Raw genomic sequence first — 170,868 nt, 5'->3', positions numbered from 1 at the left:
CCCCCCCGTTGCGGGGCCTCGGCCGGCGCCCCCCGCGGTTTGTTGTTGCCGGGGCCCGGGCCGCCCCGCGCCCGCACCCCCGCGGCTTGCCCCGCCGGGGGGGGGCGGCCGGGGGCCCCCCCCCCCGCGCCCCCCCCGCCCGCCGGCGCGTCAGGCCGTCAGCGACGCCCCGTTCGAGGCGATCACCTGCTGGTACCAGTCGAACGACGCCTTGGGCGTACGGGCCAGCGTCCCGTTGCCCTCGTCGTCCTGGTCGACGTGGATCAGGCCGTACCGCTTGGACATCTGCGACGTCGACGCCGCGATGATGTCCAGCCCGCCCCACGCGGTGTACCCGAGCACCTGCACGCCGTCGTCGATCGCCTCGCCGATCTGCTCGATGTGCGTCCTGAGGTACTGGATCCGGTACGGGTCGTCGACGCGGCCGTCGGGCCCGACCTCGTCCTTCGCGCCGAGGCCGTTCTCCACGACGAACAGCGGCACCTGGTACCGGTCCCACATGTCGCGCAGCGCGATCCGCAGGCCGACCGGGTCGTGGTGCACGCCCCAGTCCGTGACCTCCAGGTGCGGGTTGCGGATGCTGGAGAAGATGTTGCCGCCGGTGATCCCGTACCGGGACGGGTCCGCCGCGGACACCAGCGACATGTAGTAGCTGAACGACAGGAAGTCGACCGTGCCCGCGGCCAGCTCCTCGGCGTCGCCGTCCTCCATCGCGACCGTGATCCCCTTGCGGGCCCACAGCCGCGGCACGGACGTCGGGTACGCGCCGCGCACCTGGACGTCGGTGTGCAGCAGGTTGAGGTCGTTCGCCTCGAGCGCCTCCAGCACGTCGGCCGGCGCGCTGGTCGCCGGGTAGTGCAGCATCCGGGCGAGCATGCAGCCGACCTGCGCCTGCGGGTCGATGCCCTTGATGATCCGCACGGCCCGGGCGCTGGCGACGAACTGGTGGTGCAGGGCCTGCCACGCCTTCGCCTCGGTGTGCTCGCCCTCGCGGGTCACCACGCCACCGCCGGTGTAGGGCTCCAGCAGCGTCGTGTTGATCTCGTTGAACGTCAGCCAGTAGGTCACCAGCGGGTGCAGCTCGCGCACGACCGTCTCGACGTACCGCGTGAACAGGTCGATGACGCCGCGCTCGGACCAGCCGCCGCGCCCGTCCGCCACGAGCGCCAGCGGCATCTCGTAGTGCGAGAGCGTGACGACCGGCTCGATGCCCCGCTCCCGCAGCCGCGTCAGCAGGTCGCGGTAGTAGTCGAGGCCGGCCTGGTTGGGCTCCGCGTCGTCGCCGTGCGGGAAGATCCGCGTCCACGCGATCGACAGCCGCAGCGCGGTGATGCCGAGCTCCGCGAACAGGTCGATGTCCTCGCGGTACCGGTGGTAGAAGTCGACGCCGTACCGCTTGGGGTAGCCCTGCCCGCCCTCGACGGTCCGCGCGGTCGCGATCTCCTCGTCCGAGGCGCGCATCAGCGCCTCGAGCGCGGTGTAGTTGCGCGCCTCCGGGGAGCGGAACGGGACGACGTCGGCGGTGGACAGGCCCTTGCCGTCGGCGTCGAAGCCGCCCTCCATCTGGTTCGCGGCGAACGCGACGCCCCACAGGAAGTCCTTCGGGAAGCTCATCGGGCGGTCTCCAGTGCGTGCTCGAGGGTCTCGATCGCCAGCAGGTCGGCGCCGGCGCGGACGGTGCCGCCCGCGACGGTCTCGACCCCGGCGAACGCGGGCGTGTTGGTGACGACGACGACCGTCGTCGTGTCGTGGGTGGCGGCGACGGCGGGCAGGTCGACGGTCAGCAGGCGGTCGCCCACGGACACGCGGTCGCCGTCCTGCACGTGCGCGGTGAAGTGCTGACCGCCGAGGTTCACGGTGTCGATGCCGACGTGGACGAGGACCTCGACGCCGTCGTCGCTGCGCAGGCCGACGACGTGCTTGGTCCGGAACACCGTGACGACCGTGCCGGTGACGGGCGAGACGATCTCGCCGTCCGTCGGCAGCACCGCGACGCCCTTGCCCATCGCCTGGCTGGCGAACGCGGCGTCGGCGACCTGGTCGAGCGGCACCACCGTGCCGGCGACGGGGGCGGCGACGACCGGGCCGCCGGTGACGGCAGCCGCGGGCGCCGGGGTGGTGGCGTCGGCGGTCGTGGCGGCGGTACCCCCGCTGAGCGGGCTCTCGTCGAAGCCGATCAGCACGACGGCGACCACCGAGACGACGAACGCGGCGGCGATGGCCGCGACGGACCAGCCGAACGACTCGCCGGCCAGGCCGGGCAGCCCCGGCAGGCCGCTGTTGCCGACCAGCGCGTACGCCTTCGAGCCGAAGCCGAGCGCGACCGCGCCACCCGCGGCGCCGCCGATCATGCTCGCGAGGAACACCCGGCGCATCGGCAGCAGCAGGCCGAACAGGCCCGGCTCGGTGACGCCCATCAGGGCCGTGAATCCGGTGGACAGCGACGTCGCCCGGACCTGCTTGGACCGCGCGCGGATGGCGACGCCGAACAGCGCGCCGGCCACGGAGAACACCTGCACGTAGGTCAGCGGGAGGAACGGGTCGTGGCCCAGCGTGGCCAGGTTGCCGAGGATGAACGGCACCAGGGCCGCGTGCATGCCGGTCATGATGATCAGCGACATCAGGCCGCCGAGCAGGATGCCCGAGAGCACGCCGCCGTGGGTGAGCAGCCAGTTCAGGCCGCCGGAGATCTGGTCGCCGATGATCGCGCCGACCGGGCCGAGCGCCACGAGCGTGACGGGGCCCACCACGAGCATGCTGACCAGCGGGACGACGCTGAGGTGCAGGGCGGCGGGCAGGGCCCGCTTGAGGCCGCGCTCGACCCAGGACAGCGCCCACACCGCGAGCAGCGACGGGATCACCGTGTACGAGTAGGTCGTCGCGGTGACCGGCAGGCCGAGGAACGTCACCGGCGCGCCCGCGGCCAGCAGCGCCGCCAGGTTCGGGTAGACCAGCGCGCCGGACAGCGCGGCCGCGACGAACACGTTCGTCTTGAACACGCGGGCCGCGGAGATCGCGATCATCACGGGCAGGAAGAAGAAGAACGCGTCGCCGAGCGCGAACAGCAGCTGGTAGGTCTGCGTCTCCGCGGACATCCAGCCGAGCCACACGGCCAGCGCGAGGAAGCCCTTGATCAGGCCCGCGCCCGCGATGGCGGGGAGCAGCGGCGGGAACGTCTTCGACAGGAAGCCGAAGAACCGGTCGCGGATGCTGCCGCCGGACGCGGCGGCCGTCTGCGCGCCGGGCGCGTCGTCGGCGTTCGGGTCGTTGACCTTGCTCACCAGGCCGGGGTGCGTGGCCGTGACGGCCGCGAACACCTTCGGCACGTCGTTGCCGACGATCACCTGGAACTGCTCGCCGCTCTGGTTGATCGCCTGCACGGCGGGCACGGCACGGACCGCCGCCTCGTCGACGCGCGACCGGTCGACCAGGCCGAACCGCAGGCGGGTGACGCAGTGGTAGAGCGAGGTCACGTTGTCCTCGCCGCCGACCGCCGCGATGATCGCGGCGGCGTCCTTCTCGTAGCTCACAGGTGCTCCTGAGATGTCCCGGTCCCCTCGTCGGGGCGCACGGGTGGGAGGGGTCAGAGCAGGTTCGACAGGTGCAGGCCGAGGTAGGTCCGCTCCTGCAGCGTCATGACGTGTCCGTGGCGCTCCTCGACGACCGCGGCCACCTGGTCGACGACGGCGAAGGCCCGGGGCTGCTGCTCCACGAGGAACGCGTGCAGCTTCGGGTCACCGCCGTCCTCGACCTCGCCGTCCACCACCCGCTGCGCCAGGAAGCGCAGGTGGGTGGCGAACCGGAGGTAGGCGTGCCGCTCGTCGCCGGGGTCGATGCCGAGCTCCCGGCGCACGACCTCGAGGACGTCACGCATGAAGTCCATGAGCCGCGCGGTCTTCTCCGACGAGCCGCCGACGGTCGCGTTCACGAAGTGCAGCGCGATGTTGACGGCCTCGTCGTCGGTGAAAGTCACCGAGAGCTGCTTGTTGAGGATCATCACGGCGGACCGCGCGAAGAGGTACTCGTCGCGGTGGATGGTCCGCACCTCGACGGCCAGCGGGTTCGCGAGGGAGATGCCCTCCCGGACGCGCTGCACGGCGTAGACGAGGTGGTCCGCCAGGGACGCGAAGATGCCGTCCCCGAACTCACGGCCCAACGAGCGGCGTGCGACCGTGACGATGTCCGCCGTGACCTGGAGGATCTCGGGCGGGACGGTGCCGACGATCGACGCGAGGTGGTTGCCGGCGGCATCGTCGCGGATCCGGAAGACCGACTCCACGCGCTTCTCGTCGATCGTGTCGCCAGGCTTGCCCTGGAAGCCGATGGCCTTGCCGACGACGATCACGTCGCGACCGGCGGCGTCCACCGCGGCCACGACGTTGTTGTTGAGGATGCGTCGCACCTTCACGCGTTCACTCCGTTGCAGACCTGCTCTACCGGGGCCCTCTTTGGCCTCGGCGGTGGTGTTGCCTGCATCAGCAGTGACAAGCCACGGGGACGTTAACATCCGCCCCAGCACGAGACAACCGCCCTGGTCCCGCCCTGCTGCGCGGCCACCCCCGGGACCGGTTTGACGCGATCCGGGGCGCCGCGTACAACTGGTGGCCACCAGGGTTGTCACTGAGCGAGATCAGGCAAGACCTGAGGAACCGGCACGCGCCGGCGCCTCAGGTCTTTTTTGTTGCCCTGGCACGGTCGCCGCCGAGGGCGGCCGTCGATGAAGGGATCCACCATGCTTCAGCGCCGAGCACGCATCGCGACCACCTCCGGTCTGCACGCCCGCCCCGCCTCCCTGCTGACCGGCCGCGTGGCCGCCGGCGGCCACCCCGTGCAGATCGCCCGCGTCGGCGAGGCCGGCGTGGACGCGTCCAGCATCCTCATGCTCATGGGGCTCAAGCTGGAGCACGGCGAGGAGGTCGAGCTGACCTCGTCGTCCGTGGACGCCGAGGCGCTGCTGGACGAGCTCGTCGGCCTGCTGGAGAGCGACCTCGACGCGGTGCAGGCGTGACCTCCGCCGGGACGGTCGGAAGCACGACCCTGCACGGCATCGGCGTCGGGAGGGGCCTCGCGGTCGCACCCGTCGCCGTGGTCACCCCGCCGCCGGTCGTCCCCGCCGACGAGCCCGCCGCCACCGACCCGGCCGCCGCCGAGGCCGAGATCCGCGCGGCGCTCGCCGCGGTCGGCGACGACCTGCGCGCCCGGTCCGCCACCAGCACCAACCCGGACCTGGCGCAGATGCTGACCGCCGCGGCCACCATGTCCGCCGACCCCGCGCTCGCCGCCGAGGCCGCCCGCCTCGTGCACGCCGGCACGGGCCCCGCCACCGCCGTCGACCAGGCCGTCGAGGGCTTCGCCGCGATGTTCACCGCCGCCGGCGGCGACCTCGCCGAGCGCGCCACCGACCTGCGCAGCGTCCGGCACCGCGTGGTCGCCCGGCTGCTGGGCGTGCCCGCGCCCGGCCTGGAGCTGACCGAGCGAGCCGTCGTCGTCGCGGACGACCTGTCCCCCGCCGACACGGCCGCCCTGGACCTCGACCTCGTCGCGGCCGTCGTCACCGAGCTCGGCGGCCCCACCAGCCACACCGCGATCGTCGCCGGCCAGCTCGGCCTGCCGTGCGTGGTCCGCGTCGCCGGCGCCTCCGCGCTGACCGCGGGCACCGTCGTGCTCGTCGACGCCGCCGCCGGCACCGTCGTGTCGGACCCGTCGCCGGACGTCGTCGCCGAGGTCGACCGTCGCGCCGAGGGCGAGCGCACCATCGCCGCCCTCACCGGGCCCGGGGCCACCGCCGACGGCCACCCCGTCCCGCTGCTCGCGAACGTCGGCACCCCCGCCGACGCGCGCGCCGCCGCCGCCGGCACCGAGGGCATCGGGCTGTTCCGCACCGAGGTGCTGTTCCTCGACGCGCGCACCGAGCCGTCCGTCGCCGAGCAGACCGCCGCCTACGCCGAGGTCGTCGCGGCCTACGCGGGCCGGAAGGTCGTCATCCGGACGCTGGACGCCGGGGCCGACAAGCCGCTGGCGTTCGCGAACCAGACCGACGAGGAGAACCCCGCGCTCGGCGTCCGCGGCTACCGGCTGGTCCGGTCCCTGCCCGGCATCGTCGAGCGCCAGCTCGAGGCGCTCGGCGCCGCCGTCACCGCCCTGCCCGCGGAGCGCCGCGACGACGTCCGGGTGATGGCCCCGATGATCGCCACGCCCGCCGAGGCCCGCGCGTTCGCCACCGCAGCCCGGGCCGCCGGCATCACGAAGGTCGGCGTCATGGTCGAGGTCCCCGCGGCCGCGCTGCGCGCCCGGGCGCTGCTGGACGAGGTCGACTTCGTCTCGCTCGGCACCAACGACCTGGCCCAGTACACGATGGCCGCCGACCGGCTCCGCGGGGAGCTCGCCGACCTGCTCGACCCGTGGCAGCCCGCCGTGCTCGAGCTCGTGCGCGCCACCGCGTCCGCCGGGACCGCCACCGGCAAGCCCGTGGGCGTGTGCGGCGAGTCCGCGAACGACCCGCTCATGGCGCTCGTGCTCACCGGGCTCGGCATCACCAGCCTGTCCATGGCCGCCGTGCGCGTGCCCGCCGTGCGGTACGCGCTGCACGCGCACACCCTCGACGAGTGCCGCGCCATGGCGGAGGCCGCACTGACCGCCCCCGACGCCACCGCCGCTCGGGACGCCGTCCGCGCCCGGCTCCGGCCCGAGACCGGCGCGGTGCTGCTCGGCGGCCGGTGAGCAGACCCCTTCGGCGCGTCACCCACCTCGTGAGCTGCGGCTCGCCCGCCAGCGCCAGCGCCAGCGCCAGCGCCAGCCGATTCTCGCGTCGCCGGCCGACACCTCGGCTTGCGACGCGAGAATCAGCTGGTGATGCGGCTGGCCCGGGGGCGTCCGGCCGGGCGTCCGCCGGAGCGACTGCGCGCGGCATGAAATCCTGGGCGCGTGACCCTCACCTCTCCCCAGACCCGCAAGCTCGTGTTCCTGGACGTGGACGGCACCTACGCGGACCGCGGGGTGGTCCCGCCGGGGCACGCGGCGGCGGTGCGGGCGGCGCGCGCGGCGGGGCACCGGGTGCTGCTGTGCACGGGCCGCCCGAAGGCGATGCTGCCGGAGCGGATCCTCGGCGTGGGGTTCGACGGCCTCGTGGCGTCGGCGGGCGGGTACGTGGAGCTCGACGGCCGGGTGCTGGTCGACCAGCGGTTCCCCGAGGACCTCGCGGCGGTCGTGGTCGAGGTCCTCGACCAGCACGACGCCGCCTACGTCCTGGAGGCCCCGCAGGCGCTGTACGGCCGGCCCGGTGTGGACGCCCGGCTCACGGCGCTGCTCCGCGGCGACCTGCGGGACCCCGAGGCCGGCGGCACGACGGAGCACCCGCTGGACATCCTCGCGGCGCTGGAGATGTCGGACGACCTGTCCGGCTGCTCGTTCGCGAAGGTGTCGTACTTCGCGTCGCGCGCGCCGCGCCAGGTGCTGCTCGAGGCGATCGGGGACCGGGTCGGCATCCTCCCGAGCTCGGTGTCCGCACGGGGCGACAGCGCGGGCGAGATCTACCTGCAGGGCGTGCACAAGGCCCGCGGCATCGAGGCGGTCACCGCCGACCTCGGGGCGGACCGCGCCGACGTGATCGCGTTCGGCGACGGGCTGAACGACCTCGAGATGCTCGCGCACGCCGGCACCGGCGTGGCGATCGAGGGCGCGGACCCGCGGGTGCTGGCGGTCGCCGACCGGGTCGCGGCCGGGCCGGAGCGGGAGGGCCTGGTGGACGCGTTCGCCGAGCTCGGGCTGACCGCGTGACGGATCGCCAGCGCGTCGGCTGACGGGAGCAGGCCCGCGAGCGCCGGCGGTCCGGTCAGACCTCGCTGCTGACGCCGGCCCCGGCGGCAGCCGGCTCGGCGCCCGCCGCGGCGGCCGCCCGGCGCTCGCGTCGGCGGCGGCGGACCCGCACGACGAGGAACCACACGACCAGGACCGCGATCGCCCCGAGCACGAGGTTCGACAGGACGCCGCTCCACTCGGCGAGCACCGGCTCGATCGCGGGGCCGAACGCGTACCCGAGGCCGATCCAGAGGCCGTTCCACACCGCCGACCCGATGGTCGTGTAGAGGGTGAACGCCCAGAACGGCATCCGCTCGATCCCGGCGGGGATGGAGACGAAGCTCCGCACGAGCGGCACGCACCGTCCGGCGAGCACGGCGATCGGCCCCCAGCGCACGAAGAACCGCTCGGCCCGGTCGAAGTCGTCGGCGTCGAGCAGCGGCAGACGCGCGACCAGGGCCCGGGTCCGGGTCCGGCCGAGCGCGGCGCCGACGAACCACCAGATCCACGCGCCGAGCACCGCGCCGGCGGTCGCGGCGACGACCGCCCACCACAGGCTCATCCGGCCGTCGTAGGCGAGGAAGCCCGCGCCGGGGAGGACGGCCTCGGAGGGGATCGGCGGCACGAACGTCTCGATGAAGACGGCGGCGCCGACGCCCACCTCCCCGAGGGTCTCCATCAGGCTGAGCACCCAGCCGATGAAGCCGGAGTACTCGGCGGCGGGTGCGGCCACCTCGGCGGACAGGGCGGTGGCGTCGATGACGGCGCTCATGCGTCGGGGCTCCACGGGGTCGTCGGGGCGAGCACCCACCCTGACATGCCGGGACGCGTGGAGCGCCCGGCGTCACAGAACGTCCACACGGCCGCACGCAGGCCGGCACGCGCCGCACGCCGGGCGGAGGTGGCTCAGCGGTCGACGTCGAGCCGCAGCCACCGCGCCATCGCGCGGATCTCGCCGTCGACGGCCTCGCGGAGGTCGTCGTCGAAGGGCAGCTCCTCGTGGACGGCGTTCACCCGGAGGACCCCGGCCTTCCGGTCGGCGCCCTGCAGGCCCGCCCCGGCGCGCGTAGGTTCGTTCGGGTCGCGCCGACGCGAGGGGGTGGTGCGCGTGCCCGCCGGACCCGCCGCCCCCGAGGCGCGACGCCGGCGCGTGCTCCTCGCCGGGGTGCTGGTGGCGCTCGCCGCGCTCGCCCTCGCGGTGTGGTTCACGCGCGGCGACGGGCTGCGTGGCGACGGCCGGGGAGAGGACGGGCGGCCCGACGACGGCGCGACGACGGCGGCGGCGCCGCGCGAGGCGGAGGTGTGGCGCACGACGGCCGACGGCGACGTCCGCCTGGAGCGCGTCGCGACGGTGGCGCCGTCACCCGGTGCGGCGGCGGAGGACGTCGTCGCGGTGGACGGCGCGGACGAGGCGCAGGAGGTCCGCGGCTTCGGCGCGGCGCTGACGCAGTCGTCGGCGGCGCTGCTGCTCGCGATGTCCGAGGAGGCGCGGCGCGCGCTGCTCACGGAGCTGTTCGACCCGGCCGGGCCGACGCGCCTGTCGGTGCTCCGGCTCCCGCTGGGCGGGTCGGACTTCGTGGTGGACGCCGCGCGGACGTACGACGACCTGCCGCCCGGGGAGACCGACTGGGACCTGGAGCGGTTCAGCACCGCGGGCGACGAGCCGGGCGTGCGGTCGCTGCTGCGGGAGATCCGGGCGCTGGCGCCCGAGCTGGTGGTGGTGGCGTCGCCGTGGAGCCCGCCGGCGTGGCTCAAGACCTCCGGGAGCCTCGTGGGCGGCCGGCTGCTGGACGACGACCGCGCCTACCGGACGTACGCCGCGTACCTGGTCCAGGCGCTGCAGGAGTACGCCGCCGCCGGGGTGCCGATCGACGCGCTGACGGTGCAGAACGAGCCGCAGGCCCGCCACCCGGACGGGTACCCGGGCACCGACATGCCGGTGGCCGACCAGGTCCGCCTGGTCGGGGAGCTCGGTCCCGCGCTCGAGGAGGCCGGCCTCGAGACGCAGCTGCTCGCGTTCGACCACAACTGGTCGCTGCACCCGGGCGACGCCGCCGCGACCCCCGAGGGCGCCGACCCGGAGGCGGACTACGCGGCGCAGGTGCTCCGCAGCGCGGCGGCGCCGTGGCTCGACGGCGTCGCGTTCCACTGCTACTCGGGCGACGCGAGCGCGCAGGACGCGATCCGCGACGAGTTCCCGGGCCTGCCGATCTGGGTCACCGAGTGCTCGGGCTCGCACGCGCCCGGGACGCCGCCCGACCAGGTGTTCGCGGACACCCTCGCCTGGCAGGCGCGGAACCTGCTGGTCGGGTCGCTGGCGCACGGGGCCACCGCGGTGCTCACCTGGAACCTCGCCCTCGACACCGACGGCGGCCCGCACGTCGGCGGGTGCGCGACCTGCACGGGCGTGGTGACCGTCGACGGCGACGCGGTGTCCCGGAACGCCGAGCGGGACGTCCTGGCGCACGCGGCGCGGTTCGTGCCGCCCGGGTCCGTGCGGGTCGCGTCGACGTGGACAGCCGACGACGCCGTCGTCCAGGTGGCGTTCCGGACACCCGCCGGAGCGGTCGTCGTGCTGGCGCAGAACGACGGCGACGAGCGCCCGGTGGCCGTGGAGGTCGACGACGACCGGTTCCCGGTGGTGCTGGCGGCCCGGTCGCTGACGACCGTGGTGGTCGGGGGCCCCGGGGCCGCGCCGGAGCCCGTCGCGAGGGGCGCGCTGCCGGTGCCGGTCGACCTGTCCCACGCGGCTGACGCGGCTGACGTGCCCCACGCGGCGGTGTCGGCGGACCCGCCCGCGCCGTCCGACCCGTGCTGCGCGGAGGACGTCGCGGCCCGGGCGGTCGACGGCGATCCGAGTACGCGCTGGTCCTCGGGGCGGCCGCAGCGCGCGGGCGACGCGCTGCAGGTCGACCTCGGCGAGCCGGTCGCGGTGCGGTCGGTGGTGCTCGACGCGGGCGGCGGCGACTGGCCGCGCGGGTACGAGGTGCTCGTCAGCGACGACGGGGAGAGGTGGCGCGGTCCGGTCGCCGCGGGCGCCGGCGCCGGCGCGGTCACCGCGGCGACGCTCGACGGCGACGAGGTCCGGCACCTGCGCGTCCGTCTGACGGCCGACGCCGACCCGTGGTGGAGCGTGGCGGAGCTGCGCGTCTTCTCCTGAACCGCGCGGGCACCCACCGGACCGCATGTGTACGAACGTACACATCAGGCTAGGCTCGCCCGCATGACGACCGACTACTTCGCCGGGGACCCGCGCTCGAACGACGAGCGGATGCTCGCCGGGGACCTCTACATCTCCGACGACCCGACGATCATCGAGGCCCAGAAGCAGGCCGTCCGGCTCGCCGCGCGGTTCGCCGCCGCCTACGCCGAGGACCCGGACGCGGGCCAGGCCGTGCTGGCCGAGCTGTTCGGCCACGTGGGCGAGGGCACGCACGTGCGCGCCCCCGTGCACGTCGACTACGGCAACCGCGTGTCGGTGGGCAGCCGCACGTTCATCAACATGGGCCTGACCGCGCTCGACGTCGCACCGATCACCATCGGCGACGACTGCCAGATCGGCCCGCACGTGCAGCTGCTCACCCCGACGCACCCCGTCGACCCGCAGCCGCGGCGCGACAAGCTCGAGGCCGCGCAGCCCATCACCATCGGCGACAACGTCTGGCTCGGCGGCGGCGTGATCGTCTGCCCGGGCGTGACGATCGGCGACAACTCCGTGATCGGCGCCGGCTCCGTGGTGACGAAGGACGTCCCGGCGAACGTGGTGGCCGTCGGCAACCCGGCCCGCGTGATCCGCGAGAACATCTGACCGTGCCACCGACCGACCGCGGCCGGCGCGACCGGATCATCGACGCCTGCGTCGACGTGATCGCGCAGGACGGCGTCGACGGGACGTCGCACCGGCGGGTGGCGGCGGCGGCCGGCGTGCCGCTCGGGTCGATGACGTACTACTTCTCCGGGCGGGACGAGCTGCTCCGGGAGGCGCTCGGCCGGTTCGCGGACACGGTGGCGGACCGGTTCGCCGCACGGCTCGCGCAGGTCGAGCCGGGCGACCGCGAGGGCGGCGCGCGGGCGGTGGTGGAGCTGGTCCGGCGGGACGTCTTCCCGACCCAGCGCGAGCTCGTGCTGACCCACGAGCTCTACACGCTGGCGGCCCGCGACCCTGCCTACCGCGGCCTCACCAACGCGTGGATGGCCCGCAGCCGGGCGGCGCTCGAGCGGTGCTTCGACCCCGCGACGGCGCGCGTGCTCGACGCGCTCGTCGAGGGCCTGACCATCCACCGGGCGCTGGACGACCGGCCGGCCGACGACGCGGACGTCGAGCTCGCGGTGCGGCGCATCACGGGGACGTGACGCGACCCGCCGTGACGTGACGTGACGCAGCCCACCCCCGCCGATCCCGACCGCCCGGAAGGTCTGCCCGCCCCGCCGCGTTCGACGAGGACGTGACCCTCTTCTCCCCCGTCGCCCTGGGCGACCTGCAGCTGTCCAACCGCGTCGTCATGGCGCCCCTGACCCGGATGCGCGCCGACGCCGACGGCGTCCCGAACGACCTGCTGGTCGAGCACTACGCCCAGCGCGCGAGCACCGGCCTCATGGTCACCGAGGGCACGTTCCTCGACGCGGAGTCCCGCGCGTACCCGGCTCAGCCGGGCATCGCCACCGACGCGCAGGCCGCCGGCTGGGCCCGGGTGGCCGACGCGGTGCACGCCCGCGGCGGCCGGCTGGTCATGCAGCTCATGCACGGCGGGCGGGTCTCCCACCCGGCGATCACCGGGACCGACCGGGTGGTCGCGCCGAGCGCGATCGCCATCGCCGGCCAGGTGCACCTGCCCGACGGCACGAAGGCCGACCTGCCCGTCCCGCACGCGCTGAGCACGCAGGAGGCGGCGGGCGTCGTGGACACGTTCGTCGCCGCCGCCCGGCGCGCCGTCGACGCCGGCCTGGACGGGGTGGAGGTGCACGGCGCCAACGGCTACCTGCTGCACGAGTTCCTGTCGCCGGCCTCGAACGTCCGGGACGACCGGTACGGCGGCTCCCCCGAGCGCCGCGCGCGCCTGGTCGTCGACGTGGTCACCGCCGTCGCCGCCGAGGTGGGTGCCGGCCGCGTGGGCCTGCGGATCTCCCCGATGCACGACATCCAGGACGCGCTGGAGACCGATCTCGCCGACGTCGAGGCCACGTACGGGCACCTGGTCGACGCCCTCCGGCCGCTCGGCCTCGCGTACCTGAGCGTCCTGCACGCCGAGCCCGCGGGCGACCTCGTCCAGGGGCTGCGTGCCCGGTTCGGCGGCCCGCTGATGGCCAACACGGGCTTCTCGGAGATGACGACCCGTGACGAGGCCCTCGACCTGGTCACCCGCGGCACCGCCGAGGTGGTCGCCGTCGGCCGTGCGGCGATCGCGAACCCGGACCTGGTCGAGCGCTGGGCCGGCGAGCACCCGGAGAACGAGCCGAACCCGGCGACGTTCTACGCGAAGGGCGCGCTCGGCTACACGGACTACCCGTTCCTGACCGGCGCCCGCTGAACCTCGGGGGCCTGCCGGTCGGGTCGGACCCGGCAGGACCCGGGCCGGCGGCCGTCAGCCGACGTCGATCCCCACCGCGCGCGAGCACCGCTCGACCTCGTCGGCCGACAGCGTCAGGTCGGCCGCCGCGGCGGAGTCGGTGATGGACGCCGGCCGGCGCGAGCCGGGGATCGCGATCAGCACGTCGCTCAGCGCGAGCTCCCAGGCGAGCACGACGCGCTGCGGGCTCACCCCGTGGTCCCTCCCGATCTCGCTGAACACGCCGAACCGGTCGCCGACCTGCCGGGCGCCGCCGCCGGTCCCGCCGAGCGGGCTCCACGGCAGGAACGCGATGCCGTGCCGCTCGCAGTACCGGAGCTCGTCGTAGCTGCCGGGGTGCCGCGGGGAGAACTCGTTCTGCACGCTCACCAGGCCGCCCTCGCCGAGCACCTGCTGGGCGATCTCGATCTCCTCGACGCTGGCGTTGGAGATGCCGATCTCCCGGATCTTGCCCTCGGCCTTGAGCGTGGCGAGGTGCTCCATGATCTCGCCGTACACGATCCAGCGGTCGGGGCGGTGGTACTGGTACAGGTCGATCGCCTCGACGCCGAGCGCGCGCAGCGACCGCTCCACGGCACCGCGCAGGTAGGCGAGCGAACCGTCGCGCCCCCACTGCTCGCCCTCGCTGCGGGTGATGCCGCCCTTGGTGGTGACCAGCAGCTGCGAGGTGTCGCCGCCCCAGCTGCGGACGGCCTCGCCGACCAGGCGCTCGTTGTGCCCCATCTGGTCCCAGGAGGGCGCGTAGATGTCGGCGGTGTCGATGAGGGTGATGCCGGCGTCGAGGGCGGCGTGGATCGTCGCGATCGCGTCGGCGGGCTCGGGGTACACCTCGTCGTTGTTCATCGACAGCGGCATGGCGCCGAGGCCGATGGCGGAGACGGTGTACGGGCCGAGCGTGCGCTGCTGCATGTCGAGGACCTCCGGGGCGTCGGGACGGGCCGTCGCCCCGTCGGCGACGACCCGGTCCCCAGCATCGCCCCTCCGACCCGGTGCGGGCACCCGGGACCGTCAGCGGTCCAGGTACCCCAGGTGCTGCGCGCCGTACCGGTCGCCGTGCACGCCGACGCGCCGCGCCAGGGCGTCGAGGTCGGCGACGTCGTCCGCGGACAGCGCGACCTGCGTGGCACCGGCGTTCTCCTCGACCCGCGCCACCCGGCGGGTGCCCGGGATCGGGACGATCCACGGCTGCTGCGCGAGCAGCCAGGCGAGCGCGACCTGCGCGGGCGTCGCCCCGCGCTCCGCCGCGAGCCGGGCCACGTGGTCGACCAGGGCCTGGTTCGCCGCGCGGTTGTCCTCGGCGAACCGCGGGATGGTCGCCCGCACGTCGCCCTCCGCGAACGACGTGCCGGTGCCCACCGTCCCGGTGAGGAACCCCTTGCCGAGCGGGCTGAACGGGACGAACCCGATGCCGAGCTCCGCGAGCGCCGGCAGCACCTCGGGCTCCGGGTCGCGGGTCCACAGCGAGTACTCGCTCTGCACGGCGGTCACCGGGTGCACGGCGTGCGCGCGGCGGATGGTCGCCGCCGACGCCTCGGACAGCCCGAGGTGCCGCACCTTCCCCTCGGCCACCAGCTCCCCGACGGTCCCGGCGACGTCCTCGACGGGGACGCCGGGGTCGACCCGGTGCTGGTAGAAGAGGTCGATCACGTCGGTGCGCAGCCGCCGCAGCGACGCCTCCGCGACGCGCCGGATCTGCTCGGGCCGGCTGTCCAGGCCGACCGACCGCCCGTCCCGGACGTCCCAGCCGAACTTGGTCGCGATCACCACCTGGTCGCGGACCGGCGCGAGCGCCTCGCCGACCAGCTCCTCGTTGACGTACGGCCCGTAGACCTCGGCCGTGTCGACGAACGTGACGCCGCGGTCGACCGCCGCGCGCAGCACGCCGATCATGTCGTCGCGGGTCCCGGGGTTGGGTCCGTAGCTCTGGGACATGCCCATCGCCCCGAGACCGACGGCCGAGACCTGGAGCCCTCCCCCGGACGTGCCGAGCGTGCGTGCGTGCATGGTGCGCCTCCTCGTGGTCGTGACCGACGCTAGGCGGCGGCGCGGCGCGGAGGGAGACCCTGCGGGGACCCCCTTCGACGCCGCGCGCACCACTCTCCCGCGTGATCTCCGCCGGACCCCGGCCCGCCGGACCGTGCGGCGACTACAATGGTGCGAGCACTCCGCCCCGGTTCCGATGGCCGGGAGCTGCGTCCGAGGCCCGGCCTCGACACCCTTCGGGTCATCCCGCGTCCCCCCTGCGCGTGGTGGCAGGCGCGTGCGACATCTCCGGCGACACCGCCGCTCGGCTCCCCGCCGGCGAGAGGACACACGCTCGATGACCCAGGCCACGCTCCCCCCGGTCCAGACCCCGACCGCCGCCCCGGACGACTCGTACGTGATCGCGACCGACGAGGACGACGCCCCCGCAGCCGTCATCACCTCCGCCGGCGCGACCGCCGACCCGGTCAAGGACTACCTGCGCGCGATCGGCCGCGTCGCGCTGCTGTCGGCCGAGGAGGAGGTGCAGATCGCCCGCCGCATCGAGGCCGGCCAGATGGCGACGCACCTGCTCGAGACGGGCGGCGAGCACAAGGCCGCGACCCGCCGCGAGCTCCAGCTGATCGCCGCCGACGGCGACCGGGCGAAGCACCACCTGATCGAGGCGAACCTGCGCCTGGTCGTCTCCATCGCCAAGAAGTACACGGGCCGCGGGATGCTGTTCCTCGACCTGATCCAGGAGGGCAACTCGGGCCTGATCCGCGCGGTCGAGAAGTTCGACTACGCCAAGGGCTTCAAGTTCTCGACGTACGCCACCTGGTGGATCCGGCAGGCGATCACCCGCGGCATGGCGGACCAGGCCCGCACCATCCGCATCCCGGTGCACATGGTCGAGGTCATCAACAAGGTCGCCCGGCTGCACCGCGAGCTGTACCAGAAGGAGGGCCGCGAGCCCACGCCGGAGGAGCTCGGCGCGGTCCTGGACATGACGCCCGAGAAGATCGTCGAGGTGCAGGGCTACAGCCGCGAGCCCGTCGCCCTGGAGACCCCGCTGGGCACCGAGGGCGACAGCCAGCTCGGCGACCTGCTCGAGGACGGCGACGCGGTCGAGCCCATCGAGGCCGTGACCTTCAGCCTGATGCAGCAGCAGATCAAGTCGGTCCTCGACGGGCTGTCCGAGCGCGAGGGCGGCGTCATCACGATGCGGTTCGGCCTCACCAACGGCCAGCCGGCGACGCTCGACGAGATCGGCCGCGTGTACGGCGTCACCCGCGAGCGCATCCGGCAGATCGAGGCCAAGACGATGTCGAAGCTCCGGCACCCGTCCCGGGCCCAGGTCCTGCGCGACTACCTGGGCTGAGCACGGCGGCCCGTCACGCCCAGGGCGAGTCGACCGCGAGCTCCCGTGCGACGCTGCGGATCTCGTCGCGGGTGAGTCCCTGCGCGCCGCCGCCGGCGACCAGGTCCATGTACTCGTACCGGGCGCCGGTCTCGGCGTACTCGACGCGGTCGACGGCCCGGGTGACGGACACGTCGGACCGGGACATCGTGCCGTGCTTGGACCACAGCACGATCTCGTGCTCCCGCAGCCCGGCGACGTTCGCCGCCTGCAGCTCGGCCGAGCCCGGGACCATGAAGTCCAGGACGCCGACGCCCTGGGACAGCGACACGACCGACTCCGGCTCCCAGCGGAGGACCGCCGCGTTCATCGCCGCGGTGTCCCGGTAGGCGGGCACGTGCGACAGGTAGGTCAGGTGCGGCGGCTGCGCGTGCACGACGGCCTGGAAGCCGATCCCGCGCCGGGCGACCTGGTCCTGGTGCACGGCGAGGTGCGAGTTGAGCTCCGAGGTCAGGCGCTCGAACAGCCGGCGCGGTGACGTGTGCAGCGTCGCCGTGGTGCCGCCCTCGTGCACGCGCAGGGCGCCGATCGCGGCTTCGGGGTCGTCCTGGATCTGCCGCAGGCGCCGGCCGGAGCCGGTCGCGAGGACGGTGCGGCCGGCGAGCGCCGGGACGGGCACCGGCAGCGTGACCTCCTCGGTGACCGGGAACCGCCGTCGGAGCTCGACGTCCCACCCGAGGTAGACCGAGATGTTGCCGGCGCCGGCTTCGGACGCGTCGATGGCGCAGATGCGCGCACCGGCGTCGCCCATGGCGGCGAGCAGCTCGTCGAGCGCGGGGAACGGCGGGGTCAGGGGCATGGCGTGTCCTTCGGTGGGTGGTGTCGTCACGGCCGCAGGCGCTCCTCGGCCCGCTGCCACGACTGGTCGGATCCCCCGGGGTGGTGCTGGACGAGCTCCGCGGACGCGCGCACGACCTCGCGCACCGCGGCCAGACCCCCGGCGAGCTCGCCGAGGGCGAGCGCCTGGGTCAGCAGGTTGCCGATCGCCGTGCCCTCGGCGGGGCCGGCGACGACGGGCAGGCCGGTGGCGTCGGCGGTGAGCCGGCACAGCAGGTCGTTGCGCGACCCGCCGCCGACGACGTGCACGACCTCGACGGGCCGGCCGGAGAGCCGCACGGCGTCGCGGACCGCGCGGCGGTAGGCCAGCGCGAGCGAGTCGAGCACGCAGCGGGTCACGGCGGCCGGGCCGTCGGGCACCGGCTGGCCCGTGCGGCGCGCGGCCTCGGCGATCCGCGCGGGCATGTCGCCCGGCGGCGCGAAGACGGGGTCGTCGACGTCGACCACCGTGCGCAGCGCGGGGGCGTCGGCGGCGGCCGCGAGCAGCGCGGGCAGGTCCACGTCGGTCCCGGCGGCGGACCAGGTGCGGACGCACTCCTGCAGCAGCCACAGCCCGGCCACGTTGCGCAGGTACCGGACCGTGCCCGCGACCCCGAGCTCGTTCGTGAAGTTGGCGGCGCGGGACTCCGCGGTCAGCACGGGCGCGTCGAGCTCGACCCCGACGAGCGACCAGGTGCCCGACGAGATGTACGCCGCAGGCGCGCCGCCCATCGGCACGGCCGCGACGGCCGACGCGGTGTCGTGCGAGCCGACCGTCACGACCTGGGCACCGGCGAGCCCCAGCTCGCCGCCGACGCCCGGCAGCACCTCGCCCAGCACCGAGGCCGGGGGCACGACCGGCGCCAGCAGCCGGCTCGCGTCCGTGCCCGTCGCCGCGCGCAGGGCGTCGAGCACCACGGGGCTCCAGCGGCCGGTCCGGACGTCGAGCAGCCCGGTGGTGGAGGCGTTGGTCAGCTCCGTGACCTCCGCACCCGACAGCCAGTGCCCGAGCAGGTCGGGGATCAGCAGCAGGCGCCGGGCCGCGCGCTGCTGCGCCTCCCCCGCGCCCGCGGCGAGCTGGTAGACGGTGTTGAAGGGCTGCACCTGCGTGCCCGTCGCGGCGTAGTGGTCGCGGGGGGCGAGGTGCTCCGCGAGCCGTGCGGGCCAGCCGTCCGTGCGGGCGTCCCGGTAGTGCACCGGGTTGCCGAGCAGGGCGCCGTCGCCGTCGAGCAGGCCGTGGTCGACCGCCCAGGAGTCGACGGCGACGCTCGCGACGCCGCCGGGCAGCTCCCCGGCGGCGCGCAGGCCGTCGGTGACGCCGGCCCACAGGGCGAGCACGTCCCAGTGCAGCCGCGGGCCGGCGGGGGTGGGCACGGAGACGGGGCGGTTCGCGAACCGGGCGAGCTCCTGGGTGACGAGCCGGCCGCCCTCGAGGCGTCCGGCGATCACCCGCCCGCTCGACGCCCCGAGGTCGACGGCGACCAGTGACCGGGTGCCCATCGGGTCAGGCGCCCCAGCCCGCCTGGTGGCCGCCGACGCGGTCGGCGGCGATCCGCTCGCCGTAGCCCGACGCGCGGTAGGCGGCCACGGGGTCGCGCGGCAGGCCGCGGGACTCGCGCCAGTCCGCCAGGTCGGGACGCACGTCGGTGTAGAACGCGTCCATGTAGAGGCCGTTGGCGGCGAGCACGTCCCCGGCGTCCTGGGCCTCGCGCAGCGCCGCCTGGTCGATCAGCAGGGCGCGGGCCGTCATCTCCTGGACGTTGAGCACCGAGCGGATCTGCCCGGGGATCTTGTCCTCGATGTTGTGGCACTGGTCCAGCATGAACGCGACGTCGCTGCCCGCCTCGAGGCCGCCGCCGCGGACGACCTCGGCGATGATCCGGAACAGCTGGAACGGGTCGGCGGCGCCGACGATCAGGTCGTCGTCGGCGTAGAACCGCGAGTTGAAGTCGAACGACCCGAGCCGGCCCAGCCGCAGCAGCTGGGCCACGATGAACTCGATGTTGGTGGACGGGGCGTGGTGGCCGGTGTCCAGGCAGACCATCGCCCGCTCCCCCAGCGCGGTGACGTGCGCGTACGCCGTGCCCCAGTCCGGGACGTCCATCGTGTAGAAGTACGGCTCGAAGATCTTGTACTCCAGCACCAGCCGCTGGTGGTCGGCGAGCCGCGCGTAGATCTGCTGCAGGGACTCCGCCAGGCGGTCCTGCCGGCCCCGGATGTCGCCCTGACCCGGGTAGTTCGTGCCGTCGGGCAGCCAGATCTTCAGGTCCTGCGAGCCGGTCTCGTGCATCACGTCGATGCAGGCGTAGTGGTGGTCGACGGCCTTCTGCCGGATCCGCGGGTCCGTGTGCGTGAGCGAGCCGAGCTTGTAGTCGTCGTCCTGGAACGTGTTCGAGTTGATCGTCCCCAGCCGCACCCCGAGGTCCTCGGCGTACCGGCCCAGCTCCGCGAAGTCGTCGACCTGGTCCCACGGGATGTGCAGGGCCACGCTCGGGGCCAGGCCGGTCAGCGCGTTGACCTGGGCGGCGTCGGCCAGCTTCTCCTGCACGGTCCGCGGGGTGCCCGGCGTGGTGAACACCTTGAACCGGGTGCCGGCGTTCCCGAACGCCCACGACGGGAGCTCGATCGCCTGCCGGTGCAGCAGGTCGAGAGCGGCCTGATCGATGGCCATGAGACATCCTCCCTTGGATGACGAGGGCTGAATCGTTTCAGACCCCCGCGCCGAGGTCAAGCGAGCCCGCGGCGGCCGGCCGCCCGCGGCGGCCGGCCGCCCGCGGCCGGGCACCGCCGAGGTCGAGAGGTTGCCGCGACGTCGAGGGGTCGACCGCTCGACCTCGCGCCGAAGGCTCGACCTCGGCGGATGCGCGCGGTCAGGCGGGGACGCTGGTGTCGCGGACGACGAGCTCGGGCTGGAACACGACGTGGTCGCGGACCCGGCCGCCGTCCGCGTCCCGGGTCAGCAGCATGTCGGCGGCGCGCCAGCCCACGTCGTGCGCGGGCTGGCGCACCGACGTGAGCGGGGTGGCGAGCTCGGCCGCGATCTCGATGTCGTCGTAGCCGACCAGGGCGATCCGGCCGAGCAGGTCGGGACGGCGCCGGCGGATCTCCCGCTGCACCCCGATGGCCGCGAGGTCGTTCACGCAGAACACCGCGTGCGGCACCGGGTCCTCGTCCAGCAGCGGGGCGAAGGCCGCCGCCGCACCGCCCGCGTCGAGGGTGGGGATGCGGACCTCGCGGACCACGGCGTCGGGGTCGAGCCCGCGGCGTTCGACGGCGCGCTGCAGCCCGGCGAGGCGGTCGCGGCACTGCCGGATGGTGTGCGGGCCGTTGAGCATGACGATCCGCCGGTGCCCGAGCTCCAGCAGGTGCTCGCCCGCCAGCCGGCCGCCGGCGACGTCGTCGACCGACACCGACGCCAGCGAGTCGGTCGGCGACGCCATGTCGAGCATGACGGTGTGGATGCCGCGCGCCGCCAGCGCGAGCAGCGGGTCGATGTCGTCGCCCGTGGGCACGACCAGCAGGCCCGAGACGCCGTGCTCCTCGAACAGCCGCAGGTAGCGGGCCTCGCGCTCGGGGTCGTCGTCGGAGCTGGCCAGCATGAGCGTGTGGTTCGCCGTGGTCAGCCGGTCCTCGATGCCGCGCGCCACCTCGGTGAAGAACGGGTTGCGGATGTCCAGCACGAGGGCGCCGACGGTGGTGATGGTCCCGGCGCGCAGCTGGCGGGCCGAGGCGTTCGGCACGAAGGACAGCCGCTCGATGGCCTCGAGCACCCGCTCGCGCGTGGCGGGGGCGACCCGCTCGGGGCGGTTCAGCACGTTGGACACCGTGCCGACCGACACGCCGGCCAGGCGGGCGACGTCGCCGATCGAGCTGCGACGCGCGGCGGAGGTGGTCACGGGTGCTCCTGCGCGGGGTCTGCGGGCCGTCCGGCCGGGCGGCGCGGGCTGCGACCGTCCCGCGGCAGCATAGCCGCGCACCCGCTGCACCCCGTGGGCCCGCGGCTCGCGCCTTGACGCGGGACGACGACGCTGACTACCGTGATGAATCGATTCATCAACCCGACTGCTTGGAGACGACGATGTCGCAGCCCGCCGCCGACCTGATCGCGCGCTCGAACCGGCTCGGTGCCGACCCGCGCACGACCAACTACGCGGGTGGCAACACGTCGGCGAAGGGCACGGCCACCGATCCGGTCACGGGCACCGACGTGGAGCTGCTCTGGGTGAAGGGCTCGGGCGGCGACCTCGGCACGCTCACGGAGTCGGGGCTCGCGGTGCTGCGGCTCGACCGGGTGCGCGCGCTGACCCAGGTCTACCCCGGGGTCGACCGCGAGGACGAGATGGTCGCGGCGTTCGACTACTGCCTGCACGGCCGCGGCGGCGCGGCGCCCTCCATCGACACCGCGATGCACGGCCTGGTCGACGCGGCGCACGTCGACCACCTGCACCCCGACGCCGGTATCGCCCTCGCGACCGCTGCGGACGGCGAGGCGCTGACGGCGGAGATCTTCGGCGACGCGGTCGTCTGGGTGCCGTGGCGCCGGCCGGGGTTCCAGCTCGGCCTGGACATCGCGGCGATCAAGGCCGCCCACCCGCAGGCCGTCGGCTGCATCCTCGGCGGGCACGGCATCACCGCCTGGGGCGACACCTCCGACGAGGTCGAGCAGCGCTCGCTGCACATCATCCGCACCGCCGAGGCGTTCATCGAGGAACGCACCGCCCGCCTCGGCCGGCACCCGTTCGGGCACACCCGGCCGGGGTTCGGGGCGCTGCCCGACGACGAGCGCCGGGCCCGGGCCGCCGCGCTGGCGCCCGTGATCCGCGGGCTCGCGTCGACCGACCGCCCCCAGGTGGGGCACTGGACCGACGCCGACGTGGTGCTCGACTTCACCTCGCGCGAGGAGCTGGCGCGGCTCGCGGCGCTCGGCACCTCCTGCCCCGACCACTTCCTGCGGACCAAGGTCGCGCCGCTGGTGCTGGACCTGCCCGCGGACGCGCCGCTCGACGACGCCGTGGCGCGGCTCCGGGAGCTGCACGCCGCCTACCGCGAGGACTACCGCGCCTACTACGAGCGGCACGCCGGCCCGGACTCCCCCGCGATGCGCGGCGCCGACCCCGCGATCGTGCTGGTGCCCGGCGTCGGGATGTTCTCGTTCGGCAAGGACCAGCAGACCGCCCGCGTCGCCGGCGAGTTCTACGTCAACGCCATCAACGTGATGCGCGGCGCCGAGGCGATCAGCACCTACGCGCCCATCGAGGAGTCCGAGAAGTTCCGCATCGAGTACTGGGCGCTGGAGGAGGCCAAGCTCGCGCGGATGCCGAAGCCGAGACCGCTCGCGACCCGGGTGGCGCTGGTGACCGGCGCGGGCTCGGGCATCGGGCGGGCCATCGCCGAGCGGCTCGCCGCCGAGGGCGCGTGCGTGGTGGTCGCGGACGTCGACCTGGAGTCCGCGCAGGAGGTCGCGGCGTCGCTGGGCGGACCGGACGTGGCGGTCGCGGTGCACGCCGACGTCACCGACGAGGACGCCGTCGCGCGCCTGGTGCGGGAGTCGGTGCTGGCGTTCGGAGGTGTCGACCTGGTCGTGAACAACGCGGGGCTGTCCATCTCCAAGCCGCTCCTCGAGACCACCGTCCGCGACTGGGACCTGCAGCACGACGTCATGGCCCGCGGGTCGTTCCTGGTCTCCCGGGAGGCGGCGCGCGCGATGATCGCGCAGGGCATGGGCGGCGACATCGTCTACATCGCGTCCAAGAACTCCCTGTTCGCCGGACCGAACAACGTCGCGTACTCCGCGACCAAGGCCGACCAGGCGCACCAGGTGCGGCTGCTCGCGGCCGAGCTCGGCGAGCACGGCATCCGGGTCAACGGCGTCAACCCCGACGGCGTGGTCCGTGGCTCGGGCATCTTCGCCGGCGGCTGGGGTGCGCAGCGCGCCGCGACCTACGGCGTGCCGGAGTCGGAGCTCGGCGCGTACTACGCGCAGCGGACGCTGCTGAAGCGCGAGGTGCTGCCGGAGCACGTCGCCGCCGCGGTCGTCGCCCTGACCGGCCCCGACCTGGTGCAGACCACGGGCCTGCACGTGCCCGTGGACTCCGGCGTCGCCGCCGCATTCCTGCGCTGACCCCCGAGCACCGGAGAATCGAGCCATGACCCAGCGCCAGATCCCGAAGTGGTCCGAGCTGCGCCCGCTGCTGCGCGCCAAGCCGATCCGCCTGGACCCGACCGAGCGCCGCCTCGCCGACGCCCTCACCATCGGCGACCTGCGGAAGGTCGCCCGCCGCCGCACCCCGCGGTCGGTGTTCGACTACACCGACGGCGCCGCCGAGGCCGAGATCAGCCTGCGCCGCGTCCGCTCGCTGTTCCGGCAGCTCGAGCTCCGGCCGTCGATCCTGCAGGACGTGTCCGCGATCGACACCAGCACCGAGATGCTCGGCAAGCCCGCGGCGGTGCCGTTCTCGTTCGCGCCCACCGGGTTCACCCGGATGATGCACCACGAGGGCGAGCGCGCGGTGGTCCGCGTCGCCGAACGCCGCGGCATCCCCTACGCCCTCTCCACGATGGGCACGACGTCCATCGAGGACGTCGCCGCCGCCGCGCCCGACGCCCGCAAGTGGTTCCAGCTCTACGTGTGGAAGGACCGGTCGGCGGGCGAGGACCTGATGGCCCGCGCGAAGGCCGCCGGGTTCGAGGCGCTGCAGCTCACCGTCGACGTCCCCGTCGCCGGCGCGCGGCTGCGCGACACCCGCAACGGCTTCTCCATCCCGCCCGCGCTGTCCGTCAAGACCGTCCTCGACGCCGGGACGCACCCGGCCTGGTGGATCAACCTGCTGACCACCGCTCCCCTGACGTTCGCGTCGCTGCAGACCTGGGACGGCACCGTCGCCGAGCTGCTGGACAAGCTGTTCGACCCGACGATGACCATCGCCGACCTCGAGTGGCTCCGGGCGTCCTGGGACGGCCCGCTGATCATCAAGGGCATCCAGACCGTCGAGGACGCCCGCCGGGTGGTCGACGCGGGCGCCGACGCGATCGTGCTGTCCAACCACGGCGGCCGGCAGCTGGACCGGGCGCCGGTGCCGCTGCGGCTGCTGCCCGACGTCCAGGAGGCCGTCGGCGACCGCGCCGAGGTGTGGGTCGACACCGGCATCATGTCGGGCGCGGACGTCGTCGCCGCGCTGGCGCTCGGCGCCGACGCGACCATGGTCGGCCGCGCCTACCTGTACGGGCTGATGGCCGGCGGCGAGCGCGGCGTCGACCGGGCGGCGGAGATCCTCACCCGCGAGGTCCGGCGGACGATGGCGTTGCTCGGGGTACGCAGCGTCGCGGAGCTCGGCCCCCAGCACGTCCGGCTGCCGTAGCGGGGTCCCACCTGCGGGGGATGCCGGCTCCGCCGGGTACCGCGCGCGGCGTAGGCGACGATGGGCTCGGCGGTGGATCCGCCCGCGGCCTGCGGGCGGCAGGCTGGTGGTGTCCCCGCCGCCCGGGCGGGACGGACCCGCAGGAGACGCCGTGCCCGCACCGCTGGAGCCGTGGTACGCCGCGCTCGACCTGACCGCCGATTCCGCCACGCCGGTGCACGCGCGCGACTGGGCCGACGCGTGCGCCGCCCGCGCGGGTGTCGCCCCGCAGCACCGCCCGGCGGTCCGCCGCGTGGCGACCGAGCTCGCGCGGGAGGCCGCGCTGCGCGCCGCGGACGGCGACGTGGTCCGGGTGGAGATCGACGTCGTCGGTCCCGTCGTGCGCCTGTCCGCCCGGGGGCCGGCCGGCACGCAGCGGCTCGGGTCCCGCGCGGTCGAGGCGCTGCGGGCCGCGGTCGAGTGGGGCGTGCAGCGCGCCGCCGGGAACACGCGCCTGGTGTGGTGCCACGTCGAGGTCGCCTGACGCACCCTGTCAGCCGAGCAGGACGACCTGCTCGTCCCGCAGCCCGAACAGCCGGCCGTCCCGCACGAACAGCGAGGCCGCCTCCTCGGGCAGCGGCGTCGACCAGCTGCGGCGCCCGTCCGCCAGGGCGTACGCCACCAGGACGCGCTCCCCGGTCCCGGTGTCCCGCTCGACCCGCAGCAGCGAGACCCCGTCGGACGTGACGCCCCCGTCCGTCCCGCCGGCGGTGGCCCAGCGCTCGGCACCGGTGGCCGCGTCCAGCGCCCGCACGGTGGGGCCGTCCGACACGTGGAGCACCCCGTCGAGCAGCACGGCGCCCCCGACCAGGGCCTGGTCCATCGGGACCGCCCACCGCTGCTCGCCGGTCGCGGCGTCGACGCCGAGCAGCGTGCCGCCCATCGACCCGTCGAACCGCCAGAGCAGCAGCACGTCGGGGACGCTGCCGTCGTCGATCCCGAGCAGCACCGGCGTCGCGTCGAGCTCGGCGCCCACCTCGCCGTCCGGCCCGAAGACGCGGGCGCTGCTGCTGCCCGCGACGTCGACCAGCCGCCCGCCGCTGCGCGGTGCCTGCAGGTCCGTGCCGGACGCCTCGACGCGCCCGTCGGCGGGGTCGAGCGCCCAGGTGGCCGTCGCCACCCCGATCAGGACGTGCCCGTCCAGCCGGCGGAGCGTCGCCGCGGCGGCGTGGTCCGTGCCCGCGGCGGGGATCTCGGTGCGCCAGAGCGGGTCGCCGGTGGCCAGGTCCGTCCCCGTGACCACCAGCGCGTCCGGCGTGGCCGCCCACCCGTCGACCTGCACCAGCACGTCGCCCGCGACGGTGACGGACGTCCCGTCCGGCAGGTCGCGGACCGGCTGCACCGTGCGCGCCGCGAGGTCGGCCTGCAGCAACTGCGACCGCACGGTCAGGGTGCCGACCATCGGGTCGATCTGCTGGGTGGTCGCGACGCACGCCAGCGTGCGGGCGGGGTCGCCGTCCGGTGCGCAGTCGACCGAGGCCGACGCCGAGATGCCCTCCGGCGGTCCCTGCAGCGTCACGCGCCACGCCTCGCTGCCGTCGGCGGCGTCGAGCGCGACGAGCTCCCACCCCGCCGCCGGGGTGAGCACCGCGCCGGCCAGCAGCCCGTCCTCGGTCCGCGCCGGGTCGCTCAGCACGGCCGTCGCGTCCGCCGCGCCCCAGGCCGTCGCCGTCAGCGGCGGGGTCACCGTGGTCCCGATGACGGACGCGGTCGCGCGCAGCGGGGCGACCGCGGCCCGCTCACGGGCGTCGTCGACCACCTGCCACGCGACGACGCCGACGGCCGCGGCGACCGGCAGCGGCCACCACCGGCGCAGCAGCCGCCCCACCCGGGCACGCCGCGCCGCGGTCCGGTCGGGCTGCGCGGGCGCGTCCCGCCCCGGCTCGTCCACCAGCTCCACGTCCACCTGCTGCGCCCCCACCCCGTCACCGTACGGGTGCGGGCCGGTCCCGCGGTGAGTTCCCGCCGCGACGTGCCCGGTACGACGTCCCGGCGTGACGTCTGCGGCCCGATCGACCGCGGCGGGTGATGCCGCGCCCGGGTCCGCGGGCCACGGTGGGACGACGACCGTACCCAGGAGGCACGATGTCCGGCCACGGCACGCACCCCTTCCGGTTCTCCCCCGACGACGACCAGGAGCGCGAGATCCGCTCGGTGATCGGGCACGCGGGCACCGGTGCCGCCGACGTGGGCGAGGTGCTGGCCGCCGTCGAGGGCGTCCGCGGGAAGGACCACGACGCGTGGTTCACCGCGTGGCACGACCTCGGCGAGCGCCTGGTGCGGCAGGCCGACGCGTCCGCCGCCGCCGGGCACACCGCGAGCGCCGCGGCGGCCTACCTGCGGGCGTCGACGTACCTCGCGACCGCGGTGAATGCCGTCGCGGCGCTGGAGTCCCAGGACGCGCTGCTGCCGGCGTTCCGCGCGCACCGGCAGGCGTGGGACCGGTGGCTGGACGCCTCGGGGCTGGACGTCGAGCGGGTGCGGTTGCCCTACGAGGACGGCGCGCTGCCGGGGTACCTGTTCCGCGCGCCGGGCAGCCGCCCGCGCCCCACCGTGGTCGCCGTGAACGGCAGCGACGGCTCGCTCACCTCGATGTGGCGCGCCTGCGTGGCCGGTGCGCTGCGCCGCGGGTACCACGCGCTGGTGTTCGACGGTCCCGGCCAGCAGTCGATGCTGTTCGAGCACGACGTCCCGTTCCGGCCCGACTGGGAGAAGGTGCTCACCCCGGTGCTCGACGCCCTGCTGACCCGCCCGGAGGTCGACGCGGACCGCGTCGCCGTCTACGGGATCAGCCAGGCCGGCTACTGGGTCGCGCGGGCCCTCGCGTTCGAGCACCGGCCGGTCGCGGCCGTCGTCGACCCGGGCGTCGTGGACGTGGCGGCGTCGTGGGAGCAGGAGGTGCCGGGGAGCCTGCTCAAGCTGCTCGACAAGGGCGAGGACCACGCGTTCGACCGCGACATGGCGATCGGCATGCGGATGTCGAAGGGCACCGCCGCGCGCTGGCGGTTCCGCGCCCGCCCGTACGGCGTCGACGGCTACGCGGCGACGATGCGCGAGGTGCGCCGGTACGACGTGAGCGACGTGGCCGCGCGGATCACCACGCCGCTGCTCATCACCGACCCGGAGGGCGAGCCGTTCTGGCCCGGGCAGTCCCTGCGGCTGGCCGCGCTCACCGGCGGTGCGTCGACGGTCCTGCCGTTCACGGCGGCCGAGGGTGCGGACGGGCACTGCCAGCCGCTGGCGCGGGCGCTGACCGAGGAGCGCGTGTTCGACTGGCTGGACGGGTACCTCGGCGGCTGACCTGTCGCGGCCGTGCCTGACACACCACCAAGTGGAGAGCTGTGCCCGACACGCTCCGGCGTGTCGGGCACAGCTCTCCACCTGGTGCGGCCGTCAGCGGCGCGGTGGCGGGGCCACGCTGCCGCGGCGGACCAGCCACGGGAGGTCCGAGGACAGCGTGGGGCGGCGGTCGCCGGCCAGCTGGGCGGCGAGCAGGCCGAACGCGCGCTCGCCGAGCGCCTCGAAGTCCTGGTGCACGGTCGTCAGGCCGGGCCGCCACACGGCCGCCAGCGGGTGGTCGTCGAACCCCGCGACGCTGACGTCGTCGGGGACCCGGCGCCCGGCCTCCTCGAGGCCGCGGATGACGCCCATCGCCACCTCGTCGTTGCCGCAGAACACCGCGGTGACCTCGGGGTCGGCGCCGAGCGCGCGCCCGAGGACGACGCCCGAGCGCGCGCCGAACGAGTCGGCGAGCAGCACCGGCGGCACGGGGGCGCCGGCGGCCTCGAGCGCCCGGCGCCACCCGGTGGTGCGGCCGTCCTCGTCCCGCGACGGCGGCACCGCGACGTGGTGCACGGTCCGGTGGCCGAGGTCCAGCAGGTGCCGGACCAGCTCGGCGGCGGCGGTCTCCTCGTCGAGGACGACCTGCGGGTGCGCGCCGTCGGCCTCGCCGGACACGGCCACGACGGGGACGTCGGCCGGCAGCGCGTCCAGCACGGCGACCCCGATCGCGTCGAACTTCAGCACCACCACGCCGGCCAGCGGCAGCTGCAGCACCACCTGGATCGCTCGGTCGACCTCGTCGGCGTCGGCGCTCTCGACCACGGAGATGACCACGGGGTGCCCCGCCGCGCGGGCGGCGGTCTCGACGCCCTTGATGGTCGTCGAGTAGCCGTGCACCGCGGTCTCGGAGGTCATCACCGCGACCTGGTCCCGGCGGCCGGTGACCAGCGCCCGGGCCGTGGCGCTGGGCCGGTAGCGCAGCACCTCGATCGCGTCGAGCACCCGCTGCCGGCGCTCGGGGCTGACCCGGGCGGCACCCGTGAGGACGCGGGACACGGTCGGCACCGAGACGCCGGCCTCGCGGGCGACGTCGCTGATGCTGGCCGGCTTGCTCATCACCCCATCGTGGCCGGTCACGGGCCCGCAGCTCCAGCACCGGCGCCGGGCGCGTCGGGCGCGACCGACCACGGGCGCAGCGTGAGCCCCGCGACCCGGGCACCCGGTCCCGACCCGCCTGGCGCCGGGGCGACGACCAGCGGGCCGCCGCCGTCGACGAGCGTGACGACCGCCGCGACCTGGTCGGCCGAGTCCTCGTGCACGGTGTGGTGCACCGGGACGAGCACCTCGTGGCCCGCCTGCCCCACGCGCACGTGCTGCACGACGGCGTCGGTGTTGTACTCGTGGCCGGACAGCCGGTGCGCGTTCGCCGCGTCGAGCGTCACCAGGTACGGCCCGGCGGGCAGCCCGGTGACGTCGACCGTGCCGGGCCCGAGGTCGCCCGCCCGCCGGACGACGACGTCGGCCACGACCTGCACCTCCAGCGCCTCGACGGCGGCCCGGCCGTCGACCGCGCGCACCTCGACCTGCACGACCCCCGCGGGCAGCGCGACCTGGTGGCCGCCGGGCAGCACCCGACCGTCGACCCGGAGCTCGACCGCCCCGTCGCCGGCGACCCGCACGGCGTGCGTCCCGGCCCGCTCCGCGACGACGAAGAACGTCAGCCGCTCGCCAGCCGGCACCGCGACCCGCCAGGCACCGTCGGCGCGGACCCCCGGCGTCCGGCGCGCCTGCACGGCGTCGTACCGGACGGCTCCGGGCGCGACCGCACGGACCCGCAGGTGGTCGACGGCCAGCGGCACGTCGGCGCCGGTCACCTCGACGGTGCGAGCGCCCGCCGTCAGCCGCACCGGCACGTCGACCCGGGCGGTGTACCGGGGCTCGAGCGTCGCCGGGAGGGCGAGCACCAGCGGCTCGCCGCCGTCGACGCGCAGCTCCGCCGTCGCGGGCACCCCCGCGGTGCCGTGGCCGACGCCGACCAGGTAGTCGCCGTCGGCCGGGACCGTGACGTCGAAGGCCACGGACCCCGTACCGGGTGCCAGGGCGAGCACCGACACCGGCCCGGTGCCGTGGTAGTGCTGCGGGTCGTCGCCGTGCCGGACCAGCTCGCCGTCCGTGACGCGGGCGGGGTCGACGGCCACCGTGCTCAGCCAGGGACCGAGGGCACCGCCGGTCGCGGTCGCGGTGCCGGCCGGCAGCAGGTCCACCCGGTGCACCGCCGTCGGGTCGTCCCCGGGCACGCGCACCACCAGGACCCCGTCCGGCCCCGCGGTCACGACGCCGTCGTGGCTGACCGACGGCGCCTCGAGGACGCCCTGGTACCCGCTCCACGTCACGACGGCGACGCGCTGCCGGTACCGCGCGCCGGGCACCAGCCCGGACACGGTCAGCTCGACGTCGTCGGTCGTGCCGCCCACCAGGGCGGTGGCCGCGCCGTCGTCGTCCACCGCCGCCAGCACGCGCAGCGAGTCCCGGACCCGCGGGTGCGGGACGGTGGCCGCGACGGTCTCGCCGCGCAGGGACGCGTACCAGTGCAGCAGCCACCATCCGGCGTTCGGCCGGGCGGCTCCGACGGCGTGGTCGTCGAGGTTGCCCGCGAGCGTCCAGTAGGCCAGGTCGGCATCCACCTTGGTCGTCTCGAACGCCTCGACCCACTGCAGCAGCTGCGCCGGCACGGACATGTCGCGGCGGTTCCCGTACTCGTCGATGTTCACCGGCGCGGGCGGCAGGCCGAGCTCGACCTCCAGCGCGCGCAGGTGCTCCAGGTGCGCCCGGTACGTCTCCATCGTGCGCGGCTGCAGCTCGTGCCAGGCGACGACGTCGGGCAGGGTGCCCTGCTGCTGCGCGTGGGTCAGCAGGTCGCGGACCCGCTGCGGGTGGTAGTCGGCCTCGTTCGGTCCGGCGACGCGGCCGCCCGGGTGCTCGGCCCGCACCACCGAGACCGCCGCGTCCCAGTCCGCGAGGAACCGGTCCCGTCCGGCGGGCGACCAGTCGGCGTACCAGATCCAGTCCGGCTCGTTGAACGGCACCCACACCAGCCGGTCCCGCTCGGGGTGGCCGGCGGTGGCGCGCACGGCGTCGCGCAGGACGTCCAGGTACGCCGCGATCCCGACCTCCTCGTACGGCCACTGCCGCAGCGCGTCCTGCACGTACACGTACACGTCCGCGCCGCCGGCCGCGACGAACCCGTCGAGCAGCTCCAGGGCGTCGCCGCCCGGGTGCTGCAGGCCGCCGGGCGACTTCTGCGCGACCGTCCGCGGGCGCACGCCGGCCAGCAGCGCCGGGCCCGGCACGCCGGGCTCGACCAGGCCGTAGAGCATGCCCGTCGCGCCGCCGTGCACGGGGCCCGTCCGCTCCGCGAGGTCGACGCGGGCGGGCTGCGTCGGCCGGCCCCGGGTCAGGCGCAGGGTCCGTGCGGCGGGCTCGTCGCCCGCCGCCTCGACGGTGAGCACGCCGCGGTCGGCGTCCCAGGCCGCCGACCACGCGGCCAGCCGGGTCGGGAACGTCGTGGTGACGACCAGGTCGTGCCCGCGGTGCTGCGGCAGCGGCACCTCGACCGTCTGCTCCGCGCCGGGACGCCGCCACAGCGTCAGGTGCGTGGCGTCCGGGGCGTCGACCGCCGCCGCGACCCACGGCCGCTCCCACTGCTCGATGCCCAGCGGCCAGCGCGGCAGCCCGGCGGCCACGTCGGCGCGCAGCCGCTTGTGCGCGGCGACGGCCTCGGCCACCAGCGAGCGCTGCGGGAGGGTCATGGCGTCGATCCGCCCGGACAGGTACAGCCGCCCGAGCATGCCCGTGCACAGCGTGAACGCGATCTGCTCGTCCGACATCTCCGGCTGCGGGTACGCCCAGCTGCCGGCCACCTCGGGGAGCATCGCCAGCGGGGCCGACGCCGCGATCGGCGGGTACGCCAGCGCGTCCTGCTGGTCCGACGTCGACTGGAGCGTCACCAGCCGCAGCAGCTCGGGGTCGGCCCGCATCGCGCCCGAGGAGCAGTTCTCGACGATCAGGTCCGGGTGCCGGTCCAGCACGCCGGCGAGCCAGTCGCGGTGCGCCGCCGCGTGCCCGACCAGCCCCTCGGCCGGGCTGTCGGCGCCGACGTCGGTGCCGGCGACCGGGTTGATGTTGTAGTCCAGCTTGAAGAAGCCGACGCCCATCGCGACCAGGCGGTCGACGGCCTCGTCGACGTGCGCGCGCGCCGCCGGGTGCCGCAGGTCCAGGTGGTACCGGCCGTGCTCGACGAGCCGCTGGCCGTTCCGCTGCAGGAACGCGTCGTCCGGCAGCCGGTCGGCCACGGGGCTCGTCACGCCGACCACCTCGGGCTCGAGCCACAGGCCGGCGACGAGACCGCGGTCGCGGACGTGGTCGAGCAGCGCCTGCAGACCGCCGGGGAACCGGGTCGTCGACGGCTGCCACTCCCCGACGCTCCACCACCAGCCGTCGGTGTCGTCGTACCAGCCGCAGTCGATGCAGAACACCTCGGCGCCGGCGTCGGCGGCCGCGTCCACCAGGGGCACGACCTTCTCCGTCGTCGGGTCGCCCATGAGCGTGTTCATGTAGTCGTTGAACACCACCCGCAGGCCGGTGACGTCCGGGTGCGGCCGGCGGACGGCGCGGCGCACCCCGGTCAGCCCGGCGACCGCGGCCTCCAGGTCCGGCCCGGCGGCCACGGCGACCGCGGGCGACACGTGCTCCTCCCCCGGCTCCAGGACCAGGCTCCAGCCGTGGTCCAGGTCCGTCGGGCCCGCGAGCGCCAGGTACGCGCCGGTGCCGTGCTCGCCGACCTCCCACCGCCAGCCGGCGGTGCTCTCGACCTGCCACGCCCACGCCGGGCGCTCCGCGGCACCGCTGCGGGTCAGCACGCCGACCGGCTGGCTGTCGCCCGTGGACCAGAGGCCGCGGGAGGTGCGGGACAGACCGCCGCGCGCCCCGGCGCCGCCGTGCGCGGCGAGCCGCAGGTCCGGCAGCCCGGCCGCACGCAGCGGCAGCGTCCGCCACCGGCTCTCGCCGATCCACTGGTTGTCGGCCACACTCACCTCGAGCGCGTCCGGGTCACCCGTGCCACCGACCCCGACCGCGAGCGCCAGCGGCGTCACGGCGAGCAGCTGGCGCGGGCCGGGCGCGTCCGCGGTGACGGACGTGGTGAGCCGCGCCCGCACGGCCGCGACCCCGTCCCAGAGCTCCAGCCGCAGGGCCGTGCGCAGCGACCCGCCCTGCTCCGCCTGCTCGACGACCAGGACCTGCCGCGCGCCGTCCCGCTCCAGCCGGTGACCCGTGTACCGGAGCCGGGTGGACACGGTGCCGCCGGCGAGGCGGTCCGAGGCCGGCGTGCGGCCGGCGTCGACGGTGACCAGCTCGACCACCGGCTGCGTACCGGGCAGGTCGTGCGCGGCGCCGGGCGCGCCGAGGCGCAGCACCCGGACGGGGCCGGCGGCGTCGTGGGCGAGGACGACCTCGAGGACGTCGTTGGCCAGGGCGATCGTGCCGGCCCGGGTCGTCACCTCGGCGCTCACTTGACGGCCCCCGAGGTGACGCCGGAGATGATCCGGCGCTGGGCGACGGCGAACACGACGATCATGGGCAGGCTCATGAGGACCACATAGGTGAAGATCAGGTTCCAGTTGTTGACGTACTGGGCCGCGCTGGCGACCTTGTACAGGTTGAGCGGCAGCGTGGTGGTGTCGCCCCCGCCGAGCACGAAGAACGTGTAGAAGACCTCGTTCCAGATGGAGAGCGTGGTCAGGATCGCCGCGGTCGCGATGACCGGGCGGAGCATCGGCAGCACGATCCGCGTGAACAGCTGGAACGGCGTCGTCCCGTCCAGGCGGGCCGCCTCCTCCAGCTCGATCGGCAGGTTCCGCACGAACCCGGTGACGAAGAAGATCACCGTGCCCATGAACATGCCGGTGTAGACCCCGACCATGCCGACCGCCGTGCCCTGCAGCCCGAGGCTGCGCACCGTCAGCACGGTGGTGATCACGGCGGGCGGCAGCACGATGCTGCTGATGCCGACGGTGTAGAGCACCGCGTTCCAGCGCCCGGTGCGGCGCGCCAGCACCCAGGAGGCGGCGGAGCCGAGCACGAGCAGCAGGACCACGGCGGGGACCGTGACGAGCAGGCTGCCGCCGAGGGCGACGAGCACCTCGCCCTGGTCCATCACCTGCCGGACGTTCGCGCCGAACGCCCACTCGGTCGGCAGGGACAGGTCGGGCCGCTGCGCCTCGCCGGTCGTCTTCGCGGACGTGACGAGGACGAGCCAGAGCGGGACGCCGACGACGACCAGCGCGAGCACGACGACGAGCACGTCGTGCACGACGCGCAGGGCCGTGCGGCGGTCGCCGGCCGGGGTGCGGCGCTGACGGCGCGGGCGGCGGGTCGCCGCGGCAGGGGCGGCGAGGGTGGCGGGTGTCGCGGTCACAGGACGTTCTCCCGACGGCGCAGGAACATGATCACGGGCAGGGCGATGATCACCACGGTCAGGAACAGCACCAGGCTCATCGTCGTGGCCTGGGCGTACAGCCCCTGGCCGAACGTGCGGAAGATGAAGATGTTGAGCACCTCGGTGCTGCGCGCGGGCCCGCCGAGGGTCAGCGCCTGCACGGTGTCGAACCCGTTCATCGACCCGAGCAGCGCGGTGGCGACGTTGAACGTGACCGCCGGGGCGAGCAGCGGGAACCGGACGCTCCACAGCGTCCGCCACCAGCTCGCGCCGTCGATCCGCGCGGCCTCCAGGACGTCGGTCGGCATCGTCTTGAGGCCGGCCATGAAGATGAGCATCGACAGGCCCATCCACTTCCAGGCCTGCACCAGCGACACCACGACGATCGTCCACGTGGTGCTGCCGAGCCACGGGATCGCGACGTCCGACCCCGTGAGCGCGCTCAGCACGCCGTTGAGCGCACCGTCCGGCCGCAGCAGCGCCTGGAACACGTAGCCGACGGCCAGCGGCGACAGCAGCACCGGGACGAAGAACGCGATGCGGGCGGCGCGGTTCACCCGCGAGTCACGCTCCAGCAGCAGCGCCAGCAGGAAGCCGAAGCCGTTCTGCAGCAGCGCGACCAGCACGGCCCAGATGAGGGTGACGCGCAGCGCCGACAGCAGCGAGCCGTCCGCGAACAGCCGCGTGAAGTTCTCCGTCCCGACGAACCCGAACCCCTGCCGGAACGCGGACCAGTCGGTGAACGCGTAGACGAAGTTCAGCAGGGTCGGCACCAGGAAGAACACGAGCATCGCGCCGAACGCGGGCCAGAGCATCCAGGACGGGTACCCGGTGGACCGGCGACGGGGCCGGGAGGCGGGGGTCGGGGGCGGCCGGCCGCCGCGGGTGCGGGGCGGGCCGGTGCGGTCGCGGAGGTGGTCATCGTCGGTCCCTCGCTGCGGGGTCGGTCGGGGCGGGTCGGGGTCGGGGCGGCTCGGGGCCCGGGCGGGACGGGGTGGTGCGCACCCCGTCCCGCCTCCGGGTCAGAAGCCCTCGGCGCCCTGCGCCTGGGCCAGGCCTGGGCGAACTGCTGCTGCGTCGCGTCGGCGACCTGCTGCGGGGTCATCTCGCCGTAGAGCAGCGACGCCAGGTTGATGTAGAGGTCGGGGTTCGCGATGGCGAGGGACTGCATCGACCCGACCGAGCTCTCGAGCGACGCGGCGATCTCCTGCGCCAGGCCTGGGGCACCGTCTCCGGGTTCTCGACGTCGGGCTCGATCGACACCAGGCCGCCGTCCTCGATGAACGTCGGGTAGTAGTCCGTCATCAGGAACGTGAGGAACTGCTTGGCCGCGGCCTCGCGCTCGGCGTCGCCCGTCCGGAACACCACGATGCCGTTCTTGTTGTCCGGGATGGTCGTGGCGACCGTGCCCTCGCCCGAGATCGGGAACCAGCCGAGGGTGTCGTCGATCTCCTGGGCGTCGTACTGGGTCAGCAGGTTGCTCGAGCAGGGCATTCACCTGGAGGGCCATCGCGCCCTGGCCGCCGAACAGGCTGGGCGGCCTGGTCCTCGAACGTCGCCGTCTTCAGGTCGTCGTTGTAGAGGCCGTCGGCGACGAGCGTCTGGTACTCGGTGATCGCGTCCAGGATCGGCGGGTCGGCGAACGTGGTGGCGTTCGTGTTGACCTCGTCCCACAGTCCGTCCTGCGCCGCCTCGGCGAGCCTGCATCTGCACGGCCCACTGGGTCGGCCACTGCGCGCCGCCGGCCTCGACGAACGCGGTGTCGCCGCCGGCCGCGATCGTGCGGGCGACCTCGACCATCTCGTCCCAGGCTCTGCGGCAGGCTCGGTGATGCCGTACTTCTCGAACAGCGCCTTGTTGTAGTAGACGCCCATCACCGACGGCGAGCCTGGTGATCGCCGCGTACCGGGTGTCGTCGACGAACCCGGCGATGTCCCGCACGGCCGGGTCCAGGCGGTCCAGCCACGGGGCGTCGTCCAGCGGCAGCAGGTTGGTCGGCGCCTGGAGCGAGGTGAGCATGCTGGTGGTCGGCTGCCAGGACGCGAGGTCCGGGACGTCGCCGGTGGCCACGCGGGTCTGCAGGTTCTGCTCGTACGGGTCGGGGTAGGTGGTGCGCTCGATCGTGGCGCCCGTCTCCTCCTGGAACGCCTCGATCGCGCCGTCCAGGGGGCCGCCCGCGGTCCCGCCGCCGAACGTGATGGTCACGCCCGTCAGGTCCGCGGTGGCGTCGTTCCAGCCGCCCGCGTCCTCGCTGCTGCTGCCGTCGCTGCCGCCGCTGAGGTTCCCGCCGGCGCAGGCGGTGAGCAGCAGCGCGGCGGTCGCGGCGGCCGCCACGGCCAGGGTGCGGTTCCGCACAGATCGGTTCGCGTGCACGTCGGTCTCCGTCCATCGTCATCGTTGTCGAGGAGGCTCGCGGCACGGTCCGTCGCTGGACCGCTGCCGGGCCACGCGACGGCGGGAGGGGATCCCTGCACGTCTTGAAATCGCTATCACGCGGCCTGATAACGCTATCAAGTGATCTGCGCCACGACAACCACCCAGGTCAGCCCGCACTGCGCGCACGCCCGCCCTCCCCCGCGCCGCACCCCACGCCACGGCCCGCGAGGTCGTCACGACGGCACGAGGTCGTCCCGCACACATGACGACCTCGTGCACGAGTGACGACCTCGGCGCTGCCTCGACCCGACGCGCACCCGCGGCGACGCCCTCGCGGCGGCGCCGGGCGGGTTGCGGGTGCGGGGCGGGGGTGGCGGTGTGAGGCTGCGGAGGGTGTCGTCCTCCGCCTCGCCCGGCTCCGCCCGTCACCTCGCCCGGCCCCGTGTGGTCGTGCTCGGGCAGGTGGGGCGGGACCTCGTGCTGACGGTCGACGGCGTCCCCGCGAGCGGCGGGTCGGCGGACGTGCGGGAGCGGGTCGAGGCCCTCGGCGGCAAGGGCGCGAACCAGGCGCGGGCGTGCCGGCAGCTGGGAGCGGACGCGGCGCTGGTCGGCGTGGTCGGGGACGACGACGCGGGTCGCCGCGTCCTGGCGGAGGCACGGGCCGCCGGGCTCGACGTCACCGGGGTCGCGGTCCGGGACGGCGTCCGCACCGCGCTGCTCGTCGACGTCGTCGGGCCGCCCGGCGAGCGCCGCCTCCTGGAGCACGTCGACCCGGGCGACCTGCTCACCCCCGGCGACGTCCGCGCCGCCGCTCCCCTGCTGCACGCGGCGGACGCGGTCCTGCTGCAGCTGCAGCAGCCGGCCGACGCGGTCCTCGGCGCGCTGCGGGAGGTCGCCGGGCGGGAGGTGCTCGTGGTCGCGGACGGGGCCCCGCCGGACGACGACGTGCGCGCGGGGCTGCTCGCCGCCGGCGCCGTGCTGCGGGCCGACGCCGAGGAGGCCGCGTCGCTGACCGGCCGGCCGGTCGACGGCGTCGCCGATGCCGTGGCCGCCGCGACCGACCTGGTGCGCGGCGGCGCCCGGCTGGTCGTCCTGGCCGCGGGCGCCGACGGGAACGTCGTCGCCTGGCCCGGCGGGCACGTGGTCACCCCGCTGCTCGGTCACGACCCCGTCGACCCCACCGGCGCCGGCGACAGCACCGTCGCGGCGCTCGCGGTGGCGCTGCTGACCGGCCGCACGCCCGCCGAGGCCGCGTGGTGGGCCGCCGTCGCCGCGCGCCGCGCCGTCGACCACCCGGGCGGGCGGCCCGACCTCGACCGGGTGGCGGTCGCGGCGGAGGCGGCACGGGCCGGGCGGCTACCGTACGAGCCGTGACCCGCACGTACTCGCACGTCGTCATCGGGGCCGGTGCCGTCGGCTCGGCCGCCGCGTACTGGCTCGCCCGCGCGGGCGCCGAGCGCGTCCTGGTGCTCGAGCAGTTCGACCTGGTGAACTCCCTCGGGTCCTCCGGCGACCACTCACGGATCATCCGGCGCAGCTACCACCGGCCCGAGTACGTGCGCCTCACCGACGCGATGTTCGCCGCGTGGGAGCAGGTGGAGCGGGACTCCGGACTGCAGGTGTTCACGCGCACGGGCGGGCTCGACCTCGCCCCGCCGGCGAACGGCGGCAGCGACCGGCTCGCGGTCTTCCGGGAGGCGATGGACGCGGGCGGCGCGACGTACCAGGACCTCGGCACCGGGGACCTGCGCGCCCGCTACCCGCAGTGGCAGGTGCCGGACGGGACGACGGCGCTCTTCCAGGCCGACGCCGGGATCATCGACATCCGCCGCTCGGTGTCCGCGCACACGGCGCTCGCGCTGGCCGCCGGCGTCGAGCTCCGCCCGCACACCCGCGTCACCGGCGTCGACGTCCGCGACGACGCCGTCACGGTCCGCACCACCGGCGGCGACGTGGAGGCCGGTGCGCTGGTCGTCGCCGCCGCGTCCTGGCTGGGCGACCTGATGCCGGACCTCGGGCTGGACTACCGGCTCACGCTGTCGGAGGAGCAGGTGGACTACGTCGCCTCGCCGCGGCTGCCCGACTTCACGCCGGACCGGTTCCCGATCTGGGTCTGGCACGGCGACGAGGTGATGTACGGCTTCCCCGTCTACGGCGAGGCGGCCGTGAAGATCGCCCGGGACATGCGCGGGCACTTCATCACCAGCGAGGGCCGGACGCACCGCGCCGACCCCGCCACGACCGAGGCGTCCCGGCGGTTCCTCGCCGCGCACCTGCCCGGGGCCGCGGGCCCGGCGCTGCGCAGCGCCGTGTGCGTCTACGACATGCCGGCCGACCGCGAGCTCGTCCTCGACACGGTGCCCGGCCACCCGCACGTGGCGGTGTTCAACGGCGCCGGCCACGGCGGCAAGTTCGCGAGCCTGGCCGGGTCGGTGCTGGCCGACCTGGTGACGAGCGGCAGCACGCCGCACGACATCGCGGCGTTCGCGCTCACCCGGCCCGCGATCACGGACCCGGCGTACCCGGCCGAGTTCGGCCTGCACGCCTGACTAGCGTGCGCGGTCCTGCGCGACGCGGTAGCGCAGCCAGACGGTCCCGCTGCTGAACCGGTGCTCGTCGAGCAGCTCCAGGTCCAGGCGCAGATCAGGCGGGTAGAACGGCTGCCCGCCGCCCAGCGCCACCGCGGCCACGTACGGCTGCACCTCGTCGACGATCCCGGCCCGCAGCGCCAGCGCCGCGAGCGTCGGGCCCTCGATCGTCACGTCGTGGTCGAGCGCGTCGACCCGGCGCCGGACCTCGGCGGGGTCGAAGTGCCGCTCGAGCGTCGTGCGCGCCGTGGTCACCGCGGGGTGCGTCCGCGAGTAGACGACCTTGTCCGCCGACTGCCACACCCGGGCGAACTCCTGGCCGGCGGCGGGCTGGTCCGGCTCGTCGAGCGCGGTCTCCCAGTACGACATCAGCTCGTAGATCCGGCGGCCGTACAGGTAGGTGCCGACCTCCTGCATCCGGCCCGCGATGAACGTGTGCAGGTCGGCGTCCGCGCCGCCCCAGTCGATGCTGCCGTCCGGTGCCGACGCGTAGCCGTCGACCGAGGTGATCATCGAGTAGATCAGCCGACCCATGGGTGTGCTCCCCCGCTCCGGACGCCCCCGTCGGCGCCGCGACCGACCCTAGCGGCGGCGCCCCGGCTGCCGGAAGGACGCGCGCGAGGTCGTCGCCCGTACCCGGGGTCGTCCGTCCTGCGGGACGACCTCGGGCCGGTGCGACGACCTCGTCGGGCGGGCTCGTCGCCGGGTCAGACGGGCGTCGCCCGGGTGGCCCGCGGGAACAGCCGCTCGAGCACGTCGGCCAGCGTGACGACGCCGACGGTGCGCCCGTCCTCGTGCACCAGGGCCAGGTGCTGGCGCCCCTCGCGCATCTGGGCCAGCGCACCGGAGACCGGCGTGGCCGCGGCGAGCCGGAGCACCGGCCGCACCAGCGGGGCCACCGGCGCGCCGTCGGCGTGCGCGAGGGTGTCCCGCACGTGCACGACCCCGTCCAGGTGGTCGCCCTCCCCGACCAGGACCCGCAGGTGCCCGGACGCCCGGGTGACCTCGCGGACCTCGGCCACGGTGGCGCCGGGCCGCACGGCGCTGGGCGGGCCGGCCGAGGCCACGTCCCGGACCGTCAGGTCCTGCAGCTCGAGCGCGCCGGTGAGCTGCGCCGAGTACCCGGCGTCGAGGGCACCCACGTTGGCGGAGTGCTCGACCAGGTGCCGCAGGTCGTCCGGGTTCTGCCCGGTCGCCACCTGCTCCGCCGGCTCCACGCCGACGCGGCGCAGGCACCAGTTGGCGGCCTCGTTGAGTGCGCGCAGGAGGGGCCGGGTCAGCCACATGAAGGCCCGCATCGGCGTCGCGAGCAGGATGGCGGAGGTCTCCGGGTGCGCGATCGCCCAGGACTTCGGCGCCATCTCGCCGACCACGAGGTGCAGGAACGTGACGACGACCAGCGCGAGCACGAACCCGGCCGCGTCGGCGAGCCAGAGCGCGACGCCCCAGCCCTCGAACAGCGGGGTGATCCAGTGGTGCACGGCCGGCTTGGTCACCGCGCCGAGCGCCAGGGTGCACGCGGTGATGCCGAGCTGGGACCCGGCGAGCAGGACGGTGAGCTCGGTGGAGCTGCGCAGCGCGGCGCGGGCGGACCGGCTGCGCGGCGCCGCCTCCTCCAGCCGGTAGCGCTTGGCCGCGAGCGCGGCGAACTCCACCGCGACGAAGAACGCGCTGAGCGCGATCAGCGCGACGGTCACGACGACCACGACGAGGGGGCTCATCGCGGGGTCCTCGCGGGTTCGGGAGCGCAGCGGGCGAGGTCGTGGGGTGTGATCATCGGTCGTCCTCCTGGTGGCGCTCGACGGCGTCGGCGCGCTCGGTCCCGGTGGGTGGCGGTTCCGCGGGCACGGTGACCCGGACCAGCGCGGGCACGTGCCGCTCGATCTCCAGCACGTCGACGCGCATCCACACGGGGTCGGGGTCGCCCGCCTGCGCGAGCTCGCCCGGGTCGTCGGGGAGCAGCACGACGACGCTGGTGCCCGCCTCGGGCAGCGAGCCGTGCGCGGCGATGACCAGGCCGCCGACGGTCTCCCAGTCGCCGGTGGGCAGGTCGCGCCCGACGGCGCGCTCCACCTCGTCGACGTGCACGTCCCCGGCCATGGTCCACGCGCCGTCGTCCAGCGCGAGGGTCGGGGCGTGCACCCCGGTGTCGTGCTCGTCGGTGATCTCGCCGACCAGCTCCTCCGCGAGGTCCTCGAACGTGAGCACGCCGGCGAACCCGCCGTACTCGTCGAGCACGCACGCGAGCTGGTCGCGGCCCGCGGCGAGCCGGCGCAGGGCGTCCGGCAGCGCCATCGACGTCGGGACCAGCACCGGGCGGCGCATCAGGCGCTCCACCGGCGCGGCGGGATCCGTGGCGGCCAGGACGTCCTGCAGGTGCACCACCCCGGTCACGTCGTCGGCCTCGGTCAGCACCGGGTACCGGGAGTGCCCCCGGCTCATGAGGTCGCGGACGTCGCCGACCGTGGTGCCGGGCCGCACCACGTCGACCCGCGACCGCGGGATCATCGCGTGCTCGACGTCCTGGCCGGGGAAGTCGAGGATCCGGTCCAGCAGCATGGACAGCTCGCGCGGGAGGTCACCGCTCTCGGCGGACTCCGCGACGATGTGCTCGAGGTCGCGGGCGGTCGCGGAGTGCTCCACGTCGTGCACGGGCTCGATGCGCAGGACCCGCAGCAGGGCGTTGGACGCGGAGTCGAACACCCGGATCAGCCAGCCGAAGACCTTGAGGTACGCCGTGGTGGACGTCGCCAGCCACACCGCCACCGGCTCGGGACGCGCGATGGCGAGGTTCTTGGGGAACAGCTCGCCGAACAGCATCTGCACGAGCGTGGACAGCAGCAGCGCGAGCACCGTTCCCACGGCGACGCCGACCGCCGTGGGCACGCCGACACCACCGAGGGCCTCGCCGAGCGCGTCGCCGATCAGCGGCTCCGCCACGTAGCCGACGAGCAGGCCGGTCACGGTGATGCCGAGCTGCGCGCCCGACAGCATGAAGGACGTGCGCCGGGTGACGGACAGGGCGCGGCGCGCACCCGGGTCGCCGTCGGCGGCGCGCGCGTTCAGCCGCGACCGGTCGACGGCCATGTACGCGAACTCCTGGGCCACGAAGTAGCCCGTCACGGCGGTGATCGCCAGCACGACCAGCACGCCGGCCAGCAACGACAGGACCCACATCACCTCTCACCCCCCGTCGCCTGCTCGTGCGGGCACAGGGGGTACGTACTGTCGCCGTCCATCTCTCTCCAGGTCGCCGGGCTCGGTCGCAGCCCCAACGCGCGAGCCAGCGCCCGAGTTCCCGGCGAGTGGGACGGAGGTCCCGAGCGGGGTACGGCTAGACCCAGTACCCCGACGACGCCGAGTACGCGCCCTTGTACGTCCCCCGGGTCAGGCGGATCGCGTTCCGCTTGACGTCGTAGGCCAGCAGCCGCCACTGCGGCAGGGTCCACCGGCGCAGCACCGCGGCGAGCGCCCGCGCCCGGTCGGCGGCGGGCACCGGGGCGACGACCGTATCGGCGAGCATCCGCCAGGCGAGGTACCACTGCGGGAAGGCGACCGGTCGCCGGAACCCCGGGTCGTAGCTGCGCACCTGCACGATCGGGTCGGCACCGACGGCCTTGCTGTTCTGGTTGTCGTGGCGCCGGCAGGAGAACAGGCGCTCCGGCACGACGACCCACTCGCTGCGCAGCGCCGACCGGATGCCCAGCACGATGTCGCCGCCGAAGAACCGCGGGTGGCCGCCCATCGCGCGCAGGTCGTCGGTCCGGAGCACGCCGCCCCACGCGATCGCCTGCCACGACTGCCGGCGCAGGAGCTGGTCGACGCGGGCGCCGGGCGCGAGGCCGAGGAAGTCCAGCTGCTCGTCGTCCATGTAGCCGACGACCTCGCCGGCCGCGTCGACGAGCGTCACGCGGGGGAACGCGATGGCCGCCTCCGGGTGCGCGAGCATCGCCTCGCGGCAGCGGACCAGGTGCCCGTGCCCGACCACGTCGTCGGCCGCGTTCCACATGAACAGCGGCGCGCGCGCCAGGTCGAGCACGTGGTTGAAGTTCCACGGGATGCCGCGGTTGGTCTCCGACCGCACGTACCGGAAGCGGGGGTCGGCCCTGGCGAACTCCCGCGCGATCTTGGGCGTCTCGTCCGTGGACCCGTTGTCCGAGATGATCACCTCGATGTCGGCCAGGTCCTGGTCGCGCAGCGCGGTGAGCGCCTCCTCCAGGTAGAGGTCGCCGTTGTAGACGGGCACGCCCACGCTGACGAGCGGGACCGGCCGGAGCCGGGCCGCGGGGTCGGCCGCGGCGGGGCCGGGCGCGGCGGGGCTCGCGCCCCGCGACCCGCCGACCGCCGCGGTCGGCGGCCACGACCCGGCGGCGGGGGGGGTCCCCGGCACGGCGGCGGGCCCCCGGGGCCCGGGGCCCGCGGGGCGCGGGCGACCCGGGAGGGGGGGTACCCCGCTCGAGCCGCTGTCTCCGCCCGATATGCGAAGTTCGTCCCGGATCGTACGCCGGGAGGCGGCAGTCGACCAGGGTCCTGCCCCAGGTCACCGCTGCGCCGAGGGTGCACAACGCCACGGACATCTCGCGCATCTCGGGCGAGTTCCTGCACCCTCGGCGGCCGGGCGCGCGCGGGGGCGCGTGCGGGGGCCGTCAGTGCTGCGGGGCGAGGTGCACGACGAGCAGCGCGATGTCGTCGTCGGGCTCCTCCCCCGCGCCGCCGCGCGCCAGGACCGCGTCGGCGAGGTGGGCGGCGTCGAGGGTCGCCGACCCGGTGGCGCGCTCCTGCGCCTCCGGGACGACGCGGGCGACCAGCTCCGCGAGCGCGTCGATGCCCTCCTGCAGGTGCTGCCCGCGCCGCTCGACCAGACCGTCGGTGTACAGCAGGAGCGTGGAACCGCGCGGGACCTCGACCTCGGAGTCGGTGCGTGCGCCGTCGGGCGTGATCCCGAGGATCAGCTCCGGCTGGGCCGCGAGCAGCTCGCGCACCACGCCGCCGGGCGAGATCAGCAGCGGCGGCAGGTGCCCCGCGTTGGTCCACCGCACGCGCGTCACGCCCGCGGCGCGCTCCTCCGGCGTCTGCTCCAGCCGCATCACGACAGCGCTCGCCATCGCCTCGACCTTGAGCGTCTCCAGGGCGGCGTCGAGCCCGCCGAGCACCGCCGCCGGCGTCCCGCCCGTGGTGACGGCGATGCCGCGCAGCAAGGTGCGCACCTGGCTCATCGCGGCCGCCGCGTGCCGGTCGTGGCCCATGACGTCGCCGATGACCAGCATCGTCGAGCCGTCGCGCTGCACGAACGCGTCGTACCAGTCGCCGCCGACCTGGGCCGCCTGCGCGGCCGGGACGTAGCGCACGACGACGTCGAGGTCGTCGGGCTGCGCCGGCGCGGACAGCAGCGCGCGCTGCAGCGTCTCCGCCATCTTGCGCTGCCCCTGGTAGAGCTGCGCGTTGTCCAGCGCGACCCCGGCCCGGTCGGCGACCTGCACCAGCAGGGCGACGTCCTCCTCGCCGAGGTCCGGATGCCGGTCGTCGAGGAACAGCGTGATCAGCCCGACGGTGCGCCCGCGCGCCCGCATCGGGACGGCGTAGCCCGTCCGCGGCGCGAGGGTGCGGAAGACGTCCCGCGCCTCCCCGGTGAGCAGCGCGGAGACGGACTCGGTGGCGTCCGGCACGACGACGAGCTCGCCCGAGCGCAGCGCCCGGTGCAGGAACGACTCCGACGACAGCGCGCCGAGCCGGAGCCGGGCGTACCGGGCGACGGTCGGCCGCAGCTGCGGCTCCGCGTGCCAGCCGGCGATGTCGCGCAGGTGGCGGTCCTCGTCCCAGAGGCTGACCAGGCACCACGCGCCGAATCCCCGCACCAGGTGCCGGGCCAGCCGGCCGACCGCGTACTCGGTGTCCAGCGTCGAGCTGAGGTCCTCGCTCACCGTCGCCAGCAGCGCCAGGCGGTTGCGGGCGGTCTCGGCCGCTGCCGTCGCCGCGCGCCGCTGCTCCTCGGCACGGTGCCGGTCGGTGATGTCGTGGAAGTACACCGACAGCCCGTCGGGGCCGGGGAACGCCCGCACCTCGTACCAGCCGTCGAGCGGCGGCGGGTAGTAGGCCTCGAACGACCGGGGCTCGCCGGACTCCACGGCCCCCCGGTAGTGCTCCTCGAACACGGACCCGACGGACAGCGGGAACAGCTCCCAGATCACCCCGCCGAGCATCTCGGCGCGGGTGCTGCCCAGGACGCGCTCGGCCTCGGTGTTGACGTACGTGAACCGCCACCGGTCGTCCAGCAGGAAGAACGCCGTGGACATCGTCTCGAGCACGCGGGCGATCCGGGCGTCGGCCTCGCGCTCTGCCGTGGTCTCGTACGCCGCACCGAGGACGCGCACCGCGTCGCCGTCCGGGCCCGCGAGCGCGATGCCGCGGGCCTTGACCCACCGGGTCCCACCCGCCGGGGGCAGCACGCGGTACTCCGCGGTGTACGAGCCGCAGGTGGCGATCGCGTCCGCCAGGGCGTCGGAGACCCGGGCGCGGTCGTCGGGGTGCAGGTAGGCCGAGAACGCCTCGATGGTGCGGCCGAACTCGCCGGGTGCGACGCCGAACAGGGCGTGCAGCTGCTCGTCCCACTCGAGCACGCCGGTGGTCAGGTCCCAGTCGAAGCTGCCGATCTCGCCCGCCGTGACGGCGAGCTTCCAGCGCACCCGGTCGGCCTCGTACTCCACGGCCAGCGCCGACAGCTCCAGCTCCGCGACCGCCGCGGCGGCCAGGTCGGTCAGCACCAGCACGTCGTCCGTCGACCAGGCGCGGACCTCGGCGTCGTACACGCAGAGGGCCCCGACCACCAGGCCGTCCTTGCCGACCAGCGGCACGCCCAGGTAGGCGCGGACCCGGCCGTCGCTCACGGCGGCCAGGTCGCTGAGCCGGACGTCCTCGGTGGCGTCGGGCACGACCAGCGGCTCGCCGAGCCGCGCGGTCACCGTGCAGACGGCGTCCTGCAGGGGCGTGCGGCTGCCGGTGGCGCCCGCGACGACGCCGGCCGCCGCGCCGATCGTCTGCACGTCGCTCAGCAGCGACACCTGCGACGCCGGCGCGGCCAGCAGGCGCGAGGCGAGCTGGGCCAGGCGCTCCAGCGCGGGGTTCCCGACCGAGCTCAGCAGCCGGTCGACGGCGGCGGCGCGCTCGTCGTCGCGCTGCGCCGGGCCGGTGGTGCGGCGGTCGGGCACAGGTCGTCCCCTTCCGTCACGGCCGTTGGAGGCAGCATAGGCGAGCGCGCCGGCCGGCGGGCCCCGCGGTCACACGCCGGCGGTCACCGGCGCGTGCTCGGGCTCGCCGGGTGCCACCCGCGTCCGGTCGTCCGCCATGAGCAGCCACGCGACCGCCGTGACGACGACGATCACCACCGCCATCACGACGTACGACGCCTGGAACCCGATGCCGCTGTAGGCGGCGCCGAACACCGACGCGAAGATCGCGATGCCGATCTGCTTCGCGAAGTTGAACCCCAGCATGTACGCGGTCGCCGAGATCCGGACGTCGAACATCCGGGTGAGGTACTTCATCACCGACACGAGCAGGAACGGCATCTCGATCGCCGCGAGCAGACGCCAGGCGATCAGCAGCCACTCGTGCGTGAAGAACGCCGACCCCAGGACGCGCACCAGCAGGACCGCCGCGAACACCATCAGGCCCTTGCGCGCACCGATCCGGTTGACGATGAACGGCGCGGCGACCATGAACGCCGCCTCGGCGAAGATCTGCACCGCGACGACGCGGGAGAACAGCACCTCGGCGTCGCCGCTCGTGACGAACGTGGCGAAGTAGTTCGGGAACTGCTGGTCGAAGACGTCGTACAGCGCGGCGGTGCCGAACATCAGGACGACGAAGCCGACGAAGTTCCGGTCGCGCAGCAGACCCGTGATGGTGGCCCGGGTGATCTTCGTGCCACCCTCCGGGTCCGCGGCGGAGCGCTCCGGCGCCTGCGGCACCCGGGCCAGGAACAGCAGCGTGCCGAGCACGATCGCCGACACGGAGCCGGCCCACCAGATGCTGTCCGGGTTCGCGGCCCAGATGAACCCGCCGACCAGCGCCGCGGTGCCGCCGGCGAGCGACCCGAACAGCCGGGCGTGCCCGTACTCGTAGCCGTTGGCGCGGCTCGCCCGCTCGCTGAACGCCTCCACGACGCCGACGCCCGAGTTCAGGCACAGGCTGAGGAACACGCCGCCGACGACGGCCGCCAGGTACTGGTCGACCCCGATCAGCGGCTGGAACACGAAGACGAAGAACGGCCCCATGCCCGCGGCGCAGAGCACGACGAACGCGAACAGGTACTTCCGGAACCCGAGGCGGTCCTGCAGGTAGCCGTAGATCGGCTGCAGCACGAGCGCGGTGATCGCCGAGACGGTGCTGACCACGCCGATCGCGCCGGTGCCCATGCCCTCGCGGGCCAGCCACAGCGGCAGGAACGTGAACGCGAGCTGCCAGACCGCGAAGTAGAAGAAGAACAGGCCGCCGTAGTTCCAGAAGACGCCGCGCTTCAGCGACTCCAGCGCGCTGGGGCGCTGCTCGGCGGGGGTGGTCGTCGTGCTCACTGCGGCTCTCCGGCGGGGGTGAGGACCTCGGTCGAGGTCGGGGTGGGGCGGGTGTCGGGCACAGGCGTGCCCCAGACGGGGTTGCCGTCCGCGTCGAACGGCAGCACCTGCGCGCGGGCGTGCCGGTTCGGGTCCCACAGGGGATCGCCGGTGATCTCCGTGTAGGTGCGGGCGTGGTAGACGAGCACCGGGGTGCCGTCGGGCAGCTCGGTGAACGAGTTGTGCCCCGGGCCGTACTGGCCCGCGGACGGGTCGGAGACGAACACCGGGTCGGGGCTCTTGGTCCACGACGCCGGGTCCAGCAGGTCGCTGCCGAGGTCGGCGGTGAGCACGCCCATCGCGTAGTCGATGCCCGTCGCGGCGCCCGAGTAGGTGAGGAAGACGCGGCCGTCGCGCACCAGGACCGACGGGCCCTCGTTCACCCAGAAGCCCCTGGTCTCCCAGTCGTACTCGGGCCGCGTGAGCAGAACGGCGGGCGTCGCGAGGGTCCACGGGTTCGCCATGCGGGCGATGTAGAGGTTCGAGTGCCCGCGGACCGCGAAGTCCTGCTGCGCCCAGACCAGGTACTGCTCGCCGTCGAGCACCACGCTGGTGGCGTCGAGGGCGAACGACTCCCAGCCGGTGTCCACCTGCCCGCGCTCGACCCACTCTCCCTCGAACGGGTCGTCGGCGGTGTTCTCCAGGACGAAGACCCGGTGGTTGAACGTCTCGGCCGACCCGGGGACGTCGGCGGTGCCGTGGTCGTCCGGCGCCGCGGCGAAGTAGACGTACCAGGCGCCGTGCACGCGGTGGATCTCCGGCGCCCAGATCAGGTGGGACATCGGCCCCTCGGCGTGCCGCTCCCAGATGGTCACCTCCGGCGCGGCCTGGAGGTCCTCGAGCCGCTCCGCGCGCCGCAGGACCACCCGGTCGTACAGCGGGTGCGAGCCCGTGAAGTAGTACTGCCCGTCGTGCCGCAGCACGCAGGGGTCCGCCCGCTGCAGCACCACCGGGTTGACGCCGACGCTGTCCGTCACTGCCGTCTCCTCGTCGAGACCCCGCCGGCCCGGCCGTCGGGGCGCACCTTCATCGTTGTATGTTAACGCTAACACAACCACGGCGACCGCCCGGGGACCGAGGTCCCGCCCGCACGCCGCACCGCGCACTCCGCACCTGCACCCCGCACCGCGCACCGCGGGTCCCGCGAGTGTGCACAAACCCGCGCGGAATGTCCCGGATGTCCCCCCGCTTCTGCACACTCGGCACGCTGCGCGGATCTGCGGGCCGGTCGCGGCACCCTGCAGGCGGGGCGCCGGTAGCCTGACCGGCGCACCTTCCGTCGACCAGTCCCTCGGACCAGCCCTCGGACCAGCCCTCGGACCGGTCCCTCGGGCCAGTCCTCGGACCAGCCCTCGGGCCAGTCCTCGGGCCAGTCCTCGGACCAGCCCTCGGGCCAGTCCTCGGACCAGTCCTCGGACCAGCCCTCGACCAGCACCGGAGCCGCACGATGCCCGTCCCCGTCGCCCCCGACGAGCCCAGCTCCCGCGCGGTCCCGGCAGGCGCACCCGCGGGGCGCTGGGCGCCCGGCGCCCGCGACTCCCGCATCCCGCCGCGCTGGCTGCCGCGCGCCCTGGTGATGGCCGTGGCCGCCGCGTTCGCCGGGATCCTGGTCTGGCGGGCCGCGTCGATGCTCGGCAACGTCCTGACCATCGTGATCATCTCGTGGTTCGTCGCCCTGGCGATGGAGCCGATGATCCTCTGGCTGGTCCGGCACGGCGTGAAGCGGACCCTGGCGACCGGCATCACGATGGTCGGCTCGCTGGTGGTCGGCATCGGCGTGCTGGCGCTGCTGGGCGGGCTGTTCGTGAGCCAGCTCGTCGACCTCGTGCAGTCCGTCCCGGGCTACTACGCCGACCTCCGCGAGCTCGCCGACGAGCGGTTCGACATCGCCCTGCCCGCGACGGACGAGCTGCTCAGCAACGCCGGCGACTACGTCGGCGACATCGCGCCCGGGGTCATCGGTGTCGGCACCTCGATCGCCGGCGGGGTGTTCACCGCCACCGCGGTGCTGCTGGTCGTCTACTACATGGCCAGCGCCGGCCCGAAGTTCCGCGCCGCCGTCTGCCGGTACCTCGCCCCGCACCGGCAGCGCGAGGTGCTGCGGCTGTGGGAGGTGTCCCAGGACAAGGTCGCGGGGTTCATCACCTCCCGCATCGTGCTCGCGGCGATCTCGACCGCCACGACGTGGCTGTTCCTGGTGCTGCTGGGCATCCCCTACGCGCTGCCGCTGGCCGTCTTCACCGGCCTGGTGTCGCAGTTCATCCCGACCGTCGGCACGTACATCGGCGGCGCCCTGCCGGTGCTCGTGGCGCTGACCGTCTCGCCGCTGCGGGCGCTGGCCGTGCTGGCGTTCATCATCGCGTACCAGCAGGTGGAGAACCTGTTCCTCACCCCGAAGGTGTCCCAGCGGTCGCTCGCACTCAACCCGGCGGTCGCGTTCCTGTCCGTGATCGCGTTCGGCGCGGTGTTCGGCCCGCTCGGCGCGTTCCTCTCGCTGCCGGTCGCCGCCACGATCCAGGCGGTGATGTCCACCTACGTCCGCCGGCACGAGCTGGTCGACTCGGCCCTGCTGCAGGACGAGGCCACCGGCCGCCGCCGCCCCGGGGACGAGACCGCGGCCGAGCACGGCACGGACCTGCCCGGCGAGGGCGAGCTGCGACCCCCGGTCGCGCCGCCCGCCGACCGCGCCTAGCGTCGGGCGGACCGGCGCCGACCAGGGCGCCCCGACGCCGCACGGAGGACGCATGACCGACGCGACCGACGACTGGATCCCCGACACCCCCGGCGAGGACCCCGACGCCGTGGACGCCGAGCCCGAGGTGGGCCTCGGCGGCGTCGACCGCGGGGACGACGTGGCCCAGGACCTCCAGGAGAACCTGGAGGACGGCGCCCTGACGGCCGAGCCGGACCCGGTCGAGCCCCCGGACTGACGCGCACGCCCGACCGGGGCCGTCGGGTGGACGGCCGCGACGGCCGCGCGCGGTGGCGTGCCGTCGCGGTCGTCCACCCGGCCGGCGGGCGGGGCCGCGGTCAGGCGTAGAAGACCGACTCGACGACGCCGCGGGCGCGGCGCGACGCCCGCAGCCAGGTGTCCTCGAGCTCCTGGCCCGAGCCGGAGGGGTAGCCCACCACCGCGGCCAGCCCCGCGACCACCTGCCGGTCGTGCGGCAGCACGTCGGCGTGGCCGGTCCGCCCGGTCCACAGCACCAGCGCGTCCCGCAGCCGCGACGCGAGGTCCCACGCCTCGACGAGCACCGCCGCGTCGTCCGCGCCGAGCAGCCCCGCCTCGCAGGCGGCGGTCAGGGCGTCGAGCGTCGACGTCGTGCGCAGGCCCGGCACGGCGTGCGCGTGCTGCAGCTGCAGCAGCTGCGCCGTCCACTCGACGTCGGCGATGCCGCCACGGCCGAGCTTGAGGTGCCGGGTCGGGTCGACCCCGCGCGGCAGCCGCTCCGCCTCGACGCGGGCCTTGATCCGCCGCACCTCCCGCACGGACGCCGGGTCGAGCCCGCCCGCCGGGTACCGCAGCGGGTCGACGAGCGCGACGAACCGCTCCCCCAGCGCCGCGTCCCCCGCGACAGGCCGCGCGCGCAGCAGCGCCTGGCTCTCCCAGACCAGCGACCAGCGCGCGTAGTACTCGGCGTAGGCGTCGAACGACCGCACGAGCGGCCCGTTGCGCCCCTCCGGGCGCAGGTCGGCGTCGACCTCGAGCACCGGCTCCGGTCCCACCGAGCCCAGCAGCGACCGCAGCCGGGTGGCGACGCCCGTGGCGAACTCCTGCGCGAGCACCGGCTCCGCACCCGGCAGCGGGTCGTGCACGAACAGCACGTCGGCGTCCGACGCGTAGCCCATCTCCCGACCGCCCAGCCGGCCCATCGCCACCACCAACAGCGCGGTGGGGTCCGCGTCGAGGCGCCGGGCCACGCGCTCCTCCCACGCCGCGACGCGCAGCGCGCCCGCGAGCAGCACGTCGGCGGTGGCGGTCAGGCTGCGGGACGCGCGGGTGCCGGTCACGACGCCCAGCACGTCGGCGGCCGCGGTCCGCGCGAGCTCCCGGCGGCGCAGCGCCCGCAGCGCCGTCACGGCCGGGACCGGCTCGCTCGCCCGGGTGAGCAGGGCGTCGGCCTCGGCGGCCAGGCGGTGCTGGCTGCGCGGCTCGAGCTCGGCGTCGTCGTCCAGCCAGACCACCGACTCCGGGGACCGGGCCAGCGCGTCCGCGACGTACCGGGAGGTCGACAGCGCGCGGGCGAGCCGCTCCGCGGCCGTCCCCGAGTCCCGGAGCAGCTTCAGGTACCAGTGGGTGCCGCCGAGCGCCTCGGACAGCCGGCGGAACGCGAGCAGGCCGCCGTCGGGGTCCGGGCCGTCGGCGAACCAGCCGAGCATCACCGGCAGCAGCTGGCGCTGGATCGACGCGCGCCGGGACACGCCCTCGGTCAGCGCGGCGATGTGCCGCACCGCGCCGGCGGGGTCGCGGTACCCGATGGCGGCCAGCCGCTCCCGCGCCGGCTCCGGGGCGAGGCTCACCTCCGCCGCGGACAGCTGGGCCGTGGCGGGGAGCAACGGCCGGTAGAACAGCTCCTCGTGCAGGTGCCGCACGTCGCGGCGCACCTGGCGCCAGCGCTCCAGCAGCCCCTCGGCACCCTCCGCCCGCATCCCGACCGAGCGCGCGAGCCGGCGCAGGTCCGGCTCGGCCGTCGGCATCAGGTGGGTGCGGCGCAGCCGGTACAGCTGGACGCGGTGCTCGATGGCCCGCAGGAACCGGTAGCAGACGGCCAGCTGCCCGGCGTGCTCGCGCCCGACGTACCCGGCGGCCGAGAGCGCGGCCAGCGCGGTCAGGGTGTTGCCGCTGCGGATCTCCGGGTCCGCGCGGCCGTGCACCAGCTGCAGGAGCTGGACCGTGAACTCGACGTCGCGCAGCCCGCCCACCCCGAGCTTGATCTGCCGGTCCGCCTCCGCAGCGGGCAGGTGCTGCTCGACCCGCCGGCGCATCGCCTGCGAGTCGGCGACGAAGTTCTCCCGCCGCACCGCCTGCCAGACCATCGGGTTGGTCAGCTCGACGTACGCGCGCCCGAGCGCGCGGTCCCCGGCCAGCGGCCGGGCCTTGAGCAGCGCCTGGAACTCCCAGGTCTTGGCCCAGCGCTCGTAGTAGGACCGGTGCGACTCGAGCGTGCGCACCAGCGGGCCGTCCTTGCCCTCGGGGCGCAGCGCGGCGTCGACCGGCCACAGCGCCGGCTCGCCGGACGGCCCGCCGCACGCCCGGGCCAGCGCGGTCGCGAGCCGGGTGCCGGCGGCGAGCGCGGCGGCCTCGTCGGCGCCCTCGGCGGGCTCGGCCACGTACACGACGTCGACGTCGCTGACGTAGTTCAGCTCGCGGCCGCCCGTCTTGCCCATGCCGATCACCGCGAGCCGGACGCCCGCGCCGTGGTCGTCGAGCTCCGCGCGGGCCAGGGCGAGCGCCGCCTCCAGCGCGGCGGCGGCCAGGTCGGCGAGCGCGGCGGCGACCCCCGGCAGCCGGGTCAGCGGCTCCCCGCAGGTGAGGTCCGTGGCGGCGATCCGCAGCAGCCGCTGCCGGTAGGCGCGGCGCATCGCGTCGACGCCGTCCGCCCCCGCGACGGTGGCGACCGGGTCCGCCGCGTCCGGGTCGGCACCGACCGCGGTGAGCAGCTCGGCCCGCACCTGCTCGACGGGGACCCCCGTGCCGGAGGTCTCGTCCAGCACGACGTCCAGGTGCTCGGGGTGCGCGCACAGGTCGTCGCCCAGGGCCACGGACGCGCCGACGACGGCCAGCAGCCGGTCCCGGCCGTCGCCGCCGTCGCGCAGCGCCGCGGCCAGCCGGTCCCGGCGAGCGCCGTCGCGCTCGACGGCGCCGGCGATCTTCGCGAGCGACAGCAGCGCCTGGTCGGGGTCGGCGGACTCGGCCAGCGCCGGGACGAGCTCCTCGACCTCCGGCACGAGCGCCACCAGCGCGGCGTCGGCGAGCAGCCGCTCCGCGCGCGCGACGTCCGCGAACCCCGCGCGGGTCAGCCGACCCGCGAGCGTGCTGCCCCGACCGACCGACGTGCTCACGCCACCGACCGTACGCTCAGAGCATCGGGAGGAAGCGGCGCAGCTCGTACGGCGTGACCTGCGCGCGGTACTCCTCCCACTCCTGCCGCTTGTTCCGCAGCACGAAGTCGAAGACGTGCTCGCCCAGGGTCTCGGCGACGAGCTCGGACTTCTCCATCACGGCGATCGCGGCCTCGAGGCTCGCCGGCAGCGGCTCGATGCCCAGCGCGCGGCGCTCGGCGTCGGTCAGCTCCCACACGTCGTCGTCGGCGCCCTCGGGCATCTCGTAGCCCTCCTCGACGCCCTTGAGCCCGGCCGCGAGCAGCACGGCGAACGCGAGGTACGGGTTGGTGGCCGAGTCGACCGCGCGGTACTCGATGCGCGCCGAGTTGGACTTGCCCGGCTTGTACATCGGCACCCGCACCAGCGCGGACCGGTTGTTGTGGCCCCAGCAGACGTACGACGGCGCCTCGGCACCGCCCCACAGCCGCTTGTACGAGTTGGTGAACTGGTTCGTCACCGCGGTGATCTCGGCGGCGTGCCGCAGCAGCCCCGCGATGAACGAGCGCGCCGTCTTGGACAGCTCGAGGTGCCCGCCGGGCTCGTGGAACGCGTTCCGGTCGCCCTCGAACAGCGACAGGTGGGTGTGCATGCCCGAGCCGGGCTGGTCGGCCAGCGGCTTCGGCATGAACGAGGCGTACACGCCCTGCTCGAGCGCGACCTCCTTCACCACCGTGCGGAAGGTCATGATGTTGTCGGCCGTCGTCAGCGCGTCGGCGTACCGCAGGTCGATCTCGTTCTGGCCCGGGCCGGCCTCGTGGTGCGAGAACTCCACCGAGATGCCCATCGACTCGAGCATCGTGATGGCGGCGCGCCGGAAGTCGTGCGCCGTGCCGCGCGGCACGTGGTCGAAGTAGCCGCCCTGGTCGACGGGGACCAGCGGCTGGGACGGGTCGGCCGGGGCGTCGAACAGGTAGAACTCGACCTCGGGGTGCGTGTAGAAGGTGAAGCCCTTGTCGCTCGCCCGGGACAGCGCGCGCTTGAGCACGTTGCGGGAGTCGGCCAGCGACGGCTCGCCCTCGGGCGTGAGGATGTCGCAGAACATCCGCGCGGTGCCGTGCCGCTCGCCGCGCCACGGGAGCACCTGGAACGTCGTCGGGTCGGGCTTGGCGATCATGTCCGCCTCGTACACCCGCGTGAGGCCCTCGATCGAGGAGCCGTCGAACCCGATCCCCTCCGAGAACGCGGACTCCAGCTCGGCCGGCGCGACGGCCACCGACTTGAGGGTCCCGAGCACGTCGGTGAACCAGAGCCGGATGAAACGGATGTCGCGCTCCTCCACGGTGCGGAGGACGAACTCCTGCTGCCTGTCCATGCGGTACATCCTGCCTGATCCCGCAAGGACCGTGGCGCCGCACGCGCCGCTCGCCCGGGTGCGTCCGCCCGAATAGGCTCGCAGCCATGTCCGACCAGCCCGGCACCTCCGCCGCCACCCCCTCGGAGGGCCGCCCGCTGCGGGTCGCCCTCGCCCAGATCGACACCTGCGTCGGCGACCTCGCCGGCAACACCGCCGCCGTCCTGGAGTGGGCCCGCAAGGCCGCCGAGGCGGGCGCCGACCTGGTGGCGTTCCCCGAGATGACGGTCACCGGCTACCCGATCGAGGACCTCGCGCTGCGCGCCTCGTTCCGCCGCGGCGCGGAGCACGCGCTGTCCGACCTCGCGGCGGCGCTGGCCGACGCAGGGCTCGGCGACCTCACGGTGGTCGTCGGCAGCGTGGGCGAGCGCACCAGCCGCGAGCACGACGGCGCGCCGGCCCGGCCGACCAACCAGGCGGTCGTGCTGCGCCACGGGCTCGCGCAGCAGCGGTACGACAAGCACCACCTGCCCAACTACGGCGTGTTCGACGAGTTCCGGATCTTCGCCCCGGGCGGCGAGCCGACCGCGCTGGACGTCGCCGGTCGCCGCGTCGGCCTGCTGATCTGCGAGGACATCTGGCAGGACGGCCCCGTCGCGGAGCTGTCGGACGACGACCTGGACCTGCTGCTCGTGATCAACGGCTCGCCGTTCGAGGAGGGCAAGGGCCACATCCGCACGGAGCTCGCCGGCCGCCGCGCCGCCGAGGTCGCCGCCCCGGTCGCTTACGTGAACATGGTCGGCGGCCAGGACGACCTGGTGTTCGACGGCGGCTCGTTCGTCATCGGCCCGGACGGCACGGTGCTCGCGTCGGCACCGCAGTTCGTCGAGCACCTGCTGGTCTGGGACGTGCCCGTCCGCGGCACGGAGCCGGCGCGTGGCGAGCTCGCGGCCCCGCTCGACCCGGACGAGGAGATCTACCGGGCGCTCGTCACCGGGCTGGCCGGCTACGTCCGCAAGAACGGCTTCCGGTCCGTCGTGCTCGGCATGTCCGGCGGCATCGACTCCGCGCTGGTGGCGGCCATCTCGGCCGACGCGATCGGCGGCGCCCACGTCGTCGGCGTCTCGATGCCGTCGCGCTGGTCGTCCGACCACTCGAAGGACGACGCGCTGGACCTCGCGCAGCGGGTCGGCGCCGACTACCGGGTGCAGGCCATCAAGCCGATGGTCGACGCGTTCGAGGGCGAGATGGCCCTCGACGGCGTCGCTGCCGAGAACCTCCAGGCCCGGGTCCGCGGGGTCATCCTCATGGCGCTGTCCAACGCCGAGGGCCACCTGGTGCTCGCCACGGGCAACAAGACCGAGCTCGCCGTCGGGTACTCCACCATCTACGGCGACGCCGTCGGCGGGTACGCCCCGCTCAAGGACGTCGACAAGTCCCGCGTCTGGGCGCTGGCGCGGTGGCGGAACAACCACGCGGTCGACGCCGGGCTCGTCCCGCCGATCCCCGAGAACTCGATCACCAAGCCGCCGTCGGCCGAGCTGCGCCCGGGGCAGACCGACCAGGACTCGTTGCCGCCGTACGACCTGCTGGACCAGGTGCTCGACGCCTACGTGGAGCACGCCGAGGGCCGCGCGGAGCTGCTCGCGCGCGGGTTCGACGCCGAGATCGTCGACAAGGTGCTCTCCCTGGTGGACCGCGCCGAGTGGAAGCGCCGGCAGTACCCGCTCGGCCCCAAGGTCACGGCCCTGGCGTTCGGCCGGGACCGTAGGCTGCCGATCACCACGCGCTGGCGCGAGCCCGTGGCCACCGCCGCCTCGGCGGAGGCCACCGAGCGCGCGACCGGCACGACCACCGACCCCGTGGAGCAGCACTGATGTCCGAGCAGTCCACCCCGGGCACCTCCGACGCCCCGGCGACCCCGCCGCGGCGCGTCCGGGTGCACCACCTCGCGGAGGCCAAGCAGCGCGGCGAGAAGCTGACGATGCTCACCGCCTACGACTTCGCGACCGCCCGCATCTTCGACGACGCCGGCATCGACCTGCTCCTCGTGGGCGACTCCATCGGCAACACGATGCTCGGCCACGCGTCGCCGATCCCCGTGACGGTCGACGAGATGATCCCGCCGACCCGCGCCGTGGTGCGCGCCTCGCGCCGCGCGCTGGTCGTCGCGGACCTCCCGTTCGGGTCCTACGAGTCGGGCCCGGCGCAGGCGCTGGCCACGGCGTCCCGGTACCTCAAGGAGGCCGGCGCGCACGCGGTGAAGTTCGAGGGCGGCGTCCGCGTCGCCCCGCAGATCCGCGCGCTCACCGACGCCGGCATCCCCGTCGTCGGGCACCTCGGGTTCACCCCGCAGTCCGAGAACACCCTCGGCGGGCACCGGGTGCAGGGCCGCGGCGACGAGGCGGCGGAGCGGCTCGCGGAGGACGCGCTCGCCGTCCAGGAGGCCGGCGCGGTCGCGGTCGTGCTCGAGATGGTGCCCGCGCCGGTGGCGGCCCGGGTCACGGAGATCCTGCACATCCCCACGATCGGCATCGGCGCCGGCGCCGAGTGCGACGGGCAGGTCCTGGTGTGGACCGACATGGCCGGCATGGCCGACTGGTCGCCGCGGTTCGCCAAGGTGTTCGCCCCCGTCGGGCAGCTGCTCGGCGAGGCGGCGCGCGCCTACGCCGACGAGGTGCGCGGCGGCCGGTTCCCCGACGCCGACCACTCGTTCCTCAGCTGAGCCGCACCGGTCCCGGCCGGCCGGGCACGCGCACGCCCGGCCGGGTCGTCGGCACGGTGGCGGCGGTGGTCGTCGTGCTCGCGCTGCTGGTCGTCCTGGTGGCGCCCGACCGGGTCGGGCTCGCGGCGCGGACGCCGTTCGCGCAGCTCGTCGCGCTGCGCGGGCTGGTCGCCGTGCTGCTGGTCGGCGCCGCCGCCCTGCTGCTCGGGTCCGTCGGCGGGTTCAACCAGATCGCGCGCCGCGCCGGCCTGACCCCGCGGCGCTGGGCGCTGCCGCTCACCGTCGCCGGGCTGCTCGTGGGCGGTGCGGGCGCGCAGGGCGTGGTGCTCGCCGGCCGCGGCCTCGACGGCTCCGGGCCCGGGCGGGCCGACGACGCCGACCTGGTGGTGCTCTCGTTCAACACCTTCGGCGTGGTGGGCCCCGACGCCCTCACCGGGCTGGTGCTCGCGCAGGACGCCGACGTCACCGTCCTGGCGGAGACCTCGGCCGGCACGGCCAGCGCCGTCGCCGACGCGCTCACCGCGGCCGGCCGCCCGACGACCGCGCTGGCGGCGGACGCGGCCGGCACCCGGGTCGACGGCGTCGCCCTCCTGCTGCGAGACTCGCTCGGCCCCTACACCCAGGACGACGGCGGTCTGCCGGCGACGGAGCTCGGCACGTTCGCCGCGCTGCCCGACGACGCCGGCGCGCCCGGGCCGCTGGTCGCCGCCCACACACGCGCGCCGTCCGCGGAGACCTCGATGCCGGACTGGCGGGCCCACGCCGCCGGCATCGCCGCGGTCTGCCGGTCGACGCCCGGGGTGGTCGTGGCGGGCGACCTCAACGCCACGCTGGACCACCCGGGGCTCGACGACCTCGGGCCGTGCGTCGACGCCGCCGCCGAGGCCGGCGCCGCGGGGCTCGGGACCTGGCCCGCCGACGTGCCGCGGGTCCTGGCGGCGCCCATCGACCACGTGCTGGTCGACGCGCGCGTCTGGCGGGTCACCGGCTTCGCCGCGCTGCCCGCCGTGGGCGCCAGCGACCACCGCCCGGTCGTCGCCCACCTGACCCGCCGCTGACCCGCGGTGCGCTGCCGGGGACCCGCACCGGCGCGGTGACGCTCCCCGCCGCCGCGGCCCCCTAGTCTCGACGCCATGCGCCGCCACGTCACCGACGACCCGCCGCGCGCCGCGCACCCCGACGGCGCCGCGCCGGCGTCGGCCCGGGCGGTCGCCGCCGGCGCGGCCCGTCCGGCGCGCACCGGTCGCGCCCCCGCGGCGCCGCCCCGCCTGCGCCTGACGCGCCGGGGCGTCGTGGTCCTCGGCACCGCGGCCGTCGTGCTCCTCGGGGTCCTGGTCGCCCTCGTGGTGCTGGTGACCCGGCTCGTCGGCGGCGGACCCGAGCCCCGGGCCGTCCCGGATCCGGTCCCGGTCCTCGTGCCGGTCTGCGACCCGGACCCGGCGCTCACGCAGAACTGCTGGCCGGCGATCATGGAGGGGAACGACCCGCGGCTGGAGGTGTCGCCCTGGGTGACCGGGCGGCTGCTCGCGGGGGACGTCCGCACCGTGCTGGAGCACGTCGCCACGCGGTTCGACGCCGAGGTGGAGCCGGTCGACGTCGACAGCTCCTGGGGCTGGGCCTACCGCTCGGTCCGGGGCGAGGAGGACGAGCACGGCGGGGACGGCGGGCTGTCCAACCACGCCTCCGGCACCTCGATCGACCTGAACGCGACGGAGCACCCGCTGGGGGCCACCGACACGTTCTCCGACGACGAGCTCACGGCGATCCGGGCGATCCTGGCCGAGGTCGCGCCGGTGGTCGCCTGGGGCGGGGACTTCGGCGGCCGGGCGGACGAGATGCACTTCGAGATCGTCGGCGACCCCGCGGCGGTCGCCGAGGTGGCGGCGCGCCTGCGCGGCGAGCCCGCGACCGGCTGACGGGGCGTCAGCGCTCCCGCCGGTCCTCCTCGTCCCACGCCTCGCTGCGGGACCGGGCCTTCTCCAGCGCGTGCTGCGCCGCCTCGCGCGTCGGGTACGGCCCCATCAGGTGCGACCAGGTGGACTGCTTGCCCTGCTCGACCTGGCCGGTCTCGGTGTTGTAGTAGAACTCGTCGGCCACGGCGTCCTCCTGCGGGCATCCGGTCGCTGTCCTGGGCCCTCCGGCTGCCCGGAGCGCGCGCTGTCCTTCGTAGACTGCCAGGTATGACGTCCGTGCACGCGCCGAGGCCGGCGCTCGTCCCGGGGAGGGTCGGCCCCCGCCGGCCGGTCCCCGCAGCCATCCCCCGCCCCGAGTACGTCGACCGGCCCGCGCCGACCCCGTACACGGGCAGCGACGTCGTCGCGCCCGAGGTCGTGGACCGGATCCGGGTCGCCGCGCGCATCGCCGCGCAGGCGCTGGCGGAGGTCGGCCGGCACGTGGCCCCGGGCGTCACCACGGACGAGCTGGACCGGATCGGCCACGAGTTCCTCCTGGACCACCAGGCGTACCCGTCGACGCTCGGCTACCGCGGGTTCTCCAAGTCGCTGTGCACCTCGGTCAACGAGGTGATCTGCCACGGGATCCCCGACTCGACGGTGCTCGAGGACGGCGACATCGTCAACGTCGACATCACCGCCTACGTCGGCGGCGTGCACGGCGACAACAACGCGACGTTCGGCGTCGGCGAGCTCGACGAGGAGTCCCGCCTGCTGGTCGAGCGCACCCGCGAGGCCCTGGAACGCGGCATCAAGGCCGTCCGGCCCGGCCGCGAGGTCAACGTGATCGGCCGGGTCATCGAGAAGTACGCGTCCCGGTTCGGCTACGGCGTGGTCCGCGACTACACCGGCCACGGCGTCGGCGAGGCGTTCCACTCCGGGCTCGTCATCCCGCACTACGACGCGGCCCCGCAGTACGACCGGATCATCGAGCCCGGGATGGTGTTCACCATCGAGCCGATGCTCAACCTCGGCACCGCCGACTGGACGACGTGGGACGACGGGTGGACCGTGGTCACCGCGGACCTGCGTCGCAGCGCGCAGTTCGAGCACACCCTGCTGGTCACCGACACCGGAGCGGAGATCCTCACACTCCCATGAACCACCACAAGAACCCCACGACGGCGTTCGGCATCGACATCGGCGGCTCGGGCATCAAGGGTGCCCCCGTCGACCTGGCCACCGGCGAGTTCTCCGCCGAGCGCGTCCGCATCCCCACGCCCCAGCCCGCCACGCCCTCCGCCGTCGCGGAGACGGTGGTCGAGCTGGTCCAGCGGTTCGACCTGCCCGCGGACGCCGCCATCGGCGTGACGTTCCCGGCGGTCGTGCAGCACGGCGTCGCCCGGTCCGCCGCCAACGTCGACGGGTCCTGGATCGGCACCAACATCGAGCACGTCCTCGGCGACGCGCTCGGCCGTCCGGTGCTCGCCGTCAACGACGCGGACGCCGCCGGGTACGCCGAGACGCTGTACGGCGCCGCGCGGTCGACGTCGGGCGTGACGTTCATCTGCACGCTCGGCACCGGTATCGGCACCGCCATCGTCGCCGACGGCGTGCTCGTGCCCAACCTCGAGCTCGGCCACCTCGAGATCGACGGCCACGACGCGGAGTCCCGGGCGGCCGACTCGGCCCGCGAGCGCGACGACCTCGACTTCCCGCAGTGGGCCGAGCGGCTGCAGCGGTACTTCGGCGTCATCGAGGACCTGTTCTGGCCGGACCTCATCGTCGTCGGCGGCGGGGTGAGCAAGCACCACGAGAAGTTCCTGCCGCTCCTGCACCTGCGGGCGCCGATCGTCCCGGCGCAGCTGCGCAACGCCGCCGGCATCGTCGGCGCGGCGGCGCTGGCCGCACGGGCCGGCACGCCGGTCGCGGGCGTCCGCGGCGACTGAGCCCCGTCCCGGCCCGTCGCCCCGTCCGGTATCGCCTGGACGGGGCGCCGGTCGCGTCCTACGGTCGCGGCATGGGACTCGTGGTGAGCCAGCTGACGATCGACGCGCGCGACCCGCAGGCCCTCGCCCGCTGGTGGGCCGAGGTGCTGGGGTGGCAGGTGGGCGAGGAGGACGACGAGGAGGTCGAGCTCGCGCCGGCGGACGGGTCCGCCACCGAGTGGCTGTTCTGCCGGGTGCCCGAGGGCAAGCAGGGGAAGAACCGGCTGCACGTCGACGTACGGCCCCCCGACGGCTCGGACCAGGCGACGGAGCTCGACCGGCTCCTGGCGCTCGGCGCGAGCCCCGTGGACGTCGGCCAGGGGCCCGAGGTCACCTGGCACGTGCTCGCCGACCCGGAGGGCAACGAGTTCTGCCTCCTGCGCTCGACGCCGGCCGAGCTGGCGGCGCTCGACGCCGGCTCCTGACCGGCTCGCCCCCGACTCCCCGGGATGCGGTGCCGTGGTACCGGGCATAGCGTCGAGGAGACGCAGAAACCCGTCTCCAGGAGGACACATGGGACTCGACGACAAGATCTCCAACGCCGCTGAGAAGGCCGCCGGCAAGGTCAAGGAGGCCACGGGTCGCGCCTCGGACGACGAGCGCCTCGAGGCGGAGGGCCGCGGCGACCAGTCGAAGGCCGACATCAAGGACGCCGGCGAGAAGGTCAAGGACGCCTTCAAGCACTGACGTGCGCGCCGCCACGCCCCGTCCCGGGTCCCCGGGGCGGGGCGTCGTGCTGCCGGGGCGGGTGAGATCTCTCAGGCCGGGGGCGGCAGCGTCCGGACGGGGGCGCGGAACCTCGGCTCCCCCGCGGACGGCTCCGGCGACGTCCACTCCCCGGCCTGCTCCAGCCCGACGACGTCCAGGTGCAGCCGGACGATGTCCCCGAGCGGCAGCGGGAAGTCCGGCGAGGTGGTCCGGCTCTCCGCCATCGGCGCCCCCGCGTCGTCGACGAGGGTCAGCGTCCAGGTGACCGCTCCCGGGCCCGCGGGGACCGGCGAGTGCACGTCGAGGTGGCGGGCCCGAGCGGCCTCGGCGCCGCTCAGCGCGGCGATCCGGGGCAGGCGTCGGCGTGTCACGGCCCCTCCTGCGGTGGTGCGTCCTGCGGGCCGCCTGCTCCAGCCCGGGTGCCCAGCGTGGCGCCTGACCAGGTCGTTCGCTGGGACCTCGGTCCTACGCGTGTCCGGCGCGGTCGACGCTCACCCCTCCCCGCGCGCGGGCGTCAGAGCCGGGGCGGAGACTGCCGCCGTGAACCTCGCGCAGACCGTCCCGGGCGGCATGTCCCGGCTGCGCGCCGCCGTCCCCCTGCTCAACGCGCACCCGGTGCCGCCCGGCACCCACCACGACGTGGACCGGCCGATCCCGGTGACCGTCACGCTGCGCTGGGCGAGCGGGACCGAGCGCCTGGACACGCTCGCGGTCGAGTGGACCGCCGCGCTCGTGCGCGTGCGGATCGCGGACCTGCGCGTGATGACCGGCGCGGTGTGGGTCCCGGCGACCGACGTCCGGCGGCGCGCCTGCGGCTGACGGCGACCCCGCCGGACCGGTGCCCGGGCGTCGCGTGCCGGGCGCGGCGGGTCAGGACAGGCGTTCCAGCGTCACCGCGGCCCGGTGCCGGCGCGCACCGCCCGGGCGCTGGACGCCCCAGGAGAGCACGCCGCGCGCCACGGTCCCGACGTCGTCGGGCACCGCCCCGTCGTAGTGGGCTCCCGGGTCGCTCGTCAGCTTCTCCGCGAGCTCGTGGACGCTGGGGCTGTCGGCCGCCACGTCCTCCGCGAGCCGGGTCATCCTGAATCGTGCTCTGGTCATCACGGGCTCCCTCGCCGGTGCTCCGAAGCGCCCCCACCTCGACCCCTCCAGGATACGGCGCGGGGGCGCGCCCGGCGGTACTCAGGTCTTCGGGTCTGCGGTCGGCCGGTACGCGACGCCGAGCCCGCCCGCGATCGCGCCGAGCACCGACGACACCACCCCGCAGGTGGCCAGGATCCGCTGCATGTCCGTGGTCTCGAGCCAGATCGGCGCGAGCCCGCTGACCAGCAGGACGGCCCAGGAGGTGATCAGCAGCACGAAGTACGTGATCGTCCGCAGGCGCGGCGGGATCGAGGGGCGCTCGACGGCCGCAGGCGCGCGGCCCGTCCCCTCGAGGGGCGGGCGGGCCGGGCCGGGTGGGCTGGAGAGCCGGGGCGAGCCTGCACGGGCTGCGGGAGCCTGCGTGGGCTGCGTCGGCCCTGCGACGGGCGGGACGGACACGAGCAGCAGGTGCCGCGGGTGGCCGTCGAGCGGTTCTGCGGGCGCTGCGTGCGGGAGGGTGTCGGTCACGGCACCCACCTCCTCCGTCGGACGGACGAGCGGGCGTCCCCGCCCCACCTCCGCCGGGGCCCTGAGGACGCGCGTCCCTTTTGTCGGAATGATCCCACTCGCCCTCTCGTCCGGCGCCTCCCGCACGGAAATTCTCGAACTCGCGGTGGACCTGCCACGACGTCGCTCCCGGGCGGTTCCGAGGGGCACGACGGGGATGCAGCGCCCCGAACCGGCGTTTACGTTCGAGGTGTCCGAAGCGCCACCCCCTCGTCCAGGAGGAGTCCCATGACGAAGCGCCTGTGGATCACGACCACCGCTGCCGCGGTCGGGCTCGTCGCCACCTCGGCGCCCGCACTGGCCGCGGACCCGTCGTCCGCCGGGACGCTCGAGTCCCAGGCCGCACCCGCCGCGCTGTACGCGCCGGTCGCCGAGGCCGCCGCGGTCGCCGCGCCCGACGTGGAGGCGGCCGAGCAGGCCGTCCTCGCGCGGACCAACCAGGTGCGGGCCGCCGAGGGCGCGGCCCCGCTCACCCGGAGCACCGCGATCGACGCGGTCGCCGAGGCCTGGGCCGCGCACATGGCCACGACCGGCGACTTCCGCCACAACCCGGACTTCTTCCGGCAGATCCCGCCGGGCTGGCGGACGGCCGGGGAGAACATCGCCATGAACTCGTACGACCCGGCGGCGCTGATCACCCAGTGGGAGAACTCCCCCGGGCACCGCGCGAACCTGGTGAACCCCGCGTTCACGGCCATCGGCATCGCGGTGGTCGAGCACGGCGGCCTCTCCTACGGCGTGCAGGTCTTCGGCGGCTACTGAGCCGACCCGCGTCGTCCACGACCCGTGCTCCCCGGCGCCTCACGGCCCGGGGAGCACGCCGGTGCCACTGCCGTCAGCGCCGTGGTGCCAGCCGGTAGTGCAGGCGGAGCACGGGGAGAGCGCCGAGCGCGAGCCGGTGGTCCGTGCGGAGCACGCCCTCGTCGTCCTCGGCGACGTGGAACTCCTCGTGCACCGGGATCCGCCGGGCCCAGCAGCCCGACGGCCGGTCGACGACCAGGTAGGCACCGGGCGCACCCCACGGCCCCGCGCCGGACGTCAGCCGGAGCCCGCCGCCCGGCGTCGTGGTCGGGCGCAGCAGCACCACCAGCCGCCCGTGGGGCAGGGGGAACGTCACGCGGATCGCGGGCTCGCCGGACGCGGGCAGCCGGACCACCCCGTACAGGCCGCTGAACACGATGCGGCCCGTGGCACGCAGCCGCCGCAGCCACAGCGCGCCGACCTGCTCGCCGTCCCGCAGCAGCGGGGTGACGGCGCTGGACATGCCGTGCGCGAGGTCCAGCGAGCGCATCGGCAGCGCGAGCTGGTCCAGCCGGCGCGCGAACAGCGCCGCGACCGCCCAGCCGAACGGCCACGCCCACGGCGACCACCCGACCCAGGCGTCGAGCCGCCAGCCCGACGTCCGCTCGTAGAAGTCCCGGACCGGTGCCGCGAGGGCGGCCGCGTCGAACCCCGGCCGGTCGAGCGCGGACACCGACGCGAGCAGCCCGCGATCCGGTGCGGCGTCGGGTCCGTGCCGGACCACCGCGCCGAGCCGCTCCGCCTCACCGGCGAGCCAGGCGTCGCCGACACGCGCCACGTCGCCGACCGGCCCCTGCAGCCACGGGGTCCGGCCGAGGTCGACGCGCCGCCCCGTCGCCCGCACCCACAGCCGCGTCGTCCCGTCCAGCCAGCGCCACGTCACCCCCGGATCCTCGCACCCGGCCGGGTTCGGCGTGCCCGGTTCCGCCGCCTACGATGCAGCGCGTGCTCATCCTGCTGCCGCCCTCCGAGGGGAAGACCGCGCCCGTGCGCGGCGCCGCCCTCGACCTGACCACGCTGTCCTCCCCCGGGCTCACCGCGACCCGCGAGACGGTCCTCGACGCCCTGGTGGCGGCGAGCGCGCGGCCCGACGCGGTCGAGGTGCTGGGCGTCGGCGCGGGCATCGCGGACGAGGTCGCGCGCAACGTCGAGCTCCGGTCGGCACCCACCGCGGAGGCCCGGCGCGTGTACACCGGCGTGCTGTACGCCGCCGCGGGCCTGGACCGCCTGACCCCGGCCGCCCGCCGCCGGGCCGCCGACGCCGTGCGCGTCGTGTCGGGGCTGTGGGGCCTGGTCGGGCCGGAGGACCGCATCCCCGCCTACCGCCTGTCGATGGGGGTCGACCTGCCCGGTACCGGCCCGCTCGCCGCGGTGTGGCGCGAGCCGCTGCGCGCGGAGCTCGACGCGCGCGCGACCACGGGCGAGCTCGTGGTCGACTGCCGGTCTGCGACCTACCTGGCCGCCTGGAAGCCGCCGCGCGCGACCCAGCGGTCCTGGGTGCAGGTGCGGGTGCTGCGCGAGGTCGCCGGGACGCGGTCCGTGGTGTCGCACCACGCGAAGCACACCCGCGGCGTGCTGACCCGGCACCTGGTGAGCCGGCGCGGCACGGCGCCCGCGACCCCGCGTGACCTCGAGCGGGTCGCCCGTGAGCTCGTCAGCACGGAGCTGCTGGCCGTCGAGCTGGACGCGCCGGCGAGCGGCGCCGCGACGCTCTCCCTCGTGGTGGCCTGACCCGTCGGCCGCCGGACGGCGCCGGTTACGGTGGACCACCGCGGCGATCGCCGACGGACGACGAGCAGGGGGCACCGCGCATGCGACGGACGAGCACCGCCCGCGTCGCGGCGCTGGTCGTCGCCTTGGTTCGGGTGCGGGCGGGCGTGCGGGGCGCGAGCGGCGGGGCTCCCGCCGCGGTGGCCGCCCCCGGGGCGGCGGCGCCGCGCCCGACGGCCACGCCCTCGACCTCGGCGTCCACGGCCCCCACCTCGGTGCCGACGCCGACGCCGACGCCGACGGTCCCGCAGCCCACCGGCACGCCCGCGCCGGTACCCACCCCCACGTCCGCGGAGACGGTGGCGCCGCCCGCGCCGACCCCGACCGGCACCGCGACCGCGACGCCGCCCGCGACCGACGAGGACGACGCCGGCTCCTCCGACGCACCGGTGCGCCGGTTCGCCTCCCCGCCCGCCGTGACGACGTCGTCGACGCCGTGGGCGGAGCTGCTGGCCGCGCTCGCCGTCGTCGTCGCCGGGGCCGTCGCCGTCGTGGCGCTGAGCACCCGGCGGGCCCGCGACGCGACGCCGGCGGAGGCGGCCCCGCACGTCGCGGACGGGGATCCCGCCACGCCGGCCGAGCTGCTGCGGCTGCTCGTCGACGCCGGCGAGGCCATGGTCGACGCAGGACACACGGTGTCGTCCGTCGCGGACACGCTCGCGGACATCGCGGTCGCGCACGGCGGCGCCGGGGCCGAGACGGTCGTCCTTCCGACCGCGCTGCTCGTCACGGTCCCCGACGGCGACGGCGTCGCGACCGCCGCGGTGTCCACGGGGCGCCGGCCGTTGCTGCTGCACCAGGTCGACGACCTCGCCGACGTGCTCCGCGACGCCACCACCGGGGACGTGCCACCCGCCAGGACCACGGCCGCGATCGCGTTCCTGCGGGCCGCCTCGCCGCCGTTCGGGACGATGGCCCGGCTCGGCGGCTACCTGATGCTGTCCGTCGGGCTGGCGGCGCTCCTCGGCGGGTCCTGGGTCGACCTGCTGGTGGCAGGCGCGCTCGGCCTCGCGGTCGGCGCGCTGCAGCTCGCCGTGGGGCCGGTGCCCAGCGGCATCGAGGTGGTGCAGACGGTCGCCGTGGCGTTCGCCGTGTCGATCGCGGTGCTGCTCGCGGCGCGGGTCGTGCCGGACCTCGGCGTGCTGCCGGCACTGGTGGCCCCGCTGGTGCTGTTCCTGCCCGGCGGGCTGCTGACCACGGGGGTGATCGAGCTGGCCACCGGGCAGATGCTGTCGGGCGGCGGCCGGGTCGCGGCCGGGACGATGCAGCTGGTGCTGCTCGCGGGCGGCATCGTCGCGGCGGCGGCGCTGGTCGGCGTCCCGGCGGTCGACCTCGCCGGAGGCGGGCAGGCGCTCGGGCCGATCGCACCGTGGATCGGCGTGGTGCTGTTCGGCGTGGGCACCGTGGTGTTCCGCTGCGGCCGGCCGCGCACCGTCGGGTGGGTGGTCGTCGTGCTGTCCGTCGCGTACGGCGCGCAGGTGCTCGGCGACGCGCTGCTCGGTGGCGTGCTGTCGGCGTTCGTCGGCGCGCTGGCGATGACGCCGGTCGCCCTGGCCGTCGCGCGGTTCCCGTCGGGTCCGTCCCCGCTCGCGTCGTTCCTGCCCGCGTTCTGGATGCTGGTGCCGGGAGCCCTCGGTCTGGTCGGCGTGACCAGCCTCCTGGAGGGCGACAGCTCCGGGGTGTCGACGCTGGTGACGACGGTCGCGACGATGGTGGCGATCGCGTTCGGCGTGGTGCTCGGCCTCGCCGCGACGCGGGCGCTGCCCGGGCCCGCGCGGCGTCAGGGGTCGGTCGGCGGCGTCCCGGGGGTGCGGCCGGCGCACACCCCGGCGGACCCGCCGGTCTGACGCCCCGGGCCGGGTGCTCCGTCAGGCCCGGCCCGACCAGCCCTCGCTCGGCGCCCCGGCCACGGCGACCTCGTCGCGCTCGTCCTCGAACAGCCGGATGATGCTCACCGACGCCGGCGCGACGCGCAGCTGGCTCCACGAGCCCGGCTGGGCGCCCATCGTGCGGCCCAGCGCCGCGCGGATCGCGACGGCGTGCGACACGACGACGACCGTGCGGTCCGTGCCGGCGGCGAGCAGCCCGTCCAGGCCGGCACCGATCCGCACGCCCACGTCGGCGATCGACTCGCCGCGGTCCGGGCGGACGTCGGCGCGCGTGTGCCAGGGCTCGAGCTGCCCCGGCCAGCGCTCCTCGATCTGCTCGGCGGTCAGCCCCTGCCAGGCGCCGAAGTCGGCCTCCTGGAACGCGGCGTCGACGCGCGGCGTCAGCCCGAGGGCCGCGCCGATGACGGCGGCCGTCTCCTGCGTGCGGACCATCGGCGAGGCGATGAGCTCTGTCGGGAACGGGACGTCGCCCCACAGGTCCTGGCCGACGCGGCACACCAGCTCGCCCGCGGCGGCGGCCTGCGCGCGGCCCCGCTCGGTCAGCGACGGGCCGGGCTCGGACGACCCGGAGTAGCCGCGGGTCACGGTCATCTCCGTCTCGCCGTGCCGGACCAGGATGACGGTGACGGGCTGCGCGTCGTCGAACCGCACGGCCGCCCCCGAGGGACGTGCCCCCCGCCGGGGCCCGGCCGGCGGGGCCGGGGTGCCGGCCTCCGGCTCGAGCGGCGCGGCGGTGCTGCCGGGACCGGGACCGTCGGCGGCCATCAGTACGCGTCCTCGCCGCGGACCAGGATGCGGCCCGAGTCCTCGCAGTAGACGATCTCGTCGTCGGGAGCGGCCTTGATCTTCGCCAGCTCCGTGGGCGGCACCGGCATCCCGCTGCCGCCGGACCGCCCGTGGGTCAGCTTCGCGACGGCGACGCCGCCGAACCGCGCCCGCAGCTTCTCGTACAGCGCGACGAGGCGCTCCTCGAGCGGCGCGGCCATCGCCTCCCGCTCGGCGCGGACCTGCTCCGCCTGCTGGTCGAGGACGGCGATCTCGGCGTCGCGCTCGGCCGCGACGCCCGCGCGGTCGTTCAGCAGCGCCGCGTGCGCGGTGGTCAGCTCGGACAGCGCGGCCTCGTGCGCCTCCAGGCGCTCCATGGCCTCCAGCTCGACCTCCTCGAGGTCGCCCTGCCGGCGGGCCAGCGACACGAGCTCGCTCTGCAGCGCCTGCAGGTCCTTGGCGCTGCCGGAGCCCGAGTCGAGGCGGGCCTGGTCGCGGGCGGCGCGGTCGCGGACCTGCTGCACGTCGGCCTCGGCCTTCGCGACCTCGCGCTTGATGTCGCCGACGGCGGTGCGCGAGGCGGCGACCGCGGTGTCCAGGTCGGCCAGCTGCGCGTCGAGCTCGGCGATGCGGGCGTGCTGCGGCAGCGACCTCCGCTTGTGCGCCAGCTGGTCGAGCCGCGTGTCGAGGGCCTGCAGGTCGAGCAGCCGCTTCTGGTCCTGCGGGGTGGCCTTGGTCACGGGTGGTGTCCTTCCGACGGGGCGGTGGTGCTGGGCGGCGCCGGGACGCGACCGGTCCAGGGATCGGTGCGCAGGGTGCTCACGCGGGTCTCCACCGTAGTGCCGTGCGCCAGCAGGTCGGCACGCAGGTCGCGCTCCGCGCCGGCGAGCCACGGCCACTCCGAGGCGAAGTGCGCGGCGTCCACCAGGTACGGCGGGCTGGCGGCCGCGCCCCGGGCCTCGAACTCCGCGCGCTCGCGCAGCTCGGAGGCCGGGTGGTGCCGCAGGTCGGCGGTCAGGTACACGTCGGCACCGGAGGACCGGACGGCGTCGAACAGCGAGTCGCCCGACCCGCCGACCACCGCCACCGTGCGCACCGTGGCGCCGGCCGGCCCGGCGTACCGGATGCCCTGCGCCGTGGCGGGCAGCGCGGCAGCCACCCGCTCCGCGAAGGCGTGCAGCGTCTGCGGCTCCTCGAGGTGGCCGACCCGCCCGGTGCCGGTCGCGCCGTCCCGGTGCGCGAGCTCCAGCACGTCGAAGGCCGGCTCCTCGTAGGGGTGCGCTGCCCGCAGGGCGGCGACGACCGCGGCCCGGCGCCGGCGCGGCGCGACCATCTCCACCCGGGCCTCGACCACGCGGGCGACCTCGCCGCGCGTGCCGATCGCGGGGTGCGCATCGGGCCCCGGGGTGAACGTGCCCTCGCCCGTGGTGGTCCAGGCGCAGCGGGTGTACTCCCCCAGTGCACCCGCCCCGGCCGCGGCGAGGGCGTCGACCATCCGCTCGGCGTCCGCGGCCGGGACGAGCACGACGTGCTTGTCCAGCGCCTCCGCGGGAGCCGGGACCAGGGGCCGGAGGTCGCGCAGCCCGACCAGCCGGGCCAGCTCGTCCGCGACGCCGCCGACGGCCGCGTCGGCGTTGGTGTGCGCGGTGTACAGGGCGACGCCGGCCCGGATCAGCCGGTGCAGCAGCGCGCCCTTGGCGGTCGTCCCCGCCACCGAGTGGACGCCGCGGAGCAGCAGGGGGTGGTGCACCACGACCAGGTCGGCACCCCAGTCGACGGCCTCCTCGACCACCGCGGCGACCGGGTCGACCGCCAGCAGGACCCGGCGCACGGGCTGGCCGGGGTCCCCGGTGACCAGCCCGACGCGGTCCCACGACTCGGCGGAGGCGGGCGGGTAGCGCCGGTCGAGCAGCCCCACCACGTCGGCGAGGGTGGCGACCGGTGCGGACGTCGGGTGGGTCACGCGCTCGACCTCTCGTCTCAGGGCAGGAGCATGGACTTGACGGCCCGGCGCTCGTCCATCGCCGCGTAGCCCTCGGCCACCTGGTCGAGCGGGAGCACCAGGTCGAAGACCCTGCCCGGCTGGATCGCCCCGGACCAGACCTCGGCCGCGAGCTCCTCGATGTAGGCGCGCACCGGCGCGATGCCGCCGCGGACGCCGACGTTCGTGCCGAACATCTGCTGCACCGGCAGCTCGGGACCACCGGCGGGGACGCCGACGAACCCGACCTGGCCGCCCGGGCGCGCCGTGTCCAGCGCCTGCTGCATCGACTCCTTGGTGCCGACGCACTCCAGCACGTGGTCCGGGCCGACTCCGTCGAGCAGGTCCCGCACCGCGGCCGCGCCCTCGTCGCCGCGCTCGGCCACGACGTCCGTCGCGCCGAACTCGCGGGCGAGCGCCTGCCGGGACGCGTGCCGGGAGAACGCGATCACGCGCTCGGCACCGAGCCGCCGGGCCGCGATGACGGCGCACAGGCCGACGGCGCCGTCGCCGACCACCGCGACGGTCGACCCGGGGCGGACGCCGGCGGCCAGGGCGGCGTGGTGGCCCGTGCCCATCACGTCGGTCAGGCTGAGGACGCTCGGCAGCAGGTCCGCGTCCGGGGTGCCGGGCATGGCGACCAGCGTGCCGTCGGCGAGCGGGACCCGGACGTACTCCCCCTGGCCGGCGTCGGTGAACAGGCCCTCGGCGTCGTCGCCGCCCCAGCCGCTGGACCGGACGCACGACGTGTGCACCCCGTGGCGGCAGTGCACGCAGGTGCCGTCGGAGACGGTGAACGGCGCCACCACGAACTGCCCGGGCCGCAGCGTGCGGACGTCGCCGCCGACCTCCTCGACCACGCCGACGAACTCGTGGCCGATCCGGCGCGGCTCCGTCGTGGGGCGCACGCCGCGGTAGGGCCACAGGTCGGAGCCGCAGACGCAGGACGCGACCACGCGGACCAGGGCGTCGGTCGGGCGCCGGACCTGCGGGTCCGGCACCTCCTCCAGGCGCACGTCGCGGGGGCCGTGGATGAGAGTCGCTCGCACGTCCGTGAGCCTACGTGGCGGCCGGGCCGTCGTGCGCGCCGTCACCGGCGCGGGGCGCCCCCTCGCCCGTGTCGGACCCAGCCGACACACTGGCCTCATGTGTGGCCGCTACGCCCAGACCCGCGCCGACGACCAGCTCGAGCGCGACCTCGCCGTCGACCGGATCCTCGGCGAGCACCGCGGGCCGTCCTGGAACGTCGCCCCGACGCAGGACGTCCCCGTGGTGCTCGAGCGCGTCGAGGACGACGGACCGCAGCGCCAGCTGCGCACCGCCCGGTGGGGCCTGGTGCCGTCGTGGGCGAAGGACGTGTCCATCGGCTCGCGGATGATCAACGCGCGCTCCGAGACGGTCCTGGAGAAGCCGGCGTTCCGGAAGGCGGCGGCGCGGCGCCGGGCGCTCGTCCCGATGGACGGCTACTACGAGTGGCAGGCCACCGAGCACGGGCCGAAGACGCCGTACTTCCTGCACGGCACCGAGCCGCTGGCCGCCGCGGGCCTGTACGAGCTGTGGCGCGACCACGCCAAGCCGGACGACGACCCCGCGCGCTGGCTGTGGACCGTCACGATCATCACCCGGCCGGCGACCGACGCCCTGGGGCACATCCACGACCGCTGCCCCGTGCTGCTGCCGCGCGACCTGTGGGACGGCTGGCTCGACCCGGCGATCACCGCCGCGGACGAGGTCGGGGCGATGCTCGTGCACGTGCCGGAGCCGCACCTGACGCCGCGGGAGGTCGGCCGGGCGGTCGGCAACGTGGCGAACGACCGGCCGGACCTGGTCGAGCCCGTCCGCCCGGAGGCGGACCCCGCCTGACGGCTCAGGCCGCGACGCGGACCCGCGCGGCCTTTCAGCAGCCGCAGAACGCCACGTCCTGCTTCGGCACCCCGGCAGCCCCGTAGCAGGCGGCGCACGTGCCTGTCAGCGGCCCCGGTACCGCTGCGCCACCGGGCAGTCGAACGGGTCGCGCGCGGCCAGGCCCACCTCGTTGAGGTAGCGGACGACGATCCCGTACGACGTCAGCAGGGTCGTCTCCGTGTACGGGACGCCGTGCTCGGCGCAGTGGGCCCGGACCAGCTCGCGCGCCCGGGACAGGTGCGGCCGCGGCATGTTCGGGAACAGGTGGTGCTCGATCTGGTAGTTCAGCCCGCCCAGCAGCAGGCTCATCGGGGTGCCGCCGCTGATGTTCCGCGACGTCAGGACCTGCTTGGACAGGAAGTCGAGCTTGCTGTCGGCCGGGATGATGGCCATGCCCTTGTGGTTCGGGGCGAACGACGCGCCCATGTACACGCCGAACACGGCGAGCTGCACGCCGAGGAACGCGAGCGCCAGCCCGATCGGCAGGAACCACAGCACGACGGCGAGGTACAGGCCGAGCCGCAGGGCCATGACGACCAGCTCGACCGTCCGCTCGCGCTGCCGGCGGCCGTCGCCGCGCGCGAGGGTCGAGCGGATCGACGTCACGTGCAGGTTGAGCCCCTCGAGGAGCAGCAGCGGGAAGAACGCCCAGCCCTGCACCCGGGCGAACGCGGCGCGCAGCCCGGTGCGCGTCGCCGCGACGTCCGGCGTGAACGCCAGCGCCTCCATGTCGATGTCCGGGTCCTTGCCGACCCGGTTCGGGTTGGCGTGGTGCCGGTTGTGCTTGGTCGCCCACCAGGTGTGGCTGACGCCGACGACGCCGTTCGCCAGGACGCGACCCAGTCGGTCGTTGGCCGGTCCCGACCGCAGCACCTGCCGGTGCAGGGCCTCGTGCGCCAGGAACGCGCACTGGGTGAGCACCAGTCCCAGCCCGGCGGCGACCGCCAGCTGCCACCACGAGTCGCCCAGCAGCACGAACGCCACGGCCAGCGCCGCCAGCGCCAGGCCTGCGGCCACGAGCAGCCCGACGTAGTACCCGACGGTGCGCTCGAGCAGCCCGGCCTCGCGGATCTGCGCGGAGAGCGCCTGGTAGCTTCCGGTCGCGGCTTCCTGCCCACGGCGGGCACGGGTCACGAGGGGTGCGGTGGTCACAGGCGCTCCGGGCGTGGTGGATCGACTTCCCAGTCGAGGGCGGGGGGCCGGTCTCGGCGTACGGATGCCCGCCACCTTACGTGCGCACCCGGTGGGACGCGCGCGACGACGACGCGGGCGCGTCGGGCGGACACGTCGGGGTCCCGACGCCGCGGGGCCCGGGTCAGGCGACCCGGCCGAGCGCGACGGCGGCGTGCAGCAGCGCGGCCAGGGACTCGTCGTCGGTGATCCGACCCGCCCGCACCAGGTCGAGCACCTCCGCCCAGGGCAGCCGGCGGACCCCCACGATGCCCTCCTCCGCCTGCTCGTGCGCCTCGTCCGCGGGGCGCAGGTCGCGCGCCAGGAACACCTGCCCGGGCGCGTGCGCGACCCCGTTGAGCGAGAACACCGGCCCGAGCGGCTGCCACGCGTCCGCCGCGAGCCCCGTCTCCTCGCGCAGCTCTCGCTGCGCGGCGAGCAGCAGGTCCTGGCCGTCCGACCCGCCGGCCGGGACCTCCAGCGAGACCGCACCGGTGGTGTAGCGCTCCACCTCCACCAGGACGACCTCGTCCTGCGCGGTCACGGGCACGACGAACACCGCGGGGTGCCGCACCTCGACGACGCCGTAGACCCCCGCGCCGCCGTCGGGCCGGGTGACGGCGTCCTCGCGGACGCGGATCCAGGCGTTCTCGTACACCGTCGTCGAGGAGCGCGTCTGCCAGCGGGCGGGGTCGGTCATCCCGCCATCGTGCCAGCGCGGCGGGTGCCTCACCCGGCCCGGGTGAGGTGGCTCCGGTCGCCGGCTGGGGACGCTGGTCGGGACCGGACCGACGACGAGAGGCAGAACCGTGGCGACGCTCAGCGTGTGGAAGTTCGAGACCCCCGGCGGCGCGGACCAGGCCGAGCAGGCGCTGGTCGCGCTGCAGAAGCAGGAGCTCATCCAGGTGCACGACGCCGCCACCCTGTCGTGGGAACCGGACCGCAAGAAGCCCAGGACGCGGCAGGCGCACCACCTGGCCGCTGCGGGCGCGCTCGGCGGCACGTTCTGGGGGATGCTGTTCGGCCTGCTGTTCTTCGTGCCGCTGCTGGGCGCGGCGATCGGCGCGGCCGCCGGAGCCCTGGGCGGGGCGCTCACCGACGTCGGCATCGACGACGACTTCATCGACTCCGTCCGCAGCAAGGTCACGCCCGGCACCTCGGCGCTGTTCCTGCTGTCGTCCGGCGCGGTCCCGGACAAGGTGCTGTCGGCGCTGCGGGAGCAGGACATCCACCCCGAGCTCATCCAGACGAACCTGTCCTCCGAGGAGGAGTCCCGGCTGCGCGCGGCGTTCGCGGAGGACGTCTGAGCCGACCGGCCCGGGGGGGTGCCGCGCGGGCTCAGAGCAGCCCGCGCTGCACCGCCACCCGCACCGCGGCCCGGCGGCCGTCCACCCCCAGCTTGCGGTAGATCGCCCGCATGTGGGTCTTCACGGTGTTGATCGACAGGTAGAGCGACCCCGCGATCTCGTCCGAGGTCAGCGACGACCGCAGGCAGGTCAGCACGTCGCGCTCCCGCGGTGTCAGCTCCCACGCCGACGCCCGCGGCACCGGTGCGTCGTGCTCGGCGACGAGCAGCCGGGTGATCAGCGCCTCGTGCGCGCTCCCCCACTCCAGGTGCGCCGACAGCAGCGGGTGCAGCACGCCCGCACGGTCGCGCAGCGGCCGCACCAGCCCGTCCGGCGCGGCGGCGGTCAGGGCCGCCTCGAGCGCCACGTGCGCCGCGCCGTCGTCCGAGCCGGCGTGCAGCGCGGCGGTCGCGGCGTGCTGGGCCACGCGCATGTGCACCGGGGTCGTGCCGAGCGCGGCCTCCACCCGGTCCGCCGCCCGCTCGGCCGACCGCAGGGCGCGGCGCGCGCCGTCCACGTCCCCCGTGCGTCGCCGCAGGTCGCTCTGCCAGCCGAGGGCGAGCGGGTCGCCGAACGCGATGGAGTCCTCGTCCACCAGGGCGAGCGCCTCGTCGGCGCGGTCCTCGGCGTCGAGCTGCAGCGCGGCGAGGAAGGCCCGGAACGGCGTCAGGTGCTCGGGCGGCGTGCCCTCGGGCCACGGGGCGTCCGTGACCTCCCGCGCCCGGGCGAGCCCCGGCGCGTCGCCCTGGGCCAGGCAGACGATCGCCAGCATCCCGGCCGCGAACAGGGCCAGCTCGGGCCGGGTCCGGGCGGCCGCGTCGACGGCGGACCTCAGGTGACCCGCCGCGGCGCAGAGCTCGTCCCGCCAGTACGACGCCAGCCCGCAGGCCAGCAGCGCGCTCGCGACGACTCCGGTGCCCAGCCAGTCGTGCGCGGCGGCGGACGCCAGCACGGAGCGCCCGCGCGCCATGGCCTCCAGCAGCTCGCCGCGGAGCACGCACGCCAGCGCCTCCTCCGCGCGGCAGCCCAGCTCCAGCGCCACCCAGCCGCGCTCGGCGGCCAGCGCGGCACCCTCGGCCAGGTGCGCCGTGGCCAGCCGGTCCGGCCCGAACCGCTGCAGCTCCGCCCGCCCGACCAGGTACAGCCCCAGCGCGCGGGTCGCCGGGTCGGGGACGCCCGCGTCGAGCACCGCCCGGCCGCGCCGCACCGACTCCTCCAGCGGCGGGCGGTGCGGTGCGAGGTAGATCCGGACCAGCTCGCCGGCGACCGCCGACCGGCCGTCCGGGTCGTCGTGCCCCGCGGCGCCACCCGGGTCGCCGCGCTCGTCGGTGTCGAACGCCTGCGCCGCCGCCAGCGCGAGCAGCACGTCCGGGCCCTCGCGGTAGCGCGCGGGCAGGGCCGCGCGCAGCCCGCGGACCTGCCCCACGTCGCCGCGGACCAGCAGCTCGGGCCACCGCTCGCCGAGGATCGTCGCCGCGAGGTCGGGCGCGTGCCCGTCCAGGGCGTGCCGGATCGCCGCGGCGGGGTCGCTCGAGCCCAGGTGCGCGGCCACGACGCGGTGCGCGACCCGCGCCGCGAACGGGTCCCGCCGGGTGAGCACCGCCCGGGCGTGCGCCGCCACCAGCGCGTGCCACCGGTACACGGGTCCGGCGCCCGGGTCGCCCACCTCGGTGAGGAACAGCCCCCGGGTCGCGCTCTCGTCCAGCAGCCGCGCACCTCCCGGCACCAGCGCCTCGGCGAGGTCCGGGTCCAGCAGCTCCGCGACGCTCGCGCGGAGCACGAAGTCGGCGAGCTCCGGGGGCAGCGACCCGATGACCTCCTCCACCAGGTACCCCGTGATCGGGACGTCGCGGCCGCGCAGCTGCGCCAGCGGCTCGGCCGACGACCCCAGCACGTCCGCCGCGACCGCGAGCCGCACGGCCACGGGCCAGCCGCGGGTGATCTCCCACAGCGCCCGCGTCGCGGCCGGCTCCGCCGTGGCGCCGAGCGCGTGCACCACCTGCGCGACCTCCTCGGGCGTGAAGGCCAGCGTGCGCTCGCGCAGCTGTCCGGCCTCGCCCGTCATCCGCATCCGGTTGACGGGCAGCGCCGTGTCGTAGCGTCCCGCGAGCACGAAACGCGGTCCCGCGTAGCGCAGCAGCGGCCCCAGCACCTGCCGCGACGTGCGCGCCGCGAGCAGGTGGACGTCGTCGACGACCACCACCAGCCCGTCGGCGAGGTGCTCGAGGGCCGCGACCAGCCCGTCCACCCGGCGGGCCACGGTGGTCCGGCCGCGGTCGTCGAGGCTGCCGAGCGCCGCGGCGGCGTCCGGCCGGGCCAGCGCGACCGCGTCGGCCAGCACGCGGGTGAGCCGGCCCGGCTCGTCGTCGAGGGGGTCGAGCGAGACCCACGCGACCGGCCCGGCCGCGCGCGCCGCCCACTGCGCGAGCACCGTGGTCTTGCCGAAGCCCGCCGGGGCGCTCACCACCGTCAGCCGGTGAGCCGCGACCGTCTCCGCGAGCGCCCGCGTGCAGCGTGGCCGCTCGACCGACCCGTGCGGTGGTCGCGGCACCGTGATCTTCCCGGCCGGTGTCCGCAGCGACCTCGCCGCTCCGCCGTCTTCCTCAGCGCCCATCTCCGTGCCCCCTGACGCGTCCTGCCCGGCCCGCCGGGACCCAGCGTGACACATCCTGTGTGCTCTGTGTCACATCGGGTGTCACGGATCGCGCGCCCGCAGCCACCGCGCGGGGCCGTGCGCGCCGGCCGTTCATGCACGGCGGGTGAGGCGGCGCCCGCAGGGCTCGGGTGTGCTGGGTGCGCCGTCACGGGCGACCGCACCGGTGGCGGCAGGAGGCGGTGGACGATGCCCGAGGCGCTGTCCGGGACCACCGGGGTGGCGCACGACCCCGAGGTCGTCCGCGCGGCCGCGGAGGCCTACGTGTGGGCCCGCCCCGCCCTGCTCGGCTACCGCGAGCTCCGCACCGAGGTGCGCACGGGCGTCGCCGCGTTCGACGTCTTCCACCACGACGAGGCGCCGCCCGCCCCGGGCGACGGCAGCCGGTGGGCCGACCCCACGCTGCTCCGGTCGAGCGCCTGGCTGGACCTGCGCGCCGAGCCGGCCGTGATCGGGCACCCGGAGCTCCCCGGGGACGCGTATGCCGGCTTCCAGGTGGTCGACCTGCTGGCCCGCACCGTCGCGCACCTGGGGGTCGTGGCCACCGGGCCCGCGGCCGCCGACTGGGTGGTGGCGGGCACCGCCTGGGCCGGCACGCGCCCGCCCGCGGTGCGCGGGGTGCTGCGCACCGGGTCGGGGCTGGTCCGCGTGGTCGCCCGCACCGCGGCGACCGGCCCGGGCGACCCGCGGGACCGGCTCGCCGCCGCCCGTGCCCGGCAGGCCGCGTACCGCGTGCGACCCCTGCACGACCTCGGCGGGGTCCCGCCGCCCCGGCCTGCGCCGTCCGTGGACTGGCTGCCGTGGGACGAGGACCGCGCCTGGGGCCCCGGGTTCGTCGACTACCTGGCGCTGCTGCTGCGCCTGGTCCACCCGGAGGACCCCGACGACCGGGCGCTGGTGGACCGCTGGCGCCGGCTGGGGGTGCTGCCGGACCCGCACACCCCGCACCCGAGCGCCCGCACCCGGTCGCTGGTCGCGCGCGGGGCCGCGCTCGGGGCCGCGCAGCTGCAGGACGCGGCCCAGCGGGACGGCGACGCGCTGCCCCCCGCGCTCCGGCGGGCGGTCGCCGCCGCGGTGGAGCTGCACGCACCCGAACCGACCGAGATCCGCACGCTGCGCTGGCGACGGACGGGCGACGACCCCCTGGACGGGCACCGCCGCTACCGCCTGACGCTCCCCGCCCGCACCCCCGCACGGCTGTCCTGGTCGCTCACGGCGTACGCGGAGCCGTCCGGGGATCTCGTCGCCAGCCCGCTGCGCCGGGACGCGCTGCACCCCGGCGTGCCGGGGCTGCCCTGGGGGCCGGACGGCTCGCTGGTCGTGGCGGTGAGCCACCTGCCGCCGGCCGGGGCGAGCGCCGGCGTCCCCGCGGCGTGGCTGCCGGCACCGGCCGGCCCCTTCCAGCTGGTGCTGCGGCTGTACGGACCGCGACCCGACCCGCCCGGCGGGTGGGCGCCGGTCCTGCGCGCGGTCGGCTGACGTCAGCCCCGGCGCCCGACCACCTGCAGCTCGGCGATGTCCACGCCGAGGTCGCTCAGCAGGGCGACGACGCCGGTCAGGCCCGAGGAGTCGGCGACCTCGCACGACAGGATCGCGCCGTCCTGCGTCGGGGCCGAGACGATGTCCGCGTACTCCCGCAGACCGTCCAGGTCGTGCTCGGGTCCGACCACCCGGATGTGGTAGAGCATCGCCGACCCCCTCCCGCCGTCCGTGGTCCCAGGGTCGTCGGACGGCGGGAGGAGGTCGTCATGCGTGCGGGGTGAGCCGCGCGTGGCGGCGTCATTTGCTTCCACTTGGTCGACATCCGACGGATGCTTGACGTCCGCCGGGCCGGGGCCTAGCGTCGAGGACGAGGTCGAGATACGTGGCGAAGGGCCCCGGCGAGCGGTGCGACACCGTTCCGGGGCTCTCCGCTTGCCCGCCGCCGCCGGCCGTCGCCGCTCAGGCCGGCGTGGCGGCGCCCGCACCCACCGCGAACACGGCCCACACGTGCTTGGTGGTCGCCGTGGCGTACCAGCCGACCTCCTGGGAGAGCCGCCGCGCGATGTGCAGGCCGAATCCCCCCTCGCCGAGCGGCCGGCCGCCCGCGACGCGCGGCTCCGTCGACAGGTCGTGGTCCCCCACGTCGAGCAGGAAGTCGCGACCGTCCGTGCTGAGCCCGACGAGCGTCGGCGGCAGCCCGTGCGTCAGGGCGTTGGTCGCCAGCTCCGACGCCACCAGGATCATGCGCTCCGGGACCCCCGCGAGCGTCGACGCCGGCGCCGCCCCGCCGCCCGTGATCGCGGCCAGCAGCTCCCGGCGGACCCCCGCCAGCCCCAGCGTGTCGTACAGGACCCACTCCCGCACCGGCCGGAACCGCTCGGGGGGCCTGCTCGTCAGCAGGCCGTCATCGCGTCCGAGCACGTCCGTCACACCGACCTCCGTCATCTCCAGTGGCAAGGCGCTCAGCATCGCAAGCACGATCCGCCCCGGCCACCGGAGCAGGTCGTGCGCCCACGCGGCGGTTGCTGGATACTCGGACCGATGGCTGACGACAGCGGCACCACCCCGCACCCCGCAGCGCTCGCCGGGCGCGTGTGGGTCGACGACGCGGACCCCGCCCTGCTGCACCTCGCCGGCGAGATCGACCAGCCGGTGGTGCGGCAGGCGCGCGACTCGATCACCGACGACGGCCTCGACCGCGTCGACGTCGTCGAGATGTCCGGCGTGACCTTCGTCGACTCCTCGCTGATCTCGCTGCTCGCCAACATGACGCTGCGCCGACCGGGCGACGCGGAGCCGCTGACGCTGCGGCACGTGCCGGAGCTGGCGCACTTCGTGCTCGACCTGTCGGGGCTGACGTCGGTGGTCAAGGTCGTCGGCTGAGCGCGGGCGTCGCGGCGCGCTGCGTGGATCGGGTGGGGTGGGCCCGGCCGGTCTCGAACCGGCGACCTCCGCGGTGTAAGCGCGGCGCTCTGACCAACTGAGCTACAGGCCCCTCGTGCGGTGCGCCAGCCTACCGGTGGCGGGTCCGCTGCCGGGCAGCCGCCCGTCAGAGCGCGGCGACCGCGTCCCGGTACGCGCCGAACGGCCGCGCCCGCCCTGCGGGGTGCACGAGCGACCACCGCACCCGGCCCGCGGCGTCGAGCAGGAACGACCCACGGCGCGCGTACCCGTCGACCTCGTCGAGCACGCCGAACGCCCGCGCGGCGGCGCCGTGCGGCCAGAAGTCCGACAGCAGCGGGAACGTGTAGCCGTCCTGCTCGGCCCACGCCCGCAGCGCCGGCCCGGGGTCGCACGAGGCGGCGAGCACCCGCACGCCGCCGAGCTCGCCGAGCCCCGCCTGCAGCTCGGTGAGCTCGGCGGTGCAGGTGCGCGAGAACGCGAACGGGACGAAGACGAGCAGCGTCGGCCGGTCCGCCGGTCCGCCGATGGTCACCGGTGCGCCGTGGGCGTCCGGCAGCGTCAGCACCGGGGCGACGTCACCGGCACCCGGCGGGGCGGCGGCGAGGGTCACGCCCGCGGGCCCGAGGGGGTCAGCGACCGCGGCCGCGGCTGCCGAGGCGCGTGGCGGACCAGTCGCCCGCGATCGAGAACGTGCTCGTCGCGTGCAGGCCGGCCGTCGTCGCGGCCTCCTCGATGTCGTCGTGGCCGACGTGGCCGCCGCGCCCGGGCTTGGGCGTCAGGACCCACATCTGCCCGCCGTCGTCGAGGACGGTCATCGCGTCCATGAGGGTGTCGGCCAGGTCGCCGTCCTCGTCACGGAACCAGATGACGACGCCGTCGACGACGTCGTCGTAGTCCTCGTCCACGAGCTCGGCGCCGGTGATCCCCGCCAGGCCGGAGCGCAGGTCCTCGTCGACGTCGTCGTCGTAGCCGAACTCCTGGACCACCTGCCCCGAGGTGAACCCGAGACGGCCCGCCCCCTGGGGAGCGTCGCCGGTGCTGGATGCCACGTCCTGACCTGTTCCTTCCGTCCGAGCCGCCGTCCTCGTGACCGCGACCTCTGATGATCACCGAACGGTAGCCCACCGCACTGGCTCCGCGCGTGGCAAGCGGCGCGCCGCGCGGACGGCGTCGGCGGGTCGGGCCGCTGCGCGCGCGGGGCGGGCACCGCACCGCCCACCGGGCGCGGGCGCGCACGTGCACACCAGGCGGACCCGGCGCCCAGCATGCGGGCACCGTGGGACCACCGGGACCACCGGGACGACCCGCGACCAGGGCGGGCGGGGCCCTCGCGGGACCCACCGCACGCCCCCCCACCTCGACTGTCACGGACGTCACGCATCCCAGAGGCCGGACTGGGAGACTTTCACCGTCCGCACGGCGGACAATGGTCCGACTACCCGCACCGGCGAGGCGTACCGAACGTGGCGCGCACGGGGCGGGCCGAGATGCGCACCGGGGCCGACCGGCCCCTTGGCGTGGAGAGGCGAGGAGCACTGGTGGCTTCGAAGGACGAGCGCGGACCGCTCATCAACGGCCTGCTGAGCCAGGTACCGGACGTGGACCCGGAGGAGACCTCCGAGTGGGTCGAGTCCATCGACGGGCTCATCGACGACAAGGGCGGCCCCCGGGCGCGCTACGTGCTGCTGAACATGCTGAAGCGGGCACGTGAGCGCAACGTGGCGGTGCCGGCCGAGCTGAACACGCCGTACGTCAACACCATCGGCGTGCACGAGGAGCCGTACTTCCCGGGCGACGAGGTGCTCGAGCGCCGCTACCGCTCGTGGAACCGCTGGAACGCCGCGGTCATGGTGACCCGCGCGCAGCGCCCCGGCATCGGCGTCGGCGGCCACATCTCGTCCTACGCGTCCGTCGCGACGCTGTACGAGGTGGGCCTCAACCACTTCTTCCGCGGCAAGGACCACCCGGGCGGCGGCGACCAGGTCTACTTCCAGGGCCACGCCTCCCCCGGCGTGTACGCCCGGGCGTTCCTCGAGGGCCGCCTGGACGAGCACCAGCTCGACGGGTTCCGCCAGGAGGTCTCGCACCCGGGCGGCGGCCTGCCGTCCTACCCGCACCCGCGGCTGATGCAGGACTTCTGGGAGTTCCCGACGGTCTCGATGGGCCTCGGCCCGGCCTCGGCGATCTACCAGGCGTGGACCAACAAGTACCTGCACCTGCGCGGTATCAAGGACACCAGCCAGCAGGACGTCTGGGCGTTCCTCGGCGACGGCGAGATGGACGAGCCGGAGTCCCGCGGCATGCTCCAGCACGCCGCCCAGCAGGGCCTCGACAACCTGACCTTCGTGGTGAACTGCAACCTGCAGCGCCTCGACGGCCCGGTCCGCGGCAACGGCAAGATCATCCAGGAGCTCGAGGCGCAGTTCCGCGGCGCCGGCTGGAACGTCATCAAGGTCGTGTGGGGCCGCGAGTGGGACGCCCTGCTCAACGCCGACAAGGACCGCGCGCTGGTCCACCTGATGAACCAGACGCCCGACGGCGACTACCAGACGTACCGGGCCGAGAACGGCGCGTTCATCCGCGAGAACTTCTTCGGGCGCGACCCGCGCACCAAGCAGCTCGTCGAGAAGATGACCGACGACGAGATCTGGGCGCTCAAGCGCGGCGGCCACGACTACCGGAAGATCTACGCCGCCTACAAGGCCGCGCGCGAGCACACCGGGCAGCCGACCGTCATCCTGGCGCACACCGTCAAGGGCTACGGCCTGGGCTCCGGCTTCGCCGGGCGCAACGCGACGCACCAGATGAAGAAGCTCAAGGGCGCCGAGCTCAAGGCCCTCCGCGACTCGCTCAGCATCCCGGTCACGGACGAGCAGATCGACGAGAACCCGTACCTGCCGCCGTACTACCACCCCGGCCAGGACGACCCGGCGATCCAGTACCTGCAGGAGCGCCGCCGTGCGCTCGGCGGGTACGTCCCCGAGCGCCGCGCGTCCTACAAGCCGGTCGCGCTCCCGGGCGACCAGGCCTACGAGCTGCTGAAGAAGGGCTCGGGCACGCAGGAGGTCGCCACCACCATGGCGCTCGTCCGGCTGTTCAAGGACCTGGTGAAGGACAAGGAGCTCGGCAAGCGGCTCGTCCCGATCATCCCGGACGAGGCCCGCACGTTCGGCCTGGACTCGATCTTCCCGAGCGCGAAGATCTTCAACACCAACGGGCAGAACTACCTCGCCGTCGACCGCGACCTCATGCTCTCCTACAAGGAGTCCGAGTCCGGCCAGATCATGCACACCGGCATCAACGAGGCCGGCTCCGCCGCCGCGTTCCAGGCGGTGGGCACCTCGTACGCCACGCACGGCGAGCCGCTGATCCCGTTCTACTTCTACTACTCGATGTTCGGGTTCCAGCGGACGGCCGACCAGTTCTGGGCGGCCGGCGACCAGATGACCCGCGGGTTCCTCATCGGTGCCACCGCGGGCCGCACCACGCTGACCGGCGAGGGCCTGCAGCACGCCGACGGGCACTCCCCGCTGCTGGCCGGGACCATGCCGCACGTCGTGCACTACGACCCGGCGTACGGGTACGAGATCCGGCACATCGTCCGCGACGGCCTCGCGCGCATGTACGGCGAGGACGGCCGCGACCCCGACGTCCTGTACTACCTCACGGTGTACAACGAGCCGATCGTGCAGCCGGCCGAGCCGGAGGACGTCGACGTCGAGGGCATCCTCAAGGGCATCCACCGCATCGCACCGGCAGAGGGCGACGGGCCGCAGGCCCAGATCCTCGCCTCCGGCGTGGCCGTGCCGTGGGCGCTCGAGGCCCGGCAGCTGCTGGCCGAGGACTGGGGCGTCCGCGCCGCGGTCTGGTCGGTCACCAGCTGGAACGAGCTGCGTCGCGACGCGCTCGCCGCGGACTCGCACGCGTTCCTGAACCCGGGCGAGGAGGCGCGCGTGCCGTACCTCACCGCCAAGCTCCAGGGCGCCGAGGGCCCGTTCGTCGCCACCACCGACTACGACCACCTCGTGGCCGACCAGGTGCGCGAGTGGATCCCGGGCCGCTACGCCACGCTCGGCGCCGACGGATTCGGGTTCTCCGACACCCGCGCCGCCGCGCGCCGGCACTTCAAGATCGACGGCCCGTCGACCGTGGTCCGCGTCCTGCAGCAGCTCGCTCGCGAGGGCAAGGTCGCGCCGGAGGCCCCGGCGCAGGCCATCGAGCGGTACCGCCTGCACGACGTCACCGCCGGCACGTCCGGCAACGCGGGCGGCGAGTCCTGACCCGCACCCGAGCCTGACCACGGAGGGCCCCGCACCGGCACGGTGCGGGGCCCTCCGTGCACCCGGTCGCCTCCCGCGCCCCCGCTCCCGCCCTCCCCGCCCCGGCCCGCGCGCTCACCCGCCCGCTCGCCGAGATAGTGCGATCGACTCGACGTAGTGCGAGATCACGCACTACCTCGGCGGGGTCGCACTACCTCGGCGGACGCAGGCGGGTCCGGGGCGCCGGCCGGGGGTCCGGTGGGCGGACGCGACGGAGGGGCCGCACCGTGGCGGTGGGGGCCTCCGGGGTCGGGGGGCCGGGGAATCGAGGGGGGTCGGGGGGGCGGGGGTCAGGCGCCGGCGTGGCGCTCGGCCTGCTCCACCAGACGGGTCGCTCGCGGCGCATCTGCGCGATCTCGTCCTGCCGGGGGTAGAGGTCGAGCGACGCGAGGTGCTGCTTGGCGTCGAGCGGCCGCTCGGCGGCCACGGCGGCGAGGACCAGCTCCCGCCCGGCCTCCGGGTCGTGGTCGCGCGGGTGCCAGTGCCCGGTGCCGAGGCCGAGCGCCTCGACGGGCAGCCCCGCCTCGCGCAGCAGCCGCAGCCCGGCGACGAGGGCCTTGCCGGACGGGTCGCGCTCGGCGGCGGTGGTGAGCCGGCGCACGGTGCCCTCGAGGTCGTCGCGCACGGAGAGCCGTGCGACCTCGACCAGCGGGTACCAGGCGCGCGGGTTCCCGGCGAGCTCCTCGCCCAGCGACCACACGGCGAGGTCGGCCGCGCGCTGCCGCTCGGCGTCGTCCGCGTCGGCGGTCAGCGGGTCGTCGTCGGAGCCGGTCGCGGCGTGCCGGCGGACGATCTCCGCGAGCGCCGCGAACGCGCGCTCGTCGTTGGGGTCGTCGCCGAGGCGGGACCGGAGGGCGTCCTCCTGGGGGACGTCGCCGTGGCGGGGCGTCGCGCTCGACGGACGGCGCGCTCCCACTCGGGACGCGGGCACGGGCCTGCCCAGGAGGCGGCGCAGTCGGGGCAGCAGAGCCATGACGCGACACTATCCGGTGTGCCCGACCTGCACTCCCCGAACCGCCCTCCAGCAGCCGGTGCGGCCCCGGGACCTTTGTCGGTTCCCCACAATGTGGCCCTATGCTCGGCCCATGCCTGAGCCCCGCCGGACCCCGACGGCACCCGCCCCGGCGGCACCCGACGCCGCTGCGACCGACGCCCGCCCGGCCACCGCGTCCGACGGCCTGTCCCCCGCCCGGACCCGCACGCGCGCCGGACGGATCGCGACCGCGCCCGACGCCAGCAACGGCGAGACGCTGCGCCGTGTGCGCGAGGGCAGCGGCGTCCTGGCGGCCGCCGCGATGCGCCGGCTCGACGAGGACCTCGACTGGTACCGGGCCCTGCCCGCCGACGACCGGTCCTGGGTCGGGCTGGTCGCGCAGGCCGGCATCACCGCCTTCGTCACGTGGTTCGCCGACCCGTCGCGCCCGCCGCACGGCGTGGGCGAGATCTTCGCGACCGCGCCGCCCGAGCTGACGCGGTCCATCTCGCTGCAGCACACCCTGCAGCTCGTGCGCGTGGTCGTGGACGTGGTGGAGGCGCACAGCGACCGGCTCGCGGCTCCCGGCGGCGAGCGCGACCTGCTCGAGGCCGTGCTCCGCTACTCCCGCGAGGTCGCGTTCTCCGCCGCCGAGGTCTACGCCCGCGCCGCCGAGGTGCGCGGGGCCTGGGACGCCCGGCTCGAGGCGCTGGTCGTGGACGCCCTGCTGCGCGGCGACGTCGACGACTCCCTGCGGTCGCGCGTGGCGGCGCTCGGCTGGAGCGGTCGCGGGAGCACGCTCGTGGTGGTCGGCACGACGGCCTCCCCGCTGGACGACGTCCGCACGTCCGACCTGCGCCGGGCCACCCGCCGCGCGGCCGACGACGCGCTCGTCGGCATCCAGGGCGACCGGCTCGTGGTGTTCCTCGGCGGCACGGGCGACCTGCGGGAGGCGGCGGCGACCCTGCTCCCCCGGTTCGGCCCCGGTCCGGTGGTGCTCGGCCCGACGGGCGCGGACCTGGCCGACGCCGCCCGCTCGGCGCGGGCCGCCCTCGCGGGGCTGGTGGCGGTGAGCGCCTGGCCCGACGCGCCGCGGCCGGTGCTGGCCGACGACCTGCTGCCCGAGCGCGTGCTGGTCGGGGACGCCTCGGCCCGGGCCGTGCTGGTGGACCAGGCCTACGTCCCGCTCCTCGCCAGCACCGGCAGCCTGCTGGAGACGCTGACCGCCTACCTGGCGGCGGGCCGGTCGCTCGAGGCCGCGGCCCGCACCCTCTACGTGCACCCGAACACCGTGCGGTACCGCCTGCGCCGCGTCGCCGAGGTGACGGGCTGGGACCCGCTCGACCCGCGCGAGGCCTACGTCCTCCAGCAGGCCCTGGCGGTCGGCCGCCTGGACCACCCCGCCTGACCCCCCGCTCCCGCTCCGCCTCCGCGCCCGGCGAGGTCGTCAGCACCGCACGAGGTCGTCCCGCAGGACGGACGACCTCGGCGACGAGAGCGCGCCCGACGCGGCCGCGCAGCGGCGTCCCGGTGTTGTCGAAGGCCGACAAGTCGGGCACCGGAGCTTGGTACGCGTCGTGACCGGGCGTGGGGCGCGGGGCAGGCACACTGGTCGGGTGCTCGCGATCGTCTGCCCGGGACAGGGCGCCCAGAACCCCGGCATGCTCAGCCCCTGGCTGGAGCTGCCCGGCACCGCCGACCGCCTGGCGGCCTTCTCGGAGGCCGCGGGCGTCGACCTGACGGCGCACGGGACGACCTCCGACGCCGACACCATCCGCGACACGGCCGTGGCCCAGCCGCTGATCGTGTCCACCTCGCTGCTCGCGCTGCGGTCGCTGGAGGACGAGGGCGGCCCGGTCCCGGTCGGTGCGACCGCGGGCCACTCGGTCGGCGAGTTCGCCGCCGCCGCCGTCGCCGGCGTGCTGGCGGACACCGCGGCCGTCGGGCTGGTGTCCCACCGGGCCCGGGCGATGGCCGAGGCCGCCGCGGCGGAGCCGACCGGCATGGCGGCGGTGCTCGGCGGCGACCCGGACGAGGTCGCGGCGGCGGTCGAGGCCGCCGGCCTCTGGCCCGCCAACGTGAACGGCGGCGGCCAGACCGTGGTCGCGGGCTCCACCGAGGCGCTGGCCCGGTTCGTCGAGAACCCGCCGGCCCGGGCCCGGGTCGTGCCGCTGCAGGTGGCCGGCGCGTTCCACACGCCGTACATGCAGAGCGCCCGCGAGGCGTTCGGCGCCGTGGCGGCGGGCTGGGAGAGCGCCGCCCCGCGCTCCGTGCTGCTGACCAACGCCGACGGCTCCGCCTACGGCGCGGACGCGACGGGGGCGGACGTCGTGGCCCGCCTCGTGTCCCAGATCACCTCCCCGGTGCGCTGGGACCTCTGCCAGGCGACGCTCGCCGAGCTGGGCGTGACCGGCCTGCTCGAGCTCGCCCCGGGAGGTGTGCTCAAGGGCCTGGCGCGGCGTAGCCTGCCCGGGGTGGAGACGGTCGCGATCACCTCGCCGGCCGACCTGCCCGCCGCCCGGGACCTGGTCGCGCGTCACGCGGCGACCCCGTCCGGCGCCGTGCCAGCACCGACCGACGACTCCCAGGAGACCGCCCTGTGACCCGCCCCACCCTGACCCAGGCCACCGGCCCCGCCCACACGCGGATCCTCGGCCTGGGCGCCGCGCGCGGCGAGAACGTCGTCCCGAACGACGACCTGGTCGGCCCCATCGACTCGTCCGACGAGTGGATCCAGCAGCGCACCGGCATCGTCACCCGCACCCGCTCGGGCGCGGACACGGACGTGCTCGACCTCGCGGAGCGTGCGGGCCGGCAGGCGATCGAGGCCGCGGGCCTGCAGGGCTCGGACATCGACGCCGTCATCCTGGCGACCGTCACCTACTTCCACCAGACGCCGTCCGGTGCCGCGATCCTCGCCGACCGCCTCGGCGCGACGCCCGCGGCCGCGTTCGACATCTCGGCCGCCTGCGCCGGCTACTGCTACGGCATCGGCCAGGCGGACGCGCTGGTCCGCGCCGGCACCGCCCGCAACGTGCTGGTGATCGGCGCGGAGAAGATGAGCGACTTCGTCGACCCCACCGACCGGAGCATCTCGTTCCTGCTCGGCGACGGCGCGGGCGCGGTCGTCGTCGGCCCGTCCGACACGCCGGGGATCGGCCCGACCGTGTGGGGCTCGGACGGCAGCCAGTCGCAGGCGATCCGGCAGACCCACTCGTGGATCGACGTGCGCGACAACGGCGCCGGCTGGCCGACGCTGCGCCAGGAGGGCCCGAGCGTCTTCAAGTGGGCGGTCTGGCAGATGGCCCCGGTCGCCGAGAAGGCGCTGGCCGCTGCGGGCGTCACGGCCGACCAGATCGAGGCGTTCATCCCGCACCAGGCGAACATGCGGATCATCGACCAGATGATCAAGCAGCTGAAGCTGCCCGAGACCGTCGCGGTCGGCCGGGACATCGCGGACACCGGCAACACGTCGGCGGCCTCGATCCCGCTCGCCACCGAGCGGCTGCTCCGCGAGGGCCAGGTCTCCAGCGGGGCGCTCGCCCTGCAGATCGGGTTCGGCGCGGGCCTCGTGTACGCGGCCCAGGTGGTCGTGCTGCCCTGACCGGGGCCGCCACCCGCAGTACCGTTCATCGACCGACAGTCGTCGCCTGGCCCCACGGCCCGGCGCAGCACACAACCAAGGAGACACCGATGGCGCACAGCGAGCAGGAGATCCTGGCCGGCCTGGCCGAGATCGTCAGCGAGGAGACCGGCCTGCCGACCGACTCGGTCCTGCCCGAGAAGTCGTTCACGGACGACCTCGACATCGACTCCCTGTCGATGATGACGATCGTGACCCTGGCCGAGGAGAAGTTCGAGGTCCGCATCCCGGACGACGAGGTCAAGAACCTCGCGACCGTCGGCGACGCGGTGTCGTTCATCTCGAACGCCCAGGCCTGAGACACACCGACCGGGGTCCGCGCCGCGTCGCCGGCTGCACGCCGGCGACGTGAGGAGCCGTGAGGCATCCCGCGGCGCGGACCCCGGTCGCGTCCCGGCACCGTCCGGGACCCCCGAACCAGCCGTACCCGACACCCCCAGGAGCACCCGATGAGCACACGAGTCGTCGTCACCGGACTCGGCGCCACGACCCCCCTCGGCGGGGACGTGCCCACCACCTGGCAGGCCGCCCTGGCCGGGACGTCGGGTGCGCGCACCCTCGAGAACGACTGGGCGGAGACGTACGGCCTGCCGGTCGACTTCGCCGCCACCCTCGCGGTCCGCCCGGAGGACGTCCTCCCCCGGCCCGAGATCAAGAAGATGGACCCCTCGGCGCAGTACGCGATCATCGCCTCGCGCGAGGCCTGGGCCGACGCGGGCTCGCCCGAGGTCGACCAGGACCGCCTCGGCGTCGTGGTGTCCTCCGGCATCGGCGGCATCTGGACCACCCTCGACGCGTGGGACACCCTGCGCGAGAAGGGCGCGCGCCGCGTCCTGCCGATGACCGTCCCCATGCTCATGCCGAACTCGCCGTCCGCGTACGTCGAGCTGGAGTTCGGCGCCCGCGCCGGTGCGCACGCCCTCGTCTCGGCCTGCGCCTCCGGTGCCGAGGCGATCGGCTACGCCGCCGAGATGATCCGCTCCGGCCGCGCCGACATCGTCATCGCCGGTGGCACCGAGGCCACCATCCACCCGATGCCGATGGCGGCGTTCGCCGCGTCCCGCACCCTGTCGACCCGGACGGACGACCCCGCGCGGGCCTCGCGTCCCTACGACGTCGACCGCGACGGCTTCGTGATCGGCGAGGGCTCGGGCATCGTGGTGCTCGAGTCGGAGGCGCACGCCGCGGCTCGCGGCGCCCGCGTGTACGCCGAGATCGCCGGCGTCGGCCTGTCGTCCGACGGCTACCACATCACCTCCCCCGAGCCCACGGGCCGCGGGCAGATCGCCGCGATGCGGATGGCGATGAAGGACGCGGGCATCTCGACGGCCGACGTCAAGCACGTGAACGCGCACGCCACCTCGACGGTCGTCGGCGACCTGATCGAGGCCCGCGGCGTCCGCGAGACGCTCGGCGCCGATGCCGACGGCGTGGTGCTGTCGGCGACCAAGTCGATGACCGGTCACCTGCTGGGCGGCGCCGGCGCGCTGGAGACCGTGTTCTCCGTGCTCGCGGTGCACGACCGGAAGGCGCCGCCGACGATCAACGTCGAGAAGCCGGACCCCGAGCTGGTGCTGGACCTGGTCCGCGACACCCCCCGCGCGCTGCCCGACGGCGACATCGCGGTGGTGAACAACTCGTTCGGCTTCGGCGGGCACAACGTGGCCCTGGTGGTCACGAACGCCTGACCCGGCCCGGCCGGCACAGCGCCCCGCGGGCTACCCCGCGGGGCGCTCGACGGCGTACCGCGCGGCGGTCGTGCGCGCCGCCTCGTCGACCGCGCGGAGCCGCTCCTCCTCGGAGATCGACCAGGTGCCGTGCACGAGGCGCGGCCAGAACACCGCGGACGCGATCATGCCGAGCAGCTGGGTCGCGGCGATCTCGGGGTCGTCCACCTCGGCGACGCCCGCCGCGTCCGCCTCCCCCAGGTAGCGCCGCAGCGCCTCCAGCACGGGGAGCGTGCCGAAGTCGAAGGTCAGCTCCCGCAGCTCGGGGAACCGGGGCTGCTCGGTGATGATGGTCCGCATCAGCCCGGCCATCCGCGGGCGCCCGAGCACGTCCGCGTAGGCCCGGCCGAGGTGGACCAGCCCGGCGAGGAAGTCGCCGGCGGGCGGGTCGACCGGCTCGGTGCCGGGCGTGCCGCCGGCGGCGAGCACCGTCGCCTCGAAGAGCTCCGCCTTGGACGGGAACTGCTTGAACAGCGTCGCCCGGGACACGCCCGCAGCCTGGGCGACGCGCGCGAGCGAGGTCCGGTCGTAGCCGAGGTCGAGGAACAGCTCGGCGGCGGCGTCGAGGATCGCCTCGCGGTTCCGGGTCGCGACGTCCCGGTGGTAGGCGGAGAGCGTGCCGGTCATGCACGCAGTCTCCCACGAGGTGAGTGGCTTGACTCACCTCGCGCGCTGTGCCACGCTGCGAGAGGTGAGTGGACCGGCTCACCTCCGGATCCGCGAAGGAGCAGACCGATGGCGACCACCTTCATCCACGCGACGGTGACCCTCGACGGGTTCATGGCCGACACCGAGGGAGGGATCGGCTGGATGCTCGGGACGCCCACCGTCCCCGAGGACGACGCGGTCGTGACCCGGGTCCTCGACCGCATCGGCGCGGTGGTCGGCGGTGCCAACAAGGCCCGGACGGTCGAGGACGGCGAAGAGCCCTACGGCGGGATGCTCAAGGTGCCGGTCTTCCTCATGACGCACACGGCGCACGAGCCGGTCGAGAAGGACGGCACGACCTACTCGTTCGTGGTCGACGACATCGCGCGGGCGGTCGCCTCCGCGCAGGAGGCGGCCGGGGACCGGTGGGTCGCCCTGCTGGGCGGCAGCATCTCGCGGCAGTGCCTGCGCCTCGGCCTGGTGGACGAGATCCACCTCGACGTCGTGCCGCTGCTGCTCGGCGACGGGATCCCGCTGTTCACGGGGCTCGGGCAGCGCGTCGCCCTGGAGCGGGTCGAGACGACGGGCTACGCGAGCGAGGCCCACCTGCGGTACCGCGTCCTGCGCTGAGCCCCCTCGGTCCGGCTAGTACCCGCTGAACGCGTCCGTCCGGACCCGGCGTGCCCCCGCGCGCCGCAGCAGCGCGCGGGTGCGGTCGACCATCGCCGGCGGGCCCGAGACGTAGGCGTCGCGCGCGGCGACGTCCGGCACGGCCTCGGCGAGCACCTCCGGCGTCAGCCGCCGCTCCCTCAGGTGCACCCAGCCGGCGGGCAGCCCGTCCTGGGCGGCTCGGTCCGTCGCCGAGGAGAGCACCAGCACGCGGGCCCCGGCCGCGGTCAGCGGCTCGGCGTACGCCAGCTCCGCGTGGTCGGTCACCGCGTACACGAGCACGACGTCGCGCTGCTCCCCCGCCGCCGCGAGCGACGCCAGGTGGCTCGCGAACGGCGTCACCCCGATGCCGCCCGCCACCAGCAGCAGCGGCCGCGCCGGGTCGGCCGGCAGCACGAAGTCGCCGCCCAGTCCCGTGGCCCGGACCCGGGCGCCGACGGGCAGCGCGCCGAGGGCGCGCTTGAAGCTGCTCGCCCGCTCGGGGACGGTCAGGGCGACGGTGAGCTCGTCGGCGGACGGCGCGGACGAGACGCTGAACACCCGCCGGGTGCCGCGCGCGTCGGGGCGCGGGTGCGGCACGGTCAGCTCGACGTACTGGCCGGGCCGGAACCGCACCGGCCGGTCGGCCCGGAACGCGAGCTCGACGGTCCGCGGCGTGAGCCGGGTCTGCCGGGTCAGCGTCAGCCGGACGGCACCGCGCTGCCCGAAGCCGAACGCGAGGAGGTTGCCCACCAGCAGCGCCGCCTCGGGCGTGCTGAACAGCGGGCCCAGGTGGTACGGCACCGCGAACACCGCCGCGACCACCACGGCCTCGAGCAGCTGCTGCCACCGGCGCGGCGGCAGCGTCAGCGGCTCGGTGAGCATCACGCCGGCCAGGAACAGGATCGGGTACGACACCAGCGCGGTGGACACCGCGTCGACGACCGGCTCACCGCCGGTCGCGAGCCGCAGCGTCACGAACACCGTCGCCGCCAGGACGAACGTGCCGACCAGCGCGTACCGCCGGGTCCGGACGACCACGAGCACCGTCAGCAGCAGCACCGGCACCAGCAGCCACCGGTCCGCCACCCACCAGGTCGTCGCGTCCCAGCCGGTCAGCCCGACGACGAACGCGCCGACGGCTGCCGGGTTCAGGACGTGCCGGCCGCGCCAGGCGAGCACGTACTTCGACGCGTTGGCGAGCACGGCGGCCAGGGCGAGCGTGCCGAGGTAGCCGGGCTCGAGCGTCGGCCAGAACAGGAACAGCAGGATGAGCCCCGTGATGACCGCCGACTCGGTGTGCGGCCGGGTGCGCGCCACCAGGGCGGCGAGCCACGCGCTCGCGACCGACGCCGCCACCGCGACCACCGCGCTGACCAGCACGGCCCCCGGCTCGACGAACAGCACCCCCGTCGCCGACAGCACCAGGGCCACCAGCGCGAGGCCCGAGAGCCCGAGCGTCAGCAGCCGGTACATGGTGACGCGGCCGAGCCGCTCGTCCACCCACGCGAACCCCGCGGACGCGCTCATGCGAAGACCTCCCCGTCGATGCCCAGCGACCAGCGGACGCTGCCGTCCGCACGCAGGACCACGTAGCCGATGCCGAACCGGGAGGCGACCAGGTCCGGCTCGGCGAAGAACAGCGCGGTCGCCGCGGCGTCGGCCACGAGCGCGGACGGCCCGAGGGCCCAGGTCGCGAGCACGTCCCCGGTCGGCGCGCCGGTCCGGGCGTCGACGACGTGGTGCACGCCGGGGGCCCAGGTACGCCGGTTCGTCGCCGAGCCGCAGAGCGCGCCCGCGGCCAGGCGCACGACGCCGATCGCGCGGGCGGTGTCCCGCGGGTCCTCCAGCGCGACGGTCAGCGGCTCGGGTGCCGCGGCGCGCAGGTCGCCGCCCGCGTCCACCACGTGCTCGGGCACGCCGTGCGCCGTCAGCACGCCGGCCACCAGGTCCACCAGGTACCCCTTGCCCGCGGCGCCGACGTCGACCAGCGCGGGCTCGTCCAGCGTCAGCGTGCGGCCGTCGGCCGACCGCCGCGCCGAGGTGCGCCAGTCCGGGGCGGGACCGGTGAGCAGGGCGCCGGCGGCGTCCCGGCGCGGGCGCAGCGTGTACGCCGCGTCGTAGCCGAGCTCCTCCAGGGCCCGGCCCACCAGCGGGTTCACCGCCCCGTCCGTGCAGCGCGCCGCGACGTCGTACGCCGCGAGCAGCGGCCCCGCGTCCTCCGGCAGCGGGTAGGTGCCGGCGCCGCCCCGGGCGACCTCCGCCACCCAGGAGTCGGCGCGGAACCGGGACCAGTCCTGGTCGAACCGGGCGATGCGGTCGTGCACCGCCGCGAGCACGTCCGCCGGCAGCGGGTCGCGCGTGTCGATCGTCCAGCGGGTGCCGATCGCGTCGAAGCCGGCGCTGTGCGGCAGGGCCCGGTCAGGCCTCGGCATCGGCGCGGATCTGGTCGAGCGCCGCGTTGAACCCGTCACCGGTCAGCGAGGACCCGGAGACTTTGTCCACGGACAGCCCGGCGAGCTCCGTCCCCACGACCTCGTCCGCGATGCCCGACGCGAACTCGTCCTGGAACCGGGCCGCGTTGCCGCCGCTGGCCTCGGGGGTGACGGTCACGTCCGTGACGACGTCGTCGGCGACGGTCACCTCGACGGAGATCGACTCCTCGCCGCCCGGGGTGTCGTAGGAACCCTCAGCCGTGTAGGTCCCGTCGGTGTAGGTGCCGGAAGTCGCACCCGCGGTGCCGTCGGTCCCCGCACCGGCCGTGGCGTCGGCGTCCGAGCCGGAGCCGGACTGCGCCGCTGGTGCGTCGTCCTCGGTGGCGGCGTCGGCGTTGCCGCACGCGGCGACCGCGACGACGACCGACAGCCCGGAGAGCACGGTGAGCGTGCGTCGGCGGATCGAGTGAGCCATGGTGCTGCCTCCCTGGTGGTCCCGGGCATCCCGGGCTTCGCTCGTTGAATGCGATCGCATCTCGTCGGACCATCGACGCTAGGAGCGCTACCTGCGAATCACCTGGGAACGCGGGATGACACCGGTGTGCGAGCGGGATCAGCCCACGCGGTGCAGCCAGCGGACGGGGGCGCCGGCACCGGCGTAGCGGAACGGCTCGAGCTCGTCGTCCCACGCCTGGCCGAGCGCGAGCGCGAGCTCGGCCCGCAACGTCCCGGCGTCGCCCTGGTCGAGCGCCGCGCGGATCCGGTCCTCGGGCACCACGACGTTGCCGTGCACGTCGGTCTGCGCGTGGAAGATGCCCAGCTCCGGGGTGTGGCTCCACCGGGCGCCGTCGCTGCCGTGGCTCGCGTCCTCGGTCACCTCGTAGCGCAGGTGGGTCCAGCCGCGCAGCGCCGAGGCCACGCGCGCGCCGGTGCCCTGGGCGCCCTGCCACGAGTGCTCGGCGCGCAGCATGCCGGGCGCGGCAGGCTGCTCCGTCCACTCCATGGACACGCGAGTGCCCAGCACGTTGCCCGCCGCCCACTCCAGGTGCGGCGCGAGCGCACGCGGCGCAGAGTGCACGAAAAGAACACCGCGGGTGATAGCACCAGCCATGTCATCCCTCCCGGTTCGGCTCGAGGTTCGTCTTCCCCAACGACCTCGTCCCGCATCTCCCGGGTGGAACGCACAGTTTCACGGTTTGCAAGGCACAGCATGCCTGATGAGGGCCGGTGCGCACCAGCGCTCCGGCCCCCACCGACCACATCCGCCCGAATTGCCCGGGCTCGCGCGGGGCGTCAGAGCGTCTCGCGGATCGCCCGCATGGCCTTCTTGCGCACGGACCGGTCCAGCCGGTCGATGTACAGGTGCCCGTCCAGGTGGTCGACCTCGTGCTGGAGGCAGCGCGCCATCAGCTCGACGCCCTCGACGACGACCTCCTTGCCGTCCAGGTCGTGACCCACCACCCGCGCGTACCAGGCGCGCCGGGTCGGGAACCACAGGTCGGGCACCGACAGGCAGCCCTCGTCGCCGTCCTGGAAGTCCTCGGACAGCTCGACGATCGTCGGGTTGAGCACGTAGCCGAGCTCGTCGTCGATGTTCCAGGAGAAGGCGCGCAGCCCCACGCCGATCTGGTTCGCGGCCAGCCCGGCGCGACCGTCGTGGTCGACCGTCTCGAGGAGGTCCTCCACCAGCCCGCGGACCCGGGCGTCGATGGTGGTCACCGGTTCGCACGGGGTGCGCAGCACCGGGTCGCCCACCACACGGATCTCTCTCATCGCCATGACGAGGATTCTTCCATGTCCGGCGTGTGATCCGCGGAACGGCACCTCCGCATGACACCGGGCCGCCGTCGGCCTATCTTTGTACTGACCAGTCAGTGCGAACGCGAACGAGGCGACAGTGTCCACCGAGCCCACCCCGACCCGCGCGGCCCACGAGCAGGACGTCGCACGTCCCGAGCAGGAGCCCGACCGCCCGGCCCTCGCCGTGCGCGCCCGCGGCCTGCGCCTGACCGGATCACGCGGTCCCGTCTACGGCCCCCTCGACCTGGACCTGCCGGCGGGCGCGCTCGCCGTGGTGCAGGGTCCGCAGGGTGCCGGCCGGTCGAGCCTGCTGCTCACGCTCGCCGGGCGGATGGTGCCCGACTCCGGCGCCGAGCTCACGGTGCTCGGCGCGGAGCTCCCCCGGCACCGCGCGGCGGTCCAGCGGCGGGCCGCCGTCGCCGGCTTCGCGGGCGTCGACGAGCTCGACGACTCCGTGACCGTCGGGGACGTCACCCGGGAGCGCCTCGCCTGGCTCGCGCCCTGGTACCGCCGCACGGGCACGGTCGGCCAGGAGCGGTTCGCCGAGGTCGCGGCACCCGTGTTCGGCGACCGGCCGCTCCCGCGGGTCGGCACGGTCGTGTGGGACCTCGACGAGGTGGACGCGATGCTGCTCCGCCTCACGCTCGCCCTCGCCCAGCGCCCGGACCTGCTCGTGGTCGACGACCTCGACCAGGTGCACGACTCCGGCCGCCGGCAGACCGTGTGGACCCGGCTGGAGGCGGTCGCGGCGGCCGGCACGACCGTGGTCGCCTCGGTCGCCAGCCTGGACGAGGTCGCCCGCACGCACTGGCGGACGCCACCCGAGGTGGTCAACCTCGCGACCGGCCCGCACGCCGTGCCCGCCGGCTGACCCCTCCTCCTCCCCCGCTCCGTCTCGTCTCCCACGAGGACCCCTGATGCTCTCCTTCCTGTCGACCGGCACCGAGCTGCGCCGGTTCCGCCGCGGCGTGCTGCCGAAGCTCGCCGTCGTCGCGATGCTCTCCATCCCGCTGCTCTACGGCGCGCTCTACCTCTGGGCCTACTGGGACCCGACCGGGAACCTGGACCGGCTGCCCGTCGCCCTGGTGAACGCCGACGAGGGCGCCACCCGCGACGGCGAGCCGCTGCGGGCGGGGGCCGACGTCGTGGACGAGCTGCTCGACTCCGAGGCCCTCGACTGGCGCACGGTCGACGCCGGCACCGCGGCGGACGGCGTGCGGGACGGCACCTACTACTTCGCGGTGACGCTGCCCGCCGACTTCTCCGCGGACATCGCCTCCCTCGGCGGCGACGACCCGGCCTCCGCCGAGATCGACGTCACGTACAACGACGCGAACTCCTATCTGGCGTCCACCCTGGGCCGCAGCGCGATGACGCAGATCCGCGCCGCCGTGTCCGAGACCATCGGCGAGCAGGCCGCGGACCAGGTGCTCGTCGGCCTCGGGTCGGCCCGCGACGGGTTCGCGCAGGCGTCCGACGGCGCGCTGACGCTGTCGGCCGCCAGCGGCGACCTGTCCTCCGGCGCGCACCAGGTGGCCGACGGGGCGACGTCCGCCGCGGACGGCGCCGCCCGGCTCGCGAGCGGGTCCAGCGAGCTCGCGGGCGGCGCCGGCCGGCTCGACTCCGGCGCGGCGCAGCTCGCGTCGGGCGCGGCGACCCTGTCGTCGGGCGCCGGCTCCGCCGCGTCGGGCGCGGCGACCCTCGCCTCGGGCGCGCAGCAGCTCGCCGCCGGCGCGCAGACCGCGGCGACGAGCGCCGGCACGCTGGCCGTCGGATCCGCGCAGGTCAGCGACGGCGTGGACACCCTCGCGGGCACGGTCACCGGGCTGCAGAGCGCCGCCGAGCAGCTCGGCGGCGACCTGACCTCCGTCGGCACCGCGCTGGGCACCCTGGCGCAGGAGCAGGCCGCGCAGGGCGACACCGCCGCCGCGGCGCGGATCCAGGCGCAGCTGGCGGCGCTGCAGCAGGCGGTCGCCGCGGTGCCCACCACCGACGACCCGGACGCCGCCGCCGACCTGGCGCGGCTGGTCTCGGGCGCGCACCAGGTCCGCGACGGCTCCGCGGCGCTGTCCGGGGGCCTCGGGACGCTCGACCAGACGTCCGGCGAGCTCGCCACCGGCGCGGCCGCCCTGGCCGACGGCACCGCGCAGGTCGCCACCGGTGCGTCCGCACTCGCGAGCGCCGCGAGCACCCTCGCGTCCGGCGCCGCCGACCTCGACGACGGCGCGCAGACGCTCGCGTCCGGGGCCGGCGACCTCGCCACCGGGACGAGCACGCTCGCCTCGGGCGCCACGCAGGTCGCCGACGGCTCCGACCAGCTCGGCGACGGCAGCCGGCAGCTCGCCGACTCCCTCGCCGACGGCGCGGCGCAGATCCCGGACGACGACGACACCACCCGCGCCGCCCGCGCCGACGCGCTCAGCACCCCGGTGCAGATGGCCAGCACCGACGTCGCCGCGGCGGACGGGTACGGCGAGGGCTTCGCCCCGTTCTTCATCCCGCTGGCGCTGTTCGTCGGCGGGCTGATCACCTGGCTGCTGCTCCGGCCGCTCCCGCCGCGCGGCCTCGCCACCCCCGCCCGCGGCTGGCGGATCGCCCTGGCCGGGTACCTGCCCGCCCTCGCGATCGGCGTCGGCCAGGTCGTCGTGCTGCTCGCCGTCGTGCACTTCGGGCTCGGGCTCGGCATGTCCACGGCGCTCGGGACCGTGGCGTTCACCGTGCTGGTCGCCGCCGCGTTCCTCGCCGTGCAGCAGATGCTGACCGCCGTGCTCGGCCCGGCCGCGGGCAAGGTGGCGATCATCGCGCTGCTCATGCTGCAGCTCACCGCCGCCAGCGGCACCTACCCGGTCGAGACCACCCCGGCGTTCTTCCGGTGGCTGCACCCCGGGCTGCCGATGACCTACGCCGTCACCGGGCTGCGCGAGCTCACCACCGGCGGCACGGACGGCCGGCTGTGGTCGTCGGTCGGCGCGCTGCTGCTGTTCCTGGTCGGCTCGCTCGCCGTCACGTCCTGGTGCGCGGCCCGGCAGCGGACGTGGACGCTGTCCCGCCTGCACCCGGCCCTGTCCATCTGATCGCGCCGGATCTGAGAGGCTGGACGCCATGCCGACCGCCGCCGACGCCGTCACCCCGGCCCCCGCGACCGCCGACGCCCCCGGCGGCCGGCGCGACACCCGCCGCGCGATCATCGACGCCACCGTCGCGCTGATCGCCGACCGCGGGTTCTCCGCCACCTCCGTCGACGACATCGCCGACCGCGCCGGTGTCGCCAAGGGCAGCGTGTACTACAACTTCGGGTCCAAGGGCGCGCTGTTCGAGGCCGTGCTCACCGAGGGGCAGCGCGCGCTCACCACCGCTCTGCGCGGCGCGGCCGAGGGCCGTGCGGGCCGGGACGCCGTCGGTGCGCTGGTCCACGAGCTGCTCGCGCAGATCCAGGGGCACCCCGACTTCGCCAAGGTCCTGGTCGCCGAGGTGTTCCGCACCGGACGGGACTGGCAGGACTCCATCCGCCAGGTGCGGGACGAGGCCTTCGCGGTGTTCGCCGAGGTGGTGGCCGCGTCCTGGCCGCAGCGCGACCCGTCGCTCACCGCCGCGGCGATGTTCGGCGCGACGCTCGTCGCCGGGCTGGAGTGGCTGGCGTTCCAGCCCGAGCGCCCCGTGGCGGACGTCCGCCGCGCGGTCCTGGCCACGGTCCTCGACCCCCTCTGACCCGCACCGACCCGGTTCCCCCGGGCCCCCGGTTCCCCCGGCGCGCGGCACCCCTGACGCCCGCCAAGTGGAAGGTTCTGCCCGACACGCTCCGGCGTGTTCGGCAGAACCTTCCACTCGGCGCGGCGGCAGACGCAGAACGGGCCCCCGCGCGTGTGCTCGGGGGCCCGTTCCGGGACGTGCGGGGAGGCTCAGTAGCGGCCGGCCTGCTGCGGGACGGCGCCCAGCAGCTCCATGACCTCGGCCTCGAGGAAGCGGCGGTGACCGCCGAGGGTGCGGACGGCGGACAGCTTGCCGGCCTGGGCCCAGCGGGTGACCGTCTTCGGGTCGACCCGGAACATCACCGCGACCTCACCGGGGGTGAGCAGCGAGGAGGAGACCTGCGTGGGGATCTGGGCCTCGAGGGGGTACGTCATGATGACTCCTAGTCGGTTCGGTAGCCCGGCTGACCGTGTAGGTCCCGTGGCTTTGCGTCCCCGCCTTGCAGCGGGTTTGCCGTTGTCGCTCAACGGGTAGAACTATACAGAAATCGGACAGAACGGCAAGTACCACCCGAGAGCGGACAAACACGCAGGTCAGCGATGTGGGCGCTCACATACCGGACACGTCAGCCGTTACCTGACCCGCACGACCCTCGCCACCGGTGTGCTCCCTGCGCGCAGGACATCACCCGTTCGGCCGCGTCTCAGGCCGGCGCACCGCCCGCGGGGTCGAACCGGTAGCCCATCCCCGGCTCCGTCAGCAGGTACCGCGGCGCGGCCGGGTCCGGCTCGAGCTTCTTGCGAAGCTGGGACAGGTACAGCCGCAGGTAGCCGGTGTCGGTGATGTGCTCCGACCCCCAGATGTCCTGCAGGAGCGTCTGGCGCGTGACGAGCCGGCCCGCGTTGCGCACCAGCACCTCGAGGATGCGCCACTCGGTCGGCGTGAGCCGGACCGGCTGGGGCGGGCTGCCGTCGGCGGCGTCCCGGGTGACGGTCGTGGCGGTCAGGTCCACGGTGACGTCGCCGATCCGCACCAGCGGCTCGGCGTCCTGACCGGGCACCCGGCGGGTCAGCGCGCGGATGCGCGCCAGGAGCTCGTCGACGCCGAACGGCTTGGTCACGTAGTCGTCCGCACCGGCGTCGAGCGCCTCGACCTTGTCGGAGGAGCCGGTCCGCCCGGACAGCACGAGGATCGGCGCACCGGTCCAGCCCCGCAGGCCGTGGATCACCTCCACGCCGTCCAGGTGCGGCATCCCGAGGTCGATCAGGTAGAGGTCCGGCTTGTGCTCGATGGCCTGGTTCAGCGCGGACGCGCCGTCGGTGGCCGTGAGGATCTCGTACCCCCGGGCCCGCAGGGTGATCCGCAGGGCGCGCAGGATCTGCGGGTCGTCGTCGGCGATCAGGATCTTCACGAGGCGACCCTCTCGCCGCCGGCCGCGTCCGCCTGGCGCAGCGCGATGACCATCGTCAACCCGCCCCCGGGGGTGTCCTCCGGCCCGAGCGTGCCGCCCATGCCCTCGGTGAACCCGCGGGACAGCGCCAGGCCCAGCCCGAGCCCGGTGCTGTTGTCGGTGTCCCCGAGCCGCTGGAACGGCAGGAACAGGTCCGCGCGCCGGTCCGCGGGCACCCCCGGACCGTGGTCCACGACCCGGATCTCCACGCGGTCCGCGAAGGCGCTCGTCTGCACCCGCACGGGAACGCCCCCGGGGCTCGCCCGCACCGCGTTGGCCAGGACGTTCACCAGCACGCGGCGCAGCAGGGCCGGATCGGCCAGCACGGCGGGCAGCGCCGGGTCGAGCTCCAGCCGCACGTCGTCCGGGCCGAGCCGCAGCTCGTCCAGCGCGGGCAGGATCACGTCGTCCACGTCCGTCGGCCGGGTGGCGACCCCGAGCACGCCGGCCTGCAGGCGGCTGACGTCGAGCAGGTCGGTGACGAGCACGGTGAGCGCCCCCAGGCTCTCCTCGGCCGTGGCGAGCAGCTCGTCCCGGTCGGCCGGCGTGAGGTCGACGTCGGCGGAACGCAGGCTGCCGACGGCCGTCGTCGCGGCGGTCAGCGGGCGGCGCAGGTCGTGGCTGACCGCCGAGAGCAGCGCGCTGCGCACCTGGTCCGTCTCCCGCAGGGGCCCGATCGCGTCGGCGGTCCGGCTGAGGCGCTGGTGGTCCAGGGTCGCGGCGACCTGGGTCACCACGACGCCGAGCAGCCGGTTGCCGACACCGTCGACGTCGCCCACCTCGGGGCTCGCGGGACCTGACCCGGCACCGCGGTCCAGGTCCAGCACCGTGTGCTCGTCGACGGGCACGCTCGGGGACCCGGGCCGCACGGTGCCGGCCTCGGCGAGCACCTCCTCGCCCGCGCGCAGCCGGACCCCCGCGAGGCCGAAGGCCTCCTGCGCCCGCTCGACCAGCGCACCGAGCGCGTCCTGCCCGCGCAGCACCCCGCCGGCGACGGTCGCGAGCAGCTCGGACTCCGCGCGCGCTCGCTGGGCGGCTCGGCTGCGGCGCGCGGCCAGGTCGACGACGGCACTGACCAGCGCGGCGTTCGCGACGTACAGCACGAGGGCGAGCCCGTGCACGGGGTCGTTGACGCTGACGGTGTGGATCGGGGCGACGAACAGGTAGTTCAGCGTCAGCCCGGAGAGCAGCGCGGTCAGCAGCGCCGGCCACAGGCCGCCGACCAGCGCGACGACCACGACGAGCAGCTGGAACGCGAGCACGTCGCCGGCGAGCGACTCCTCGCTGCGACCGGCGACCAGCAGCCAGGTGAGCAGCGGCCCCAGGACCAGCGCCAGCACGAACCCGAGCACCCGGCGCTGCACCGTGAGCGCTCCGGTGAGCCGCGGCAGCGGCAGCCGCGCGGCTGCTGCGGCGTGGTTGACGATGTGCACGTCGATCGGCCCGGACTCGCGGATGACGGTCGACCCGATGCCCGGCCCGGTCAGCGCGGCACGCAGCCGGCTCCGGCGGCTGAGCCCGATCACGAGCTGGGTGGCGTCCTGCGACCGCGCGAACTCCACCAGCGCGGTCGGCACGTCCTCGCCCACGACCTGGTGGTAGGTGCCGCCGAGCTTCTCGGTCAGCGCCGCCTGGCCGGCGAGCGCCTCCGGGTCGGTGTCGCGCAGACCCGTCTGCGCCGTGACGTGCACGGCGAGGAGCTGCCCACCTGCCGACCGCGACGCGATCCGCGCGCCGCGACGCAGCAGCGTCTCCCCCTCCGGCCCGCCCGTGAGCGCGACGACGACCCGTTCGCGCGCCTCCCACGGCACGTCGATCGCGTGCTCGGCCCGATAGCTGCGCAGGGCCGAGTCGACCTCGTCCGCCAGCCACAGCAGCGCCAGCTCGCGCAGCGCGGTGAGGTTGCCGAGCCGGAAGTAGTTCGACAGCGCCGCGTCCACCCGCTCCGCCGGGTACACGTCACCCGCGGCCAGCCGGTCCCGCAGTGACTGCGGCGTCAGGTCCACCAGCTCGATCTGGTCGGCCGCGCGCAGCACCGCGTCGGGCACGGTCTCCCGCTGCGGCACCCCGGTGATCGTGCGGACGACGTCGTTCAACGACTCGATGTGCTGGATGTTCACCGTGGTGAGCACGTCGATCCCGGCATCGAGCAGGGCGGACACGTCCTGCCACCGCTTGTCGTGCCGCGCGCCCGGGGCGTTGGTGTGCGCGTACTCGTCGACCAGGGCGACCTGCGGGCGTCGCGCGACGACCGCGTCGAGGTCCATCTCGGTGAGCACGACCCCGCGGTGCTCCACCCGGGCACGGGGCACGACCTCGAACCCGTCGAGCAGCGCCGCCGTGGCCGAGCGCCCGTGGGTCTCCACCACCGCCACCACGACGTCCGCGCCGTCGGCGCGCAGATCCCGGCCCGCCTCGAGCATGGCGAACGTCTTCCCGACGCCGGGGGCGGCCCCGAGCAGCACACGCAACCGGCCCCGCGTCATCCGCGCTCTCCTCCTGGTGGTCCACGCTCGAGGTGCAGGTCGCGACGGTCGACGGCCTCGGCGACCGGAGCAGTCGGCACCGCGCAGGTGATCGTAGCCGCGACGGCCGGCGTCGCCGTGGTTCCCCTTGAGCGGCCCCTGGGCACGGCGTCCCCGCAGCGGGAGGATGGCCTCATGAGCCAGGAGAGCGACTCCCCCGCGCCGAGGACGCCTGACGACACGTCCGCGGGCGACGGAGTCGACGGGGCCGATTCGTCGGGCGGCGATGAGGTGCCCGGCGGGGCCGACGGCGGGGCCGACGGCGGGGCCGACGGCGGGGCCGACGGCGAGCACGTCGAGCGGCACCGCGACGGCAGCCTGCGTGCGCGTGGGCCGGTGCGGGACGGCGAGCCGCACGGCTACTGGGAGTGGTTCCGGCTCGACGGCACGCTCATGCGCTCGGGCTCGTTCGACCAGGGCGCCCAGGTCGGCGAGTGGACGACCTACGACCGGCAGGGCCGGCCGTACAAGGTGACCCGGCCGGGCGACTCCCCGGCCTGACCCCAGGGCCGCTCCGCGGCGCGCGCCGGTGCCGGCGCGCGCCGCGGGACGTCCGGGTCAGCCCATCGCCCACCCCCCACCGGCGCCGGGACCGTCGGCGCCCGGCCCGGCGCTGCTCCCGGGGCGCTGCCGTCCGGGCCCGCCGTGCACGACCGGCCCGACGCGCTCGACGTGCTCGACCTGCCCGACGGGTCCGACTGGGCCGACGGGGCCGACGGGCCCGTCGGCCGCGGTCGCGTCCAGGACCCGCCGCAGCCGGGTGCGGTGCACGACGGCGGCCACCCCGACGCCGACCAGGAGCGCCGCGGCGACGGCGACCGCCGCGATGTCCGTGCCCGTCACGGCGAGCGGCTGCTCGGGGGTCGGTGGTACGACCGGCTGGTCCGGTGCAGCGACGGCCAGCGTCTCCGCGGGGTCGCCGCACTCGCCGGTCGACAGCGGCTCGCCGTCGGCCCCGGTCGTGCGCTCGACGAACCCGTAGGTGCCGGGCTCCGTGGTGACGTACCGGCCGGTGAGGTGCTCCCGCACGGCGGACCGCAACGGGATCGGCTCGGACGTCCACACGGGCTCGGTGCAGGTGAGCTCCGCACCCTCGGGCGCGTGGAACAGGTCGACCACGGTCACGGCGCCGGGCGGCACGGTCCCGTCGACCACGACGACGTCCCACAGCTCGACCCCGGTGACCGGGTCCTCGGTCCCCGCAGCCGCCTCGGTCCGGACGGCCAGCCGGTCGGTGACGAACGTCGTCTCGTTCGCGAGGCCGCACCGGCCCACGTGCCGGACGTCGCCACCCTCCGTGAGCAGCTGCTCGACCCAGTACACGGCGCCCTGCGCGTCGGGTGCCGGGGCCTGCCCCGAGTCGTAGAGCCCGGCACCGTCGACCGCGACCGGTTCCGAGGTCCAGAGGAGCGTGGTGTCGTCGCAGACGGCCTCGGCCTCGGGGTCCTGCGGCCCGTACGCCCGGAACACCAGGTGGTCGCCGGGCTCGGTCGTGCCGGTGACCAGCGCGGTGTCGTGGATCGTCGTGCCCGCCGTCGCGGTGTCCTGCGCCCGGGTGATCACCGAGGGCGGGACCACGACCTCCGGTGGTCCGGGGACGTGGAACACCTCGCGCAGGTCGTCGAAGGGGCTGACGAAGGCGTCCACCCGGTCGTCCCCCGCGAACGCGTACACGAACACGAAGTAGTCGCCACCGGCGTGCGCGGCCACGCCCGGCGCCATGATCGGGTGCGCCGGGTCGTAGCCGACCTGGTAGACGCCGTCGGCCGCCGGCACGGAGTCGGTCCAGAGCACGGGGGTACCGGCCGGCACGTCGGGCGTCGACGGCAGCTCCGGGAGCGGTCCGTAGACCGTCACGGTCGCCTCGCCGAGGTCGGGCGTCCACCCGCCGAGCCCGCCGAACGCGCCGTGGTCCTCGGGGTACCCGACGACGGTGATGCGGTCGAACGCCTGGCCTCCGGGCACGACGTTGAACTCGCGGGTCTCCGACTCGTGCACCAGGTCGAACCGGTCGACCGCGGTCTCGACCTCCTCGAAGTACGGCGCCGTGAAGTCCTCACGGATGTACTCCGCGAGCGCGCCGGCGTCGGCCTTCCGGGTGGTCACGACGGCGGAGTAGAACCCGTTCGCGGTGGCGAGCACCTCGCCCGGGGTCGTCACCGGCCCGGGACCGTGGGCGACGACCTGCTCCACCCCGGCGACCGGCGCATCAGCGGGCGGGACCGGCGCCTGCGCCTGCGGCTGGTCGAAGGGCCCGTACCAGGTGACCTCCGCCGGGACCGCCACGGGGACGCCGTCCAGGTCGACCCACTCGTCACCGGGCGCCGCCCGGAAGTCGACCACGTCGACCAGCGGGTCGCCGTCCTGCACGACGACGTCCTGGACGGTCGTCGTCGCCTGCGGCCGGAAGTCCTTCACCACCTCGAACGGCTCGCCCGGCTCGGTGATCTCGCCGGGGTCGTGCCCCGGGCGGTTGCCGTACGTGAGCTGGTCCTGACGGTTGCCGCCCATGATGAGGAGCGTCAGCGTCGTGCGCCACGCGTCGGGGAACACGATCTCGTACGTGACCGTGCCGTTCCCCGTCGCGGTCCAGGCGAGGGTGATCGGGGCCTCGGTGGTCGTGCCGGAGTACGTCTGCGTGCCCGTGGCGTCGAGCACCGCCGGACCGGAGAGGGTGACGCTGAACTCCGCACCGACGACCGGTTGCCCGGACGCCGACCACAGCCCGATGCCGTGGATCGTGCCGGTGCGCTGGCCCTCCCCCGAGACGGACCCCGCGGAGCCCGCCCAGGGCCCGGCCTCGGCCGCGCCCTGGGCGAGGACGTCGTCGGCGCGGTCCTTCACCGCCTGCGGCGTGGCCGCCGCCAGCAGCAGCTTGGTCGCCGCCACGACGCCGCCCGCCATGGTGCCGGCCCGTTCCTGCCGCTGGTGCACCGCGTAGCCGAGCGCCGCCTGCGTGAGGTCGTCGGTGGCGTGCCGGTGCCGGGCCAGCGCGGCCGCCAGCTCCGGGTCGTCCACGTGGGTCACGCCCAGCGGGACGTCGCCCGCACCCGAGGCGGTGACCCGCGCCTGGACGCAGTAGCCGTGCTCCTCGGAGCCGGCGGGCCCGGTGAGCGGGCCGAGCTGCACCGGCCCGTAGCCGGGCGGGGTGATGCTGATGCCCGCCGCCGGGGCCTTCGCCGCGGCGGTCGGTGGTGCGGGCGCGAGCAGGAGGGCGGCTGCCGCCCCACCTGCCAGCACCGTGGCGAGCAGCGCCGAGAGGGTACGGCGGGCGTGCCAAGATGGCCGTGCTTGCATGTCAGGTCTCCTGAGGAACTGTCGAGCGGGCGCGAGGGGTCCGGTGTGCCAGCACCGGACCCCTCATCCGTGGGTCCAGGTCGAGATCAGCCGTCGAGGTTCAGCGCACGCGGCACCCCCTCGCTCGGGTCGCCGGCATCAGTGCTCCCACACGTTGCCGAACTCGTCGCCGCCCCAGCCGCCGCCCTGGGAGTCGACGACGACGTCGTAGCCGTCCGGGACGGGGTCGCCCGGCTGCCACGTCCGGAACCAGTCGGTGCCGCCGGACGACGAGCCGCCGCCGGACTCCCGCCCGGAGGACCCCGAGCTCCCGCGCGTCGCCCCGGCCGCGCGACCCGCGCCCGCGACCGTTCCCGACGCCGTCCGCCGGCCGGCCGCCGCGGCCTGCTCGGCGGCGACCCGGTCCTGCTCGGCCTGCCAGGCGGCCTCCGCCTCGGCCACCGCGGCTTGCGCGCGGCCGAGGGCATCGGCGACCTCCTCCGCCTCGGCGGCGCTCGCGGTCAAGGCGTCGACCCCGGTCGGTGCGGCTGCGTCCCGCACGGCGGCCGCCGCGTCGATCGCCGCGGCGAGCGCGCCGCGGACGGTGTCGTCGGGCACGCGTCCCTCGCTGCCGGCGAGCACGCCGGTCGCGGTCTCGACCGCGACGCCCAGCACCGCGACCGCATCCGCGTGTGCCTCGACGGCGCGGTCCAGCTCCCACGCGGCTTGCGCGGTCCGCACCTCCGAGGTGGCCGCGGTCACGGCAGTCGTCCGCTCGTGCAGCGCACCCGCGCGGTCCCGGGCCTGGGCGGTGCGGTCCCCGCGGGACGCGGCGTCATCCGTCGTCGTCGGCGGCAGCCCGACGAGCAGGGCCGCGAGGTCCTGCCGGACCGCGTTGTCCTCGACGCGGCCGGCGGACTGCGCCAGGACGACGCGCCCGTCATCTCGCGCGGCACCCAGGTCGACCACGGCCCGGTCGAGCGTGGCGTGCGCCTCGGTCAGCGCCTTCTCGGCGCGGGCGTCCCACCGGCCGTGCGCGAACCAGGCGGCGCAGCCCGCCACGGCCAGGACGGTGATGAGGAGCACGACGACCCGAGCGCGACGGCGGCGCGCACGGAGCGGGCCGCTGGGTGGCTGCTCGGGCGCGGCGGACCCGCTCGGTCCGATGGGCTCCGTGCACCCGGTGGGCTCCCTGCACCCAGGTGCGTCGGTGGTCGGTGGTGCGGTGGTACCGGGCTCGACGCTCGCCGGACGGGCGTCGGTGGACGGCAGGTCGATCTGTGCGCTCATGGAGTGGTGCTCCCGGGTCGGGGACGGGTGAGCGCGGCTGAGCCCCCGACTCTAGCGATCCCGGCACCACCCCGGGCGGGCCGCGACGCCCCCTGTGGACGACGCCCGGCGCGCCGCGGCGACGCCCGGCGCGTCGCCCGCGATCAGCCCTCGACGCCCAGCACCCACACCGGCTCGTCGGACCCGGCCGGGAGCATCGCCTCGCCCCAGGTCCCGATCGTGACCGTCAGGTCGGACGCGGCGTCGACGTCGTCCGGCAGCGCGACCACCGTCGTCGCCGGCACGTAGTCCTGCGTGCAGACGCCGTCGGCGGGCTCGGGGAAGGTCACCTCGACGACGCCCGCCCCCGTCGAGGTCGCGGTCGGGTCCGGAACCGACGGGCAGGTGCTCGACCCGAAGGTCACGACGTGCAGCAGCGCCGGGTCGCTCGTCCGTCCTGCGCCGGCGACCGCGTCGACCGGCGGCGCGTCCACGTCGTCGGGCAGACCGATGACCGACGAGCCGGCGGTGAGCGTGAGCGCTGCCGGGGTCGTGGGCTCCGTCGCAGCAGGCGACTCGGTGGTCGACGACTCGCCCGCGGGCTCGCCGGAGGCGCAGGCGGTCAGCAGCAGGAGCACCGCTGCACCCACGGCCGGGAGCAACCGGCGAGCGGGCCGGACGGACGTGCGGGTCATCTGGGACATGGGCTGCTCCTGGTCGTCCGACGGCGCTGGCAGGACGACCGGCTGGCCGGCCGTCCTCGCCACGCTACCGCCGCCCGGCCACCGGCCGGGAGCCCTCGTCGGGGCGGGCTCGGTGGCACGATGCGGCCGTGAGCAGCGACGGCAGCCTGGTGCTGCGAGCAGACGATCCCCGGGTCGCCGTGCACGTGGCCGCGGGCTGGACGGTGGTGGCGCGGTCCTGGGGTGCGCGCCTCGACGCGGACGCAGCCGACCACGGCCTCCTGCGGTCGTCGGCCGCCCGACCGGCAGACCACGGGTCGGCCCGGGCGCTCCGCCCGGACGACCGGGACGCGGTCCTGGCACTCGACGCCGCGACGGCCGGCGACTACCCCGGTGGGGTGGCGACCGCCCACACCCCCCTCGACGCGGAGCGGGCCACGGTCGGCCCGGGCCGGTGCGGCGTGGGCTTCGTGACGGGTGCCGGCGAGATCGTCGCGATGACCTTCGTCGACCTCGACCTGCCGCACGCCGAGGTGGACTTCACCGTGGTCGCGCCCACGCACCGCGGGCTCGGCATCGCGACCGCGGTGAAGGCAGCGTCGGTGCTGGGTCTGCTCGACCGCGGCGTCACCACGGTCCGCACCGGCGGCTCGGCGGAGAACGCCGCGATCCTCGCGGCCAACCGCGCCGTCGGGTTCGTCGTCGACGAGGAGTGGCTGACGCTCGACCCGCCATGATGGGCGCGTGCCCCTCCGCTTCCCCGCTCCATGGTCGAGTCCGCAGCGCTCTCCCACGGAGCCGGGCGCGTTCCGCCTGACGCAGACGCTGGCCTGACCCGTCACCCCCGCGGCACCTCGATCACGCGGGCGAACCCCGGCTCGTCCGGGTCGTCGACGATCTCCTCCCCGTCCAGCCACGACCCGATGACGTGGGCCAGCTCCCCCGGGTGCGAGAAGTTCATCGCGTGCGCAGCCCCGCCGATGACGGCGAGCGTCACGTGCGGTGGCGCGAGCCGGGCGACCTCCATGACCCGCGACCGGGGCGGCATCATCGGGTCGCGGCTGCCCACCACGGCGAGCGCCGGGACGGTGAGCCGCACCAGCCGCTCCAGCGACGGGTAGCGCACCAGCTCGCTGAACAGCCTGAGCGTGTTGGCGGGACCGAACCGCACGTAGTCCGGCACGGCGACCCGCGCCATCTCCGGGCGCTCCCGCCGCACGTCCCTGGCGAGCTGCGCGAGCCCCCGCGAGAGCGGCTGGTTGTACATGCCGCCGGCCGGGGAGACGAGCACGAGCCGCTCCACCCGCTCCGGGGCGACGTGCGCGACCTCCAGGCCGACCGGGCAGCCCATCGAGTTGCCGACCAGCACCACCCGGTCGAGGCCCAGGGCGTCGAGCAGGCCGAGCAGCGCCTCCCCGAGCGCCGGGATGCCGAGCGTCGCGCCCCACCCTTCGCTGCGGCCGTACCCGGGCAGGTCCGGCACCACGTTGGTGGCGCGGCTCGCGAGCCGGCGCGCGGTCGGCATCAGGTAGGTGCCGGAGATGGCGAAGCCGTGGAGGTGGACGATGGGCGTGGCGCCGGGGACGTCGCGGCTCGTGCGGACGTGCACGTCGCGGTTGCCGACCCGGACCATCTCGTCGGTCCAGTCCTGGTCGGCTGCGCCGGCTCCCGCGGCGTGGCGTCGGGCCGACATCGGCTGCCTCCTCCCCGCGGTCCGCGCGTCGGCGGGCGGACCCGGTCCCAGCGTGGCTCGTGGCGACGACGCGGGCCTCATCCGCCGCGGGTAGGTGGCCCGCCGGACGCAGAAGACCCCGGCAGCCTGGGGCTGCCGGGGTCTCGGGTGCTCCCTCGACTGGACTCGAACCAGTAACCGTCCGATTAACAGTCGGATGCTCTGCCAATTGAGCTACGAGGGATCGTGCGGGAAGAACTCTAGCAGCCGCGCGGAGGTGCTCCGCACACCCGCGCGGTGGTGCCGATCACCCCCGCAGACCGGCGGCCGCGCGCACCCGGGCCTCCGCCGCGTCGAGCAGGGCGGCCACGTCCGGGTCGGCCAGGTCGACCCGTCCCGTCCCGATGACCTGCGTGAACAGCTCGCCCTGCTCGCCGCGCCGCAGCGCGACCCGGACGGCGCCCGCGCCCGGCAGGGTGACGGTCTCGACGTGCACCACCGAGGACTGCACGCGCTCGCGCAGCGTCTGGGCGAACGTCACCGGAACCGGGGGCGTCAGCGGGAGCGCCTGCACCGCGCCGGTGACCCAGTGCACCGTGATGGCCGCCGGGTCGGGCGCGAAGGACGCGCGGTCGACGTCGGACCACGGGTGCCGCTCGACGGCGTCGGCGTCGGCGACGTACAGGGCGAGCCGGGTGGCGGCGAGCCAGCGGTCACCCGACGCGGCGGTGGCGAGCACCCGGTCGCCGGGCGGCAGGTCCAGGGCACGGCGCACGTCGTCGGGCATCGCGTGGCGGCGGGAGAAGAGCGGCACAGGTCCCCACCGTAGTCGGCGGGCCCCGCGGCACCGACCACGCGCGACGGCGTACCCTGACCGCCGTCGGGGCCAGTAGCTCAGCCGGTCAGAGCAGCGGACTCATAATCCGTCGGTCGTGGGTTCAAGCCCCACCTGGCCCACCTGTTCCAGCCGTCCGGGCGGACGCCACCGGCAGCAGCGCCGCTCCCGCCAGGAAGCACACCGCGCCGGCGAACGTCCCGAGGTTCACCAGCGCGACGTTCGCGACCACGGTGGTGTCGACGACGTACCGGGCCGCGACGGCGGCGAGCCCGAAGGCGACGGACCCCGCGAGGTTGAGCACCGCCACCCGCCGGTCGAGCGCGCCTCCGGGACCGGGCGAGCGCACGGCGAGCCACGCCATCGCGCTCGCGACCAGGAAGCAGACCGACCCGTAGACGTCGGGGACCCAGACCAGGCGCCGCGCCTGCAGCGCCTCGAGCCCGCGGGTGGCGGCGAGGGTGCTGACGTTGAAGCAGACGGTGCCGACCAGCTGCACCGCCCCGGCCCACCAGTCGACCCGCGAGGCGCGCGGCGTGCCGGCCAGCTGCAGCGCGGCCGCCGTCGTGAAGCAGAGGGAGCCGGCGACGAACGTCCAACCCACGACCGCGGGCGGGACGTTCGCGAAGTACAGCGGCACCGAGCCCGCGGCGAAGCACAGCGAGCCGAGCCCGAACAGCACGCCGAGCCACACGCTCGAGCGGCTCGGGGACGCGCGCCGCCGTGACGGGACCGCCCGGCGCGCCGGCTCCGTCACGACCGCAGGCCGGTGCGCGCCTTGCTCTGGGCGGCGGCGTGCCCGGGCGCGGTCCAGAGGTCGGCCTTGGCCGCCGCCCGCGGCACCGGCGACTCGGCGGCCAGCTCGCTGCACGCGAGGTCGATGTCCCGCAGCAGCTGGTCGATCATGATCCGGCTGAGGTCGAGCCGCACGACCACGCGCATCAGGTGCACGTCCTCCGCATCCGGCGGGAGGCTGTACGCCGGCACGATCCACCCGTTCTCCCGCAGGCGCGCGGACAGGTGGTAGACGTCGTAGCCGGGGTCGCCGACGAGCCGGAACGTGACGACGGGCTCGGCCAGGCCGGGGTTGAGGATCTCGAACCGGCCGGTCTTCTCGAGCGACTGGTTCAGGTACCGCGCGTTGGCCAGCATGGTCTCGACGATCGCGGTGTACCCGTTGCGCCCGAGCCGCAGGAAGTTGTACATCTGCGCCTGGATCATCGCGGACCCGCGGGAGAAGTTGAACGTGTAGGTCGGCTGGGCGCCGCCCAGGTAGTTGACGCTGAACACCAGGTCCTCGGGCAGCCGGGACGGGTCGCGGAACACCAGCCAGCCCACCCCCGGGTACACGAGCCCGTACTTGTGGCCCGAGGCGTTGATCGAGGCCACCTGCTCCAGGCGGAAGTCCCAGAGCAGGTCCGGCTCGGCGAACGGGGCGATGAAGGCGCCGCTCGCGCCGTCCACGTGCAGGGGGACGTCCCAGCCGCGCTCGTGCTTGATCCGCACGAGGGCGGCGTCGATCTCCGCGACGGGGTCGGACTCGCCGATGTGGGTGGTGCCGAGGACGGCACCGACGGCGATGGTCCGCTCGTCGACCCGGCTCACGACGTCCTCGGCGGAGATCGTGAACCGGTCGGGGCGCATCGGGATCTTGCGCATCTCGACGTCGAAGTAGTTGGCGAACTTGTCCCAGACGACGTGCGTCTCGGCGCCGAACACGACGTTGGGCCGGTCCGTCGGCAGCCCGGCGGCCTCGCGCCGGTTCCGCCACGCGCGCTTGTGCGCCAGCAGCCCGAGCATGATCGCCTCCGACGAGCCGATGGTGGCGACGCCGACGACGGCGGCCGGGTCGGGCGCGTGGAACAGGTCGCCGAGCATGTGGACGCACGCCTCCTCGACCAGGGAGGCGACGGGGTACTCCTCGTGGTCGATGTGGTTCTTGCGGAGGGTGTCGTGGATCAGCGCCTCGGCCTGCGGCTCCATCCACGTGGTCACGAACGACGCGAGGTTCAGCGTCTCCCGGCCGTCGAGCATGAGACCGGTGTGCAGGAGCTCGTAGACCTCGTCGGGGTCGAGCCCGTGCTCCGGGAAGTCCGTCCGGTCGATCGCGGTGCGGAAGCTCGCCCGGCCGTGGATCGGCAGGGAGGTCTGGCCGTTGCTGGATGCGCTCATGAGGTGTCCCCGCTGCTTCGGGACGACGCCGCTGCCGCGTCCGGACGACCGGCACGCGCGTCGCTGTCGGGTGTCGGACGGTGCGGCGGCGGGGGGTCCGTCGGGACGTGGGGGTCGGGCGGGACCGAACGTAGCAGCGCGGATCGCAGGCGGTCCCCACCCCTCGGGGGTGTGTGTAGGCCGATCGTCCTGTTGCAGCGCTGCGGGGCTCGGTCACATTCTGGAGGGCGGGCGCGTCTGCCCGGCGCACCCCGCGAACGTCAGGAGAACCCCACCATGTCCACCGCGGCCCACGACGAACGCCCAGCCGGTGAGCTGGCGGGCGACCGGGCGTTCTTCGGCCACCCCCGGGGTCTGATGACGCTGTTCACCACGGAGCTGTGGGAGCGGTTCAGCTACTACGGGATGCGCGCCATCCTGCTGTACTACCTGACGGACACGATCGCCGACGGCGGTCTCGGCATCGAGGAGCGCACCGGCCTCGCCCTGGTGTCGATCTACGGCACGAGCGTCTACCTGCTGTCGGTGGTCGGTGGCTGGCTGGCCGACCGCGTCATCGGGTCGCGGCGCTCGACGCTGTACGGCGGCATCGTCATCGCCGCAGGGCACGTCTGCCTGGCGCTGCCCAACGCGGCGTCGTCCTACCTCGGCATCGCGCTGGTCGCGCTCGGCACCGGCCTGCTGAAGCCGAACGTCTCGAGCATGGTCGGCGAGCTCTACGCCCGCGACGACGACCGCCGCGACTCCGGCTTCTCGATCTTCTACATGGGCATCAACATCGGGTCCTTCACGGCACCGTTCCTGGTCGGCGCGGCGCGCGCCTGGGGCGGGTACCACGCCGGGTTCCTGGTGGCGGCGGTCGGCATGGCGATCGCGCTGGTGTTCTTCGTGGCGGGCGGCAAGTACCTGGGCCGCGCGGGGGGCGCGGCGCCCAACCCGATCCAGCCGCACGAGCGCGCGAAGCTGGTGCGGGGGCTGCTGATCATCCTCGGCGGCATCGTCGTGGTCGCCGGGATCGCGGCGGTCGTCTCGGGCGGGTTCAACCTCGACACGTTCATCGACACGATGTCGTACCTGGCGTTCATCGCGCCCGTCGCGTACTTCGTGGCGATGTACCGGTCCCCGAAGGTCACCGACGCCGAGCGACCGCGCGTCCTCGCGTACATCCCGCTGTTCGTCGCGGCGATGCTGTTCTGGATGATCTTCGAGCAGGCGGCCACGACGCTCGCCGCGTTCGCCCAGAACCGCACGGAGCTCGAGCTGTTCGGCGTCACGATCAGCCCCGAGTTCTTCCAGTCGGTCAACCCGCTGTCGATCATCATCCTCGCGCCGGTGTTCGCCTGGATCTGGACGAAGACCCACGACCGCCCGCCGACCGCGACCAAGTTCGCGATGGGCCTCGGGCTGGCGGCGGTGTCGTTCCTCATCATGTCCGTCGCCTCCGCCGCGATCGGCGAGAGCAAGGCGCCCGCGTGGGTGCTGGTCGTGGTCTACGTGGTCCAGACGCTCGGCGAGCTGTGCCTGTCCCCCGTCGGCCTCGCGGCGACCACGCTGCTCGCTCCGAGAGCGTTCCGCACGCAGGCGATGGCGGTGTGGTTCCTCGCCCCGGCGGCGGGCCAGGCCATCACCGCGCAGCTGATCAAGGCCACCGAGGGCACCTCCGACACGGCGTACTTCGGCGGGATCGGTGCGGTGGCGCTGCTGTTCGCGCTCGGCCTGCTGCTGCTCTCGCCGTGGGTCGGCCGGCACATCCGGCACGCGGACGAGATGGAGGGCACGGTCAGCGCCGGCGCCTGACGCGAGGACGCGGCGCGCACCCCCTGGCGCCGTGCGGGGCCAGGCCGCACACTGTGCTCGCCCGGCTCCGCAGGCCGGCGCCGCGACGCCGCGTCCCCGCCCCCGAAGGAGCCCCGAGCTCAGTGCTGCGCACCGTCACGTCCCGCCTGTCGATGCAGGTGCACGCCCCCGCCGAGCTGGTCCTCGCCGTCACCGTGGCCGCGGGTGACCACGAGGTCGACGAGCTGCTGCGCGTGACCCGGGGCGGCGAGCCGCTCGACGTCACCGAGGTCGCCGGGGCGCACGGCACGCGCCTGCACCGGGTGCACAGCGACCCGGGCGACGTCGAGGTCGCGTACCGGGCGACGGTCACCGGCCGCGACGCCGCTCCCGAGGTGACCGACGGCGACCTGATCGAGTACCTGCGGCCGAGCCGGTACGCCGACTCCGACAAGCTGCTGGCGTTCGCCGGCGACCAGTTCCGCGGGCTGCGCGACCGCGAGCTGGTGGCGGCCGTCGTCGACTGGGTGCACGGGCACCTGGTGTACCTGTCCGGGTCGAGCTCCCCCACCGACGGCGCCACCGACACGCTGCTCAAGCGTCGCGGGGTGTGCCGGGACTTCGCGCACCTCGTGGTCGCGCTGCTGCGGGCGCGGGACGTCCCGGCCCGTCTGGCCGCCGTGTACGCGCCCGGGCTCAGCCCGATGGACTTCCACGCCGTGGTCGAGGCCTACGTCGACGGAACATGGCACGTGGTCGACGCGACCCGGCTCGCGCCGCGGCAGTCGCTGCTGCGGATCGCCACCGGGCGCGATGCGACGGACACCGCGTTCCTGTCGACCTACCGCGGCGAGGTGACGCTCCGGACGCTCGCGGTCACGGCCACCGTCGACGGCGACCTCCCGGTGGACGACGGCACCACCCTGCTCGCCCTGGGCTGACGCCGGCCGTCGCCGCCGAGAGCGCACCGTCCCGTCGAGATCGGTGGCACGAGGTACCGATCTCGACGGGAGTCTCGACGAACGGGGTGCGACCCGAGCAGGGCCGCACCGGGGCAGCACCGGGGCCGCACCGGGGCAGCACCGGGCAGCACCCGCGCGGAGCGGGTCAGCTGCGGCGGGCGGTCTGGGTGTTGCTGACCTGGGCGCGCGGGCGGACGACGAGGGTGTCGATGTTCACGTGGTGCGGCCGGGTCAGCGCGAAGGTGATGACGTCCGCGATGTCGTCGGCGACCAGCGGCTCGTACCCCTGGTAGACCTGCGCGGCGCGCTCGGCGTCGCCGTCGAACCGGACGAGCGAGAACTCCTCCGTGGCGACCGCGCCCGGGGCGATGTCGATGACGCGCACGGGCTCGCCGATCAGCTCCAGGCGCAGCGTGGTGGTGAGCATGCGCTCGGCGTGCTTGGCGCCGGTGTAGCCCGCGCCGCCCTCGTACGGGGCGATGGCCGCGGTGGACGTGACGACCAGGACGTCGCCGCGGCCGCTGGCCTTGAGCGCGGGCAGCAGCGCCTGGGTGATGCGCAGCGTGCCGAGCACGTTCACCTCGTACATCCGGCGCCAGCCGTCGACGTCGGCGTCCTCGACCCGGTCCAGCCCGAACGCGCCGCCGGCGTTGTTCACGAGCGAGGTCAGGCCGCCGGTCGCCTCCACGTGCGCGACCAGCCGGGCGACGTCGTCGTCGCTGGTGAGGTCCGCGGGGAACGCCTCGGCGCCGGTCTCCGCGGCGAGCGCCTCGAGGCGGTCGGCGCGGCGGGCCACGGCGACCACGTCCCAGCCCTCGGCGCGCAGCCGGCGGACGGTCGCGGCGCCGATCCCGCTGGAGGCGCCCGTGACGACGGCGCGGAGGGTGGCGGACGTGCTGGAGGACATGCGGGGTCCTTTCGAGGGGGCGGACGACGACCGGGACGACCCTACGGCCGCGCGCCGAGCCGTGCGGCGGCCGGTGAGGTCGTCACTCCGGCTCGAGGTCGTCTGTCCTGCGGGACGACCTCGTCATCGTGTGACGACCTCACCGGGCCCCAGGGCCGGCGCGGGCGCGAGGGCGGGCGGCGGGGTGGGTCAGAGGGTGGCGTCGAGGGTGGTGAGGACCTCGTCGTAGGCCGCGAGCGCGGTGGCGACCTGGGCGTCGGTGACGATGCAGGGCGGGACGACGTGGATCCGGTTGTCCTGCACGAACGGCAGCAGCCCGCGGTCGATCAGCCCGGCCTTCACGGCGCCCATGGCCGCGGCGGCGACGGGCTCGCGGGTGGCGCGGTCGGCGACGAGCTCGATCGCCCAGAACACCCCGGTGCCGCGCACCTCGCCGATGGACGGGTGCGCGTCCGCGAGCGCGGCGAGTCCCGGCCCGATGGCGTCGGCGCCGACGCGGGCGGCGTTCTCGACGATCTTCTCGTCCTCCATCGCCTCGATGGTGGCGACGACCGCGGCCATCGCCAGCGGGTGCCCGGAGTACGTCAGCCCGCCGGGGAACACGTGGTCGTCGAAGTGGGCCGCGACCGCGTCGGAGATCAGCACGCCGCCGGCGGGGACGTACCCGGAGTTGACGCCCTTGGCGAAGGTGACGAGGTCCGGGACGACGTCGTGCTGGTCGTACGCGAACCAGGACCCGGTGCGGCCGAACCCGGCCATCACCTCGTCGAGGACGAGCAGGATGCCGTACCGGTCGGCGAGCGCGCGGACCCCGGCCAGGTACCCGGGCGGCGGGACGAGGACGCCGCCGGTGCCGACGACGGTCTCGAGCAGGATCGCCGCGATCGACGACGCCCCCTCGGACACGACGACGCGCTCCAGGTGCTGCAGCGCCCGCTCGCACTCCTGCTCGGGCGTCGTGGCCCAGAAGTCGGAGCGGTACAGGTAGGGGCCGAAGAAGTGCACGTGCCCGCGGGCGTACTCGTTGGGCACGCGCCGCCAGTCGCCGGTCGCGACCACGGCCGCGCCGGTATTGCCGTGGTACGAGCGGTAGGCCGACAGCACCTTGTCGCGGCCGGTGACGACGCGCGCCATCCGGATCGCGTTCTCGTTGGCGTCGGCGCCGCCGTTGGTGAAGAACACCTTGGAGAAGCCGGCGGGCGCGTGCCGCAGGACGGCCTCGGCGGCGCGGCCGCGCGGCAGCACCGCGTGCTGGGGGGCGATCGTGGCGAGCGTCGCCGCCTGCGCCGCGATGGCCGCGGTCACCCGCGGGTGCTGGTGGCCGATGTTCGTGTTGACCAGCTGGCTGCTGAAGTCGAGCAGGGTCCGCCCGTCGGCCAGGTGCACGTCGCAGCCCGACGCGCCGTCGACGACGAGCGGCGCGAGGGCGCCCTGCGCCGACCAGGAGTGGAAGACGTGCGCGCGGTCGAGGTCGTGCGCGAGCCGGCCGTCGGCGTCGGGTGCGGTCATGGTGCGGGCCTTCCGGGTGGTCGGAGATCGAGGAGCGGGGCCCCGGGCGGGCAGGCGGGCTGTGCCTGCCCGCCCGGGGCGGGGTCGGTCAGTTGCCGCCGGGCTGCAGCTCGACGTCGACCGGCGCGAAGTCCGCGCCCTCGACGTCCACGCCCTCGTCGACGAGCTCGTCGAGCGCCTGCTGCACGTACTCGTTGCTGTACGCGGTGGCGGGCGGCTCCTCGGAGATGATCGTGGCGCCGGTCTCGTTGGAGGTCTGGAGCGCCATCTCCACGGTGGCGTCCCAGGCGTCCTCGTCGACCAGGCCGATGCCGCCGGTGGTCGACGGCCAGATCAGCTTGTTGACCTCGTTGGTCATCCAGAGCTGGTGGCTGGTGCCGAGCGTCGAGCCCGCGGCCGTGACGATGTCCGCGGCCTCCTGCGGGTTGTCCCGGGCGTAGACCCAGCCCTTGATGGACGCCTTGATGAACGCGACGGTGGTGTCCGCGTAGTCCGGGTCGTCGGCCAGCCGGCCGGCGTCCGCCCAGATCGCGTCCTGCAGCATGGCGGTGCCCTCCTCGTTCCAGTCGAGGACGGAGAAGTCCTCGGGCTGGTAGAGCTCGCCGGTCTCGGGGTTCTCGCTCTCGAGCAGCTGCGCGTACTCGTTGTAGGTCATGGCCTGCGCGGAGTCGATGTCGCCCGCGAGGAAGGCGTTCATGTCGAACGCCTGCTGGACGATCTCGAAGTCCGTCACGCCCGCCTTGTTCAGGCCGGCGAACAGCTCCCACTCGTTGCCGTAGCCCCACGAGCCGATGGTCTTGCCCTCGAGGTCGGCGACCGACTCGATGCCGGCGTCGGCGAACGACACCTGCAGCGTGGCGGACCGCTCGAAGATCTGGGCGACGTCGGTGATGTTCGCGCCCTGCTCGATGGAGCCGAGCACCTTGGGCACCCAGGCGATGGCGTAGTCGACCTCGCCGTTGGCCAGGGCGTCCTGCGGGACGATGTCGCCGCCGCTCGGGATGATCTCGACGTCGAGGCCCTCGTCCTCGTAGTAGCCCTGGTCCAGCGCGGCGTAGTAGCCGGAGAACTGGGCCTGGGTCAGCCACTGGAGCTGGAGCTTGACCGGCGTGAGCCCGCCGGACTCCCCGCCGCCCGATGCCGCGGTCTCCTCGTCGGAGCCCCCGCTGCTCGAGCAGCCGGCCAGCGCGAGCGCGGCGGCGAGCCCCAGCGCCCCGACGCCGACAAGGCGCCGCTTCGTGTCCCTCATGTCGTCCCCTTCCGTCCTGCCTGATGACCTGCGTGTGGTGCTGCGTGTGGTGCACGGGCCGCCCGCGGGACCCCCGGCCGCGGGACGTGTGGTGGTGGTCGGGCGCGTCAGGCGCCGGCGACCCCGCGGCTCCCCCGCCGCTCGACGGCGAGGGTCACCCCGTAGAACAGGAGCCCGACGACGACGCCGCCGAGGACGTAGGCCCAGGCGCGGGCGTAGTTGCTCCCCGCGGCGGCCGTGGTGATGAACGACCCGATGCCGGACCGCGGTCCGCCGAAGTACTCGGCGACGATCGCGGAGATGACCGCGATCGACGACGCGAGCCGCAGCCCGGTGAACACGAAGGGGAGGGCGGTCGGGATCGTCACGGCGCGCACCGCCTGCCGCGGGGTGGCGGCGTAGGCGCGCATGAGGTCACGGTGCACGGGCCGCACCTGCCGCAGCCCGCGCAGCGTGGTGACGAACACCGGCACGCCGACGGCGACGGCGACCACGATCTGCCGGCCGGTCTCCACCGAGGCGCCGTACATCGTGTAGAGCACCGGGGCGAGCGCCACGACCGGCACCACCGCCAGCCCGGCGACGACCGGGTCCAGCAGCGCGTCGACGGTCCGGACGGCCGAGGCGAGCACGGCCGCGGCGATCGCGACCACCGCGCCGATCACGAGCCCGACCAGCGCGTTGGTCCCGGTCGCGAGCGCCGCCGACGCGATGGTCGGCAGCAGCTCGGTGAACTCGCGGGCGATGTCGGCCGGGCTCGGCAGCAGGAACGGCGGCACGTCGCCGAGCGTCACCACCGCCTGCCAGACCCCGACGAGGACCAGGAACAGCAGGACGGGCGCGGCGCGGCGCCCCACCCCGGCCGCGGTCACCGGGTCTCCACGCCGCGGCTCGGCACGGCCTGCGCGCCGCCGTGCAGCACCTCGCGCACCGCGGTGACGGCGGAGAAGTAGCCCGCGTCCTCGCGCAGGTCGTCGCCGCGCTCCCCCGACCGCCCGAGCCCGACGTCGACGATCCCCGCGATCCGGCCGGGCCGCGCCGACATGACCACGACCCGGTCGGACAGGAACACGGCCTCGGGGATCGAGTGGGTGACGAACACGACCGCCGCCTGCGTCTCGGCGCAGATCCGCACCAGCTCCGACTGCAGCCGCTCCCGGGTCATCTCGTCGAGCGCGCCGAACGGCTCGTCCATCAGCAGCAGGCTCGGCCGCTCGGCGAGCGCCCGGGCGATGGCGACGCGCTGCTGCATGCCGCCGGACAGCTGGTCCGGGAAGTGGTCGGCGAAGTCGGTCAGCCCGACCAGCGCGAGCATCTCGTCCGCGCGCTCCCGCCGGGCGCCGCGGCCCACGCCGTGCAGGGACAGCGGCAGCTCGATGTTCGCCCGGACCGTGCGCCAGGGCAGCAGGCCGGCCTGCTGGAACGCGATGCCGTAGTCGTGGCCCAGCCGGGCCTGCTCGGCGGTCCGGCCGAACACGGTGATCGTGCCGGACGTCGGGGCGTCGAGGTCGGCGACCAGCCGGAGCAGGGTCGACTTGCCGCAGCCGGACGGGCCGATCAGCGACACGAACTCCCCCGCGCCGACCGTGAGGTCGACGTGCTCCAGCGCGGTGACGGAGCGCCCGCCGTCCGCGGGGAACACCCGCGAGACGCCGGACACCTGCACCGCGGTGGCGGTGAGGGTCGGCGCGCTCACGCGGTCACCTCCGCCCGGCGGTACCGGCCCAGGCCGGCGCCCAGCAGCGCGACGGCGCCGGAGGCGACCAGGCCGAGCAGCACGGCCCCGAAGATCGGCGCCCACGGCTTGGCGGGGTCGCTGCTGGCGAAGTTGGCGAACTCGAGGATCATGCGTCCGATACCTCCGGGCATCCCGGTCGAGACCTCCGCGACGACGACGCCGAGCACGGCGCTCGTGGCCGCCAGGCGGAGGGCGGGCAGCAGGTGCGGCACGCTGGCGGGCAGCCGCAGGTGGAGCAGGGTCTGGGTCCAGGACGCGGCGTAGCCGGAGAACAGCTCGCGGTGCAGCGCGTCCGGCGAGGTGAGGCCGCGCAGGGCGCCGACCGCCACCGGGAAGAAGGCCAGGTAGGACGCGATGACGGCGACCGACATCCACGGCTCCCAGGTGAAGCCCAGCTCGAGCTTGCTGCCCCAGCCCTTCACCAGCGGGGCGAGCGCGATCAGCGGCACCGTCTGGCTGAGCACGACCAGGGGCAGCACCGCGGACCGCGCCACCCGGAACCGGGTCATCAGCAGGGCTAGCAGGAGGCCGACGACCACGCCGATCAGCCACGACACGGCGGCGATCCGCAGGCTGGTGCCGCCGGCGCGCAGCACGGCCAGCCAGAGCGGGTCGGCGCCGGGCTGCGCGGTCAGCGGCTCGCCGAGCCGGGCGAGCATCTCGCTGACGTGCGGCATCGCGAGGTCGGTGGTCCGCGGCAGGACGCGCAGCTCGCCGATGCTCCAGCCGTCCTCCGGGACGACGGCCTTGACCAGCTCCCAGAGCGCGGCGAGCAGGACGACGGCGGCCAGGCCGAGGCCGACCGGGCGCAGGGCGCGCACCGGGCCGGGCAGCGGCCGGCGGCTCCGCGCCGCGGCGGCCGGGACCACGACCGCCGCGTCGGTCACCGCCGTCATGCCGTCGCCACGACGTGCTCGGCCATCGCGGGGATGACGCGCTCGCCGTACATCCGCAGCGTCTCGTCCTTGTTGTCGTGCTGCAGGTACCCGGCGAACTGGGTGACGCCGAGCTCGCGCAGGGCCTGCAGCTTCTCGACGTGCTCCCGGGGGCTGCCGAGCAGGCAGAACCGCTCGACGATCTCGTCCGGGACGAACGACGTGTGCGAGTTCCCGGCGCGGCCGTGCTCGTTGTAGTCGTAGCCCTGGCGGCCCTCGATGTAGTCGGTGAGCGCCTTCGGCACGGACGACCCCTGGCCGTACTTGGTGACGATGTCGGCGACGTGGTTGCCGACCATGCCGCCGAACCACCGGCACTGCTCGCGCATGTGCGCCCGGGCCGCCGGGGAGTCGCCGTCGCCGACGTACATCGGGGCGGCGACGCAGAACTTGATGGCGTCGGGGTCCCGGCCTGCGGCCTCGGCGGCGTCCCGGACGGTACGGATCATCCAGGACGCCACGTCCGGGTCGGCGCACTGCAGGATGAAGCCGTCGCCGACCTCACCGGTCAGCTTCAGCGCCAGCGGGCCGTACGCGGCCACCCAGACCTCCAGCGCGGAGCCCCGCGACCACGGGAACTGCACCTTGCGGCCGTTGTGCTCGACGGCCCGGGAGTTGGCGAGCTCGCGGATGACGTGGATCGACTCCCGGAGCGTGGCGAGGTTGGACGGCTTGCCGGCGAGCGTGCGGACGGCGGAGTCGCCGCGGCCGATGCCGCACACGGTCCGGTTGCCGTACATCTCGTTGAGCGTGGCGAACGACGACGCCAGCACGGTCCAGTCCCGGGTGGCCGGGTTGGTGACCATCGGGCCGACCATCACCTTGCGGGTCGCGGCCAGGATCTGGGAGAACACGACGAACGGCTCCTGCCAGAGCAGGTGCGAGTCGAACGTCCACACGTAGTCGAACCCGTGGGTCTCCGCCTGGCGGGCCAGGTCGACCACCCGGGACGCGGGCGGGTCGTTCTGCAGGACGACGCCGAACTCCATGGCGCGGCCTCCTTCCGGGGTCGGGACGGGTCAGATCAGGTACTGGGACAGGCCGCGCTTGACGTACTGCCCGTGGCCGGCGCGCCCGTGGAAGGCGCCGCCGTCGACCACGACCTCGCCGCGGGACAGCACCGTGTCGACGTGGCCGTCGACCTCGAAGCCCTCCCAGGCCGAGTAGTCCATCCGCATGTGGTGCGTCTTCCCGACGCCGATGGACGTGTGCCCGGCCGGGTCGTAGACGACGACGTCGGCGTCGGCACCCGGGGCGAGGACGCCCTTCTTGCCGTACATGCCGAACATCCGCGCCGGGGTGGTGCAGCAGATCTCCACCCAGCGCTCCAGGCTGATCTCGCCGGTGACGACGCCCTGGTAGAGCAGGTCCATCCGGTGCTCGACGGAGCCGATGCCGTTGGGGATCTTCGAGAAGTCCCCGATCCCCATCTCCTTCTGGTCCTTCATGCAGAACGGGCAGTGGTCCGTCGACACGAGCTGCAGGTCGTTGGTCCGCAGGCTGTTCCACATCTGGTGCTGGTGACCCTCGGCCTTCGACCGCAGCGGCGTCGAGCACACGTACTTCGCGCCCTCGAACCCGGGCGCGCCCAGGTGCTCCTCCAGGGAGAGGTAGAGGTACTGCGGGCAGGTCTCGCCGAACACGTTCTGGCCGCGGTCCCGGGCCTGGGCGATCTGCTCCGCGGCCTGCTTGGCCGACACGTGCACGACGTACAGCGGCGCCCCGGTGAGGTTCGCCAGCATGATCGCGCGGTGCGTGGCCTCCTCCTCCGCCTGCCACGGGCGGGAGACGCCGTGGTAGTACGGGGTGGTCTCGCCGCGGGCCAGGTGCTGCTGCACCAGGGTGTCGATCACCGACCCGTTCTCGGCGTGCATCATGATCATCGCGCCGTTGTCCGACGCCTTCTGCATGGCCCGCAGGATCTGCCCGTCGTCCGACAGGAAGACGCCCTTGTAGGCCATGAACAGCTTGAAGGACGTCACGCCCTCGGCGATCAGCTCGTCCATCGCGTGCAGCGACGAGTCCTGCACGTCCGACAGGATCTGGTGGAACGCGTAGTCGATCGCGCACTGCCCCGCGGCCTTCGCCTGCCACAGCGCGAACTGGTCGACCGGGTTCTCGTGCGGGTACTGCACGACGAAGTCCACGATCGTCGTCGTGCCGCCCCACGCGGCCGCGGTGGTGCCGGTCTCGAACGTGTCGGACGCGAACGTGCCCCCGAACGGCATCTCCATGTGGGTGTGCGCGTCGATGCCGCCCGGGATGACGTACTTCCCGGTCGCGTCGATCACGCGGTCGACCGTGCTGCGCAGGTCCACGCCGAGCGCGGTCGAGCCGGGCTGCAGCAGCGCGACGATGGTCTCGCCGTCGATCAGCACGTCCGCCGCGCCGCGGCCCGTCGCGTTCACGACGGTGCCGCCGGTGATGAGGGTCTTCATGAGTCGTCCTCCTGGGCCGGTCAGGGCGCGACGATGGGGCCGTAGGCGTCCGGCCGGCGGTCGCGGAAGAACTGCCAGCGCTCGCGCGTCGTGCGGATGACGTCGAGGTCCAGGTCGCGGATCAGCAGCTGGTTCTCCGAGGAGGACCCGACCTCGCCGACGTAGTTGCCGTCCGGGCCGACCGCGTAGGACGAGCCGTAGAAGTTCACGGCCTCGTCGCCGTACTCGTTGTCCTCGAGCCCGACGCGGTTGTTCGCGATGACGTAGTAGCCGTTCGCGATGGCGGCCGCCGGCTGCTCGACCTCCCACAGCTTGTTGGAGATGCCGGGGGCCGTGGCGTTCGGGTTGAACACGATCTCGGCGCCGTTCAGCGCGAGCACCCGCCAGCCCTCCGGGAAGTGCCGGTCGTAGCAGATGTTCACGCCGATCTTGCCGACCGCCGTCTCGAACACCGGGTACCCCTGGTTGCCGGGCCGGAAGTAGAACTTCTCCCAGAACTTGGGCAGGTGCGGGATGTGGTGCTTGCGGTAGGTGCCGAGCAGGGTGCCGTCCGCGTCGATGACCGCCGCGGTGTTGTACAGGACGCCCGGCTGGTCCTCCTCGTAGATCGGCAGCACGATCACGATGCCCAGCTCCTTCGCGAGCGCCGAGAACCGGTCGGTCGTCGGGCCCGGGACCGTCTCGGCGTACTCGTAGTACTTCGTGTCCTGCGTGATGCCGAAGTACGGGCCGTAGAACAGCTCCTGGAACCCGATGACCTGGGCGCCCTCGGCCGCGGCCTTGCGCGTCCAGTCCTCGTGCAGCTGGATCATCGACTCCTTGTCGCCGGTCCAGGTGGCCTGGGTGAAGGCGACGCGCACGACTGACATGGAGGACCTCCGCTGGTGGTGGGACGGGCTCGAGCCACAGGCCCGATGGGAATGTGACTCTGGGGGTTGAACATTTCTGCGGCGTTTCTGCCCGTTTCGGTCCCGAGAACGCTCGTGACGGGCCGGTAAACACTGCGCCGACCCGCCCCCGCGCGGCCCGGCCGTCCTCCCGCTCGCGGCACGATGCCCCCATGGACGTGGCCCAGCACGTGGAGGACCGCAGTCCCCGCGGGATCGCGGCCGCCGTCTCCCGCCTGGTCCGCAGCGGCGAGCTGCGGCCGGGCGACCGCCTGCCCACCGTCCGGCGCCTCGCCGCGGACCTCGGGGTCAGCCCGGCCACGGTGAGCGGCGCCTGGCAGGCGCTGGCCGCCGTCGGGCTGGTCAGCTCGCGCGGGCGGGCGGGCACCGTCGTGCTGCCGGAGCCGGCGTCCTGGCTGCCCCCGCGGTACCGCGAGATGGCCGCCGGCGGGCGGGGACCGGGCGCGCCCGACGCGATCGCCCCGTCGCCACCGGTGCCCGCCCTGCGGCTGGACCTCTCGACCGGCACGCCCGACCCCGACCTGCTGCCGCCCCTGCAGCGCGCGCTCGGCCGCATCGCCGCCAGCACCCCGGCCGCCGGGACCGGCAGCTACCTCGGCACCCCGGTGATCGAGCCCCTCGAGCGGCTGCTGCGCGCGTCCTGGCCGTTCACGCCGCAGCGGGTCACGGTCGTCGACGGCGCGGTCGACGCGATGAGCCGCACGCTGGAGCAGCTCGCCGGGTTCGGGGACCGGGTGATCGTCGAGGACCCCTCGTTCCCGCCGATCTTCGACCTGTGCGACCAGCTCGGCCTGGAGCGCGTGCCCGTCCCGCTCGACCGGCACGGCCTGCGGCCCGACGCGCTCGAGGCCGCCCTGCGCACCGGCGCGGAGGTGGTGGTCCTGCAGCCGCGCGCCCACAACCCGACCGGCGTGTCGATGACGTCCACCCGCGCCCGCGAGCTCGCGGCCGTCGTGCGGCACCACCTGGCCACGGACCCCGGCGCGAACCTCACGGTCGTCGAGGACGACCACTCCGGGGAGATCGCCTCCTCCGCCGACGTCTCGCTCGGCGCCCACCTGCCCGACCGGGTCGTGCACGTGCGGTCGTACTCCAAGTCGCACGGGCCGGACCTGCGGATCGCCGCGGTGGGCGGGCCCGCCGCGGTGCTCGACCGGGTCGTGGCGCGCCGGATGCTCGGCCCGGGCTGGACCAGCCGGCTGCTGCAGCACCTGCTCGCGGACCTGCTGGTCGACGGCGAGGCGCTGGCGGCCGTCGCGCAGGCCCGGCGGATCTACTACGCGCGGCAGCGGGCGCTGAGCACCGCGCTCGCCGAGCAGGGCCTGGTCGTGCACCCCGGCGACGGGATCAACGTCTGGGTGCCGGTCGCGGACGAGGCGACCGCCCTCGTCCGGCTCGAGGCCGCGGGCATCCGCGTCGCCCGGGGCCGCCCGTTCCGCGCGGTCGCGCCACCGGACGCCGGCGCCGGGCACGTCCGGGTCACGGTCGGCGCCCTGGCCGGCGGCCCCGCCGAGGTCGCCCGCGTCGCCCACGCCCTCGCCCTGGCCGCGGCGCCGTAGCCGCCGCCCACCCTGGCCGCCCCCGCCCCCGCCTCCCGCCCGCCGTCCGCCGCCCGCCGCCCGCCACGCGAGGAGGGCGGCGGAGACGGCAGCGGGCGTATGGTGGTGGGCGGACCAGGGCGGATGTGCCCTGGACGTCGCCGCCCGCGCTTGGGCGGCGCAGCCACCGGGCGCGACGTGCACCCTCCCCCGGCCCGGCGCCGCGGACGCGAGCAGAGCGTCCCGCACGGGCCGACCCCCAGCGTCCACCGTCGGACCGTGGCCCGACGTGCGCCACGGCCGCTCCGCGACGCCGCCCGCGGTCCGCCCGCGCGACGTCGCCCGCCCGTCAGGAGCACCACCTTGCGCAGCACCCGCACCCGTCGCCTCCTCCTCGCCGCGCCCGCGACGCTCGCCCTCGCCGCCCTGACGGCGTGCGGCGGCGGCACCCCGGCGGCGCAGAGCACGCCGTCCGCGAGCACGGCCGGCTTCTCCCCCGTCACGCTGGACAACTGCGGCACCGAGGTCACCGTCGACACCCCGCCGGAGCGGGTCGTCGCGATCAAGTCGACCTCGATCGAGATGCTGCTGGCCCTCGGCCTCGAGGACCGCGTGGTCGGCACGGCGTTCGCCGACGGGCCCGTCCCCGACGACTGGGCCGCCGCCTACGACGCCATCCCCGTGCTGTCCGACAAGGTCCCCGGGCAGGAGGCGCTGCTGGAGGCGCAGCCCGACTTCGTGTACGCCGGCTGGGAGTCGAACTTCTCCGACGACGGTGTCGGCGAGCGCGCCGCGCTGCAGGACCTCGGCATCGGCACGTACGTCTCTCCCGCCGCGTGCAAGGAGGAGGGCTACATGCCCGATCCCCTGACGTTCGACGGGCTGTTCGACGAGATCCGCGAGGTCGCCTCGGTGTTCGGCGTCGAGGACCGCGCCGAGCAGATCATCACCGAGCAGCAGGAGCAGCTGGACGCCGTCGAGCCGCCCGCGCAGGAGACCACCGCCCTCTGGTACTCCTCCGGCAGCGACACCCCGTACGTCGGCGCCGGCATCGGCGCACCGCAGATGATGCTCGACGCCGCCGGGCTGACCAACATCTTCGCCGACGTGCACGACACCTGGACCTCGGCCGGCTGGGAGCAGGTCGTCGCCGCCGACCCCGACGTCATCGTGCTGGTCGACGCCGCCTGGAACACCGCGGACAGCAAGATCGCGCTGCTCGAGGGCAACCCGGCGACCAGCCAGCTCACCGCCGTCCGCGAGCACCGCTACCTCACCGTGCCGTTCCCGGCCGCCGAGGCGGGCGTGCGGAACGCCGAGGCGGTCGTCAGCCTGTCCGAGCAGCTCGCGGCGCTGGAGGGCTGACCGCCCCATGACCGCCGCCCCCGCCCGACCGGCGACCGTCCGGCCGCCCGCGACCCGCCCGCCGTGGCGGCCGCCGCTGGTGGCGACGCTCGCGGTCGGCCTGGCGCTGCTGGTCGGGACCGTGCTGGTCACCGTGACGATCGGGCCGGCGGACATCGCCGTCGCCGACGTCGCGCGCAGCATCCTCGGCCACCTCGGCCTCGGCCCGGCGGCGGGCGCGGACGGCGGGGTGCCGGTGCTCACGGACGCGATCGTGTGGGGCCTGCGGCTGCCGCGGGTGCTGACCGGCGCGGCCGTCGGTGCCGGCCTCGCGCTGGCGGGCGCCGTCATGCAGAGCCTGACCCGGAACCCGCTGGCCGACCCGTACCTGCTCGGGCTGTCGTCGGGCGCGTCGCTCGGAGCGGTCGCCGTGCTGGTCGTCGGCGTGGGCCTGCTGCTGCCCGTCGCCGCGTTCGCCGGGGCGCTGGCGGCGCTCGTCGCGACGCTGAGCCTCGCGCGCGTCGGGGGCGTGCTGACGCCGGGCCGTGCCGTCCTGGCCGGGCTCGCCGTGTCCCAGCTCGCGGCCGCGGGGACGTCGTTCGTCATCTTCTGGTCGGCGACCGGCGACTCCTACCGGGAGATCCTCAACTGGCTGCTCGGCTCCCTCGCGGGGTCGACCTGGCAGTCCGTGGCCATCGCCGGAGTCGCACTGCTCGTCGTGGGCACGGTGCTGGTCGGGTCGGCGGTGCGGCTGGACGCCTTCGCGTTCGGCGACACGGCGGCGGCCTCGCTCGGCATCGACGTCGACCGGACGCGCTGGGTGCTGATGACGCTGGTCGCCCTGCTCACCGGCGCCATGGTGGCCGTCAGCGGCTCCATCGGGTTCGTCGGGCTGGTGCTGCCGCACGCCGTGTCGGCGCTCACCGGGCCCGCGCACCGCCGGCTGCTGCCCGTGGCGGCCGTCGTCGGCGCGATCTTCCTGGTCTGGGCCGACACCGGCGCGCGCACCCTGTTCGACCCCCGGGAGCTGCCGGTCGGCATCGTCACCGCGCTGATCGGCGTCCCGGTGTTCGCGGTGCTGCTGCGCCGCGGGAGGGGCAGCGCATGGACCTGAGCATCTCCGGCGTCGGCACCCGGCTGGGTGGCCGGTGGGTGGTCGACGGCGTCGACGCGACCCCGCCCCCCGGCGCGCTGACCGGCCTGCTCGGGCCGAACGGCGCCGGCAAGACCACGCTGCTCCGGCTCGTCGCGGGCCTGCTCGAGCCCGAGGCCGGCGCCGTGCTGGCCGACGACGTCCCGGTGCACACGGTGCCCCGGCGGGAGCGCGCCCGCCGGATCGCGCTGCTGGAGCAGGAGTCCTCGTCGACCGTCCCGCTGACCGTGCGCGAGGTCGTCGCCCTCGGCCGCATCCCCTACCGGACCCTGTGGGGCACGGACGCCGACGACGGTGCCGTCGACCGCGCGCTGGCCGCGGCCGACGCCGTGCACCTGGCCGACCGGGCCTGGTCCGCGCTGTCCGGCGGCGAGCGGCAGCGCGTGCACATCGCCCGGGCGCTCGCTCAGGACCCCGAGCTGCTGCTGCTCGACGAGCCGACCAACCACCTCGACGTCAGCGCCCAGCTGTCCCTGCTCGCGTTCGTCCGGGACCTCGGCCGCACCACGATCGCCGCGCTGCACGACCTCAACCTGGCCGCCGCGTACTGCGCGCACGTGCTGGTGCTGGCGCAGGGGCGCCTCGTCGCGGCCGGGGACCCGCGCGAGGTGCTGACGGCCGACCTGGTGCGCGAGGTCTACGGCGTCGAGTCCGTCGTCCTGACCCACCCCGGCACGGGGCGGCCGGTGATCGCCTTCGGCGAGGCCGAGCACGCCCTCGTGCCCGTCGAAGGAGCACGATGAGGATCACCGTCCTGTCCGGCGGCGTCGGCGGCGCCCGGTTCACCCGCGGGCTGCTGGCCCTGCTCGGGGACGACGCCGACGTCACCGTCGTCGCGAACACCGGCGACGACATGTGGCTGCACGGCGTCCGCGTCTGCCCGGACCTCGACACCCTCATGTACACCCTGGGCGGCGCGGTGCACGAGGACCAGGGCTGGGGCCGGCGCGAGGAGACCAGCCGGGTCAGCAGCGACCTCGCCGCGTACGACGTCGGCTGGGAGTGGTTCACGCTCGGCGACCTGGACCTGGCCACGCACCTGGCCCGGACGCAGTGGCTGCGGGAGGGGCTGACGCTGTCCGAGGCGACCGAGCGGCTCGCGCGGCGCTGGGAGATCGGCGCGCGCCTGCTCCCGATGTCGGACCAGCCCGTCGAGACCCACGTGGTGGTCGCGGACGCCGACGGCACCGAGCGGACGATCCACTTCGAGGAGTGGTGGGTCCGGCACCGTGCGGCGCTGCCCGCGCTGCGGTTCGAGCAGGTCGGGCTGGCTGCCGCCTCCGCGGCGCCCGGGGTGCTCGAGGCGCTGCGGGACGCCGACCTGGTCGTCCTGCCGCCGTCGAACCCCGTGGTCTCGGTCGGCACGATCCTCGCCGTGCCCGGCGTGCGCGCGGCGCTGGCCTCGACCTCCGCGGCCGTCGTCGGCGTGTCCCCGATCATCGGCGGCGCAGCGGTGCGCGGCATGGCCGCCGAGTGCCTGGCGACGATCGGTGTCGAGGCGACCGCCGAGGCCGTGGCCCGGCACTACGGGCTGCGCGGCGACGCGTCCCGGCCCGCGGACTCCCCCGGCGTGCTCGACGCCTGGCTCGTCGACACGGTCGACGCCGACGCGGCGGAGAAGCTGGCCGCCGACGGCTGGCGCGCCGGGGCGGCGGACACGCTCATGCGGGACGTGCCGGCCACGGCGCGGATCGCGGCGGCGGCGCTGGGGCTCGTGGGACGCTGAGGGCGGCGCCGGCGTACGGCCGGCAGCCCGAGGCCGACCGACCCGCGCGCCGACGACTGCGGGCAGGTCAGCCCAGCGGCGCGAGCCGGCGCAGCAGCGTGCCGGTGCGGCCGCCCACCCCGCGGTCGAGCAGCGCCGTCAGATCGGCCGGCACGTCGACGTCGTGCCGCAGGGTCGACGTCTCCGGCAGGTCGAGCCGCACGTGCCCCAGCGCCGCGTGCGCTGCTGCCGACCCACCGCCGAACGCCGGCCGCAGCCGCTCCCCCGGCCCGGCCGTGAGGAGGGTCGTGCCGGTGCCGTCGGCGTCGGGCAGCACCGCCCGGGGGTGCGCCTCGGCGGCGGCCAGCGCCGCGTCCAGCTCGGCCGGGTCGAGTCCCGGCAGGTCACCGAGCAGCACCCCGACGTGCGCGGTCGGTGCCTCGGCCCGCGCGGCGTCGAACCCGGCCCGCACCGCCCGGTCGAGCGACGCCCACCCGCCCGGGGCGTCGTCGGCGCGCGCGGCCGGCTCGGGCAGCACGCGCACCCGGCGCAGCGCCCCCGCGGCGACCGCCACCTCGGGGTCGGCCGTCACGACGAGCACCCGCGCGACCCGGGGCGCACCCAGGACGGCCTCGACCGTGTCCATCGCCATGGCGCGGACCAGCGCGGCCCGGGCCGCGGGCTCGAGCACGTCGGCCAGGCGGGTCTTGCCGCGCCGGGCATCCTTGACGGGGACGACGAGGATCCAGCGACCGGGCAGCACGCTGGCACCCTACGCGTCCCGCCCGGCGGACCTCAGCGGGCGCGCCTCGGCCGGTCCAGCGCCGCGTCGATCTCCGCCCGCCGCTCCCGGACGAGCGCGTCGAACGCCTCGGGCGGCAACGGCCGGTCCACGGTGAACCGGATGCCACCCTTCGTGGCGTCGAACCCGTCCAGCCCCGCGAGGACGCTCGCGGTGACGTCCGAGCTGAACGGGTACGCCGTCAACCCGCGCAGGCCGGCCGCGACCGTGACCAGCGGCCGCCCGCGGTACCGGTAGGCGGCGAGGCCGTAGCTCGTGCCCTCCTCGACGTCCGGCACGAGCACCCGGGTGCGGTCCAGCAGAGCGCCGACCACCGCGCGCTCGGCGTCCGGCAGCGACGCGACGTACTCCGTGACCTCCGGCACCGGTCCCCTCCCCTCCGCCTCGTCTGCCTCCCGGATCACCCGGATGCGCCCTCCGCGTGCGCCCGCGGTCGCCGATGGGTGTGAGGAGCGTGCGGCAGCGCGTCATGTCCGCGCTCATCCTCGGGGGCTGCCTGTTCGGCCTCGTGGCCGTCCCGCTCGGGTGGGGCGCGCACGAGCCGGCGCGGTTCTGCGCGACCGCGGCCGACTGCCCCGACCTGCGCTGGTCGACGGTCGTGGCCGTTCCCTGAGCATCAGCAGCGCGCTTCACCCGGGTCGCACCACTGGTGCCCGACGTCGACCACGAGCCGGGACCCCGAGCCGGGCCCCGGCAGGACGAACGCGCGGAACGGCAGGCGCGCCCGCACACCGAGCCCGACCGTGGTCACGCCCTCGAAGCTGCCGGCCCACGCGACGTGCCGGAACGTCCGGTAGCCCGTGGTGTCCACCAACGTGCCCGGGCCGACGAAGAACGCGTCCGTCGCCACCACGCCCACCCGCGCGACGACCTCCAGGCGCGCGCCGCCCCGGACCGGGACCACGGCCCCCGAGCCGTCCATGACGACCCGGTCGACGTAGCCCACCGACCAGCCGGTGAGCGGAGCGTCGACGTCGAGCACCAGCCGGTCGAAGCACGGGTGCCGCCCGGCACGGACGTCGGTCAGCAGGCCCGCGGACATCCCCGGCGATCCCTCGGCGGTGGACCCCCACACCTGGCCGCAGTACGGGCCGGCCACAGCGGCGGGGGCGGTGCCGACCGCCCCGGCGAGCAGCAGCGGCAGGACGGCCAGGAAGGCCAGCAGTCGACGGCGCATCGCGCACCCCCTTGTACCCACCCCACGCTCCTCCTGCACCCGGGGGCCGTCAAGGCCCGATCACGCGGCCTCGTCCGCCCGCCCCCGGCGCGGGGCCCCTCGGGCACAATGGCGCGATGACGCTCTGGATGACCGGCGACGCCGACGCGGACCGCCTGCTCGACTCCGACCCGTTCGCGCTGCTCACGGGGATGCTGCTCGACCAGCAGGTCACCATGGAGTCCGCGTTCGCCGGGCCCGCGAAGATCGCCGCGCGCATGGGCGGGTTCGACGTCCGCCGCATCGCCGACGCCGACCCCGAGGAGTTCGTCGCCCTCTGCGCCACCCCGCCGGCGGTGCACCGCTTCCCGGGCTCGATGGCAGGGCGCATCCAGGCCGTGGCCCGCGCGGTGGCCGACGAGTACGACGGCGACGTCACCCGCCTGTGGACAGACGGCGACCCCGACGGCGCGACGGTGCTGAAGCGGCTGAAGGCGCTGCCCGGGTTCGGCGACCAGAAGGCCCGGATCTTCCTGGCCCTGCTCGGGAAGCAGCGCGGCGTCGCCCCGGCGGGCTGGCGGGAGGCCGCCGGCGCGTACGGCGACGACGTGCCGCGGTCGATCGCCGACGTCCGCGACCCCGACTCCCTGCGTCGGGTCCGCGAGACGAAGCAGGCCGCCAAGGCCGCCGCGCGGGCCGCCAAGGCCTGACGCCCGCCCGCCGCTCACCGCGCACCACTCACCCCGCCGGGCGGCGCGCGGCCACGGGGGGACGTGGCATCCTCGCCGCATGATCGTGGTCACCAGCAACGAGATCCCCGGCTACCGCATCCACGCCGTGCTCGGCGAGGTCATGGGCCTGACCGTCCGCGCCACGAACATCGGTGCGACCTTCACCGCCGGCCTGCGCTCCCTCGGTGGCGGGGAGATCCCCGAGTTCACGAAGATCATGTACGAGTCCCGGCACGAGGTCATGCGCCGGATGACCGAGGAGGCCACCCAGCGCGGCGCGAACGCCATCGTCGCGATGCGGTTCGACACCGACGCCATCGGGCAGTTCAGCGAGGTCTGCGCCTACGGCACCGCCGTCGTCGTCGAGCCGATCCCCGGCGGCGAGCCGGGGGCGACCGGCCAGTCGGCGCAGATCGCCGCGCAGGCCGGCTGAGACCGACCGGGTGGTCAGGCCGTCAGGCCGTCCGGCAGCGGGAGGTTGACGAGGCGGAGCAGCCGCACCACGGTCTCCTCGACGAACGTGTCGTCCGGCTCGCCGCCCTCGACCGCCATCAGCCGTCGCACCTCGCCCGGCTGCACGTCGTCGACGCCGACGAGCTCGGCCCACGCCGCGAAGCCCTCGGCCTCGGCGTCGATGTCGACCGGCGCGCTCTCGGCCGGGTCGTCGAAGAAGTCACGAGGCTGGAACCCGAGGTAGAACCGGCCCGCGCTGGTCGGCGACGGTGCGTAGTCGACGACCGCGATGTCGCCGTGCTGGACCTCGATGGTCAGGCTCGGGGTCGTCGCGGGGTCACCGCCCCACGTGCCGCCGCTGTACCGGAACGTCTCGTTCTCGCCCACGCCGGGCCTCCTCCTGGTCATCCCCTGCCACCGCCGCCCGGGCCGTCGCACGACCGGGCGAGCCGATGCTAACCCTGCCCACCCGCCAGACGGCCCCCGCGCGCCCCGACACGACGAGTGGGCACCGGGCACGTCGAGCGCGCACCCACGGGCTGCTCCGCGGACGTGTCGCGTACTCCCTCGCGCAGCAGTGCCGGCGCGGCGGGCCGGGCTCAGCGTGCGGCCGGCGGCGTGCCGGCGGCGTCCTTCCACCCGCGGGCGTACGCCTCGGCGGTGCCCTCGGCGAACATGTCGTCCGGGCCCACCCGCACCAGCACCCGCGCGCCCGGACCGTCCTCGTCGGTGACGGCGTGCGCCATGCCGCGCACGACGGCCAGCGGGCGACCCGTCGCCTTGCCCTTGACCAGCTCGGCGGCCGCGGCGATCTCGTCCGCGAGCGCCGCCACGCTGACCTGCAGCGCCCGGCCGTGGGTGTCGGTGGAGCCGCGCAGGTCGTCGAGCACCCGGACGCCGGCGGCGCCGATGGCGATGTCCGTCTGCCCCTGGCGCCAGGGGCGGCCCGCGGTGTCCGTGACCAGGACGCCGACCCGCACCCCGAACCTCGCCCTCACCGACGAGCGCAGCGCCCGCGCCGTGGCGTCCGGGTCCTCGGGCAGCAGCAGCACGGTGCCGTCGGGCGTGTTCGACGCGTCGACGCCGGCGGCCGCCATGACCAGGCCGAGCCGGTTCTCGACGATCCGGGTGACCCCGCCGGGGTGCTCCCGGGTGGCGACGACGCGGACCGTCTCGGCGGTGATCGCCGCCTCGCGGTCGGCGGCCTGGACGACGCGGCCCTCGGCCTTGGACACGATCTTGCTGGTGACGACCAGCACGTCGCCGTCCGCGAGCGCCGTCGCCGGCCGGGTCGTGGCGTCCGCCGCGAGCGCGTCGCCGAGCAGCGCCGCCAGGTCGTCGCCGGGACGCACCTCGCCGATGCCCGGGACGCCCCAGGCGGTGAGCACGTCCGCGGCGACCGACCGGCCGGCGTCCTCGTGCACCGTCAGCGCACCAGCTTCGGCAGCACGTCGCGGCCGAACACGTCGATCCACTCGCGCTGGTTGCGGCCCACGTTGTGCAGGTAGACCCGGTCGAAGCCCAGGTCGACGTACTTCTGGATCTCGGCGCGGTGCACGTCGGGATCGGCGGAGATGACCATCCGGCCCTCGAAGTCCTCCGGGCGGACCAGCTTGGCCATCTGCGCGAAGTCGAACGGCGAGCGGATGTCGCCCTTGGGGAACTTCATGCCGCCGTTGGGCCACTCGACCATGGCGTTCTCCATGGCCTGCTCGTCGGTCTCGGCCCACGACAGGTGCAGCTGCAGCACCTTGGGCAGGTCCTGCGGGTCGCGACCGGACTCGCGGACGCCCTCGTCGAACTTGCCGAACAGGCCGCTGATCTTCTCCAGCGGGGCGCCGACGGTGATGAGGCCGTCCGCATGCTTGCCGGCACGCTTGGCGGTGACGGGGCCCGCGGTCGCGACCAGGATCTCGGGGGCGACCTCGGGCATGGTCCACAGCCGGGTCGACTCGAGCTTGTAGAACTGGCCCGCGTGCTTGACGTCCTTGCCGGCGAGCGAGGCCGTGAACAGCTTCTTGATGATCTCGATGGCCTCGAACATCCGGTTGATCCGCTCCGGCGCCTCGGGCCAGTACGACGCCGTGATGTGCTCGTTCAGCGCCTCGCCGGAGCCGAGCCCCAGCCAGTGCCGCCCCGGGTACATCGCGGCCAGCGTCGCGGACGCCTGCGCGACCATCGCCGGGTGCCACCGGAACGTCGGCGCGGTGACGCCCGGGCCCATGTCACCCGTGGTGCGCTCGCCCAGCGCGGCCAGCACGTTCCACACGAACGCGGACTGCCCCTGCTGCGGCACCCACGGCTGGTAGTGGTCGGCGGCCATGGTCCCGAGGAACCCCTGGCTCTCGGCGTAGGCGGACAGCTCGACGGCCTCCGTCGGATGGAACTGCTCCAGCATCGCCGCGTACCCGACCTGCAGGCCCTCGGCCACCACACCCTGTGCCACGAACGCTCTCCCTCATGCCCGGGCACCGCACGGTCGCGCGCCCACCTCGAGGGTAACCAGCCCGTGTGTCGCGGGGATTCCCGACAGAGGTCGCGCGGGTGTCGCGGACGCGTCAGGCGCCGCGCACCAGCTGCGCCAGGTGGCCCTGCGCGTGCAACCGCGCCGCGACGGCTTCGCTGACCTCCGCGAACACGGACTCCGAGCGCTGCAGCCCGAACGCGCCGCCCATCACCCCGGCCCCCGACTCGCGGGAGAACCGCGCGACGGCCGTGCCCTGGTGGTCGAAGAACTGCACCGAGTAGACGAGGCGCTGGTTCCGCCGCCCGGCGAGCGCGCCGAGGAGCGCCGTCGCGGTGACGCTGCCGCGGGCGACGGTCCAGACGCCGCTCGGCTCGGTCTCCACGGTGAAGCCGTGCTCGACGAGGGCCGCGGCCAGGGCGGCGCGGGCGGCGTCGGGGTGACCGGACAGGAAGTAGTCGGCGCTGGCCACGGAGGTCCTCTCGGTGCAGGTGGGGCCGGGTCGGCCGCCGCCGAGGCTAGCGCAGCGGAGCTGCCTCCTTGACCGGTGCGTGCGGCCGCTGCGAGCCTCGCAGCACGACGGGAGGAGCCCGCATGCCGCGCCCGATCATCCTCGACTGCGACCCCGGCCACGACGACGCGATCGCGCTGCTGCTGGCGCACGGCAGCCCGGAGGTCGAGCTGCTCGCCGTCACCACCGTCGCGGGCAACCAGACGCTGGAGCGCGTGACGCGGAACGCCCGTGCCGTCGCCGAGGTCGCCGGGCTCGTCGGTGTACCGGTCGCCGCCGGCGCGGACCGGCCGCTGGTCCGCGAGGTCGACCGCAGGCACGCCGCGAGCATCCACGGCGAGTCGGGCCTGGACGGACCGGTGCTCCCCGAGCCGACCCTGCCGCTCGACCCCCGGCACGCCGTCGACCTCATCGTCGACACCGTGATGAGCCACGAGCCGGGAACCGTCACGCTGGTCCCGACGGGCCCGCTGACGAACATCGCGCTGGCGGCGCGCCGGGAGCCGCGGATCGTCGACCGGGTGCGCCAGGTGGTGCTCATGGGCGGCGCGTACCGGACGGGCAACTGGACGCCGGTCGCCGAGTTCAACGTGCACACCGACCCCGAGGCAGCCCGCGTCGTGCTCCGTGCCGGGTGGGACGTGGTGGTGGTCGGACTCGACCTCACCCACCAGGCGCTGGCGACGCCGGAGGTCGGCCGCCGGATCGCCTCCGTCGGCACGGCACCCGCGCGGTTCGTCGGGGAGCTGCTGGCGTTCTTCCGGGCCTCCTACCAGGAGGCCATGGGGTTCGCCGACCCCCCGGTGCACGACCCCTGCGCGGTCGCCTACGTCATCGACCCCGGGGTGATGACTGTGCGGCGGACGGTGGTCGACGTCGAGCTGGCCGGCGCGCTCACCACGGGCATGACGGTGGCGGACCTGCGCGCACCGGCGCCTGACGGCTGCCGGACCTCGATCGCGCTGGAGCTGGACCGCGGGCGGTTCTGGGACCTGGTCGTCGACGCGCTGGAGCGGATCGGCGAGCCCTGAGCGCCCCCGTCGTCAGCGCGGCGCGTTCCCCAGGATCGCGGTCGTCAGCGCCTCGATCGGCTCCCGCGGCGACTGCGGGTTGGCCACCAGGGTGATGTCGACGTCCCCGGGCTCGGGGAGGCCGAACGCGGCGGGCAGCTGCACCAGGTCGTCCGGGATCAGGGTCTGCGGCAGGACCGCGATGCCGAGGCCGGCCCGGAGCGCGGCGAGGACGCCGTTGACCTCGACCGTCTTGCAGGTGATCCGCCACGGCCGGCCGGCCTCGGTCAGCGCGCGGACGGCGGCCTGCCGGGTCAGCGAGGTGCCCTGGTAGGTGATCAGCGGGACGGGGGCGTCAGGGTCGACGGTCGTGCCGGGGACCGCGACCCACACCAGGCGGTCGCGGCGGACCAGCTCCCCCTCCGCCTGGCCGGTCGCCTCCTTGATGTAGACGAGGTCGAGGTGCCCGGACCGCAGCCGGCGGTGCAGCGCGCCGCTCTGGGCGACCGTCAGCTCGAGGGTGATGCGCGGGTGCAGGCGGCGGAAGTCGCGCAGCACGCGCGGCAGCTGGGCGAGCGCGAGGTCGTCCGCCGCACCGAACCGCAGCCGGCCCTGCATCACGGAGCCGGTGAAGTACCGGGTGGCCTCGTCGTGCGCCGCGAGGATCGTCCGGGCGAACGACGCCATCGACTGGCCGTCGTCGGTCAGCTGCACGCCGCGGGTGTCGCGGTCGAGCAGCCGCCGGCCCGCGGCGTCCTCGAGCTTGCGCACGTGCTGGCTCACCGTGGGCTGCGACAGGGACAGCCGGGCGGCGGCACGCGTGAAGTTCAACGTCTCGGAAACGGCGAGGAAAGTCCGGAGCTGGTCGGGGTCAAACACGCGGTTCCTCGCTCGTCGACGGGCCACCGCTGACCTGCGGCGTCGTCACGAGACTATTACAGAACGTGATCACACTGATTGCCGCCATGACATCAGAAAATCGCGGCTGCGGCCGTAGTGTAGAGGGACACCACGCAACCGGACTCGTTCCGCACGTACCCAGACACGCTCTCCTGCTAGGAACTTCTGTGCCCTCGGCTCGCCGCCCGTCCCTGTCCCCGACCCGCACCCGCCGCCCCGCTCGCGCCACCGCCGCCGCGACCAGCCGACTCAGCCGGACCCTGCACCGCCCGCACCTCGGGCTGCACCGCCGGCCCGCGCCTCCCGTCGACACCCCCGCCGACGCCGCAGCCGCCGCGGGCACGCCGAGGCCCCGGAACGCCACGCTCGCCGCGCTGGGCGTCCGCAACTTCCGGCTCTACGTCTCCTCGCAGGTGCTCACCAACACCGGCGGCTGGGCCGCCCGCGTCGCGCAGGACTGGCTCGTGCTGAGCCTGACCGGGTCCGCCGCGCTGGTCGGCCTGACGGTGACGCTGCAGTTCGTCCCGATGCTGCTGCTCGGCCTGGTCGGCGGCGTCGTGGCCGACCGCTACCCGCGCCGCCGGGTGCTCATGGTCACGCAGACGATCTTCGGCCTGTCGACGCTGACCATCGGCGTGCTCGCGCTCTCCGGCCACGTGCAGGCGTGGCACGTGCTGGTCGCCGCGTTCGTCAGCGGGCTCGCGACGGTGTTCGACAACCCCGCGCGGCAGGCGTTCGTGCACGAGATCGCCGGCCCGCAGCACCTGCGCCAGGCGATCAGCGTCAACTCCGCGGTGTTCCAGCTGGGCGGCCTGGTCGGCCCGGCGGTCGCGGGCGGGCTCATCGCCGCGGTCGGCGAGGGCTGGACGTTCCTGGTCAACGGTGCGGCGTGCTTCGCGGCGGTGTCGCTGCTGGCCGTCATGCGGGCCTCCGAGCTGACGCCGACGCCGGTCGTCGCCCGCGCGAAGGGCCAGCTGCGGGAGGGCCTCGCCTACGTGCGGCGCAGCCCGCGCATCCTGTGGTCGGTCGTGCTGGTCGGCTTCGTGGCCGTCACCGGCGTCAACATGGCCACGGTGCTCGCCGCGTACACCGACCAGGTGTTCCGCACGGACGCCGGCGGCTACGCGCTGCTCACGTCGATGCTCGCGGTCGGCGCCCTCGGCGGCGCGCTGCTGTCGACGCGGCGCCGCGGCAGCCGGATCACGCACCTGGTGCTCCTGGCCGCCGGGATCGGCGTGCTGCAGCTGGTCGCCGCCCTCGCGCCCAGCCGGCCGGTGTTCATCGCGGTGCTGATCGGGATGGGCGTCATCACGCTGCTCTACCTGACCGGCAGCAACACCCTCGTGCAGACCACCGTCGCCCCGCACCTCCGCGGCCGCGTCATGGCCCTGTACGTCCTCGTGCTGCTCGGCGCGCAGGCCGTGTCCGGCACCCTGATCGGCTGGATCTGCGAGCACCTCGGCGCCCGCGTCGGCATGGTCGCGTGCGGCGTCGGCCCGCTGCTCGGCGCTCTGGTGGTCGGCATCGCGCTGGCGCGGCGCAGCGACCTGGGCGTGCGCGGCACCGTGCGCCGGTTCACCGCCCGCGAGACGACGGCGCACGCGCCCGTCGCGGCCTGACCCCGGCCGGGTACCGACCAGCACGCACCGGTCGGTGGAAGGTCCGGGCGGACACGCCGTGCGGCGTGTCCGTCCGAACCTTTCACCCGAGGCGCCGGGCCGGCCCGGTGCCCGCGATGATGGCCCCGTGCCCGCCGACCGCCCGCTCCTGCGCCTCCGCCATGCCGAGGTGCGGCCAGCCGCCGGGCTCGCCGCCGCGCTGAACCCGGACGAGCGCGACCGGGTCGCACGCGCCGCCCCCGCCGACCGTGACGCGGTCGCCGCCGCGGTGCTGCTCGCCCGGCTCGCGGTGGCCGAGGCGTGCGGCGTCGACCCGAGCGCCGTGCGCGTGCGGCGCCGCTGCCCCCGCTGCGGCAGCGCCGCGCACGGTGCGCCGTGGGCGCAGCGGGCGGACGGCGGTGCCGTCCCGCACCTCTCGCTGACCCGCACCGCCGACCTGGTCGTGGTCGCGCTGGCCGCCGGCCCGGTGGGGGTCGACGTCGAGCGCGCGGTCGGACGCCCCGACGTCGCGGGCGTCGTGCTGGCCGCGGACGAGAGGCCCGCTGCCGGGCCGCACGGCGTCCTGCTCAGCTGGGCCCGCAAGGAGGCGGTGCTCAAGGCGGCCGGCACCGGCCTGGGCGTGGACCCGCGCACGCTCGAGGTGTCCGACGCACAGGGGCGCCCCCACGTGACCGCCACGGGCCCGGCCGGCGCCCCGCCCGGCACGCGGTGGTGGCTGACCGACCTGGACCTCGGCCCGGGGCACGTCGGTGCCCTGGCCGCGGCGGTCGAGCCCGGGGCGACCCCGGTCCTCGACGTCGGCCGGGCCTGAGCCCCGTCAGCCCAGGAGCCGTCCCACGGCCCGGGCCACCCGCCCGCGCGGCGCAGCGGGCAGCACCGGCAGCGCGGCCGACCGCACCCAGGCGTCCAGCAGCCCGCCGACGTCGGTCCCCGTCACGTCGGCGACGCACGCCGCGAACAGCTCCGTCGTCACCGTCCCGTGCCGGTAGCGGTCGGTCCACTCCCGCAGGACGTCGAAGAAGGCGTCGTCGCCCAGCTCGATCCGCAGCGCGTGCAGGGTCACCGCGCCCCGCTTGTAGAGGCGGTCGTCGAACATCGACTCGCGGCCCGGGTCGCCGATCACCAGGTCCTGGGGCAGCCCCGCCAGCCGGGAGCGCGCCGTGCGCGCCTGGGCGTCGGCGGTGCGCCCGCCCGACTCCTCGTCCCACAGCCACTCGGCGTAGGCAGCGAACCCCTCGTGCAGCCAGATGTCCCGCCACGTCGCGGCCGTCAGGCTGTTGCCGAACCACTGGTGCGCGAGCTCGTGCGCCACCAGGCGCTCGGTGCCGCGGTGGCCGTCGACGTGGTTGGCGCCGAACACCGACAGCCCGTGCGCCTCCAACGGGATCTCCAGCGGGTCGTCGGTGACCACGACGTCGTACCGGGCGAACGGGTAGGGCCCGAACCGGTCCGTGAACAGCGCCATCATCGCGGGCTGCCGCTCGAAGTCGTGGGCCTGCTGGACACGCAGCCGCGGCGGCGCGACGACGTCCTGCGGCACGGGGCCCTCGGTCAGCACGGAGCGCTCGTACCGGCCGATCTGCACCGTCGCCAGGTACGGCGCGGTCGGCTCGTCCTGCACGAACTCCCACGTCGCGCGGCTCGCCCGCGCGCGGCGGGACCGGAGCGCACCGTTGCAGACCACCTCGTAGCCCGCCTCCGTGGTGACGACGATCCGGAACGCGGCCTTGGCGCCGGGCCGGTCGTCGCACGGGAACCAGGACGGCGCACCGTCGGGCTGCCCGGCGACGATGACGCCGTCGGTCAGCTCCTCCCAGCCGACCTCGCCCCACGGTCCGCGTCGGGGGCCCGGCTGCCCGGCGTACTGGACCTCGACGACCACCGTCGCGCCCGCGGAGATCCGGCGGGCCGGCCGCACCTCCAGCCGGCCCTCGCGCTGGGCGAACCGCGCGGGCCGCTGCCCGTCGACGAGCACCCGCGACACCTTGAGGCCGACCAGGTCCAGCGACAGGCGCTCGACGTCGGTCGCGGCGGTGGCGTGCACGCGCGCGCGGCCGTCGAGCCGGTTGGTGGCGACCCGGTAGTCGAGCTCCAGGTCGTACCGCGTGACGTCGAGCCCGCCGGGCACGCGGTCGGGCAGGTACGGGTCGCGCGCGTCGGCCGTCACGCCGTCACCGGGGCGACCGGGTTGCCGGTCCACCGGCTGCCGGCGGGGATGGACTCGCCGCGCAGGACCAGGGACGCCGGGCCCACGGACGCGGCGGCGCCGAGGCTCGCCGCGGGCAGGACCACGCCGTGCGGGCCGATGCTCGCCCCCGGGTCGAGGCGGACGCTGTCGATGCTCATCACCCGATCATGGAACAGATGTGTCTGGAGCACGCACCCGCGGTTCACGGTGGCGCCGTCGCCGAGCCGCACGAGGTCGGCCTCGGGCAGCCAGTAGGTCTCGCACCAGACGCCGCGGCCGATGCGCGCGCCGAGGGCCCGCAGCCACACGCTCATCGCGGGCGAGCCGACGGTCGCGGGGCCGAGCCAGGGCACGGCGACGCACTCGAGGAACGTGTCCGCGAGCTCGTTCCGCCAGATGAACGCGCTCCACAGCGGGTGGTCCCCGGCGCGCAGCCGGCCGACGAGCAACCACTTGGCGACGACCGCGACCGCGCACGCGACGACCGCCGCACCCAGCACGACGACCGGCGAGGCGAGCGCCGCCGCACCCAGACCCCACCGCTCGGAGACGGCCTGCAGGGTGAGCAGCACCGCGACGCCGACGCCGAACGCCGCGACCACGGCCACCAGCCGGCACGCCTCGACGAGGGCGCGGGCGACGCGCAGCCGGGCCGGCGGGTCGAAGGTGCGGCTCGTGTCGGCGTCCCCGGGCGTGCGGCGCAGCGGGGCGGGCGGCGACCCGAGCCAGGACGTGCCCGGCTTGGCGCGCTCGGGCGTCGCGGACAGCACGGCGACCAGGCCGCGCTTGGGCACGGCGCGGCCGGGCGCGATCATCCCGGAGTTGCCGAGGAACGCGCGCTTGCCGACCTTGGCCTGCTCGACGCGCAGCCAGCCACGCCCCAGCTCGTAGGAGCCGATCAGGGTGTCGTCGGCCAGGAACGCGCCGTCGCCGACGCTGGTCAGCCCCGGGAGCATGAGGACCGTCGACGCCTCGACGTCGCGGCCGATCCGCGCGCCCAGCGCACGGAGCCAGAGCGGGGTGAGCGTGCTCGCGTAGAGGGGGTAGAGCGTGGCGCGGGCGTCGTCCATCAGCCGCTGGGTCGCCCAGATCCGCCACCCGGTCCGGCTGCGCACGGGGTGGTACCCGGCCTCGACACCGCGCCCGAGCAGCCGGACGCCGACCAGCGTCGCGAGCGCCAGCACGAGGAACGACAGCAGCGCGGCGAGCGGCACCGCGCGGGCCGCGTCGTCCCACGCCGCCGACCACGCACCCGACCCGCGGATGCCCGCGCCGACGACCAGCAGGCCGCACGTGGCCGCCGCGACCGGCAGGGCCGCGAGCGCCGCCGCGGTCGCGCCGTAGATCGCGACCCAGCGCCGGCCCCGGGGCGCGCGCCCGCCGGGCCATGCCTCGGCGGCGGGGCCGGCGAAGGTCGCCGGCGATCCCGCCCAGAGCTCGCCGGGCGCGACGGGGGCGAGCACGGCGGAGCCGGCGGCCACCTGGGCGCCCTGGCCGACGCGCACGCCCGGCGCGAGGGTGCTGCGGGTGCCGACGGTCGCGCGCTTGTCGATCCGGACGCGGCCGACGTGCAGCACGTCGCCGTCGAGCCAGTGCCCGCGCAGGTCGACCTCGGGCTCGACGGCGCACCGGTCGCCGAGCGTCAGCATGCCGGTGACCGGCGGTGGCGAGTGCAGGTCGACGTCCGAGCCGACCTTGGCGCCCAGCGCCCGCGCGTAGACCGCGGTCCACGGCGCGCAGGACAGGTTCTCGGCCCCGGCAGCCGCCGCCCAGCTCTCGGCGAACCACAGCCGCAGGTGCACCGACCCGCCCCGCGGGTACCGGCCGGGCCGCAGGCCGCGCAGCAGCACCCGGGCGACGAGCACGGTCGTGCCCATCCGGCCGAACGGGCTGATCAGCGCCACCCAGCCCGCGGCCAGCCACCACCACGCGTGCGGCGCGGGCGTCAGCCACGGCACCAGGCCGGTGACCGCGAGCAGCTGCTCGGCGGCGAGCAGCCAGGTCAGCCACCGCAGCCCGACCAGCGCGGCGAGCGGGACGCCGAGCAGCGTCTGCAGCACCTGCGCACGGCGCGGGGTCGGCCGCACCTCGCGGTGCTCGACGGGGGCCGCGGGCTCGAGCTCGTCCAGCCGGCGCGCCAGGTCCCCGAGGCGCGGGTACTCGTACACGTCCGCGACCGTCACCGTGCCGAACCGCTCGCGCAGCGCGGACACCAGCTGCGCGGCGACCAGGCTGCCGCCGCCCGCGGCGAAGAAGTCGTCGTCCGGCCCGGCGACCGGGGCACCGAGCGCGGCGGTCCACCGCTCGGCCACCCAGGCCGCGGTCGGGGACAGCCCCGCCGCACCGGAGCCCCCGCCCGGCGCCGGGCCCGTGGCGCCCGGCAGGGGCCACGGCAGCGCGTCCCGGTCGACCTTGCCCGACCCGCGGGTGGGCAGCTCGTCCAGCACCGCCAGCTGCGGCACGAGCGCCGCGGGGAGCACCTCCCGGAGCCGGGCCCGGGCGTCGGCGAGGTCGAGGGTCGTGCCCGCGGCCGCCACCAGGTAGCCGGCGAGCACCGCGGTGCCGGCCGGGGTGCGCCGCACCGCGGCGGCCGCGCCGGCGACCCCCGGCAGGCCGCTGAGGGCCGCGTCGACCTCGCCGAGCTCGATCCGCCGGCCGCCGATCTTCACCTGGTCGTCGGCGCGGCCCACGAACAGCAGCCCCGCGCGGTCCAGCCGGACGACGTCCCCGCTGCGGTACGCCCGGTCCCAGCCGAGCCCCGGCGCGGGGGCGTACTTCTGCGCGTCCTTCACCGGGTCGAGGTACCGGGCCAGGCCGACGCCGCCGATGATCAGCTCGCCCGTCTCCCCCTCCGCGACAGGTGCGCCGTCCTCACCGACGACCGCCAGGTCCCAGCCGTCCAGCGCGAGGCCGATCCGCACCGGTCCCTCGCCGGTCAGCCGGGCGGCGCAGGCGACCACGGTGGCCTCGGTCGGGCCGTACGTGTTCCACAGCTCGCGCGCCGGCGTCGCGAGCCGCGCCACGAGCTCGGGCGGGCAGGCCTCGCCGCCGAAGATCAGCAGCCGCACCCCGGCCAGCTCCTCGGGGCGCCACAGCCCGGCCAGCGTCGGGACGGTCGAGATCACGGTGATGCCCTGCGCGACCAGCCACGGGCCGAGGTCCATGCCCGTGCGGACCAGGGCGCGCGGTGCCGGGACCAGGCAGGCGCCGTGCGCCCAGGCCAGCCACATCTCCTCGCAGCTCGCGTCGAACGCGACGGAGAGCCCGGCCAGCACGCGGTCGCCCGGGCCCAGCGGCGCCGCCACGAGGAACAGCCGCGCCTCGGCGTCGACGAACGCGGCGGCGGAGCGGTGCGTCACCGCCACGCCCTTGGGCGCGCCGGTCGATCCCGACGTGAAGATGATCCAGGCGTCGTCGGCGAGGTCCGGTCCGGCCGGCGGGGCGCCGCCGGCCCTGCGACCGGCGGCGACCAGCCCGGGCAGGTCGCCCTCCGTGAGGATCCGGTCGACGGCCGCCTCGGCGAACACCGTGCGAGCCCGCTCGTCCGGGTCGTCGACGTCGACCGGGACGTAGGCGGCGCCCGCGGCGAGCACGGCGAGGACCGCGGTGTACAGCTCGGCGGTGCCGGACGGGACGCGGACGCCCACCCGCGAGCCCGGGCCGACGCCTCCGGCGACCAGCGCCGACGCCGCGGCCCGCACCGTCGCGGCGAGCTCCGCGTAGGTGAGCACCGTGCTGCCGTCGTCGACCGCCGGCGCGTCGGGGTGCGCGGCCACCGTCGCCGCCAGCACGTCCACCAGCGTCCGCGGATCCGGCGCGAGCGCCGCCCGCAGCAGCCCGTCGGTCTCGCCCACCTGGTTCCTCCTCGCCCGTCGGCCCCGCGCTCCGGTGGCCGACCGGCACTGTCGCACACGGCTCTCCCCGCGACCGGCCGCCGCCGGGCCCGTTCACCGATGCGTCGTCCGGCGTTCGCCGTGCGTCCACCCGACGTGGACCGGCGTCCGCGCACCGTGCGAGATCTGGGAGGATGTCTGACCATGACCGACCTGTCCCCCGCCTCGCCCGCCGCCGCCCCCACGACGACCGCCGCCGCGGCCGTACGCGCGGTACGCGAGGTACCGGACCGGGTGTCGCTCGACGGCGTCGAGGACCGCTGGGACGCCGGCTGGACCGCGCAGGGCACCTACGCCTTCGACCGGACGAAGACGCGCGAGCAGGTGTACTCCATCGACACCCCGCCGCCGACGGTCTCCGGCTCGCTGCACGTCGGCCACGTCTTCTCGTACACGCACACCGACGTCGTCGCCCGGTACCGCCGGATGCGCGGGGCCGAGGTGTTCTACCCGATGGGCTGGGACGACAACGGCCTGCCCACCGAGCGCCGCGTGCAGAACTACTTCGGCGTGCGCTGCGACCCCTCGCTGCCCTACGACCCCGACTTCGAGCCGCCGCACGTGGGCGGCGAGGGCAAGAGCGTCAAGGCCGCCGACCAGCTGCCGATCAGCCGCCGCAACTTCGTCGAGCTGTGCGAGCGCCTGACCGTCGAGGACGAGCAGCAGTTCGAGGCGCTGTGGCGCCGGCTCGGCCTGTCCGTCGACTGGGGCATGACCTACCAGACCATCTCCGCCGAGGCCCGCGCGGTCGCCCAGCAGGCGTTCCTGCGCAACCTCGCCCGCGACGAGGCCTACCAGGCCGAGGCCCCCGGCCTGTGGGACGTCACGTTCCAGACGGCGGTCGCCCAGGCCGAGCTCGAGGCCCGTCCCTACCCCGGCGCCTTCCACCGCGTCGCGTTCCACGGCGCCGACGGCGCGCCGGTCTACATCGAGACCACCCGGCCCGAGCTGCTGCCGGCGTGCGTCGCCCTGATCGCGCACCCCGACGACGAGCGCTACCAGCACCTGTTCGGCACCACGGTCACCAGCCCGCTGTTCGGCGTCGAGGTGCCGGTGCTGGCACACCCCGCCGCCGAGCCCGACAAGGGCGCGGGCATCGCGATGTGCTGCACCTTCGGCGACCTGACCGACGTGCAGTGGTGGCGGGAGCTGCAGCTCCCGACCCGCTCGGTGATCGGCCGCGACGGCCGCATCCTGCGCGACGTCCCGGAGTGGGTCGGGGCCGAGGGCCGCGCGGCGTACGAGGAGATCGCCGGCAAGACCACGTTCTCGGCGCGCGAGGCCGTCGTGGCCGGGCTGCGCGAGTCGGGCGACCTCGACGGCGAGCCGAAGAAGACGGACCGGATGGCGAACTTCTTCGAGAAGGGCGACAAGCCGCTCGAGATCGTCACGTCCCGCCAGTGGTACATCCGCAACGGCGGCCGCGACGCCGACCTCCGCGAGCAGCTCCTGGCCCGCGGCGCCGAGCTCGGGTTCCACCCCGACTTCATGCGCGTCCGCTACGAGAACTGGGTCGGCGGCCTGAACGGCGACTGGCTCGTGTCGCGCCAGCGGTTCTTCGGCGTGCCGTTCCCGGTCTGGTACCCCGTCTCGGCCTCGGGCGAGACCGACCACGACCACCCGATCGTGCCGTCCGAGGACCAGCTGCCGATCGACCCGTCCTCCGACGTCCCGCCCGGCTACACCGCCGAGCAGCGGGGCGTCCCGGGCGGGTTCGTGGGCGACCCCGACATCATGGACACCTGGGCGACGTCGTCGCTGTCCCCGCAGATCGCGGGCGGCTGGCGCTCCGACCCCGACCTCTTCGAGCGGGTGTTCCCGATGGACCTGCGCCCGCAGGGCCAGGACATCATCCGGACCTGGCTGTTCTCGACGGTCGTGCGCTCGCACCTGGAGCACGGCACGCTGCCGTGGAAGGACGCGGCCATCTCCGGCTGGATCCTGGACCCCGACCGCAAGAAGATGTCGAAGTCCAAGGGCAACGTCGTCACCCCGATGGGCCTGCTCGAGGAGCACGGCTCGGACGCGGTGCGGTACTGGGCGGCCTCGGCACGTCTGGGCACGGACGCGGCGTTCGAGGTCGGGCAGATGAAGATCGGCCGCCGCCTGGCGATCAAGGTCCTGAACGCCTCGAAGTTCGCGCTCGGGTTCGGCTCCGCCGAGCAGGGCGCCGCGGCGCTCGACCCCGCCCTGGTCACCGACGCCCTGGACCGCGCGATGCTCGCCGGCCTGGCCGACGTCGTCGACAAGGCCACCGCGGCGCTCGAGTCCTACGACCACACCCGGGCGCTGGAGCTCACCGAGACGTTCTTCTGGACGTTCTGCGACGACTACCTCGAGCTGGTCAAGGACCGCGCCTACGGGGCGGGCGTCGCGGACGCGGACGTCACGCCGGAGACCGCGTCGGCCCGGGCCGCGCTCAACCTGGCGCTCGACGTGCTGCTCCGGCTGTTCGCGCCGGTGCTGCCGTTCGCGACCGAGGAGGTCTGGTCCTGGTGGCGCGAGGGCTCGGTGCACCGCGCGCCGTGGCCGTCCGCCGACCCGCTGCGCGAGGCGGCCGGCGACGCCGACCCCGCTCTCGTCGCGGCCGCGGGCGCCGCGCTCGCCGCGCTGCGCAAGGTGAAGTCCGAGGCCAAGGTCTCGATGCGGACCGAGATCCTCCGGGCGCGCCTGGAGGTCCCGGCCGCGCTGCTGCCCGGCGTGCAGGTCGCGCTCGGCGACATCCGCGCCGCGGGCCGCGCCACCGGCGACCTCGACGTGGTCGAGGTCGCGGACGGTCCCGACGCCGCGGTCGTCGCCCGCGACGCCGAGCTCCTCCCCCCGGAGCCCAAGCAGAAGCCCACCGCCTGACCCGCGCGGGCCGGGCGTCCGTGCGTCGCCGGCCCGCGTCGCCGGCCGATTCTCGCGACGCCCACCGATCTGCGCATGGGTGTCGCGAGAATCGGCCGGCGAAGCGCACGGACCGGGCGGCGGGCGGTCCCGGGCCGGGGACTCGGCTGCGGTGCGGGTGCCGGTGCGGGTGCCGGTGCGGGTGCGGGTGCGGGTGCGCCGGACAGTGGCACGCTGGGACTCTCGTCCCGGCGACACCCGGTTATGCATATGTATCGTCGGACTTGTATAGTCTTGCAGCCGGTCTTCCCCTCCACGAGGAGCACTCCCCCGATGCGTACCCGCACACTCGCCGTCCTGCCCGCCGCGGTCGCGGCGACCCTCCTGCTCGCCGCCTGCGGGGGTGGTGACGACGCCGCCTCCGGCGACGGCTCCGAGGGCGGCGTCGAGCTGGTCAGCTCCGGCTCGCTCACGGTCTGCACGAACCCGCCCTACGAGCCGTTCGAGTACGAGGAGGACGGCGAGGTCGTCGGCCTCGACATCGCGATCGTCCAGGAGGTCGCGGACGACCTCGGCGTCGACCTGGTCACCAAGGTCACGCCGTTCGAGGGCATCCAGTCCGGCGCCGACCTCAACACGAACAACTGCGACATCGTCGCCTCGGGCATCACCATCACCGAGGAGCGCCAGGCGAAGATCGACTTCTCCGACCCGTACTTCGACGCCGACCAGGGCCTGCTGGTCCCGGAGGGCTCCGACCTCGACAGCCTCGAGTCGCTCGAGGGCGCGACCGTCGGCGTGCAGCAGGCCACCACGGGCGAGACCTGGGCGCAGGAGAACGGCATCGACACGGTCCAGTTCGAGGACCTCGGCCTGCAGGTGCAGGCGCTGAAGACCGGCCAGGTGGACGCCGCCGTCAACGACATCGCCGTGCTCGGCCCGTTCGTCTCCGAGGGCTTCGAGGTGAGCGCGAACTTCTCCACCGGCGAGCAGTACGGCCTCGGCGTGAAGAAGGGCAACTCCGCGCTGCTCGACGCCGTGAACGCGACCCTCGAGCGGATCCGCGAGGACGGCACGTACGACGACATCTACACGCAGTACATCGGCACCGCGCCGGCCTCGTCGGAGTCCGCGTCGGCCGAGCCGAGCCCGTCGGACAGCTGAGGTGACGACCACGTCGTCCACGCCGGCGTCCGGGACGCTCCCCGCGTCCCGGCGCCGGTGGAGCCCGCGCCGGCGCGCACGGGCGTTCCGTGTCGCCCAGTACGCGATCCTGCTCGTCGCCCTCGCGGCGGTCGCGGCCGCGATCGACTGGGACGACGTCGGCACCAACTTCTTCAACGCGCAGGCAGCGAGCGACATCGCCGCCCTGATCCCGGCCGCGTTCCTGAAGACGCTGGAGTACACGCTGGCCGGGTTCGCGGTCGGCCTCTCGCTCGGCACGGTGCTCGCGCTGATGCGGCTGTCCTCCGTCGGGCTCTACCGGTGGCTGGCGATCGTCTACATCGAGTTCTTCCGCGGCATCCCGGCGCTGCTGGTCGTCATCTCGTTCGGCTACGCGGTGCCGATCGCGTTCGGCGTGAACATCCCGTCGGTCACCGTCAAGGCCGCGCTGGCCCTCGGCCTGGTGTCCGCGGCGTACATCGCCGAGACGCTGCGCGCCGGCCTGCAGGCGGTGCCGGTGGGGCAGGTGGAGGCGGCGCGGTCGCTCGGCATGTCGCACGGCCGCACGCTGCGCACCGTGGTGGTCCCGCAGGCGTTCCGCATCGTCCTGCCGCCGATGACCAACGAGTTCATCCTGCTCACCAAGGACACCTCGCTGGTGTTCCTGCTCGGTCTGGCGACGAGCCAGTACGACCTCACCAAGATCGGCCGGGACGCGCTGAACAGCGCCCAGGGCGGGCTGACGCCGCTGTTCGTCATCGGCGCCTGCTACCTGCTGATCACCCTGCCGCTCGGGCAGCTCGCCCGGTACCTGGAGAAGCGCACCGGCGCGAGGAGCCGCACGTGACCCCCACCGACTCCCCCGTCGTCCACATCGCCGGCCTGCGCAAGTCGTTCGGCGAGCGGGAGGTGCTGACCGGCATCGACCTCGACGTGCACGCCGGCGAGGTCGTCTGCGTGATCGGGCCGTCCGGCTCCGGCAAGTCGACCCTGCTGCGCTGCGTGAACCTGCTGGAGCAGCCCACCGGCGGCACCGTCGAGGTGCTCGGCGTCGACGTCACCGACCCGGACGTCGACATCGACCGGGTGCGCACGCACGTCGGCATGGTGTTCCAGCAGTTCAACCTGTTCGCGCACAAGACCGTGCTGGAGAACTGCACGATCGCGCAGCGGCAGGTGCTGAAGCGCCCGCGGGCGGAGGCCGAGCGGATCGCCCGGGCCAACCTCGAGCGCGTCGGCCTGGCCGACCGCGCCGACGCCCACCCGGCCCAGCTCTCCGGCGGCCAGCAGCAGCGCGTCGCGATCGCCCGGGCGCTGTCGATGGACCCGCAGCTCATGCTGTTCGACGAGCCGACCTCGGCCCTCGACCCGGAGCTCGTCGGCGACGTGCTGGCGGTCATGCGCGACCTGGCCGACGCCGGCATGACGATGATCGTCGTCACGCACGAGATGAGCTTCGCGCGCGACGTCGGCGACCGGGTCGTGTTCATGGACGGCGGCGTCATCGTCGAGGACGGTCCGGCGCACCAGGTGATCGGCGCGCCGCAGGAGACGCGGACGCAGACGTTCCTGCAGCGGGTCCTGGACCCGACGCACACCGGCACGCCCTGACACGGGGCCCTGGGCGGCTGTCGGAGTCCCACCACCTACGCAGCGGTGTTCTGTGGCTCCGGCGCCCCCGGTGGGTGCGGGCCCGGCCGATAGCATGGCGGGCACGGTCGTCGCCGCTCGTCAACGCCCTCTGCGTCGTCGCGCAGCCGGCCGTGGCCCCGTCCGCCCGACCAGGAGCACGCATGCGCGAGTCCAGCGCCGAGACCCCCGCCCCGCACGACCCCTCGCTCAACGTCCCCGGTCTGCTGCTCGCGCGGCTGGCTCGTGGCGCGTCCAGCGTCCTCGTCGAGCGGTCCACCGGACTGGGCGGGTCCTGGGCACCGGTGACCGTCGCGGAGTTCGTCCGCGAGGTCACGGCCCTGGCCAAGGGCCTCGTCGCGCAGGGCCTCGAGCCCGGCGACCGCGTCGCGATCATGTCGCGCACCCGGTACGAGTGGACGCTCACCGACTTCGCCATCTGGTTCGCGGGCGGCGTGGGCGTGCCCGTGTACGAGACGTCCTCCGCCGAGCAGGTCGAGTGGATCCTGTCGAACTCCGGCGCCTCCCTGGTGGTCGTGGAGTCCGCCGCGCACGCGGCCGTCGTGGGCCAGGTCCGGGGCGCCGTCCCGGCCGTGCGCGACGTGTTCGTCATCGACGACGGCGGCCTCGCCCAGCTGGTCGCGGCGGGCCAGGGCGTCGAGGACGCCGAGATCGAGCGGCGCCGCGGGCTGGCCACGGCCGCCGACCTCGCGACGATCATCTACACCTCCGGCACCACCGGGCGTCCCAAGGGCGTCGAGCTGTCGCACGGCAACTTCGTCGACAACGCCCGCAACGGCGTCGCCGCGCTCACCGAGGTGTGCGCCACGCCGGGCTCGCGGACGCTGCTGTTCATGCCGCTGGCGCACGTGTTCGCCCGGTTCATCCAGATGGTGGCGATCGAGGCCGGGTCCCCGCTCGGGCACACCCCGGACACCCGCAACCTGCTGGCCGACTTCGCGTCGTTCCGGCCGACGTACATCCTGGCCGTGCCGCGGGTGTTCGAGAAGGTCTACAACTCCGCCGAGCAGAAGGCGGGCCACGGCGCGAAGCTCCGGCTGTTCCGCTGGGCCGCCAAGGTCTCCATCACCTACTCCCGCGCGCTCGACACGGAGCAGGGCCCGTCCGCGCAGCTGAAGGCCGCGCACGCGCTCGCCACCACGCTGGTGCTGCGGAAGCTCAAGGACGCCATGGGTGGCAACCTGCGCTACGCGATCTCCGGCGGCGCCCCGCTCGGCGAGCGGCTCGGCCACTACTACCGCGGCATCGGCGTGCGCGTGCTCGAGGGCTACGGCCTCACGGAGACCACGGCGCCGTCCGCGGTGAACCGCCCCGGCCTGAGCAAGATCGGCACCGTCGGCCCCGCCTACCCCGGCACCAGCCTGCGGGTCGACGACGACGGCAACGTCTACGCCAAGGGCCCGCACGTGTTCCGCGGCTACCACGACAACGCCGAGGCCACCGCGGAGGTGCTCGACGCCGACGGCTGGTTCGCGACCGGCGACATCGGCGCCCTCGACGACGACGGCTACCTGCGGCTCACCGGCCGCGCGAAGGAGCTGATCGTCACCGCGGGCGGCAAGAACGTCGCCCCGGCCGTGCTCGAGGACCGGTTCCGCGGCCACCCGCTGGTCAGCCAGGTCGTCGTGGTCGGCGACGGCCGCCCGTTCATCGGCGCCCTGGTCACGCTGGACGCCGACATGCTGCCCGGCTGGCTGTCGATGCACGGCCTGCCGCCGATGGACGCGCGCGCCGCCGGGAAGCACCCCGAGGTCCTCGCCGCCCTCGACCGCGCCGCGACCCGCGCCAACGAGGCCGTGTCCCGCGCGGAGTCGATCCGCAAGGTGCGGGTGCTCGACGGCGACTTCACCGAGGCGAACGGCTACCTCACGCCGTCGCTGAAGGTGAAGCGCGCGCTGGTGCTGAAGGACTTCGCGGCGGACGTCGAGGAGCTCTACGTCGACACCCGGGAGCACTGACCCACCGCAGGACGTCCGGGACCGAGGTCGGCGCGGACCGCTCCGCGGGTGCGCTACAGTCACGCTGCTGAGGTAAGGCATACCTCACCCCCACGGCGGGTGGCCGCACGTCCTCGGAGGTGGGTGTGGTCGCCAACGTCCTCATCGGGCTCCGCGAGGGCCTGGAGGCCTCGCTCGTCGTCGGCATCCTGCTGGCCTACCTGGTGCGCACCGGTCGCCGCGACCTGGTGCCCGCGCTCTGGGCCGGCGTCGCCACGGCGGTCGCCGTGTCGCTGGCCGTCGGCGCGGCGCTCACGTTCGGGCCGCAGGGCCTGACGTTCGAGGCGCAGGAGATCATCGGCGGCTCGCTGTCGCTGGTCGCCGCGGGCCTGCTCACCTGGATGATCCTCTGGATGGGCACGGCCGCCCGGCACCTCAAGGCCGACCTGGAGGGCCGGCTCGGCGCCGCCCTGGTCGCGGGCCGGCGCGCGGTCTACGTGGTCGCGCTGCTCGCCGTCGGCCGGGAGGGCCTGGAGACCGCGCTGTTCCTGTGGGCGGGCGCCCAGTCGTCGGCCTCGCTGACCGGGCCGCTGGCCGGGGCGCTGCTCGGCATCGCCGTGGCAGTCGTCCTCGGCTGGGCCGTCTACCGCGGCGCCGTGCGGCTCGACCTGCGCCGGTTCTTCAGCTGGACGGGGGCCCTCCTGGTCGTCGTCGCCGCCGGCGTGGTCGCGTACGGCGTGCACGACCTGCAGGAGGCCGGGGTCCTGCCCGGGCTCGGCGCCGTGGCGTACGACATCTCCGCCGTGATCCCGCCGTCGAGCTGGATCGGCACGCTGCTGGCCGGCATGTTCACGTTCTCCCCGACGCCCACCTGGCTCCAGGTCGGCGCGTGGACGGCGTACCTCGCCGTCGTCGGGCCGCTGTACGTGCGGCAGGCTCCGTGGCACGCGCCGCACCGCGCGGCCCCGCGCGCCCGCCGACGCGCGCACCGCCGGCTGACCCCCGCGCCCGGCCGCCCGCCCCGCCCGCGTCACCCCGCCCCCGCCCGCGTCACCCCACCCCGCCGCTCGCCCCGGCCCGTCGCCGCCCCGCGGCCGACGCACCTCACCGGAGACCTCATGACCCGCACCCGCCGTTCCACCGCCGTGCCCGCCGCCCTGCTCGCGGCGCTCGTCCTCCCGCTGACCGCGTGCGTCGCCAACGACCCCGCGGCCGACGGCGGCGCCGAGGCCCTCACGGTCGACTCCACCGCCGACGCCTGCGACGTCTCCGCCGCCGAGGCGCCGTCCGGCACCGTCACGTTCACCGTGAGCAACAGCGGCGACGACGTGACCGAGTTCTACCTGCTCGCCGAGGACCGGCTGCGCGTGGTGTCCGAGGTGGAGAACATCGGCCCCGGTCTGACCCGCGACCTGGTCGTCCAGGTCCCCGCCGGCGACTACTTCACGGCCTGCAAGCCCGGCATGGTCGGCGACGGCATCACCGCCGCGTTCACCGTCACGGACTCCGGCGCCGACGTCGGACCGAGCGGCCCCGTCGCCGAGCAGCTCGCCACGGCCGAGACGGACTACGTCGCGTACGTGAAGGACCAGGTCGGTTCGCTCGTCACCGGCACCGACGCCTTCGCCGCGGCCTACGCCGCCGGCGACGACGACACCGCTCGCGACCTGTACGCCGCCGTGCGGGTGCACTGGGAGCGCGTGGAGCCGGTGGCCGAGTCGTTCGGCGACCTCGACCCGCTGCTCGACGCACGCGAGGCCGACCTGGCCGAGGGCGACGCGTGGAGCGGCTGGCACTACGTCGAGAAGGACCTGTGGCAGCCCGCGCCGGACGCGAACGGGGGCGAGGCGTACGTCGCGCTGACGCCCGAGCAGCGCCGGGCTGCCGCCGACCAGCTGGTCGATCTCACCGGGGAGCTGGAGGACCGCGTGACGGCGGACGACTTCACGTTCGCCGCGTTCCAGATCTCCAACGGCGCCAAGGAGCTGCTCGACGAGGTCGCCACCGGCAAGGTCACCGGCGAGGAGGAGATCTGGTCGCACACCGACCTCTGGGACTTCCGCGCCAACGTCGACGGCGCCGAGGTCGCGCTCGGGGTGCTGCGCGGCGTCGCCGAGGCCCAGGACGCCGACCTCGTCGCCGAGCTCGGCGACCGGTTCACGACGCTCGACACGCTGCTCGCGCAGCACGGGTCCGTGGACGCCGGCTTCGTGTCCTACACGGACCTGACGGCCGACGAGGTCGCCGAGCTCGCCGCCGCCGTCGACGCGGTGAGCGAGCCGCTGTCCCGGCTGACGTCGACGATCACCGATGCGGCCTGACGACCCGCGCGACGCCCGCGGCGAGCGCGGCCTGAGCCGCCGCGCCCTCCTGCTGGGCGGCGGCGCCGTCGCGGGGGCGGCGGCGGTGGCCGGCGGTGCGTTCGCCACCGGCCGCGCCACCGCGCCCGACCGCGCCGCCGCCGCCGAGGCACGGACCCACGCGTTCGCCGGCGCCCACCAGGCCGGCATCGTCACGCCCGCGCAGGACCGGCTGTACCTGGCGGCGTTCGACCTCACCACCCGGGACCGGGACGCCCTCGTGGAGCTGCTCCGCACTTGGACGACGATGGCGGCCCGCCTCACGCAGGGGCTCGGCGCGGGGCCGGTCGGGTTCGCCAGCGGCAGCTACGACGCTCCGCCCGACGACACCGGCGAGGCCGCGGACCTGCCGCCCGCCGGGCTGACGCTGACCTTCGGGTTCGGCCGGTCGCTGTTCGTCGGCGCCGACGGCGCGTCGGACCCGTTCGGCCTGGCGTCGCGGCTGCCGGGCGCGCTGGCCGCGCTGCCGCACTTCCCCGGCGACGCGCTCGACCCCGCCCGCAGCGACGGCGACCTGGTGGTGCAGGCGTGCGCCGACGACGCGCAGGTGGCGTTCCACGCCGTGCGCAACCTGTCCCGGGCGGCCTTCGGCACCGCGCGGATCCGGTGGGCGCAGCTCGGGTACGGCCGCACGTCCTCGACCTCGACCGCGCAGCAGACCCCGCGCAACCTGTTCGGGTTCAAGGACGGCACCGCCAACGTCATGGCCGAGGAGCACGACGCCCTCCGCGAGCACGTGTGGGTGCCGGCGTCCGACGCGGCGGCGGACGCCGCGACCGGCACCGACTCCGCCTGGATGACCGGCGGCACGTACCTGACGGGGCGCCGGATCCGGATGACGGTCGAGACCTGGGACCGGTCCTCGCTGCGCGAGCAGGAGCGGCTCGTCGGCCGGACCAAGGCGACCGGCGCACCGCTGTCCGGGGGCGAGGAGCGGACCGAGCCCGACTTCGCCCGCGCCGGCTCCGACGGTGCGACGCTCATCGACCCGGCGTCCCACGTCCGGCTCGCGCACCCGTCCGCGAACGGCGGGGCGCGGATGCTGCGACGCGGCTACACGTTCACCGACGGCAACGACGCGCTGGGGCGGCTCGACGCGGGCCTGTACTTCATCGCGTTCACCCGGGACCCGCGGACGCACTTCGTTCCGGTGCAGCAGCAGCTCGCCGCGCAGGACCTGATGGGCGAGTACCTGCAGCACACGGCGTCCGCCCAGTTCGCCGTCCCGCCCGGGGTCCCCGCGGTGGGCGCCGACGGCGCGCTCGTGGACGACGCCTACCTCGGGTCGGCGCTGCTGGCCTGACGCCGGCGGTCCCGTCCGGGGCGGGACCGCCGGACGGGCTCAGACCACCCGGTGCAGCCGCCCCTGGTCCTCGGACTGCGTCGGGACCGCCTCGCTCGGGGTGGAGTCGTCGTTCCAGCGCAGCAGCGCGCCGACCCCGTCGACGATCTCGACCTGCCCGTCGAGCGCGATCGTCAGACCCGCGTCCTGGCCCAGCGCCGCGCGCAGCAGCGCGACGTCCGCGGGCATGCGGCGCGCGCCGCTGGTCACGCCGATGTCCTCCAGGTCGGCCTCGCTCGACGCGATCTGCAGCGGCTCCGGGCCGACCCACAGGTGCCGGTCGGCCAGCGCCGACCCGGGGAGCGTGACGTCCTCGTGCAGCACGACCTCGCGCACCTGCCCCCGCTGCAGCACGGTGACCAGGTCGTCCACCGAGGTCACCGCCGCTCCCCCGCGGCCCAGCTCCTCCCGGTACTGCGCCAGCACGCCCTCGCGGCGCTTCTGCCGGAACTGCTCGAGCGCCTCGGCGACACGGTGGTGGAACGCCTCCTGGTTGACGCCCTCGGCGCGGGACCCCCCGGACACCTCGACCACCAGGTCCTTGGTCCGCGGCGCCACGGCGTTGCACAGCAGCGACACCGCCCGCACGTCACCGGTGACGAGCACGATCTCCGGCTTCTTCTCGACCACCTGCTTGTCGAGGTCGGCCGCGACCGTCTCGGCGTTCCGCTCCCAGGAGTCCTCGGCACGCATCTGCACGCGCCGGCTCTTCCAGCCGTCCCCGCTCTCCTTGACCTTGCGGAGCTCGTCGTGGTCGCCCTCGACGGTCTCCTTCGAGGCGGCGCGCAGGCCCGAGCCGTCGGACCACGTGAAGTCGGCACCCTGGCGGTCGACCTCGACCAGCAGGAACCGGGTGGCCTGGTCCGCGGCGCGGACGGCCGGCAGCAGGTTCGGCACGTCGTCCAGCAGGGCGGTCGACTGCGCGGGCGGCTCCTTGAGCACGCGGTCGACGACGACGCCCTGCGCGTCCGCGACCACGACCCGGCCGTGCGGGCCCGCGACGCCGGTGGGCCGGGTCACCCGCTCCTCGATGTCGTCCAGCACCGCCTCGACGGCGCCCGAGCGCTCCAGCTCCCTGCGCAGCGCCCGCCACCGGCCCGCGACCTCCTCGTCTCCGGACGCGTCGGCGCGGGTGGCGTCGAGATGGACCGTCACGAACGGGGCGGGACGGCCGAGAAGGGGCTTGAGCCAGTGCAGTTCCACGAGGCGACCTCCACAAGGGTGCGCGTAGTCGGCCGTGCCGGCGCGTGCCTGCGAAGGCCCGCCGGACGACCGGTCCTGACCCCTCCCACCCTCTGACAGCGGACGCCGACGCGCCACCCCGCAGCGGCGGCGATCACGCTCCGGCGGCGGTCTCCCCGGTCGGTCCCGCGCCGTGCCCGTCGGGGTCCGCGGCGATCGCCTCGTGGTGCCGGATGACCTCCTCGACGATGAACGCGAGGAACTTCTCGGCGAACACCGGGTCCAGGTCGGCGTCGTGCGCGAGCGAGCGCAGCCGCGCGACCTGCCGGGCCTCGCGCCCGGGGTCCGACGCCGGCAGGCCGAGCCGCGCCTTCAGCACCCCGACCTGCTGGGTCGCCTTGAACCGCTCGGCGAGCAGGTGGACGAGCGCGGCGTCGATATTGTCGATGCTGCCGCGCAGGCGCGCGAGCTCGGGCGGGGGCGTCGAGGAGGCCGGAGAAGTCGTCACGCCCCCGATCGTAGGGGCGCGCGGCACGACGCCGGCAGGCCGGTCACCAGACGGGCGACGGCCCGGCCCCCGTCGCGGGAGCCGGGCCGTCGGCCGTGCTGCGTACGTCGGTGCTCAGGCGCTCTTCTCGCGCGGGGTCCGCTTGGCCGGCGCCTGGCGCGGCACGAGCGTCGGGTTGACGTTCTCCAGGACGACCTCGCGGTTGACCACGACGCGCTCGACGTCGTCGCGGCTCGGCACCTCGAACATCACCTGCTGGAGGACCTCCTCCATGATGGCCCGCAGACCGCGGGCGCCGGTGCCGCGGAGCAGCGCCTGGTCCGCGATGGCCTCGACGGCGTCGTCCGTGAACTCCAGCTCCACGCCGTCGATCTCGAACATCCGCTGGTACTGCTTCACCAGCGCGTTGCGCGGCTCGGTCAGGATGCGGACCAGCGCGGTCTGGTCGAGCGGGCTCACGGTCGTGATGACGGGGACGCGGCCGATGAACTCGGGGATCAGACCGAACTTCAGCAGGTCCTCCGGCATGACGTCGCCGTACACGTCGCGGTCGTCCGCGGTGTGCAGCGGCGCACCGAACCCGATGCCGCGGCGGCCGGCGCGCGACGTGATGATCTCGTCCAGCCCGGCGAACGCGCCCGCGACGATGAACAGCACGTTCGTCGTGTCGATCTGGATGAACTCCTGGTGCGGGTGCTTGCGCCCGCCCTGCGGGGGCACCGACGCGGTCGTGCCCTCGAGGATCTTCAGCAGCGCCTGCTGCACGCCCTCGCCGGACACGTCGCGCGTGATCGACGGGTTCTCGCTCTTGCGGGCGATCTTGTCGATCTCGTCGATGTAGATGATCCCGGTCTCGGCCTTCTTCACGTCGAAGTCGGCGGCCTGGATCAGCTTGAGCAGGATGTTCTCGACGTCCTCGCCGACGTAGCCCGCCTCGGTGAGGGCCGTGGCGTCCGCGAGGGCGAACGGGACGTTGAGCATCTTGGCCAGCGTCTGCGCCAGGTAGGTCTTGCCGCAGCCGGTGGGGCCGATCAGCAGGATGTTCGACTTGGCGATCTCGACGGACTCGTCCGCCTGCGCCGTGCCGACCGACGGGGTGGCCTCACCCGCCTGGATCCGCTTGTAGTGGTTGTAGACCGCGACGGCGAGCGACCGCTTGGCGGGCTCCTGGCCGACGATGTACTGCTCGAGGAACGCGAAGATCTCCTTCGGCTTGGGCAGCTCCACCATGCCGATCTCGGTGGCCTCCGCCCGCTCCTCCTCCATGATCTCGTTGCACAGCTCGATGCACTCGTCGCAGATGTAGACGCCCGGGCCCGCGATCAGCTTCTTGACCTGCTTCTGCGACTTCCCGCAGAACGAGCACTTGAGAAGGTCGGCGCCGTCTCCGATGCGAGCCACGTGCTTCCCCTTCCCTCGGTGCGATCCCTCGGGTGAGGTCGCGTCGTCGCCGATCCCTCGGCATGCGGCCCCCTGCGACCGCTCGTCGAACCATTCCACACCACGGCGGGCGCGGTGTCAGCCTGCGTGGCCCCGGTGTCGGGCGTGTCGCGCCGACGTCACCCGTCGGCGGGCCGGTTCACCCGCCCCGCCCCCGCACGCGGCGGGGCGGGGCGGGCGGGCCGGACCAGCCGGCTCAGCGGCTCGTCCGTGCTCGTCAGGGCTCGACGGTCGTCGCGACGACGCCCTTGCGGCTCTCGAGCACCTGGTCGACGATCCCGTACTCGTGCGCCTGGGCGGCGGTCAGGATCTTGTCGCGCTCGATGTCCTGGCGGACCTGGTCGAGCGGACGGCCGGTGTGGTGCGCGAGGGTCGCCTCGAGCCACTCGCGCATCCGGATCAGCTCGTTGGCGTGGATCTCGATGTCGGACGCCTGCGCGTAGCCGCCGCCCTCCATCGCGGGCTGGTGGATCAGCACGCGGGCGTTCGGCAGCGCGAGGCGCTTGCCCGGCGTGCCGGCCGCCAGCAGGACCGCCGCGGCCGAGGCCGCCTGGCCCAGGCAGACGGTCTGGATCTGCGGCTTGATGTACTGCATCGTGTCGTAGATCGCGGTCAGCGCGGTGAACGAGCCACCGGGCGAGTTGATGTACAGCGTGATGATGCCGTCGGGGTCGGTCGACTCCAGCACGAGCAGCTGGGCCATGACGTCGTCCGCGGAGGCGTCGTCCACCTGCACGCCGAGGAAGATGATGCGGTCCTCGAACAGCTTGGTGTACGGGTCCTGGCGCTTGAAGCCGTAGGCCGTGCGCTCCTCGAACTGGGGCAGCACGTACCGGGACGACGGCGACTGGGCGGGCGCGCCGCCCCAGCCGCCGGCGAGGCGCCCGGCGCGGGCGATGAACTGCGACTCGGTGCTCACGGGTTCTCCTTCTGCGTGGTCTGGTGGGGTCGGCGCGGCGTCAGGACTGCGTGCCGCCGCCGCCGGTGACCGCGCCGGCGTGCGTGACGACCTTGTCGATGAACCCGTACTCGAGCGCCTCGGGCGCGGTGAACCAGCGGTCGCGGTCCGAGTCGGCGGTGATCTGCTCGTGGGTCTTGCCGGTCTGCTCGGCGATCAGCTCCGCGAGCACCGTCTTCATGTGCAGGATCAGCTGGGCGTTGATCCGGACGTCGGTGGCGGTGCCGCCGATGCCGCCGGACGGCTGGTGCATCATCACGCGGGCGTGCGGGGTCGCGTAGCGCTTGCCCTTGGCGCCCGAGGAGAGCAGGAACTGCCCCATCGAGGCCGCCATGCCCATCGCGACGGTGGCGACGTCCGGCTGGATGTACTGCATGGTGTCGTAGATCGCCATGCCCGCCGTGATCGAGCCACCGGGCGAGTTGATGTACAGGAAGATGTCCTTGTCGGGGTCCTCCGCCGCGAGCAGCATCATCTGCGCGCAGATGGCGTTCGCGTTGTCGTCTCGGACCTCCGAACCCAGCCAGATGATCCGCTCCTTGAGGAGCCGGTTGTAGATGGAGTCGTTGAGGCCGAGTCCCCCGGACTCGGCCCGGGCGATCGCCGGCGTCTGGTCGTTCACGAAGGCTCCCTCGTCAGGCTTGGTTGCTTGTCAGCGACCCTAACGCCCGTCCCGGGGCCGATTCGTCCCGGCCCGCCCCCGTTTCGCTGTCGGCGCACGGTACCGGCCGGAACCACCCGCCGCCGACGCGCGAGGGCCCCGCACCGGCGGAGCGGTGCGGGGCCCTCGGCGTGCGTGCGGGATCAGGCCTTGGCGTCGGCCTCGGGGGCCTCGTCCGCCTCGACCTCGGTGCCCTCGGCGGCCGCCGCCGTGGCGGCCTCGAGCGCGTCCTGCGCCGCGTCGTCCTCGTCCGAGCCGATGAACTCGGACAGGTCGACGGCCGCACCGGCGCCGTCGACGACCGCGACGCTCCGGAGCGCGACGGCGAGCGCCTTGGAGCGCGCGACCTCCGCCACCATCGCCGGGATCTGGCCCTGCTGGTCGATCGTCTGGATGAACGTGTTCGGGTCCATGCCGTACTGGCGGGACGCGCTCACCAGGTAGTCGACGAGCTCGCCCTGGTTGACCTTGACCTCGAGGTCCTCGGCCAGGGTGTCCAGGAGGATCTGGTTGCGCAGCGCGGTGGTGGCCTGCTCGGCGACCTCGGCGCGGTGCACGTCGTCCTCCAGGCGCCCCTCGGACTCGAGGTGGCGGTGCACCTCGGCCTCGACGGCGCCGGCCGGGACCGGGATCTCGACCTGCTCGAGCAGCTGCTCGAGCAGCAGGTCACGCGCCTGCACGGCCTGGTTCTGGCCCTTGACCTTGCCGGCCTGCTCGCGCAGGTCCGCCAGCAGCTCGTCGATCGTGTCGAACTCCGACGCCATCTGCGCGAAGTCGTCGTCGGCCTCGGGCAGCTCGCGCTCCTTGACGGAGGTCGCGGTGACCGTCACCTGCGCGGTCTCGCCGGCGTGGTCGCCGCCGACCAGCGTGGTCTCGAACGTCGTGGTCTCGCCGGCCGACAGGCCGGTCAGCGCCTCGTCGAGGCCCTCGAGCATGTTGCCCGAGCCGATCTGGTAGGAGACGCCGGAGACGGTGTCGACCTCCTCGTCGGCGATCTTCGCGACCAGGTCGATCACGGCGAAGTCCTTCTCGGCGGCCGGGCGGTCGACGCCGACCAGGGTGCCGAAGCGCTCGCGCAGCGCGTCGAGGCGGCCCTGCACGTCCTCGTCCGTGACCTCGGAGCCCTCGACCGTGACGGACAGGCCGTCCAGCGCGGGGACCTCGATCTCCGGGCGGACCTCGACCTCGGCGGTGAAGACCAGGTCGCCCTGGGCGTTCTCCGGGGTCAGGCCGGGGACCTGCGTGACGTCGACCTCGGGCTGGCCGAGCGGGCGCAGCTTGTTCTCGCGGACGGCCTCGGCGTAGAAGCCGGACAGGCCCTCGTTGACGGCGTGCTCCATCACGGCGGGGCGACCGACGCGCTGGTCGATGATGCGCGGCGGCACCTTGCCCTTGCGGAAGCCGGGGATGGTCACCTGCTCCGCGATGTGCTCGTACGCGTGATCGATGCTCGGCTTGAGCTCGTCGTACGACACCTCGACGGTCAGCTTGACCTTGGTGGGCTCCAGGGTCTCGACGGCGCTCTTCACTTCAGTGGTCTCCAACTGCTCGGATTCGTCTGCGCCGGGGGTCCGGCGTGGGGCGCTGGGGCGCGCCGGTCGGGCGGTTCCCCGCTCTTCCCCGAGGGGCGGCACGCTTCGGCGCGTGCGGGCATGGCTCGCCGCACCGGCCCACGAAGCCTACGCCACGGCCCGCCGCCCCCGCCAAAGCGCCCCGGCCCGCGCCCGCCCCGGCGTCCTCGCAGCCGCCGAGGTCGTCACGCGTGCACGAGGTCGTCCGTCCGGCGGGACGACCTCGTGCCGACGTGACGACCTCAGCGCCGGGACGGGCGGTCGGCGCGCGAGCGGCGCCACCTGCGGAACGCGCCCGTCGACCACAGCGACCAGGCGACGAGGCCGGCCTGGAACGGCAGCCGCGCCAGGCGCTGGGCGTCGGTGTCGAGTCCGAACGCGTCCGTGCGCGTCAGGTACTGCGACACGTTGCCGGGGAAGATCGCCACGAAGAAGGCCGCGGCGACCCAGCCCACCGTCGCGCGGTGCGGTCGCGGCGCGACCACGAGGGCCGTCCCGAGGGCGATCTCGACGACGCCGGACCCGAGCACCACCAGGTCGTCGTCGAGCGGGACCCACTCCGGCACCTGCGCCTGGAAGTCGTCGCGCGCGAACGTGAGGTGGCTGGTGCCGGCGAACGCGAGCAGCGCCCCCAGCCCGACCCGTCCCACGTGCCGCGCGACCTCGCCGCCACGCCCTGCCTGCTGCTCCGCCATGACGACCCCTCGGTAGACTACTTCGTCTACCCATCGAAGCACACCCCGGCCCGACGCGACACGGGAGCGGCTCGCCGCCGGTAGCGTGCGGGCGCATGACCACCGGGACCGTGCTGCGCACCGCGCTCGCGCTCCTCGTGCTGCTCGCGGTGGTGCTCGTCGTGACAGGTCTCGCGCGGGTGCCGGTGCGCCGCGAGACCGTCGTCGCCGTCGGGCGGGCGGCCGTGCAGCTCTGCGCGGTGGCGGTCGTCATCGCCTGGGTGTTCGAGCACCCGGGCGCCGCCTGGCTCTACCTGGCCGTCATGCTCGGTGTCGCCGCGTGGACGTCCGTGCGCCGGGTCGGCCTGGGCCGGAGCACGTTCCCCGCGCTGCTGCTCGCGGTGGCGGCCGGCACCGTCACGGCCGTCGTCCCGGTGGTCGCCAGCGGCGCGCTCGCCCTCGGCGCCCCGACCCTGCTGCCCTTCACCGCGCAGATCATCGGCGGCTCGATGGCGGCCGCGTCGGTGACCGGCCTGCGGCTCCGGGACGACGCCCGTGCGGAGTGGGACGTGGTCGAGGGCTGGCTCGCGCTCGGCGCGACGCCGCGGCAGGCGGTGACGGGCCACGGCCGGCGCGCGGTCGCACGGGCGCTCGCGCCGGGCGTCGACCAGACCCGGGCGGCCGGCCTGGTGACGCTGCCCGGGGCGTTCGTCGGCCTGCTGCTCGGCGGGGCGAGCCCGGCCGAGGCGGCGCAGGTGCAGCTGCTGGTGCTCGTCGGGCTGCTGGCGGCGCAGTCGGTCGCGGGCGTGCTCACCGTGCGGCTGCTCGCGACCCGCCTCGGCTCCTCCCGGCCGGTGTGAGCGCGGCTCCCGGTCGGGCCGCGCCTCACCTGCCCTCGGCGAACACCGGCCGCTGGAACCGGCGCTCGTACCGGCGGATGCAGCCGGTCGTCCGCGCCAGCTCGTACGCCTCGACGCACTCCGGGTCGGTCTCGGCCGCGGTCCGGTACCGCTCGTAGTCGGCCAGCGAAGGGAAGGTGAACAGGGCGAACGCCTCGTCGCTGTCGCCCTCCGCCGGTAGGAAGTAGCCGTGGTGGTCGCCGCCGAGGCGGTTCACCAACCGGATCCAGCGCTCGGCGTAGTCGGTGAAGACGTCGATCTGGCCGGGGTCGATCTCGTAGCGGAGGTGGATCGTGATCATCGCGCGATCATGGCACCCGCACGTGCGGGTCAGGTCCGTACGGCCCGGAGCAGGACCTCGTCCAGCGGGAGGTCTCCCCCGGTCGGGGCCGCCGACAGCGCCTGCTGGACCGCCTGGGCGTATCCCGGCACGAGGCGCGCGACGAGGGCGCGGCCGTCGTCCGTGATCGACGCGACCACCCCGCGGTCGTCGTCGGGGGCTGCCCCGCGGACGCACAGCCCACGCCGCTCCAGGCCCGTGACCTGGTAGGTCAGCCCGCTGCGGCTCAGCACCACCCCGTGCGCGAGCTCGTGCATCCGCAGCGAGTCCTGGTCGGTGTGGGCCAGCCGGGACAGGATGCGGAACTGGACGTAGGTGAGCCCGCCGGCGGCGCGCAGGTAGCGCTCCGAGGCGTTCTGGAGCAGGGCGCTCGCGTCCATCAGGGCGAAGGACGTGCGCAGCGCCCGGGAGTCCGCGGGATCCAGCACTGCGCCAGGTTAGCCGTTCGACTTCGAACGACCGCGCGGTACGGTGCGCAGGTAGTTCGAGTTGGAACGAGCAGAGGTGGACGAGATGAGCCGGACCATGCGGAGCGTCGTCGTGACGGCGCCCGGGGTGACCGAGGTGCAGGAGGTCCCGGTCCCCACGGCCGGGCCGCGCGACGTGCTGCTGCGCGTGCGGGCGTGCGGGGTCTGCGGCTCCGACGGGTTCTACGTCGCTCGCGGCGGCGTGCCCCCGCGTGAGGGCGCGACGGCGCTGGGTCACGAGATCGCCGGCGAGGTCGTCGAGGTGGGTGCCGACGTGCCGGGCCTGGCCGTCGGCGACCACGTCGTGGTGGACCCGACCGCCGCCCCCTCCGGCATCGTCGGCAACGGCGGTGCGCTCGGCGGGCTGTCCGACTTCCTCCTCGTGGAGGACGCCGTCGTCGGCGTGAGCGTGGCGGTCGTCCCCGAGGAGGTCCCGTGGGAGGTGGCCGCGCTCAACGAGCCCATGGCCGTCGCGAAGCACGCGGTGAACCGCCTGCACCCGGTCGCGGGCGAGAAGGCGGTGGTGTTCGGGGCCGGCCCGATCGGCCTGGGCGCGCTGATCGACCTCACGCGCCGGGGCCTCGACGTCGTGGTGGTCGACGTGGTCCCGTCGCGGCTGGCGAAGGCGCTGCAGCTGGGCGCGACCGCGGTCGTGAACTCGGCGGAGGAGGACCTGGCCGCGCGCCTGGTCGAGGTGCACGGCGACGCGCCGCTGCGACCGGGCGACCACCGGCCCGGCACGGACGTCTACCTGGACGCCGCCGGCGTCCCGGCCGTCATCGAGGCCGTCCAGCGGCTCGCGAAGCACGGCTCGCGGCTGAGCATCCCGGGCGTGCACAAGCAGCCCGTGCCGGTCGACCTCGGCGCCCTGCTCAGCACCGAGCTGACGATCAGCCTGTCGCGCGGCTACCCCACGGAGATCTTCGAGGTCACGGACGACCTGGTGCAGGACTGGCGCCGGTACGAGCAGATCATCAGCCACCGCGTCCCGTTCGACCGGGTCACCGAGGCGCTCGACCTGGCCCGGACCCCGGGGGCCGCCGAGAAGGTCGTCGTCACCTTCGGCGCCGGGACGGACGCGTGAACCCGCTGGACCCCGGCACCGCCCTGGTCGTCGTGGACCTGCAGCAGGCGACCGTCCGCAACCCGCTCGTGCACCCGGTGCAGGACGTGGTGCGGAACGCCGCCGCGCTCGCCCGGGCGTTCCGCGCGCGAGGCCTCGCCGTCGTCCTCGCGCACGCCCGCCTCGACGCACCGCCTCCGGGACGCACCACGGTCGGCGGCGGGAGACCGCCCGTCCGGGCCGAGCTCCTCGAGCTCGTCCCGGAGCTCGAGGAGCAGCCCGGTGACCTGCGGGTCGAGCACCGCGGGTGGAGCGCCTTCACCGGCACGGACCT

The 170,868-nt window shown here is 75.1% G+C and carries 153 protein-coding genes, 3 tRNA genes, 1 pseudogene and 1 riboswitch (1 of these 158 only partly in view); of the genes and pseudogenes, 68 read left to right on the top strand and 89 right to left on the bottom strand.

All coding sequences use genetic code 11. The annotated features are described in order from the left end of the window. Positions 1 to 150 precede the first annotated feature (150 nt). Genes ACWPWW_RS18565 through ACWPWW_RS18555 form a run of 3 tightly spaced genes read right to left on the bottom strand, consistent with a single transcriptional unit; the run spans position 151 to position 4,408 of the window. Positions 151 to 1,614, bottom strand: a complete 1,464-nt coding sequence (locus tag ACWPWW_RS18565; protein ID WP_454051797.1) for a glycoside hydrolase family 1 protein — start codon at positions 1,612 to 1,614, stop codon at positions 151 to 153. Continuing rightward, the gene (locus ACWPWW_RS18560) at positions 1,611 to 3,530 is read right to left on the bottom strand and encodes a beta-glucoside-specific PTS transporter subunit IIABC (RefSeq protein WP_454051796.1); all 1,920 of its coding nucleotides are present in this window, start codon (positions 3,528 to 3,530) and stop codon (positions 1,611 to 1,613) included. The genes ACWPWW_RS18565 and ACWPWW_RS18560 overlap by 4 nt, the downstream gene beginning before the upstream one ends. Positions 3,531 to 3,583: 53 nt before the next feature. Then, positions 3,584 to 4,408, bottom strand: coding sequence for a PRD domain-containing protein (locus ACWPWW_RS18555; protein ID WP_454051795.1), 825 nt, complete (start codon positions 4,406 to 4,408; stop codon positions 3,584 to 3,586). Positions 4,409 to 4,732: 324 nt separating this feature from the next. Between ACWPWW_RS18555 and ACWPWW_RS18550 the strand changes: the two genes are divergently transcribed. The 3 genes from ACWPWW_RS18550 to ACWPWW_RS18540 all read left to right on the top strand — a co-directional run bounded on the left by ACWPWW_RS18550 (position 4,733) and on the right by ACWPWW_RS18540 (position 7,776). Next, positions 4,733 to 5,008, top strand: coding sequence for an HPr family phosphocarrier protein (locus ACWPWW_RS18550; RefSeq protein ID WP_454051794.1), 276 nt, complete (start codon positions 4,733 to 4,735; stop codon positions 5,006 to 5,008). Further along, on the top strand, positions 5,005 to 6,720 hold the full coding sequence (gene ptsP, locus ACWPWW_RS18545; protein WP_454051793.1) for a phosphoenolpyruvate--protein phosphotransferase: 1,716 nt from the start codon (positions 5,005 to 5,007) through the stop codon (positions 6,718 to 6,720). Before ACWPWW_RS18550 ends, ptsP begins: the two co-directional genes overlap by 4 nt. A 204-nt stretch (positions 6,721 to 6,924) precedes the next feature. Further along, the gene (locus tag ACWPWW_RS18540) at positions 6,925 to 7,776 is read left to right on the top strand and encodes an HAD hydrolase family protein (RefSeq protein ID WP_454051792.1); all 852 of its coding nucleotides are present in this window, start codon (positions 6,925 to 6,927) and stop codon (positions 7,774 to 7,776) included. 55 nt (positions 7,777 to 7,831) lie between these two features. Here the strand turns inward: ACWPWW_RS18540 and ACWPWW_RS18535 are convergent, their stop codons facing one another. Then, complete coding sequence (locus ACWPWW_RS18535; RefSeq protein ID WP_454051791.1) at positions 7,832 to 8,569, bottom strand: DedA family protein; 738 nt, start codon at positions 8,567 to 8,569, stop codon at positions 7,832 to 7,834. Positions 8,570 to 8,905: 336 nt separating this feature from the next. On the opposite strand from ACWPWW_RS18535, the gene ACWPWW_RS18530 reads away from it, so the two are divergent. From ACWPWW_RS18530 to ACWPWW_RS18515, 4 genes are all read left to right on the top strand, one after another. Next, a complete protein-coding gene (locus ACWPWW_RS18530) occupies positions 8,906 to 10,957 on the top strand; it encodes a discoidin domain-containing protein (protein ID WP_454051790.1) in 2,052 nt (683 codons plus the stop codon). A 63-nt stretch (positions 10,958 to 11,020) separates the two neighbouring features. Then, positions 11,021 to 11,605 (top strand): sugar O-acetyltransferase, encoded by a 585-nt coding sequence (locus ACWPWW_RS18525; protein WP_454051789.1) that lies wholly within the window; start codon positions 11,021 to 11,023, stop codon positions 11,603 to 11,605. A gap of 2 nt (positions 11,606 to 11,607) precedes the next feature. Beyond that, on the top strand, positions 11,608 to 12,150 hold the full coding sequence (locus ACWPWW_RS18520; RefSeq protein WP_454051788.1) for a TetR/AcrR family transcriptional regulator: 543 nt from the start codon (positions 11,608 to 11,610) through the stop codon (positions 12,148 to 12,150). A gap of 92 nt (positions 12,151 to 12,242) precedes the next feature. Continuing rightward, positions 12,243 to 13,325 carry an alkene reductase gene (locus ACWPWW_RS18515; protein ID WP_454051787.1) on the top strand — a complete coding sequence of 361 codons (1,083 nt, stop codon included), beginning with the start codon at positions 12,243 to 12,245 and terminating at the stop codon, positions 13,323 to 13,325. Between the two features lie 54 nt (positions 13,326 to 13,379). On the opposite strand, the gene ACWPWW_RS18510 is transcribed toward ACWPWW_RS18515, so the two are convergent. Beyond that, the gene (locus ACWPWW_RS18510) at positions 13,380 to 14,273 is read right to left on the bottom strand and encodes an aldo/keto reductase (RefSeq protein ID WP_454051786.1); all 894 of its coding nucleotides are present in this window, start codon (positions 14,271 to 14,273) and stop codon (positions 13,380 to 13,382) included. Between the two features lie 99 nt (positions 14,274 to 14,372). Further along, positions 14,373 to 15,368: an aldo/keto reductase gene (locus ACWPWW_RS18505; RefSeq protein WP_454051785.1), complete on the bottom strand. Its 996-nt coding sequence runs from the start codon at positions 15,366 to 15,368 to the stop codon at positions 14,373 to 14,375. A gap of 385 nt (positions 15,369 to 15,753) precedes the next feature. On the opposite strand from ACWPWW_RS18505, the pseudogene ACWPWW_RS18500 reads away from it, so the two are divergent. Then, positions 15,754 to 16,707: pseudogene (locus ACWPWW_RS18500) on the top strand (RNA polymerase sigma factor); the annotation flags it as partial. A gap of 13 nt (positions 16,708 to 16,720) precedes the next feature. On the opposite strand, the gene ACWPWW_RS18495 reads toward ACWPWW_RS18500, so the two are convergent. From ACWPWW_RS18495 to ACWPWW_RS18480, 4 genes are all read right to left on the bottom strand, one after another. Beyond that, positions 16,721 to 17,545 carry a class II aldolase/adducin family protein gene (locus tag ACWPWW_RS18495; RefSeq protein WP_454051784.1) on the bottom strand — a complete coding sequence of 275 codons (825 nt, stop codon included), beginning with the start codon at positions 17,543 to 17,545 and terminating at the stop codon, positions 16,721 to 16,723. A gap of 26 nt (positions 17,546 to 17,571) precedes the next feature. Then, positions 17,572 to 19,062, bottom strand: coding sequence for a rhamnulokinase (locus tag ACWPWW_RS18490; protein WP_454051783.1), 1,491 nt, complete (start codon positions 19,060 to 19,062; stop codon positions 17,572 to 17,574). A 4-nt stretch (positions 19,063 to 19,066) separates the two neighbouring features. Continuing rightward, a complete protein-coding gene (gene rhaI / locus ACWPWW_RS18485; RefSeq protein ID WP_454051782.1) occupies positions 19,067 to 20,233 on the bottom strand; it encodes an L-rhamnose isomerase in 1,167 nt (388 codons plus the stop codon). A 199-nt stretch (positions 20,234 to 20,432) separates the two neighbouring features. Next, complete coding sequence (locus ACWPWW_RS18480) at positions 20,433 to 21,458, bottom strand: LacI family DNA-binding transcriptional regulator (protein ID WP_454051781.1); 1,026 nt, start codon at positions 21,456 to 21,458, stop codon at positions 20,433 to 20,435. Between the two features lie 182 nt (positions 21,459 to 21,640). On the opposite strand from ACWPWW_RS18480, the gene ACWPWW_RS18475 reads away from it, so the two are divergent. The 3 genes from ACWPWW_RS18475 to ACWPWW_RS18465 all read left to right on the top strand — a co-directional run bounded on the left by ACWPWW_RS18475 (position 21,641) and on the right by ACWPWW_RS18465 (position 25,443). Next, positions 21,641 to 23,683, top strand: coding sequence for a bifunctional aldolase/short-chain dehydrogenase (locus ACWPWW_RS18475; protein WP_454051780.1), 2,043 nt, complete (start codon positions 21,641 to 21,643; stop codon positions 23,681 to 23,683). 25 nt (positions 23,684 to 23,708) lie between these two features. Beyond that, positions 23,709 to 24,920, top strand: coding sequence for an alpha-hydroxy acid oxidase (locus ACWPWW_RS18470; RefSeq protein WP_454051779.1), 1,212 nt, complete (start codon positions 23,709 to 23,711; stop codon positions 24,918 to 24,920). A 151-nt stretch (positions 24,921 to 25,071) separates the two neighbouring features. After that, positions 25,072 to 25,443, top strand: a complete 372-nt coding sequence (locus tag ACWPWW_RS18465) for a hypothetical protein (RefSeq protein WP_454051778.1) — start codon at positions 25,072 to 25,074, stop codon at positions 25,441 to 25,443. A gap of 9 nt (positions 25,444 to 25,452) precedes the next feature. Here the strand turns inward: ACWPWW_RS18465 and ACWPWW_RS18460 are convergent, their stop codons facing one another. Continuing rightward, positions 25,453 to 26,880 (bottom strand): outer membrane protein assembly factor BamB family protein, encoded by a 1,428-nt coding sequence (locus ACWPWW_RS18460; RefSeq protein WP_454051777.1) that lies wholly within the window; start codon positions 26,878 to 26,880, stop codon positions 25,453 to 25,455. 164 nt (positions 26,881 to 27,044) lie between these two features. Between ACWPWW_RS18460 and ACWPWW_RS18455 the strand changes: the two genes are divergently transcribed. Continuing rightward, a complete protein-coding gene (locus ACWPWW_RS18455; protein ID WP_454051776.1) occupies positions 27,045 to 28,259 on the top strand; it encodes an alpha/beta hydrolase family protein in 1,215 nt (404 codons plus the stop codon). A gap of 93 nt (positions 28,260 to 28,352) precedes the next feature. Here ACWPWW_RS18455 and ACWPWW_RS18450 read toward each other — a convergent pair whose 3' ends face one another. The 6 genes from ACWPWW_RS18450 to ACWPWW_RS18425 all read right to left on the bottom strand — a co-directional run bounded on the left by ACWPWW_RS18450 (position 28,353) and on the right by ACWPWW_RS18425 (position 37,092). Beyond that, entirely contained in the window at positions 28,353 to 29,357 is a 1,005-nt protein-coding gene (locus tag ACWPWW_RS18450; RefSeq protein ID WP_454051775.1) for a LacI family DNA-binding transcriptional regulator, read from the bottom strand. Positions 29,358 to 29,374: 17 nt separating this feature from the next. Continuing rightward, positions 29,375 to 33,811, bottom strand: coding sequence for an alpha-galactosidase (locus ACWPWW_RS18445; RefSeq protein ID WP_454051774.1), 4,437 nt, complete (start codon positions 33,809 to 33,811; stop codon positions 29,375 to 29,377). Further along, on the bottom strand, positions 33,808 to 34,716 hold the full coding sequence (locus ACWPWW_RS18440; protein WP_454051773.1) for a carbohydrate ABC transporter permease: 909 nt from the start codon (positions 34,714 to 34,716) through the stop codon (positions 33,808 to 33,810). Before ACWPWW_RS18440 ends, ACWPWW_RS18445 begins: the two co-directional genes overlap by 4 nt. Next, positions 34,713 to 35,552, bottom strand: coding sequence for a carbohydrate ABC transporter permease (locus ACWPWW_RS18435; protein ID WP_454051772.1), 840 nt, complete (start codon positions 35,550 to 35,552; stop codon positions 34,713 to 34,715). The genes ACWPWW_RS18440 and ACWPWW_RS18435 overlap by 4 nt, the downstream gene beginning before the upstream one ends. A gap of 286 nt (positions 35,553 to 35,838) precedes the next feature. Further along, positions 35,839 to 36,231: a hypothetical protein gene (locus ACWPWW_RS18430; RefSeq protein ID WP_454051771.1), complete on the bottom strand. Its 393-nt coding sequence runs from the start codon at positions 36,229 to 36,231 to the stop codon at positions 35,839 to 35,841. Continuing rightward, a complete protein-coding gene (locus ACWPWW_RS18425) occupies positions 36,232 to 37,092 on the bottom strand; it encodes an extracellular solute-binding protein (RefSeq protein ID WP_454051770.1) in 861 nt (286 codons plus the stop codon). It abuts the gene before it with no gap. Positions 37,093 to 37,506: 414 nt separating this feature from the next. Here ACWPWW_RS18425 and ACWPWW_RS18420 point away from each other — a divergent pair, with 414 nt between their 5' ends. Next, positions 37,507 to 38,487: a PfkB family carbohydrate kinase gene (locus ACWPWW_RS18420; protein WP_454051769.1), complete on the top strand. Its 981-nt coding sequence runs from the start codon at positions 37,507 to 37,509 to the stop codon at positions 38,485 to 38,487. After that, positions 38,484 to 39,662 (top strand): N-methyl-L-tryptophan oxidase, encoded by a 1,179-nt coding sequence (gene solA / locus ACWPWW_RS18415; RefSeq protein ID WP_454051768.1) that lies wholly within the window; start codon positions 38,484 to 38,486, stop codon positions 39,660 to 39,662. Before ACWPWW_RS18420 ends, solA begins: the two co-directional genes overlap by 4 nt. Here the strand turns inward: solA and ACWPWW_RS18410 are convergent, their stop codons facing one another. The 7 genes from ACWPWW_RS18410 to ACWPWW_RS18380 form a co-directional block, all read right to left on the bottom strand. Continuing rightward, entirely contained in the window at positions 39,663 to 40,235 is a 573-nt protein-coding gene (locus ACWPWW_RS18410; protein WP_454051767.1) for a dihydrofolate reductase family protein, read from the bottom strand. It lies immediately after the preceding gene. 173 nt (positions 40,236 to 40,408) lie between these two features. Then, on the bottom strand, positions 40,409 to 41,422 hold the full coding sequence (locus ACWPWW_RS18405; protein ID WP_454051766.1) for a hemolysin family protein: 1,014 nt from the start codon (positions 41,420 to 41,422) through the stop codon (positions 40,409 to 40,411). A 52-nt stretch (positions 41,423 to 41,474) separates the two neighbouring features. Then, positions 41,475 to 42,878, bottom strand: coding sequence for a hemolysin family protein (locus tag ACWPWW_RS18400; protein WP_454051862.1), 1,404 nt, complete (start codon positions 42,876 to 42,878; stop codon positions 41,475 to 41,477). Between the two features lie 157 nt (positions 42,879 to 43,035). After that, positions 43,036 to 44,091, bottom strand: a complete 1,056-nt coding sequence (locus ACWPWW_RS18395; protein WP_454051765.1) for a glycosyltransferase family 2 protein — start codon at positions 44,089 to 44,091, stop codon at positions 43,036 to 43,038. Between the two features lie 256 nt (positions 44,092 to 44,347). After that, entirely contained in the window at positions 44,348 to 46,906 is a 2,559-nt protein-coding gene (locus ACWPWW_RS18390) for a SpoIIE family protein phosphatase (RefSeq protein WP_454051764.1), read from the bottom strand. A 69-nt stretch (positions 46,907 to 46,975) separates the two neighbouring features. Continuing rightward, complete coding sequence (locus ACWPWW_RS18385) at positions 46,976 to 48,271, bottom strand: oligosaccharide MFS transporter (RefSeq protein ID WP_454051763.1); 1,296 nt, start codon at positions 48,269 to 48,271, stop codon at positions 46,976 to 46,978. After that, on the bottom strand, positions 48,268 to 49,287 hold the full coding sequence (locus ACWPWW_RS18380; protein WP_454051762.1) for a glycoside hydrolase family 43 protein: 1,020 nt from the start codon (positions 49,285 to 49,287) through the stop codon (positions 48,268 to 48,270). Before ACWPWW_RS18380 ends, ACWPWW_RS18385 begins: the two co-directional genes overlap by 4 nt. Before the next feature lie 470 nt (positions 49,288 to 49,757). On the opposite strand from ACWPWW_RS18380, the gene ACWPWW_RS18375 reads away from it, so the two are divergent. Both ACWPWW_RS18375 and ACWPWW_RS18370 read left to right on the top strand, forming a co-directional pair. Beyond that, positions 49,758 to 51,002 carry an AI-2E family transporter gene (locus tag ACWPWW_RS18375; RefSeq protein ID WP_454051761.1) on the top strand — a complete coding sequence of 415 codons (1,245 nt, stop codon included), beginning with the start codon at positions 49,758 to 49,760 and terminating at the stop codon, positions 51,000 to 51,002. Positions 51,003 to 51,054: 52 nt separating this feature from the next. Further along, complete coding sequence (locus ACWPWW_RS18370) at positions 51,055 to 51,240, top strand: hypothetical protein (RefSeq protein WP_454051760.1); 186 nt, start codon at positions 51,055 to 51,057, stop codon at positions 51,238 to 51,240. 100 nt (positions 51,241 to 51,340) lie between these two features. Here ACWPWW_RS18370 and ACWPWW_RS18365 read toward each other — a convergent pair whose 3' ends face one another. Together ACWPWW_RS18365 and ACWPWW_RS18360 are read right to left on the bottom strand one after the other, a co-directional pair. Then, entirely contained in the window at positions 51,341 to 54,373 is a 3,033-nt protein-coding gene (locus ACWPWW_RS18365) for a bifunctional [glutamine synthetase] adenylyltransferase/[glutamine synthetase]-adenylyl-L-tyrosine phosphorylase (RefSeq protein WP_454051759.1), read from the bottom strand. A 16-nt stretch (positions 54,374 to 54,389) separates the two neighbouring features. Beyond that, a complete protein-coding gene (locus ACWPWW_RS18360) occupies positions 54,390 to 55,727 on the bottom strand; it encodes a glutamine synthetase family protein (RefSeq protein WP_454051758.1) in 1,338 nt (445 codons plus the stop codon). Between the two features lie 86 nt (positions 55,728 to 55,813). Here ACWPWW_RS18360 and ACWPWW_RS18355 point away from each other — a divergent pair, with 86 nt between their 5' ends. The 4 genes from ACWPWW_RS18355 to ACWPWW_RS18340 all read left to right on the top strand — a co-directional run bounded on the left by ACWPWW_RS18355 (position 55,814) and on the right by ACWPWW_RS18340 (position 60,347). Beyond that, entirely contained in the window at positions 55,814 to 57,583 is a 1,770-nt protein-coding gene (locus ACWPWW_RS18355; RefSeq protein ID WP_454051757.1) for an NAD+ synthase, read from the top strand. Continuing rightward, positions 57,583 to 58,431, top strand: a complete 849-nt coding sequence (panB, locus tag ACWPWW_RS18350) for a 3-methyl-2-oxobutanoate hydroxymethyltransferase (protein WP_454051756.1) — start codon at positions 57,583 to 57,585, stop codon at positions 58,429 to 58,431. Before ACWPWW_RS18355 ends, panB begins: the two co-directional genes overlap by 1 nt. A gap of 65 nt (positions 58,432 to 58,496) precedes the next feature. Then, positions 58,497 to 59,489 (top strand): endonuclease/exonuclease/phosphatase family protein, encoded by a 993-nt coding sequence (locus tag ACWPWW_RS18345; RefSeq protein ID WP_454051755.1) that lies wholly within the window; start codon positions 58,497 to 58,499, stop codon positions 59,487 to 59,489. Positions 59,490 to 59,564: 75 nt separating this feature from the next. After that, positions 59,565 to 60,347 (top strand): M15 family metallopeptidase, encoded by a 783-nt coding sequence (locus ACWPWW_RS18340; RefSeq protein ID WP_454051754.1) that lies wholly within the window; start codon positions 59,565 to 59,567, stop codon positions 60,345 to 60,347. A 7-nt stretch (positions 60,348 to 60,354) separates the two neighbouring features. Here ACWPWW_RS18340 and ACWPWW_RS18335 read toward each other — a convergent pair whose 3' ends face one another. Next, on the bottom strand, positions 60,355 to 60,528 hold the full coding sequence (locus tag ACWPWW_RS18335; RefSeq protein ID WP_454051753.1) for an SPOR domain-containing protein: 174 nt from the start codon (positions 60,526 to 60,528) through the stop codon (positions 60,355 to 60,357). A gap of 83 nt (positions 60,529 to 60,611) precedes the next feature. On the opposite strand from ACWPWW_RS18335, the gene map reads away from it, so the two are divergent. The 4 genes from map (at position 60,612) to ACWPWW_RS18315 (ending at position 62,998) form a co-directional block, all read left to right on the top strand. After that, positions 60,612 to 61,484 (top strand): type I methionyl aminopeptidase, encoded by an 873-nt coding sequence (gene map / locus ACWPWW_RS18330; RefSeq protein WP_454051752.1) that lies wholly within the window; start codon positions 60,612 to 60,614, stop codon positions 61,482 to 61,484. Then, positions 61,481 to 62,272 (top strand): polyphosphate--glucose phosphotransferase, encoded by a 792-nt coding sequence (ppgK, locus tag ACWPWW_RS18325; protein WP_454051751.1) that lies wholly within the window; start codon positions 61,481 to 61,483, stop codon positions 62,270 to 62,272. Before map ends, ppgK begins: the two co-directional genes overlap by 4 nt. Before the next feature lie 71 nt (positions 62,273 to 62,343). Next, positions 62,344 to 62,736, top strand: coding sequence for a VOC family protein (locus tag ACWPWW_RS18320; RefSeq protein ID WP_454051750.1), 393 nt, complete (start codon positions 62,344 to 62,346; stop codon positions 62,734 to 62,736). A gap of 88 nt (positions 62,737 to 62,824) precedes the next feature. Next, positions 62,825 to 62,998 carry a CsbD family protein gene (locus ACWPWW_RS18315; protein ID WP_454051749.1) on the top strand — a complete coding sequence of 58 codons (174 nt, stop codon included), beginning with the start codon at positions 62,825 to 62,827 and terminating at the stop codon, positions 62,996 to 62,998. A gap of 71 nt (positions 62,999 to 63,069) precedes the next feature. Here ACWPWW_RS18315 and ACWPWW_RS18310 read toward each other — a convergent pair whose 3' ends face one another. Then, positions 63,070 to 63,390 (bottom strand): hypothetical protein, encoded by a 321-nt coding sequence (locus ACWPWW_RS18310; RefSeq protein WP_454051748.1) that lies wholly within the window; start codon positions 63,388 to 63,390, stop codon positions 63,070 to 63,072. A gap of 169 nt (positions 63,391 to 63,559) precedes the next feature. Here ACWPWW_RS18310 and ACWPWW_RS18305 point away from each other — a divergent pair, with 169 nt between their 5' ends. Next, the gene (locus ACWPWW_RS18305) at positions 63,560 to 63,838 is read left to right on the top strand and encodes a hypothetical protein (protein ID WP_454051747.1); all 279 of its coding nucleotides are present in this window, start codon (positions 63,560 to 63,562) and stop codon (positions 63,836 to 63,838) included. A 51-nt stretch (positions 63,839 to 63,889) separates the two neighbouring features. Here the strand turns inward: ACWPWW_RS18305 and ACWPWW_RS18300 are convergent, their stop codons facing one another. Both ACWPWW_RS18300 and ACWPWW_RS18295 read right to left on the bottom strand, forming a co-directional pair. Next, positions 63,890 to 64,099 (bottom strand): hypothetical protein, encoded by a 210-nt coding sequence (locus tag ACWPWW_RS18300; RefSeq protein ID WP_454051746.1) that lies wholly within the window; start codon positions 64,097 to 64,099, stop codon positions 63,890 to 63,892. Between the two features lie 102 nt (positions 64,100 to 64,201). Then, positions 64,202 to 64,630: a hypothetical protein gene (locus ACWPWW_RS18295; protein ID WP_454051745.1), complete on the bottom strand. Its 429-nt coding sequence runs from the start codon at positions 64,628 to 64,630 to the stop codon at positions 64,202 to 64,204. Between the two features lie 267 nt (positions 64,631 to 64,897). Between ACWPWW_RS18295 and ACWPWW_RS18290 the strand changes: the two genes are divergently transcribed. Next, positions 64,898 to 65,431: a CAP domain-containing protein gene (locus ACWPWW_RS18290; protein ID WP_454051744.1), complete on the top strand. Its 534-nt coding sequence runs from the start codon at positions 64,898 to 64,900 to the stop codon at positions 65,429 to 65,431. Between the two features lie 73 nt (positions 65,432 to 65,504). On the opposite strand, the gene ACWPWW_RS18285 is transcribed toward ACWPWW_RS18290, so the two are convergent. Next, on the bottom strand, positions 65,505 to 66,353 hold the full coding sequence (locus ACWPWW_RS18285; RefSeq protein WP_454051743.1) for a hypothetical protein: 849 nt from the start codon (positions 66,351 to 66,353) through the stop codon (positions 65,505 to 65,507). 62 nt (positions 66,354 to 66,415) lie between these two features. On the opposite strand from ACWPWW_RS18285, the gene ACWPWW_RS18280 reads away from it, so the two are divergent. Then, on the top strand, positions 66,416 to 67,201 hold the full coding sequence (locus ACWPWW_RS18280) for a YaaA family protein (RefSeq protein ID WP_454051742.1): 786 nt from the start codon (positions 66,416 to 66,418) through the stop codon (positions 67,199 to 67,201). An 80-nt stretch (positions 67,202 to 67,281) separates the two neighbouring features. Further along, on the top strand, positions 67,282 to 69,087 hold the full coding sequence (locus tag ACWPWW_RS18275; RefSeq protein ID WP_454051741.1) for a threonine/serine ThrE exporter family protein: 1,806 nt from the start codon (positions 67,282 to 67,284) through the stop codon (positions 69,085 to 69,087). Between the two features lie 21 nt (positions 69,088 to 69,108). Here ACWPWW_RS18275 and ACWPWW_RS18270 read toward each other — a convergent pair whose 3' ends face one another. Genes ACWPWW_RS18270 through ACWPWW_RS18255 form a run of 4 tightly spaced genes read right to left on the bottom strand, consistent with a single transcriptional unit; the run spans position 69,109 to position 72,924 of the window. Continuing rightward, a complete protein-coding gene (locus ACWPWW_RS18270; protein ID WP_454051740.1) occupies positions 69,109 to 69,894 on the bottom strand; it encodes a histidine phosphatase family protein in 786 nt (261 codons plus the stop codon). Next, positions 69,894 to 70,634, bottom strand: coding sequence for a zinc ribbon domain-containing protein (locus ACWPWW_RS18265; RefSeq protein ID WP_454051739.1), 741 nt, complete (start codon positions 70,632 to 70,634; stop codon positions 69,894 to 69,896). The genes ACWPWW_RS18270 and ACWPWW_RS18265 overlap by 1 nt, the downstream gene beginning before the upstream one ends. Further along, positions 70,631 to 71,857, bottom strand: coding sequence for a Nif3-like dinuclear metal center hexameric protein (locus ACWPWW_RS18260; RefSeq protein ID WP_454051738.1), 1,227 nt, complete (start codon positions 71,855 to 71,857; stop codon positions 70,631 to 70,633). The genes ACWPWW_RS18265 and ACWPWW_RS18260 overlap by 4 nt, the downstream gene beginning before the upstream one ends. Positions 71,858 to 71,874: 17 nt before the next feature. After that, on the bottom strand, positions 71,875 to 72,924 hold the full coding sequence (locus tag ACWPWW_RS18255; RefSeq protein WP_454051737.1) for a zinc-dependent alcohol dehydrogenase family protein: 1,050 nt from the start codon (positions 72,922 to 72,924) through the stop codon (positions 71,875 to 71,877). A gap of 97 nt (positions 72,925 to 73,021) precedes the next feature. Between ACWPWW_RS18255 and ACWPWW_RS18250 the strand changes: the two genes are divergently transcribed. Beyond that, complete coding sequence (locus tag ACWPWW_RS18250; protein ID WP_454051736.1) at positions 73,022 to 73,738, top strand: SOS response-associated peptidase; 717 nt, start codon at positions 73,022 to 73,024, stop codon at positions 73,736 to 73,738. A 105-nt stretch (positions 73,739 to 73,843) separates the two neighbouring features. On the opposite strand, the gene ACWPWW_RS18245 is transcribed toward ACWPWW_RS18250, so the two are convergent. After that, entirely contained in the window at positions 73,844 to 74,932 is a 1,089-nt protein-coding gene (locus ACWPWW_RS18245) for a fatty acid desaturase family protein (RefSeq protein ID WP_454051735.1), read from the bottom strand. A gap of 163 nt (positions 74,933 to 75,095) precedes the next feature. Then, on the bottom strand, positions 75,096 to 75,650 hold the full coding sequence (locus tag ACWPWW_RS18240) for an NUDIX domain-containing protein (protein WP_454051734.1): 555 nt from the start codon (positions 75,648 to 75,650) through the stop codon (positions 75,096 to 75,098). Between the two features lie 109 nt (positions 75,651 to 75,759). On the opposite strand from ACWPWW_RS18240, the gene ACWPWW_RS18235 reads away from it, so the two are divergent. Next, a complete protein-coding gene (locus ACWPWW_RS18235; protein WP_454051733.1) occupies positions 75,760 to 76,257 on the top strand; it encodes a DUF1269 domain-containing protein in 498 nt (165 codons plus the stop codon). Between the two features lie 31 nt (positions 76,258 to 76,288). Here ACWPWW_RS18235 and ACWPWW_RS18230 read toward each other — a convergent pair whose 3' ends face one another. Next, complete coding sequence (locus ACWPWW_RS18230; protein ID WP_454051732.1) at positions 76,289 to 78,760, bottom strand: LuxR C-terminal-related transcriptional regulator; 2,472 nt, start codon at positions 78,758 to 78,760, stop codon at positions 76,289 to 76,291. 378 nt (positions 78,761 to 79,138) lie between these two features. On the opposite strand from ACWPWW_RS18230, the gene ACWPWW_RS18225 reads away from it, so the two are divergent. Next, positions 79,139 to 80,428 carry a DUF1214 domain-containing protein gene (locus tag ACWPWW_RS18225; RefSeq protein WP_454051731.1) on the top strand — a complete coding sequence of 430 codons (1,290 nt, stop codon included), beginning with the start codon at positions 79,139 to 79,141 and terminating at the stop codon, positions 80,426 to 80,428. 2 nt (positions 80,429 to 80,430) lie between these two features. Here the strand turns inward: ACWPWW_RS18225 and ACWPWW_RS18220 are convergent, their stop codons facing one another. Then, positions 80,431 to 80,637: a hypothetical protein gene (locus ACWPWW_RS18220; protein WP_454051730.1), complete on the bottom strand. Its 207-nt coding sequence runs from the start codon at positions 80,635 to 80,637 to the stop codon at positions 80,431 to 80,433. Positions 80,638 to 80,890: 253 nt separating this feature from the next. Further along, positions 80,891 to 81,376, bottom strand: a complete 486-nt coding sequence (locus ACWPWW_RS18215; protein ID WP_454051729.1) for an ATP-binding protein — start codon at positions 81,374 to 81,376, stop codon at positions 80,891 to 80,893. A gap of 96 nt (positions 81,377 to 81,472) precedes the next feature. On the opposite strand from ACWPWW_RS18215, the gene ACWPWW_RS18210 reads away from it, so the two are divergent. Continuing rightward, positions 81,473 to 81,814 (top strand): STAS domain-containing protein, encoded by a 342-nt coding sequence (locus ACWPWW_RS18210; protein ID WP_454051728.1) that lies wholly within the window; start codon positions 81,473 to 81,475, stop codon positions 81,812 to 81,814. Between the two features lie 38 nt (positions 81,815 to 81,852). On the opposite strand, the gene ACWPWW_RS18205 is transcribed toward ACWPWW_RS18210, so the two are convergent. The 3 genes from ACWPWW_RS18205 to ACWPWW_RS18195 all read right to left on the bottom strand — a co-directional run bounded on the left by ACWPWW_RS18205 (position 81,853) and on the right by ACWPWW_RS18195 (position 82,884). Further along, a tRNA-Val gene (locus tag ACWPWW_RS18205) sits at positions 81,853 to 81,926 on the bottom strand. 54 nt (positions 81,927 to 81,980) lie between these two features. Beyond that, complete coding sequence (locus tag ACWPWW_RS18200; RefSeq protein ID WP_454051727.1) at positions 81,981 to 82,445, bottom strand: redoxin domain-containing protein; 465 nt, start codon at positions 82,443 to 82,445, stop codon at positions 81,981 to 81,983. A 19-nt stretch (positions 82,446 to 82,464) separates the two neighbouring features. Then, positions 82,465 to 82,884, bottom strand: a complete 420-nt coding sequence (locus ACWPWW_RS18195) for a DUF3052 domain-containing protein (RefSeq protein ID WP_454051726.1) — start codon at positions 82,882 to 82,884, stop codon at positions 82,465 to 82,467. A 489-nt stretch (positions 82,885 to 83,373) separates the two neighbouring features. Here ACWPWW_RS18195 and aceE point away from each other — a divergent pair, with 489 nt between their 5' ends. After that, a complete protein-coding gene (gene aceE / locus ACWPWW_RS18190) occupies positions 83,374 to 86,115 on the top strand; it encodes a pyruvate dehydrogenase (acetyl-transferring), homodimeric type (RefSeq protein ID WP_454051725.1) in 2,742 nt (913 codons plus the stop codon). Between the two features lie 190 nt (positions 86,116 to 86,305). Here the strand turns inward: aceE and ACWPWW_RS18185 are convergent, their stop codons facing one another. Continuing rightward, on the bottom strand, positions 86,306 to 87,127 hold the full coding sequence (locus ACWPWW_RS18185) for a hypothetical protein (RefSeq protein WP_454051724.1): 822 nt from the start codon (positions 87,125 to 87,127) through the stop codon (positions 86,306 to 86,308). Between the two features lie 112 nt (positions 87,128 to 87,239). Here ACWPWW_RS18185 and ACWPWW_RS18180 point away from each other — a divergent pair, with 112 nt between their 5' ends. The 5 genes from ACWPWW_RS18180 (at position 87,240) to ACWPWW_RS18160 (ending at position 92,458) form a co-directional block, all read left to right on the top strand. Continuing rightward, positions 87,240 to 88,535 (top strand): PucR family transcriptional regulator, encoded by a 1,296-nt coding sequence (locus ACWPWW_RS18180; RefSeq protein WP_454051723.1) that lies wholly within the window; start codon positions 87,240 to 87,242, stop codon positions 88,533 to 88,535. A 208-nt stretch (positions 88,536 to 88,743) separates the two neighbouring features. Further along, positions 88,744 to 89,730: an ACP S-malonyltransferase gene (locus ACWPWW_RS18175; RefSeq protein WP_454051722.1), complete on the top strand. Its 987-nt coding sequence runs from the start codon at positions 88,744 to 88,746 to the stop codon at positions 89,728 to 89,730. Continuing rightward, positions 89,727 to 90,731: a beta-ketoacyl-ACP synthase III gene (locus ACWPWW_RS18170; RefSeq protein ID WP_454051721.1), complete on the top strand. Its 1,005-nt coding sequence runs from the start codon at positions 89,727 to 89,729 to the stop codon at positions 90,729 to 90,731. The genes ACWPWW_RS18175 and ACWPWW_RS18170 overlap by 4 nt, the downstream gene beginning before the upstream one ends. Positions 90,732 to 90,820: 89 nt before the next feature. Further along, positions 90,821 to 91,069 carry an acyl carrier protein gene (locus ACWPWW_RS18165; protein WP_146838928.1) on the top strand — a complete coding sequence of 83 codons (249 nt, stop codon included), beginning with the start codon at positions 90,821 to 90,823 and terminating at the stop codon, positions 91,067 to 91,069. A gap of 150 nt (positions 91,070 to 91,219) precedes the next feature. Next, positions 91,220 to 92,458: a beta-ketoacyl-[acyl-carrier-protein] synthase family protein gene (locus ACWPWW_RS18160; protein ID WP_454051720.1), complete on the top strand. Its 1,239-nt coding sequence runs from the start codon at positions 91,220 to 91,222 to the stop codon at positions 92,456 to 92,458. A 30-nt stretch (positions 92,459 to 92,488) separates the two neighbouring features. On the opposite strand, the gene ACWPWW_RS18155 is transcribed toward ACWPWW_RS18160, so the two are convergent. After that, the gene (locus tag ACWPWW_RS18155) at positions 92,489 to 93,124 is read right to left on the bottom strand and encodes a TetR/AcrR family transcriptional regulator (RefSeq protein WP_454051719.1); all 636 of its coding nucleotides are present in this window, start codon (positions 93,122 to 93,124) and stop codon (positions 92,489 to 92,491) included. 108 nt (positions 93,125 to 93,232) lie between these two features. Between ACWPWW_RS18155 and ACWPWW_RS18150 the strand changes: the two genes are divergently transcribed. After that, positions 93,233 to 93,775: a dihydrofolate reductase family protein gene (locus ACWPWW_RS18150; RefSeq protein ID WP_454051718.1), complete on the top strand. Its 543-nt coding sequence runs from the start codon at positions 93,233 to 93,235 to the stop codon at positions 93,773 to 93,775. A 15-nt stretch (positions 93,776 to 93,790) separates the two neighbouring features. On the opposite strand, the gene ACWPWW_RS18145 is transcribed toward ACWPWW_RS18150, so the two are convergent. The 5 genes from ACWPWW_RS18145 to def form a co-directional block, all read right to left on the bottom strand. Beyond that, entirely contained in the window at positions 93,791 to 95,323 is a 1,533-nt protein-coding gene (locus tag ACWPWW_RS18145; RefSeq protein ID WP_454051717.1) for a ferredoxin--NADP reductase, read from the bottom strand. Next, complete coding sequence (locus tag ACWPWW_RS18140) at positions 95,320 to 96,228, bottom strand: FAD:protein FMN transferase (protein WP_454051716.1); 909 nt, start codon at positions 96,226 to 96,228, stop codon at positions 95,320 to 95,322. Before ACWPWW_RS18140 ends, ACWPWW_RS18145 begins: the two co-directional genes overlap by 4 nt. Then, positions 96,215 to 96,703, bottom strand: a complete 489-nt coding sequence (locus ACWPWW_RS18135) for an FMN-binding protein (RefSeq protein ID WP_454051715.1) — start codon at positions 96,701 to 96,703, stop codon at positions 96,215 to 96,217. The genes ACWPWW_RS18140 and ACWPWW_RS18135 overlap by 14 nt, the downstream gene beginning before the upstream one ends. A gap of 138 nt (positions 96,704 to 96,841) precedes the next feature. Continuing rightward, positions 96,842 to 97,339, bottom strand: coding sequence for a DUF3145 domain-containing protein (locus tag ACWPWW_RS18130; RefSeq protein ID WP_454051714.1), 498 nt, complete (start codon positions 97,337 to 97,339; stop codon positions 96,842 to 96,844). A 182-nt stretch (positions 97,340 to 97,521) separates the two neighbouring features. Then, positions 97,522 to 98,007 (bottom strand): peptide deformylase, encoded by a 486-nt coding sequence (gene def, locus ACWPWW_RS18125; protein ID WP_389230193.1) that lies wholly within the window; start codon positions 98,005 to 98,007, stop codon positions 97,522 to 97,524. Positions 98,008 to 98,125: 118 nt separating this feature from the next. Here def and ACWPWW_RS18120 point away from each other — a divergent pair, with 118 nt between their 5' ends. Genes ACWPWW_RS18120 through ACWPWW_RS18110 form a run of 3 tightly spaced genes read left to right on the top strand, consistent with a single transcriptional unit; the run spans position 98,126 to position 101,736 of the window. Beyond that, on the top strand, positions 98,126 to 98,899 hold the full coding sequence (locus ACWPWW_RS18120) for an ATP-binding cassette domain-containing protein (RefSeq protein ID WP_454051713.1): 774 nt from the start codon (positions 98,126 to 98,128) through the stop codon (positions 98,897 to 98,899). Between the two features lie 46 nt (positions 98,900 to 98,945). Further along, positions 98,946 to 101,102, top strand: coding sequence for a YhgE/Pip family protein (locus ACWPWW_RS18115; RefSeq protein WP_454051712.1), 2,157 nt, complete (start codon positions 98,946 to 98,948; stop codon positions 101,100 to 101,102). Between the two features lie 28 nt (positions 101,103 to 101,130). After that, positions 101,131 to 101,736, top strand: coding sequence for a TetR/AcrR family transcriptional regulator (locus ACWPWW_RS18110; protein ID WP_454051711.1), 606 nt, complete (start codon positions 101,131 to 101,133; stop codon positions 101,734 to 101,736). Between the two features lie 191 nt (positions 101,737 to 101,927). Here ACWPWW_RS18110 and ACWPWW_RS18105 read toward each other — a convergent pair whose 3' ends face one another. The 3 genes from ACWPWW_RS18105 to ACWPWW_RS18095 form a co-directional block, all read right to left on the bottom strand. After that, positions 101,928 to 102,152, bottom strand: a complete 225-nt coding sequence (locus ACWPWW_RS18105; protein WP_454051710.1) for a BldC family transcriptional regulator — start codon at positions 102,150 to 102,152, stop codon at positions 101,928 to 101,930. A gap of 16 nt (positions 102,153 to 102,168) precedes the next feature. Next, positions 102,169 to 102,243, bottom strand: a riboswitch (cyclic di-GMP riboswitch). Positions 102,244 to 102,421: 178 nt separating this feature from the next. Beyond that, positions 102,422 to 103,129, bottom strand: a complete 708-nt coding sequence (locus tag ACWPWW_RS18100) for a response regulator (protein ID WP_454051709.1) — start codon at positions 103,127 to 103,129, stop codon at positions 102,422 to 102,424. Beyond that, positions 103,126 to 105,654, bottom strand: a complete 2,529-nt coding sequence (locus ACWPWW_RS18095; protein ID WP_454051708.1) for an ATP-binding protein — start codon at positions 105,652 to 105,654, stop codon at positions 103,126 to 103,128. Before ACWPWW_RS18095 ends, ACWPWW_RS18100 begins: the two co-directional genes overlap by 4 nt. A 174-nt stretch (positions 105,655 to 105,828) precedes the next feature. Between ACWPWW_RS18095 and ACWPWW_RS18090 the strand changes: the two genes are divergently transcribed. After that, on the top strand, positions 105,829 to 106,194 hold the full coding sequence (locus ACWPWW_RS18090; RefSeq protein WP_454051707.1) for a toxin-antitoxin system YwqK family antitoxin: 366 nt from the start codon (positions 105,829 to 105,831) through the stop codon (positions 106,192 to 106,194). Positions 106,195 to 106,251: 57 nt separating this feature from the next. Here ACWPWW_RS18090 and ACWPWW_RS18085 read toward each other — a convergent pair whose 3' ends face one another. The 3 genes from ACWPWW_RS18085 to ACWPWW_RS18075 all read right to left on the bottom strand — a co-directional run bounded on the left by ACWPWW_RS18085 (position 106,252) and on the right by ACWPWW_RS18075 (position 110,942). Further along, positions 106,252 to 108,990: a hypothetical protein gene (locus ACWPWW_RS18085; RefSeq protein ID WP_454051706.1), complete on the bottom strand. Its 2,739-nt coding sequence runs from the start codon at positions 108,988 to 108,990 to the stop codon at positions 106,252 to 106,254. A 138-nt stretch (positions 108,991 to 109,128) separates the two neighbouring features. Continuing rightward, positions 109,129 to 110,055, bottom strand: coding sequence for a hypothetical protein (locus ACWPWW_RS18080; protein ID WP_454051705.1), 927 nt, complete (start codon positions 110,053 to 110,055; stop codon positions 109,129 to 109,131). 347 nt (positions 110,056 to 110,402) lie between these two features. Beyond that, positions 110,403 to 110,942, bottom strand: a complete 540-nt coding sequence (locus ACWPWW_RS18075) for a hypothetical protein (RefSeq protein ID WP_454051704.1) — start codon at positions 110,940 to 110,942, stop codon at positions 110,403 to 110,405. Positions 110,943 to 111,070: 128 nt separating this feature from the next. On the opposite strand from ACWPWW_RS18075, the gene ACWPWW_RS18070 reads away from it, so the two are divergent. Further along, positions 111,071 to 111,658 (top strand): GNAT family N-acetyltransferase, encoded by a 588-nt coding sequence (locus tag ACWPWW_RS18070; RefSeq protein ID WP_454051703.1) that lies wholly within the window; start codon positions 111,071 to 111,073, stop codon positions 111,656 to 111,658. Positions 111,659 to 111,759: 101 nt separating this feature from the next. Here ACWPWW_RS18070 and ACWPWW_RS18065 read toward each other — a convergent pair whose 3' ends face one another. From ACWPWW_RS18065 to ACWPWW_RS18055, 3 genes are all read right to left on the bottom strand, one after another. After that, positions 111,760 to 112,614, bottom strand: coding sequence for an alpha/beta fold hydrolase (locus tag ACWPWW_RS18065; RefSeq protein WP_454051702.1), 855 nt, complete (start codon positions 112,612 to 112,614; stop codon positions 111,760 to 111,762). Between the two features lie 150 nt (positions 112,615 to 112,764). After that, positions 112,765 to 112,837: transfer RNA gene (locus tag ACWPWW_RS18060), tRNA-Asn, on the bottom strand. A 63-nt stretch (positions 112,838 to 112,900) separates the two neighbouring features. Continuing rightward, positions 112,901 to 113,407 (bottom strand): hypothetical protein, encoded by a 507-nt coding sequence (locus tag ACWPWW_RS18055; protein ID WP_454051701.1) that lies wholly within the window; start codon positions 113,405 to 113,407, stop codon positions 112,901 to 112,903. Between the two features lie 69 nt (positions 113,408 to 113,476). On the opposite strand from ACWPWW_RS18055, the gene ACWPWW_RS18050 reads away from it, so the two are divergent. Beyond that, a tRNA-Ile gene (locus tag ACWPWW_RS18050) sits at positions 113,477 to 113,550 on the top strand. On the opposite strand, the gene ACWPWW_RS18045 is transcribed toward ACWPWW_RS18050, so the two are convergent. Both ACWPWW_RS18045 and ACWPWW_RS18040 read right to left on the bottom strand, forming a co-directional pair. Next, a complete protein-coding gene (locus tag ACWPWW_RS18045; RefSeq protein WP_454051700.1) occupies positions 113,532 to 114,122 on the bottom strand; it encodes a hypothetical protein in 591 nt (196 codons plus the stop codon). The two genes, ACWPWW_RS18050 and ACWPWW_RS18045, sit on opposite strands and share 19 nt — an antisense overlap. Positions 114,123 to 114,181: 59 nt before the next feature. After that, positions 114,182 to 115,600 (bottom strand): glutamate decarboxylase, encoded by a 1,419-nt coding sequence (locus tag ACWPWW_RS18040; protein ID WP_454051699.1) that lies wholly within the window; start codon positions 115,598 to 115,600, stop codon positions 114,182 to 114,184. Positions 115,601 to 115,876: 276 nt separating this feature from the next. Between ACWPWW_RS18040 and ACWPWW_RS18035 the strand changes: the two genes are divergently transcribed. Next, positions 115,877 to 117,397: a peptide MFS transporter gene (locus ACWPWW_RS18035; RefSeq protein WP_454051698.1), complete on the top strand. Its 1,521-nt coding sequence runs from the start codon at positions 115,877 to 115,879 to the stop codon at positions 117,395 to 117,397. Between the two features lie 122 nt (positions 117,398 to 117,519). Further along, on the top strand, positions 117,520 to 118,317 hold the full coding sequence (locus ACWPWW_RS18030) for a transglutaminase-like domain-containing protein (protein ID WP_454051697.1): 798 nt from the start codon (positions 117,520 to 117,522) through the stop codon (positions 118,315 to 118,317). A 166-nt stretch (positions 118,318 to 118,483) separates the two neighbouring features. Here the strand turns inward: ACWPWW_RS18030 and ACWPWW_RS18025 are convergent, their stop codons facing one another. The 9 genes from ACWPWW_RS18025 to ACWPWW_RS17985 form a co-directional block, all read right to left on the bottom strand. Beyond that, positions 118,484 to 119,245 (bottom strand): SDR family oxidoreductase, encoded by a 762-nt coding sequence (locus ACWPWW_RS18025; RefSeq protein WP_454051696.1) that lies wholly within the window; start codon positions 119,243 to 119,245, stop codon positions 118,484 to 118,486. A 189-nt stretch (positions 119,246 to 119,434) separates the two neighbouring features. After that, positions 119,435 to 120,754: an aminotransferase class III-fold pyridoxal phosphate-dependent enzyme gene (locus ACWPWW_RS18020; protein WP_454051695.1), complete on the bottom strand. Its 1,320-nt coding sequence runs from the start codon at positions 120,752 to 120,754 to the stop codon at positions 119,435 to 119,437. Between the two features lie 88 nt (positions 120,755 to 120,842). Then, the gene (locus ACWPWW_RS18015) at positions 120,843 to 122,003 is read right to left on the bottom strand and encodes an ABC transporter substrate-binding protein (protein ID WP_454051694.1); all 1,161 of its coding nucleotides are present in this window, start codon (positions 122,001 to 122,003) and stop codon (positions 120,843 to 120,845) included. Positions 122,004 to 122,110: 107 nt separating this feature from the next. Next, a complete protein-coding gene (locus ACWPWW_RS18010) occupies positions 122,111 to 122,875 on the bottom strand; it encodes an ABC transporter permease (protein WP_454051693.1) in 765 nt (254 codons plus the stop codon). Further along, positions 122,872 to 123,699, bottom strand: coding sequence for an ABC transporter ATP-binding protein (locus ACWPWW_RS18005; protein ID WP_454051692.1), 828 nt, complete (start codon positions 123,697 to 123,699; stop codon positions 122,872 to 122,874). The genes ACWPWW_RS18010 and ACWPWW_RS18005 overlap by 4 nt, the downstream gene beginning before the upstream one ends. Then, a complete protein-coding gene (locus ACWPWW_RS18000) occupies positions 123,696 to 124,637 on the bottom strand; it encodes an ABC transporter permease (RefSeq protein ID WP_454051691.1) in 942 nt (313 codons plus the stop codon). The genes ACWPWW_RS18005 and ACWPWW_RS18000 overlap by 4 nt, the downstream gene beginning before the upstream one ends. Then, complete coding sequence (locus ACWPWW_RS17995; protein ID WP_454051690.1) at positions 124,634 to 125,665, bottom strand: TIGR03842 family LLM class F420-dependent oxidoreductase; 1,032 nt, start codon at positions 125,663 to 125,665, stop codon at positions 124,634 to 124,636. The genes ACWPWW_RS18000 and ACWPWW_RS17995 overlap by 4 nt, the downstream gene beginning before the upstream one ends. 30 nt (positions 125,666 to 125,695) lie before the next feature. Then, positions 125,696 to 127,114, bottom strand: a complete 1,419-nt coding sequence (gene hydA, locus ACWPWW_RS17990; RefSeq protein ID WP_454051689.1) for a dihydropyrimidinase — start codon at positions 127,112 to 127,114, stop codon at positions 125,696 to 125,698. 20 nt (positions 127,115 to 127,134) lie between these two features. Next, positions 127,135 to 127,983 (bottom strand): nitrilase-related carbon-nitrogen hydrolase, encoded by an 849-nt coding sequence (locus ACWPWW_RS17985; protein ID WP_239199238.1) that lies wholly within the window; start codon positions 127,981 to 127,983, stop codon positions 127,135 to 127,137. Between the two features lie 191 nt (positions 127,984 to 128,174). Between ACWPWW_RS17985 and ACWPWW_RS17980 the strand changes: the two genes are divergently transcribed. The 5 genes from ACWPWW_RS17980 to cofD all read left to right on the top strand — a co-directional run bounded on the left by ACWPWW_RS17980 (position 128,175) and on the right by cofD (position 133,783). Further along, positions 128,175 to 129,581 (top strand): aminotransferase-like domain-containing protein, encoded by a 1,407-nt coding sequence (locus ACWPWW_RS17980; protein ID WP_454051688.1) that lies wholly within the window; start codon positions 128,175 to 128,177, stop codon positions 129,579 to 129,581. A 342-nt stretch (positions 129,582 to 129,923) separates the two neighbouring features. Continuing rightward, a complete protein-coding gene (locus tag ACWPWW_RS17975) occupies positions 129,924 to 130,925 on the top strand; it encodes a putative F420-0 ABC transporter substrate-binding protein (RefSeq protein WP_454051687.1) in 1,002 nt (333 codons plus the stop codon). Positions 130,926 to 130,932: 7 nt separating this feature from the next. Next, the gene (locus tag ACWPWW_RS17970) at positions 130,933 to 132,018 is read left to right on the top strand and encodes a putative F420-0 ABC transporter permease subunit (RefSeq protein WP_454051686.1); all 1,086 of its coding nucleotides are present in this window, start codon (positions 130,933 to 130,935) and stop codon (positions 132,016 to 132,018) included. Next, positions 132,009 to 132,800, top strand: coding sequence for a putative F420-0 ABC transporter ATP-binding protein (locus ACWPWW_RS17965; protein ID WP_454051685.1), 792 nt, complete (start codon positions 132,009 to 132,011; stop codon positions 132,798 to 132,800). The genes ACWPWW_RS17970 and ACWPWW_RS17965 overlap by 10 nt, the downstream gene beginning before the upstream one ends. Next, positions 132,797 to 133,783 carry a 2-phospho-L-lactate transferase gene (cofD, locus tag ACWPWW_RS17960; protein ID WP_454051684.1) on the top strand — a complete coding sequence of 329 codons (987 nt, stop codon included), beginning with the start codon at positions 132,797 to 132,799 and terminating at the stop codon, positions 133,781 to 133,783. Before ACWPWW_RS17965 ends, cofD begins: the two co-directional genes overlap by 4 nt. Positions 133,784 to 133,850: 67 nt before the next feature. Here the strand turns inward: cofD and cofC are convergent, their stop codons facing one another. Then, entirely contained in the window at positions 133,851 to 134,525 is a 675-nt protein-coding gene (gene cofC / locus ACWPWW_RS17955; protein WP_454051683.1) for a 2-phospho-L-lactate guanylyltransferase, read from the bottom strand. 32 nt (positions 134,526 to 134,557) lie between these two features. Further along, positions 134,558 to 134,929: an iron chaperone gene (locus ACWPWW_RS17950; protein ID WP_454051682.1), complete on the bottom strand. Its 372-nt coding sequence runs from the start codon at positions 134,927 to 134,929 to the stop codon at positions 134,558 to 134,560. A 104-nt stretch (positions 134,930 to 135,033) separates the two neighbouring features. Between ACWPWW_RS17950 and ACWPWW_RS17945 the strand changes: the two genes are divergently transcribed. Beyond that, positions 135,034 to 135,177: a hypothetical protein gene (locus ACWPWW_RS17945; RefSeq protein ID WP_454051681.1), complete on the top strand. Its 144-nt coding sequence runs from the start codon at positions 135,034 to 135,036 to the stop codon at positions 135,175 to 135,177. A gap of 3 nt (positions 135,178 to 135,180) precedes the next feature. Here ACWPWW_RS17945 and ACWPWW_RS17940 read toward each other — a convergent pair whose 3' ends face one another. Then, positions 135,181 to 135,741: an AMIN-like domain-containing (lipo)protein gene (locus tag ACWPWW_RS17940; RefSeq protein ID WP_454051680.1), complete on the bottom strand. Its 561-nt coding sequence runs from the start codon at positions 135,739 to 135,741 to the stop codon at positions 135,181 to 135,183. A 116-nt stretch (positions 135,742 to 135,857) separates the two neighbouring features. Between ACWPWW_RS17940 and ACWPWW_RS17935 the strand changes: the two genes are divergently transcribed. Together ACWPWW_RS17935 and ACWPWW_RS17930 are read left to right on the top strand one after the other, a co-directional pair. Further along, positions 135,858 to 136,430, top strand: coding sequence for an HhH-GPD-type base excision DNA repair protein (locus tag ACWPWW_RS17935; RefSeq protein ID WP_454051679.1), 573 nt, complete (start codon positions 135,858 to 135,860; stop codon positions 136,428 to 136,430). Between the two features lie 79 nt (positions 136,431 to 136,509). Next, positions 136,510 to 136,884 (top strand): YbjQ family protein, encoded by a 375-nt coding sequence (locus tag ACWPWW_RS17930; protein WP_454051678.1) that lies wholly within the window; start codon positions 136,510 to 136,512, stop codon positions 136,882 to 136,884. 14 nt (positions 136,885 to 136,898) lie between these two features. On the opposite strand, the gene ACWPWW_RS17925 is transcribed toward ACWPWW_RS17930, so the two are convergent. From ACWPWW_RS17925 to ACWPWW_RS17910, 4 genes are all read right to left on the bottom strand, one after another. Continuing rightward, positions 136,899 to 137,291 carry a hypothetical protein gene (locus ACWPWW_RS17925; RefSeq protein WP_454051677.1) on the bottom strand — a complete coding sequence of 131 codons (393 nt, stop codon included), beginning with the start codon at positions 137,289 to 137,291 and terminating at the stop codon, positions 136,899 to 136,901. 212 nt (positions 137,292 to 137,503) lie between these two features. Beyond that, positions 137,504 to 138,328, bottom strand: coding sequence for a coenzyme F420-0:L-glutamate ligase (locus ACWPWW_RS17920; protein ID WP_454051676.1), 825 nt, complete (start codon positions 138,326 to 138,328; stop codon positions 137,504 to 137,506). A 2-nt stretch (positions 138,329 to 138,330) separates the two neighbouring features. Next, positions 138,331 to 139,350: a TIGR03557 family F420-dependent LLM class oxidoreductase gene (locus ACWPWW_RS17915; protein WP_454051675.1), complete on the bottom strand. Its 1,020-nt coding sequence runs from the start codon at positions 139,348 to 139,350 to the stop codon at positions 138,331 to 138,333. Positions 139,351 to 139,462: 112 nt separating this feature from the next. Continuing rightward, positions 139,463 to 139,840, bottom strand: coding sequence for a hypothetical protein (locus ACWPWW_RS17910; protein ID WP_454051674.1), 378 nt, complete (start codon positions 139,838 to 139,840; stop codon positions 139,463 to 139,465). 122 nt (positions 139,841 to 139,962) lie between these two features. Between ACWPWW_RS17910 and uriH the strand changes: the two genes are divergently transcribed. Then, positions 139,963 to 140,910: a uridine-preferring nucleoside hydrolase UriH gene (gene uriH / locus ACWPWW_RS17905; RefSeq protein ID WP_454051673.1), complete on the top strand. Its 948-nt coding sequence runs from the start codon at positions 139,963 to 139,965 to the stop codon at positions 140,908 to 140,910. 12 nt (positions 140,911 to 140,922) lie between these two features. On the opposite strand, the gene ACWPWW_RS17900 is transcribed toward uriH, so the two are convergent. Continuing rightward, complete coding sequence (locus tag ACWPWW_RS17900; protein ID WP_454051672.1) at positions 140,923 to 141,768, bottom strand: LysR substrate-binding domain-containing protein; 846 nt, start codon at positions 141,766 to 141,768, stop codon at positions 140,923 to 140,925. Between the two features lie 188 nt (positions 141,769 to 141,956). Here ACWPWW_RS17900 and ACWPWW_RS17895 point away from each other — a divergent pair, with 188 nt between their 5' ends. After that, positions 141,957 to 143,408: an MFS transporter gene (locus ACWPWW_RS17895; RefSeq protein WP_454051671.1), complete on the top strand. Its 1,452-nt coding sequence runs from the start codon at positions 141,957 to 141,959 to the stop codon at positions 143,406 to 143,408. Positions 143,409 to 143,535: 127 nt separating this feature from the next. After that, positions 143,536 to 144,219 (top strand): 4'-phosphopantetheinyl transferase superfamily protein, encoded by a 684-nt coding sequence (locus ACWPWW_RS17890; RefSeq protein WP_454051670.1) that lies wholly within the window; start codon positions 143,536 to 143,538, stop codon positions 144,217 to 144,219. Positions 144,220 to 144,225: 6 nt separating this feature from the next. Here ACWPWW_RS17890 and ACWPWW_RS17885 read toward each other — a convergent pair whose 3' ends face one another. Further along, positions 144,226 to 145,575: a M1 family metallopeptidase gene (locus ACWPWW_RS17885; protein WP_454051669.1), complete on the bottom strand. Its 1,350-nt coding sequence runs from the start codon at positions 145,573 to 145,575 to the stop codon at positions 144,226 to 144,228. Then, positions 145,572 to 149,450 carry a Pls/PosA family non-ribosomal peptide synthetase gene (locus ACWPWW_RS17880; RefSeq protein ID WP_454051668.1) on the bottom strand — a complete coding sequence of 1,293 codons (3,879 nt, stop codon included), beginning with the start codon at positions 149,448 to 149,450 and terminating at the stop codon, positions 145,572 to 145,574. Before ACWPWW_RS17880 ends, ACWPWW_RS17885 begins: the two co-directional genes overlap by 4 nt. 183 nt (positions 149,451 to 149,633) lie before the next feature. Between ACWPWW_RS17880 and valS the strand changes: the two genes are divergently transcribed. From valS to efeB, 7 genes are all read left to right on the top strand, one after another. Next, a complete protein-coding gene (valS, locus tag ACWPWW_RS17875) occupies positions 149,634 to 152,339 on the top strand; it encodes a valine--tRNA ligase (protein WP_454051667.1) in 2,706 nt (901 codons plus the stop codon). A 312-nt stretch (positions 152,340 to 152,651) separates the two neighbouring features. Further along, positions 152,652 to 153,482: a transporter substrate-binding domain-containing protein gene (locus ACWPWW_RS17870; RefSeq protein ID WP_454051666.1), complete on the top strand. Its 831-nt coding sequence runs from the start codon at positions 152,652 to 152,654 to the stop codon at positions 153,480 to 153,482. A gap of 1 nt (position 153,483) precedes the next feature. After that, on the top strand, positions 153,484 to 154,329 hold the full coding sequence (locus tag ACWPWW_RS17865) for an amino acid ABC transporter permease (RefSeq protein ID WP_454051665.1): 846 nt from the start codon (positions 153,484 to 153,486) through the stop codon (positions 154,327 to 154,329). Further along, complete coding sequence (locus ACWPWW_RS17860; RefSeq protein ID WP_454051664.1) at positions 154,326 to 155,093, top strand: amino acid ABC transporter ATP-binding protein; 768 nt, start codon at positions 154,326 to 154,328, stop codon at positions 155,091 to 155,093. Before ACWPWW_RS17865 ends, ACWPWW_RS17860 begins: the two co-directional genes overlap by 4 nt. A gap of 182 nt (positions 155,094 to 155,275) precedes the next feature. Further along, a complete protein-coding gene (locus tag ACWPWW_RS17855; RefSeq protein ID WP_454051663.1) occupies positions 155,276 to 157,090 on the top strand; it encodes an AMP-dependent synthetase/ligase in 1,815 nt (604 codons plus the stop codon). Between the two features lie 125 nt (positions 157,091 to 157,215). Next, on the top strand, positions 157,216 to 159,390 hold the full coding sequence (gene efeO / locus ACWPWW_RS17850) for an iron uptake system protein EfeO (RefSeq protein ID WP_454051662.1): 2,175 nt from the start codon (positions 157,216 to 157,218) through the stop codon (positions 159,388 to 159,390). After that, positions 159,380 to 160,732 (top strand): iron uptake transporter deferrochelatase/peroxidase subunit, encoded by a 1,353-nt coding sequence (efeB, locus tag ACWPWW_RS17845; protein WP_454051661.1) that lies wholly within the window; start codon positions 159,380 to 159,382, stop codon positions 160,730 to 160,732. Before efeO ends, efeB begins: the two co-directional genes overlap by 11 nt. Positions 160,733 to 160,771: 39 nt before the next feature. On the opposite strand, the gene ACWPWW_RS17840 is transcribed toward efeB, so the two are convergent. The 7 genes from ACWPWW_RS17840 to ACWPWW_RS17810 all read right to left on the bottom strand — a co-directional run bounded on the left by ACWPWW_RS17840 (position 160,772) and on the right by ACWPWW_RS17810 (position 167,786). Further along, on the bottom strand, positions 160,772 to 161,974 hold the full coding sequence (locus ACWPWW_RS17840) for a baeRF2 domain-containing protein (protein WP_454051660.1): 1,203 nt from the start codon (positions 161,972 to 161,974) through the stop codon (positions 160,772 to 160,774). A 133-nt stretch (positions 161,975 to 162,107) separates the two neighbouring features. Beyond that, complete coding sequence (locus tag ACWPWW_RS17835; RefSeq protein ID WP_454051659.1) at positions 162,108 to 162,461, bottom strand: chorismate mutase; 354 nt, start codon at positions 162,459 to 162,461, stop codon at positions 162,108 to 162,110. A gap of 114 nt (positions 162,462 to 162,575) precedes the next feature. After that, positions 162,576 to 163,862, bottom strand: a complete 1,287-nt coding sequence (gene clpX / locus ACWPWW_RS17830) for an ATP-dependent Clp protease ATP-binding subunit ClpX (RefSeq protein WP_454051658.1) — start codon at positions 163,860 to 163,862, stop codon at positions 162,576 to 162,578. A 256-nt stretch (positions 163,863 to 164,118) separates the two neighbouring features. After that, positions 164,119 to 164,820, bottom strand: a complete 702-nt coding sequence (locus ACWPWW_RS17825; RefSeq protein ID WP_454051657.1) for an ATP-dependent Clp protease proteolytic subunit — start codon at positions 164,818 to 164,820, stop codon at positions 164,119 to 164,121. 40 nt (positions 164,821 to 164,860) lie between these two features. Next, a complete protein-coding gene (locus ACWPWW_RS17820) occupies positions 164,861 to 165,481 on the bottom strand; it encodes an ATP-dependent Clp protease proteolytic subunit (RefSeq protein WP_454051656.1) in 621 nt (206 codons plus the stop codon). Between the two features lie 182 nt (positions 165,482 to 165,663). Next, a complete protein-coding gene (gene tig, locus ACWPWW_RS17815) occupies positions 165,664 to 167,049 on the bottom strand; it encodes a trigger factor (protein WP_454051655.1) in 1,386 nt (461 codons plus the stop codon). Positions 167,050 to 167,333: 284 nt separating this feature from the next. Next, positions 167,334 to 167,786 (bottom strand): DoxX family protein, encoded by a 453-nt coding sequence (locus ACWPWW_RS17810; protein WP_454051654.1) that lies wholly within the window; start codon positions 167,784 to 167,786, stop codon positions 167,334 to 167,336. 95 nt (positions 167,787 to 167,881) lie between these two features. On the opposite strand from ACWPWW_RS17810, the gene ACWPWW_RS17805 reads away from it, so the two are divergent. Continuing rightward, a complete protein-coding gene (locus tag ACWPWW_RS17805; RefSeq protein ID WP_454051653.1) occupies positions 167,882 to 168,625 on the top strand; it encodes an ABC transporter permease in 744 nt (247 codons plus the stop codon). Between the two features lie 25 nt (positions 168,626 to 168,650). On the opposite strand, the gene ACWPWW_RS17800 is transcribed toward ACWPWW_RS17805, so the two are convergent. Together ACWPWW_RS17800 and ACWPWW_RS17795 are read right to left on the bottom strand one after the other, a co-directional pair. Further along, on the bottom strand, positions 168,651 to 168,965 hold the full coding sequence (locus ACWPWW_RS17800; protein WP_454051652.1) for an NIPSNAP family protein: 315 nt from the start codon (positions 168,963 to 168,965) through the stop codon (positions 168,651 to 168,653). Between the two features lie 29 nt (positions 168,966 to 168,994). Further along, a complete protein-coding gene (locus ACWPWW_RS17795) occupies positions 168,995 to 169,432 on the bottom strand; it encodes a MarR family winged helix-turn-helix transcriptional regulator (RefSeq protein WP_454051651.1) in 438 nt (145 codons plus the stop codon). Positions 169,433 to 169,517: 85 nt separating this feature from the next. Between ACWPWW_RS17795 and ACWPWW_RS17790 the strand changes: the two genes are divergently transcribed. Together ACWPWW_RS17790 and ACWPWW_RS17785 are read left to right on the top strand one after the other, a co-directional pair. Then, positions 169,518 to 170,555, top strand: coding sequence for a zinc-dependent alcohol dehydrogenase (locus ACWPWW_RS17790; RefSeq protein WP_454051650.1), 1,038 nt, complete (start codon positions 169,518 to 169,520; stop codon positions 170,553 to 170,555). Then, a protein-coding gene (locus ACWPWW_RS17785) for a cysteine hydrolase (protein WP_454051649.1) crosses the window boundary here: on the top strand, positions 170,552 to 170,868 show its 5' portion. It continues 250 nt past the right edge of the window; only the first 317 of its 567 coding nucleotides appear in the window; its start codon is at positions 170,552 to 170,554; its stop codon lies off the right edge, out of view. Before ACWPWW_RS17790 ends, ACWPWW_RS17785 begins: the two co-directional genes overlap by 4 nt.

The sequence above is a fragment of the Cellulomonas sp. Marseille-Q8402 genome, assembly GCF_965119525.1.
Note: the sequence above shows the minus strand (reverse complement) of the source record. Positions and strands in the feature narration are given on the sequence as shown.

What these genes read in the sequence shown, in the direction of transcription:
- ACWPWW_RS18565 (WP_454051797.1), bottom strand. Translation starts at nt 1,614, where the DNA reads ATGAGCTTCCCGAAGGACTTCCTGTGGGGCGTCGCGTTCGCCGCGAAC.
- ACWPWW_RS18550 (WP_454051794.1), top strand. Translation starts at nt 4,733, where the DNA reads ATGCTTCAGCGCCGAGCACGCATCGCGACCACCTCCGGTCTGCACGCC.
- ACWPWW_RS18535 (WP_454051791.1), bottom strand. Translation starts at nt 8,569, where the DNA reads ATGAGCGCCGTCATCGACGCCACCGCCCTGTCCGCCGAGGTGGCCGCA.
- ACWPWW_RS18525 (WP_454051789.1), top strand. Translation starts at nt 11,021, where the DNA reads ATGACGACCGACTACTTCGCCGGGGACCCGCGCTCGAACGACGAGCGG.
- ACWPWW_RS18510 (WP_454051786.1), bottom strand. Translation starts at nt 14,273, where the DNA reads ATGCAGCAGCGCACGCTCGGCCCGTACACCGTCTCCGCCATCGGCCTC.
- ACWPWW_RS18505 (WP_454051785.1), bottom strand. Translation starts at nt 15,368, where the DNA reads ATGCACGCACGCACGCTCGGCACGTCCGGGGGAGGGCTCCAGGTCTCG.
- ACWPWW_RS18495 (WP_454051784.1), bottom strand. Translation starts at nt 17,545, where the DNA reads ATGCCCCTGACCCCGCCGTTCCCCGCGCTCGACGAGCTGCTCGCCGCC.
- ACWPWW_RS18490 (WP_454051783.1), bottom strand. Translation starts at nt 19,062, where the DNA reads ATGGGCACCCGGTCACTGGTCGCCGTCGACCTCGGGGCGTCGAGCGGG.
- rhaI (WP_454051782.1), bottom strand. Translation starts at nt 20,233, where the DNA reads ATGGCCATCGATCAGGCCGCTCTCGACCTGCTGCACCGGCAGGCGATC.
- ACWPWW_RS18475 (WP_454051780.1), top strand. Translation starts at nt 21,641, where the DNA reads ATGTCGCAGCCCGCCGCCGACCTGATCGCGCGCTCGAACCGGCTCGGT.
- ACWPWW_RS18470 (WP_454051779.1), top strand. Translation starts at nt 23,709, where the DNA reads ATGACCCAGCGCCAGATCCCGAAGTGGTCCGAGCTGCGCCCGCTGCTG.
- ACWPWW_RS18455 (WP_454051776.1), top strand. Translation starts at nt 27,045, where the DNA reads ATGTCCGGCCACGGCACGCACCCCTTCCGGTTCTCCCCCGACGACGAC.
- ACWPWW_RS18450 (WP_454051775.1), bottom strand. Translation starts at nt 29,357, where the DNA reads ATGAGCAAGCCGGCCAGCATCAGCGACGTCGCCCGCGAGGCCGGCGTC.
- ACWPWW_RS18435 (WP_454051772.1), bottom strand. Translation starts at nt 35,552, where the DNA reads ATGCTCTGGCCCGCGTTCGGCGCGATGCTCGTGTTCTTCCTGGTGCCG.
- ACWPWW_RS18430 (WP_454051771.1), bottom strand. Translation starts at nt 36,231, where the DNA reads ATGCCCTGCTCGAGCAACCTGCTGACCCAGTACGACGCCCAGGAGATC.
- ACWPWW_RS18410 (WP_454051767.1), bottom strand. Translation starts at nt 40,235, where the DNA reads ATGGGTCGGCTGATCTACTCGATGATCACCTCGGTCGACGGCTACGCG.
- ACWPWW_RS18405 (WP_454051766.1), bottom strand. Translation starts at nt 41,422, where the DNA reads ATGAGCCCCCTCGTCGTGGTCGTCGTGACCGTCGCGCTGATCGCGCTC.
- ACWPWW_RS18400 (WP_454051862.1), bottom strand. Translation starts at nt 42,878, where the DNA reads ATGTGGGTCCTGTCGTTGCTGGCCGGCGTGCTGGTCGTGCTGGCGATC.
- ACWPWW_RS18375 (WP_454051761.1), top strand. Translation starts at nt 49,758, where the DNA reads ATGCCCGTCCCCGTCGCCCCCGACGAGCCCAGCTCCCGCGCGGTCCCG.
- ACWPWW_RS18370 (WP_454051760.1), top strand. Translation starts at nt 51,055, where the DNA reads ATGACCGACGCGACCGACGACTGGATCCCCGACACCCCCGGCGAGGAC.
- ACWPWW_RS18360 (WP_454051758.1), bottom strand. Translation starts at nt 55,727, where the DNA reads ATGGACAGGCAGCAGGAGTTCGTCCTCCGCACCGTGGAGGAGCGCGAC.
- ACWPWW_RS18355 (WP_454051757.1), top strand. Translation starts at nt 55,814, where the DNA reads ATGTCCGACCAGCCCGGCACCTCCGCCGCCACCCCCTCGGAGGGCCGC.
- panB (WP_454051756.1), top strand. Translation starts at nt 57,583, where the DNA reads ATGTCCGAGCAGTCCACCCCGGGCACCTCCGACGCCCCGGCGACCCCG.
- ACWPWW_RS18340 (WP_454051754.1), top strand. Translation starts at nt 59,565, where the DNA reads ATGCGCCGCCACGTCACCGACGACCCGCCGCGCGCCGCGCACCCCGAC.
- map (WP_454051752.1), top strand. Translation starts at nt 60,612, where the DNA reads ATGACGTCCGTGCACGCGCCGAGGCCGGCGCTCGTCCCGGGGAGGGTC.
- ppgK (WP_454051751.1), top strand. Translation starts at nt 61,481, where the DNA reads ATGAACCACCACAAGAACCCCACGACGGCGTTCGGCATCGACATCGGC.
- ACWPWW_RS18320 (WP_454051750.1), top strand. Translation starts at nt 62,344, where the DNA reads ATGGGACTCGTGGTGAGCCAGCTGACGATCGACGCGCGCGACCCGCAG.
- ACWPWW_RS18315 (WP_454051749.1), top strand. Translation starts at nt 62,825, where the DNA reads ATGGGACTCGACGACAAGATCTCCAACGCCGCTGAGAAGGCCGCCGGC.
- ACWPWW_RS18300 (WP_454051746.1), bottom strand. Translation starts at nt 64,099, where the DNA reads ATGACCCGGCTCGCGGAGGACGTGGCGGCCGACAGCCCCAGCGTCCAC.
- ACWPWW_RS18290 (WP_454051744.1), top strand. Translation starts at nt 64,898, where the DNA reads ATGACGAAGCGCCTGTGGATCACGACCACCGCTGCCGCGGTCGGGCTC.
- ACWPWW_RS18275 (WP_454051741.1), top strand. Translation starts at nt 67,282, where the DNA reads ATGCGACGGACGAGCACCGCCCGCGTCGCGGCGCTGGTCGTCGCCTTG.
- ACWPWW_RS18270 (WP_454051740.1), bottom strand. Translation starts at nt 69,894, where the DNA reads ATGGCCGCCGACGGTCCCGGTCCCGGCAGCACCGCCGCGCCGCTCGAG.
- ACWPWW_RS18250 (WP_454051736.1), top strand. Translation starts at nt 73,022, where the DNA reads ATGTGTGGCCGCTACGCCCAGACCCGCGCCGACGACCAGCTCGAGCGC.
- ACWPWW_RS18240 (WP_454051734.1), bottom strand. Translation starts at nt 75,650, where the DNA reads ATGACCGACCCCGCCCGCTGGCAGACGCGCTCCTCGACGACGGTGTAC.
- ACWPWW_RS18225 (WP_454051731.1), top strand. Translation starts at nt 79,139, where the DNA reads ATGCCCGAGGCGCTGTCCGGGACCACCGGGGTGGCGCACGACCCCGAG.
- ACWPWW_RS18220 (WP_454051730.1), bottom strand. Translation starts at nt 80,637, where the DNA reads ATGCTCTACCACATCCGGGTGGTCGGACCCGAGCACGACCTGGACGGT.
- ACWPWW_RS18215 (WP_454051729.1), bottom strand. Translation starts at nt 81,376, where the DNA reads ATGACGGAGGTCGGTGTGACGGACGTGCTCGGACGCGATGACGGCCTG.
- ACWPWW_RS18210 (WP_454051728.1), top strand. Translation starts at nt 81,473, where the DNA reads ATGGCTGACGACAGCGGCACCACCCCGCACCCCGCAGCGCTCGCCGGG.
- ACWPWW_RS18185 (WP_454051724.1), bottom strand. Translation starts at nt 87,127, where the DNA reads ATGGCTCTGCTGCCCCGACTGCGCCGCCTCCTGGGCAGGCCCGTGCCC.
- ACWPWW_RS18180 (WP_454051723.1), top strand. Translation starts at nt 87,240, where the DNA reads ATGCCTGAGCCCCGCCGGACCCCGACGGCACCCGCCCCGGCGGCACCC.
- ACWPWW_RS18165 (WP_146838928.1), top strand. Translation starts at nt 90,821, where the DNA reads ATGGCGCACAGCGAGCAGGAGATCCTGGCCGGCCTGGCCGAGATCGTC.
- ACWPWW_RS18160 (WP_454051720.1), top strand. Translation starts at nt 91,220, where the DNA reads ATGAGCACACGAGTCGTCGTCACCGGACTCGGCGCCACGACCCCCCTC.
- ACWPWW_RS18155 (WP_454051719.1), bottom strand. Translation starts at nt 93,124, where the DNA reads ATGACCGGCACGCTCTCCGCCTACCACCGGGACGTCGCGACCCGGAAC.
- ACWPWW_RS18150 (WP_454051718.1), top strand. Translation starts at nt 93,233, where the DNA reads ATGGCGACCACCTTCATCCACGCGACGGTGACCCTCGACGGGTTCATG.
- ACWPWW_RS18145 (WP_454051717.1), bottom strand. Translation starts at nt 95,323, where the DNA reads ATGAGCGCGTCCGCGGGGTTCGCGTGGGTGGACGAGCGGCTCGGCCGC.
- ACWPWW_RS18140 (WP_454051716.1), bottom strand. Translation starts at nt 96,228, where the DNA reads ATGCCGAGGCCTGACCGGGCCCTGCCGCACAGCGCCGGCTTCGACGCG.
- ACWPWW_RS18135 (WP_454051715.1), bottom strand. Translation starts at nt 96,703, where the DNA reads ATGGCTCACTCGATCCGCCGACGCACGCTCACCGTGCTCTCCGGGCTG.
- ACWPWW_RS18130 (WP_454051714.1), bottom strand. Translation starts at nt 97,339, where the DNA reads ATGGCTGGTGCTATCACCCGCGGTGTTCTTTTCGTGCACTCTGCGCCG.
- def (WP_389230193.1), bottom strand. Translation starts at nt 98,007, where the DNA reads ATGGCGATGAGAGAGATCCGTGTGGTGGGCGACCCGGTGCTGCGCACC.
- ACWPWW_RS18115 (WP_454051712.1), top strand. Translation starts at nt 98,946, where the DNA reads ATGCTCTCCTTCCTGTCGACCGGCACCGAGCTGCGCCGGTTCCGCCGC.
- ACWPWW_RS18110 (WP_454051711.1), top strand. Translation starts at nt 101,131, where the DNA reads ATGCCGACCGCCGCCGACGCCGTCACCCCGGCCCCCGCGACCGCCGAC.
- ACWPWW_RS18105 (WP_454051710.1), bottom strand. Translation starts at nt 102,152, where the DNA reads ATGACGTACCCCCTCGAGGCCCAGATCCCCACGCAGGTCTCCTCCTCG.
- ACWPWW_RS18095 (WP_454051708.1), bottom strand. Translation starts at nt 105,654, where the DNA reads ATGACGCGGGGCCGGTTGCGTGTGCTGCTCGGGGCCGCCCCCGGCGTC.
- ACWPWW_RS18090 (WP_454051707.1), top strand. Translation starts at nt 105,829, where the DNA reads ATGAGCCAGGAGAGCGACTCCCCCGCGCCGAGGACGCCTGACGACACG.
- ACWPWW_RS18085 (WP_454051706.1), bottom strand. Translation starts at nt 108,990, where the DNA reads ATGCAAGCACGGCCATCTTGGCACGCCCGCCGTACCCTCTCGGCGCTG.
- ACWPWW_RS18075 (WP_454051704.1), bottom strand. Translation starts at nt 110,942, where the DNA reads ATGTCCCAGATGACCCGCACGTCCGTCCGGCCCGCTCGCCGGTTGCTC.
- ACWPWW_RS18065 (WP_454051702.1), bottom strand. Translation starts at nt 112,614, where the DNA reads ATGTCGGCCCGACGCCACGCCGCGGGAGCCGGCGCAGCCGACCAGGAC.
- ACWPWW_RS18040 (WP_454051699.1), bottom strand. Translation starts at nt 115,600, where the DNA reads ATGAGCGCATCCAGCAACGGCCAGACCTCCCTGCCGATCCACGGCCGG.
- ACWPWW_RS18035 (WP_454051698.1), top strand. Translation starts at nt 115,877, where the DNA reads ATGTCCACCGCGGCCCACGACGAACGCCCAGCCGGTGAGCTGGCGGGC.
- ACWPWW_RS18025 (WP_454051696.1), bottom strand. Translation starts at nt 119,245, where the DNA reads ATGTCCTCCAGCACGTCCGCCACCCTCCGCGCCGTCGTCACGGGCGCC.
- ACWPWW_RS18020 (WP_454051695.1), bottom strand. Translation starts at nt 120,754, where the DNA reads ATGACCGCACCCGACGCCGACGGCCGGCTCGCGCACGACCTCGACCGC.
- ACWPWW_RS18015 (WP_454051694.1), bottom strand. Translation starts at nt 122,003, where the DNA reads ATGAGGGACACGAAGCGGCGCCTTGTCGGCGTCGGGGCGCTGGGGCTC.
- ACWPWW_RS18000 (WP_454051691.1), bottom strand. Translation starts at nt 124,637, where the DNA reads ATGACGGCGGTGACCGACGCGGCGGTCGTGGTCCCGGCCGCCGCGGCG.
- ACWPWW_RS17995 (WP_454051690.1), bottom strand. Translation starts at nt 125,665, where the DNA reads ATGGAGTTCGGCGTCGTCCTGCAGAACGACCCGCCCGCGTCCCGGGTG.
- hydA (WP_454051689.1), bottom strand. Translation starts at nt 127,114, where the DNA reads ATGAAGACCCTCATCACCGGCGGCACCGTCGTGAACGCGACGGGCCGC.
- ACWPWW_RS17985 (WP_239199238.1), bottom strand. Translation starts at nt 127,983, where the DNA reads ATGTCAGTCGTGCGCGTCGCCTTCACCCAGGCCACCTGGACCGGCGAC.
- ACWPWW_RS17980 (WP_454051688.1), top strand. Translation starts at nt 128,175, where the DNA reads ATGGACGTGGCCCAGCACGTGGAGGACCGCAGTCCCCGCGGGATCGCG.
- ACWPWW_RS17970 (WP_454051686.1), top strand. Translation starts at nt 130,933, where the DNA reads ATGACCGCCGCCCCCGCCCGACCGGCGACCGTCCGGCCGCCCGCGACC.
- ACWPWW_RS17965 (WP_454051685.1), top strand. Translation starts at nt 132,009, where the DNA reads ATGGACCTGAGCATCTCCGGCGTCGGCACCCGGCTGGGTGGCCGGTGG.
- cofD (WP_454051684.1), top strand. Translation starts at nt 132,797, where the DNA reads ATGAGGATCACCGTCCTGTCCGGCGGCGTCGGCGGCGCCCGGTTCACC.
- ACWPWW_RS17945 (WP_454051681.1), top strand. Translation starts at nt 135,034, where the DNA reads ATGTCCGCGCTCATCCTCGGGGGCTGCCTGTTCGGCCTCGTGGCCGTC.
- ACWPWW_RS17940 (WP_454051680.1), bottom strand. Translation starts at nt 135,741, where the DNA reads ATGCGCCGTCGACTGCTGGCCTTCCTGGCCGTCCTGCCGCTGCTGCTC.
- ACWPWW_RS17935 (WP_454051679.1), top strand. Translation starts at nt 135,858, where the DNA reads ATGACGCTCTGGATGACCGGCGACGCCGACGCGGACCGCCTGCTCGAC.
- ACWPWW_RS17930 (WP_454051678.1), top strand. Translation starts at nt 136,510, where the DNA reads ATGATCGTGGTCACCAGCAACGAGATCCCCGGCTACCGCATCCACGCC.
- uriH (WP_454051673.1), top strand. Translation starts at nt 139,963, where the DNA reads ATGCCGCGCCCGATCATCCTCGACTGCGACCCCGGCCACGACGACGCG.
- valS (WP_454051667.1), top strand. Translation starts at nt 149,634, where the DNA reads ATGACCGACCTGTCCCCCGCCTCGCCCGCCGCCGCCCCCACGACGACC.
- ACWPWW_RS17870 (WP_454051666.1), top strand. Translation starts at nt 152,652, where the DNA reads ATGCGTACCCGCACACTCGCCGTCCTGCCCGCCGCGGTCGCGGCGACC.
- ACWPWW_RS17855 (WP_454051663.1), top strand. Translation starts at nt 155,276, where the DNA reads ATGCGCGAGTCCAGCGCCGAGACCCCCGCCCCGCACGACCCCTCGCTC.
- efeB (WP_454051661.1), top strand. Translation starts at nt 159,380, where the DNA reads ATGCGGCCTGACGACCCGCGCGACGCCCGCGGCGAGCGCGGCCTGAGC.
- ACWPWW_RS17810 (WP_454051654.1), bottom strand. Translation starts at nt 167,786, where the DNA reads ATGGCGGAGCAGCAGGCAGGGCGTGGCGGCGAGGTCGCGCGGCACGTG.
- ACWPWW_RS17805 (WP_454051653.1), top strand. Translation starts at nt 167,882, where the DNA reads ATGACCACCGGGACCGTGCTGCGCACCGCGCTCGCGCTCCTCGTGCTG.
- ACWPWW_RS17800 (WP_454051652.1), bottom strand. Translation starts at nt 168,965, where the DNA reads ATGATCACGATCCACCTCCGCTACGAGATCGACCCCGGCCAGATCGAC.
- ACWPWW_RS17790 (WP_454051650.1), top strand. Translation starts at nt 169,518, where the DNA reads ATGAGCCGGACCATGCGGAGCGTCGTCGTGACGGCGCCCGGGGTGACC.